Consider the following 230,686-nt stretch of genomic DNA (forward strand, 5'->3'; position numbering starts at 1 on the left):
AGAGCACAACCTTGCCAAGGTTGGGGTCGTGGGTTCGAATCCCATCACCCGCTCCAGTTTGAAAAAGACGCCTTAGGGCGTCTTTTTTCGTTTCTGGCTTTCGTTGCCACAAGATGGTGTCCCGCTACGAGAAAACTGCGCGGTCGTAGAAAGTGCAGCGACGGTCAGGCTGTCGTTCAGCCCTGATCCAGCTTGCCCGCGAACTGCATTAATCTTGGATTTGGAAAGCCGTTCTACGCTTAAGAGGTGGGCGTAAGTGGCTCTTCGTCAGCTTTCTGAGGCACGAAAGAGCTGTTTATTTTGGGAATGACCGCGCGAGCGGAGATTGGCCACAAGCCACTGCGTTGGCCATCAACTGACCAACTAGACGTGCCCTTTGTCGCGCCAATGCTGCCTGGCCGTTACGCCTGAAAATAAAAGCGGCCAGTCAGAATAATCTACTGGCCGCCGTGTAGGCTTAGAAGAACTGGATGTGGCTCTTGAAGCCCAGCATTGCTGCGTTGTGCAGTGCAGCCTGACCGCCGGGACGGAAGTAGTACTGGAAGTCCGGTGCAAAGGTCACGCCGCGCATCACATGGATACGGTAGTTCGCTTCGAGCACTTCGCCGTAGCTCTGAATCCCGTAAGAGCCATTCATAAGCGACATCCCACGAGCAAGCTGTAGGCGCTGGGTGTCGGAAACGCTGCCTGCAACACGAACATAGGTGAAGTTCACACCGATGCCGTCCAGTGGCCGAGCCTTCCAGAATCCGCTGTCCACAAACCCGATTTCATACTGCTGGGCACGCGTCTGGGTGCGGGGGCTGTTGGCATAGAAGCCGCCCAGTACGACAAGGCCAGCGTCCGGGTTTCCGGGCGTATGGTGGCGCCAGACCATTTGGTCCGCCAGGAACCAGGCTGCCCAGGAATAATTGACCGTACGCTGGGTCTGGCCCGTGATGACATACGGGTTCCCGTTGACATCATAGTAGTTGTCTTTGTGAGGCGCATTGTCGATGGCGTAGCCGACCTTGTAGTGGCCTGGCAGGTGGTCCTTACCGACCAGTGGCTCCCAGCCAGCTTCCACTGGCACGGCTTCACCATTGATGTCCGCACCGTTGAACTTAAAGCCCGTCCGGTACTGAACGTTGTTGTAAATGCCTGCCTGCGCGAAATACACGCCGGTCTGGATGTATGTGCTTTTTGTCGGGCGGACGCGGATACGGGCTGCCCACACTGCATCAGGGTAGGACGAATGGGTGGTATTATCAGACGATGCCTTCGGGTTACCGCAGAAGGCATTGTTCTGGAAGTTGCAGTACAGCGGGTTGGCGGAGAAGTCGTTCAGGAACGGAATACGTCCGGCAGCGACGTCAAAATGACCATTTGCAAGCGTTTCTTCACCATAGGCATAGACAAGGTGCACCACCACGTTGCCGCCTGCACCGTAAATTTCGGAGCTGGGGTTCAGGTTGTCACCAAACATGCGACTTGCCGGAATACCGTAACGACCGACAACAACGGCATGGGTTGAGAAGCCGCGGATACCAGCAAGCTTTTCCCAGTCGATATCGTTCTCAAGGCTGTACTGGCCTGCGTTGCTGCTACCCTGACGAAGCCCGTAACCTGGTGTCGGCTTGGTGATGGCGCCCGTGTATTCGTTGGTGTTGTCCATCATGATCGCAATACCGCGGTCACGAAGCCATTTGTTCCAGCCGAACGGGTTGGTCAACAATGCCTCAGGCTTGGGAAGCGGTGGCACCTGCTCCTTGTCGAACGACATGATCGTTAGAGGCGTGTTGACGCGAACACTCGGGTTTTCTGAGTTCTGGTCCGGCCAGTCCATAACCGTGATGGGAGCGAGAACGCGCACGGTCGTAACCTTTTCGCCAGCCTTTGACTGAACGACGGTCGTGACAGGTGCGGGAGCCTTGGTCGCGCCTTCAGCGGCAGCGATGGCGGGCGTAAAAGAAACCGCACAGGCTGCGGCATAGAGATGCAGGCGAGACAAGTCTCTTATCCTCGGGTATCAGGTTGCGAGATCTTCGTAACACTTTTTCCGGGATGAAGAACAGAGATTATGAGATAAATTTCGAAAATATCACGCTCATATGATATAGGCTTCATTTCTTAGGAAAAAACAAAGCCTATACCAAGCGATGTAAACTATAATCCGTATAAAACGGATCACAACATCGTATTATTTGGCTGCTGCGAGTGCTGCCTCGATGACTTTACCAGCCTCTTCCTTGCCAGCCCAGCCTGTTACCTTAACCCATTTGTTGGGCTCAAGATCCTTGTAGCGCTCAAAAAAGTGCTCAATCGCCTTGCGTGTGATCTCTGGCAGGTCGTCGATGGATTTCACGTCCGTGAACTGCGGATGGATCTTGTCGTGCGGGACGCAGATGATTTTCTCATCCTGGCCGCTCTCATCTTCCATCTTCAGCATGCCGATCGGGCGTGCACGGATCACGGCGCCAGGAACGACGGCTGCCGGAGCCAGCACGAGGGCATCAGCCGGGTCACCGTCAGCGGCGAGGGTGCCAGGAATGAAGCCGTAAGCTGCCGGATAGGCCATGGGCGTGAACAGGAAACGATCCACGAAGATCGCGCCGCTATCCTTGTCCACTTCGTACTTGACCTGAGAGCCCTGCGGGATCTCGATAACTACATTAATGTCGTTCGGCACGTCTTTGCCGGGCGAGATCTTGGAAACGTCCATGATGTTCACGTCCTGAACTGGTTTTAAGACGGCGGAACCTTAGCTGTCCTGCGCCTTTCTGCCCAGAGCGGAAGCAAAAACATGATAGGGAACTGGCGTGCCGGTCGCGGGGTTGAGAGCGCTCGACAGATCGCCAGAAACGCAAAACGCTCCAGCACAGGGCCGGAGCGTTCGTAGAAGCCGATAAACTCGGAAAGTCAGGGTCAGAGAAGCGGCTGTGCGGCCTTCAAAGCATTGTGGCAGGCTGCGCGACGGTCATCTTCGTTGGTGTAGGCCACCAGATAATAGCGCTTGCCGTTGCTGTTGAAGAAGCCAGAGGTGCCAAGAGCATAGTCTTCATTGCCAACCGTCTGTTCGGTGGCCTTGTACTTTTCGCTCAGGCCGTAAAGAGCCGGGTTGCCTTCATCATAAGAGAGATACTGCAACTCGATGCAGTAGTTCATGATTCCTGCAAGATTGGCAGGAGAGACGCCCGTGAAATCTTTGCCAGGCGTGCCCTGAACGGCAGCAGGAGGCGGTGGCGACTGTTCCTGGGCCATAGCAGCCGTGGACATCACGCCGAGGCCAAGAGCTAGGCCGAGAGCGGGCACGATACGACGAAACATGACGGTATCCTTTCTGAAGACCCTGTCTTCCCGCGGCACTCCGCGGTTGAAACGGAACATTTCCCCCCTTTTCGTGAAAAGAAAAGTCTATTTCAGAACATTTCTTCGTGAGCACTCAAACCGGCGGGTCGAGATAGGGGCTTTTTGTGTCAAAGAATATCTTGTTGGTGTCCAGTTCCGTCGCAATGACGTCCAGAGCGGTGAGGGCGGCAATCAACACGAAGCGCTGGCGGGGGCGCGATTCGGTTGTTTCACAGTCTCGCAGTCTTTGAATGGCGAGGAGGGTGGCGCGGAGCGTCCGTCCGTAATGTCCATGATAACGACCACTGAAATGACTCATCCGGGCCAGCACCAGTTCCAGCGCCTGATGTGCACGGGGGTTGAGAGACGCATCATGGTCTATGGCGCGCAGTCGAAGCAGGTTCAGCATGACGCGCATCGCGGAAAGAATGCCCGCCAGATAGGCGTGGACCACAGGAGACGGTGTATTTCCTGAATTGGTCATCAGGCGAACGAAGCGATCCACGTTGCGTGAGACCACTGTATCAAGCGTGGCGTTCGTTTTCCCTTCTGCAATGTGATGCAGGTCCTGAAGGATGTGTTCGCGCATGGTCCAGCGTTGGTGCGCTGGGTCATAGGGCAGAAAAACGCGGTACATCCATGATGTGTAAAGCAGGCCCAGAACGAGCGGCATGGCCGTATTGAAATAGACGATTTCATCCGTTCGGCCCTGATTGGAAGGGCCTAGAAGGATGGGCAGGAACAGATTGTAAGAGACGGCCGGAAGCGTCAGTGGCGGATAGGCGAAGGCCAGCCCGCCTAACATCATGGCAACGCCAGACCACATTCCGAGCATTTCGAATGTTGTGGGTTTTCCCAGCAAAAGCAGATCGAGCACGCCCCCAGCCAAAACGGCACAGCAGGCACCATGCAAAAAAGCCTGTGTCGCAAGGGCTGGGCGTTCCAGCGTCGAGAACAGGCTGCATGCAATCGCGACAAACATGATGAATGTCAGGCCGCTGGGCCACGCTGTCGCAATCCAGATTACACCCGCCCCGAAGACAGTCACCGATGAGCGGAGGCTGTTAACGATGGCCTGCCGCCAGTCCCGGTAGGATCGGATAGGCTCATGGAAATGATCGTGAGGCTGAGGATTGCGGCTGGCTTCGAACTGCCGCAGGGCCATTCTCAGGGCATCAATCAGTTCGACCAGAGACTGCTGCAACATGCCGTGGCGAAGCATGGCAGCGCGGTCTTCTACTTTGGGAAGAACAGTATCGAAATCTTCTACGACCCGGCGTCGGCAGTCCCGCCTGATGTCTCGCAGATCGCCCAAAATTGCATCCATGCTCTCGGTACTCTCCAGCCTCGCGGGCAAGGCGAGAAACATGTGCTGGATCGCTTTGGCCTGTTCGAGGAAAGCGTCATCCTGACTGAGGGGAAGGCGCATCAGCGTGGCAAGGTCCATGGCCCGTGCCAGAAGAACAGCGATGTTCGCCAGGGCGGCTCGCGTATGATCGCCCGCATGGTCCTGTCGTCCCAGCTCGACCTCAGCGAATTCAACCTGATCCCCTAAAGTGGTGATCCGGGTGAAGACAGACTGCATGGTCTCCAGAGCATCCGTCTTGCCCGCCAGGATGTCCGCGATGGTTGAAAGTGCTGGCTTCAGGGTGTCTTCAAAAGTGCTGGTGAGTTGTTGGCGCGTTCGTTTCGTGAGGCCGAGCTGGAACAGTCCAGAAATCGATGCTTCCAGAACAATGCCCAGCACAATGTATGTGGCGCGCGAACTCGCAATTTCGAAAATGTGGTGTGGGTCCGCGATCCCATCGAGGGAGACAATGGCGTAAGTGAAGCCCGTCGCCCGCATACCATGAATACGGTAGTTGGTCATGGAAGCTGGCCCCGGCATGAACGTGCCTATCAGGCAGAACAGCCCGATGCCTGCGGCCAGAAGCAGAATGAACATCAAGGGCGCCTGAGGGCAGGCTGCGACGAGTATCACGCCGCAGATCACGCCCAGCACCATGCCGAACAGATGCCATTTCGCCTTTGCCAGACTGCGCCCGCGTGTGCCCTGCGCGACCATCCAGACGGTCAGGGCTGCCCATTGCGGGCTACCAAGCTCCATCTTCAGGGCAATCCCCAGCGCGAGCAGGGACGTCAGAGTAGTTCGGAGAGCGTAGCCGGCCATGACCGGGTCCGGGCTGTAGAGCCAGCGGAATTTTTGCAGAAAAGCTGTCGCGCTTGCCTGCATCACCGAATGTGCGGCGTTGTAATGTGTTTCAATGAGCGTCCAGCCACGTCTTCCCCCAGAATAATGAAAACCGGTAGGTGCCTTCTCGAAACGGCGGCAATGGCCTTCTGAGGCCAGTCGGGGACGGGAGGCGTTTTGACACATAATGCAAAAAAAGACATTTCACCATGTCAGCCCTTGCAAAAATGCGTCAGGTGAGCGATTTCGTGCAGCTACCGCGCGCCTGTAGCTCAATTGGTTAGAGCCGGCCGCTCATAACGGCTTGGTTGGGGGTTCGAGTCCCTCCGGGCGCACGGTGTTCTATTTTGTCTGGCGAGCCTGTCTGCCGCCGCTCATTCCGCACTCCACCACCGAACAGGAGACCTCATCATGGCCGCCTACCAGTACGTCTACGTCATGAAGGATCTTACGAAGGCCTATCCGGGTGGACGTGAGGTCTTTAAGGGCATCACCCTTTCCTTCCTGCCCGGTGTGAAGATCGGTGTTCTCGGCGTCAACGGCGCGGGTAAGTCCACGCTGCTCAAGGTGATGGCCGGGATCGACAAGGAATTCGGCGGTGAAGCCTGGGCGGCCGATGGCGTCAGGATCGGCTACCTCGAGCAGGAGCCGCAGCTTGATGAAAAGCTGACGGTTGGTGAGAACGTCGCTCTCGGTTTTGGTGAACTCAAGCGCGCACTCGATCGCTTCAACGAAATTTCCATGCTGTTCGCTGAGCCTATGTCCGATGAGGAGATGACCAATCTTCTCTCGGAACAGGCCGAGCTGCAGGAAATCATCGATGCCGGTGACGGCTGGGAGCTAGATCGGAAGCTGGAGATCGCTCTCGACGCGCTGCGCTGCCCGCCAGCAGACAGCCCGGTCGACAAGCTTTCCGGTGGTGAGCGTCGCCGCGTTGCGCTGTGTCGTCTGCTGCTTGAGAAGCCTGACATTCTGCTGCTCGATGAGCCAACCAACCATCTTGATGCCGAGAGCGTCAGCTGGCTCGAAAAGACGCTGCGTGACTATCAGGGCACCGTCATGGTCATCACCCATGACCGTTACTTCCTTGATAACGTCACGAACTGGATTCTGGAACTTGAGCGCGGCCGTGGCTATCCGTTCGAAGGCAACTACTCATCCTGGCTGACCCAGAAGCGCAAGCGCCTGGCTCAGGAAGAGAAGGAAGAGAGCTCCCGCCAGCGCGCTCTTGCTGCCGAGCAGGAGTGGATCAACAGCTCGCCTAAGGCACGTCAGGCGAAGAGCCAGGCTCGTATTACCAAGTACGAAGAAATGCTGGCAGCCAACTCCGAGAAGGTTGGTGGCACGGCGGACATCGTTATCACGCCGGGTCCGCGCCTTGGCGGTACGGTGATCGAGGCTGAGAACCTGACGAAGGGCTTTGGCGATCGTCTGCTGATCGATGGCCTGAACTTCAAGCTTCCGCCTGGTGGCATCGTGGGTGTGATCGGTCCGAACGGTGCGGGTAAGTCCACGCTGTTCAAGATGATCACCGGTCAGGACACGCCGGATGGTGGCTCTCTGAAGGTCGGCGAGACGGTGAAGCTCGGCTATGTCGATCAGTCCCGCGATACGCTGGATGGCAACAAGACCGTCTGGGAAGAAATTTCCGGCGGTACGGACGTCATTCAGCTTGGCAAGCGGACGGTTCCGTCCCGCGCCTATGTCGGGGCGTTCAACTTCAAGGGCTCTGACCAGCAAAAGCGCGTTGGCATCCTGTCGGGCGGTGAGCGTAACCGCGTTCATCTTGCCAAGATGCTCAAGGAAGATAGCAACGTCCTGCTGCTCGATGAGCCGACCAACGATCTTGACGTTGATACGCTGCGTGCCCTCGAAGATGCTCTGGCAGACTTCGCTGGCTGCGCCGTGGTCATCTCCCATGATCGCTGGTTCCTTGACCGTTTAGCCACGCATATCCTGGCTTTCGAAGGCGACAGCCATGTCGAGTGGTTCGAAGGCAACTTCCAGGACTACGAAGAAGACAAGCGACGTCGCCTTGGTCCGGATGCGACTGAGCCGAGCCGTATCAAATATCGCCCGCTGGCCCGCTAAGACGGACCGTTCCTTCTGCACGTCACCGGGACAGGATCACCTGTTCCGGTTTCTGACGGTTTGAGGAGGCCCGCTTGTTAGGGCGTGAACTCCGTACTGCACGTCTGGTTCTCACTCCGGTCAATTGGCCGGATCTGGAGGACATGATTGCTCTCAAGGCTGATGCCGGTGCTTTTGGGCAAATGCTTGGCGGTGTGCGAAGCCGCTTCGATACGGAAAAGGAAATGGCCGAGGACGTTGCGTTCTGGGCCAGGCGCCGCATTGGTATCTTTGCTATTCGTGAAAATGGGCGTTTTGTTGGAATAACAGGCGTTCACGAACGCCCTGATGGCCGCGGTATCGGACTGAGATTTTCAATTTTCCCATGGGCTACTGGCCGGGGCATTGCCCGTGAAGCTGCGGCTGCTGCCATTCGGTATGTTCTGGATGAAGGGGAGCCACGGATTGTAGCTGTGGCTCGGGAAGATAATTTGGCCTCTCGCGTCGTACTCGGCAGTATCGGCATGCGTCATGTTGATACCTTCACGCGTGATGGTAATACGATGTTTCTCTACGAGATTACCCCTGCCTGATACGCAAGGGGTACTGAGCGTTTGTTTCCTGCCGCATCAGGTATTACTGATTGAAGCCATACGGTATTTTTTTCTAAGGAATAAAGTGTGGTTGATTTTCTGAAAAACATTGGAAAAGCGGCGTTTTCTGCCGTCATCATGGGGCTGGCTGTATTGCCGAGCGCACGGGCTGACGCCCCCAAGGCCCCTGAACCGGTCGTGGGTGGCATGCACATTATTGATCGTACGCTGGTTTTAGCCGTGGGAGGCACCGAGATCGTAGCGCTCCCCCCGAACCTGCAGACGGCATCCATCAGCTTGCCGGATGTTGTGCATGTGAATCTCGTGTCCCAGAAGGTCGCAGAAATTCTGGCCCATCATGACGGACAAACAGATGTACTCTTTACGGGCAAAGACACAATCTATCGTTTCCACGTCACTGTGCAGCGGCCTACCCGATAAAACTCGCTGGTAAGACAAAGCACAAAAAAAGGCCTCCTGTTATGGAGGCCTTTTTTTTATCGTCATGCTCGAGAGAACGGCAATCAGTGATGATTGCTGAGCTGACGCTCCAGAGCTGCGTTGAGTGCACCAACATCGCCGCCGTGACGGGCCAGATAGGAGCTGTAATCGCCGCGCTGATTCATGCGCAGGCTGGCACCTTCACCATACATATCCACCACCTTCGGCGGGTTCCCACCGATGATGAGCTGCATGTTGACTTCTGGCTGGCCCGGACGGTCAATCAGCGCGTTGACGCGTTCGCCATCCGGTGTCGGGCTTGTGCCGGTCACACGGAAGCTCACGCCCTGGTAGTTACCGATCTGGTCCGTGATTGTGTTGACCAGAACCTGATCGAACAGCTGAAGGTATTTCTGCTGCTGTGCCGGGGTGGCGGTGCGCCAGTAGCGGCCGAGGCAGTAGCGGGCAATGCCCTGAATATCCACATTGGACTGAAGAAGCGGAAGGACTTCGCGCTTCTTTTCACCCAGTGGCTTGCCGGAATTAACGATGCTGACCAGCTGGCCACCAAAGGAATTCACGAAATCTGTTGCCGGATTGGCATGAGCGACGCCAGCCCCGAAAGTGAGGGCTGCAGCAAAAGCACCAAGAAGGGCCCGGCGCGAAAAGGCTTTAAGCATGCGTTTGTCCTCAGTTGTACCAGTCTGGGGTGGTGGCGCGGTGATCGTTCGTCATAGCGTCAATCTGGCTCTGGCGGTTCTGCTGCCAGGCACTGCGGACGTAGGAGTACGGATCAAGGCTGTCCTGCTCCAGATGATCGATCTGATCCACACTGTTGGCAAAGCCATCAACCGTTCCAAGAATATTGTAGGCCCAGTTGAATGTCAGCAGGCCATAACCTCTTGGCACATAATTGATCGGGGTGAGAGCCTGACCAATCGCATAGCCTGCGCCATCGCGGAAGTTGCTGGGACCAACGAACGGAATGAAGAGGTATGGGCCGCTCTTTACGCCCCATGTTCCCATGGTCATCCCCGGGTCAGTCTCATGCTGTTTGTACCCGACCAGACTGGCAACATCGAAGAAACCGGCCACTCCCGCACTCATGTTGATCGTGAAGCGCATGAACGAATCACCCGCACGACGAGGCTTTCCAGCCCCTACATCAGAGAAGAACACCGCAGGCTCACGCCAGGTTTCATTGATGTTGGAAATACTATGCCGCACCGGTTTCGGAACAGCCCAGATCCAGGCTTTGGCCACGGGGCGCAGGGCCACATGATAAGCCCACATCTGGACGTTATACATTTTCCGGTTCAGCGGCTCGTACGGATCGTTGGCAGCCTTGTAATCAGCAAGGTCGTCCGGATCTTTCGGCGGGGGATTATGCAGGGAGCCACAGGCCCCCAGCGTCAGCAGTGCCAAAACGCCTGCAATGGCTCTGCCACGACGCGAGCGCGTCGCCCTGATACCGATTCTGTCCTGCCGAGAGTCCATAACCATTCCTCAAAAACCCCACTCCGCGGGCGTGCTCACAAAGACTTCATCTGAAAACGGAAATTTTCGAAATCCGTTCCCATTCAATTGGTGTGCCGCCGGCGGAGCCATGAGCCGTCCGTCGCGGAAAACTGCGGAAGGCCGTAGTCATAGCCTATACTGTGCCAAGCTGCACCCCTCTATGTATCCAAATTACGACACAGGGAAGGGACGAGATCCTTTAACGATCCAGACGTCAAAAGGACACTCCGGCGACTTTGACGGCTGAAATATTTTGAGAGCAGTGTGGCGGCAACTCAACACCAGGGAATTTTCCAGTGTCCAGATTTTCTGCCTGCAAAGCACCACTTTTTGCCACCGTGGCCCTAGTTGGCCTGTCTCTTGGGGCTGCTCAGGCGCGTCCAACGGCACTCTCTCAGCCATGGGGCAACACGCCCGATGGTAAGCCTGTCCGTATTGTTACTCTGAAGAATGACCATAACGTGACGGTACGCGTCATTACCTATGGTGGCATTATTCAATCTGTTGAAACGCCGGATCGTAACGGGCATCCGCAGGACATCGTCCTCGGGTTTGGCGATCTCAAGGGATACACCGTCGATAGCGCCAAGGGTGGACTGTTCTTCGGGGCGATTATCGGCCGTTACGCAAACCGTCTCGCAGGCGGCAGCTTCCCGGTAGACGGGAAAATCTACCACACGGACATTACGGCTGCCCCGAACGCTCTGCATGGTGGCAAAAAGGGGTTCGACAAGAACGTCTGGACGCTTGAAAAGACAGGCATCTCTGCAAGCGGTTCCTATGTGACGCTAAAGCTGGTCAGTCCGAATGGAGACCAGGGCTTCCCCGGTACACTGACAACGCACGTGACCTATACGCTAGGGAACGACAATGCTCTGTCGCTGCATTATGTGGCGACAACCGATGCGCCGACGGTTCTGAATCTGACGAATCACAGCTACTGGAATCTGAATGGCGAAGGCTCTGGCAGCATCGAGCCGGAAATCCTTCAGATCAACGCAGACAGCTATACCCCAACCGACAGCACCTCGATCCCGACGGGTGAGCTCGTACCCGTTGCAGGCACACCACTCGACTTCAGTAAGCCAACTGAAGTGGGCGCACGCCTCCGCAGCAATGACATCCAGATGATGTATGCGCGTGGTTACGACATGAACTGGGTCGTTAACGGAGCATACGGACAGGCTCCGCGTCTGGCTGGAAAAGTCTATGACCCACGCTCGGGCCGCAGCATGGAAGTTCTGACCAACCAGCCAGGGCTACAGGTTTATACGTCCAACTCACTGGACGGTGGGTATGCAGGGATTTCCGGCCATGCTTATCGCCAGACAGACGCTATCGCCTTTGAAGCCGAGCACTATCCAGACAGTCCGAACCATCCGTCCTTTCCGACGACGGAACTGAAGCCGGGTCAGACATTCGACTATACGACGACGTTCAAGTTCTCGAATCAGTAAGTTCCAGGGCGTATCAATAACAAAAAAAGGGCGGCCCTTTCGGACCGCCCTTTTTCGTTGATCAAGTGATCAGGATCAGAAGTTCACGCCTGCCTGCAGGAAGACGTAGCGTCCCATGTAGAGGTTGCCGTACAGCGCAGCTGCACTGTTGTCCGTTGCGCTGGCAACAAACGGCGGCTTCTTGTCGAGGAGGTTGTTCACACCACCTTCGAAGTTCCAGCTCTTCCAGCGATAGGACACCGTCACATCATGTGAGAAGATGCCTGGGGTGCTGGTACGGCCATACCCATTGGCACGCTTCAGATCTGTCGTGCCGTCGTTCCAGACCATGCCGCCCATGTACTGCATCATATACGTCACGCCGAACGCACCGTGCTGCCAGCCAACCGTTGCATAGTCACGAACGCGCGGGTTGCCGTTGCCGGTTTGATACATCATGCGACCAGCATAGTTGTACCACTGACCACCAGCCTCGTTCTGCTGCAGGTAGCTGACGAGCTGCTGGAAGTTGTTGGACAGCGTCAGGACATCATGCTGTGTGACACGGATACGGTAGTCAAGGTCGAAGTCGATACCGCTCGTCTTCAGGCCGCCAATGTTGTCATACATGGACGTCACAGCATTCAGCTGCCCGGTGCTTGCAACGCGGGTAATACGATCACAGTAAGACGTGTTCGTGCCCGTATAGCACTGATCCATGATGTACTGGCTGCTCAGGTACGTGATCATGTTCTTGAGCGTGTAGTGCCAGTATTCAACGGACGCAGACAGGCCCGGGATCCAGCGCGGCGTGATCACCGTACCGATCGTGTAGGTCCGGCCCGTCTCAGGGCGCAGCTTGGAGTTGCCGCCATACAACGTTGGAGACTGTCCGGAGAAGTTGGACGCGAACGTGCTGCTGTTGATGCCCTGACGTGCGCAAGTGGCTGCTACGACAGGAGATTGCGCACCGTAGGATGCTGCCTGTACGGAATCACACGGATCGGTCGCTGAGGCGTATCCCAGAGACTGACCACCATACAGCTCATAAACGTTCGGCTGACGATAAGACGTACCGAGCGTTGCGCGGAAGCGGATGTCCTGAATCGGTGCCCAGTTGATGGAAACCTTCCAGTTCTTCGTGCCACCGAACGTATTGTAGGCCGAGTACCGTCCCTGACCGTCGATCGTCAGATCTTTGGCGAGGAATGCGTTGTGCAGCAGTGTTGCCTTGCCTTCGATGTAACCTTCAGAAACGTTGAAGCCGCCGCCGGTGTAAGACGCAGAGTTCGTCAGCGTCTGACCTGCTTCGACCAGTGGATCCGGGTGATAGGCAAGCTGTTCACCACGATGCTCCATACCCAGCGCAAGACCCAGGTCGCCACCGTTATTCCATGGCATGTGAACAACATGGTTGTTGTTGATGCGCAGGTTCAGGTCACGCAGCTGGTAATAGTAGTGATCATGCGACGTGTAGTTGGAGTAAGCTGCAGCTTCCGGTGAAAGCTTGCCAAACGGGTTGGACAGAACGCAACCGGCGGCAGCGTTACAAACCGATGGATTGTAGCTCAGCGTACTGTCAGCATCACCCGGGGTGTCCTGCTGCAGGCCATATGTCTGCAGCAGCTTGGCGTAGTTACCAACGCCAGACGTCTGCTGCATGACCTGGTTCCAGCCATAGGTGTAGGACAGATCGTAGTTCCATCCATGGGTGATTTCACCCTTCACACCCGCAATACCCGTGTAGGTATCCGTGGCGGTTTCGCTGCGGCGATTGCCCCACTCACCCATACGCTTGGACATATAAGCGTCTTCGCCGAGCGTGTTGTAGGGGTCGTTTGCAGGAATATAGAGCGCCGTTGGCAGCGAGGACGGGTAAATGCTGCCAGCCACCGGAATAGGGGCCATCGTCGTGGACGAATTACGGTGTGCGTAGTTAAAGTTCAGATATGGCGTGAAATGACGGTTGATGTCGTAATGGGCATCAAACGACAGTGTCGCGTTCTGAAGGGAGTTGGTCAGGGACTGATCGTTACCGTAGTTGTATCGGTCCGCCTTGGAATACGTGTGTAGCGCACCGCTTTCGCTGCCAACATAATTGCCGCTGTCTGTCTGATACAGGCCACCGGTCGGGTAACCGGACCCGAAGGACAGTCCAGATGCACTCAGAGGGTTGTTGATCTGAACGGGGTTCGCCCATGAGCGGTTGCGCTGCTGGATGCCACTGGAGGTCATGTAAGACCCGAAAAGCGTCACGTTGCCCTTGCCATGATCGAAGTTCCAGCCCTTATAGCCGGAAATCATGCCTGTCTGGCCGTCGCCGCGATCGGTGCCAATACCCCCACGAACCGTGAGGTTCGCATCGTTGAGGTCGTGGCGAAGCTTGATGTTGATAACGCCGGAAACAGCGTCAGCACCATAAAGCTCGGAACCGCCATCCTTCAGGATTTCAATGCTGGCAACCTGATGAACGTTGATCGTGTTCATGTCGAAGCAGCTGTTGTTGCCATTGATGGCAGCACGCTTGCCGTCGATCAGAACCAGAACGCGGTTCTGCCCAAGGTTACGCAGATCCATGCAGGAGGAGCCGCCTGTGCCATTGGTCTGGCTATTTGTTGTGCCAGAGGAGCCCATGGACGGAAGGCGCTGCAGGTAATCACCAATCGTGGTGGCGCCTGTCTGCTCAATCTGCTTGCTGGTCACGATCTGGACCGGGTTCGCGTTCGAGTTGTTGGACGTGCTCAGGGCAGAGCCCGTGACGACAACACTTTCAGAACGGCCTGAATCGATCGAAGTAACGGCACGACGGCGATTGACCTGAGCGGTCAAGGCAGGCGTTGTCGCAGCTGGTGCAACTGTCTGAACCGGTGCCTGTGTTGTAACCCTGGGCGTGGCAGCCGCCTTGGCGTGCGTTGTTGTGCGATGAGAGGACGCACGGTGATGCGTGCTCGTAGCGGTCTGGGCGTCCGCTGTTGCAGTCGCTTCCAGTCCCATGGCGAGAACGGAAGCGCACAGAAGCAGCTCCCTGCGTCGATTAAGAATCATGTGGGCTCACAGTCAGACTATATTTCTGAGATCTCCTTAGTAATGTTTTTGTCTCAGAACTTTGTCTATCCGGAAATAACCAGCAGGGATGCCATAAAGGCACGCTGTTGCATAATTGTCATATGCAGATAACAGTAATACACACTCTGTTTCTTGGTGATTACTAAAGTTAATTAAGGATACATTCCTGTTTCATATCGAAACAATCGTCTGAGCAGAAAGAGACAGCCTGCGGCTCCTCTCCGTCAAGCGACAGGGTGAGCAGGGTTGGTTGTCGTAGGAAAAGAGGTAGCCTTTGGCGTGCCAATAATCCGGGCTGGGTTCCCAACCGCGGTTGCGTTGGCTGGAATATCTTCCAGAACGACGGAGGCTGCGCCGATCCGGGCATTTTCACCAATAACAAGACGGCCCAGAACTTTTGCACCGGAACCGATCATGGCGCCCCGGCGAACGATCGGATGGCGGTTCCCGCTCAGTTTTCCTGTTCCGCCAAGCGTGACGTCCTGAAAAAGGGAGACGTCATCTTCAATGATGCAGGTTTCTCCAATGACGATTCCCGTTCCATGATCGATACTCAGGCGGCGTCCCAGTCGGGCGGCGGGATGAATGTCTATTGAGAACAGTTCGTTTACCCTGCTCTGAAAGTGATAGGCTAGATGTCGGCGGTTTCTCTGCCACAGATGGTGTGAGACCCTATGAGCCTGTAATGCCTGCCAGCCTTTGAAAAACAGGAAAGGCGTGACAAGGTCAGGGCAGGCAGGATCCCGATCCCGGATCGCGAGGATGTCTTCCGCTGCGGCTTCTGCAATTGCCGGAACGTCCTGAAGAATTGACGCAACAAGACGCGTGATGGCCGTGGCCGAAATGGAGCGATCAGCCAGCTTTGTCCCTAGTAGAGAAGCCAGTGCTGAGCTGAAGTCGGCATGATCCCCGATGTTAGTCGCGAAGACATCCTGAATCAGCGGATCATGGCAACTGCATGCCTGGGACTGCATTTCCTGCCAGAGTTTAACGAGATTTACGGTTGAACTCATACGCCCATCGCCTTGCGAACAAAGGCGCGTCTCAGGCGGGGCAGGCGATGAACGCCCGCAATGCCGAGGTCACGCACGCGCCGCAGAACCGGATTATCGTTGCCAAAGAGACGTTCCAGAATGTCCGTGGCGGCCAGCATGGCCATATTGCCGGGCCGGGCGCGGCGCTGATAGCGGACAAGGAGTTCCCGGCTTCCCGGATCTGTACGTTTCGTATGGGCTTCAATCAGTAGGTCTGCCAGAGCGATGACATCCCGAAAACCGATATTCAGCCCCTGACCTGCGATTGGATGGATACCATGGGCCGCATCTCCGACCAGAGCCAGACGGGGCGCAATATATGTCTGCGCATACTGCGCTGACAGCGGATAAATCCAGCGGCGGCCAATGGGTGTGATGGCGCCCAGATCCTCATCGCCCATGCGTGCACGGATTTCGCGGGCAAAGATTTCATCGGGGAGGTCATGGAAGCGTTGGGCGCGACCTTCGCCTTCCGCCCAGACAATAGCGGATCGATGCGGATGCTCAGCCGTGCCCGGCATTGGCAGTCGGGCGAAAGGCCCTTCTGGGAGAAACTGCTCCAGCGCCACGCCGTCATGGGGCTTTTCATGTGCGATCGTCGCAACGATGCCGCACTGATGATAGGGCAGTTTGGTCAGGCCGATGCGGGCCTGTTCGCGCAATGGAGAACGACGTCCCTCCGCCGCGACAGCCAGTTTGGCCGTTACGGTTGAACCTGATGCCAGACGGATCGACACATGATCCAGGTGAAACGTGAAGGTTCCTGTGTCTGGCGCGCGGACGTCCAGCGTCTCGTATTGTTCAAGCGTCCGGTTAATGGCGAGACGCAGATCGCGTGCTTCTGCCATCCAGCCGAAATTCATGCCTTCAGGGGCATCGTCCACGCCGAAATGCAGGAAAAGCGGTGAGGGAGCCTCGTGCGGGCGGCCATCCGAGACGCGGATTTCACGGATTGGCTGGGAAACACCGGGAAGATTGTCCCAGATACCCGCAGCTTCCAGCATCTGGCGTGAACCTTCCGCAATGGCGTATGCCCGGCCGTCAAGAGAAGGGTCTTCCATGCCTGGGAGAGCTGCACGGTCAATGAGCAGAACCCGCACACCTTCGGCTGCCAGACGACAGGCCAGTGTCGCGCCAACAGGACCGGCTCCGTTAATGCACAGGTCGTAATGTGTCTTGGTCATCGTGCTCATCTCCCTGCCCCTGTCCTACTCCTGTGACGTGTGGAGCGGAAGAGGGCAGGAAGGGGCAGAAAAGATCAGAGATCGAAGCGTGCGTTCAGGAAGACAGCGCGCGGTGTCCCGACAAAGAAGTAATCAGAGGCCAGAAAGCCCCAGTAATGAAGGTTTGTGGCGTTATCGAGTTCAGCACGCAGGGTCATCTTGTGACGGCCAATGCTGGTGCGATAGCTGGCCCGCAGATTGAGCAGCGTATAGCTGGGGACATGGAAGGCGTTGGAACTGTCGCCCCACATTGATGCGGTATAATGGACTTCCGCAGTTGCCGAGAGACCCGGCACGCCCGGGATACGGTCCGTCAGCTGGAACACATTCTGGAACAGCGGAATGCCCTCGATCTTGTTCCCTTTAACGGTGGCATCTGCCTTGCTGTATTTTCCGCCTTCGGCACCAAGGCTATCCGTCAGGGTAATGCCGAATGGCAGATCGACATGGCCGCTGAGTTCTGCCCCCTGATATGTGACGGTGCCGTTCGAGACATAGACATTGTCCGCGTTGGCATACTGCGCGCCACGCGTGATGCGATAGAGCGCACCGGTCAGATCCCAGCTCTGGCGAGCGATCTTTGCACCCACTTCAACCTGATCGGAACGGATGGGCGGCAGAGTTTCACGCGCGTTCTTGTATGTGTCCCCCACGGTCCCACCATTTTCCAGCGCCTGAACGTAGCTGGCGTAAATAGTGGTGTCTTTCCACGGATGGAACATCAGGGCGGCAGTCGGTGTCAGTGGCGTAGTGCGCAGCGCTGTTTTTGTTCCGGAAGACTTCCATGTCAGCTGATGGAAATCGGTAAAGCGAATGCCGGCGAGGAGTGACCAGTGTTTATCAAACGTCAGAGTGTCGCTGCCGAAAAGACCGACCTGATCGGAACGATAATTGCGATAGGTCGCGGTGTCCCAGCTTCCGCTATAAGAACGGCTTGTGATCGGCGAGTAGAGGTTCTGTCCTCCGATATTCACGTAATCGGAATCATAGGGCAGGTATTTGCTAAGTCCCTGCCAGGCCGCTCCCATCGTGAAATCATGCCGGATAAAACCCGTCCGGAACTTGCCTTCCAGAATGGCTTGAACTTGATCATATTGTGCCCAGCTTCCGGGATTGGTGCTCATATAGGTGTCATAGTTGCCACCCTGATCCTGCAGGGACATCCACTCCCCGCGGTAGCGGCGATAGTCCATGCTGTGGCTGTAATCGATGCGCGCGGTCCAGTTCTTTGTAATGTCCCAATGCAGCCCGGTTGAGACAAACAGGGTGTGGGACGTAAACATGCTTGCCGGAGATGCCGTCAGGTTCTTGTGTCCGCTGATGGCATCGGGAAGACGGTTGCTGCCATAGGCTGACGGATCATCAATAAAGAAGTCCTGCACGCCGCCACGGACCTGACGGTCCTGGTAAATGGCGTCAGCGGTCCACAGCAGGTTGTGAGCCAGCCGCACATCCGTGGATAGGGAGCCTGAAAAGCGCGTGACGTGCGATCCGTTGTAGGTTTCGCCATTTTCGTGGGTGAGGTTCAGGCGATATCCAACAATATCGTTTCGGAAAAGGCGCCCACCCGTGTCGATGTGCTGACTGCCCACGGCGCCTGAGCTGTATCCGGCATCAAAGGAAAATGTGCGGGCGTCGGTCGGCTTCTTCGTCTGGAAATCGATGATGCCGCCGGGCGCGTTGAAGCCGTACATGAAACCGGAAGCGCCCTTGAGAAGCTGTACCGCCTCGAACGACTCAAGTGGGAGTTCCACGGTCGTCATGAAGAAGGGCGTGCCGTTGATCTTGTAGCCGTTGTAATCATCAAGCGGTACGCCTCGAACCGTGACGGAATAGGCGTTGAACGAATACGTGTCGCCGTTTGAAATGACCGATGCATCCTGTGAGAAAACGCGCGCCAGCGATTTGACCTGCCGCTCCTGAAGTTCTGCTGCCGTCACGACCTTGATCGAAAATGGCGTATCCAGAACGCGGCGTGTCCCCAGCGCTCCGCCGTTAGCCTGATGGGCATGACCGAGAACTGTAACGTTTTCGCCTTTTGCGTTGGGTTGCTTGTGGGGCGAAGGGGCAGGCTTGGAGTATCCGTTATGACGGGGCTTCCCTGGTGGCTTGTGCCCGGTTTGAGAATGCGCGTCCTGAAAGTCTGCTGCCAGGGCAATGGCCGAGGTACCTGACATGAGCAGAGCGAACGAAAGCACAGATGACAGAACGGAAGTGGCGGCGGCCATAAAACTACACCAAATAGTTATAATGTGAAACAACCAATAAAATATGTTTAAAACATTAAATAACAACATAAATCGCTGTTTGTAGTTTGTTGTTATAAGGAATTGAAAAGTCTGAAAAATATAGGTTCTCAGTCAAAAAATTTGTTGTGGCTGTTTGGTATTCAGTACGGTCAAAAAGACGGCAGGTGAGTGTCTCATTTCGGCAACATGCATCGTTCAACAAAATTAAAACTTATTAAAATAGTGAAAATAGGATAGTTCGTATTTCGGGAACAGTTTGGTCCGCTTGGGGTTGTAGTCTGATGTTCTTGGCCGAATGCGTGCTGATGGACACCGCTAACAGCATTTCGTTCGCTCAGGATGCAGCCTCTGCGTGCCCTGATGGTGGATGACAGGTGATCGTCTAGGGAGACCAATGTTCAGACAGAATTATGTGGACTCAATGTCCAGCCTTCGTCACCAGTTCGACTGGCTGCCTGACCCGCTGGGTTCTGTTCTTTTGCTGATTGCAGCCGCGCTGTTCGCCCTCCTGTTCAGTCGGATCATCACGGATGCGCTGCCACGCCTGCCGGGCCTAAGGAAGATCCAGTTCATTCATGCTTTAACCATCAGGTTAAAGATGAATGTTCGCTATTTTCTGATGATCATAGCCGCCAGTGCAGCTTTGCCCGCGACGGAGGGTTTCTCTCCCGAGACTGAAAAGCTTCTCGCTCATGTGCTGGCCTGCCTGTTCATCATGAATCTTGGCTTCGGCATTATCAGGGCGTTTCGTCTGGCGACTGATCAGTACCTGAACCGGATCAGTTCCAAGGAGAATGTGGATGACATCACGGTCCGCTCTCATCAGACGCAGATCCGGGTGCTCCGTCGTCTGATTGAGATCACCTTTGGGGTCCTGACTGTTGCCGCGTCTCTGATGGTTTTCAATTCCGTTCAGAAATTTGGCGTTTCACTCTTTGCTTCTGCCGGTGCCGCCTCCCTGATCGTGGGTCTATCCGCCCGGCCGGCTTTGTCCAATTTGATCGCGGGTATTCAGATCGCCATCACCCAGCCGATCCGCATGGAAGATATGCTGATCCTGAACGGGGACTGGGCCTGGGTCGAGGAGATTAATGCGACTTATGTCGTCCTGCGGACATGGGATCGTCGGCGCTATATCGTGCCTATTTCCTATTTCCTCGAAAACCCGTTCCAGAACTGGACGCATAGCTCGCAGTCTTTGATCGGCTCCATCTTTCTCTGGCTGGATTACCGCACACCGATGGACCGTTTGCGGGCGATGTTCATGGAAGAAATCGAGCACTGCTCGGATTGGGACAAGGACCGTTCCTCCATTGCCTGCCAGATTGCAGACAGCAATGCCCAGGTCATTTCCATCCGCATGATCGCAGGGGCTGCGGATGCAGGAAATATGTGGAACCTGTCCTGTGATATCCGCGAACGCATGCTGCATCGCATTCAAGCAGAAATGCCGGAATGTCTGCCTCGTGGACGAACTGCGGTCGTATCGGATTCTCCATCTGACACGCCGTGGCCTGAAAGCCTCATGTCTCCTCCGGTCAATCGCCCTGGCAATGGGCAATATCGCGGTCCTGATCTGAAGGCTCCTACAGTTTCCTGAAATTTCCTGATGCCACACTCCTGGGTCCAAAAGTTTCGTTTTGGTCTCTTGGGGTGTGGCATTTATGCACTAGAAATCTTGTGATACATTCAAGGCCGTAATAATCGGTAGACACACTTTAAAACGTTTCTAATCTGAACTGAACACCAGATCTGATTAGGACTGCCTGAATGCGCCTCAAGTCACTTCTTCTCGCTACAACAATCGTTACGGTCGTGCACCCAGTACATCAGGCCTCTGCTGCCGTGCATAAATCAACCCGCACCACAGTTCCTGCGAAGGTGACGACCAAAACCACAGGGAAGAAAACAGTCGTCCGTCAGGCTGCCGCCACGCCGCGCCGCCCTCATGCAGTTGATAGCAATACAAATGAGCAGATGATCGTCACGGGAACGCATGCGTTCAACCGCCGCGCCCGGGATTCAACGAGCCCGATCAGTGTTCTCACGGCAGCGACGCTCCGCCGTTCCGGCCAGATGAACCTCGCAGACGCGATTGTTCGTACTGACCCGTCCATCACGGTCAACGCGATGGGAAGCGACGCTGGTGCCCTGACGTCCTCCATCCGGATGCGTGGTCTGAACCCGAACGAAGTTCTGGTTCTCGTCGATGGAAAGCGCCGTCATACGACAGCCAATATCTATGCTGATGCCGGTCCGCAGCAGGGCTCAACGCCGGTCGATCTGAACATGATCCCGGCCTCTGCAATCGATCATATCGAAATTCTGCGTGATGGTGCGGCGGCCATGTATGGCTCGGACGCAATCGCCGGTGTTGTGAACATCATCCTGAAAAAGACGCCGCATGGTCTGAACATGACCGCCCAGACTGGCGCGAATGCCTACAACGGTGATGGCTGGCAGTATCAGCTTGGTGCTGATGGTGGCTTCGGTTTCCTGGGGGACGGTTATGTCCATATCAGCGGGCAGATGTACCACACCGATCATATGGTCCCGAACACGACGGACGTTCGGACGGTTCCGGGGAATCCCGAATACAAGGGATTTGATGTTCCGCATAACTCCAACAAGATCCTGAGCACACCGGAAGAAACTCGTGAAAACCTCAGCATCGAGTTCGGGAAGACGCTGACGGAAGGTGTGAAGGGATACGGTCTCATTACCTATGCCCACCGCCATTCCGAGGCTTATGAAAACTATCGTATGCCGTCTGTGGCTCCGACGCTGTATCCGTATGGGTTTTCTCCGCTCGAAACCATCGAGGAGAACGATTACGCCGCAACCTTGGGGCTTAAAGGTGACAATTTCCTTGGGTTTTCCTGGGATCTGAGCTCGACTTATGGTGCTGATGAAAATGATATCGGGAACAAGCACACAGCTAACCCGAACCTGATTGCGGAAACCGGAACCTCCCCAACGACGGTTCGTGCCGAGACCTATCGCCTGTCTCAGTGGACGAACAATCTTGATTTCCGCCGTCAGCTGAAAATTGCCAACCTCGTTCCTGTGACGGTCGCCTTCGGTGGTGAGCACCGCCTGGAGACCTATCAGATCTGGCCGGGCGAAATTGCGTCCTATACCCAGGGTGGAACGCAGGGCTATGCGGGCCTGATGCCGGAAAACTCTGGCAAGTGGAGCCGTGACGTCTGGGCCGCCTACCTCGATGGTGACTTCCATCCGCTGAAGCACTGGGATCTCGATTTTGCGGGCCGCTTCGAGCACTACACGGACGTTGGGAATACCGAGAATGGTAAAGTTTCCACACGGTATGACATTACGAAACGGATCGCCGTTCGGGCCACGATCAGCAATGGTTTCCGCGCCCCAACCCTTCCTGAAGAACACTTCAGCTCATTGAACGTCTCACCAACAGGCGCTTCGGGCCTCCTTGCCACATCCAGTGCTGCGGGGCGCAGTCTTGGCGCTCAAAACCTGAAGCCAGAACGCTCTACAAGTGCTGAGGGTGGTGTGGTGCTTGAGCCGGTCAATGGCTGGCACATTTCCGCAGACGTTTATCAGATCAATATTCGGGATCGTATTTCCGGTGCGGGTTCCATCTATGGCGATACGGCCATTTCCGCTATCGACATGACGGGTGCTACGCTGCCGACAGGCATTACGAATGCGGACGTTTCGGCAAACTACTTCGCAAACGTTGGAAGCACCCGCACACAGGGCCTCGATATCCAGTCCGATTATATGTTCCACATGCACCAGTATGGGAACCTGGATCTGACCATGGCGCTCAACCTGAACCGGACGCGCGTCAATCACATCAATACGAATTCTCAGGGCAACCCCTACCTGAATGAACAGAGCATCGCGTATCTGACGTCTACCTCTCCACGCAGCAAGATCATCCTGAATGCGTATTGGACGATCGGAAAGTGGGATGTGAACGTGCGTCAGACGCGCTACGGCGAAACCACGTCCATGCTGACCTATCAGGATCAGACTCCTGCAAGCCTGACCTGCAAGGGGCAGAGCCTTCAGTATTCCAATGTCTGCTGGGGGCAGTTCAAGAATACGCCAGTCTGGCTGACGGATCTTGAGGTTGGGTACCGTCTCAATCACATGTGGCACTTCGCCGTGGGCGCCAATAACATTTTCAACCAGCGCCCACGGCGTCTGACCAAGTATCTTAACTACCTCGGGGCGAATGCTTACGACACGGACTCTTCCGGTATCGGCATCGCTGGTGGCTATTACTACGGGCGTATCAACGCCACGTTCTGATCCTCCTTCAGAGGCTGGATGGAAGAAAGACGCCCAGAGACGCCGGTTCCCCGGTGTCTCTGGGCTGTTTCGTATATTGTTGTTGAACTGGTACAATCTGGGCCATACTGGCCCCCAGTCTTCTGATTCCCAACGAGGATATGCCGTTCGTGAAGCTCGTCACCGCTATTATCAAACCCTTCAAGCTTGACGATGTCCGGGAGGCGCTGACGCCACTGGGCGTGCAAGGTCTGACCGTGACGGAAGTCAAAGGTTTTGGTCGTCAAAAAGGCCAGACGGAAATTTACCGTGGCGCCGAGTATCACGTCAGCTTTCTTCCAAAGCTCAAGATTGAAATTGCTGTGGCAGATTCCGTTGTGGAAGACGTCATTGAGGCAATCATGACGGCAGCTCGCACGGGTAAGATCGGTGACGGCAAGATCATGGTCTCCAATCTCGATCAGCTCATCCGCATCCGCACGGGAGAGACCGGGGAGGGCGCTCTGTGATGAGACGTTCCGGTCTTTCGATCATGGCTGCTGGCGCACTTCTGCCAGTATCCGCGATGGCTGCTGATGCGCCTGCGGCCATCGACACAGGCGATACAGCCTGGATGCTGATCAGCACAGCACTCGTCCTGATGATGACAGTGCCTGGTCTTGCGTTGTTCTACGGCGGCATGGTTCGCAAGAAGAACGTTCTTGCCACCCTGATCCAGTCTTTTGCCATCTGTTGTATCGCCAGCCTCGTCTGGATGGTTGCAGGTTACAGTCTGGCCTTCTCGAGTGGCACGCCGTGGATTGGTGATCTGTCCCGCGCTTTGCTGAACGGTGTTGCAGCAAACTTCCACAACGGCGTTGATTCCGCTTTCACGCTTGGGGCAGGAACGGCAGCCGCCGTTCCGATGACGATCCCGGAAAGCGTCTACATGATGTTCCAGATGACGTTCGCCGTCATCACGCCAGCCCTGATTACAGGGGCCTACGCGGAACGTATGAAGTTCTCTTCCATGTGCGTCTTCACGATCTTCTGGCTGCTGCTGGTTTATGCACCTGTCGCTCATTGGGTCTGGAGCCCAACGGGTTGGGTCGCTGGCCTGGGCGCTGTGGACTTTGCCGGTGGCACGGTCGTGCACATCAACTCCGGTGTGGCTGGCCTTGTCTGTGCGTATGTTCTTGGCAAGCGCCGCGGCATTGGAACGGATGACATGTCTCCGTTCAACCTGACATACGCCATTATCGGTGCGTCCCTGCTTTGGGTTGGCTGGTTTGGCTTCAACGCAGGCTCTGCGCTGGGCGCTAACGGCCGTGCAGGCATGGCCATGCTGACAACGCAGCTTGCTGCTGCCGCTGGTGGTGTCGCCTGGATGGCTGTTGAGTGGGCACGGACGGGTAAGCCGACGGCACTTGGCATTATTTCCGGCGTGGTCGCCGGGCTGGTCGCCATTACACCTGCTGCGGGCTTTGTCCTGCCGGGTGGCGCTGTGGTGATTGGTCTGATTGCCGGTGCAGTCTGCTTCTGGAGTGCCACGTGGCTCAAGCACGCTCTTGGCTATGATGACAGTCTCGATGCGTTCGGTGTTCACGGTACGGGGGGTATCGTTGGCGCTCTGCTGACAGGTGTTCTGGCTTATGGGCCGCTCTCTGCAACGGACGCTAATCCGGCTGGTACCGTCGGAAGCCTTTCACAGCTTCTGGCTCAGGCAGAAGCCGTCTGCGTGACGATTGTCTGGTGTGTCATCATGACATTCGTGATCCTGAAGGTTCTGGATCGTGTCATGGGTCTGCGTGTTTCTGCAGAAGAGGAACTTGAAGGCCTCGATACGACCATGCATGGTGAACGCATCAACTGATCGTAGTCACCGGCGTTTCTGAACCGGGAGGCTGCGACTTCCCGGTTGACAGACAAGGATGTTTTTCATGGTTTCCAGCCGTATGTTGTCCCGCCTCTCCCTGGCCGCTGTTCTGGCTGCCGGTCTTGCCTCGGTTCCTGCACACGCGATGACGGCCAAGGAATGCCATGCTGCATTCCAGTCCGCCAAGAAGGGCGGCACCCTGAACGGTCAAAGCTACAAGGCCTTCAAGGCTGCAAGCTGTGGTAGCGAAACGGCTGAAGCCGCGCCTGCGACAACTGCTGCCCCGGCAACGGCTGCCACAGCACCAACAACGACGGCACCTGTCACGACGGGTAAGGCGAACCCGCCTGATTCGTCTGTTGCAGGTACGAAGGCACCGATTGCGTCCAAGAGTGCTCCGGTCACGTCTGGAAACGTTGTATTCCCAACGGCTGTGTCGTCCCAGTTTTCCAGCCTGTCCGCTGGCAAGGCTCGCATGAAGACCTGTGTTGCCCAGTACAATGCGAACAAGGCAAACGGCGGCAATGGCAGCCTGAAGTGGATCCAGAAGGGTGGCGGGTACTGGTCCCAGTGCAACAGCCGTCTCAAAGGCGAATAATCCCCTACGTCTTAGCGGATACCAGAAACCTCCGTTCCTTTATCGGGACGGAGGTTTTTTATGCCAGTTATTCTCCCGTTACTGGGAGGCGAGGGGGATGCGCCGCGTATACCGGTGAAAACCAACGGCAAACCCGCTGCGATGTATGTCAGCCCAGCGTTCGATTACATTTACGCCCGGAATTCTGAAGGAATACAGTTCCCCAAGGGCTATGATGACGCCAAAGTTGTCATCAGCGGTGCCTATAAGGAAAGCGCCTTTCATTCCAAAATTAATGAACTGGTTCTGGATGATATTCCGCTGAGAGATGTAGACGTCGTCTTGCTCGCGAAGGCCAGTACGCAGGTGGTTGACGGGCGACCAATTGTGGGTGTGCTCGGACGTGCGGCATTATTCCGCCTGGCAGTTCTGATAGATATTCCGGAAAGACAGTTCGCGTATCTTGATGTCAAAGATACGAAAGCCTGCAAGCTGGCGTTTAAAACATTCCTGGGAGACGGCAGTCATTCCGTGGACATGGAAGATGACTTCACAGTTCATATTCGGGTTGGCGAAAAGAAGAAGCGCGTCAGCCTTGATCCTGATCTGACATACACGACATTTCCGTCTTTCTGGATTTCTTCACTAAAAGAAAATCTGGAGGGTCTGGGGGATCAGAAGAAATTCACTCACTATGATGATTTTCTGAGTGTGGGGCAGGGCGCGCTGGTCAAAAACCTTTTTTGGCGGCGCTCCGATAGAGAATGAAAAAGTTGTCTTTCAGGATGAAGTAGAAATTGGAAGTCTGGGGCTTCCGTTCTTCGCCACATATTCAGGAAACGTCTCCGTGCAGGATCGGCGCGGAGACGTGCAGTAAGTTTCTGAAGATCAGCTCATAGGAAATGGTGGCTGCCCGTTTGATGCGGTCACGCCCCCATCAACCGGCATGATCAATCCGGTAATGTAAGCCGCGTCCTCACTGGCCAGGAATGTGATTGCTGCGGCCATATCTTCAGGCTCTCCCAGACGCTGCAACGGAACGCGGTCTTCGACGCTTTTGACGAAAGCTGGATCTTTAAGGGCGTCCGCCGTCATGGCAGTGCGTGTGACCGACGGGCAGATGGCGTTGACGCGAACGCCATCCTTTCCGTGATCCATCGCCAGAACGCGCGTCAGGTTCACAACGCCGCCTTTGGCAACATCGTAATAGGCCGTGTTCCAGTCTCCCCTCATTCCAGAGACGGAGGCCGTGTTGACGATGTTGCCTTTGCTCTGGATCAGCAGGGGCAGAAAGGTGCGGCTGACATTCAGGGTTCCGGTCAGGGTTGTGGCACACACGGTCTGCCAGGCGTCCAGATCGCCGTCCAGAACCGTGCCGATTGTGGTGACACCGGCGTTGTTCACCAGCACATCCAGTGTGCCGAACGTCTGTTTGGTGAGGTCCAGCAGTTTCTGAACTTCGTCGGGTTTGGAAATGTCTGTCAGAGAGGCCGTAGCTTTGTTCGGGTCGAGGCTCTTCATGACCTCGTCGAGCTTTTCCTGATCCCGGTCCACAAGAATGACATGCGCGCCTTCGTCAAGGAAACGAAGGGCTGTCGCGTGACCAATACCCGATGCCGCCCCCGTCACGAGAACCTTGCGGCCAGTGAAACGTGATAGTCCCTGCGTCGCCATGAATAATGTCCTTTTGTTGCTAGGACTTTAAAGTGCCGCTCGCTACAATGGTTGCCTCAAATAAAGGGCGAGCAGGCATGAGTGATCTCACAATGCTGAAGAATGTTGGCAAAGCAGCACTCGCAGATTTTGCCATATTGGGGATTACCTCAACTGCGCAGCTGGCATCCTGTGAGCCGGACGATCTTTATCTGAAGCTCTGTCATCTAACGCAGCAACGCCATGATCCCTGTGTGCATGACGTGTTTGCGGCCACCATCCATCAGGCGAAAACGGGAGAAGCCCTGAACTGGTGGGCTTTCACGCCTGCTCGCAAGGAACGGATGAAAGCCGGTACGTTCTGTACGCTCCCAACTCCTTAACGAACGAAAATCTGGCTTGTGGCGTAAGAGAGCCAGATGTCGTGTTTGGCGAACCAGTCTGAGCCCAGCAGCATGTCGGCCTGATCATGAACCGGGGCGACAGTCAGAACTGGATCAACCCACACCGTGCCCCCCATGGAAAAGCGCTTGAAGCGATGCCAGTGGTATCGGCGTTCATGCAGGTCCACACCGGCAGTGATACCGCCAGGGTCGAGCGCGAGCAGCTCATCCGTGAGACCGAGGCGATAGGCGAAGTCGGTGCTGACAATATGGGAGCGCGCACCGCTATCGAGAAGTGCTGTTCCGCGCGTCCCATCAAGCGTGAAGGTTACCATCAGGCGCCCGTCAACCTGTCGGGCCGGAACCGTATTCCACTGGCCTTTCCAAGTGGGCTGAAGCTGGCAGGACGAGCTGTTTGAGGAAACTTTCCAGAACATGAGCTTCTGATGGGGAACGTCAAATTCCAGATCATACCCATCCAGAACATCTGCCCCGAGAAGCCCCAGAATAGGCGGATGAATCATCGGGGAACCAGGGAGAGAGCCTATGGGCATGGACCCTGCGCCCAGAGAAAGGTGGCCCAGTTGCAGATCGGCAATACGGACGTTGGCAACAAGACGAGGTGTTCCGTTGGGGCCCTGCATAACAGTGTGACGGTCAGGGTCCTGAGATAGATGAAGCGCTGCAACGCCCTGCGGTGTCATCAGGCTACCCTGTGAACCTGTGTCTACGATCATGGAGACTGCATGACCGTTGATCTGGGCTGGAATGCTCAGATATCCACCATCATCGCGCAGCGGCAAAACGGCCGCTTGTACCGTGTGGCATGGCACTGCTTCAGCCTTCCCGGTCAGAGCCATAAGAGCAGCCAGAATGCCCCATGTCAGTCTTTTCATTCCTGCTCCGCCCGTGGGTGTGCCTTGCGCCAGACGTCCAGCAGGTGCTTTTCGTCTGCCAGAGTATAAGCCTGGGTGGTGGAAAGACTGGCATGGCCCATGAGTTCCTGAATGGCACGCAGATCAGCGCCACCTTCCATCAAATGGGTCGCAAAAGAGTGGCGAAGAGCATGCGGTGTGGCAGAATCCGGCAGGCCTTCTCCCTTGCGCCATTCGCGCATGGCCCGCTGGGCGACGCCGGGATTTAGGCGGCCTCCCCGAACACCGCAGAACAGCGGAGCGTCAGGGGCGGGAGAAGGGTGAACGCCTTTCCATAACTCCAACGCGTCACGGACAGCCGGAAGCAGTGGAACCAGACGTTCTTTCCCCCCTTTGCCCACCACGCGCAGCATGTTCTCACCAGCGTTTGTCAGATCCCGCACATCAAGGGCCAAGGCTTCACCAATCCGCAAGCCTGTACCGTACAGAAGCGTAAAGAGTGCTTTGTCCCGGATGGCAGCAGCGCTCGTAAAAGCATCGTCGGAAATTCCTTCCGGCGCAGCCAGGGCCTGTTCTTGCCCAAGAGGACGTGGAAGGCGCTTTTTCAGTCGTGGGGTCGCGAGGAGCCCCGGGGCAGGATTCGAGACATCATGGCGCATGGCCAGATAGCGAAAGAACGATCGCAGGGCCGAAACATGTCGTGCTCTGGAACGAGCGCGCGCATCGGCATTCGTGGCGCGACGTGTGGGTTTTTCGCTGCGGGCTGTTTCATGAGCCAGCCACGCCCGGAGATCAGCAAGGGAGAGCTTTGCCAGAGCAGTCAGATCAACCTCGCCCCCCAGATGCTGCTCAAAGAAGGAGAGGGCCATAACGATATCATGGCGGTAGGCCTCAACCGTTCGCAGGCTGGAGCGCCGTTCATGGGTCAGCCATTCGGTCCAGTCGCGTAATGCGTCATGGGCCATCATGGCATTTCGGGCTCAGGGAGGTTAGACACAGGCATGGCATCCAGCAGCCTACCCAAGCCTGACCTCTGGCGAAAGCCACCCCCCACCGGAACGCGTGTCTCGGTGCTCGTTCCGCTGCCTTTTCCGGGGCCGTTGGATTATCTGGCACCCATGACGCTTCAGCCGGGCGATCTGGTGTCAATTCCCTTGGGAAAGCGGGAGACGGTCGGATGTGTCTGGGATACGACCAGCACAGTCCCTGTTGACTTCGCGACGGCTCCGGGGCGCGAGGTTCCGTTGTCCCGTTTGCGTCCAGTTGTCGAAAAGCTGGACGTACGCCCCCTGCCGGGCAGTCTGCGGCGGTTTATTGATTGGGTTGCTGCATATACCCTGACGCCGCCTGGGCTTGTACTGGCGATGGCAACCCGCATTCACCTGAAGGACGCACCAAAGCCTGCGTTGGGTTGGGTCAGAACGGAACAACCGGAAGAAGGCCTGCGCATCACTCCGGCTCGTCGCTCCGTCCTCAATGCGGCTTCCAATGCGCCGATGACGACGTCTGATCTCGCGGCGGCCAGCGGTGCCAGTTCCGCCGTGATCCGAGGACTCGCGACTGCGGGGCTCCTTCGGGAAGCCGTCATCTCTGTCGCGGCTCCTTTCGCAACGCCGGACCCAACCCACGGCGCACCGCAGCTTTCTGAAGAGCAGGCGGACGTTGCCGAGCAGCTTTGCCGTCCGGTGAAAGAGCAGCGGTTTGACGTCACTCTGCTGGAGGGGGTGACAGGATCGGGAAAGACCGAGGTCTATTTCGAGGCCGTCGCGGCCTGTTTGGCGCAAGGGAAACAGGTTCTGGTCCTGTTGCCGGAAATTGCTTTGTCAGCTCAGTGGACGGATCGGTTTATCCGTCGTTTCGGTGCAGACCCGGCCGTCTGGCACTCCGACCTCGGAACCAAGCGTCGACGCGAGACATGGCGCGCTGTGGCAGACGGGACGGCGCGTGTCGTTGTGGGCGCGCGATCAGCGCTCTTTCTGCCATTTGAAGATCTTGGACTCGTCGTGGTGGACGAGGAGCATGAGAGCGCCTTCAAGCAGGAAGAAGGCGTCATGTATCATGGGCGGGACATGGCTGTGGTTCGCGCCCGTCTGGCGAACGCTCCTGCCATTCTTGTGTCCGCCACGCCTTCACTGGAGACGCTGGCGAACGTGGATAGCGGCCGCTATCACCATGAGCTTCTGACTGCCCGGCATGGCGGAGCGACGATGCCGGATGTTTCTCTGGTCGATATGCGGGCTGACCCGCCAGAGCGTGGGCTCTTTTTATCCCCGGTGCTCTGCACTGCCATTGATGAGACCCTGAAGAACGAGGAGCAGGCGATGCTGTTCCTCAACCGTCGTGGTTACGCACCGTTGACGCTCTGTCGTGCCTGCGGGCACCGGATGCAGTGCCCCAACTGCTCCACCTGGCTGGTGGAACATCGCGCGCGTGGCATCCTGACATGCCATCATTGCGGTCACACCGAGAGTATCCCGTCAGATTGTCCCCAATGCCACGCCGAACACTCTCTGGTGCCAATCGGGCCGGGAATTGAGCGCATTACGGAAGAAGCAAAGCTGCGCTTTCCTGAGGCGAAGATCCTCGTCATGTCTTCCGATACGCTGGGCTCCCCTGCGGCTACGGCGGAAGCCGTACGGAAGATCACGGACGGCGAGGTCAACCTCATCATCGGGACGCAAATCGTTGCCAAAGGCTGGCATTTCCCGAAGCTGACGCTGGTCGGTGTTGTGGATGCGGATCTGGGGTTGGGCGGCGGCGATCTAAGGGCAGCGGAACGCACGGTTCAGCTTCTGCATCAGGTCGCGGGTCGTGCGGGTCGCGCTGAGCGTCCTGGTCGTGTCCTGCTTCAGAGCTACGTGGGTGAGCACCCTGTCATGACCGCGCTTGTCTCCAATGATTTCCAGACCTTCATGGAGCAGGAAGCCGAGCAGAGACGCCCTTCTTTCTGGCCGCCATACGGTCGGCTGGCTGCGCTGATCATCAGTGCTGCAACGACAGACGCGGCAGATGCTCTGGCAAAGGAAATAGCCTTTGCGGCACCGGAGCGAGAAGGGGTGCAGGTGTTAGGCCCAGCCCCTGCGCCTCTGGCTGTTTTACGCGGGCGGCACCGGCGCCGGTTACTGCTGCGGACCATGCGGGGAATCGCTGTTCAGCCGATTTTGCGGGACTGGCTGAAAGACATCAGGCCCAAAGGAAGCGCCAAAATCGATATCGATATCGATCCTATCTCGTTTCTCTGAAACGTTGATAACGACCATCCGGGTTATGACAAAAAAAATCCGGGCCCTTGTGTTTATTAAGAATGACTCGCATTAGCATCGAACCTTTACTCTTTGAGATGCGAATCAAATGAGCCCTACAACAGCCAGCCTTGGTCGGAGTGTGTTTCGTTGCACTCAGCCAATGGCGTTGATGATCGTTTCCCAGTTGTTGCTGTCTTCTTCCGCCAGTGCAGGCTCGCTGGTAGAGAAACCGGAAAAGCAGAAAAGCTCTTCTGCGGCCCACGCTCGTAAAAACAGCCCTTCTTCTGCGGCCAGGCGTAGAAAGCAGGATATTGTCACGGTGGTTGGGCAGCAGCAGGCCGCTTCTGTCAGTGCCGCCAAGATGGCCATTCCGTTTTTGGAAAACCCTCAAATCATTTCTGTCGTTTCCCGCAAGCTGATGGATGAGCAGAATGTCATCCGCCTGTCGGATGCGCTGCAAAACGTGGCAGGCGTGTCACACGCGGACAGCTACGGCCTGTATGACAGTATTCGCGTGCGTGGCTTCAGCACATCCGGCATGACCTATCTCGATGGCATGAAAACCATCGACAGCCTTTCCATGAACGAGACTGTGGGCCTGTCGCGCATGGAAGTCATCAAAGGGCCGGCTTCGGGCCTGTTTGGGCAGGGACCGCTCTCTGGCATGGTCAACATGGTCAGCAAGAGGCCGACAGACAGTAATTTTGCCAACTTCACAGCTCAGGGCGGATCTTGGTCCTATTATGAAGGGCGCGCGGATATCAACAGGAAGCTGACATCCAATGGGATGATTACGGCCCGGGTGAATGCCGTTTACCGAAAGCAGGATTACTTCGTCCGTGCTTCGGATATGGAGACGCTTTATATCGCACCATCCATTTCAATTCGCCCGACCGATCATACCGACCTGACGCTCCTGTTCCGCTATAATCGCACGAGCGGTCACCCTTATACGGCGATCCCGGCGTATGGAACGGTTCTGCCGTCTCCCTGGGGAAAACTGCCCAGGGATTTTGCCATCAACGATGTTGAAAACCCTGCCCAGCAGCGACAGACCTATGTTCATCTGGGCTACATGTTCGATCACAAGTTCAATGAGAACATCGGCTTCCATCAAGGGTTTCGGTATCAGGTGTACCGTCAGACCTATAACAGATGGCTGTTTGCAACGACGGGGTTCTCGAACGATCTTTCACAGGTTGGTCGGTATTACTATGGGCCGTATAATAACCACGGAACTGACGTCAGGATTGATACGAACGTTAATTTTAAATTCCATACAACACGCCTGATCTCACACTACGTTCTGGTCGGAACAGACTATGGTCAGAATGGAACCAACTCCACCACCGGCTTTGCAACCACCACAAATCTCAATCTCGCAAATCCGGTCTATGGGGATGTTCCCGACTATGCGAGCAGTGGTGTCATTTCCAAAACACGGCAGGACCAGTTCGGGGCCTATATTCAGGACCATATGAAGATCGGCCGTCAGGTTGCGGTGACATTTGGTGTGCGCTGGGATCGTGCGACCAGTGGCCGGGGCGGGAACAATCCCCCAACGACGGCTTTTAGTCCGCACGCAGGCATTACCTGGGCCTTTACGGACTGGATGTCTGCATACTTCAACTGGTCCAAGGCGTTTCTGCCAACGACGTCTGTTGATTATCAGCAGAATATCCTGCCGCCACAGAGAGGAACGGATTACGAGGTTGGCCTCAAAGCGCAGACGCGAAACGGTGTGCTGACAGGGATGGCCACCCTTTTCGATCTGGCGCGGACAAATGTCGCGACAACAGATCCACTTCATCCGCTTTACTCAATTGCTCAGGGTGAGCAGACGAGCAAAGGGTTTGAACTGGAAGGCAATCTCAGAATTCTCCCAACCTGGACTGCCAATATTGCGTATACTTATCTCGATACCAAAATCACCAAAGACAACCAGCTCCTGCCCAATGGCGGAACTCTGTGGCTTGCGGGTGTGCCGCACCATATTTTCAATGTCTGGACAAAGTATTCTATCCCGTCAGGGATGCTGAAGGGGCTTGGTATTGGGGCGGGTGTGCACTTTGAGGGGGCCAGCCCAGCCGATAATTACACGCCACGCGATCCCATCTATGGCCTGACGTACAAAACGTCTGCCTATGCTCTGGTCAATCTGGCTGCGTATTATGAAAGAGGGTCCTGGAGCGCACAGGTCAACGTGCAGAATGCAGCCGACAAGCGATATTTCCCGTCAGCTTCTTTAAGCCGAACGGTTGTTGGAGCCCCACGAACGATTATGGGTGGTCTGACAAAGCGATTCTGAAGAGGGTTCTGGCCAGAGATCCGGGTTAGAGTCTGGCCAGAGGAATGGTCAGCCTTTCCGGTTACGGAAGAACTGGATGGTTGCTGCCACGACGGAAATAACGGCGAGTGCCTGCTGAAAATAGGGGCGGAAACGCTTGGGGCCGATTGTGGCCATGCCGGTCATGACAGCCAGGCTGATTTCGCGGGCGCGGCCAGCATGTTTGCAGCAGGCTTTGACTTTGCTGCAGCAACCCTGTTTTGCGGGAGCCTGATCGGTGGGAACTGTTTTGGTTTTCATGAAGGTCCTCCTGAATAGAGTGAATCAGGGAATGAACGCTGACGAATACAAGAGGTTGTGTTCGTCAGTCTTCCTGTCCGTCTTTCTCTGTCTGAAGGATTTTGAGTTGCTTGTCTGCATCAGGAGCATGCGGATCAAGCTGCATCATCTGTTTGTAAGCACGAAGGGCAGCGTCTGGCTCGTGCCTTTCCCGCTCTGCATCCGCCAGCATTCCCCACGCCGTTGCGTCACCAGGGTCTGCCTGAATGGCCACGCCCAGATCGGAAATCGCGCCATTGTTGTCGCCCGCGGCAAGGCGCACGGCAGCACGATGACGGCGGAGAATGGATTGGTCAGGCTGGATGGTGATGGCAGAGGTGAGGTCGTCTTCTGCAGTCTGGAAGTCGTGCTTGCCCAATGCATTCTGCGAATCGGATAGAAGCATCCGTACAGCGCCTGTCAGGCTACGACTGCGCAGGCTTTCGGCCTGATCAGCAAGCTGACGTGCAATTTTTTCATTTCCAGCGAGAGCGAGAGCCTTTTCCGCCTCAGCAAGACGTTCCTGAACGGTCTTGTGGTGTGGATGTGCCTTGCTGGAATCGTTTTTTGCAGGGGAAGGAGCGCTGGCCGGTCCGGACGTTTGGGACGGGGCAGGGGTCGGCGGTGTGGCAGAGGAAATGGCCGGTGCACAAAGCAGAACGGCGCCAGCCATCAGCCAGCGCCGTCTGTTTGATATCCGGCGAATCAAAGCAATTAGCCCTGACGTGCCTTCATGCGCGGGTTCTTCTTGTTGATGATGTAAACGCGTCCACGACGGCGGACAACGCGGCAGTCCTTGTCGCGGACCTTTGCGGACTTCAGGCTGTTGCGGATCTTCATGATGTTTCCAGGCTCTCGACTGTATGGCCCACAATGGACCGGATAGCGGGCCGGAACGCCCGCAAAAGGATGGCCTCGCTTAACGACCGTCCTTTAAGGAGTCAAGGTCAACAGCGTTCTGGAGCGCGGAAAAGCTGCCAGAATGCGTTCTGCAACGGTGTGTGACTATCATGCCATGAGGCTTGTCCGGAGATTATTTTCCCCTAATCATGCCGTCATGATCAAGCGTCGCTTTGTGGCCACCCTCCTTCTGGCCGTCCCGCTCGCCTTTCCGGTCCTGGCTCATGCCGAGGACGGAGGGGCCAAAACCAATGATGACGACCCATCGATCAATGCGTTGGGCATCGGGGTCAATCAGGTCCTCAAAGTCCTGCAGACTCACCCCGATTCTGCTACGGATGCCTGTATCAATGCTCTCAAGGAGATGCATGAAGCACAGGATCAACTGAGCAAGGAAGAAGGGCACGAGAATAATCAGGACGTCGAGGTGGCGCGGGACGTGACATCGTCCACCATGGAAGACGTGACAACGATCTGTGGTGCGGATGCACGGACGCTGTGCAGGGAGTCAGCCGAGAGTAATCCAAAGCTCGCCGCAGCCTGTCATGCTCTCCCTCATGAAGATGATTGAGGAGTCGAACATCACGTTTCGGCGATAAAATCCGTCAAATCATGTCACGGCCAATCCGGGGCTAACCTTCTTCTAAAGTGAGGAGTAGGGTTTTCAGTCTGAGTTGATGACTGGAACTGTAAGCTGCGCCGGAATGACCCGTTTGCCTGGCAGGGATAATCTGTCTTGACCGCCACGTTACAGTCGGTCTTTCGCCCGGGATGGATCCAGTTCAGCCTCCGAACCTGGATTGCGCTCGTTCTGGCTTTGGCCACGGCGTTCTGGGCTCAGGTCGATACACCGGCCGGCGCTGGCGTGACTGTCATGATTCTTGCCCAGCCCCTGAGAGGGCAGGCCCTTTCCAAGGCATTTTATCGCTTTCTCGGCACCCTGCTGGGTGTTGGCGTTTCTATCCTTCTGATTTCCATGTTCAGCCAGGATCGTGGCCTCTTTCTGGGAGGCGTCGCGCTCTGGATGGCTGGTTGTGCCTTTGTGGGGACGCTGGAGCGCGACTTCCGGGCTTATGGTGCCCTTTTGGCTGGCTACATGGTGGCACTTGTTGCTGTTGCCAGTATCGATGCGCCCCAGAATATCTATCATGTCAGTGTGGCGCGTGCCTCAACGGTCGCTATCGGCGTTGCATCCATTGCGGTTGTCAATCTGCTGTCTGGCTCACCGCAGGCCTGGCGCAATCTCGCCAAGGGGCTCCAGAACCTTGGGCAGAGAATCCGTGGTCTGAGCCACTCCGCCATCATGGGAGAGCCGTCCCCTTCCGCGCAGGGGACAACGGCTCTGGCCTCCGAAATCCTGTCTCTGATGACGCAGATTTCTTACGCCCGGACGGAGCTGGATCGTAGCCGCCTGCGGATGGCAGGAGCCAAACTCAGTATCATCGGTATGTTGACGGTTCTCACCTGTAGCCGTGCAATTTCTACGTTGCTGAGTGAAGGTGGGGTAACGGATATTCTGGTCCGCTACGTGCGCCAGTGGCACGAGCGTGTTGAGGATGGCACGAACCGTCAGGAAACGATGGGCACCATCCTGTCCAACATCCGACGGGAAGATCCGGAGTATTTCCCGACACCTCTGGATGCCTGGTTTCTGGAGCGTGCTGCGACGCTTCTGAGTAACCGGCTGCATATCCGCACGGGTATCAGTACACTCATGAAAGCAACCCCGGCAGGGGAGGCGCTGAAACTGGCGACGCTTTCAAACAATCCAGACTACATTACAGCGTTCATCAACAGCATGCGTGTGCTGCTTGGTTTCAGTTTTATAGCAGCATTCTGTGTAGGAACGGGCCAGCCAGCTTCTGCCACTGCCCTTTCCCAGAGCGCACTCGTTCTTGTCCTTGCATCTTCGTCACTGGACACGGCGGTGTTCGGTAAAGGCGCGATGATCGGCACGCCTTTGGGAATTCTTGCTGCCGGGTTTCTGTCTTTCTGGGTCTTACCCCACGTTTATACCCTTCAGGGGCTGGCTTTTGTTCTGCTTCCCCAGACCGTTATTGCCTGCCTTCTTCTGATGAATCCGAAAACAACCGCTGTGGGCTTTCACTATGGTGCGTTCTTTCTCGTCTTCGTAGGCTTGGGTAACCACCACAGTTACGATCCAGGCGCTTTCCTCGAACGCAACACGTTCTATTTCCTGTCAGCGGTTCTTTCATTCATCCTTCTGGTTCTGCTGTGGCCGCCAACTGCGCGCCGCCATCGGTTCCGCATTGCCGTGACCATTTCTTCGGATCTGGAATCACAGCTGAGCGGTCATGGTGAGGCTATGGGCCCCGCGTTGCTCAGCCGGAAATATGATCGTCTGAGCCAGCTCCTGTTGTGGACAAAGCGTCTCCCGAAGCGCGGTACGGCCTCAGAGCATGTTTTTGAGCGCCTTGTCGCGCTGGAGGATCTGTCCAGCACGATTGCCCGTGTGCGTCTGTACCTCGATCAGGCGGCGCGGATGCCGTCTCTGAGGCACCTTGTGAGACCTGCGCGTAAAGCGCTCGCACAGGATAGTCTGGCGCTGCTGGAGAGTGAACTGGCAGATATGACGCAGGCCTTTCTTGACCGACTGCGTCTGGGCGCCCCCAGTGAGGAAATTCTGATCCTCAACTGTGTTGGTGGGCTGGAGTCCGTGCGCGTCATGCTTCTGCGAAATCGGACAGCCGTTCATCATTATGGAATAGGACGCAAACGATGGTGATGAGACAGGTCGTAGACCTTGGCGGTTTGCTTGTGTCCGCGTTCGTCGTCAATCTGGCGTTGTCACTTCTGACGCTGGCCATTCTCCGCTGGCTCATGGGCTGGCTTGATCTGTGGCGTTTCGTCTGGGATCCGCCGCTTGCCCAGTTCGGCATCCTTATCTGCCTGCTTGGGCTCTATACCCTGATCCTCTGATACAAGGCCGTTTCAAGTGCTATCCAGTGCCCATCGTCTGATCCGCCTGACCATTACGATCTCCATTCTTGTGGTGGCTGCCGTCGTGGTGGTTATCCTGTGGGATTACTACACAGCCTCTCCCTGGACCCGGAACGGGCAGGTGCGTGTTCAGGTCGCCAATATCGCGCCACGTGTTTCAGGGCAGATCCTGCATGTGAATGTGCTGGACAATCAGCCTGTTCACCATGGAGACGTCCTGTACGAAATTGACCCGTTCGATTTCCAGGTAGCGGTGGATGCGGCCAAAGCCAAGGTGGCCGAACGCAAGGCAGACATGGAGTTCAAGGAAGTTCAGGCCCAGTGGCGTAAGGCCATTCCCGGTGTGGCGGTCTCACAGGAAGAAAAGAAGCAGTACGTTGCACTGTCCCAGCAGGCAGCGGCGCAATACGCTTCTGCTCAGGCAGACCTGCGTCAGGCAGAAATCAATTTGGACCGTACAAAAGTCCGCAGTTCCATAGACGGTATTGTCACAAACCTGATCATGCGACCGGGTGACTTTGCAACGGCGGGTGTTGTGAACATGCACGTCATTGATACCAACTCATACTGGATCGACGGCTATTTCGAAGAGACCAAGGTCCATGATCTGGACGAGGGCGATCTCGTTCGCATGGATCTGATGGGCTACCACGACCCGCTTTTCGGACATATCGAGAGTATTACGCGCGGTATTGCGAGCAACAACGCACTGGTGAATGAGCAGGGTCTGCCGACAGTTGATCCGGTTTATACGTGGGTGCGTCTGGCACAGCGTATTCCTGTGCGCGTGAAAATCGACAAGGTGCCGTCCGATCTCACATTGGCCGCTGGCATGACCGCAACCGTGACGGTCGTTTCAGAGACGGGAAATCGTCGTCATCGCTCAACGCAGGATGCGTTTCAGCATTTCGGTGATGATGTTCGTCATCTCTTTGGTCACAAATAACGGAAATTCCAATCTCCGGGGCGAAAAGGCCCCGATTTTGGTTGGCACAAGATTTTCACACAACTTTTTCCGTCAGAACCCGTACCTTACTGCGTCAGGCCCACAGAGCATTTCAGGTAAGGAAGAATTGTGCGCGTATCTTTTTCCCGTAAGACGATCAGTCTGGTTATGGGTGGCGTTTGTATTGCTGCCATCTCAGCGCAGGCGAATGCCGCACCTCAGAACAGCGCACAGAAGCCGGGTGTTCTGCTGAACTCTGCTCCGCTGGCAGAGACCCTGAGCCTTCCGAATGCTGCTCGTTCCCTGCGCATCACCTATCTTTCCACAGATGGTGTTACGGGGAAGGGGCTCGTCCCCGTGACTGCTGAAGTCATTGTCCCTGCTGGTGAAGCGCCTGCAGGCGGGTGGCCGATTGTTGCCTGGGCGCATGGTACGGTTGGAAATGATGACAGCTGCGCACCGTCTCTGAACCCCTATAGCGAGCGCAATACTCATTACCTGTCCGAATGGATGAAGCGCGGTTTTGCCATCGTCGCAACGGACTATCAGGGGCTGGGCACACCGGGTGTGCACCCATATTTGAATACACGGGCTGAAGCTTACAGCGTGCTGGACTCTGTGCGGGCTGCGCTGAAGTCTGTGCCGGGCTTACAGAACAAGGTGATGATCGTTGGGCAGTCCCAGGGCGGTGGTGCAGCCTTTGCTTCTGCGGCGTTTGCACCGACTTACGCGCCGGATATCAATGTGCGCGGGACTGTGGCGACAGGCATCCCGTACATGACGCCGGAAATACTGTCTGGCCTGTTGCAGGAAGCTGGCAAGTCATCGGGGTATAGCCCGCTGGTGGCTTACACGCTGCTGATTGGTTCGTCCTATGCTGGTCTGCATCCGACCTTCCGTCCCGAAGACGCCTTTACGTCCAAGGCTATGCCGGCGTTCAAGGCAGCGGCTGACTCCTGCCTGACGGGGCTGTCAGACATGGCGGAGAAAGACGGTCTGACGCTTGCGAATGCGCTTCAGCCTACGTTTGTGAAGGCCATGACACCCGCATTTAAAACAATGACGTACCCGACGTTGAAACTGGCCCAGCCACTTTTTGTTGGAACGGGCACCGCAGATCAGGACGTTCCACCGCAGCTTCAGGAAGGCTTGGTCAAGGCAGCCTGTGCCGCTGGATCAACAGTACAGGCGCATTTGTATAAAGGGCTGGACCACTCTCAGACAGTCAATGCATCCCTGCCGGACTCAGCCGCCTTCACTAAAGCTGTGATGGCGGGTGAGCCTGTCACACCGCAGTGCACACCGATTCCTCAATAATCAGATGATCACCCTGAGGGAGAGCACTCTTCCTCAGGGATTTTCAGACGTTGTTCATAAAACTGACGATCGCGTCAGCCGCTCTCTGCGATGCCCCGAGCAAGGGCTCCCCAAACGTTTCCCGGAACAGTTTTTCCTGCACTGGGCGATAGAACGCATGACGTTCCTCCGCCCTTGCAACCGCAGGCATGATGTCGGCGGGGTCATCGACCACTTCTCCGAGTGTCCAGTGTAAAAAATACGGATCGTCACGCCATGGGAACTTGTGAGGATTTAGGAAAATACAGGGGCGCGGGATGGCCAGAAACTCATAAACCTGACTGCTGACATCCCCAATATAAAGGGCCGCCTGAGACGTGTAGGTCATGTCCAGCATGGCGTTCGAGCCAGTGTCCACGAGCACCTCGGGGCTTTGCTGGCGTTGGAGCAGACGCTCCCGGATGCCGAAGCCTTTGTGGAACATCTTGATGTGAGGGGCCACGACCAGATTGTAATCGTTCTGTGCCTTAAAGCCTTTGATGATGGTATCCATACATGCGGGTGCAGATGTCAGGACACGCTGATAGTGCGGGTTATAGAGCGCGAAGGGACGTTCGTTGCTGAAAGAAACGGCATTTTCCCGACGGACGGCTTCGAATACGTCGAATTTGGGATAACCCACGATGCGTGATGCCCCGTTCTGGAGAAGCCCTTTGTCCCGGAAGTAAGTCTCGACTTTCGGACCGGGCACAAGCGTCAGATCAAACTCTCGAACAAGATGCTCGTCATTAACGTAACGGTCTCCGGCTCCGTGCATCAGCAGTATGAGCTTCGGGCCGTTCAGCCCCATGTCTTTCAGGACGCCTGCCGTATATTCCGTTGCAACAACCACATCGTACTGGTTCAGCTCTTCAACGTTCTCCCGAAGAATGACCAGTCGCTCCTGATCCAGCCGCCGTGCGCGTTTCAGGATGTTTGCTTTCCAGGATCGGGGAAACGGCAGCAGCGGAAGCGGCGGAACATTCAGGGCTCGTCGGATGCGCGCCAGATGATCAATGGTCTCTGGAAAGCTGTAGTATTCCGTGACGTCACATCCCGGTATTGCCGCAAGTGCACTGGCAACGGATGCGGTGTGATAGCACTGATAAGGCTCGGCAATATAAATGAAGGCGATTTTCATGAGCGTCTTTTGCGTCCTGCCCGGAGCAGACTGCCTGCTGCTCTTGTCCGGAACGCCGTCTGCTGGAAGGGCGCCATCCCGGTTATGAATTGCCTCTGAAACACTTCGGAGGCTCGGAATAGGGCCCTGTTCATAGCCCTCGGGTCTTTGCTGTCAAGAACGCGGCAAAACGCAGGGATGCATGTTCCGGCATGGACACTCCCGGGGCTTTGTGGTCAGAAAGCCCGCATGTCCGCCGAGCGTTCTGTTTTCAGATCCATTTTCCGAAATGTCAGTGTTCTCACCCTTGGCCGTGTGGTCAATGCCTTGTGCAGCTTTGTCTATATCGCGTTTACCGTGCGCGCTTTGGGCCTCTCTGACTTCGGATTGCTGATCCTTATCCATTCTCTGGCCTCGACCGGGTCCGTTCTGTCACGAATGCAGTCCTGGCAGACGCTGATCCGCTTTGGCAGCGACGCATTCAGCAAGAACGAAACGGACCTGCTGCGGAAGGTCGTTCATTTCTGTATCCGGCTGGATACGATGTCTGCGGCAGGGTCGATTATTTTCGGGCTTGTCGCCGTGCAGATTTATGGTGTGACGGCACACTGGTCCAGGCATGTCCGGTTTCTGGCGGATCTGTACGTGATCGTGAGCCCACTGATGTATTCAGGCTGGGCCAACGGTATTCTGCGAATGGCGGGGAAATTTCACCTTGTCCCGATCATTGATACCTGTGCCGCGATCGTAAAGACGGTGGGAGTTCTGGTCGGATATGCCCTGCATCTGAAGCTTGGATATTTCCTTGCAATGTGGGCGCTCGCGATCATCATCGATTACGGTTTCTACTTCTACTATGCGATGGATATCCTGCGAAGGAAGTTCCGGTTCCGCTATTTCCAAGCCTATCGCAGTTGGCGCTGGCAGATCCCCGGCATGTGGCAGTTTACGCGTGCGGCTAGCGTGAACCAGACACTCGGTAACATTTCCGGGCATGTTGCAACGCTTCTGGTCGGTAACGGCCTTGGCCCGGCGGAAGCTGCTGTTTTCCGCGTTTGTCGCCAGATTGCGGACGGGATTGTTACGCCTGCCCAGCTCATCTCGCCGGTGCTGTACCCCGAACTGGTCAAGATGCGGGACAAGCAGGACTGGAAAGGCCTCAAGCGCGTTACATGGAAAATGTTTGGCGTGCTGACCGCACTGTCCCTGCTGCTTCTGGTGCTGTCTGCGTTTTTTGGCTCAAAGATTTTCCGTTTGATGCTGCATGTTCATGTGCATCACACATCGCTTTACATTTCCATCATGCTGATGGCCGCCGTTTTCAGCCTGCTGGTCATTCCGCTGGAGCCCCTGCTGATCGTCGTCGGGCATGTGAAGTTCCTGATGACCAGCCGCACGGCCATCATGGCGATCTATTTTCCCGCGCTCTATGTCCTGACCATGCATTTTGGTCTCGCCGGTGCCTGCCTGACGACGGCAGCCTGTAACGCGGCTATCTTGCTGTCACGGTTTGCCGGGGTCTGGATGTTTGGCGGACGGATCGGGAAGCCGAAACCCGAGTGATGTCTGACCCACTGTAGGCGTGGGCCAGACTGTCATCCCTTTAACGCAGCGGCGCGCGATCCATTGCCCAGATGGCGAAAGCCTGCACCAGTGCAACTTCTTCCAGTCGCTTGAAGCGCCCGGATGATCCACCATGGCCAGCATCCATGTTGATGCGGCACAGGAATGGGCCGCCTGAGGCCACTTCACGCAGCTTGGCAATCCATTTTGCAGGTTCCCAATAGGTCACTCGCGGATCTGAAAGGCCTCCCATGGCAAGAATGGGCGGGTAGGGGCGCGCCTGAATGTTGTCATACGGGGAATAGCTGGCAATGAGATCGTAGGCCTCTTCATCTTCGAGTGGGTTTCCCCATTCCGGCCATTCGGGTGGGGTCAGCGGCAGGGAAACGTCAGACATGGTGTTGAGCATGTCCACGAACGGCACCTGCGCGGCGATCCCGGCGAAGAGGTCCGGCGCCATGTTGGCGACAGCGCCCATCAGTAGGCCCCCCGCTGAGCCCCCATGAGCAACAATGCGCCCTGCTGAGCCATAGCCCTCTTTGGCCAGATACTCTGCGGAGGCAATGAAGTCCGTGAAGGTGTTGGGTTTGGTCTTGCCGCGCCCTTGCAGGAACCAGTTCCAGCCTTTCTCGGACCCACCACGGATATGCGCGATGGCATAAACCCATCCGCGGTCAACGAGACTGAAGACTGTTGTGGAGAACCCTGCATCCATTGCAATGCCGTAGGAGCCATATCCGTAGAGCAGAAGGGGGGCAGAGCCATCCAGCGGCTGGCCTTTTCGCATCAGAACGGTGACGGGAACCTGCTCGCCATCCGCCGCCGTCGCGAACAGACGCCGCGTTTCATACTGCGCCGGATCATGGCCAGACGGGACATCGCGAACCTTCTTCAGGGTTCGCTCGCCTGTTGCCAGATTGTAGTCATACCAGTGCGCTGGCGTTGTCGGGGATTGATAGACGTAACGCAGAACAGAGCCGTCATATTCCAGAATGCCCTGAAGGGTCAGATCATATGCGGGTTCGTCCATTCCGATCGTGGCGGCCTGCGCACGAACATCTCCTGTTACGCCTGCCTTTACGACGCGGATATAAACGTTTCCGTCTTTCCGCTCTGCCCATGCCAGATAATCACGCGACGCCGTAGCTGCCAGAAGGTAGTGCCCCTCCAGATACGGGACGAACGGGCGCCAGTTTTCCCGATCTGTGGCCGTATCGGGCGTTTGCATGAACTGGAAATCGACAGCGCCGCCCGCGTTGGTGAGAATGATGAAACGATCATTCCAGTGCGTGAAGGAATAGCGCTCTCCCCGGACCAGGGGAGCTGCAACAACAGGCATTACTGTCGGCTCGGCAGCAGGAATCAGAAGCGTCTCATTCGTATCGTGATCCCCGCGTTCGATAACGATCCACTTGCGAGAGGCGCTGGTGCCGATGCTGAGGAAAAAGCCTGCATCGGTTTCATCGAAGACGAGTACGTCCGCCCCGCCGGTCAGAGGACGGCGGTAAATCCGTGATGGGCGGCCATTGTCGTCCCGGAAGATCCAGAACAGCCACGCACTGTCAGGGGAAAGAGCAAAGCTTCCGGTCGTGCTCTCAACCGCTTCGGCGCAGAGTTCTCCGGTCTCCAGGTCCTTGACCTGAATGCGATAAACTTCAGAGCCCTGCACGTCTTCGGAATAGACAAAGTAGCGATGATCTGCAGAGTGGGCCGTCCCGCCGAGCGCATAATAGTCAAACTGTTTGGCGCGGGCGTCCACATCCAGAAGGATCTGCTCTTCTCCGCCGTCGCGCGGGCGCCGTGCCCGGAGAGGATGCTGAGCCCCATCTTCAAAGCGGCTGTAATAGGCCCAAGGACCATCAGGCACGGGAATGGATTCTTCGGCAAGGGGAATACGACCGATCATTTCCTGCAGAAGCTCTTTGCGAAGCGGTTCCATGCCAGAGAGCACCGCTTCGGCGTACGCATTTTCTGCCTTGAGGTGATCGGTGATGTTCTGACGAAGGACAGACGGATCCCGCAGAACCTGCTGCCAGTTCTCGTCCTTCATCCAGGCGTAGGCGTCAGTTCTGGTCCGGCCAAGCTGCGTTGTTGACAGGGGCTCCTGCTTTGGAGCCGGCGGAACGGGGAGGGATTGCATCGCGTCTGACATATCCGAAACCTTGGCGCAGAAATGCCGGGGACTCAATCCAGCGTTAATGGACTGCCTGAATGCGGGGCCTCATGGCGTTATAAAATCGGGAAAGATGATTCGAAAAGAAACCAAGTCGGATCTCAAGTGTTTTTAGAGAACGGCCGTGAGATAGCCAGCAGAGTATTGCTCTGGTGATTATATTCCTGAATAGCCGCTGTGTAATAATATCGAACATGGAAAGACTCTATCCATGAATACCAATAAGTATTTTGCTGCCGTTGCCGCTCTTGGCCTTGCTGTCTCTGGTGCTGCTTTTGCACAGACAGCTCCGCAGCCTGGACAGCCGATTGTTCCACCAGGAACTCAGGCTGTGATCACGCCTAACCACGTGCAGGCCGTCGGTGGTATCAACGGTATTGCAACTGCATCAACGCCTGGTACGCTTGGTGAAAATGGCATGCCATCCATCGACAATGCGCAGGCTGGCAACGTGGCAGGCCTGACGTCCTATTGCATCCATAAGAAGCTCTCGCTGGGTACAGGGCCGCGCTCGGCATCCCGCAAGCTTGCCAAGCGCTCTGATGTTCAGAACGACCAGTACTACTCACTGGGTGGCCGTGGTCTGCTCCAGACCAGCACCAACACGCCGTTCGACATCTCCACGCTGCCCAAGGACAAGCAGGTTCTGGTCTGCCGTGATCTCTTCAAGAAGGCTCAGAGCCTCGGCAACTGAATCTTTTGAGTTTTCGTCCTGAGAAAAGCCCCGGAGCAACTGCCCCGGGGCTTTTTTTATGAGCATTGGCCTCTTAACCGTTGCGGGCTTGCGCGGCAAAAGCGTTGAGCTTGGTCAGTGTTTCATCGAACTGACCATTGGCCTCCGCAAAGCGTAGAAAGCGCATGCGTTCGACAAGAATTTCCGGTGGCGTGGGCTGTTGCGTCAGCAACGCCATGACTTCATCCGTAAAGTCCGTCAGGGGCTGATAGCCGGGGCGCGTTTCTTGGCCAGGCGTGAGGCCTGTCTGTACTGCGGGGGGCGCAAGTTCGATAACCTCGACTTTCCCTTTCAGAACCTCTCGGAGGGCAATCGTGTAGGAATGGATCGCGGCTTTGGTGGCATTATAGGTGGGTGTTGTCGTCAGCGGCACGAATGCCAACCCGGATGTCACATTGATCACGACGGCATCCGGCTGCTTGAGCAGATGATCCGTCAGGCTGTTGATCAGGCGGATCGGCCCGAGGAGGTTGGTCGTGATCGTCGCTTCGGCATCCGCCAGATCATGCGTCTGCGCCAAATCTTCAAATCGCATGATGCCGGCATTGTTGATCAGAACATTAAGTGACGGATATGCGCTTAGAAGCCGTTCTGTAAAATCAGCAATCCCCTCCGGGCTTTCAATATCCAGCACTAGTGCATGCATGTTGGCTCGACCGGCGATCGTTTCATCCAAAGCATTCTGGCGACGCCCGGCGACGACAACCGTGTTGCCAGCATCATGCAGTCGCTGTGCAAGAGCCTGGCCTATGCCTGAGCCACCACCAGTGATCAGGATTGTGTTTCCGCTCGGTTTCATTGGAGTTGCTCCATTGAGAATTGGAACGCTCTATCTAGCGGGCTATCGTCAATTCGAAAGAAGGCACCTCAAAGATTTATACGCACCGAAAAGAGAGTGACCCCCTATGACGGATAACCCCTACGAAGCCTCGCCTGAACGCCGTGCCAAGCGTTTGGCCGAAGCAACGCCACCTACGGAGTGCGATGCGCGCGTTGAGCGGTTGGTGACGGAGCTCATTGGTCGCGTTGCTGACAAATGGACGATGATCATTCTGGAGGTTTTGGAAGAGCACAAGGAATTGCGCTTCACGCAGTTGGCACGAAAAGTCGAGGGTATCAGCCAGAAGATGCTGACCCAGACACTCCGGCAAATGGAACGGGACGGGATGGTGACCCGTACGATTCACCCGGTTATTCCGCCACGGGTGGATTATCGTCTTACAGCGCTGGGACTAAGCCTGGGCGCAGCGTTTTGTGGGGTGTGGATCTGGGCAGAGAAAAATCTGTCTGAAGTGGAAGCCGCCCGGAATGCTTTTGACAGCAAATAATCTGTGGCTGGCATACTTTGCCAGCCACAGAGAGGGTTAGTCCGGAAGGTTCTCGACGAGTGCGACGCCTTCGGCCGCCCCGAGGACTGAGGCCTTTTCCTGTCGGGTCAGTTTGGAAAGGGCGGCCTTGATGGAGGGCGCCTCTTTCAGCTTGACCAGTCCAACCAGCAGGTTGGCATCAATCGCACTGCCAGCCTTGCGGGTTGGCGGAAGTGCGCCAAGGTGGGCGTCTAGAAGTGTCCGATCCGTCCGCAGAAGGGCGAATGCCTCGCTGGGCGGCTGATGAGGGGCGTGCAGAGCCTCTGTGCGCTGACGTTCGTTCTCTTCTGCAAGACGAAGAATAGGCGGGGGGGCCGTTTCTTCTTCGATCAGCAGAAATCCAGCCCGACGGAGTCCTAGTCCAACATCGCGGCTGGCTGTCACGGCCGCAAGTGGAATAGCCAGCACAAGCCCAAGCAACACTGGTGTCATCCACAGAAAGAGTGCGTGTGAAACGGACCAGGCGGCTGCGGCCAGCAGAAGGCCGAACACTGTATAAACCCAGTATCCACGTGCAACTTCACGGAGTGAAACCCGCCCGTCTTCACGGTTCTGGGCATTCCAGCCAGAATCCCGGCCCAATAGAATGGAGATAACCCCAGACGTCTGGATCAGCATGGCAATCGGCGCAATCAGGCCACCAATCAGGGTTTCCAGAATGATGGAAAGGAAAAGCCGGATAGCACCGCCGGAACCGCGTAAGGCAGAGCGATCAAACATCATGGCAATGAACGCCAGGAATTTTGGCGCCAGAAGGATGCCCATCGTGCCGATGAAAACGAACTTTGCCTGTACAGGATCGACGCGCGGCCAGTGCGGATAAAGCGTCGGCTTCGTGCCGAAATATTCCGGATGATAGAAATGCGACTGAAGGGAAATCAGGATTCCGAACAGCAGGAACAACAGCCAAAGCGGAGACATGATGTAGGAACCAATGCCCGTCAGCATGTGTGTACGGCTGACCCAGTGCAGGCCTTTGGTTCCAAGGATCTTGGCGTGTTGGAGGTTGCCCTGACACCAGCGGCGGTCACGAATGGCCACATCCGTCAGGGACGGTGGGCTTTCCTCATAAGACCCGAACAGGCCAGGCACCATGTGAATGGCCCAGCCACCACGTCGCATGAGCGCTGCTTCGACGAAGTCATGGCTGAGAATATGGCCGCCGAAGGGCGGTCTACCTTTCAGATGCGGCAGGCCCGCCTGTTCGGCAAAAGCCCGTGTCCGGATAACGGCGTTATGGCCCCAGTAATTCCCTTCCGAGCCATGCCACCAGGCAATGCCATGGGCAATGAGTGGGCCATATACGCGGCCTGCAAACTGCTGCATGCGGGCAAATAATGTCCGGCCGCCCACAATAACCGGAAGGGTCTGGATCAGCCCGACGCCCTCATGGTTTTCCATGGCGGAAACGACACGCACGATCAGGCTGCCGTCCATCACGCTATCAGCATCAAGGGTGAGCATCTGCTGGTACGAGTTACCAAAGCGTATCACCCAGTCGCCCAGATTGCCTGCCTTGCGATCTGTATTCTGATGGCGGCGGCGATAGAAAATGCGCCGATCATCACCAGTCGCCCGACGGAGGGCAAGGAAGGCACGCTCTTCCTGTAACCATACGTCCGGATTGGTCGTATCAGACAGAATGAAGAAGTCGAACGCATCAATCTGGCCGGTGGCAAGAATGCTGTCATAGATGGCCTTCAGGCCGCCCAGAACGCGTTCCGGATCTTCATTATAAGTCGGCATCAGCACGGCAGTCCGTGCTTTCAGCATTGGAAGAGCACCGTCCCGATGAATGCCGAGCCCAAGGCCTCCGCGTGTGATCAGGGAGACGAACCCACCAAGACTTGAGGTGAAGGAAAGCGCGATCCAGAAGCCGAGAATGGCGAAGAGGATCAGCACAATCACACCAAGCGTAGAGACGCCCAGAGAGTTGAAGACCTGATTGATCCTGTAGATGCCAAACCCGGTCAGCGCGAGCGCTGAGCCAAACACGAAAAGCCGCCGTAGCCAAAGTGTCTTCGGCGTCGTGTCCAGAACCCGGAAAGGGCGACCATGCCGGTCAGGCTGCTGATGGAGGTTTTGAGGCTCCATCCTGAGCGGAGCCTCGTGGGGCAGGAAGGGGGCTTCGGACGGAGACATATTGGTTACGGCGTCCAACGGTACATCCATTTTTCTGAGATCGGACCCTGATCGTTGGCAAGCTGAGCCTGGAGTTCAGAGGCTTTGGCATCTCCAGGAACGAATTCAAAGGTTGTTCTCCAGCCCTTGATGTTCGGATTGGGTTCAACAACCACATTCCGGATTGTTCCGGGCGATGCCTGTGAAATCAGGTGGAAATGCGCATCCTGCGGAATGTTCTGGAACGGTGCGCCTGTAAAGTCGATCACGAACATGCGTGCATCAGTATGGTCTGTGACGGCACCAATCCGAGTCCCAGCGACACGTGCCAGCGGTGTGGGCCACGGCGTATCCCAGCCCCAGTACATCCGGTAGGTGAAACTGTATTCCTGACCGGCCTTCAGAGCGTCTTTCGGCCGCCAGAACGTCACGATGTTGTCGTTGACCTCATTGGGCGTCGGAATTTCGACGAGATCCACCGCTCCATCACCCCAATTGCCAATAGGCTCGATCCACAGGGATGGGCGCTTCTCGTAGTTGAGGGCAAGGTCCTCGTAGTCATGGAAGGAGCGCTTGCGCTGCATCAGGCCGAAGCCGTGCGGGCTGCTATCCTGGAAGGCCGAAAACTGAAGGTCGGTCGGGTTGACCAGAGGGCGATAGAGCTGCTGCCCAGATCCGGTCCACACCTGAAGAGCTTCGCTGTCATGGGCGGCCGGGCGCCAGTCATCGACGTGGTTATGTTCGTTGGCATCGAAATAGAACATGCCCGTAAGAGCGGCGATGCCGGCTTCGGTAATATCCTGCCGCGGAAAGAGCGAGGATTGCACGTCAAAAACAGTCGTGTCGCCAGGTCGGATGGTAAAGCTGAAAGCTCCCGTGACGGACGGGCTGTCCAGAAGGGCATGAATGACAACGGATTGAACGCCAGGTTCCGGCTTTTCCAGCCAGAACTCACGGAACAGAGCGAATTCCTCGCCTTTTGAATTCCCCGTGCCGTTGGCGAAGCCCCGGGCAGACAGTCCGTAGTTCTGCCCTTTGGCAACAGCACGGAAATAGGATGCGCCAAGAAACACGGCGCATTCTTCCATTTGACCTGGTGTGTTGATGGCATAGCGTAGACGAAGACCGGCAAATCCCAGGTCGTCTGTCACGCGCAACATCGGGTTGGCATAGCTGAACAGGTCAGGGTCATAGGCAATTGGGGTCGATTGACCACCGATAACTTCATTCATCGCGATTTTGGGCTTGTAGAGAAAGCCACGCGGGAAAAATTCGACCTCAAATGCCAGGCTTTGCCCATGCCAGAGTGCCCGGTCCGGATTGAAAGTAATGCCTCGGAACTGATCAAAATCCAGATTGGAAATGGCAGAGGGCAGACTTTGCGGAGGTGGAGCGTAAGGAGATCTGGCCAGTTTCTGCGCGATGGCGCGGACAGTTCCATTGTCAAACGGAACAGTCTTTGGAGCCTGCTTGGCGGCAGGCGGCGCGGACTGGGCATAAGCGAAGCGGCCAGACGTTCCCATCAGGGACAGGCCTGCCCCAAGCTTTACCAAATCACGACGCAGGATACTCATACTTTTCCCAACAGTCCCAGTTGTGTGCCTCCCCCTGAAATCAGAGGGCGGTCTTTGATCAAGCGATACGCCGGATGCACTTCGTTGCGAAGAGACGTTCTATGATTACGCAGCTATTTCACAAGGGTCGGATGTGTTCTTTTCATGGCACATCCCAAAAAGAACACATCATTGTGAATTCTGTTGCTGCAAGACACAAAGCGGCGGTACACGGCCAGAAATTTCAGAAACGACGGTTTCATTTATGCTTTCTAAACGTGGAACGCTGAAAAGGATCCGAACGTTCCCGAAATGAGCAATGTCGCGTGCATTTCCTGGATTTTCAGGCCCGCTGAGGACGACCCCCAGAACGGGAATGCCTCTGCGACGAAGCGCTTCGAGACTCAGGAGCGTATGGTTGATGGTTCCTAACCCGCTGCGCGCAACAAGAACGACGGGAAGATCCAGTCGCTGCATGAGATCAATCATCATCATGTTGCTTCGGACAGGCACCATCAGGCCGCCCGCACCCTCAACGACAAGGGGCGCTTTAACGGCGGGGAGAACAAGACGTCCGGGATTGATTGTAACGTTTTCCAGCGCCGCCGCTGCGTAGGGTGCGAGAGGGGCCTGAAGCGCATATGCCGGAGGAATAATCCGATCAGGCGGAAGGGCGGCTAGAGTTTTGACGGTAGAGGTATCGCCTGCTTCGTCTGAAAGGCCGGTTTGAAGCGGTTTCCAGTACGTCGCGGTCCAGGCTTTCGTCAGGATTGCACTGACAAGCGTCTTACCGATTTCGGTGTCCGTACCCGTGACGAACACACCGTGAAAGCTGTTCATGGCATATCCTTCCTGAAAATTCCGATCCCCAAGGCGTAGGTGACGCTGGTGTGCTCTTTATCAAAACAGGACATGGCGCGCCTGAGTGCGTGTACTCCCGCAGGAGTGCTTCCTTTGCCAGGGAGAGACGCGCCGATCTGTTGCAATCTGCGGAGGAATGTTCTGGCGTTTGGGACCGGATCTTGCATGTTTGCGGTATGCCATTGGCCGTGCCCTCCAGAGGGCCATTCCTGCTGAAGCATGGGGGCGCCGGGATAGGATGGAACGCCGCACGGGGCGTCTGTCTTCTGGCAAGCTGAGCGCCACTCTTTCAGGCTCCCTTCAAGCAGCGTTGCAATCATCAGAGTGCCACCCGGCGCCAATAAGCGGCAAAGACGTTCGAGCCCCTTGCTGCGGTTTTCAAACCATTGGAAGCACAGGCTCGATGCGATCAGGTCAAATGGTCCCGTCGCATCCGGGCGCTCTCCATCCATGACCTTGAAGGCGATGTTCTTCTGCCCGTGAAGGCGCGATCTGGTGCGTGCGAGCATAGTCGGGGCGAGATCGGTGGCGAGAATAGCGCTGTTGGGGAAGCCTCTGGAGAGATGCTCTGTGAGGAAACCCGTGCCACACCCGAATTCGAGAATACGGGCCGGCTGAGTCTCGGTCACCTCAGCGACAATTCGCTCGGCCAGAAAAGCGGCGCAACGGCGCTGGATATCTGCCGCAGCGTCATAGTCCTCCGCCTCATCAAACCGGGTGACGATTTGGCGTTTGCGCTCATCCATGCTGTTCGACCTGACGCAGCACAAAATCAGCACAGAGTTCAGGCTGTTCGAGAGGCAGAAGATGGCCGCCTTCAACCCTTTTACCCGGAACACTGAAACCTGCCTGGGCAGGAGGGAACGGATCTGACAGTCCTGTCATCCAGTGAAGCTGGTTCCCCCAGCGGGTCGCTGCATTGCGTTCATCGTTCTGAATCAGATGTTCCAGACCCTGATTCAGAACGGCCGTCACGGGATCTGACGGAATAGGTTTGTCCGTTCCGCATCTCTGGCGGAAATCGTTCAGGACCGTTTTAGGGGAGCGTTGCAGCTGGCGCTTCATTCTTTCCAGAACGCGAAGGGGCACGCCTTCCGGAAAATCGTTGCTCTCAGAAAACCGTCCAAACCCATTGAACATGATGACCCCCAGGCATCCGGGAAGATCCTGTCCCAACAGGTCCAGTGTTCCTGCGGAATGGCCGATCGCCAGATAAGGTTGCTCCGGTTTAGGGGCTGCGTAATGGCATCCGAAATATCCCTTATCCACGACGGACGCTTTGAGGCTGGGAAGGTGCTGAAGCATTGGGTCCCAGAAAGACGCGTCAAATCCCCAGCCATGAACGAGATAAAGGGAGACGGTCATGGCGTGTGCTCACATGCCAGCCGGACAACGGCCTCGCCTAACTGGGTAATCTGTGAATCTGTCAGTCCAGCGCGAAGGGCCAGACGCAAGCGTGCCGTTCCCTGAGGCACGGTTGGTGGGCGAATGGCTACGGTGAGGAAACCTTCGTTTTCCAATGCTCTGGCAACATCAAGCGCTCGCTGGGATTCACCGATCAGGACCGGCACAATCTGTGTTGACGATTCTGCTGTCGAAAGACCGGCCGCGTTCAAAATCGTTCGAAGGTGTGCTGCCTGACCCAACAGTGTCTGCCGTTCACGGTCCATCGTCGGAATAATGTCCAGCGCGGCATCAATGGCTCCCAGGACAGCGGGCGGAAGGGCCGTACTATAAATAAAGCCCGAAGCGTGATTGAGCAGATAGTTACAGAGAGGCCTGGAGCCCGCGATATAAGCTCCCATTCCCCCAAGGGCTTTGCTGCATGTGCCCATTGTCAGATCAGCCAAACCGCCGGAAAGCCCATGCCCGTGGTTTCCAAGAACGCCCGTGGCATGTGCCTCATCGACATACAGGAACGCATCGTAGCGATCGGCCAGCGCGCGTAGGGCAGGAATGTCTGCGCGGTCCCCATCCATGGAAAACACGCTCTCTGTTACGATCATCCGCAAGCCAGGCTTGGTGGCTTCCCGTTTGAGCAGTGTCTCCAGATGCGCAAGATCATTGTGGCGAAAACGATGCTGTCGTACGCCCGCTGCTGCGCAGCCGTGATGGAGGCTGGCATGGTTCAGCCGGTCGGAAAAAACCAGCATCGGATGACCGGTCCGAGCAGTCGAGAGGGCGCACAGGGCAGGGACCACCGAGGCATTGGCTTGCCAGCCGGATGCAAAAAGCAGCGTGGCCTCATATCCTTTGAAGCGCGCCATCTTCTGCTCGACAGCCTGGTGGATTTCCAGCGTTCCACTCACAAGGCGGGACGCCCTTGCCCCCGTTCCAAAGCGCAAAGCCCAGTCAGAGGCACGTTCTTTGAGTAGTGGGTGGTCGGCAAGGCCCAGATAATCATTTGAAGACACATCAATCATGCGACGGCTGTCTCGCAGGACGGTCTGTCCGTCCCGAGTGACCGGACGCAATGTTCGCCGTGTTCCCACAGTTTCGCGGTCGTGAAGGGCGGATGTGAAGTGGGCGTCAAACAGGCTCATGCGTTGTTCCGGAGAACAGTGACAATGCTGGCTGTCAGAAGAGAAAGATCTTCGTCGCTAATCGTGAACGCTGGCGTCAGATACACAATGTTCCGGAATGGGCGGATCCATGTCCCTTGGTTCACGAACGCGCGGCGGAGGACGTCAGGGTCCGCAATGTTTTCCAGTTCCACCACGCCGATTGCACCTAGCACGCGAACATCTTTCACGCCGGGAAGTCCGCGGCATGGTTCCAACTCCCGTTGGAGCTGAACTGAGATGCGAGCAACCTGTTCCAGTCTTGGCTCCTGTTCGAACAGATCCAGTGACGCATTCGCCACGGCGCAGGCCAGCGGGTTGGCCATGAATGTTGGCCCGTGCATGAGCGCCTTGCCAACTTCTGTGGAGAGAAACGCTTCGAAAACGCCTTGTCTCGCCACGGTTGCAGCCAGAGCCATCGTGCCGCCGGTCAGAGCCTTGGAAAGGGCGATGATATCGGGGACGATCTCGGCCTGCTCGCAGGCGAACATCGTTCCGGTTCGGCCAAAACCGGTAAAAATTTCATCCAGAATGAGCAGAATGCCGTATCGGTCACAAATGCTGCGAAGGCGCTGTTGAACGTCCGGACTATGGAACAGCATTCCGCCTGCTCCCTGAACCAGCGGCTCCGTGACGATAGCGGCTACTGTATGCCCTTCAGCGTCCAGCAGGGCTTCAAGTCTGGCCATGCTGTCATCATCAACTGGAAGATCCGCAAGGATCTGGCGGGGAAGAACGCCCGCGAAAAGGCTGTGCATGCCCTCTTCCGGGTCGCAGATGGACATCATGCCCAGTGTGTCCCCGTGATAGCCGCCCCGGAACGACAGCATCTTTGTCCGGCCATGCGTGCCACGGTTGATGTGATACTGAACTGCCATCTTGACGGCGACTTCCATCGCCACTGAGCCAGAATCTGTAAAAAACGTGCGTTCAAGGTCGCCGGGCAGAAGTTCAGCCAGACGTGCTGCTAGACGCCGGGCCGGTTCGTGAACCATTCCTCCGAACATCACATGAGGCATGTCGCTGGCCTGCCGAACGAGTGCCTGCTGAATGTGAGGGTGGCTATAGCCATGGCAGGCGGTCCACCAGGCAGCGACTCCGTCCACGAGTTCGCGCCCGTCTGACAGCGTAATCCGGCTTCCGGACGTGCGGATGGCTTCCACAGGAAAAGGAGCCGTCTGCATCTGGGTGTAGGGCAGCCAGAGGTGGGGAAGGTCGACAGCGGACCGGTTCGCCCCGGTGGATGATGATTTGCAGGACATGCCAGCGTTTTCCCGCATGGCTGGAGGCAAGTCCATCCCCCCGGTCATGATGCTGTCACAGGTTATCATAAAAAGGTCACGCTCTAACGGGAAACGATCTGGCATGAACCCCGTTATTGCAGCGCCCTGGCTGGTGTCAGTGGCGTGGAAAGATAGGTTCTTCCTGGGGCGGAAGGGCAACTGAGGTCAAGACTGATGCTGAATTCCAAGGTTATTCATGTGAACGGCGTGTTTCTGGGCACGGCCATCATGAATCGTGGGATGGATACTCTCCGGTTCTACGCAACGCATGAAAGTGTACGCGCACTCCACAACACCTGCATGCCGGATCTTCTGGCTCTGTACTGTCAGGTCAGACGCCTGTTCAACAACAGTCGCCTGACATTCCAGCCAGCCTGAAGATTTTCAGGTCCCACAGAACGTATTGCGGACATGCTCGTTCGAAGCTGGTGGCAGATCGAGCCCGTCATTGGCGTCCTCGAACGGGCAAGCGAGGGCTGCGGCGAGCTGGTGGAAGAGGGTATAATCCCCAGTTAGTGCAGCTTTGATGGCTGCTTCAATCCGGTGATTACGGGGAATAATGCGAGGATTGCTCGCCTGCATGAGCGCAAAACGCGCGTCAGCCGTTTGATCTTCCGTATCCAGTCTTTCTTTCCAGCTTTGTAGCCACGAAGTGGCAGCTTCCCTGTCTTTGAACTGAGACAGAAAACCTGTGGCGTCGTCTGTGCGGGCCACGGTATTCAGGTGTCGGAACGTGAGCGTAAAGTCCGCCTCGTCACGATGCATCATGGTTAAAAGACGGGAGATAAGGGTCGTATCCGTCCGACCTTCCGAAAACAGGCCGAGCTTTCGACGCCATCCGGAAAGATAAGTCTCCCCGAAAATGCTATCGAAACGGCTCAGCGTGTCTGTCGCAAGGCTGACTGCGTGATCAGTATCGGCATCAATGCATGGCAAAAGTGCTTCTGCCAGACGACCCAAATTCCAGAGCGCCATATCCGGCTGTTGTCCGTAGGCATACCGGCCATTCTGATCAATGAAGCTGAAGACTTTTCCGGGGTCGTAGCTATCAAGGAAAGCGCAGGGGCCAAAGTCGATCGTTTCTCCCGCAATGGACATGTTGTCGGTGTTCATGACGCCATGAATAAATCCGACCAGCATCCATTGGGCAACCAGCCGAGCCTGGCGGTCAACCACAGCATTTAAAAGCTCCAAGGCCCGGTTGGGGCTGTCTGCTAATTCAGGATAGAGCCGTTCAATGACATGATCTACGAGGAGCGTCAGGCCCTCCCGATCCTGGCGTGCAGCGAAAAACTGGAATGTCCCGACCCTGACGTGCGTAGAGGCGACCCGTGCAATTACGCCCCCCGGCATAAGCGTCTCTCGAACGACACTCTCACCCGTCGTGAGGGCTGCAAGCGCCCGTGTTGTGGGAATGCCGAGTGCGGCCATGGCCTCGCTGACCAGGTACTCCCGTAACACAGGGCCTAGGGCCGCATGACCGTCTCCCCGGCGGGAAAATGGCGTAGGGCCTGATCCCTTGAGGTGCAGATCCCAGACTTTGCCTTGTCTGTCCGTCAGTTCTCCGACCAGCATTGCGCGGCCGTCTCCAAGGGACGGAACGAAATGTCCGAATTGATGCCCGGCATAGGCCATCGCAACGGGTGGCGCTTCATCGGGGCGCTGTCCCTGGCTGAGAAAAGCAAGGCCTTCTTTTTGACGAAGCCAGGGACTGTCCAATCCCAGACGTGCTGCAAGCGGTTCGTTCAGAGCAATCAGTTGTGGATTGCGGAAAGGGCGGGGGGCCAATGCGCTGGAAAAGCGCTCGGGCAGAGAGGCATAGTGCCGGGAGATCTGCATGCAAGGTCCTTGTGTGCCCGTGGGACAGAGCTTTGAGAGATAGGTTCCCCGCCCGAGAAATAAAAGAAATCAAGAAATTTTCTGGACACTTATTTCTTTGCAATATGCGCCCAACGGACGCGGAGAAGTCTGGTTATAACAACTCCACGTCCAGTTATTGGCTTTATCTTTGTGGAAACCCGAGCAGATTCGGTCGTGGGCTGACTGTATTTTGTAAAGATTTTTTCCTCGCGAAGAGAAGGGGGAGGTGACGGAAAAGATAGTATTCTCTATTCATGAAGTATGAACGGGCATTTCTGCCTTTGATGCCGCCTGTGCGGGACCACAGCATAGAGGACGTTTCGTGGATCAAACCCAGCGCGTGTCTGGCCCCGGAAGGGATGTAAGCCCGGCAGTCATCCGACTATATGCCGCTTTGGCTGCAGCCCGGTTTCATGGGCTTGAGCTCGATATCCGAGATTTTGCTGCGGAGCCAGGAGAGGATTCTCCTTCCCCTGCATCTCTTGCGCGCTGGTTGAATGAGCAGGGAGCTGTTGCCAAGGGAATGCGCTTGAAATGGCGCTACCTGGTTCGGCTTCAGAACACTCCTCCTGTGGTTCTGATGTTCAAGGATGGCTCGGCCGGCCTCATGGTCGCGACGAACCCTGAAAAGGGCGTTGTCTGGCTCCGTGATCCGATGGGCGGGGATGGCGACACGCCGATCCCGGTAGATGAACTCCGTCTGTCGCAGGTTTGGACGGGTGACGTGCTTCTTGTGAAGCGTCGTCGTGATGAATCTGAGTCTGATGCGCGGTTTGATCTTCTCTGGTTTGCCAAAATGGCAATGCGCGAGAAGAAGATCCTCCGGGATATCGCTTTTGCCTCCATGGTGCTCAGTATTCTACAGATCTTCCCAGCCCTGATCGTCATGCAGGTTCTGGATCGGGTCGTAAATTATCATTCCATGGCGACGCTGGTATCGTTGTCGTCGTTTGTGCTGATCCTGACTTTCTATGAAGTACTTCTGACATACGCTCGGCGTGAACTGTCACTGGTTCTGTCGTCGAGGCTGGATGCAAGGATTTCGCTGCATGCATTCAATCGGTTGCTTGCTCTCCCGCTGGAATTTTATGAGCGGGAACAGACCGGTGAAATCCTCGGGCGTTTTGTCGCGATTTTCAAAGTCCGTGACTTCCTGACTGGTCAGTTGATGTCCACTATGCTGGACCTCTTCACACTCCTCGTGATCCTGCCAGTTCTCTTTCTGCTCAGTTCTACCCTGGCCTGGATGACGCTGGCTGCTGCCGGATGTATCGGCCTGATTGTGGTTATGTTCCTCCCGGCTGTTACCCGCGTCATGGGACGGCAGATCCGTGCGGAAATGAGCCGCGGATCGACGCTGTATGAAACCATTGCTGGCATCCGGACTGTCAAAACACTGGCTCTTGAGGCAACTCGCCGTGAGGAATGGGACCAGAAAACTGCTGAAGTCGTGCGCTGGAAGCTTGCAGCCGGACGGATGTCAAACTGGCCTCAGACTCTCGTTATGCCGTTTGATGCGTTTATCAACCGTGGCGTGATCCTTGTGGGTGCCTATCTTGTGCTCACCAATGCAAGTCACATGCAGGCCGGTGCTCTGGCCGGCTTCATGATGTTGGGTGGACGTGTCGCGGCTCCACTGGTGGGGCTGGCAAAGTTGATGGAATCCATCAATGAAGTGACCGTGTCTCTCGGGGAAGCTGGTGCAGTTCTGAACCAGCCGACAGAGACCAAAGCCCTGACAACGGGCATGCGGCCTCGCATCAAGGGCGCTCTGTCTTTCATGGGTGTTAATTTTTCCTATCCTGGCTCGACTACCAAAGCCTTGGACGACGTGTCGTTCGAAATTCCTGCGGGAACGATGCTCGGATTGGTCGGACGTTCTGGCTCTGGTAAATCGACAGTTACCCGTCTCTTGCAAGGTGTGAGCCGTAATTACACCGGGTATTTACGCTTGGACGGTGTTGATCTTCGTGAAATCAACCTGACTCATCTGCGTCGTTCTTTCGGTGTGGTTCTACAGGACAATTTCCTCTTCCGCGGAACGATCCGCGAAAATATCACAGCGGGCCGTCCTGGACTGACGATTGATGATGTCGTCCGGGCTGCACGTCTGGCTGGTGCTGAAGAGTTTATCGAAAGAATGCCAGCCGGGTATGATACCTGGATCGAAGAGGGCTCGACCAATATTTCCGGTGGTCAGCGCCAGAGACTAGCAATTGCCCGTGCTGTTATCAGTGATCCGAAACTGATGATTCTGGATGAAGCAACCTCTGCACTTGATCCAGAATCTGAAGCATTGGTGAATGCTAACCTGGAGCGCATTGGTAAAGGCCGGACAATGGTGATCGTCTCTCACCGTCTGTCGTCTCTGGTCAACTGTCATCAGATCGCTGTGATGGACAGGGGCAAGCTGATGGATATTGCACCGCATCATGTTCTTCTGGAACGCTGTGAAATCTATCGCACCCTCTGGATGCAGCAGAATCGTCATATGAATGCGTCTGCCGCTGCCAGTGATGCAGACCAACTGGCCGAAGGAGAATAAGACATGAGCTCCTCCGACATTATTCCGAATAACAACGATCAGTCTCCTGAAGACAATGGAAGTGAGAGCTTCACCAGCCATGTCCCGCGGACAGCGACAGATCCATTCGCTCCGCAAGGCATACCCATTGCGCTGTTGGAGTTTCATTCTCCGACTGCCGGTCTGGTTAATCTGCCGGCAACAGCCTCTGCGCGCTATACGATCTGGTTGATTGGCGGTCTTTTCCTGGCATGTCTGGCAGGAATGGCATTTTTCCCGCTCAATCGGATTGTGAGCACCACCGGTCGGCTGGTCTCTACGGAACCGACAATCGTCGTTCAGCCGCTGGAAACTTCCATCGTTCGGTCTATTGATGTTCAGGTCGGTGATTATGTGAAAAAGGGTCAGGTGCTTGCGCATCTGGATCCGACCATCACGAAAGCCGACATCACCAATATGGCTCTGCAGCGTGATTCCTATCAGGCTGAGCGTGATCGTCTGAAGGCAGAGGCAGATGATCAGGATTATCATCCTGACACATCAAATCCTGCATCGGTTCAGCAGGGGGCAGCTTTCCTGCGTCGTCGTAGCGAATATCGCGCTCGTATTCAGAACTATGATCAGCAGATTGCCGGCTTGCAGAGTGACATGCAGGGGTATCGCGCGAATGCGGCCATGTATGCGAGCAAGATGCGGGTGGCTGATGAAGTCCTGAAGATGCGCCAGCATGAGCAGGCAGATCAGGTTGGATCACGTCTCTCCACGCTGGCCGCACAGAATGACATGATGGAAGCGGAGCGGGCTGAAATCTCTGCACAGCAGAGTGCCAATTCCGCTGAGAACAAGCTTGCCGCCATGAAAGCGGAGCGCGAAAGTTTTATCGAAAACTGGAAAGCGCAGGTCTACACAAACCTGACCGAGACCCAGCATCATCTCGATGAATACAGTAGTTCTTACGAGAAGGCGCGTCTGCGGCAGGATCTGATCTTGCTCAAGGCTCCGGAAGATGGAGTTGTGCTTACGATTGCAAAGGCGTCCGTTGGGTCTGTGCTTCAGTCGGCTAATCAGTTCATGACCCTCGTGCCGACGGGTTATGGGGTCGAAATGGAATCCGTCATGCGGGCTGCTGATGCAGCCTTTGTGAAGGTCGGTGATCATGCCCTCGTAAAGTTCGCAGCATTTCCTTTCACACAGTATGGCGGTGCTGAAGCAACGGTGCGGGTTATCAGTGCAGATTCCTTCGATAAATCTGATGCCGCCGGCGGTGGGGGTGGTGACGCCAGTGGGGCTGCCGGTTCTGCCAGTGAAGGCGTCTTTTATCGCGTCCGTCTTCGGATCGACCGTTACACGTTGCATGGGCAGCCGAGTTTCTTCCATCCAGCACCAGGTGTCCCGACGACAGCGGATATTGACGTCGGAAAACGGACAGTCCTGCAATACTTCTTCAGTCGGATAACGCCGACCCTGACAGAAGGCATGAGAGAGCCGTAAGGCCGAGAAAACGCCCGGCCAGTCCGGGCGTTTTACATTTTTGCCGTACCCGAGTTGAGCAACATGACATTCAAGCGCCGCATTACTTCTCTCCTCTCTTCCAAAGGAAAGCTGGAGCAGGCGATCCATTTGATGGAGACGGGAGAAACCGTTCGTGGTTTCGCTCTATTGAGCCGTATGGCGGCTCAAGGTGATATGGAGGCTTCCTTTCGCGTCGGGCGTGCCTATCTGGACGGAGCTGGCGTTCCACCCAGTCTGGAAGAAGGTGCTCGTTGGATTCTGGGCGCGGCAGAAGCCGGTCATGTCGAAGCGACCTTTGTGCTGGCTACACTTTATACGGTTGGCCTTCCTGAAGGGTTCGAAATCCGGGCACAAAAAGCAGGACTGGATCTTTCTGCCCGTCCCGTCTCTGGAAAAAGGCATCCGGATTTTCATCAGGGCCGTCACTGGGCACAGGTCGCCGCAGATGCGGGTTCGGCAGATGCTCAGGCCCTGTTGGGCTATATTCTAACAAACGGTCCAGAAGACCTACGTGATCTTCCTCGGGCTCGTGCCTTGTATGAACAATCTGCCGCCGCCGGGTGCTCTCAGGGGCATCTGGGTCTGGCATTGGCAATTTTGCATTCAGCAGAGACGGAGGATGCCCGGAAAATTGCTGCATCCCATTTAAAGGAGGCAACCAAGGGTGGCCTCGGGACGGCATTCGATATTCTTGGTCGTATGAGTGAGGCCGGTGCTGGTGTTCCTCATGATATGGGAGCAGCAGCCCGCTATTATCGTCAGGCGGCCGAGCGGAACATCGTCGGAGCGCAAGCACGGTATGGCCTGTTCCTGTTAGAGGGTGTCGGTGTTGAGCAGCATTATGGTCGTGCTGAAACCTGGCTACGGCGTGCAGCCCTGAATGGGGATGCAGAGTCTGCTGCGCTCTTGGGCGATCTATATGCCAAAGGTGGCGAGTTACCGCCGAATCTCATGGAAGCGGCGACCTGGTATCGGTTGGCCGCCGAGCAGAAACATGGCGGCGCCGCACGTGCGCTTGGATTGCTCTACCTAACCGGAAACGGCGTTCACCGGGACCCGGATGTGGCGACGTACTGGTTTCGCGTGGCTTCGGAATCCGGTGACCATCATGCCGATGCTGATTTCGGCAATCTGATTCTGACAGGCGCTGCCGCGACGGATGACCAGAAGCAGGCTCTGAAAGAGCGTTTTGAGCGCGCTGCGGAGAAAGGCGACTTGGTTGGCGCTTTCAATCTGGGTGTCTGCTTTGCTGAAGGTGTTGGCGATACGCAGGACGCTGCAGAAGCTGCCCGTTGGATGCAGAAAGCCACCGATGGAGTCGTCAATGCGCAGTTCTGGTACGGCCGGATGCTGTTGGAAGGGCGCGGCGTTCAACCTGACCCGACCCAAGCGATGCACTGGATGGAAAAAGCCGCCGACGCGGGCATGGCTGAAGCTCAGGTGGCGGTTGCGCAGCTTCTGGTGACGGGGCAGATCAACGGTCGGCGCGATCACGTACGGGCTCTGAACCTCTATGAGGCAGCGGCAGACAGCGGAAATACGGACGCGATGTTCTCACTGGCCGCGATGTATGGCGGTGGGCATGATGTTGAAGAAAATCGGGCAGATGCACAGAAATGGTTTCGGAAGGCTGCTCAGCGGGGTAACGGCCTGGCTCAGCTCATGCTGGGCCGATATCTTGTGCGTGGGCTTGCTGGCGTAACAGATCTGGTTGAGGGGCGAAGCTGGCTGGAACGTGCCAAAGCCCAGGGCATTCAGGATGCCGAAGCCGAACTCATCAATCTTGATGATGCCCGCGCTGATGAGGACGACTGATTTCACGTGTCTTCTGACAAAGAGCGCCCAGACCTGACCGGTACGACCTCCCGTGCGGCATTCGGGGGGTATGGTCACGAGGTTACGGACGAAGAACGGGCCGAATGGCGGGAAGTCATGAATGCCCGGGCGCAGAATGCCTTCCGGCGTGGTCAGGAAGCGATGCAAACTGGTCGTTTGCAGGACGGTCTTTTCTGGCTGGAGCGGGCCGAGCGTATGGCGCGCCAGAGCCCGAACGTGACATGGGCTGTGGCGCTCGCTTACCTGAAGGTTGGCCGAATTGCCGAATGTCTGGTCCGTATGGAGCAGCTTTATAATGTGTTCAGGCTACGAGAGGCTGCTTTTCTATCTGTTGTCTGTTTGGCCGGGCAAAATCGGACAGAAGAAGCTGCCGCTCGTTTGGGAAAGACCCTCTCGTGCTTTCATATCCTGCCTGAGCTTCAGGAACTCGCGACAAATCTTGCAAAGCAGACGGGATTGGCAGGCTGGTGTACGGCTTCCAATGGCGGGTGGGTGGATGTTCAGACGTCCGGCATTTTTCGTATTCTGCTAGACGGGATGGAGATTGGGCGGGGCGTCAGTGGGCGTTACTTCCTGCCCGTTGGGTGGCCAAAAGCTTGTCGTCTGGAGGTGCGGTCCGGGCGGAAACATGTTCTTGGCAGCCCGATCAACATTCAGACTTTGACGCGTTGTGAATCGCTTGTGCAGGCAACGGCGAATGGGCTTGAAGGGTGGCTCTGGTATCCTGCGGAGCCAGATCATGTGCCGTCAATCAGGCTTGGAGATGGAGACGTCCTTCAGGTTCCGGCCTTGGCAACGAACGTGGATAGTGACGTTCCCCTTTCAAGGCCTCGCGTCTTTGCCATCCCGAAAAATGAGCTACCAACCGAGGGGAACGGTCTTCTGATGGTCACAGATGACCATGGGAGGCCTTTGTCTGGGGCGCCGGTTGATCCGCTGATCGGGAAACTACTGGCAGGCGATGGCACTCTTCCGTCTCGTTTGCGCCCCGTTCCAGTTATGCCGTGGAAACACCGTCCTGCCGATGATCGTGTGAGTCCCGGATGTGCGATTGTTATTCCAGTTTATCGCGATAAATCTGGGACGCTGGCCTGTCTGCAGAGCGTATTGAAAACCGTACCTGCAGATGTCGCTGTCATTGTAGTGGATGACGCTACACCTGAGCCGGCCTTGGCTGCAGCGTTGGATAACCTTGCAGCAAAAGGTCAGATAACGCTTTTCCGTCACGAACGTAATCTTGGATTTCCTACGTCCGCGAATGACGGAATGCGGCAGGCGGGTGGTCGGGATGTCATCCTTCTGAACAGCGACACTCTTGTATTCCCGGAGTGGGTTGAGCGCTTGCGTGCTCGTATGAATACAACGGATGTTGGGACACTGACGCCATTTTCAAACGACGCCAGTATTCTGTCCTATCCGGCGGTGGATCAGGTTAACGACGTACCCAGCCGGGCTGAAGCCAGAGAGTTGGATCGTCTGTGTCTGCGTCAGTTTTCAGGGATGGCTGCAAAGAGTGATCTCCCGACGGGGAATGGCTTTTGCATGGCCATCACGGCGCACTGTCTGGCTGAGACAGGCTTTTTTCGGGAAGACCTGTTTGGGCAGGGCTATGGAGAAGAAAATGATTTCTGCCTACGGGCTTCTGCTCTAGGCTTTCGGCATTTTCCTGCACCCGATGTCTATGTTGCCCATGTAGGGTCCGTGTCGTTCGGAAGCAGCCGGAAGGCGCTGATGGCGCGGAACCTGGATATCCTGAACGCTCTGCATCCAGGATACGATGTTGCAGTTGCTGCTTTTTTGAAATCCGACCCACTTTTAGAACTCAGGCGGGCGCTTGATGTGGATCGTCTGCAACGCCAACGCGGCAGTAGGCCCTCGATTTTGCTTGTCCAACATGATGCTGGCGGCGGTGTAGGACGTGCCGTTCATCACAGAGCTGCCGAATTTGAGCGGCAGGGCCTGTTACCCCTCGGGTTACGCCCGACGGCTCAAGGATGCTTGTTGGAGTACCTGCCGGGTGGAAAGACGCTCTTTCCCAATCTCACGTTCAAGCTTCCGGAAGAGTTACCATTCCTTGTGGATGTCTTGTCTCAGCTTAGTGTGCAGAAAGTGGAGTGGCACCACCTTGTGGGGCATGCGCCCTGCATTCGGACGCTGCATCACATGCTCAACGTCCCATATGACATCTTCATTCATGATCATATCTGGTTTTGTCCCCGTATTTCGCTTCTGAATGGGGATGGCCGATATTGTGGGGAGCCTGAGGTTGCCGGATGTGAGGCTTGTATTGACCGTTGGGGGGGATATCTGGGGGAAAGCATTACAGTTCCCGAACTGATCGAGCGCTCTGAGCAGGAATTTCGTGAGGCGGAGCAGTTGCTGGTCCCGTCACGGGATACCGCGCAGCGCATGTCACGCCATTTTCCTGATATGTTTTTTTGCGTTACGCCTCTGGAAGACGATGCTCACCTGCTGACCAACCTGCCTGACAAAACAATGATTGTGCCGGGACGGCCATTGCGAATCTGTATTGTCGGTGGGCTGAGCCAATGGAAAGGCTATGACGTTCTGCTGGCAATGGCTCATCATGTTTCAACCATGCCGGTTCAGATTGAGCTTATACTTGTCGGGCACACGCCAGATGATGATGCTTTGATTGCTGCCGGCGTTAAAGTTACAGGAGAATATCGGGAAGATGAGGCTGTGGGCCTCGTTCGGGAACAATATGCCGACATAGGGTTTATTCCTTCCGTAGCGCCTGAAACCTGGTGTTATGCGCTGGGGCTATTATGGAAAAGCGGCTTGCCCGTTGTGTGTTTCGATATCGGTGCCCAGTCGGAGCGTGTGCGACGGAGTAGACGGGGAGGTGTCGTACCTCTCGGTATGCCCGTTGGATTAATCTTGGCTTTTATTTTGCGTTGCTGGCGTGAGGGAAGTTGAGATGAACGGGTTTACGCTTCGACTGGAAAGAGTAAAATATAGAGCAGGAAAAAAGCAGAGCATTCTTTCTGCAGACAGTTCATAGACTGGGCTCCAGTCACGGAGTGTCTGGTGTAGCGCGAACCTGAAGATTTTTTCTCCCGGCAGACGGGAACAAGTGGAGTAGGGAATGTCAAAGACGGCTGAAGCACCAACGCAAAATCGGGTCATTGACCTCAAGGCTGGTGCTCACATGATGGTGCTGGATGCAGGTATTTTCTGTATCTTTCATGCCGCCGGGCAACCTGCACCAGGTCCCGCTGGTTTGCCAGGCGTCCGTATTTCCCGCGCGCCTGGAACGCCGCCGGGCATCGTGACAGTCAGCACCTTTGAGGAAGATGGCTGGATCGGCGCATCCAGCGGTGCCGCTCTGGTCCGGGTGACGCGCGGCCCAGCAGCTGTTCTGGTCACGACATATCAGGAACCGAACAGCCAGGCTGAAGCTCCAAAAATTCAGGTGGCGCAACTTGCTGGTCCGACGTCAGCAGTTCCTGCTGCTGTTGCCCCCGCGCAGTCTGCCGCTCCTGCACCCGAGGCCACTGGTGGGGTAGCCGAGATTTCGGCTCATGTTCAGCGCCGTGGTGATGTTGCCGCTCCGATCGGAGAATGGATGGGCACGCCGGGAAGTCAGGCGTGGATCGAAGGTTTTGCCATCGCTCCGAAAAACAGCATCCCGACTTCGGATATCGAATATCAGGCCGTGCTCGGAAAGGGCTGGCTCTCCCCTTGGTCTGAAGGTGGCCAGTATTGCGGCTCCCGTGGCATGGCTCTGCCTATTCTTGGGCTTCGGGTGCGTCTGAAGGGTGAATCCGCGCAGACACATCACGTGCGTCTCTCTTCCACTTTTACAGATGGAACACGTTTGGGGCCGGTAGATGGCACGGATGCGCTTGAAGCAGACAGTCTCGCGCCGCTCGAGGCATTTCTGCTTGAAATCATTCCCAATGATGCCGCGGAGGTTGCTCCGACAAAGGCGCGTACCAAGGCCGCTCCGAGCAAGGCTGCTAAAACAACAAAAACGCCTGCGAAGCGTAAGGCGAGCTCTGCAGTTTGAATTTCATGAGGGCGGACTACTCTTCGATGTAGGCCGCCTTTAGTGATCCTTGGAAATGACAAGGGTCGATTAATTAAGATGCCTGAGATCTTGCGTATCTGGATTTTCGGGCTCAGAGACTCTTCAACAGCCAGGACTTGGTGTGCGCTACCTTTTTGTTCATCAGAACTTTCCTGGCCAGTTTCTGCATTTCGTCCGTCATCTGCATGAGCAGGGAGGGAATGAGATTGTTTTCATTTCCGAGGCCAATGCAGGTGAGGTTCCTGGGGTAAGGCGTGTCATTTATCGGGTGCCTCGCCTGCCATCCTCGTCTACTCATCCCCATCTCCGAGAGTTCGAATACGGAATTCTGCGCGCAGAAGCTGTCGCCACAGCCGCTAGGACTCTCAAGCAGCTAGGATATGAGCCTGACATCATTATCGGGCATCATGGCTGGGGCGAACTGCTCAATCTTGGGGATGTCTTTCCGAAATGTCCGGTGCTGGGATATTTCGAATTTTTCTATCATACAGATCGTAATGATGTCGGGTTCGACCCCGAATTTCCATCCAGTTCGGACCTCGCCGCTGCGGTTCGGATCAAGAATGCGATCAATCTGCAGGCTCTTTCCCTGACGAATGGCTATGGTCAGACGCCTACGGAATTCCAGAGATCAACTTATCCCGTCTGGGCTCAGGAAAAAATTTCGCTTCTTCGTGAAGGTGTAAATCTCGATCTTTGCAAGCCGGAGCCGCAGGCTCGCAAGCGCAATCTTCTCATTAATGGCGTCAAGATCAGCCCGAAGGACGCTCTTATTACGTATGTTGCGCGTAATCTGGAACCGTATCGTGGCTTTCATTCCGCAATGCGTGCCCTCCCACGCATTCTTGCGGAACGAAAGGACGCCCATATCATCATGGTGGGCGGAGATCAGGTCAGCTACGGCGCCCCTCCACCAGGGCGGGGTAGCTGGCGTGATATTATGCTCAAGGAGCTTGAAGGCCAGCTTGACCTAAGCCGCGTCCATTTTGTGGGTAAGGTTGCGTATGATGACTTCCGTGCGTTGCTGAAGCGTTCAGATGCTCATCTCTATCTGACGTATCCTTTTGTTGCCTCGTGGTCCCTGCGAGAAGCCATGGCAACGGGATGCCCTATTATTGGCAGTGATACGGCACCTGTAAGTGAATTCATTACAGATGGCCTGACCGGTCGGCTGGTGCCGTTTCTTGAGCCCGATCGTATTGCGGATGTTGTTCTGGAATTGTTGGAAGACCGCAAACAGGCGCGACGTCTGGGCCAGGATGCCCGTCGCTATGCTGAAGCTGAGTTGTGTCTACAGGGTTATCTGAAGCGCTATGACGCTCTGGTGCAGGAGATCGTCAGCGGGCATCACCGCTGACGATAAAGCCAGTTTCTTACTGACTGTGCCAGGATGAGTTACCCTTGTAATGCACTTCATACTCTTCAACGAAGTCATTGAAACGAGCTTGGTCATCTATCCGAAGCACGGGAAGCTGTGCCTTGAGTTCCAGGCTCTGGAAGAGCGCCCGGCTCACGGCACGGTTCAGAACGCCTGGGCCGGTCTTGAAGGCAATGTAGAGGCCGGGATGACGAAACATGTTGGCCCAAGCCGTCATCAGGGCATTGGCAATGACTGGATGCGAGGCAGTCGCTCCAAAAAAATCATTGTGAAGGACGTAGTTGTCAGTGGTGAATAGCTGGCAGGTCGTTGGAATGGTGGCGAGGGCATTCCATTCTTCATCAGACTTGATGCGCAGGTCGGCATCAATCCACCAGCCGCCTTTTGCCAAAATGACGTGCAAGCGCAAAAGATCAGCGCCTTCTGCCGGATGACGGACCTGCTGGAAAAGGTCGGATGCTTCTTTTCCATAGTGGTCGTACAACCACTTGGTCGCTGTTTCCCGTGTGAAGATCGTAAAGCGATCTCCCAGCATGTTCTGATGGTATTCAATATTCTCGCTGATCTCTACGGGCGGGTTCGCGTCCCAGTACATGTAGAGGTGGTGGGGTATTTCAGGCTGCGATTTTGGAAAGCCATCTTCACCGAAAGAGCGGATCCAGCGGAGAGCGATTTCAAGATAGAGTCGGTCAATCTCTTCGCCTGAGTGAAACTCCTCAAAGCAGTTTCCAATCAGTTTCAGGCTCTCATCGAAATTACTTTCACGCCATGCAGCCCGAATTCCGCGGATATAGTTTGCTTGCGGAAACGAATATTTCTCTAATTCAAGTATTTCTTCTTCTGGTAGCGACTCACTAGCCTTGAGGAGGCATAGAAGACGAACTTGTAATAGTGATTGTGGTAAGGGATATTCTGTTTGGCTCTTGCCATGCAAATCCAAGGCACGTCTATAGAAAAATGAGGCTTCTTTAACGTTGCTATGGATATGGAGAATATTTGCGATGGCAAATGAATGCTCTACCGTATCAGCGCCATGTTTCTCGAAATATGCGAGAGCTTGTCCGTCACCTGCGAGGGTCGCCGCTGTGATGGACGGAGCATTGTCGGATTCATGGTCAATATTCTCAGTCATCAATACCACTTGCGCAAATGTGTGAGCTAATCCGTAGCTTTGTCTCTTTGCAGATAGGACTACTCTGAAGCCAGGTGCAATAGGATCTTCAAGCTGATTATCTCTAAGAGGTGCAACTCACATTTCCTGTGATCTTCAGGCATGCTATTTTCCAAACCCAATAAAATGGCGGCAATCCTCCGAAATGATAGATTCGGAGGCAGCAGGGAGAAAATTTTATGTCTGGCGAAATGCTTCCTGGCCTTGCGGTCTTGGTTGAGGGCTGGGTCATCAAGAAAGATGCAACGCTGGCTCCTCAGCGCATGACCAGCGACGATATTCAAGATCTGGCCAAGGCGACCGTCGAAACCTTGAAAGAGCGCGCTCTGGGCGATGTGGAAAATGGCTGGGGCAGCTTGCAGGCATTAACGAGCGGCTGGGTTGTGCAGCGCGAGCGAGGCAAAGTACCAACCCCGCTGGGAAAAGAAGATTTTCGGAAATTTGTGATGCTGGCGCTTGAAGGAATGGCTCAGCAGTCTTCAGGCTCGTCTGTTTTGGGCGATGATGTCGATGAAGTGTCTATTGAAGATGAAGCACCATCTCTGGACACTTTTCGTTTTGCCAGAGAGCATCTCCAGCGCTGCCTGTGAAGGAAACCTGGCCCCGAAAGAAGAGCTTTCGGGGCCAGTAAGCTCTCAGGCTGTGTACCAAGAAGGCAACTGGGTTTTGTAAGGTGTATCGAATTCTTCAATTATGTCGTTGAAGACATGGTGGTCAAAGATCTCGATGGATTTTGCAGGTGTCCGGCCCTGGAGGGAGCGATGGGCAATACGGTTCAATGCACGGTTGAAGATGCCTGGACCCGTTTTGTAGGCAATGAAGAGCCCTTGGTGCAGATAGCAGTTTCGATACAGGGACAGCAGGCAGTCCGTCAGTACGTCGCTGTTAGCAACCGATCCGAAGAAGTCATTATGAACGACTTGGTTATGTGTGAGGAAGAAGGCTGAACCTTCCTTGCGCTCTGCCATGAACTGGAGCGCTGCATCGCTCTTGACGCGGATGTCGGCATCCAGCCACCAGCCCCCAAGGAGTTGGATGACGTGGACCCGCAGAAAATCAGCAGCTTCAGCGGGGTGTCGGGCACTCAGGAACAGTGTGCGGGCTTCAATCCCGTAATTATCGTAAAGCCACTCAGCAGCTTCTTCCTTATCGAAGGTTTTGACTTCAAAGCTGGAGATCGCTTTGTGATAGTCAAAGTTCTTCTGGATTTCTGCTGGGGGATTTGCATCCCAATAGAGAAACATCTTCCGCGGAATGCGATTATAGATATCGTCGCCCTGCGGAGTTGCTGAAAATAGAGATGGAGAGGCTCTAAGAGCGATTTCCAGTGCGACAGAATCAACTTCTTCGCCCGTATGGAATTCGTCGTAAGCATTACCCATAATGTTCAGGGCATCACGTGGTGGCGTTCCACGCCAGGCGTGGGATGTCCCATCGATATAGTTTGCAAACGGGATGTTCAGGCTGCGCAGCTCAGCGAGTTCATGTTGCGGAATGGGCTGGCCTGCCTTGAGCAGACAAAGAAGCCTAACCTGCAAAAGTGACTGTGCCAGAGGATATTGCGTGGGAGACTTGGAATGCAGTTCAAACGCACGGCCGTAGTATGTTGCGGCTTCAGCTACGCTGCGATTGGTGTGCAAGATATTGGCAAGCGCAAAAGCATGTTCAACAGTGTCTGCGCCATGCTGTGCGAGATATGTGGCAGCCTGAGGGTCCGGTAGTTCTGGTGAAGCGGGCACTGGTGGCGCTGCGGGTTCTTCGGCGGCATTAGAAGATGGCGTATCTTCTTCTCTCAAGGCTTCCCATTCGGACAGATCCCAAGCCGCGCTATCTTGGTGTGTCGTTTGATCTTCGGAAGTCATGCCTGTTGTCCCGCTTCAGGAAAGTCGTGATCAAGGCTCACCTCAGGCGGCGCCTTTTGTGCCTTTATTGGTAATCGCGATATTGTTGAGGGGCAAGTGCCACAATAAAAAACGGAGCGGCCCAAGACCGCTCCGTTTTCAGGCTTAGTAATGCAGGCGCGTATTAGGCGCGCTTGCCTTCATGGTCACCGTCACGCATCTGGCCGGTCGGTTCCTGTACATGGGCTTCCAGGAACCACAGGTGCTTGTCCAGACCGCGGGAAACCTCGGTGAAAAGGTCAGACGTGTCATCGTCGCCTGCTTCATCCGTGATCTTGATGGCTTCACGCACGTTGTTTGCAACAGTGGCATAGCGATCAATCAGAGCAGCGATATGGTCTGCGACGCGATAGATGTCGGTCGGGTATGGCTTGCAAGATGAATTCTTGGAGACATCCTGCACCGTACCGTATGCTGTGCCACCGAGCTGCGTTGCACGCTCTGCTGTTGTGTCCACAAAGTCATCAATGCTCGTACGGAAGCCATCCAGCATTTCGTGGACGCCGATGAACTGCGGACCCTTGAGGTTCCAGTGCGCCTGTTTCGTGATCAGGGCGAGGTCAATCAGATCGGCCAGACGAGCATTGAGCGTTTCAATCGAGACGCTCTTCGTGTTGTCTGCGGTGTCGTTCTGTGTGACATGGCGGTTGGATTTCGTGGCCATGATGGTTCTCCTGCAACAGGGTTCGTTATCCGGTCAAACGCAGAAATCCCAAATAGGTTTCATAGTGTTTCCGGATCCACAAGATCGAAGAATGGCTGCTGGTCTACCGTGAAATAGCGCGGGTAAGCGGGATCTCGTTCGAAAAGTGGATTGTCACTCCAACGGGCCAACATGGTCTGGGTTTCATGAAAGAAGCGAGCTTCATGTTCCGGACGATCATCACTGCCGCGCGATAGACTTTCATGATGATAGGCGATGACTTCCGCGCAGAAGATGATCCGATAACCCGCGTCGCGGATTTTCAGGCAAAGATCGACATCGTTGTAGGCGACGGTCAGTTCTTTCTCGTCGAATCCGCCGACTTCACGAAAAACGTCTGCTCGAACCAGCATGGCCGCTGCCGTGACAGCCGTGACCTCATGCGAAAGCATGGTGCGTCCGATGTAGCCATACTCCGTCAGTGGATCACCCCGATGAACGTGAGCACCTATCCCAGCCGGCCCCACCGCGACGCCCGCATGCTGAATTGTGTCATTGGGATAGAGAAGTTTTGCGCCAACTGCTCCGATATCTGGTGCAGCCAGAGCCTCTCCAATCGCAATGTGAAGCCAGTTTGAATGTTCAACGAAGACATCGTTGTTCATGAACATCAGATAGTCAGCATTCGTCTGATCGACAGCGAGATTGTTGAGACGTGAATAGTTGAAGGGCTCCTCAACCGTCAGGACGGACACCTTCGGGTGCTTCTGTATTTCAGCGATGAAGTCAGCCGTCTCATGCTCGACTGACCAGTTGTTGACCAGAATGATGTCAAAATTCTTGTAGGAAGTTTTATCAAGGAGGGCATCAACACATTGGCGCGTGGTTTCAACCTGATCCTTGAACGGAATGATAATTGTGACTTTTGGAACCTTTTTCGTCAGCCACTCCACGCCATACAGCGTCAGCCCGCGGATGGACGAGACTTTGGCCCGGACCTTCTTGCGTTTGAGATGGTCATGCACACACCTGACCCCGGCTTCAATGGCGTAGGTCTTGTTGGCGACATTGACGGCAGTGGAATTGGGGGTTTTGCGCCAGTGATAGAGAATTTCGGGAACATGATGAATTTCCGCCGGAGACAGGATTTCCGTCGCCCGTAGAACAAAGTCATGATCCTGTGCGCCATCATAGTCTGACTTCAGGTGGCCAATTCTACGCATGGTCTTTGCCTCAACCATCGTCAGATGACAGATGTAGTTGCAGCCCAGCAGATAGCGGTAATTGAAATCGGGCTTGAGATTGGGTTCCAGGAAATATCCAGCCTGATCTATTTTATCTTCGTCTGAATAAAGGAGCTTCGCTCCTGTCTCCAGAGCCGCACGGACCATCACTTCAACTGCGACATCCACCATGAGGTCATCATGGTCAAAGAAAACGACATACTGACCTCGAGCAGCATCCATGGCAGCATTTGTGGCGCCAGAGATGCCTGCGTTTTTCTCAAGTGGTACAGCGCGGATCCGTTGATCGGTTTTGCAAAACTGCTCAATTACGGCAGTTGTCTGGGCGCACAGACCTGCATCATCAACGATGATGAGTTCCCAGTTTGAGTAGGTCTGGGACAGCACTGAATTGAGGGCAGCCTCGAAGTCGCTTTTGAGCGGGCGATAGGTCGGGCACAGAATGGAAACCAGGGGCTCCTCTTGCCCTGTTCCGCCTGGCAACTGACGCTGTTTGGCAACTCGCTCTCGCAGGAGCGGATAATATCGATGAGCCCAGCGGTTGTAATCGCCGAGATTGTAGCCGCGCCGAGGAACCAGGTCTCTGACTTCCTGACGCAATTCAGAAAGTTTCCGATGCAGTCCGTCGATGACGCTCAGGAGATCAACGAGGCGTGATTCCAGTGCATCGTCTGCGACAGAGGTGACAAGTGGGCTTCCACTGAGTTCTACGGCATCAGGAAGGGTAATGATTCGGAATTTCCGAGGGCCACTGCCACGAAGGTGCTGAGGAATGGGAATTTCGAAGCCACAGTTCGGATCGCAGCCCAGCGCTGCGGCGACATCTCCGCGATACCGATCTGCCCGAGCCTGAGCCATTGGAACACCGTCTGCAAAGACGGAGATCATGCATCGCCCGTGTTTTGTTGCACCAGGCTTGTCCGAGCAAAGAACCCAGCCACGGAGAGCGCCCTGTTTCACGCCGTCAATATAGCTCTGATATTCCGGTAACAGCTTTCCAGTGAACTGAAGGATCGGTAGAGGCGGAACGTCAGGAGTAGAGGGATTCGTGAGCGGGAGGATCGAGCGGTCCGGAAAGCGAATGGAGAATTCGTGAGGGACGCCATCCATGAATTTTTCAGGAACCGTAAATTCGAACCCGACTTTCGAAGTCGGAAGCTTGAGGGCAGCCTGAATGTCTGACCGCTCATGGTCGCAGAGAACCTGCATGACTTCCTGCTGATCAATCAGGATATGAAGTCTGACCGGTCCTTGGCCGCGAATGTCCACGGCCCAACCCCGTGCTCTGCCCCCTTCGAAAAGATCGAAATACCCCATGAAAAAGCCTGAAGTCGTCTGGGGCGGCAGCGGAGGTTGTTTCATCGTCACGGGTTTCCTGCTCCTCTTTCCTGCCCTTGGGGTATTCTCTGAAAGGCAAAAAGGACTGTTTTCGGGAAGGTTAAATCAATTGCTGAAATGTGTCTTGGGGAGCCAGTCTCAGGTGTGCCAAAAAAAAATGGATCGAGCGTGACATAAATCTTTCATGCCTTGCTTTGCCTGCGCCGGTTGTCCTTCCGGGTTGGGACGGCTAATGCACGGAAGTGGCGGCACCTGTCGTCAGTCTGCACCAGTTATCACAGCCAGAGCCTTTGACGCATGACACTTGCCCCAGCCAGGCAACCCGAAAAGGTTTCCGTTTCCGAACATCCGGAAAAACGGAGTAACGCAGATACCGCATTTCAGGCGGTTGTCGGTGGATGCTCCCTGCTGGTCCTGATTGTCCTCGGTGGCCTTGTCGTGCTGATGGGTGTTGGTGGGCAGGAGGCTTTCAGGACATTTGGTCTTGGATTTGCGTTCCGGGATGTCTGGAATCCTGTTTCGAATGAATACGGTGCCTGGGCTCCCCTGTTCGGCACAATCGTCAGCACTCTGATTGGTGTACTGATTGCAATGCCGCTGGCTTTTGGTACGGCATTCTGGCTGACCGCCATCGCGCCTCCCAAAATTGCAGCTATTGTTGGCACTGCCGTTCAGCTTCTGGCGGCAGTTCCATCCATCATTTTTGGTATGTGGGGCTTCTTCACGATCGTGCCTTTCATGGCACGACATGTCCAACCCTTCATGACGCATCATTTCCGGCATGTCCCGGGGATCAATATGCTGATTCATGGTGCGCCTTTTGGCACGGGATTGATGACGGCAGGTCTGGTGCTGGCCATGATGATCGCCCCTTTCATGACAGCAGTCATGCGGGACGTCTTCAGTGCCATGCCGGGTATGCTGCGTGAAAGTGCGTATGGGCTGGGAGCGACGCGCTGGGACGTGATGTGGAAGGTCGTCGTGCCCTGGTCCCGGTCGGGCATGATCGGAGCTGTTGTTCTGGGCATGGGACGCGCTTTGGGCGAGACAATGGCCGTCACATTTGTGATCGGAAATGTGACAGCCGTAGGATGGTCCCTGTTTGCTCCGAGAAGCACGGTCGCGTCTCTGATTGCTCTCCAGTTCCCGGAAAGTCCGGCTGGGTCGCTTCGTCTGTCGTCTCTGCTGGCTCTTGGTTTCATTCTCATGCTGCTGTCGTTTGCCAGCCTGTCTCTGGCAAGGATGCTGCGGGGGGATAGAAAATGAGCAACATGACAACGCATTCTCCCGGCTGGGCTCCTAATCCGTGCGGCGCGCGCCGTCGTCGGAAAGATCGTGTCGCCACCATTCTGGGTATGATTGCGGCTGCGATCCTCGTGCTGGTTCTGACGTCCATTCTCTGGACACTGCTCTCGCGTGGTATTGTTGGCTTGTCGGCAAGTGCGCTTTTCAAGCCTATGGGGCCTCCAGGTTCTGGGGGAGGGCTGGCAAACGCTATTCTTGGCAGCGTAATCCAGACGACACTGGCGCTTGCGATGGCAACCCCACTGGGTTTGGGCTGTGGCATTTATCTGTCCGAGTATGGCTCCAGACAGAACCGCTTCGCCTCCTGTGTGCGGTTTGTTTCTGATGTTCTGATGTCTGTCCCGTCCATTCTGGTTGGGCTGTTCGTCTATCAGGTTCTGGTGGCCCCGTTCGGCCATTTCTCTGCATTGGCGGGTTCAGTTGCTCTTGCCATTCTCGCCGTGCCGATCATCGTGCGCACAACGGAAGACATGTTGCGGCTTGTGCCGGTCGCGATGCGGGAGGCTGGAGCAGCGCTGGGTGCAACACGTTGGCGTGTAACCCTCTTTCTTTGTCTGCGCTCGGCGAAGACCGGCGTTCTGACAGGTATTCTTCTGGCTCTGGCTCGTGTGAGCGGTGAAACAGCCCCCCTGCTTTTCACATCTCTCGGTAATCAGAACTGGTCCTTCAGCCTGAACCACCCGATGGCCAGTCTGCCGGTAACGATCTACCAGTATGCGGGCGCGTCCTATGACGACTGGGTACAGCTCGCTTGGGCTGGTGCTCTTCTGGTGACCCTAGGTGTTCTGGCCATCAATATTGCCGTTCGTTTTTCGGCCCGGCGCGGATGACTTTACAGGATTTCAAAATGAACGAGACCAAGCCGCAAGTGGCCCTCGCCGTTCGCAATCTGAACTTTTACTACGGGCAGAACCATGCCCTGCACGATATCAGCATCGACTTTCCTGCCCGGAAAGTGACGGCGATGATCGGTCCCAGCGGGTGTGGCAAGTCCACCCTGCTACGGATCTTCAACCGTATGTACGATCTCTATCCGGGACAGCGTGCGACGGGAGAAGTGATTTTCGATGGTCGCAACATCCTTGAAACCGGGCTGGACCTGAACATCCTGCGCGCGCGGATCGGCATGGTGTTCCAGAAACCGACGCCGTTTCCCATGTCGATCTATGACAACATCGCATTCGGTGTGCGCCTCCATGAGCGACTGAGCAAAGCAGACATGGATGTGCGCGTGCAGGACGTTCTGACACGCGTCGCCCTGTGGAATGAAGTGCGGGATCGCCTGAATGCTCCTGCAGCCGGCCTCTCGGGCGGCCAGCAACAGAGACTGTGCATTGCGCGGTCCATCGCAACACGTCCCGAAGTACTGCTGTTGGACGAACCGACTTCCGCACTGGACCCGATTTCTACAGCGCGCATTGAAGAGCTTCTGGATGAACTTAAGGAAGAGTTCACCATTGCGATCGTGACACACAATATGCAGCAGGCTGCGCGTTGTGCGGATCAGGTTGCATTTTTCTACATGGGGCGGCTGATTGAAGTGGATGCGGCAGATCGTATCTTCACCAATCCACGCCAGCAGCAGACCCAGGACTACATCACCGGAAGATTTGGATAATCCGCCATGGCTGACAGATCTCATATCGTTAAAAGCTACGAGCAGGAGCTGGGTCAGCTCCGGTCCATGATGTCCCAGATGGGGGGCATCGTAGAGAATCAGGTCGCCCTGGCGCTTTCTGCCATCGCGGATCGAAATGAGGAGGCTGCGGATGCTGCAGCCCGTCAGGATCCGGACGTAGACGAGTTGGAGCGGGACGTCGAAAGCCTAGCCATTCGTCTGCTGGCTCTGCGGAGCCCGATGGCTAGTGATCTGCGTGAGATCGTTGCCGCGCTGAAAATTACCGGCGATCTGGAACGTATCGGCGATTATGCCTCGTCGATCGCGCGTCGATCGCTCCGTATTCGCGGGGCCGATGGGCAGATTTCGCTGTCCGGTCTGCGGAGCATGGGGCGTCTGGTGCAGGACAATCTGCGCCGGTCCATCGACGCCATCACGCAGCAGGATTCCAACCGGGCCATGGAAGTCTGGCACGCAGACCGCGCGGTGGATGAGTATTACACGGCGTTGTTCCGTGAGCTCGTGACCTACATGATGGAAGATCCACGGAACATCCGTGCCTGCACGGAGCTTCTGTTCATTGCCAAAAACCTTGAGCGGATTGGTGATCACGCCACCAATATTGCTGAACGCGTCTTCTATGCCGTGACGGGAGACAACCTGCCGGCCGTGCGTCCGCGGGGCGCGCCTGCAACTGCTGATAACGCTGCTGAACAGCCCGACCGGTGAGCGGAAGCACCCAGATCAGGGCAAAGGGGCTCATTCTCGTTGTTGAGGATGATCCCGCTTTGCTTCTGATGATGCGCTATAACCTCGAACAGCGGGGTTATCGTGTCGAAACTGCCGCGGATGCTGAAACGGCTCTCCTGTTTCTTGAGACGGCCCGTCCAGATGCTGCCGTACTGGACTGGATGCTCCCGGGGATGTCGGGGCTTGATCTGTGTCGCCGTATTCGCAGCAATCCGGCCCTGCGGGATCTTCCGGTTCTGCTGCTAACGGCTCGTTCGGGCGAGCAGGATGCCATTCGTGGGCTCGATACAGGCGCGGATGACTATCTGATCAAGCCTTGCAGCGTCGATACGCTGGATGCACGTCTGCGGGCCCTTCTGCGCCGACATCAGTCTTCATACGATGTGCTGTCTTTTGCAGATATTACGCTGGACCCGGAAACGCATCGGATTGAACGGGCAGGTCGTCTGCTGTCACTCGGCCCAACGGAATACCGTCTTCTGGATCTGCTAATCCGTAATCCACGGAAGGTTTTTTCCCGGGAAGATCTTTTGCGGCGGATCTGGGGGCAAAATATCCATGTCGAGATCCGCACGATCGACGTGCATATCCGGCGACTTCGCAAGGCAATCAATGGTCCTAACGAGCCGGACCTGGTGCGCACTGTCCGGGCCGCTGGTTATGCACTGGATGACGGTCCTGTCACGGACGGGCTTTGAAGGCTGAAAGCCTGGTAGCCGTCTCCCATGAAGGTCTGCCTCTCTGGGCAGGGCTTGTTCTTATGGGCGTGGCAGTTGCCGGATGGGGATGTGCATTTCTGGCTTTGCGGCGTCCTTCTGTGCCGTTACTTGCACATACCGAACATTCAGCCCTGGCCGCCGCAGGGCCAGCTTCGGAGACTATTCTTCCTATCGAGATCTTCCCCGGGAGTGTTCTTCTGCTGGACCGGCTGGGGGCAGTTCTTCAGGCCAACGAGGAGGCACTTACCCAGTTTGGGGATAGTGTAGGGGCTATCCTCCGTCATCCTGCCGCACGCTCGGCTCTCTCTGCCGCATTACGCGTTGCACCCAATGATGTGGATGGCTTGCCCTCGATCTGTTCCACCACGTTCACGCTGGACGTTCCAGTCCCTCGTACGCTTCATCTCTCACTGAGAAGAATTTCTGCCCCGCACGACCGGCATACACGCGTGCTTGTCATGCTCTCGGATCGTAGCGAAGCGCAGGTTCTGGATAGGATGCGGGTCGATTTCGTAGCTCATGCCAGTCATGAGCTTCGTACGCCTCTGGCGTCTCTGAGTGGCTTCATTGATGCCCTCCGAACTGGGGGGAGCAGCATGAATGAAGGGACGAGACAGCAGTTTCTGGAGATCATGACTCAGCAATCTGCCCGGCTGAAACGCCTGATTGATCGGTTGCTTTACCTCTCGCGCGTGCAGGCTCACGAACATCAGCGTCCCCGTGATCTGGTTGAGGTCGCAGATCTGATGGCCATTGTGCTTGGCGAAGTGGCGCCCCGGTTTGATGAGCCGGGATGCTCCCTGAATCTTGCCATTGAGGATGACCTGACGATCCGGGCTGATGAGGATGAGATGGTTCAGGTGCTTCTGAACCTGATCGAAAATGCTCTGCGGTATGGCCGGGAAGAAGGTCGCCCCTTCACTGTGACTCTGTTCGCCCGACGGGCCCCGGATCGGGATGACCGCTGGCCTGAAGAGGGAGGCGTACTGCTTGGGGTAGAAGACAATGGGCGCGGTATGGAAGCGCATCATCTCCCCAGGCTGACAGAGCGGTTTTATAGGGTGGTGGATAAGGTAGAGCCGGCCAAACAGGGCACTGGTCTTGGCTTGTCTATCGTTCGGCATATTCTCGACCGACACGGTGGAAGACTCAGGGTTGCCAGTGCGCTGGGGCGCGGGACGACGTGCCTTGTGTGGCTTCCGCCTGTTGGCACCCTGCCTGTCGAGAACTCCTGATTTCGACCGGAGCTCATAAAAAAAGCGCCCCGATGAGGAGCGCTTTTTTATTAGTATCTCAGTGGGCTTTTCGGGTGCGCGCCAGAAGGAGCCATCCGCCTACGAGGATAAGGCCGATGAGCGGAATGGCGCCGATGGTGATTGTGCCATCCGGATAATCGAAAGCCATCATCAGAAGAACGAATGCCAGAAACCCCAGTGTTGCCCAGTTGGTATAGGGGGCACCAGGCATGGCAAATGTTGTTGGAGCGATTTCGCCGCGATTAATGGCTGATCGCAGGCGAAGCTGGCACAGCAGGATGAAACCCCACGTGCTGATGATTCCGATGGCCGAGAAGTTCAGAACCACTTCAAACACGCGGGAAGGGATCAGGTAGTTCAGGCCAACGCCAACCAGATAAACAGAAAGCGTCGTCAGGATACCCATATAAGGTACGGAGCTTTTGTTCATCTTCGAAAGCACCTGAGGGCCTGATCCACCAAGGGACAAGGCACGCAGTACGCGACCTGTGGAGTACAGGCCTGAATTGAGGCTGGACAGTGCCGCAGTCAGGACAACGATGTTCATGATCGTGCCAACGCCCGGAATTCCAAGTGCCTGAAAGAACGTCACGAACGGGCTGACGCCAGCATGATAGGCTGTCCATGGCAGCAGGCAGACGAGCAGGACAACCGAGCCAACATAGAAGAGACCGATACGCCAGATGACGCTGTTCACAGCGCGCGGCAGAATTTCACGCGCATCGTGGCATTCGCCAGCGGCAGTGCCAATCAGTTCAATGGCGGAATAGGCAAACACCACACCCTGCAGCAGCAGAAAGACTGGCATGATTCCATGCGGGAACAGGCCACCGTTCTCTGTGATCAGATGAAGGCCCGTGGTGTGCCCGGCTACGGGCATCCGGCTGCCGAGAATAAGCGTTCCGGCGATGAGGAATGCGGCAAGAGCCACAACTTTGATGAGCGAAAACCAGAACTCCATCTCACCGAAGTAGCGGACGCCGATCATGTTCATCGTGCCAACGATGCTGAGAGCGCCAAGAGCAAAAACCCACTGGGGGACGTCCACGAAAACGGCCCAATAGTGCATGTAAAGGGCGACGGCGGTGATATCGACAATGCCGGTCATGGCCCAGTTTAGGAATGAGAGCCAGCCCGCAGCATAAGCGGCTTTTTCGCCAAGAAATTCGCGGGCATAGGTCACGAAGCTGCCGCTGGTCGGGCGGTACATGACCAGTTCTCCGAGGGCACGGAGAATCAAGAAAGAGAAAACGCCACAAACGGCATAGATCAGCGCAAGGGAAGGACCGGCAACCTGAAGGCGGGAGCCAGCACCAAGGAACAGTCCGGTTCCGATGGCGCCACCGATGGCGATCATCTGAACGTGTCGACGACCAAGATCCTTGTGATACCCTTCCTCGCTGATGACATCTTCCGATGGTGGAGTGTGATCGTGAGCAGGGCTGGTCGTCATCTGCGCATCCTGAGGGCCGGGATCGGCGGGGTGAATCAATGTCTGGACGGGGGTCACCTACACTTCATGCGTGGCAGGTATGTCCAATCTGCATGGGAACATACGGCAAAGTCCTCTCATTGCCAACGAGCATTGAGTTTCCTTACGAAAATTCAGACTTTTGAGACATTTAATGTCCAGGTGGAACGGCCATGCAGGCCATGCCCTGCGCTGTCAGACTGCTACAGGCACTGGCAGCCCCGGCCCGGCTGATACCAGCAAGACGGGCTCTATAGAAGCGCGTTCCATGAGACATTGTGGGCTGAATCTGGGTCTGCGATGCCTGAAGGGGAGAGAATGCCGTCTGTCGCGCCATGTTCGCGGCAAAGCGTGCCTGTCCGGGATTCGCAAAAGCTCCGACCTGAATGCCCCAGTCTCCGTAAGTTCCTGGCGCGCGATAGCTGACGGCTGTGGGTGTCAGACTCTGAGAGGCGCGAGGTGTTCGAGGTGGTGTGGGAATGACAGGAGCCGGAGGCAGGAGCGTGCTGGCTACCGTCGATTGTTCGACAGTTGCAGACGGTGCTGCAAGTTGACGGTTGGGGACAGAGACGGGAGTGCAGGCCATACTTGGATCATAGGCGGCATCCGGGTCACAGGGGCCAAGAGGCGGCAGTTCAGGTGGCATTGTATCTGACGGGACAGACGTAATGCGCCGTCTGGACCATGCCTGCTGAACGCTCTGCTGTGTTGAACCATACTGTCTGGAAGGCTGAGCCATGGCCAGTTGTGTGCTGCTATCAGGTGCTTCTGCGACCTCCATAGGAGATGCGTTCAGTTGCTGTGACGACGCGTAGGCTGCCAATGGGCCTGTCATAGCGATCTGTGTGCCCAGATGCGGCGTGATACTTGCAATGTAATTGACAGTTTCGTTGGGGAGTGCCCGCCCTTGGTAGAGGTAATCCTCAAGGCGTTGTGGTCCAGCATTGTAAGCCACCAGAAATGCGGGAGCTCCGTATTTGCGAGACAGTATTTTGATGTAGCCGGTTCCCGCCATGATGTTGTCATGCGGTTCATACGGATCAGAACCCAACCCAAACCGGCCCTGCATTTCAGCATAGGTCTGCGGCATGAGCTGCATCAGGCCCATGGCCCCGGCGCTGGACGTGATGGGCTGGCCGTTCAGATACTGGTGCCCCCCGGATTCCTGGTGAATGACCGCTCTGATCCACGCTTCGGGAATCGAGAAGCGATTGGCCGCCTGTTGAATGTATGGACCCCAGGGATCACTGGCTGTGCCCGGTGCTTTGTAAGCGCCGTTTGCCGCGTAATACCGATTGTAGGGAGAGGGTTGAGAGGCGCATCCAGCGAGCAGGAGTCCTGTCAGGAAAAGGCTTCCAGCGTACAGGAAAACGGACCGTTGCCTGCTCGGCATAAACCCGATGTTAATCTTTTTCTCGAATGATGCCGTCTGTCCGAAAGAGAAGGCAGACAGACAGTGACGACGGAGACTCCGGAACTTGAGATCCCGGCGAAAGCTGGCGGAAAACGCAGGATTATCCTGATCGCAGCAGTGCTCTGTGCTCTGCTGGCTGGAGGCGGCGTATTCGCTTGGCGGCATTTCCAACATCCTGCGTCCCGTCCCGTAAAAGCGGCGTCCCAGCCGATATCCCTGACACTCATTACCATCCCGACGCTGGTGTCCAACCTCGATACCGGAGATGGCAGGGCGCGTTATGTCCGGATCAGTGCGCGCCTTCAGGTTGAAGACAGCAAAGATACGGCGAAAATCGGGTCGCTCATGCCCCAGATACAGGATGCCTTCCAGACCTGCTTGCATGGGATGCGCCCGGACGAACTGACCGGAGCGGGAATCTATCGTCTGCGGGAAACCATGCTGGCGCAGATTTCTAACATTCTTGCGCCGCTCGTCGTGCGGGATCTCTTCTTTGTGGAAGTTCTGGTGCAGTGATGCCAGACGCACAGAAGGCAGAAGCCGCCCCGATGTCGGACGGCGGTGTAAACGATGCGCCGATGCCGCGGTTTGCCCTTTCTATGGATGATCTCAGTTTTTCAGAGGATGAGGGTGCAGACCGGATTCTGAACCAGGACGAGATTGATAGCCTCTTCGGGAGCGACGCCAACGTGAGCGGTGGCGGCGAAGGAAGTGGTCTGGAAAAACTGCTGAGCACGTCGTTCGTCTCTTACGAGCGGCTCCCTATGCTTGAGGTGGTTTTTGACCGTCTCGTCCGGATTCTCACGACCAGCCTAAGGAACTTCACCAGCGATAACGTTGAAGTCTCAATGGATCGCCTGGCTTCCCAGAGGTTTGGAGATTATCTGGAGAATGTTTCCGGGCAGTCCATGTTCGCCGTCTTCAAGGCGGAGGAATGGGACAATTACGGGATTCTCGTTCTTAGTTCGTCCCTTGTTTACAGTGTCATTGATGCATTGCTGGGAGGGCGTGATCGTGTTCGTCCTCATGGCGATGGGGAGAGGCGGGCAGAAGGCCGACATCATACGGCGATCGAGCGCGCGCTGGTCGAGCCTCTGATCCGTGTGATCCTCTCGGATCTCTCCATGAGTTTCAGCCCTTTGTGTGCTGTGAATTTTCGTTTTGAACGGCTGGAACTGAATTCCCGCTTTGCGACTATTTCCCGGGCGGCAAATGGCGTCGTGTTGGCGCGATTTGGCATCGACATGGATGGCCGCGGTGGGGATGTGGATCTCATTCTGCCGCATGCAACGCTGGAGCCTGTTCGGGAAATCCTGCTGCAGCAGTTCATGGGCGAAAAATTTGGCCATGACGGCATCTGGGAAAGTCACCTTGCCCAAGAGCTCTGGAATACGGACGTCTCGCTCGACGCCGTTCTGGAAGAGCAGAGCATGAATTTGCAGGACATCATGGCTCTTTCGCCGGGCGAGATGCTGGTGTTGCGCCGTGATCCTACGGCTCTCGTTCAACTGCGCTGCGGCGGAAAGACGGTCTTTCGGGGGCGGGTTGGCAAGAAGCAGGGTCATGTCGCGGTTCGTATTGAAGAAAATCTTATTGGCGGAGGGGCCGGTGATCGCCCTTCTGCGTACAGCTGAAAAGGCGGAGCACTCTCCATGGACAGGTTCCAGATCGTACTTGAAGTTGCTCTGTCAGCTCTGCTGCTGATTACGATTTTCTACAGCCTCTATCTTGGCCGAGCGCTATCGGTCATCCGTCGAAACCGGGGAGAGCTGGATGCCCTGATTGCGAGTTTGCATAGTAGTAGTCAGCAGGCTCAAGCCGGTATCGACCATCTGCGTCAGACGACTGAAATGGTTGGTCGTTCGCTTGGCAAAACGGTGGAGAGCGGAAAGAGCCTCAAACATGAGCTGACGATACTCTGTGAACGATCAGAAGCCGTTGCTCAGATTTTGGAAAAAACAGCGGCAATTGGCCGCCCTGCCAATACCGCGACTGTCAGAGAGGCAGAGGCGCCGGATATGGATAGCCCTCGTTTCTCTGCGCGCGTCAGGGCAGATGAAGGACGATGGCCGGCGGCGAGTACTTTGAAAACGCCATCCGGTAAGACTGCAGCAGAACGGGAACTGTTGCGTGCTCTTCGTCAGAAGCAGGTGTAACGCTCATGCTCTTCCGCTTGCTGCATATTGCCTGTGGTTTGATGATCATCTTGCTGGGCGCGAAAGTTTACGATCTGGTTGGGTATGTTGATGCGTCAACCAATTCGTCATTGATGTCGTCTGCCGTGGCGCAGCCGACCACCTCACAAGCCTCACCGAACGCTGATGCTGAAGGAACTGCAAGCAAGTCGTCTGAGGCGCAGGATGGGAAACCTGCTCAGCAGAAGCTTGCCTCTCCAGATCTTTGCAAGGCAGGGGGATGTCAGGGAGCGCTTCAGTCGGCAAATGAAATGGCGCCGATAACGCCTGATCCTGGGCTGAAAGCAGAGCTGGCTGCACGGCAGCAGGAGCTGGATCGCAAGGCCGCCGCGTTGGAAGATCGGCAACGTCTGGTGGATGCGGCAGAAGAAGAGCTGCAACGTCGGATGACTGCACTCCAGACATCCCGTTCGCAGTTTGAAGAGACAGCCCGACATTCGGACGAACTTCTGAACCAGGATGCGGAAAGACTGGTCAGGATTTATGAGGCGATGAAGCCCGTCGATGCGGCCGCTATTTTCAATATTCTTGATTTGCGGGTTGGCGTGGGCCTTCTGAACCGTATGAGCCCGCGGAAAGCTTCAGCGATCATGGAAGCCATGTCTCCACAAAGGGCTATTCTGGCAACACAGATGCTCGCAAATGCTCATGCGCATCCTGGGATGCGTGTTGGGGATAACGGGTAATGCTGGGGCGTAGATGCCTGTGTGTGTTGATAGTGTTTATGCTGTCAGAAAGCGCATCAGCTTTGCCGTCTACGGGGAGTGCGCTTCTTCCATCAGGCTGGTCATTTCTAAATGATCCTTCCCCCCTTTTGTCAAAGAAGGAGAAGGCGAGGGCGGCGGTAGAACGCGCGAACGTCGGTGTGCAGCCTGTTATACAGGCTAAAGAGGATGTTGCCCCAACCGCAACTGGCTTATGGCTACCTTTGGGTGAGATGACGCCGGTTGCTGCCTTTCAGAATGGTCGGCGTCTCCTGATCGTCGCTGCCGGGCGCCATGTTATAGACACTGCAGGGCTCACAAATGATACGCCATTCGAGGCTGTATCTGCTCGTGTTATGGCGGATGTGACGGCTGTTAGCATCCTGTGCCCTGAAGGAGCCATTCCATCAGTCAGGCCTGCCGGGCATGGATGGACGGTCTCTCTCGCACAACAGCCGGCCTCACCAACAGACGCTATGTTATTGGGCCAAGATGGCGGTGCCTTAACTTTCATGCCACCTCGGACGGATGGGGCTTTGGCCGTTGTCACGTTCCGGGATCCAGATTCCGGTCGGCGACTTTTGCTCGGTCTTTCACGGTCAGGATCTATATCCGGTGACTTGATCCGGCGTGGAGCGGGTTTTGAGGTTCGCCCTAGCCTGACGGGGCTGGTTATCGCGGCTGATGATGATGCAATCGAGTTAAGGCAAAGCGGAAAGCAGTTTTTTCTGGATCGAGTTGGCCCAGGTGATACTCCGCTTCTCGCTGGCGGAAAGCTGGCCGCTTATGGGGCCTCGGATGCCGGGGTATCGTTGGCCGATAGTGCGCCTGATAATCTGCGAGACAGTGTTCATCGCGCCTGGATCGCGGCGGCAACAGCGTCAGCAGGACAGCGCTTTGATGCGCGGGTCCGTCTGGCACAGGCAGCGGCGAGATTGGCGAATGGTGCATTGGTTTCTCAGGTTTTGCAGGCAGCACTGGAAGATCAACCTGAAGGGGGTGCGCGTAAGGATGTACGAAGACTGAAACAGATTGCGGCGGTGCTCAACGGTCGCGCTGATCAGTCTCTCTTAACGGAAGAAGAAGGGGCGGCGCCGGAAGATCAGTTCTGGCGAGGCATGGTGCGTGCGCAGTTTCCCCTTGTGGGAGACGGGCGTGATGTCAATGCGCAGAGAACCCGTATAGCAAGCTTGATTGCGGCAGGTTTGCCATCGGTCTCGGCTTATTCTCAGCCTTTGCGGCACCGCCTGTTACCAGCGGGGGCAGAGTGGGTCGCGCGATACGGCACGGCAAAAGATCGGGGCGTTCTATCGTCTCTGCCTTTGGGGCCTGAAACTGCCCTTGCACGCGCCTTGGTGGCAACGGACATTCGTGCGTTGGATGCAAGAGGGCAGCTTGAAAAGCTCGCTCATGATCCTGCTCCCCTGATATGGCCTGTTGCACGCGAGGCCGTTTTGAAGCTGGATCTTGAAACAGGCGGATTGCCCGCAAAAGCAGTAGGTGAGCGTGTGGATGCTCTTATGCCTGCTTTTCGAATGGCAGGAAGGGAGCGTGAGGCACGCCTGCTGAGTATTGATGCTTTCATTAAAGGGAAAGAATGGCGCGCCGCTCAACAGGGCGTGCAAGACGGGCAGGCTGTCTATGGGAAAGAGGATTTTCCTGGGCATGACAGGATGATCGTCATTGCCCGAGGGCTTGCGGAACAGAAAAATATCGAAATGCCTGGTGCTCTCGCCGAAGTTGAGCTGTTGAAATCAGCACTGACGATCACGCCGAATGATCCGACATTGCAAACCTATTTTCTGAAAGCTCTGGACCGTCGTTATGCTGTGCTAGGTCTGCCGGCAGCTCAACGAATGGTCTTGCGTCGTCTTCTGCAGAACCAGCAGGGGGCGGAACATCAGGACACTATGCTGAAGCTTGTTCGTCTGGATTTTGATGCAGGTGATCTGAGCGCGGCACTCCATGATTTACCAGCGGAAAAGCCAGAAGATGTTTCTGCGCTTCCGGGAGGGCAGCTGGAAGCATTGGATGTGACTTTGCTTCGCGCCGAAATTGCGCAGGCCCAACACGATCTGCCTAAAGCGGAACGTTACCTCACAGGCCGGACAGAGGTTCAGGCTTTGAAAATGCGTGCGAAACTGATGGAGCAGGCGAAGGACTGGGCTGGTGCAGTGTCTGCTCTGAAGCCTGCCCTCGATGCAGCATGGGCAGCGCGAAAAGATGCTTCAACTCTGTCAGCAGAGCTGGAAGCCTTGGTTCTCGAACTGGCTGGTGATGCCTCAAGAGCTCATGATGGTGCCACACTTACTATGTTGAAAAAGCAGTATGGTTCTTCAATGGAGCACTCATCGTCCGCAGGGGTCTTCAATCTTCTTGTTGGAGAAAATCCGGCAGGTCTGCCCGCAGGTGGGTAAGGCAGTCAGGTGCTATGGGCCTTGAGAAAAGTCTGGATGCCATACGCCATAAAATGGGCCAGATTTTCGCCTTCCTTGGGGGGCTTGCAGTGGGTCAGATGCGCGAGCAGCGGGCCGCCAAGGGTCATACTGAAAAGTAGGTCAGCGGCCTCTTCGATGTTCTCGATATCAAGGTGGCCTGCCTGGACCTGCTTGGTCAGCCACTGTTGAACCGGCAGGGCGCGACCAGAGAGATGAAACAGATCTGTGACGATTTGACGTACGGCAGGATTGCGCGTGGTTTCCGTGATAATGGATTTCAGCAGACCAAGCCGCTCTTCGTCGAAAAGCTGCTCTGCGATAAGCATCATCATCATCTGGAGCTGTTGGGGCAGCGGATCTGTTTCAACCGGAGTGTAAGGGATCGGGGCGAAAAGCCGTTCGATAATAAGGGTCTCGAAAAGAGATTTTTTAGACTCGAAAAACTGGTAGAGCGTCTTTTTGGACATCCCGGAGCACGTAGCAATGCTGTCCATGGACGCTGCATGATAGCCATGAGTCGTGAGCATTGAACTTGCAGCATTCAGGATCCGCGTCTTGCGCTCTACGTCATCCACTGAACCGTTATGATCGCAGCACCGCAGCTTGCGGGTATCGGGTAGGGCGGAAGTGGGACTGTTCAAGATCAACTCCGGGATTATTCGTACCGGCCGAATTGACGTTCATCAAAGAAACCGGCTTGTTTCCGGAACAACTGGAAACTGCGTGGTTTCTGTATCACAGGATAGCGGCTGTATCATGCCTTCTTTTCAGAAAACATTTTGGATGTCGTCCGCGACTGTCGTCTTGGAGAAAGGTCAGATGCGCCGTCAGGCCAAAACAATGATCCCTTTGCTGGCAGCCATGCCTTTCTTGGTTGCTGGCTGTCAGAAGAAAGCTGCCGCTCCGCAATTGCCGCCACAGCCTGTTGGCGTCATGACGCTGCAAACCCAGCCGGTTACGCTGGAGACGTCTCTTCCCGGCCGAACGGATGCCTATGAACAGGCGCAGATCCGGCCGCAGGTGAATGGTGTGATTGTCTCGCGTGACTTTGAGCAGGGTGCGGACGTCAAAAAAGGGCAGCAGCTGTTCCAGGTTTATATTGCGCCGTATCAGGCTGCTTATGACCAGGCTAAGGCTCAGCTTATGAATGCTCAGGCCGTTGCCACGCGCGCGGCTGGTCAGCTTCGCCGTTATGCGCCGCTGGTCAAGGCGCATGCTGTCAGCTCACAGGACTATGACAACACGCTTGCAACGGCCCGCGAAGCTGAAGCGCAGGTTGCTCAGGCGAAGGCCAATCTTGAGGCTGCTGAAGTCAATCTCAATTACACCCATGTCCGCGCCCCGATTGATGGCCGTATCGGCCGTACGCTTTACACGCCGGGGGCGCTGCTCACGGCAGGGCAGACACAGCCGATCGCAGTCGTGACACGGCTTGATCCGATCTATGTGGACGTCAATTTGGCAGCTTCGGACATGCTGCGTCTCAAGCATGAACTGGCAACGGGGCAGGTCGAGCGTAAAGGCGATGATGCCGCTGCTGTTGGCCTCAAGCTTGAAGATGATTCAGACTACCCGCAGCGCGGCAAGCTCCAGCTTTCGGAAGTCACGGTCGATCCTGCAACGGGAACGCTTGTCATGCGAGCTGTTTTCCCGAACCCGGATCATCTGCTTTTGCCGGGAATGTTTGTGCATGCCCATATCCGTGAAGGTATCGATCCGAACGGCATTCTGGTGCCGCAGGTGGCTGTCCAGCGTGATTCTAAGGGCAACCCCTTTGTGATGATTGTTGATGCAGAAAACAAGGTGCAGCAGCGCTCTATCCAGACGTCCCGGACGGTTGGAAAGGACTGGCTGGTGACGGGCGGCGTCAAGGCTGGCGACAAGATCATCGTGAACGGTCTGCAGAAGGTTCAGCCGGGGGCAAAGGTCGCACCTCAAGACGTTCCCGCGGGAAAGGCTGAGTAACAGCACATGACGCTCTCACGCTTTTTCATTGATCGGCCGATCTTTGCCTGGGTGATCGGACTGATCATCATGCTGGTTGGTGGCGTTGCCATTACCCGCATGCCGATTGCCCAGTATCCCAGCATCGCACCGCCGCAGATCGCCATTTCCGTCATGTATCCGGGTGCTTCGGCGGAAACCGTGAACAATACGGTCGTCCGTCCGATCCTGCAGCAGATGTATGGTCTGGATCATCTCGAGTATCTGTCTGCTTCGTCCTATGCGAGCGGCCAGATGGAGATTGATCTGACGTTCGAGCAGGGGACCAATCCTGACATTGCTCAGGTTCAGGTTCAGAACAAGCTCCAGCTGGCGCAGCCGCGTCTGCCTTCCGAAGTGACGGCTCAGGGTTTGAGCGTTACGAAGGCCACCAAGAACTTCATGATGGTTCTGGCCTTCATTTCCGAAGATGGTAGCATGTCTGGCCAAGACATCGCAGATTACGTGGCTTCCAACATTTCTGATCCACTGTCGCGTGTGTCAGGCGTGGGTGACCACACGCTGTTTGGCTCTGAGTATGCCATGCGAATCTGGCTGGATCCGTCCCGGCTGTATAATTACGGGTTGACGGTTGGGGATGTGCAGTCTGCCATTCAGGCACAGAATATTCAGGTTTCGTCTGGTGAACTGGGTGGTCTTCCCGCAAAGAAGGGTATCGGATTTGATGCGACGGTGATCGGCCCGACGCGTCTGAGTTCGCCTGAAGAATTCAACAAGATTCTGCTCAAGGTCCAGCAAGACGGCAGTCAGGTTCGCCTGAGCGACGTGGCCCGTGTTGAACTGGGCGCACAGAGTTATGCTCTGGGTTCCGTCTATAACGGTCATCCTGCATCTGCGATGGCGCTGAAGCTGGCGCCGGGTGCTAACCAGCTTCAGACAGAGGCCGCAGTTCGCGCCAAGATGACGGACCTGCAGCGTTATTTCCCTCATAGTCTGAAGCTGGTTTATCCGCTGGATACCGAGCCGTTTATCACGCTTTCTATTAAGGAAGTCATCGAGACGCTGGTTATTGCCATCATTCTCGTCTTCTTCGTGATGCTGATCTTCCTTCAGAACTTCCGCGCCACGCTAATCCCGACGATTGCTGTTCCGGTTGTTCTTCTGGGCACGTTCGGGCTCCTGTCCGTGATGGGATACAGCATCAACACGCTGACCATGCTGGCTATGGTTCTGGCTGTTGGTCTGCTCGTGGACGATGCGATCGTCGTTGTTGAAAACGTTGAGCGTGTGATGACGGATGAGGGCCTGTCTCCCAAGGAAGCAGCCCGTCAGTCCATGGACGAAATTTCCGGCGCCCTAATTGGTATCGTGCTGGTTCTGACGGCCGTGTTCCTGCCGATGGCTGCCTTTGGTGGCTCTACCGGTGTGATTTATCGCCAGTTCTCCATCACCATTGTTGCTGCCATGTGGTTGTCTGTTCTGGTGGCTATGGTCATGACGCCGGCACTCTGCGGGTCCATGCTCAAACCGACCCATAAGGGACATGAGCGTGGTCCGGCAGCCTGGTTTAATCGCAATTTTGATCGCCTGACCAATGGTTATCTGGGTGGAGTGAAGTGGCTGATCCGCGCTCCTGTTGTCAGCATGATCGTGTTTTTGTTGCTGACCGCGGGTGTGGTGTTCCTGTTTACTCGTGTGCCCGGTGGTTTCCTTCCTGACGAAGATCAGGGGATCATCTTTGGCCAGGTCACGATGAGGAATAACGCAACGCAGGAGCAGACGGCGGCCGTCAATCAGAAGATTACGGATTACGTCCTGAAAAATTACGGGGACTACGTTCAGTCTGTCTTCACGATGAACGGCTTCAGCTTCGCCGGACAGGGCCAGTCCGCGGGTGCGTTCTTCATTAGAATGAAGCCTTGGGATCAGCGTCCCGGTGCGGCCCATACGACGATGACTGTGTCTCGTGAAATCATGATGCACTTCTGGATGGATCCGGACGCGCAGATCTTCGCAGTTAATCCTCCTGCCGTGATGGAGCTGGGTAATGCTACCGGTTTCGATCTGGAACTTGAGGACACAGGACATCTGGGTCACGCAGCACTGCTGGCTGCGCGTAATCAGGTGCTGATGGAAGCAGCTAAAAATCCGCTGCTTCAGGCGGTTCGTCCGCTTGGTATGGAAGATGCGCCGCAGTTCAAGCTGGACATCAACCGTGAACGTGCGAATGCACTTGGTCTGACCAACGCTGACATCAACACGACGCTGGAAGGTGCTCTTGGCTCCATCTACGTCAATCAGTTCATGCGCGATGACCGTGTGAAGCAGGTCTATATCCAGGGTGAACCCTGGGCACGTATGACGCCGGAAGATCTGAACCGATGGTACGTCCGCAATACGACGGGCACGATGGTTCCGTTCAATGCCTTTGCGTCCGGGACGTGGGAAAGCGGCCCCCAGAAGGTCGAAGACTACAACGGCATGAACTCCTACGAGATTCAGGGGCAGCCTGCGGTTGGGTCCAGTTCCGGTCAGGCTATGAGCGAGATGGAAAAGATCCTCGCCAAGCTGCCACGTGGCATTGGGTATGAGTGGACGGGTCTGTCTTACGAGCAGCTTGCGTCCAGTGGTTCAACGGGGCCGCTTTATGCTCTGGCCGCTATCGTGATCATGTTCTGTCTTGCCGCGCTTTATGAAAGCTGGGCCATTCCGTTTGCCGTGCTTCTGGTGCTGCCACTGGGTGTGCTCGGAGCGATTGCTGCAACGCTGGGACGTGGCCTTTCCAACGACGTTTACTTCCAGGTTGGTCTGCTGACGACAGTGGGCCTGTCTGTGAAGAACGCGATCCTGATTGTGGAATTTGCCAAGGCTTTCTTCGAAGAAGGGCAATCTCTGGAAGAGTCCGTGATTGAAGCCGGGCGCGAACGTCTGAGGCCAATTCTCATGACGTCCATTGCCTTCGTCTGTGGTGTGTTCCCGCTTGCGATCGCAACGGGGGCAGGCTCTGCTGCACGTGTGGCCATCGGCACCTGCGTGGTGGGCGGCATGCTCTCTGCAACCTTGCTTGCGATTTACTTCGTGCCGGTATTCTTCGTGGTGGTGCTGCGTCTGTTCCGTGTGGTCCGGATCCGGGACCGGAAGGATGCCTATGCCCATCTGGATAATAAGGCGACACCTGCCATTGAAGGGGAGCACGGCGCATGAAGGCCCGTCTTGGATTTGCCGCGCTGTTGATGCTTTCCAGCTGCAACATGGCTCCCAGATATCACCAGCCAACGCAGGCTGTGCAGAATGGTTATCCTGCCGACACAGGTGCAAAAAATGCACCTGCAGTCAGCAGCGTTGCCAATCTCGGGTGGGAGGATTTTTATACCGACCCGCGGTTGAAGGCGCTCGTTCAGCTGGCTCTGAAGAACAATCGTGATCTGGCAGCGCAGGCAGCGGCTGTCACGGTTGCGCGTGGGCAGTATGAAATTCAGAACGCATCCCTGTTCCCCATTATTTCTGCTGGGGGGCAGGGGATGTTCATGGCGCCGTCTGATACGGCGGGCTTCTCGTTTGCACCAGGCTTGGGCACCTCTGTTTCCACCTTGCGCCTGTATCAGACGTCCATCGGATTTTCGTCTTATGAGGTGGATCTCTGGGGGCGTATTCGCAATCTGACGAGGCAGCAGGCTGAAACCGTTCTCAACAGTGTGGAGAATGCCCGGAATGTTCTGCTCACCACCGTGTCACAGGTGGGGACAACCTACATTCAATGGCTGGCTGACAGGGAACAGCTTCGTGTCACACGCGGGACGCTGAAGTCGCAGGGAGAGACCCTGCGTTTGACGCAGTTGTCGTATGACAATGGCGAAACGGATGCGCTCACGCTTGCGCAGGTCAAAACCCAGGTTGAGCAGGCTTCCGCCAATGAAGCGCAGTATGCCCGCGCCGTAGCGGATGACGAGCATGCGCTTCAGTTGCTGGTCGGAACGCCTCTGCCCGCCGATCTGCCGCCACCGGCGCCGTTCGGTGCGCAGACCATGATCGCGAACCTCCCGGAAGGTCTGCCTTCGGATCTGCTCGCACAGCGGCCTGACATCGTGGCTGCCGAACATACTCTGATCGGTGCCAACGCGAATATTGGTGCCGCACGCGCCGCATTCTTCCCGAAAGTGACACTGACGGCTTCCGAAGGCACAAGCTCGCTCCAGTTTCGCAAGCTGTTCACGCCTGGTGCGGAGACATGGACTGTTTCACCGTCTATCAGTTTACCGATTTTCACCTGGGGCCAGAGTGAAGGCAATCTGTTGATGGCGAAGGCGCAGAAGCTTCAATATGCGGCACAGTATGAAAAGACTGTGCAGACGGCTTTCCGGGAAGTGTCGGATGCGTTGACGGCCCGTGAGACGTATCTGTCTCAGGACCGCCACATGCAGTCGCTCGTTGATCAGTCACAGAAGGCCTATGACCTGGCGAAGATGCGGTATGATGCCGGGATCGATAGTTATCTGACGACGCTTGAGCAGCAGAGAACGCTTTATCAGGCTCAGCAGAATGCCATTCTGGTTCAGGCGGCCCGGTTCCAGAATCTCGTCACGCTTTACCGGGCGCTTGGCGGTGGCTGGAGCCAGAAGACGGTTTCGCCTACAGTGCCTGCCGCAACGCACTGACCGGAGAGCATCATGCGCAGGATCCTGACTACCACTTTGGCCGTTCTAGCCCTGACGGGCACGGCTGTCGCGCAGGATGCCGAGGGTGACGGGCCCAAGAAGCCGAGCATGCACGAACTGTATCATAGCTCCTCTCTTCCCCGGAGCCATGCTGACTTCAGTCGCTTCAAGTATCGCCCGCCAGGGGACAAGGTGGTTGAACAGCCGGATGCGTTTCGGCTGCTTTTCCGCACCCGTGACGGCCAGCCCGATGGTTATGCCGAACGTCGTGGTGATGCCGTGATCTACTATGATCGGTATGGCAAAGTGACGCATGTTCAGCCGCTCGCGCCGGACGATGAAACGCCGAACTGATCTGTTTCTTCGACGACTGTTTTAGAAAGCCCCGCCCTGTTTTCAGGTGCGGGGCTTTTTTTTCGCTCATGGGAACGGGGCCTGCCTGTGTCCTCGCATGACCGAGTTTGTCGGAAAACAGACACACTTTATCAAAACCCTATTGAGAATGTTTCTCATTACCAATATAGGGATTCCCGAATGTAAAATAACTTGTCTGAATGAAGAGGTTCCGGTGACAGGCTCGCTGCGCACACACATTACGTCTCTTTCAGTTGCCGGTACGCTCCTGATGTCTTCCCAAGGGTATGCTGCCGACCCTGTGAAGCATGAAAAAAAGCCAGAGCGTAAACCCGAGTCACCAACGCGGCATTTTGAAGATCCAACTGATATCGAAGGATCTGATGTCGAACATCTGACGGTTCAGGGGCATGGGTTTAACACCATGCATCAGTCCCTCGGGCTCTCCCGGATGCCGCAGGATGTCATGCATACACCGCAGAACATCAATGTTGTGCCGCAGGCCCTGATGCAGCAGCAGAATGTCAAATCTCTCGATGAAGCTCTGAGGAATGTGCCGGGGGTGACAACGTCCATCGGTGAGGGCGCTGGTGGTATGAACGGGGATCAGTTCCTGATCCGCGGATTTCAGGCCCAGAATGATATTTATGAAGATGGCCTGCGGGACTTCGGTGTGTATTCCCGCGATTCATTCAATTTCGAAAATGTGTCTGTCATCAAAGGGCCGTCTTCCGAAGTTTTCGGGAATGGTACGACGGGGGGCGCCATCAACATGGTGACTAAAACCCCGGGTTTGAAGAACCATTATGCGGCTGATTTTTCGGGCGGATCAGGCAGTTATTATCGCGGCACGCTGGATGTGAACCAGAAAATCAATGACTCTACAGCCTTCCGGATTACGGGCATGGGCGATGAGCATAATGTTGTAGGACGAGATTATATCTTCTCCCATCGCTGGGGTGTTGCTCCATCGCTTGCATTTGGGATCGGAAAGAGAACAACACTTATTCTGCAGTACATGCACCAGCAGGAGAACTCCGTTCCTGATTTCGGTGTCCCGGTCGTTACCAAGCCGGGCGCAAAGTACGGGCAGCCTATTACGGAATACGGTATCCGTCGGACGAACTGGTACGGAACGGATAACGACCAGAATGCCACCAACTCCAACATGGAAACAGCACGTTTCAGCTTCAAGCTGAACAAGCATGTCACGTTCTATGACGATTTGCGTGGTGGTGAATATTACCGGTCTTTTGCAGCCTCAAAAGCGACCTGCGATACCACCTGTGTGAATAATTACTTCAACGGCGATGCCTCAAAAGCACTTGTTGCGCGTTCCGGGCCTGTTGGTGCAGGCGCGGGCACGGGCGCCGGAACGTACATGGCACCGTTACCTTATGAGCAAACAAGCTGGTCTGTGCAGAATGTCGGCTCAATGGTGGCTGATTTCCATACGAGCTTTCTCAAGCATCAACTGGTTGCCGGGTTTGATGTGGAGCGCGTTAATGATGTTCGCTCCCAGTCGACGTATCTGAAGCCAAAACCTTATGCGAACCTTGTTAATCCAAACCCGCACGTGGGAAATCTGGATCTCGTACCAGGGGACATGAATCCGGGTGGTCTGGTGTCTCTGGGTTCCCTGGGCGCGAAGTCTCACAGCAATGGTTACGGGTTCGACACCGGTCTGTTCCTGTTCGATCAGATCTGGTTCACCAAGTGGCTCTCTGTGAAAGGTGGTTTCCGCTGGGATCGCTGGCAGACAAGCTATAATCTGACGGGAGGCAATGTTGCGAAGAACCCCGATCAGCATTTTCATGATGTTACAGGCGTCTTCAATCCGAACGCCAGCCTTGTCGTAACGCCGGACGAACATCAGACTTATTATTTCACCTGGGCCAATTCTACGACCCCGATGGGAATGTACGTCACCAATGGGTCTGTCCCCATTCGTCCGGGAACCAATTCTTTTGCCAGCCCGGAGAAGGCTCAGCTTTATGAGCTTGGGGCCAAGTACAGCATTCTCCATGACCGCCTGGGGCTGACCGCCTCACTGTTCCGTCTGGACAAGGGCAATGCACTGAATGCTGATCCGGTGACCGGTGAAATTCAGGGGTCTTCTGATCGGCAGCGCAATCAGGGACTGGAACTGTCTGTCGGGGGTGTCATTCTGCCGGGCTGGAACGTGTCAGCGACCTATGCCCTTTATGATAGCAGCACGACGTCTTCTGCGACCAAGGCGAACCGCGGCAAGAATGTTCAGTATGTGCCACACAATCAGGCAACACTCTGGTCCGCATATAGTGCCTTCCCGGATAAACCCTATAACCTGACGATGGGTGGTGGACTGACCTGGCGTGAGCATGTCTGGTTGAATGCGGCCAATACGCTGCGTGCACCCGCCAACCTGGACTTCAGTGCCATGATTTCCCATCGCTTTAATCAGCATTGGAAAATCTCTATGAATGGTTACAATCTGGCCAACAGATTGAACTATCAGAGTCTTTTCTCAAACCGTTCAACGCCATCCGCAGGGCGTATGTTCCTGGGAGAAGTCAGCGTAGCGTATTGAGGGAAATGCGTTTCGGTTGAGAGACTGTTCCTCATATGGCGGGAAAGCACACTCTGCTTTCCCGTTATTCTTGAGACGCTCTTTGCCATTTGAACAGTCCATGCACCGCCAGACCCACAAATATCGCGTAAAGTGCAGCCGTTGGATAAAGGGTGCGATTGATGAACATGGCAACATAAGCTGTATCGATCACGATCCAGCAGGCCCAACTGATCGTATGGCGTCGCGCGGCCCAGATCTGCGCGACCAGACTGTAACTACTCAGGAAAGCATCAGCCATAGGGGTGGGGTCATCTGTAAAACGCGCCAGACAGAAAGCCCACAATCCGCCGCCTAGTGCGCCGCTCAGTAGACCGAAGAGAAGCCCGCGCCCTGAAAGCGGCCGAATATGCAGGGTGTCATCACCCTGAGCGCCGTCTCTTATCCAGCACCACCAGCCATAAATCAGACAGCCACAGAATACAGCCTGAAGACAGGCATCAGCGTAAAGATGAGCTTTGAAAAATACCCATCCATATAAGAGCGCGGCAAGAAGAGAGAATGGCCAACAGGCCATGTTGCGGCGTGCTGTCAACCACACGCCCATGGCGCTGAGCAGGGCCGCGATGAGTTCTGTCAGGGACATACCGCAGTGCCGTTCAGAGTTTTACGGAGCCAGTTCAGAAGGTGTTGTCCTTCATGGCCTGCAAACCAGTGTGCATGGCCCAGAAGATAGTCCGCATAGGCAACGTGTGCGGATGCCTCATCGCGAAGCAGCGCGCTGTAATATGCGACCTCAGACAATGCGAATTCGACATGAACAAGCGGTAGAAACGTAACGACCAGTTTGCATTCCTGGGGTGTGAGAGGGCGGATATTCTGATAGCCCCTCAGAAGTGCGGTTAGCTGGTCCGATGAGACGCGATAATCGGTTGAGAGCCATGAGATGGCAGTGCGTTCAATGGCAACTGCAAGATCGTAAGCGGCGCAGGTGCGATCAGACATACCAAAATCAAAGATCCCGCAAATTTCGGCATCTGGAGTATCCGAAGTCCAGAACTGGTTGGATGGATGCCAATCGCCGTGTCCCCAGCAGGGGACAATATCCATCAGGAGGGGTCGAAGCTTTGCATGGAAAGGTTCGAGAACACTCAGGATCTGCTGCCAGGATTGGGGATTTAACGTTGCATTGAGGTCCGGTTGAGACGCGCTCCAGACGCGAAGGCCAGTCTCAAGATCCGGGTAGGTAATGGCATTGAAGCTGGACAGCAAAAGCCGATCAGGCCGGGCGGGAGCTGTATAATCTGTTGCCGCAAGATGCAGACGAGCGAGTGCACTTCCTGCCGTGTGTGCTTGTTTGGAACTGAGAAACGGCTCCCAGGACTGAACGTCTCGATAAAGGTCCAGACCGGGTAAGGGAGGAAAGACCTCGTAAACCCAGCCATGATCCGTCAGCGCCGAATGTCCATTCTGCGTTTTGAGCGGTGAGGTCACGGGTAGGTGATGACGCACAAGGTGTGCCATGAAGTCATGTTCTTCCGTCAGGGCGTTCTGATCGCGCAAGCGTGGATCATGACGCTTTAGAAAAAGCACCGTGCCGTCGGTAAGGCGGGTCAGGGCTGTCGCGGAGAACGGGCGTTGTCCATGCCACAGAACAGTTTCTGGAGCGGCCGAGTTGGGAAAAAACGCCAGAACACGTTTCGCCTCGGCGAGCGTCAGCGGCGGCCAGTGCCGTTCAGCCTGCACACCATTGACGCCGAACTGTCCGGGAGCGGCCACGGGTTCAGAAGCCTGTGGACGCTGTGAACAGGGCTGCGAAACCGCCGCCGATGTAATAACTTGGGGCGCTCCCACTGATCGTGCTGCCGTAAATGCCGGTCGTATCCTTTGCGTTCAGGGTCGGGCTGGCAACGCCGGACAGGGAGCGCTCATTGGTGATGTTGATGAAGTTCAGGCGCAGGGTTGGCTTGTGCAGGCGGGACAGATCACCGAAGCGATAGCCGACGGAAATATCGCCTGTTGTGCGGTCTGACATCCGCTCATCATTCATGAACGTTGCGTATTGGTGCCCCGTGTAATGCAGGGTGGCGACGCCGAAGATGTGCCCGTCATCGTAGCTGAGGCCAGCCGCAGCCTGAAGTGTCGGGCTGCGAACAGCGAGTTTGCCTTTGGTCGGTAGAAGATCGCCACCTGAGGCAATGTTATTATCAATGGTGGCGTGCAGATACTCGCCGGAAACATAGGGGCTGAAGTGGTGCCAGGGGCGGAGGCCGATTTCCACATCCACACCGCGCGAGGTCTGGCCGCCGGCATTCATGGTCGTCTGAATGATGGAGCCGTTCTGGGAGGCCAGCGTTGAGATCTGGCGGTTGGTGAAATTGTAGTTGAACAGCGTCAGGCTGCCGATGATCCATTGTCCCGTACGGCGATATCCCAGTTCTTCGGAAATGGAATATTCGTTGCGGACATCCGCACTGCCGGTTGTCGCGAGTGCGCCGGAGGTTGGGTCGTAGGTGTTGTAAAGCGCCGTCTGGTCTGGCGCGCGGAAATTGGTCGTGGCGTTGAAGAAAATCTGGTTCTGCTCATCAATGCGCCAGCGGACGCCAAGGCGCGGCAGAGGCTCCATGCTGTTTGACGCCACACGATACTGAGGGCCGGGAACATTGTTCGTGCCAGCGCGGCTCATCATGACGGCCTTGAAACCCGCCTCGATGGTCAGGCGATCATGCAGGAGCGAGATGTGATCGCCCACATACAGCGCGTTGGTCTGGGAAATGGTGTGGAAGCTGCCGCCCAGCAGTTTCTGTCCGTTCGCAAGATGGATCAGGCTACTGTTGTTTTCCGCCCAGATATCGCCTGAGGCGCCGGTGGCAGAAACGGTTGTGAAGGGCTGCTGCTCGTTGTCGTCTCCGTAATCATACCAGTAACCGAGGACGAAATCGTTCCAGCCGGTTTTGTAATGCAGGGTGGAATTGAATCCGGAGCGATAACTGCGTTGCGTGTAGTTGGCACGGACGACAGCGGTCCCGTCCTGCGCATTGGGTAGCGTAAGCGTGTCACTCAGGGGCTGAGTGCCGTTATAGAGGCCTGTTTCCGTCAGTGTGGAGCCACCCGGAACGTTGCCATAGGCGAACTGTGCGTAGGGTGTGATGTCCAGAGAAAGCTGATGCGTCAGATGCAGATGGACGGGTGCGCCTGCATAGAAGGTGCGTTCCGGCGCGCGCCACAGACGCCAGTAATTGACGGCATTGTCTGCGTTGGAGGCGTCATAATGGCCTGCAAGGTTGTTCGCGCCATGAATGCCATCGGCTTTCCAGCTTTCCATCGTGACCTGCGGATAATAGCTGGTGACGGTGGTGTTGAAGGAGCCGATGAGGCTGGCGCGGTTGCCTTGGCCCCATTCCTTCAGGAACTTGAAATCGACATGCTGGCGCTTGTCCCGCCCCGGCCCACGCCAGTTGTCGCTGGCGCTGTGGGAGTAGGATACAAAGCCACGAATGCCGGAATTGCCGATGTTTCCCGTTTCAAGGCGGATGAATTCGCGGTTGGTGTCGAAGGAGCCATAGGAGACGCTGGCGAAACCCCCGGCCTTCTGTGACGGGTCGAGAAAGGACAGGCTCATCAGCCCACCGGCGGCGTTTAGAACGGGGCTGTCCAGATCTGCGGAACCTTGGGCAAGTGCGACTTGGCTGTAGTTTTCGCTATCGGCGAACTGACTCGGATAGCCGGAATAATAGGCGACATCGTTCAGCGGCGTGCCTTCCAGCACATAGCCGATGGCATCATTGTTCAGGCCGCGCACGGTCAGGTTGGTGTTGGGCGAAAAGCCGAACGGATCGGATGTGGCGACATTCGCACCGGGCAGCATGGAGGCGAGCTGATAGGCCGTCGCCATCGGGGGCTGCTTGTCCATGTAGTCGCGGCTGACTGTGCTGATAGAGCGAACGCTGTTTTCCGGTCGGATCAGTCCGCCGCCGGGCTGGTGCCCGAGTGCGCTGTCAGAGACGCGGTGAACAGTGATGTGCTCGGCTTTCGGGGCGATGGACGCATGCGGGGTAAGGGCTGTCGTGTCAGCCGCGCGCACCGTACCAGCACAGACGGTCAGGCCGAGCAGGACGGCAGGAACCTGACGGGATTTGCGCGGAAATCTGGTGGTCATGATGGTGCTGTCCCGCCTGCAATGCTGCGATCCCCCTGCAAGGCGGGGACGACGAGAGATACCGAAAATCCAGTCTGTGGATCTGTCAGTAGCCACCATCCCTCCGCCAGCATGAACTGGATCAGGTTCGATGGGTCACTGCGCTGGTATGGCTCGAAAGCACATACCATCAGCAGTCTCTCAGCCCTTTGTCAGGGCGCCCCAAGGTGAAGACGCACTCCTTCATGGGCTGCGAGCGAATGTCAATAAATTCCGTATTGCGTGGGGGTATCAAAATTTCGTCGGCAGGGATGGAGCGGCGAGGCAGAGCAGGATAGAGTATTGTTATAAGATAACATTTCTAGGATCTGTCATGCGTGTTGTTAAGCGCTTGTTACCTGCTCTGCTCATTGCAGGCACAGCCCTCGGTTCAGCTCAGGCTGAGGAAGGAATGTGGACGTTCGATCATCTGCCAGCCCGTCAGTTAAAGCAGCAATATGGGTTTGAGCCTTCCGCTGAATGGATCAATCATGTCATTCAATCTTCAGCACGTCTGGCAGAAGGATGCTCGGCGTCCTTTGTCTCTGGTGACGGGTTGGTGATGACGAATCATCATTGTGCCAATACCTGCCTGACGGATCTGTCAGACAAGACACACGACTATTTTCATGATGGTTTTTCGGCAGCAGATGTTTCCAAAGAGCCGCAGTGCCCGGGCATGGAGCTGGATCGTCTGGATCAGGTGAAAGACGTGACAGGCCGTGTCGCTGATATGACCGCAGGCAAGCACGGTGCAGAGTATGCAAAGGCGCTTCAGGCTGCCAGTAGCGTTCTGACGAAGGAATGTGCGGGCGGAGATGCAACACACTGGCGGTGTGATGTTGTGACGCTTTACCATGGTGGTCAGACCGCCCTGTATCGCTATCGTCGATATCAGGATGTGCGCCTCGTGATGGCGCCAGATCAGGATATCGCATTCTTTGGCGGCGATCCGGACAATTTTACCTTCCCACGTTATGATATCGACCTGTCGATGTTGCGGGTGTTTGAGGACGGTAAGCCGGTCCACACACCTTTCTTCAAGTTTGATCCGAAAGGGCCAAAAGCAGGAGAGCTGGTGTTCACGTCTGGTAATCCCGGGCGAACGCAGCGGTCTCTTCCGGCCAGTGCATTGACGTTTCAGCGGGACGTTATCCTGCCAACCATCATTGGGGTGTATTCTACCAGCGAAGGGGCGCTCTGGCAGTATTCGCGTGAAAGCAAGGAACATCTGATTGAAGCGCAAAATACGCTGTTCGGCGTTCAGAACGGCCTAAAATCTCTGTCGGGCACCGTGAAGGCTCTGCGGGAACCCGGCGTGATGGAAAAGCGTGAAGCGGAAGATCGCGCTCTTCAGGCCTGGATTGATGCGGATGCCGAGCGCCGCAAGACCTATGGCGAGCCGTTCAAAAAAGTGGAGGCTGCACTGGCCATACAGCGCCAGTCTTATGGCCATGATTTTGCCATTGCCCGTACCGTTCATGGCCTGCTCGGTGATGCTGTCATGCTGGTATCAGCCGCGCAGGAGCGACAGAAGCCGGATGCCGAGCGCCGTGCGGGCTACCACGATGCCGAACTGGCTGAACTTGAAGCTGAAATTTCTGCCAAAGTGCCGGTGCATGTCGATCTGGAAACCATGACGCTGGCTCTGGGCATGACCACGATGCGTCAGATGCTGGGTGAGGATGATGCTGCCGTTCATCTGGTTCTCGGCACAAAAAGCCCGGATGAACGCGCTACGGAGCTGATGCAGGGAACGAAGCTTGCTGATCCTGCGCAGCGCCTTGCGTTGTATAAGGGTGGTGCAAAGGCCATTCAGGCCTCTACGGACCCGATGATTGTTCTAGCCCGTCAGTTGCAGCCGGTTCTGGATGTGATCCGCAATCGAAGCCGTGATCAGATCGAAGCACCAATGCATGAAGCTCAGGGTGCGATTGCCCGTGCCCAGTTTGCGCGCGCTCAGGCAGAAGGACAGGCAGATACGCTTTACCCGGATGCTACATTCTCACCAAGACTGTCTTACGGCACCGTCAAAGGTTGGCAGGATGGTGCCAAGACCATTGCGCCTTTCACAAACTTTGCCGGAATGTACAAACATGCGACCGGGAGCGATCCGTTCCGCCTTCCGCAGGTCTGGCTGGATGCAAAACCTCATCTGACACTTTCCACGAATCTCGATTTTGTTTCGACGAATGATATCGTGGGTGGAAATTCAGGCTCCCCGGTCATTAACCGGCAGGGCAATGTGGTGGGCCTGATTTTCGATGGCAATCTCGATAGTCTGGCGGGCGATCTTTATTACGATGGCGAGCGCAACAGAGCGGTTTCGACGGATACAAGTGCCATCATGGCTGCACTCAAGACCGTCTATCATGCCGATGCCCTTGCTCAGGAACTGGAACAGGGGCACCTGTAATCATGATGTGAGGGTCGTTCCTGCGGAATAACCCTCGACATCTAATGTAAGATTCCTGACAGTGGGTAGATGCCAGTCTGTCCGTCTTCCTGTTGTTTTCAGCCTGGAGTGTCCCCTAATGCTGGGTGACACTTTCCGCTCTCTGGGGCGGCGCAATTATCGTGTCTGGGTTTGGGGAGCACTGTTCTCCAACATCGGAACATGGATGCAGTTTACCACGCAGGACTGGCTTGTTCTTACTGAACTGACTCATCACGATGCCATGGCCATTGGCATCGTGATGGCCCTCCAGCTTGCCCCACCCCTCTTGCTAATGCTCTGGACCGGACTGATTGCAGATCGGGTTGAGAAGCATCGATTCCTGCTCTTTACCCAAGGTGCTCTGGGTGTTCTGGCCGTTGCACTCGGCCTGCTTGTTGTTACGGGTTCGATTCGTCTCTGGCAGGTGGATCTGTTTGCTTTTCTGAGTGGCTGTGTTGCTGCGTTTGACAGCCCTGTCCGTCAGACGTTTGTCGGTGAACTGGTGGGAGAGACCGATCTTCCAAATGCAGTGGCCATCAATTCCATGTCCTATAACGCTGGGCGGATGATTGGGCCTGCGGTTGCAGGGTTCTGTATTGCAGAAATTGGTTCAGGCTGGTCGTTTGTCCTGAATGGGGTTTCGTTTTTCGGTGTCATGGGTTCGTTGCTGTTTATTCGGCGTGAGGACCTGTTTCGGCATGCCAGAGCCAGAGAAAGCGAGCGTAATGCCCTGACCAGTGGTCTGCGCTATGTCTGGGCGCGCGAGGATCTTCGGACCATTCTGATTATGCTGTTTATTATCGGAGCGTTTGGTCTCAACTTTCCCATCTTTATTGCGACCATGGCCGTTGGTGTGTTTCACGTCGGCGCGCATGGCTATGGAATTCTGAATTCCGCCATGGCCGTGGGCACCATTCTGGGTGGCTTTCTGGCAGCAGGCCGTAAAAAGGCAGATTTTGACGTTCTGCTGAATGGTTCATTGATTTTTGGTGTGGGTTGCCTGTTGGGAGCATTGGCTCCGACATACTGGCTTTTTGCCTGCACGTTGCTCATTACCGGCGTATCGTCTCTGACATTTACAGCCACCAGTAACAGCTTCATGCAGCTCTCGAGCGACCCATCCATGCGAGGGCGCGTGCTGGCCATCCGGTTTGCTGTTTTTGCAGGATCATCCCCATTTGGTGCCCCTGTTGTGGGGTGGGTTGCCAATTATTTTGGGCCGCGGTGGTCCTTGGGTGTCGGAGCACTGTCAGGGTTTTTGGCGGCAGTGGTGGCGTTGTTATACATCCTGCGTATGCGGGAGCAGCAGGGTGAGAAGCACTCGTGACTCTTCGCTGGGGAAAGCGGATTGCGGCAGCGGCGTTGGCTGGCGGTATTGTATGTACGATTTGGTGTGCATGCGTTGCCGTGACGGGTATGCGTGCGTCTGCCAGCCCCGCAGAAATGGGCGTCATTTTCGGCACAGCCGTCACGGATGCGGGCGTGCCGAAGCCAGCGTTGCAGGACCGTCTGGAAACCGGATTGTTACTCTGGAAAGAAAAACGCGTTCGGGAACTGATGGTGAGTGGAGCTGTGGAAACTTCCAATCATCAGGATGAAGCTGAAATCATGGCGCACTGGCTGGAAAATCACGGTGTTCCGGCCGAAGCGATCATTGTTGATTCACAGGGAAACAATACCTGGCTGACGGCTGTGCACGTTGCGCAGGAAGCGCCGGAAGGGGCAGTCGTCGTTTCGCAGTGGTTTCATATCATGCGGGCAGAATGGGCATTGCGGCATGCTGGCGTGAAAGACGTGTCAGGCGCGTATCCAAAAGTCTTTCGGCTGCCTGAACTCTATTATCTGTTCCGGGAGGCCGTGGCGCTCCCGGTGTACTGGGTGACGAAACCGTCGCCTGCTCAGTAGGGCACACCAATCTGTTCGATCGCTGTTGCGAGTGACGGAGCCAGTGGCATCATCGGTGCCAGAGTGGATTGGTAGGCGTGGTAAAGGTCGCCTTTACCTTTGTAGATATGCTCTGTTGGCTCGCCTTCCGGGCTCACTTCGTTGAACCAGCTTCCAAAATCCCGATCAATCAGGGTTGTGTCGATATAATCCCAGATCGTGCGATACCAGTGCTCGTAATGTGGATTTCCTGTGCGCTTATACAGGTTGATTGCCGCCGTCAGCGCTTCTGCATGAGCCCAGTGGACGCGGGAAGGCACATGGGGTTTGTGATCCCAGTCAATTGTGTAAACCATTCCGGGAAGACCATCGACATTCCAGCCTGATTTCATGCCGGTCTCGAAGAGCGCCTGTGCGTCATGAAGCATCCAGCCCGGAGCTGTTTCGCCTCTGCGGAGTAGAGCTGCTTCTAGTTTCACGGTCAGGTGCGACCATTCAACGAAATGGCCCGGTGTCATGCCGTAGGGGCGTAGATCGTCCGTAGGCTTGTCTTCATGATAATTCCGCAGCAGATCCCAATTTCGGTTGAAGTGCTCGGGCATTGCGAAGCCCTGCTGTGGGGCCAGTTCATGCACAAACCGTGTGACAATCCGCAGCGCGCGGCGCAACCACTTCACATCACCTGTAACGTCCGCAAGGGCCATGAAGGCTTCTGTGGAATGCATGTTGCTATTGGCGCCACGGTAGTTCTCTTCGTCTGACCAGTCGTCTGCGAAGCTCTCGCGCATGACGCCTTCGTCTTCAGACCAGAAATGCGTCTCGATCTGATGGATGGCATCCTTGAGAAGTGCGTTGGCACCTTCCACCCCGATCAGAACAGCAGAGGACGCGGCAAGTGCGACGAACGCGTGCAGATAGGCCTGCTTGCGCTCATGAGGCTGATCCGCGAAGTGGTTCCAGCCTCCGTGTTGCTGGTCCCGAAAGGATGTCATGAGCGCATTCACGCCATGTGCGACGAGCGGTGCGCTTCCTGGAATGCCCTGGAGTTCCGCAGTCGCATAAGCGTGAACGCATCGCGCAGTCAGGGTCGCTTCTGCCTTGGCGCCTTCAGGAAGGTGACCTTCCATATCCAACCCTGCAAACCCCCCGTCGATACAACCTTCCTTGCTAAAATCCAGCAACCGACGGCCTTGCATTTCGAGCCATGCCCGGTGAGATGGTCGGCGGATCCAGGCGTCTCTACTAAGCAGAATGGGGGAGAGGCGATCGGTCATAAAAACTCCATACTACGGTGGTAGTAGTCAGACAGTCTGATGAGGACGCATCAGCAGCGGTTGGGTTCCTGAGGGTCTCGTCGGCGGTACTCGCTCACGAACGCGCGGGGATGTGCGGAACTGTCTTGCGTCTGGAGGTTGCTTTGCCGATACATAACAACATGACAGAACGATCCCCGATCATTGTCGCCCCCAGCCTGCTGGCTGCCGACTTCGCCCGTCTTGGAGATGAGATTGCATCCATCTCCCGCGCGCCCTGGTTACATCTGGATGTAATGGACGGTCATTTCGTGCCGAATATCTCGTTCGGTCCTGGGGTGATCTCGGCCTTGCGAAAGCACACGGATGCGAAGTTCGACGTACACCTGATGATCGATCCGGTTGATCCGTATCTGGAAGCAACAGCCAAGGCTGGCGCAGATCACATTACGGTGCACGTGGAAAACGCCCCCCATATTCACCGGACGCTTCAGACCATCCGTGCGCTTGGTTGCCGCCCGGGAATTGCGATCTGTCCGGGGACGCCGCCAGAAGCACTGTCAGAGGTGCTTGATTTGGTAGACATCATTCTGGTCATGACAGTGAATCCCGGGTTTGGCGGCCAGAGCTTCCTGGAAAGCCAGCTGCCAAAAATCCGAACCCTGTCGCGCATGATTGAAGACAGTAGACGCGATATCGTGCTGGCGGTTGATGGCGGCATTGACCCGGTCACGGCGCCCAAAGTGGTGGCTGCCGGCGCGCGGATGCTGGTGGCAGGGTCAGCCGTCTTTGGTAAGCCGGACCGTGACTCAGCCATTCATGCACTTGAAGGCCCGTTCAAGGAAGACAGCGCCTGATGCCCATTCGTCGCTGGATTCAGGACGCACGACTTTCACTCGCACGACTGCCCGTTGGTGGCGGAACTTCAGAGGGACCGGTTTATATTTATCGTGACCCGTGGAAGGGGGACGCCGAGCAGGGCGCCCGCCTTGTCGCGGGTCGCTTTCGGTTTGAGCGGCAGGACTACGATCTGCCACGCGGAAAGTGGGAACGTGGCCCTTGGCCGGAACCAGCAAAACAGTGGCTGCAAAGTTTTGCATGGCTGCGGGATCTCCGCGCATTAGGCAGTGACGATGCCCGCATGACGGCCCGCGCGCTTGTCGCGGACTGGGTATCGCATCCCCCAACGGATCCGCTGGTCAAGGATGCCTGCGTAACAGGTGCGCGCCTTTCATCCTGGCTGGCAAACCACGAGTTCTGCCTGGCTTCGGCGGATCGTAAACTTCAGCAAAAAATCATGGACCGGATGTTGGTAGAGGGGCGGACCATTGCCGCTCTTTTGCCACTTGAACCGCAAGGCTGGCGTGGGCTGACAGCCTTGCGTGGCCTGCTTGCAGCTGCTCTGGCTATGCCGGATCACAACGGGTTTATGACGCGCTTCCTGCGTTACCTTCCAGCGGAAATTGAACGTCTGATTCTTTCCGATGGGACGGTTGCTGAGCGGTCTCCGGAAGCACAATATCAGACAGCGCGTGAGCTGGCAGAAATGTCCGTCATGTTCCGCACAGCGCATTCGAGCGTGCCGCCCTTTATTGATGTGGCCCTGGACAGAGTCTGCCCGGTGTTGCGTGCCATGCGTCATGGTGATGGTGGTCTGGCTGTTTTTAATGGTTCCAACGAGCGTTACAGCGCGATGGTGGAAGATGTTCTGGCGCAGGGATCAAGGCAGAAGCTGATTGCGCCCGCCATGCATCAGGGGAAATTTACCCGGCTGGCTCTCGGAAAGTCTCTGCTGATTGTGGATAGCGGTGCGCCTCCACCGACCAGTTATGATCAGGCAGCGCATGCTGGCACGTTGTCTTTCGAGTTTTCAAACCAGCGGCATCGTCTTTTCGTTAATTGCGGCAGTGCGCAGGTGGGGGCATGGGCGCAGGCGCTGAGAGCCAGTGCAGCGCATACGGTTCTGGTCGCGGATGGTCTGTCGTCCTCAGACTTCGGGCCTGACGGACATGTCACGCGGCGTCCGGCGCATGTCACATGCGAGCATCAAAGCAGTGGGGAAGCCCATTGGCTGGATCTGTCTCATGACGGGTATCATCCGCCGCTTGGAATGAAGTGGACGCGACGTCTTTACCTTGGGGCGGACGGAGAAGACCTGCGCGGGCAGGAAGTTCTTGAAGGTGAGCGCGAGACGCCGTTCGCGCTGCGGTTCCATATTCACCCGGACGTGCATGTCACACGAGACGACGAAGATATCATTCTTCAGGTGGGTGGCATGATCTGGCGCTTCCGTCAGAAGGGCGGCATGTTGCTGCTCGAAGATGACGTCTATCTGGCGCGCGGTCGGCGTGAAAAGACCAAGCAGATCGTTATTGCTTCTCTCAGGCGCGTTGTTCCTGCGGCGGAAGAGATAGCCGAGAATGGTGGAGAAGCGCAGGAAAGTGCCAAACCTGCGGCACCCTCAAAACCACTTCAGGTTGTCTCCCAGACTGTCACCTGGCTTCTGGAACGTATCCCGGAATAAAGGTGCTGTTGTGAAAATCCTTGAAATCACAAACGTTGATTTCTCTCTGCGCCAGTTCCTGTTTCCCTTAATGAAGGCGCTTCGTGCCGCCGGGCATGAGGTTCAGGGAGCCTGTGCGGAAGGCCCCCATCTGGCGCCAGTACGTGCAGGTGGGTTTGTCGTTCATGCAGTGCCGATGGCGCGCTCATTGTCACCGGTTGCGCAGCTTCGCGCGTTTGTCGCGCTCATCCGGCTTATTCGTCGGGAGAAGCCTGACGTCGTGCATGGACATATGCCCATCAGTGGCATTCTGGCGCGGTTTGCTGCGCGTCTTTGTGGTGTCAGGATCATTGCCTACACCTGTCATGGTTTCCTGTTCAATCAACCTGGACCTTTGGCCCGCCGGGTGCTCTCCGTTGTTCTGGAATGGGCCGCAGGTCGGATTACGGATCTGTACATGACCGTCTCGGTTGAAGAGGCACGGGATGCGCGACGCCTGCACCTGAATGCGCATCCCGTTGCTATTGGTAATGGACGTGACCCCAAGCGCTATCATGCTAATCCCTTGGTACGGGCCCGTATCCGTAGGGAGTTGGGTGTTCCGGAAGATCGCCCCGTGGTCATCGTGGTGTCGCGACTTGTGCGCCACAAAGGCCATCCGGAGCTTCTCCGAGCCATGGAAGATGTGCCAGGAGCTGAACTCTGGGTTGTGGGGGAGCGGCTGCCATCTGATCATGGCGATGCCCTCGGGCCCGCGTTTGACAGAGCCAGACAGCTTTTAGGCCCGCGGTTGCGGATGCTGGGTTATCGGGAAGATGTGCCGGATCTTCTTGCCGCCGCAGACGTGTTTGCGCTTCCAAGCCACTTTGAAGGGCTTCCCATGTCCGTCATTGAAGCGATGCTGACGGAATTGCCTGTAGTGGCGACTGATGTTCGCGGTCCACGAGAACAGGTCGTCGATGGACAGACCGGCTTTCTGGTGCCTCCCGGCCTCTCTGCGCCATTGGCCCGCGCGCTGAGAACAGTGACACAGGATCTACCTCTGGCGCGTGCTATGGGAGAGCGGGGACGTCAGCGCGCAGTTGCGTCCTATAGCGAAAAAAGGCTCATGGACCTCGTGGTGCGTCTGATCGAGGCTGAAGCGCGATAGACGCTTTTCTCGAAATTCTCTGGTATTTCCTGGTTATTCCGAAATTTTGATTTTCGCCTTTCAGGAAAACAACGAGAATAGGCACGTTCTATTTGGAGAGGGACGATGTCTGACGAAACGAGTGTTCAGACTGACGGGAATAGCCGGTCAGGTGTTCTTCTGGCGCGCCGCACGGTTCTTTCGGGGGCGGCGGGGCTGGTCTGTCTTGGTGCTGCCAAAGCCAAAGCGGCTCAGCCTCAGGGGGCTGTAGAGCCGCCGAGTGTTATCAGCCAGCCACCTAGAGCGTGGGGCGAGAAAGCAGGTCCCAGTTATCTGCCTGACCCTGACGTGATTGCGATTGATCCCTCGTTTCGTGATTTGACGTATTTCGCGGCTCCCATTCGTCGCGTGTGGGATCAGGGCGGCTGGCTGGAAGGTCCTGCATGGAGCAGTGAAGGGCGCTTTCTGGTTCTCAGTGATGTTATTCGCTCCCGTGCGTTACGCTATATTTGGGAAACTGGAGAAATCACGGATTTCCGCCCCGATGGCTATGCAGCCAATGGGAACTGCTTTGATTTCGATGGCCGGCTTGTTGTCTGTGAAGATTTTTTCCGGCGCGTCGTGCGGTGGGAGCATGACGGAAGCGTTAAGGTTCTCGCTGATAGGTTTGAAAGCAAGGGCCTGAATTCCCCCAACGATGTTGTGCCTCACCCCGACGGGAGCTTGTGGTTCACGGACCCCGGTTACGGCACGAACATTACGGAAGGTCATGCGGATGAACCCGGTGGGCCCACCAATCCGGACGGAAAAATTCGCTGGAATATTGGCCGTGAACTGACGGGTGAAATTGGGGGGACCAAACGACAGAGTGACCATGTCTTTCGCATTGCCCCGGATGGAACGCTTCAGGCCGTTTTGCAGGAAAAGGATCTACTTGATCCGAATGGCTTGTGTTTTTCTCCCGACTACAAAAAGCTTTACGTCGTTTCGACGCCTAAAGGGCCGGGGCAGAAAGCGGGTGGCGATCAGGCCATCCATGTCTATGACGTGAATGGCAGTAGCCTTACCAACGGGCGCATTTTTGCGGACATGAAGCTGAATGGCGCGCAGATGAACCCGGATGGCATTCGTGTGGATGTATTCGGGAACTTGTGGTGTGGCGCGTCGGGTCCGCTCGGCTTATGCGGGGTGTTTGTTTTTAATCCGGTGGGCAAGCTCATTGGTCGGCTTCGCTTGCCGCAGGGGTGCTCAAACCTGACGTTCGGTGGCCCGAAACGCGACCATCTGTTCATGTGCGCAGCCGGGTCACTGTTTGTGCTTCAGGTTGGCGTGCAGGGATTTGCGCCGTCCTGAACCGTCGTTGCGGCTGGGGTTAGAGCCAGCCGTTCTGCCGGGCGACGCGCCCGGCTTCAATCCGGTTACGGGCATCGAGTTTCTGAACAATTTCCGAGAAGTAGTTACGGACTGTCCCGGCGGACAGGGAGAGCTCTTCAGCAATCTCCTTGTTCGTTCGCCCGGCTTCAGCCAGACGGAGCATGGATCGTTCACGGTCTGACAACGGGTCGGGCAGAGCATCCCAGACAGACTCTGCCAGATCTGACGCAATGGCGCGGCCACCAGCAGCGACTTTCCGAATAGCATCGGCGAGTTGCGTAATCGGGGCATCCTTGAGCATGTATCCACGCACGCCTGCCTGAAGAGCACGGCGCAGATATCCAGCGCGGCCAAAGGTCGTCACGATCATGACACGGCTTGGAAGGCCCTGTTCCCGGATTTTTTCTGCCAGTTCAATGCCTGTCATGTTCGGCATTTCGATGTCCGTGATGATGACATCCGGGCGCAGGTCGGCCGCGAGCTGGAGCGCCCGTTGTCCATCTGGTGCGCGCCCCACGATCTGAATGTCTTCTTCAAGGCCAAGAAGCGCTTCAAAAGCATCCAGAAGCATGGCTTGGTCTTCGGCCAGAATAAGGCGGATCATGGGGTAATACTCGCTGTGAGTCGGAGGCCGCTTGAGGTATGGCTTAGCATTAAAGAGCCTCCCGCAGCGGCAAGACGTGTTCTCATGCCACGAAGGCCGTTTCCTTCCTGCGGAGGGGCCGGAGACCGGCCTGACTGCTGGGCGCCATCATCTTCAATGCGAATGGCACAGGGTTGCCCCCCAGCATCACAGTCAAAACTGATGGTGCAATGTCGCGCACCGGAATGACGGATCACATTCGTGACGGCCTCTCGCAATGCCATCGCGAGAACGCTGCTTTGTGGGTGATCTTCGAGACGCTCAGCGTGATGGATGGTCAGACTGATGGATGCTGCTTCAAGCGCCTTGCGGGCACGCTCCAGCTCATGCTGAAGGGACGCACCATTCATGCCGGTGACGGCCTCACGAACTTCTTTCAAAGACGTTCGGGCAATCTGTGTGATGTCCTGAAGTTCTCGCTGTGCGCGTGCGGGGTGCGTCTCGAACAGGCGGTTGGCCAACTCGGCTTTGACTGAAATGACCGTCAGGGAATGGCCCAGAAGATCATGTACATCCCGCGCGATACGTTCGCGCTCTGCTGTGGCGGCCAGAGTCCGGATTTCGTGTTGTGCCTTGCGGAGTTGCAGGTTTTGCAGGCCCAGCTTCCACTGCATCCACGTCCCGATATAGGTGATGATGCTAAAGAAGGCCCCGATGCTCGCGTGCAGCATGGATTTGTCCTGAAGCCAGACAAACGCGAACAGGGCGATCTGCAAACATACAATTGTCAGGACAGCTTGCCGCATCTGCCTGAAACAGGCGCACATGGCGGTGGCATAAATATTGAAGACCAGCCAGTCGCCCTGCGTCCATGCGGTCGCAAATCCGATAAGGGCCGTGAAGATAATCTCTGGCAGCCCATAATACCGGTCATTGCGGTAAGGCGCGAAATATAGCAGCAGGAAAATGCCTGTTGCCCCAGCAGAAAACAGGGCTGCCGGAAAGGTAGGTGCTCCATGGATCAACCAGGGAATAGGGTAGATCAGAAGATAAACGAGATAAGAGACCCGATACCGGTTGAAGCTCGGCCAGTTGTCCTCCTTGTTTCCAGGAAGCGGGATGAAGGTCTCTATTTCTGTCATGAGGGCAAAGCGTTCTTCGGCAGAAAGGACAGGGTTCCGGAATTGCGCAGACGGATAACGGCACCGACCCAGATGGCCAGAGCGGTGCCAAAGCCCGCGACTTCAAGATGTAGCGGTTCTGGAAGCAGGAAAGAAAGAGCTGACACGCTGACAATCACAAAACCCATGATGACATGAACGGGTTCGTGCATCGCGCGGCCCATAGGGATGTACGAAAGGCCAATAATGCATCCGAGCAGCGGGTAAAGCAGTTCCGGATGATGCGTGCTGCGGACGGAGGTTATCATCACAGTGATGGCAATGATGCGCATGATCTTTACACGGCGCAGCAGGGCCGCGTCCCAAATGCGCTCGGGGCGACACTGGATCAGGTCGCGTCTGGCAAACCCGGCAAGCAGGACTAGCGTGATGACAGCAATCGGGATGGCCATGGCCATTGTGGAAACATGCGCTGCCATGGCACCGCGTGCTGCCCAGACGACGGCGAACAGCAGTCCGGCGGCATCGGTGGAAAGAGCTTTCCAGTTTTTCTGATTTGGCACGACCGCAGACTCCACTGTTTCGGAAAGATTATGACACAAGCCATGATCCGAAACAGTGAAGGACGTCATGACAAGGTCATGACATCTGTCAGGTTCAGACCGGACGGATAAGAATGTGCTTCTTTTTGCCGGACGAGACCTTCAGCGTGCCCTCGCGTAAATCCTCAAGTGTGAAGGTCTGGTTTTCATCGGAAATGACGACGTCATTGACGCGGCCACCACCGCCACGGATCAGCCGACGAGCCTCCCCACCACTGGCGGCAAGACCGGCCTCCTGAAAGACGCGGAACGCCGGAAGACCTTCGGCCAGCATATTGGCGGGAAGATCGATTTCCGGAAGAGCGGCCGTTGTGGAGCCCTGTTCGAAGACCTTGCGGGCCGTCTCGGCAGCCTCTTCTGCAGCCGTGCGTCCGTGACAGATCGCAGTGGCTTCCGTGGCGAGGATCTTCTTGGCTTCGTTGATCTCGGCTCCTTCAAGTGCGCCCAGACGTTCGCATTCTTCAACGGGAAGATCCGTGAAGAGCTTAAGGAAGCGGCCGACATCGGCGTCTTCCGTGTTGCGCCAGAACTGCCAGTAGTCAAAGACCGAACGCTTCTCGGCGCGGAGCCATGTGGCGCCCTGTGCGGACTTGCCCATCTTTACGCCGGACGACGTGGTGACGAGAGGCGTGGTGAGACCAAACACCTGCTTGCCATCAGTGCGGCGCGTCAGGTCGATACCGGCAACAATGTTGCCCCACTGGTCCGAGCCGCCCATCTGAAGCACGGCTCCATGGCGGCGGTTCAGTTCACGGAAGTCGTAGGACTGAAGGATGGAGTAGTTGAACTCCAGAAACGTCAGGCCCTGCTCACGGTCCAGACGCTGCTTCACGCTCTCGAAAGACAGCATACGGCTGATGGAGAAATGAACGCCGACGTCCTGTAGCAGGTTGATGTAGGACAGCTTGTCCAGCCATTCCGCATTGTTGGCGAGGATCGCGCCGCTGGACGGGTCTTCATCGCTGAAGGTGATGAACTGGCGCAGGGACTGTTCAATGCCAGCGATGTTGTGCGCGATTGTATCGTTCGTCATGAGCGAGCGGGCTTCGTCACGGAAGGACGGATCACCAATCTTTGCCGTGCCGCCACCCATCAGGGCAATTGGGCGATGACCATGCTTCTGCAACAGGCGCAGCGCCATGATGGACATAGCATTGCCCACATGCAGGGAGTCCGCCGTCGGGTCGAAGCCTACATAGGCAGTAATCGGTCCAGCCAGCATGGCTTCATCGAGGGCGTCGAGGTCGGTGCACTGGAAAATCAGGCCACGTGCCTGGGCTTCGAGAAGGAACGGACTCTTTGGCATGGATCGGTCTTGCTGCTGCGCTGTCGGAAAAGGGGAAGGTCTCTCTATCATAACATCGCGCAAAGCACGACCGTCTGCCGGGTGACACTGGACGCAACGGGATGGTCATTGTTTGTCGCTTGAATGACGGCACAGTCGGTCACTAGAGATATGTTATATCGTAACATAATGTCTGAGTGTGTATTCTCCATGTCTGTCCGCCCTTTTCGGAAAGCTGTTCGTCCTTTTTATCCGGCTCTGATTGGCGGCATGATGTGGAGCCCTGTCGTCTTTGCAGATGACCGGACAGAGACCCTCAAGTCCTCGAAGTCCGAGGATATTGTTGTAACGGGATCTTATCTTGGAGGGGCGGGGAACAAGACCGCCAATCCGGTTCAGATCATTTCGGCGAAGGATATTCAGAAAACTTCGGCCATCTCCCTTGGAGATTATCTGACCCGTCTGCCCTCTGTCGGCTCATCAGGAACACCCAATACCCGCACGAACGGCGGTGGGGGCGTGTCCTGCACAGACCTGCGCAATCTGGGGCAGGGGCGTGTTCTGATTCTCATTGATGGCAAGCGCACGGCGATGAATGCCGGATCTGAATGTGTGGATCTCAACGCCATTCCCGTGCAGCAGATCGACCGGATCGAGATCCTGAAGGATGGGGGTTCCGAACTCTACGGAGCAGACGCTGTTTCAGGCGTGATCAACATTCGGTTGAAGCATGATCTGACGGGCGGAAACCTGACGATCAAGGGCGGCATCACACAATATGGAGACAGTCGATCGGGGCTGATTTCTGGTTACAAGGGCTTCAATTTCGATCATGGCCGGGGCAACGTCACCCTGTTTGGTCAGTACGACACGACTGGACCAATTTCTTCACGGGATCGACGATGGGCTGCGCTGCCGCAGAACGACAATCCGGCTTCTGGAGCGCCAGGTTTTGGCTCCTCCATTATCCCATCAGGCGTGGCGTTTAACCCGGTTACGGGGAAGCGCATGGTCCCTGACGGCAATGGCAGTTTTCGGGCCTTTCAGTCTTCAGATCTGTATAATTTCGCTGAAGGCTCAATGCTCCAGAACTATCATCAGAATGCGGCCTTGTCTGGTGATGCCCATTATGATCTGAACGCACACATCACGCTGTATTCCAACGTTCGTTACAGTCACACTACGGCCTCCCGGCAGCTATCCCCTTCTCCTGTGCAAGGGAGCATCCCGCCTTCCAGTCTTCCGTCTTCCTGGATCATTCCAGCGGATAGCCCTGATAATCCATGGGGTAAGGATTACGCTGTGACGAAGCGGATGGAAGATGTCGGATACCGGCAAAATGATTTTGCTGTGGATACCTGGACGGTCATTGGTGGTGCCAAAGGACGCATTGTCGGAGACTGGCAGTATGATGCCTCCATGACTTACGGCGTCAGTCAGTTGACGGCGCAGACGCAGAATATGGTCAACTATCGCCATCTGCTGGAAACGACAGGCACGGAACAGCTTGATCCGTCCAGTTCTTCGAGTGCGGTGCGATACAACCCGGATATCTGCGTGGCTGCTTCAGGATGCGTTCTGCAAAACCCGTTTGCGCCGTATTCAGAGCAGGCGGCGGACTATGTTCGGTTCACTCAGCATGATCATGCAGATTACCAGATGCGGGACGTCAATCTGCGCTTCCACAATAATCGCGTTGTCAGCTTGCCGTATCGACATGGCGGTCAGATCGGTCTGGCTTTCGGGATGGAACACCGAAGCGAACAGCTTAGCTACAAGCCGGACTCCATAGTCGAGCGTGGCGACTCAACGGGTGCAACCACGGCTTATACCGGTGGTGGCTTTCATGTGACGGAAGGATATGTCGAAGGGAAAATCCCGCTTCTCGAACATGCTTTTCTGGCCCGGGACCTGACGGTGGATCTTCAGGGGCGTATTTCTGCCTACAACACGTTTGGAACGACAAAGAATTGGAAGGTCGGGCTGCACTGGGCACCGGTTCAGGACATCGCGTTTCGCGCCACTCTGGGAACGTCCTACCGGCAGCCGAGTATCTATAGCCTCTACGGTGGTCGCACGCTGAGTTATCCGTCTGCGTCCGATCCATGCAGTCAGGCCGGAGCCTATGGTGCGCGGGCCGGTACGGTCCTGGCACGGTGCGTGTCTGAAGGGATCAATCCCGAGACGTTCAATTCGGCGTTCGTGGGGCAGTTGCCCACGCTGTCGGGCGGAAATGCGGCTTTGAAGCCAGAAACGGGCCGTACCTATACAATCGGAACAGTCGTCACACCGCACTGGGTGCCGCATCTCTCGCTGTCCGTCGAATACTGGCACTACACGTTGCAGAACATGATTTCCGCACCGAGTACGCAGTATATTCTGGACGGATGCTATACGGGAACGGAACCACAGCTTTGCTCCCTGGTTTCGCCTCGTTCCACAAACGGACAGCTCACGGCCATTTCTGCCGTTCAGCAGAACCTTGGTGGCCTGCGAACGAATGGCCTGGATATTGATCTGACATACCGAATGCGTTTGGGGCGGCGTGACAGTCTGTCCTTGTCTGAAAACTATCAGCAGTTGATTGGGTATTTCCAGCAGTACACGCCGGGTGGCGCATGGCGGAATTACACAGGTCGACTGCTCTATCTGGCTGGAAGCGGCATGCCGCGTGAGCGGAGCTACACTACGGTCAGCTGGCAGCATGGCGCGTTCAGCCTGACCTACATGGTGCAGTATATTGGCGGGATGCACTGGAATGACGGCACGAACGATCTGGCACCGCAGACGGCAGGGCGTACGCGCTCACCGGGCGTTTTCCTTCAGGATGTGACGGTGGGATATCGATCGGGTCGATGGACGTTTAATACGGGCATCAACAACCTGTTCAACAGGCAACCGCCTTTCGTGGTAGACGGGGCTTCCAATACGGCTGTGGCGCAGTATTCGGGCTTTATTCCCGGACGCTATGTGTTTGCGCAGGTTGGGGCTGATTTCTGAAGACTGCCCGAAGGTATTCGCTGAAAATGTCTTGGCGCCAGAATTTCTGTTCCGATCAGTTATTCGTTTTCGTAAGGCCAGTCTGACCGGCTCAGTCGATAGGGTGCAAAACAGTAGCTGAGGAGCCCGAGAACAAGCGCTGTCATAGCCAGATATGCGGCATATCTGACGCTCAGCAGAAAAGGCGAACACATCTGGATCAGAAGGAGCGGGGCGAGATTAAAGGCAAAAACGACTGATTTTGGGGGCGCGCGCATGATCACGAACGGCAGGGCGGAGCAAAGGGTCATGCCGCCGACAAGTACGATCAGGTCCAGCGCCTCAAAGATGGCAGTTGCAGGAAGCAGAGGCTTCAGGACTGCATAAGGTACGACAAGGGTAAGCACCCGGATGGGGGTGATGATCAGCATTCGGGAGAGTTTGGCTCTGAAAACGGCCCGTACAAACTCCAGTCTGCTGCCAAAACGCCCTGTAACAAGAAGGAGCGGCCAGTGCTGTCGGTCCAATAGCCACTTGTCCCCGATGACCAGCATGACGCAGCCCGTTCCCACGGACTTGACCCAGGCCGAACTGAAACTGCGATGGGCGAGAAACGCCTCTATCATTGCAAAGACAGACAGTGTCACTGGAATGAGAAACAGGCTGACCAGGATGTCGGTTCTGAAAGTGACGGGGGTGACGGGCGCAAGAAGCATCTGACGGAGTTGATAAGGCGTCAAAGAACGCTGTGTGGGAGGTCTTGCGCGACTGGAATGTGTTGTCTCTGCCGGAAGAGACTGTCCTGTCTCATGAGCGGCCGGTGCAAGGGGTTTGCTGCCATAAAGTCGGTTCGGGAGGGACAGGATACTGCCGATCAGTGCCATGAACAGAATGATGCTGGCGGGAATAGTCAGAACAGCAGGGCGTGTCAGCATCCAGTAGGTAGCATCTGAGACGAGTACCAGTGCGAACTGCCCAACCATCAAGGCCACCCCGAAGAGAAGAATGGCGACCCGTTTTTTGCCAGATTGCTCACGCGGGGGAGCGTACCACTGCACAGTTGAGGGGATGGCGTTGAAAAGGATAAAGAAAAGGGCGTCGTGGAAAGGAACCGGCAGCAGTCTCATCAAGCCGGCGAGCCCCAGAATGATCACGCTTGCGACAATGCTGGCGGCCCGTGCTTCGGCAAGGGCCAGTCCAGGGATGGACGGAGCCTGTGAGCCGCTGATCTGATTGTTCGTATGAAGCTGGAGCACACTCTGAACGACCATCACGACGAGGATCACATAGAAAACGTTGGTGTGCGACAAAGCCTCCGTCAACGTTTCATGTCTGAGCAGACCATGCAGGTCCCGGAGAGTGGAAAGAGCGGCAATCATCCAGCAGGCGAGCATCAAGATCATGTAGTTGCCGCGCAGGAACGTCGCCGTGGCGTAGATGCCAAGCGCCCGGCGCAGGTCTGACCATTCCAGTGGGGAGAGACGAAGCCACGTCATGGATCAGGAAGCTCGCGTCGCGGTGATTTCAAGGAAGGCATCCTCGAAATCAGGAACAGACACCGTAGTTCCTTCAGGCAGTAGGATGTCTTCTGACCATCCATGCACCAGAAGCCCCGTTTCGCGCTGGCCGATAATCTGGAGGGGGACGTTATCGAGGATGTGCGGTGTTGCGTGATCCAGCCAGCGTGTTGTGGCGCGGAACACAGGGGTTGGAACATCCAGCACAACCTGACCTTGACGCAGGAACAGAAGGCGGGAGCACAGGCGTTCCAGATCTGACAGGATATGCGAGGAAATCAGGACGCTGGCCCCTGTGCGCTGGGCGTAATCTCCCAAAAGATTCATGAAATCCCGGCGGGCGTGCGGATCCAGACTGGCCACGGGTTCATCCAGCACCAGAAAGTCCGGCTCGTGACGCATGGCCAGCAGGATTGCGAGGCGCTGGCGCTGACCACCGGAGAGGTTTTTGACAATTTTCTTGGGATCAAGGTCGGCCCAGCGAAGAACGGCGGGATCAATCGGTGGCAGTGTACCGTAGAACGCACCAATGTAATCAATGAGCTTACCAACAGTGAACGCCGAGAATCCCGTCATGGTCTGCGGAACGAAGCCTGTCCGGGCTCGCAGCTCTCTCGGGAGTTCCAGAACGTTTTGACCGAACAGGTCCACAGAGCCCGTATCCGGCACAAGGAAGCCCATCAAACATCCGATGAGGGTGGATTTTCCGGCCCCGTTTTTTCCGAGCAGCGCGACGGTTTCGCCAGGTGCTATAGTGAATGATACGCCATCAAGAGCTGTGAAGCTGCCGAAGCGCTTGGAGAGGTCCGTCACGCGGACGGGGAGGACATCTTGCCGGGTGCTCATGTAACAATCGTTACATAATGTATATGAACCGGCAAGAGCCCTAAAAGAAAAGGCCCGCGTCCCGGAGGGCGCAGGCCTTTTTCTTCATGGAACTGTCAGATTTGTTCAGTCGGCGGCCAGTGCGAGAGCCTTGCGGCCACGCATGGTCATGACGTGATCTTCCAGTGCTTCTCCAACGCGCTCAGCCTGCTTGGCGAAAATGTGGTCGGCATCGTCGAAGATACGATAATCGACCGTCACATTCTTCTGCGTGTTGAGCTTGTCGACCAGCTTGCGGATGCCTGGCTCGGGAGCCATTTCGTCCTTGCCGCCAGCGATCATCAGACCACTACACGGACAAGGTGCAAGGAAGCCGAAGTCATAATCATTGGCTGGAGGTGCAACGCTGATCCAACCACTGATTTCCGGGCGGCGCATCAGAAGCTGCATGCCGACGAACGCCCCGAACGAGTATCCGGCGATCCACAGTTCGCTGGAGTTCGGGTTGACCATCTGCATCCAGTCAAGTGCTGCAGCTGCATCGGAGATCTCGCCAATGCCACCATCGTAGCGGCCCTGCGAACGGCCTACGCCGCGCGAATTGTAGCGCATGACCGAGAAGCCCATCTTCTCGAAGTGGCGATACATCGTGTACGTAATACGATTATTCATGGTGCCGCCGTGAAGCGGGTGTGGGTGCAGCACCAGGGCAAGGGGAGCGTTTGGTTCGCTGGAGTGGTGGTAACGACCCTCAAGCCGGCCATCTGGGCCGGCGAACATCACTTCAGGCATGAATACTCTCGCTCTATGTCCGGCAGGATTACGGCCCTGCCTTCCGGTGGGCGTCTGTATATCGAGTTGAAAGCCAGAATTTCCACCAAAATCGACTCGGGATTGCGATTCCTGCAACTCTGCACGATCTAGAGAACATGACGAACGCATCTGCTCCGACCTATCTTGACGCCAATGCAACCGAGCCTCTGCGCCCCGCAGCGAGGGAGGCTGTGCTGTCGGGTCTGCTGCTGTCCGGCAATCCGTCTTCGGTCCACGCGGAAGGGCGCGAAGCCCGGCGATGTCTTGAAGACGCCCGTAGTCGTATCAGTGCGGGTTTCGGGCGGATTTCCGGGACCTGTGTGTTCACGTCAGGTGGCACGGAGGCTGACGCAATGGCCATTCATGCGTTCGGTCAAGGGTGTCGGATCCTGATCGGCGCAACGGAGCATGATGCCGTTCGTAAAGCCGCCCCGGACGCGGACATTATTCCGGTGAATGACCAGGGCATTCTGGACCTTGAAACCCTCCGTCAGCGTCTCGCGGATGGGGCGCCAACACTTGTCTGTGTCATGGCCGCCAATAACGAGACCGGGGTTTTGTCGCCACTCGAGGATGTGGCTGCACTCTGCCGCGACTCGGGGGCACATCTACATGTGGATGCGGTTCAGAGCGCTGGGCGACTGCCTTTCAGCCTGACTGAGTGCAGCGTTGCTCTCTCGGGGCACAAGATGGGCGGGCCAAAAGGCGCAGGCGCGTTGCTGCTGCCTCTGGATGAACCGATTGATGCCCTGATGGTGGGCGGCGGTCAGGAGCGCGGTCGGCGAGGAGGAACGCAGCCTTTGCCAGCTATCCTGGGTATGGCTGCTGCTTTCGATGAGGCGCAGGCCCAGGACTGGTCCGCTATTGAGGCATTGCGCGAGCGCGTCGAACAGGTGGCGATGGCGGCGGGAGCCCGTGTTGCCGGGCGTGAGGTCGCTCGCCTGCCGAACACAAGCTGCCTGATCCTCGACGGGGTAGCCGCACAGGTGCAGCTCATGGCGCTTGATCTGGAAGGATTTTGTGTTTCTGCCGGTTCGGCATGCTCTTCTGGAAAGGTGGCGGCATCTCATGTTCTGACGGCTATGGGCGAGACGACAGGGGCCTCTCAGGCCATACGAGTGTCGTTGCCGTGGAATGTGAGGGCAGAGCAAGTTGACGCGTTTTGTGATGCCTATGAGCGTATGGCGCGTCGTTTAAGTAAACGTTAAGGCGCGCTCATGTGGTCATTTTCCAGCCTGAGTTTCCGGGCCTGCTCTTCCAGAAGGGCGCTGCGGGCGTTGATCCATCGGCCTGAAGGGGAAATGAGGCTGAGGAGTAGAATCCCGAAGGCGAGGGCAAACAGAGTGCTGCCAAGGGGGATCAGGTCCATGAGGTATTCTCTGCCTGAAACAAGGTTCGAGACTGAAAAGCCCATCTATATCTGGAACCGTAACGATCTGTGTTGGTCAGTGGAAGGTATAGCGTGATTTATCTGGACTATTTTTCCACAACGCCCTGCGCCCCTGAGGTTGTGGAAGCAATGCTGCCCTGGTTCGCAGAGGATTTTGGTAATCCACACAGTGTTCATGGCCCGGGCCAGAAAGCGGCGCAGGCTGTCGATGCAGCCCGCCAGACCATCGCTAACCTGATCGGGGCTGAAGCCCGGGAACTTGTTTTTACGTCCGGAGCCACGGAAGCAAACAATCTTGCCATCAAGGGAGCCGCTCGCCACCTGAAGCGCATGGGCAATGAGCGTCGTCGCGTCATTACCGTCTCTACTGAGCATAAATGCGTTCTGGAATCCGTTCGGGATCTGGAGACTGAAGGCTTTGACCCTCTTATCCTGGGAGTGGACGGGCAAGGGCGTGTTGATCCCGAGGCTCTGCGGGAGGCACTGGCGGTGCCGACACTGCTTGTTAGCATCATGACGGCAAATAATGAAACGGGCATCCTGCAGGACATTCCACTCCTGTCACGAATCGCCCATGAGGCTGGGGCGTTGTTTCACACTGACATGGCGCAGATGGCCGGGAAGCTGCCTGTTTCGCTGGATGGTATCGACCTGGCGTCTTTTTCCGCGCATAAGATGTATGGCCCCAAGGGGATCGGTGCCCTGTATGTGCGGCGTCGTCCCCGTGTGCGACTACAGCCTCTCTTTTCCGGGGGAGGGCAGGAACGGGCCTTTCGTTCAGGCACGTTGCCTACCCCTCTTGTCGTGGGGTTCGGGAAAGCTGCGGAGCTGGCGAAACGAAGATTGGATACGGATATTTTGCAGATTTCCGCCCTGCGGGATGATCTGTGGCGCCAGATTGAAACGGCACTTCCAGGATGTGAACTGAATGGACGTGAAGTTTCGCGCCTACCGGGTGCGCTGAATTTCTGTCTGCCGGAAGGCGTGCGGGCGACGGACATCCTTGAACGGGTCCCGGAAGTTGCCATGTCTACGGGGTCAGCTTGCTCGGCCGCAGAAATTACCCCCTCTTATGTGCTGACGGCGATGGGACTTTCTGCACAGAAAGCATCGCGGTGCTTGCGCCTGTCGGTCGGACGCTCTACCTCCAAGCCCGGTATTGACCGTGCGGCGGCTCTTCTGATCGAGGCTGTCCGTACCTGCCAACCTTCAAGAGACTGAAACAAGACGGACAGCCCATGCCCAAGATGACCTTTATCGAACGTGACGGTTCCCGCCGTGAAGTTGACGCGCCTGTCGGCCTGTCGGTGCTGGAAATCGCTCACAAGCATGACATTGACCTCGAAGGCGCCTGCGAAGGCTCCCTGGCCTGTGCGACGTGCCATGTCGTGGTGGACCCGGAATGGGCTGGCAAGCTGTCCGAGCCGACCGACGATGAAGAAGACATGCTGGATCTGGCCTTCGGCCTTGAGCAGACGTCCCGTCTGGGCTGCCAGATTGTCATGACCGAAGATCTGGACGGCCTGACCGTTCAGCTTCCAAAGGCGGGCTGAAGACCATGCGTATCCTCGTTGCCATGTCGGGAGGCGTGGACAGCTCCGTAGTGGCCGCGCTGCTCAAAAGGCAGGGCCACGAGGTGATCGGCGCGACCCTTCAGCTTTACGATCACGGCCAGGCGTCCAAGCCGGGCGCCTGTTGTGCCGGACGCGACATCATGGATGCCCGCGCCGTAGCGGATAAGCTGGATTTCCCGCATTACGTCATTGATGCGGAAAGCCGCTTCCGGGATAGCGTGATCGAGAACTTCGCGGACGCCTATGCGCGTGGGGAAACTCCCGTGCCATGCGTGGCCTGCAATCAGGGCGTGAAGTTCACGGATCTTCTGGGCATGGCCCGCGATCTGGGCTGTGAAGCGATGGCGACCGGGCATTACGTCCGGCGTGTTGAAGGTCCGTCTGGTGCTGAAATGCATCGCCCCGTTGATGCAGAGCGGGACCAGACCTGGTTCCTGTTCGCGACGACGAAAGACCAGCTTGATTACCTGCGCTTCCCGCTTGGCGAGATGCCGGACAAGGCGCATGTGCGTGAACTGGCACAGGAGCTTGGACTGGAAATCGCGGCCAAGCCGGACAGTCAGGACATCTGCTTCGTTCCAAGCGGGTCTTACGTTGATATCGTGGAGAAGCTTCGTCCCGAAATTCGTGGTGAAGGCGAGATCGTGGATGAACAGGGCAAGGTCCTTGGGCATCATGAGGGCGTTGCGCGCTATACGGTTGGACAGAGCAAGCGGTTGGGAGACATCCATACAGCCGTTGGCGAACGCCAGATGGTAACGCGGATTGATGTGCCAAAGCGCCGGATTGTTGTTGGACCTCGCGTTCAGGCGACCGAAGTTGAGACGCGCAAGGCGATCCGTCTGCGGGACATGAACTGGCTGATTGATGCTCCGCCGGAAGGTGTCTCCTGTGGCGTGCAGATCCGTGCTCGGGAGAAGCTCCGGGATGCGGTGGTGAAGCCTCTTGAGAATGGTGGCGCGCTAGTCGAACTGCTGGAGCCAGCCATGCCGGCCCCGGGGCAGGCCTGTGTTCTGTATGATGGGAGCCGTGTTCTGGGCGGCGGGTTTATTCTGGCGGGAGCGTAAGCATGGCAGGGACACTTCTGATCGGGTCGCGGCGGTATTCGTCCTGGTCTTTGCGTGGCTGGCTGGCCGTCAAGCTGGCGAAGCTGGATGTGGAAGAGAAGGTCATTGCTCTCAAGGGCGGTGGCAAGACCACGGAAATTCACGCGCTGTCGCCGAACAAGCTGGTGCCGTATTTGCAGCATGATGGCGCGCATGTCTGGGAAAGTCTGGCCATCTGCGAATACTGTGCCGAGTACGAGCCCGCTCTTTGGCCGCAAGACCGCGTGGTGCGCGCTCACGCCCGCAGCATCAGCGCCCAGATGCACGCCGGTTTCCGCCCAATCCGGCAGAATTGCCCGATGGATGTGGAGCGCGTTCCAGCGCCTTTGTCAGAAATTAGCGAAGACCTGGCCAAGGATGTTGCTCTGTTAAGCGAGACCCTGAAGGGGGCACTTCTGCGCTCCGGCACGGCCACGCCGTATCTGTTCGGGGACGTCCTGACGGTGGCTGACTGCATGTATGCGCCAGTCGCTATCCGGATTCACACGTATCAACTTAATGTTGACCCCGTTGTGAAAGCTTGGGTTCAGAGCATGCTGCACCATCCGCTTATGAAGGAATGGTACAGCCTTGCGGATGCAGAGCCTGCTGAGTGGCGACTGAGCTACGAAGACAAATAAGGGTCTGGCTTCGTTCAGTGGTGAACGAAGCCCATTCCAGTTTGTAGGGCGGTACGAAACACATCAGACCAGATGCTGTTACCGCCGCCACGGCCTCCACCAGGGCCACTGCCCGTCTGATTGAACGACGGGGTATCGTTGCTGTCAGCAGTTTCGGACATATCGGATGGTGCATGCGATGCGCAGCTTGCGAGCAGGAGCATACTGCATCCCAACAACAGTCGTTTCACATCTGTATTCCCTACCCGTAATGTCCTCCTTGTAAGTCACCTGTGGAAAAGCAGGTGTCATGTCAGGAAGTATCAGGAAGCGTAAGCAGATCTGACGAAACTCCGGTTCCAGCAGCACGCTGTTACAGTTGGACGGACAGGGAACCGCGAAACCGTGACAGCAAGACTTTCACCTGAGCAGAAACAGGCCCGGCGCGCGGGTTTGCATTATGTGGACAGGACGGAACCAGGAATTACACGCAGACGAGCCGGCAAAGGTTTCGCCTATTACGATCCTTCCGGGGAGCGCATCACGGACCAAAGCGTTATCGGGCGCCTGAAACGCCTGGGGATTCCTCCGGCTTATCGCGACGTCTGGATCTGTGCTGATCCCGATGGTCATCTGCAAGGCGTCGGCACAGATGCGCGGGGGCGGTTGCAGTATCGCTATCATCCCAAGTGGCGGGAAACCCGGGACGTCGCCAAGTTCGGTCGAATGCTTGTATTTAGTGAGCATCTTCCTGCCTTGAGAGCACAGGTGGAAAAGGATCTGGCGCGAAAGAAGCTGGACCGGGACCGTGTTCTGGCCGCGATTGTCTTCATTATGGAACGGACGATGGCCCGGATCGGAAATGACCGGTACGCGCGCGAAAACCGTAGCTATGGCCTGACGACGCTGCGGCACCGGCATGTGGATGTGACCGGAAAGCACGTCACGCTTGATTTCCGGGCCAAACATGGGATTGAGCAGCATTTGGATTTGTCTGACGCTAGATTGGCGCGGCTTGTGTCACGGCTCGAAGATCTCCCGGGGCAACGTCTCTTCCAGTATCTGGATGAGAACGGTGAACGCCACGATGTGCACTCACAGGATGTGAACGACTACCTTCAGACCATCACTGGTGAAGACATTACGGCCAAAGACTTTCGCACTTGGGCTGCCACGCAACTGGCTGCCGTCACGCTCTGTGCCTTCAGCGGCTACGATACGAAAGCGAAAGCCAAAAAGCAGGTTGTGGAAGCCGTGAAGTCCGTGGCTGCCCGGCTTGGAAATACGCCTGCGGTCTGTCGAAAGAGCTATATTAATCCCTGTGTGGTGGATGGGCACCTGGACGGGACTTTAAGGGCCGCGTTTCAGAAACGGGCACAGGATGTTCTGGATATGCCGGAGCATGGATTGTCGGCTGAAGAAGCAGCGGTGACGGGCTTCCTGGCAAACCGTTTGCCGCATCTTCGAAATAACGGCACATCAAAGTCCTGAACCGCAGTATGTTGAAATCTTTCGCAGGAAACTCTGCCTGTTACAGAAGCTTCTGTTTCTGACGGACCGTATAAAAATGCGTCGCAACGGAATTGATGGCTGGCGACGGAAGGTCAGTGCATGATGCACTGTCAGGAGGAGAAGAACGGATGAACTCGCTGGGTCTTTTTGCCTTGCTGATGCTGGGAGCAACGTGTTTCGGGGTTTTGAACGAGCGCCTTTTCAAGCTCCCTCTGACCATCGGTATTCTCCTGATTTCCATGGTCATTTCGATGCTGATCATGCTGATCAATCCTCTGGTGCCAGGCTACGACCTCCAGCACATTCCCCGGACCCTTCTCGGGCAGGTCAATCTCCCAGAAACGCTTCTGGAAGGGGCTCTGTCCTTCCTTCTTTTTGCCGGGGCCATGCAGGTTAATCTCGGACTTCTGCTCTCCCGCGGAAAGGCTGTGGCTGCACTGGCTATCTTGGGAACGGTATTGGCCGTGGGGCTATTGGCAGGCGCAGCATGGTTAGTCTTTCCGCTGCTGGGCATGAATGTTCCCTTCAGCTGGTGTGTCGTTCTGGGGGCCATCCTCGCGCCGACGGATCCGGTTTCCGTCGTGGGAATGTTGCGTCGGCTAGGGTTGCCAGAAGCTCTTCAGGCCACCTTTGCAGGAGAAAGCCTGTTCAACGATGGCGTAGGCATTGTGATGTACGGGACCGTCATCGGTCTTGCGACCGGCGAGGTCCATAGCGTTGCAATGACGGACTTTATCGTCCGCTTTCTTGTGGAAGCGGTCGGTGGTGGTGTGCTGGGAGGTGTGCTGGGCTGGGTCGCCCTGAAAATCATTCGGGGCGTGCAGGACATGCAGATTGATCTGCTGGCTTCGCTGGCCTTGGCAACGGGCACTTACAGCCTCGCCAGCTCTTTGCACATGTCTGGCCCGATTGCTGTGGTCGTGGCGGGGATGTGGCTGGCGACTGATACAGGCAAGCGTGCGATTCCAGAGCATTCCCGCCAGGAGCTCACCACGTTCTGGGGGCTGATCGACGAAATCCTGAACGCATTGTTGTTCCTGCTGATCGGATTTGAGCTTCTCGAAATTACTCCACATCTGCCCAACCTTGTGGCGACACTCATCATCATTCCATTGTCCGTAATTGTTCGCGGACTGAGTGTGTTCTTGTCCACAATGCCGGTTCACCTGAAAAAAGGTGAACGTGGCAGAGCTCTCGGTGTTTTGACCTGGGGTGGGCTTCGGGGCGGGATTTCCGTGGCATTGGCCTTGGGATTGCCCCCGGGAGAACTGAGGGAGACGCTACTGCCGGTTTGCTATGGGGTGGTGGTCTTTACAATCATCGTGCAGGGACTGACGATGGAAAAGGTGGTCAATCGGCTTTACCCGAAAGCCACCAGTTGAGTGTATGCCTGCTGAGAGATTTTGGCAGACTGAAAAATGGATCGGCAGGAGCGCGGTAAAATGGTGACTTTAAAGCGGGTGATGGGTCTACTAATCGTGACAGGTGCCGTCATGAGCATGTCCGGGAATGCGTTTGCCGCCAAGGGGTTCCCGGGACAGGCAGGATGCTGGGCCGCCCTTCCGGGTGAAGACGAGCGACCAGAAGTGACGTGTCGGAGCTTCACGGAAGATCTGCTGAAAAGTCTTGAGAAAGCTACGCCTGCACAGGTGACGTCTATTCTGGGTGTTCCAGGCAAGGACCATAAGCCCACCTATTTCGAGAGCGCGAACAAAACGCCCGGAGCCTATAACGGCTACGTTGAGCTGACATACACGGCCGGACACGTCTCGGATCTGTCTGCTGTTTTGACGCAGGTTCAGCCGAACGGCATGGCAAGTGACGAGAAGGATTATCAGTGGGGCGTCAATAAGGCTGGCTGCTCCGATTTTCCAGGAAGCAAGAAAGCCTGCGACACGTCCAACTAAAGAACTGCGCTCTGGATTCAGTCTCTCAGATCCAGAGCTACCAGTTTTTCACGGCAGGTAATGAAGAGGCGCCTGTTCTCCGGGCCGCCAAATGTGCAGTTTGTTGGTGACCACGGAAGAGGGATGGACCCAAGCGTACAGCCTGAAGCGTCGATAACGTAAATCCCATTATCTGAGGTGGTCCACACCCATCCGCGATGGTCTACGGCCAAGCCATCAGGGACGCCGTTTTCCGTGCTGTAGAAGGGGCGTTTACCCGTCAGCTTTCCATGGCGGCCGACATCAAATGCATGAATGTGGCAGCCGTGACCGCCAATTTTTCTGGATGTGTCCGTTACGTATAGGGTTTTCTTATCTGGCGAAAATGCCAGAGCATCGGGCTGATCCAGATCAGCCATGCGCGTCAGATCTCCAGTTTTTCGATCGTATCGGTACACGCTGCGATGGGGAAGTTCTGGTGCCGCGATATACCCTTCTTTTGCGGAGTGGATGCCGAAGATTGGGTCGGTGAACCAGAGGGTATGATTGGGGCCAGTGATAATGGCGTTTGGGGCGTTAAGGCGGCCCCCCTGATAGTGCGTGACGAGGGGCAGGGTTTCCTGACCATCCTGTGAAAGACTGATGCAGCGACGTCCCTGTTCGCAATGCACCAGCGTGCCATCCGGGAGTAAGGCATTGCCGTTGATGAACCACGTGGGATCAATAATGGTGTGAACATGGCCGTCTGGGTGCCAAGCCATCACCCTGCGTGAGATGACATCTGACCAGATGAGCCTGTTGCGGTCCTGATCCCAGACCGGGCTGTCGCCCAGCGTTGTTCCCTCGTGGAGAAGCAGAAGCGGAATATCGAAATCCAGAACCGCAGCGAGTGTCGGATCATCAATCCGGATGCCTGGAAGAGGGCCTGATGTTTCTGGTGCACCTGGCAACCGCAGGAATGTACCAATCAGAGCGTTCTTCACGCGGCGCGTCTTTTCTGGATACGCATTGCGACTTTCTCAGCCATATTTGTGGCGCAGGCCTACAGCAGTGTTTGTCTTCCCCAGACAGAGCCTTCAGGAAAGCGATATCTTACAAAAACGCCGTGATATTCACGGGGTTCATGCCGGATACATTTTGCATCCTTCGGGGGTGGCCTGCCGTAGAAAGGTGCCAAGTTCCCGGAATGTGCTGGCACGTGGATCTGAGGCGCGCCACACGAGGCCGATTGTCCGACTTGCTTCGGGTTCAGAAAGGGGGCGGACGGTGATGAGGTTCTCAAAATCCATCCGGTTGCGCAGAGCAAGCCGGGGAATGAGCGAGAAGCCTTCGCCTGCACCAATCATGTGCCAGAGCATCTCCAGGCTTGTGGCCAGTCTGGTCTCGCGCTGTCTGGGAATGGTTGGGCAGATGGAGAGTGCCTGATCGCGAAGACAGTGACCGTCTTCCAGTAACAGAAGGTCAGGTTGACCCAGCTGTTTCAGGGAGATCCTGTTCTTGCCAGCCAGTTCGTGCGTAACCGGAAAAACGCCCAGAAAAGCCTCTTCGAAAAGAGGAAGGGCTTCCAGTGCCTCCGACGGAGCAGGCAGCGCCATCAGAGCCAGATCGAGTTCGTTGTTTCGCAGAGACTGGACCAGCGTATCCGTCGTTCCTTCTGTCAGGCGCAGATTCAGGTTCGGATAGGATTGCCGCAGATGGGGAAGAGTGCCGGGAATATAATACGGGCCAAGCGTCGGGATGACGCCCAGGCGCAGAATGCCATCCAGCGGGCTGGTGCGCGTCCGTGCGACTTCCAGAAGATTCCGGGCTGCCGTTAAAACTTCACGGCCAAGCGCAATCAGGCGCTCTCCATCAGGTGTGGGGGCGACATGCCTGCGCGAGCGCTCGAACAGCGTAACGTCGAGAAGCTGCTCCAGCTTGCGGACCTGCTCTGAAAGGCCCGCCTGGCTCACACCACAGCGTTCTGCCGCGCGGGAGAAATTGCGCAGGTCATCCACTGCCACGACATATTCGATGTCCCGCAGGGACAGGCCGGAAAGGGGAACGTAACTCATGAATTATAGATAATACCGAACACTAAAATATGGAAGTGCGGTTTTTCCTATATTTGCATGAAAGCGTCATCGGCCTTGGCAAGACACATCTGCTGACGAAGCGTATAAGGTTTCAAAGAATTTCCACAGCAAGGATGAAGACTCCATGACACAGCGCGCTGCTCTCGTGACCGGTGGTTCCCGTGGTATCGGGGCCGCAATCGCCCTTCGTCTGGCCACAGACGGATATGACGTTGCGATCTCTTATGCCAGCAACGAAAAGGCTGCTGCGGATATCGTCAGCAAGATTGAAGCCAAGGGCCGCAAGGCTGTTGCCATCAAGGCCAATGGCGGAACAGCGGAAGGTAACCGCGCTGTTGTCACGAAGGCCGTGGAAACATTCGGTCGGCTGGATGCACTCGTCTGTAACGCCGGGATTTATCCTTACGGGCCGATCGATCAGATGACAGTTGAGCAGATCGATCAGGTGCTGAACCTGAATGTTCGTGCCGTTATGATCGAGACGATGGAAGCTGTGAAACATCTGGGGCAGGGTGGCCGCCTGATTTATATCGGCTCTGCTTTTGGTGCTCGCGCACCTTTCCCGGGTATTTCCCTTTACTCCGCCACCAAGGCGGCTCTGGAAGGCTTTGCCCGCGGCGTAGCGCGTGATGTGGGGCCGAAGGGGATTACCGTTAATGTGGTCGAGCCAGGTCCGATTGATACGGATCTCAACCCGGCGGACGGCGACGGTGCGGCCCTGATCAGCAGTTTCACCGCGACGAATTCCTACGGCAAGGTTGCTGATATTGCGGATTTCGTAGGCTTCCTTGCAAGCCCTGCAGCCTCTTACATTACGGGCGCGTCCCTCCCGGTAGATGGCGGTCTGACGGCCTGATCTAAATTAACGTGCGGTCTATCCTGTTTTCTCTCCTTGTTATCGGAGCGGATGCGCAACATTCTCCCTGCGAAAGTCGTGGGCAGGGGGATGCCGCGTAAACGCTAAAGGAAAACAGGATGACGTTCGGGCGCAGGTTCTTTCTGGCAAATACAATGCTGTTTTCAGCCAGTATCGCTTTGACCGGGCGTGCATCGGCTGCAGCAGCTTCAGATGGAGCGGGCGATGACCTGACCCGCTTCATCTATGCAATGCCAAAGGCCGAAATGCATGTGCATATTGAAGGCACGCTTGAGCCGGAAATGAAGTTCCGCCTGGCCCAGCGCAATGGTGTCTCCCTGCCGTACAGCACGGTTGAAGACATGCGGGCCAGTTATAACTTCCACGACCTTCAGAGCTTTCTGAAGATTTTCTATGAGGGCAAAACCGTTCTGCTCAAAGAGCAGGATTTCTATGACCTTACATATGCCTATCTGACCAAAGCAGCCTCCCAGAATGTGCTGTATGCGGAGATATTCTTTGATCCGCAGATGCATACAGACCGTGGCATTCCGTTCGCTACGGTTATGAATGGCCTCACGCGGGCGCAGGCTGATGGCCGACGCAATCTGAAGATCGACTCCCAGCTTGTTCTTTGCTTCGAGCGGGAACTGACGGCTGAGTCTGCCATGAAGACGCTGGAGGCAGCGCTTCCCTACCGTCAGCATATTGTCGGCATTGGGTTGGACTCTGACGAGAAGAACAATCCCCCTGACAAATTCCGGGAGGTGTTTGCCCGTGCCCGTAAAGCCGGTTTTCACCTGACGATGCATTGTGACCTGAACCAGCTCGATACGCATGAACACATCCGGCAGGTGCTGGAAGACATTCAGGCAGACCGCATTGATCATGGCGGCAATATTCTGGAGCGTCCGGATCTGGTGGCTGTGGCAAAACGCAGAGGCACAGCGTTTACTGTTTGCCCGGTTGCCTGTGGCTGGCTGCGGGAAAATGGTGAAAACATCAACATCATTCGCGGAATGCTGGATCAGGGTCTGAAAGTTACGGTCGCGTCTGATGATCCCGCCTACATGAAGAGCAATTATGTGGCGGAGAGCCTTGTCGTGGCGCAGGGCGATGGCGCGTTGAGCAAAGACGATCTTCTGACGCTGGCGCGAAACAGTTTTGAGGCTGCCTGGATCAGCCCGGCGCAGCGCAAAATCTATCTGGGCAAGCTGGAAGCCTTTCGTCGTCAGTGGGCTTGAAGGACTGGTCAGTGGGGCTGATATGAAATAGGTAGTGGTGATGAGGGTTTGATCTCTGTTCGGTTTGACCGATCAATCATATTGACAGGAACTGTTTCCTGACCTTCTCATTTTGTGGGACATAGGTTCCGCAACCTAACACGAGCGACAAAGCAGGAGACCTTCTGATGGTTCGCATTAACTCCACACTGGCCCCGTTCTCGACCGATGCATTCCGCAACGGCGAATTCCTGACGGTCACGGATGCAGACGTCCGTGGCAAGTGGTCCGTCTTCTTCTTCTATCCGGCAGACTTCACGTTCGTCTGCCCGACGGAACTTGAAGATCTGGCTGACAATCAGGCCGCTTTCGACAAGCTGGGCGTTGAAATCTATTCCGTTTCCACGGACAAGCATTTCACGCACAAGGCCTGGCACGACACGTCCCCGGCTATTGGCAAGATCAAGTACACGATGCTGGGCGACCCGACGGGTGTGATCTCCCGCAACTTCGGTGTTCTGATCGAAGAAGCTGGCCTGGCTGATCGCGGCACGTTCCTGCTCGATCCGGAAGGCAAGGTTCAGTACATCGAAATCACGGCTGGTGGCGTTGGCCGCTCCGCGACGGAACTGCTGGAGAAGATCCAGGCCGCTCAGTATGTCGCCACGCATCCGGGTGAAGTCTGCCCGGCCAAGTGGAAGGAAGGCGGCGAAACGCTGAAGCCTTCTCTCGACCTCGTCGGCAAGATCTGATTTTGCCGGGTGAGGCGGGACCGCCTCACCATTCCCTGCCCCTTCATCGGGGCAGGGCTCTTCAAGATTTCACCAACTTTAAATTGCTGGAGAAAACGATGCTTCAGGACGACCTGAAAACCCAGATGCGCGCCTATATGGAATATCTGCGCAGTGACGTCGTGCTGGAAGCTACCCTTGGCACCGACGAGCGCTCCGCCGAAGTGCGTGGATTGCTGGAAGACATTGCCAGCCTGTCCAACAAGGTGACGTTCTCCGACGCCGGAACTGCTTCCCGCCGCCCGTCTTTCCTGATTCGCCGGGCTGGTTCGGTTGAAGCTGTGACATTCGCCGGCCTCCCGATGGGGCATGAGTTTACCTCGCTGGTCCTGGCGCTGCTTCAGGTGAGCGGCCATCCGCCCAAGATCGACGCTGATCTTGTTGAGCAGATCAAAGCGCTGGACGGGGATTTCCATTTCGAGACTTATTTCTCCCAGTCCTGCCAGAACTGCCCGGATGTGGTGCAGGCGCTGAACGCCATGAGCGTCCTGAATCCAAAAATCCATCACGTCGCGATTGATGGGGCGGATTTTCAGGAAGAAGTCGAACGCCTTGGCATTCGGTCTGTGCCGCAGGTCTATCTGAATGGGCAGCCATTTGCCTCTGGTCGCATGGAAGTCGCGGATATTTTGGCAAAGCTGGATGCCTCTTCTGTCGAGCGTGCGGCTGCCAAGCTAAATGACGTTGCGCCATTTGATGTTTTGGTACTGGGCGCGGGCCCGGCGGGTGCATCCGCAGCAATTTATGCTGCGCGTAAAGGCTTGCGGACGGGCCTCGTTGCGGACCGCTTCGGTGGTCAGGTGATGGATACGGCTGGCATCGAAAACTTCATTTCCGTCAAGGAAACAGAGGGCCCACAGCTATCTGCTGCGCTTGAAGCCCATGTGCGCCAGTATGATGTGCAGATCATTGCGTCTCAGAAAGCTGCCAAACTTGTTCCGGCGGCTCAGATTGGTGGCTTGCATGAGATCGCTCTGGAAAGTGGGGCGAGCCTGCATTCCAAGACGGTTATTCTGGCAACCGGTGCACGGTGGCGCCAGCTAGGCGTTCCGGGTGAAGAGGAATATCGCACCAAGGGCGTGGCCTATTGCCCGCATTGCGATGGCCCGTTCTACAAGGGACGCCCGGTTGTCGTGACCGGTGGTGGCAATAGCGGTGTAGAAGCTGCAATTGATCTGGCGAATATCGTCTCACACGTTACGCTTTTGCAGCGCGGTGCGCACCTGAAGGCGGATAAGGTGTTGCAGGACAAGTTGCTGAGCCTGCCCAATGTCACGGTTCTGATGAGTGCGCTCACGACGAAGATCGAAGGTGACGGCAAGGAAGTCACGGGCCTGACCTACAGCGACGCTGATGGTGGCCTGCACCACATCAAGACGGACGGCGTATTCGTTCAGATCGGTCTGCTGCCAAATACGGACTGGTTGAAGGGGGCCCTGGATCTGAGCCCGTATGGTGAGATCGTGATCAACGATCATTGCGCAACATCGGTGCCGGGGATCTACGCTGCGGGTGACGCGACAACAGTGCCTTACAAGCAGATTGTCATTGCCATGGGTGAGGGCGCAAAGGCCTCCCTGTCTGCCTTTGACTACCTGATCCGCTTGCCTGTGCAGGCATAATTGGTGAGGCCTTGGGGGGAACGGAAAGGATGTATATGGTTCGGGCCATGCATCCTTATCTGCTCCCCCTCCTTGCCTTCGCACTGACTGCCGCCGTTTTCACCATTACGCCGGGCCTGGATACCGCCATGACCCTCCGGACGGCCACGACGTCTGGCTGGAAAGCCGGGCTGGCAGCCGTTATGGGAATCTGTCTTGGGCTTGGCGTCTGGGGCTTGGGAGCGGCTTTTGGGCTGACTGCACTTTTGGCAGCGTCAGAGACGGCATTCACAGCCGTCAAATGGGCAGGTGCGCTTTATCTGGGATGGATAGGCATCAAGCTGCTGCTACATCCGCGATCATCCCTGTCGAAAGAAGAGGCTGAAGCAGCCATTGAGCAGCCGACGAACCGTCCAGAGGCAGGACTGGCCTTTCGGCGCGGTTTGCTGAGCAATCTGCTGAACCCCAAGGTTGGCGTTTTTTACATGACGTTTATGCCGCAGTTCATTCCGCCCCATGTCAACGTGCGCGAATTTTCGCTTTTGCTAACCGCTATTCAGGCGTTGCTATCTTTTGCATGGCTTGGACTGCTGGTCGCCTTGACCATTCCCCTTGGACGCTTTCTGTCCAGCCCGACTGTCGTACGACGTATGGACCGTCTAACCGGCAGCGTTTTCTTGCTATTCAGCCTTAAGCTGGCACTTGCCCGTCGGGCTTGAGAGCGGACTCGATTTTTCAGCACTTTTTGTGGCAGGCTCAGAGCAGCAGGTCTTTTTGAATCTGGTATGCGGGGTCTGCTGATGAATGCTGTTCTGAAAGGAGCTCGATCATGAGTGCAAAATTTGAACTCTATACCGACACTGCTGGCGAATATCGTTTTCGCCTGAAAGCAGCTAACGGAGAGAATATTCTTGCCAGTGAAGGGTACAAGCAGAAAGCCAGTGCGGTGAATGGTATTGCTTCCGTTCAGAAGCATGCCCCTGACGACGCCCATTATGAGCGTAAGATTTCAGCGTCTGGAAAGCCATTCTTCAATCTGAAGGCTTCAAACGGGCAGGTGATTGGCAGCAGTCAGGCGTACAGCAGTGAAAGTGCGCGGAATGCTGGGATTGAATCCGTTAAGAAAAATGCACCGTCAGCTGTGACGGTGGATGCTGTATAAGAAGATCTGTTAATCTGCCTCTGCATCATTTTGGTACTATTGATGCAGGGGTATGTAATAAAATCTAAGCTATAAAACTTATATTCTTAACAAAAGCCGTAAGTTGGCTCTGGCTATTGACGCCTAACCTGACAAAAATGTCTTTGACCATCTGTCGGGCAGTTCCTTCGGTGATATTCATTTTTAAAGAAGAGTCCTTAATGGAATTCCCATTCGCGATCAGGCAGGCAATTTTTGATTGAGACGCTGTAAGGAAAAGGTTGCTCAGGATAGCTTCCGTTTCAGAATTGACTCTATGAATGGAAAAAATAACCATTCTTGTTTGTTCCATTTTGGATGAAACATTTATTACTTTTGCAAAAAAAATCTTATCTGTTTCGGTTTTTATTTTTATGGGATTGTGAACGTCGCCGGATCCAGAGAGGAGGCGAGAAAATTTACTGTTACCATCAGAGCTTTTCACTTGGATTGTGTTATTTTTTACAAAAATCCCATCGGATTCCATCCGGATCAGGTTGTTGTTCGCATATACAATTTTATTTTCTGAATTAATCAGAGCAATTCCAAACGGCATTTCTTTGAAGGAATTCTCAAATATTTCATGAAAATTCTTGCTCTTGTTAAAGGAGATTCCGGTTCCAACTGCTTGAATAACGTGCGGAATTATTCGTGTCAGGTTTTGCTTGATGATTGCGCTTGATTGTATTGTTAACCCGTCTGGAGACTGTACTGACAGTAGGAACCTATTCCCATTTTCAGTTTTGAACATGGCATGATGTATTCTTCGAACACCAAATTCCTTCAAAAATTCCATGTAAAACGGTATTTTGTCGATTTGTTTGTCAGATAAGAAGCTGTCATCAACATACAGGAAGTCATTTTCTATTTTTTTTCTTGTATAGACGGACAGAGGTGATTTGTTTCGCCAGTGATTGTAATATAATTCTTCTGTTTTCGGATCCTGATTGGAGCCAAAGCGCCATTCAGACATATCTTCGTCTAATGGAATTAAAGATGCGCCGCCAAAACTGCTGTCTGTGCAGTATTTTGCGATATTTACTAAGGATTCATTCCATTCAGAACGGTCTTCAATAGTTTTATAGATATTTTTTGTAATAAAAATATGATTTTCCATTTGATGGATTCTTTCTTTTGAAGCCGGAATCATCAGACAAAAATATTCAAAAAAAAGCAAACATCCACTACCATATGGGAGTGGTGGCCAAAATTCTCATGCTTCAAAAAAACAGGCGCGGTGAGTTGCAGATCTCATCTGGCTAGAGGCAGGAGAAAACAATGGTAGCGTCAGTAATTTTTACCCCAACAGGGGGTAGCCAGTCTGTCGTCAGTGCGCAGAATGGTGCCATCACTATAGATAATTCTGGAACTATTGCTGGTGCAGCTTACTATGCTGCCTTCCCAATTCCAGATGCAAGTCAAGCTACGACAGGTTCAGTATCTATAATTAACGATTCCGATGTAACTGCGTCTACATGGAAAATTGGAACTTCTTCTGATGCAGCTGTAGTTACCGTAAGCGACGGAGCATCTCTATCTCTCGATAACACTGTTACGGTTTCAAGTAACTCTAAAATAATTATTGGGAATGGTGGAACGGTAGTTCTTGGCGGATATGCGACTACAACTGTCGGACTTATCCAGTTTGATGAAGGTGGCGGCGGTACAATTGAAATTGCAGCAGGAACAACGCCAAGCATTATCGGATATATTACAAATATTAAAGAAAACGACACAATTATTTTGAACGGCCTCTCGGCAGATGGCTACACGTATGTGAATGGAGTTTACACGCTGACCAGTCAGGGGCAGCCAATTTCTGGAACTTCTTCATTCCAGCTTCCCGAAGCGAATGAAGGAACGACTTTCACGGTTTCGACGATCAACGGCAAAACTTATCTGAGAACACTGGTTGTCGTGTGCTTTTTGCGGGGATCAATGGTCCGTACTGCACAGGGAGAGGTCGCTGTTGAAGATATCTGCATTGGCGACGAAGTTACCGTTTATGACTGGCAGGCTCAGGCCGAAGTAAATCGTCCGGTCGTGTGGGTTGGAACCAAAAAGGCCTTTGTCTGCCCAGGACTGCCTGATGACAAAGCTGGTTATCCGGTTCGTGTTCTCAAGGATGCCATCTCAGATGGTGTTCCCTATGAAGACTTGCTGATCACTGCTGAGCATTGCCTGTTCTTCGACGGTAAATTCGTACCTGTGCGGATGCTCGTAAACGGTCGCTCCATTTTTTACGACAAGAGCATCACGTCTTACGACTATTACCATGTAGAGACGGAGCAGCACTCCGTTATCACCGCGAATGGCGTTCTTACAGAGAGCTATCTGGACACAGGAAATCGTCGCTCATTTGGTCAAAGCGGCAATGTCGTCGCCTTGGGTGGTCGTGCTAAAACATGGGCTCAAGACGGTAATGCGCCGTTGGATGTCAGGCGTGAGTTTGTGGAGCCGCTATTCCAGCAGTTTGATGCGCGTGCCAGCAAGGTGTGCTCGGAGACGGTTTCCGAAGATGCACCTCTTACGGACGATGCTGATCTTCACCTGGTGACGGACACCGGCACGGTTATTCGCAAGACCCGTGAAGCCAATGACCGTGTCATGTTCATGATCCCCGCCAACGTCAAAAGCGTGCGGATTGTCTCCAGAACCAGCCGCCCGAGTGACGTTATCGGCCCGTTTGTAGACGACCGACGCAACCTCGGCGTTCTGATTGGTGATATTACTCTGTTTGAAGAGAGCCGTACTCACAGGATTACAGCTCATCTGAAGACTGAGACGCTGGAAGGCTGGAGCAATCCGGAGAAGGGTAACATGCGCTGGACAGCCGGTCGTGGCCTTCTGCCGCTTGGTAGCCGTCCTTCCAACAGCATTGCCATTCTTGCTCTGCAGATTAAAGCTGGCGGACCATACAAACTGGCCCCTCAGAACAATGCAGGTCTGTCTCTGACAGCCTGAGGCCCGGTATTTTCCTGCTTTGGCTCTGTCCCCTTGTTGGGGGCAGAGCCTTTTTTGTTCAGGCCGCAGCCATACCGCGCAGGACGTAAGGCAGGATACCGCCATGGCGATAGTAATCTGCCTCATCCACCGTATCGATGCGACACAGGAGGGAAACGTTTTCCTGTGTGCCATCGCGACGGGTGATGGTCATAACCAATGTTTTGCGAGGAGTCAGATCACTGATGCCCGCAATATTGATGGTTTCAGTCCCATCCAGATTCAGTGTCTTACGCGTCGTTCCAGGTTCGAACGTCAGTGGCAGAACGCCCATCCCCACAAGGTTTGAACGGTGAATGCGCTCAAAGCTCTCGGCGATGACGGCTTTGACACCAAGGAGACGCGTGCCTTTCGCGGCCCAGTCACGGGATGATCCCATGCCGTATTCCTTGCCGCCGAACACGACAAGCGGTGTTCCTGCGTCAGCGTAGCGCGTGGCCGCATCATAGATGGACATGAGTGCCCCATCCGGCTGATGACGTGTCATGCCACCTTCGGTACCCGGCGCCATTTCATTGCGGATACGGATATTGGCGAAGGTGCCGCGGACCATCACGCGGTCATTGCCGCGGCGTGACCCATAGGAATTAAAGTCTTTAACCGCGACCTGATGTTCCTGAAGGTATTCGCCTGCAGGAGAGGACGTCGCGATGGAGCCGGCAGGCGAGATGTGATCGGTGGTGATGTTGTCCCCAAGGAGCGCCAGAACGCGCGCGCCTGAAATGTCACTCGTTGTTTGTGGGTCAGCTGTCAGGCCAGAAAAATATGGCGGATCCTGCACATACGTGGAGCCAGGCTGCCATTTGAACGTAGCTGAATCACTGGCTGTTTCCAGCGCCTGCCATTCCGGCGTGCCTTCCGTGATGCGACCATACCGTTCAACGAAGGCATCCCGGGTAACTGCAGACCCAACCAGCTCTGCAACATCATGGTTAGAGGGCCAGAGATCCTTCAGATAGACGGCCTTGCCGTCCGGCGTGTGACCCAGAACGGCTGTCGTAATGTCCTGACGCATCGTCCCGAGCAGCGCGTAAGCAACCACAAGTGGCGGGCTTGCAAGGTAGTTTGCGCGAACGTTGGGTGAAATACGGCCTTCAAAGTTCCGATTGCCGGACAGGACGGATGTTGCCACGAGGTTATGTCCCTCAATGGCATCAACTATCGGTTGGGCCAACGGGCCTGAGTTTCCGATGCAGGTCGTGCAGCCATATCCAACGGTTTCGAAGCCCAACGCATCCAGATCTGCCGTTAGGCCTGCACGATCCAGATAATCGGTCACAACCTGCGACCCTGGCGCGAGCGAGGTCTTGACCCATGGCTTGGGCTTGAGGCCGAGCGCACGTGCCTTACGGGCAACCAGTCCTGCGGCAATCAGAACGGCTGGATTGGACGTGTTGGTGCAGGACGTGATGGCTGCGATGACGACCGAGCCATGTTCCAGCGCGTAATCCGTTCCAGCGACCGGGGCGGTGACGATGGTATTTTCCGGTTTGACGCCGAGTGTCTCCGTCAGGGCCTGTTCAAAAGCTTCAGAGGCAGAGCGCAGTTCTACACGGTCTTGTGGGCGCTTTGGTCCTGCAAGGGACGGCGTGACGGTGCTGAGATCCAGTGAGAGTGTGGAGGAAAAGACCGGTTCTGGCGTGGACGCATCACGGAACATGCCCTGCGCCCGCAGATAGGCTTCAACAAGCGCAATACGGTGTTCGTCACGACCGGTCTGGCGCAGGTAATCCAGTGCCAGCGCATCGACCGGGAAGAAGCCGCAGGTTGCGCCGTATTCCGGAGCCATATTGGCAATGGTGGCGCGGTCTGCAACCGGCAGATGATCCAGCGCAGGACCATAGAACTCGACAAATTTCCCGACAACGCCTTTGGCGCGCAGCATCTGCGTGATGGTCAGGACGAGGTCTGTAGCTGTGGTGCCTTCGGGGAGCTTGCCATCCAAACGAAAACCGACGACATCCGGAATGAGCATGGAAATTGGCTGGCCGAGCATCGCGGCTTCGGCTTCAATACCACCAACGCCCCAGCCCAGAACACCTAGTCCATTGACCATGGTGGTGTGGGAATCCGTGCCATACAGCGTGTCCGGATAGGCGTAGGTCACGCCATCAATCGTGCTGGTCCAGACAACCTGGGACAGATATTCCAGATTGACCTGATGACAGATGCCCGCACCCGGCGGCACAACGCGGAACTGGTCGAATGCCTGCTGGCCCCAGCGGAGAAACGCATAACGTTCGCCATTCCGCTCGAATTCCAGAGAAACGTTCTGCTGAAGGGCATCAGCGCGGCCTGCCACGTCGACCATGACGGAATGGTCGATCACAAGATCAACTGGCACAAGCGGATTGACCTTCCGCGGGTCTCCGTTGAGCGCCAGAATGCCATCGCGCATGGCGGCCAGATCGACGACAGCCGGAACACCTGTAAAATCCTGCATCAGAATACGGGATGGCTTGAACGGCACTTCCTGCGTTGAGCCAGCGTACTGCACCCAGTCTGCAATGGCCTGTGCATCTTCAGCTTTGTAGCTCGTGCCGTCCGTGAAACGCAGAACGTTTTCGAGCAGAACCTTGAGGCTGACGGGTAGGCGGGAAATGTCCCCGATTTTCTCCGCGGCCACGGGAAGGGAGAAATAGCGATAGGTCTGTCCGTCAACGGACAGGTCGCGCTGGCTGCCCAGAAGATCGCGTCCAACCTGTTTCATGATGTGTGTTCCCTGCTGGTCGTGTCGTCTGTTCAGTGAATGGCGCGCAGGAGGGCCTGCGTGACGTCTTCTGTTGTAGCCGTGCCGCCAAGATCTCGGGTACGAATACCGTCTGTTGTCAGGATCTGCTTCATGCCGGCATCAAGACGGGCGGACAGGTCCTGACGTCCCACATGAGCCAGCATCATGCTGGCTGCCATCATCAGTGCGAGCGGATTAGCAATGCCCTGACCTGCAATGTCGGGTGCGGAGCCATGAACTGCTTCAAAAACAGCCATTTTCTCGCCAATATTCGCGCCTGGTGCCATGCCTAGGCCGCCGACAAGCCCTGCAGCCAGATCAGACAGGATATCGCCAAAAAGATTGGTCGTGACGAGGACGTCGTAATTTTCCGGCTTGATGACAAGTTCCATCGCGCAGGCATCGACAATGCGCTCTTCAAGCTCCACGCGGCCTTCATATTCTGCGGCTACGCGGCGGCCTTCATGCAGAAAGATGCCGCTCAGGATCTTGAGGATATTGGCCTTGTGAACCAGCGTAACCTTCTTGCGGCCGTTCTTCACAGCGTACTCGAATGCAAACCTTACGATTCGGTTACATTCCGCTCTCGTGTTGAACCCGGCGCCGTATGCCACAGCTTCCGGATCGTCCCCAACGCGCATGTAGTGTTCCATGGCGGCGTAAAGGCCCTCAACGTTTTCCCGGATCACGACCAGATCGACGTTCTCATAACGACCGCCTGGCACGATTGTCTGCGTCGGACGAACATTCGCATACAGATCGAACTGCTGACGGAGTGTCACATTGATAGAGCGGAAGCCTTTGCCAACAGGTGTTGTCAACGGGCCTTTCAGCACCAGGCCCGTATGGGCGATGCTTTCCAGCGTCGCATCAGGCAGGGCGCTTCCCTGGCTCTCCAGAGCGCCCATGCCTGCGCTCTGATGGTCCCAGACAAAAGGCGCTCCCAGAGCATCAAGCACTGTTGTTACAGACGCCATGATTTCTGGCCCGATACCATCACCGGCGAGAAGGGTAGCGGGAATCTTGTCGGTCATGGGGGCGTCCTGTCTGTCCGTATGTGAGAAGGCGTGCGGACTTTAGAGAGGAAAACTGTTAGATCCAATATTTCCATACAGGTTTCATCATACCTTAAAGGTATCACATGGTTGAGCTCCGTCATTTCCGCGCCGTTGTTGCCATCGCGGAGGAAGGCACCCTGACACGAGCCGCAGAACGGCTGGGGATTCAGCAGCCCCCTCTCACGCGGATGTTGCGCTCCTGTGAAGAAACCATGGGTGTTCAACTTTTCGAGCGTCATGCCAAAGGCATGCGTTTGACGGCAGCAGGGCGCAGCATGCTCAAGGGGGCCTATGACATTCTCGATCGTGTGGACGAGACGGTTGAAGATGTCCGTCGTGTCGTGCGAGGCGAGAGCGGGGAGCTATCGGTTGGCTTCACCAATTCCGCGATGTGCCACCCCAGTTTACCAGCCGTTTTGGGGTATTTTCGCGAAAGCTGGCCGGATGTCACGCTTGGCCTGACAGAGGGGAATTCAAGTCAGTTGCTCGGCGCCCTGCGAGACGATCTGGTGGATGTCGCGTTTGTCCGTGCGTCCATCCCGGATGTTTCGGACGTTATGGTGGAGTTAATTCTGGAAGAGCCCATGGTTGTGGCTGTGCCCAAGGCCCATCCCCTTGCGGACAATCCTCCACCAGAGGGGCTCAGGCTGGCTGATCTGGAAAATGAAGACTTCATTCTTTATCAAAGCCAGTACAACAACGGTCTCTACAAGACGATCGTGGATGCCTGCCTCGGGGCAGGTTTTATGCCCAATATCCGACAGAAAGGGCCGCAGCTCATGGCGGCTCTCAGTCTTGTCGCCGGGGGGTTGGGGATTTCGGTGGTTCCCCATTCCATGCAGCAGCACCATGCGGGGCAGATCACCTATATTCCGCTTTCGTCCCGCACGGCGCTGACCGCGCCGGTTTATCTTGTGTTCAGGTCTGTCCGTATGACGGGCGCCAAACTGTACTTCATCCATCAGGCTCGGCAGATGCGCACGCGCCAATTCGGTGCAGGAAAGGTGGTTTCCTAACCGAGTGCCTGTGTCTCCCGGATCAGCGAGTGAATAAACGCCAGCTTTTCCCGCACTCCGGACGTCAGCACGAAGGGATAAAAGTCTGAGAGGCCCATGGAGCGGTTAAGGCTGTTGACTGCTGATGTCAGGGGGACCCAGGCCTCCATGATTTCGTCAAATGTGGACGTCAGATACGGATCGTTTCCGGGGCCGTTGGTTGAGAGGGGTGATGCATCCGGCAGAACGGGATGAATGGTCACGCCATACGCCCATGCGGTCTCCAGAGTGGAAACGATATGGAGGTAATGGGCCCATGTTTCTGCAAAATCTTCCCAAGGATGGGACGTCGCATACATGCTGACATGCCGTTCTCGCCAGTCTTCCGGCGGTGGGTTGTTGTAATGATTTTGCAGGGCCTCCTGATAGTCCTGCTGGTCATCGCCGAACACTGCGCGGCAACTCTCAAGGCGCCCCGCGTCCCGAACCAGAACGTTCCAGTAATAGTGTCCGATTTCGTGCCGGAAATGACCGAGAAGCGTGCGGTAATACTCGCCCATCTCCACCCGCATACGCTCGCGTTCGGCGTCGTCCGCTTCTCGGATGGCTAAAGTAATCAGACCGTTGTTATGGCCGGTCATAATGGGGGCAGAGCCGTCTGCGGCATCGTCCAGGAAATCAAATGCCAAGCCGTTATGAGGGTCTTCCCAACGGCTCCGGATTGGAAGTTTGAGGCGAAGCAGCGTGTAAAACAGCCGGTGCTTGGCGACTTCTATCTTCCGCCAGCGTTCGAGATTTTTCGGATTGTCGAGATTGGGAATTGTCCGGTTGAAGCGGCAGGCAAAGCAGATGGCGGGCCTGCCGGATCTGTCTGGCGTCGTCAGCCAGTTGCAGGCGTCATAGGCATGGTTCGCACAGTAGACGAGTTCTGCATGCTGGACCTGTTCTTCCACGGGGTGCCAGCGGCCCGTTCCGGTCGGTTCCAGCGCAGTCAGCGTTGCCAAACCGGGAAGATAGCCCACGGGATGATGGCAGGATTCACACGCAATATTTTCGAAATACAGAGCCTGCTGGCAGCACTGACATGAGAAAAGCTTCACTGTTTCGGCACCTTATTGCAGCTCTTGTGAAGCATGATGTCAGGTATTGGTCTCTCTGTGCAAATGTTGTGCTTCCATCAAGACATCAAACCGCGCCTGACAGTGATCCAGAAGCCCTGAAACAGGGGCAGCCTCTTCTGGTGTCGCCGAAACAGCGAGGGGAATATGGTTCTGGGCTGTGACCAGACCCGAAGTCGTGTCGAATCCGAACCATCCTGATTCCGGCACCCAGATTTCAGCCCAGGCGTGCAAGTCACAGGTCAATGTCTGACTGCCTGTATCCAATGGCTTTGGCTGAATAAGGTATCCGGAGACAAACCGAGCTGCAAAGCCCAACCTGCGCGCGAAAGCAATCATTAACCACGCACTATCCCGGCAGGAACCTGTCAGGCGGGAGAGGGTCTCAGCTGGAGCCCAGGTGCCGGGCTCCATGCGCGTCTTATAATGCAGAGATTGTGCCAGTCTGCGATTGAGCCAGATCAGGCGAGCCAGATCTGTTTCTCCCGCTGAAAGGAATTGACCGTCAAGAAAGCCGTCCAGCAGGTCTGGATCAGACGTGATCACTCTGTAAGCGGGATTGTTCGGTGTCTGTGAAAGCGGCTGACCGCCCTTCTGAAAGGGATCATAGGGCGTGATATCCACAGTCATACGGACTTCGATATCGAAGTGAGAGACCTGCTCGGCAAAGATGGCTTCGGCAACCGTATTTTCGTGGGCGTCCAGTCGCCACGCGATCTGACCTTCACCCGGGCCGACGTTCAGGGCATAGGTCAGGACGGGGCTGCGTGCGTTAACGGGCGGCCGCAGCCGGATGGTCTGAGGGCCCAGGAAGACGGGACGGTCATAGCGATAGGACGTGTGGTGGCGAAGCGTCACGAGCGTGTTCATTGTGGCAGATTTCCGCGATCCACTCTCATGACCTGATGTTCCCTGCTCCCCTGATGTCCCGTTAGCTCGGGATTATCCTTCCTTTATCGTAACAGGAAGAACGGTAACGGCAACTCTCTTGATATATTCTGGGAAAAACAAAACTGCTCGCTGCTTTTATTGCTTGGCAAACAGAAGGGAGTTGATAGGTTAATAAATAATCGTAATGATCCGGCCGGGTATGGTTCATACAGCTGTCGGGTAAGGAAACGGGGCAAACAGATGAGGTCCAACGTCTTGCAATCCCAGGTCCAGGAAGCCGGCATTTTCTCCGCTTATCTCAAGCCCGCGTTTTTCTGTGAACTGATGAACCGGGGAGAGGCGTTACCTGAGGCCCTGCAACTGGTTCAGGAAAGGCTGTCCCAGTTCGACATCAAGGAACTCCGCCACCGTACATCCAATGCGGAAACCCAGTTGTACCGTCTTGGTATCACCTTCACGGTTTACTCTGACCGGGAGGCCATTGACCGGGTTTTACCTTTTGATGTGATCCCCCGCGTTCTGACAGCCGACGAATGGGCGTTTATCGAAAAAGGCGTGCAGCAGCGCGTCAAGGCGATCAATCTTTTCCTGTGGGACATCTATCATGATCGCAAGATCCTGCAGGACGGTATCATTCCCGCGGATCTGGTTCTGAAAAATGCCAATTACTGTCAGGCTATGGTCGGCGTTGATGTCCCGGGTGGTGTGTATGTCCATATTAATGGAACGGATCTGATCCGCGATCGCAGCGGGCAGTTCCTCGTTCTGGAAGACAACGCCAGAACCCCGTCAGGCGTGTCATACGTCATTGAAAACCGACACATGATGCTGCGGTTGATGCCGGATCTGGCATCAGGGATGCCTCTTCGTTCGGTAGAGGATTATGGGCTGCGTCTGCATCGGGCGCTTTGCGATGTCGCACCGGAAGGCGTAACCAACCCGCAGGTCGTTCTCTTGTCTCCCGGGATCTATAACTCAGCCTATTTCGAGCATGTCTTTCTGGCACGCGAGATGGGTGTTCCTCTTGTTGAGGGGCGAGATCTCCTCGTTGAAAACAACCATGTTTACATGCGAACTGTCGCTGGGCTCCGACCGGTGCATTCGATCTACAGACGCATTGATGACGCTTTCCTGGACCCGCTGGCTTTCAATCCGGAAAGTCTTCTGGGCGTTCCCGGACTGGTGGAAGCCTACCGTCAAGGCAACGTGACGATTGCCAACGCTCTCGGGACCGGGGTTGCGGATGACAAGGCCGTGTACGCGTATATGCCGCGGATTATCCGATACTATCTGGAAGAAGAACCCATTCTGGGAAGCGTTGAAACGCACATCTGCGCTGAGCCAGAAGGGCTGGCTTTTACTTTGGCCAATCTGGAGAAGCTTGTCGTCAAACCCGTCGGAGAGTCCGGAGGCTATGGGCTTCTGATAGGGCCGCACGCAACGGAAAGTGAGCTCGAGGAATTCAGGCGTCGGCTGACGGAGAACCCTTCCAATTACATCAGCCAGCCGGTGATCGATCTTTCGGTAACACCAACCCTGTGTGACGCAGGCGTGGAGGCGCGGCATGTTGATCTGCGTCCCTTCGCATTAACTGGAAAAACGACGTGGGTGCTGCCGGGGGGCTTGTCGCGTGTGGCTCTCCGCAAAGGATCTCTGGTTGTTAATTCTTCTCAGGGCGGAGGATCGAAGGATACATGGGTGATGTCCGTATGACACAGCTTTCCCCAACGGCATCAGGCATGCTTCCCGGCCTGAATACCCTTCTGTCCCGCTATGCCGAGAGCATGATGTGGCTGGCGCGCTACATGGAGCGGATTGAAAATCTAGCGCGTCTGATTGAGGTGACCGAGGCGTTCGTACGAGGCCCGGACGGACGGACGTCCTGGGATACAATCGTTCAGATCAATTCAGACGAAGAGCGGTTCAGCGCTCTTTATCCAGCGGCTACCGAGCAGGATTATCTACAGTTTTACATTACGGATGTTGCAAATTCGAGTTCCATCAAGGCGATGGCCAACTCTGTTCGTGAAAATGCCCGCTCGGTTCGTCCACTAATTTCCACAGAAATGTGGATGCAGTTGAACGTCTTCACACGCTGGGTCCTTGATCTTCAGGCGTCCGATATCCGCAGGACTGGCCTTTCTGCGTTGTGTAATCGCATCAAGCAGGACTGCCAGACCCATACAGGCGTAACCGAAGGCACTTTATACCGCGATCAGGCATGGCTCTTTTACCTTCTGGGGCGGCATCTGGAGCGGAGCGACCAGATTACCCGCCTCATAGATACGCGATATCATACGCTCCTTCCCAAAGAAGAGGTTGGCTCTGAAATTGATACAACGCAGTGGGCATCTGTCCTGCGTTCCGCTGCGGCATATCATGCATTTCGACGTTTGCAGCCGGTCACGACAACGCCAGCAAATGTGGTTGGATTTCTGCTGAAGAACGAAGGATTTCCACGCTCTCTTGCCTTGAATTTGCGACAGACAGATAGTGTTTTGGGGGCCTTGTCCACGCACTACAATTTGCGCAAGCAATGCTATCCTGTGCAGGAACGTCTGGCTGATTTACGGGCAAGTCTCGAAGATCAGACCGCAGAAGAGATTATCATTCGTGGGCTGCATGAATACATGCACTGGATACAGTCGCAGATTGAAGCAATCCAAAGCGAACTGACGGTCGCCTATTGGCCGCGAGTAGCTACTCAGCATGTGTCAGGCGCTTGCGTCGCTCAATGAGAGAGCGAGCCATTCTGTTATGCGGAGGAGGCAGACCTAGTCAGCCTTTTTCGCTGAGAACGCTGTTGGAGAGTGAAGTGAGTCATGACCTTGGTCACGCATGATATAACCCTGCGAGCAAAGTGAGCCGTCACAATCGGAGTTTTAAGGTGACTCGCTTTGTGGAAAATGAAGTCTGCAGCAGGCGTATCACGAGCATTTTAGTGGTAGAGCCAGGCATTCAGAGGCAGAGAAGTTTTAAAAGGCTCCAAAATTCATGCAGTGACAAGGGACGATCCTATCTTGAAACTGCTGGATAGACTTTGAATGGAAAAATCAATATATTATTTGTGATCTCGCAAAAACTGGCCACAGTATCAAAGATTATTTATAGATCATGATCGAAAATTTCTTATTTAAAAAAATTGTTGTTGTCGGCGATGTATTGCTGGATCGGTATATAACTGGGGCAGTCAATAGAATTTCTCCTGAGGCTCCTGTTCCTGTTGTTCTGCGCTCCGGGGGCTCTAACGTACCTGGAGGAGCAGCAAACGTGGCTGTCAATGCCGCTGCTCTTGGATGCCCGGTCAATCTGATTGGCGTTGTTGGTCGAGACGAAAACGCCGATACCTTGCGGCGTTCAATTGCGTCTTATGCCGATATCGACATGAGTGCTCTTGTCGAAGTGCCCAACTGGCCAACAATTTCCAAAACTCGTGTGATGAGCTCTAACCAGCAGATTGTTCGGATTGATGAAGAAGTCGTCGTTGATTTCGATGCGGATATCAAGAATGCCATCATTGCCGCAACTCTTAGGGCGTTAGAGGGCGCTTCTGTTCTTGTTTGCTCTGACTATGCCAAAGGAGTTCTCTCTCCGCAGGTTTTGTCAGCAATTATCGAGGCTGCACGGGAAAAGAATATCCCAGTCATCGTTGATCCCAAAAGTCGGGATTTCTCGATTTATCGTGGCGCCTCTCTTGTAACCCCTAATCGGGCTGAAGCCGCTCAGGCCACAGGGCTGTTCTTGAAGACGGATGACGATGTTCTGCGCGCCGCCAGTGTTCTTTCAGGGCAATTTGGTGGAGACGTCCTGTTAACGCGTTCGGAAGAAGGTATGACGTTGTGGCAACGCGATGGACATGTCTTTCATCAATCCGTGCACAAATCAGAAGTTTTCGATGTTTCAGGTGCTGGCGACACAGTTCTTGCAACTGTAGCTGCCGTGATCTCTGCAGGCCATGATCTGGATACGGCCGTGGTTATGGCGACGCTGGCAGCATCCATTGCCGTGGGTAAGGTGGGAACAGTTGCCGTTTCCCGTGACGAACTCAGCCACGCATTAAGCAAGGACATGGGAAGTGATGGCCGGGTTGCATCTTTGGAAATGGCCAAATCCATAGTTTCCAACTGGCGTAGACATGGCGCCAGTGTTGTATTCACAAATGGCTGTTTTGATCTTGTTCACCCAGGGCATGTGTCTCTTATGCGGGCTGCGGCGGCTCAAGGTGATAAGCTTGTCGTAGGGCTTAACAGTGATGCCTCTGTTCGACGACTGAAAGGGGAGACACGCCCGGTGCAGTCAGAAGACGCACGCGCTATGGTCGTGAGTGCCTTGCGTGACGTCGATCTTGTGGTGATCTTCGACGAGGATACCCCACTTCATGTGATCGAGACACTTGTTCCGGACGTGTTGGTAAAAGGCGCTGACTACGCGGAAGAAGATGTGGTCGGTGGGGACGTAGTCAAGGCGGCTGGTGGAAAAGTGGTTCTGGCCAATCTTGTAGATGGATGTTCAACCAGCAACATCGTCAGAAAACTGAAAGCGCCGAACTGACCTAAATTCTCAGGTCACGTTGACAAAAGATCTGCCCCTCGAGCCTTGCTGCGGCGAGACTGAGGAAGGGTATGAAAAACAGGGCGGTTTTGTCGTAGCGGGTGGCGATACGGCGCATCTGCTTGAGCCTGTCAAGTATCCGCTCGATGCGGTTCCGGTAACGCTGTCAGTCTGTTTTCTGAGGCGCACTTCGGCTTTTGCGTACAGGAATAACCGCCAGGATCCCGTGGACCAACAGATCCTGGCAAAAGCTGTCGCTGTCATAGCTCCGGTCGGTCAGCATTACCCTGGGGTCTGGAAGCGGAAATTTCCATCAGGGCGTCTGTGGGTTTGTAGTCCGAGACCTGCCTGCCGGTGAGTACAAAGCCAAGAGGACGTCCCTGATTATCACAGCGGACATGGATTTTTCTCGTAAAGTCTCTGGGTGATCGACCAGATGCTTCCGTATGAGCTTTCCTCTTGTGCCCCAGTGGCCTCTGAATGGACACAGAATAAGGTGCTGTCGACCATATGCTGCCAGTCATCGGTCAGCCTCATTAAGGAAAACAGAGTTTAGAGTTACTCAGATTATTTCCTCTTATCTCCTCCGCAGATTCAGAAGTAATACTCTAATACGATAGTTTCTTACCCCACACACCAAGTGGTATTATTGGCATATTAAGTTCTATTTATACATTTATATTATTTTGAAAAAAAACTACTGCATCTGAAATTATTTTTTTTGAATCTCGTCTCCAATACACGCCAACATTAAGTGTTATATCGGATTTTTCCTCAAGAATCTTACTGTCTTGGAAATTTATCGATTTTAAGTGAGATATTGTAGACATTCCAATAGTTTCCGGACTGTTCATCAAACTGGCTGTTCCTAGGATTGAATTTAATTCAATAAGATTTTCAGGGGTTTTTAATCCGTTATATTCAAGAATAGAATCAAACCTATCACGCATCGCAGTCCCTCGGACTGGCAAAATCCATACTTTTTCTTGAAGGGCATGCCAATTTTCAATAATTTCTTTAATAGAATAAGCTCCATTTCTATCAATTATAACGCAATTGTCGCTGACAATATGTTTATAGTTGATTCTATCATCTATTATTTCGTTATAGGCACTAGCAAATATTATATCTGTCTTTCCCTTCGATAAAGAAGAAAATAATTCATCTCGAGATCCATAATTAACTGTAAAATTTATATTTTTTGATGAAGCAATTGACAGCACACATTTCATCATCTCTGAAACAATAGAATTCGATTGGAAGGATATATTGATATAGCTCTTCTTGTTGTATATACTATCTATATCTAGGATCATCCTATCTATTTCTTTTTCGATCAAGATGCTTGATTCGACAACTCTTTTAGCAATTTCATTCGGAACCAACCCATGTATGGTTCTTGAGAAAAGAGTTTTTCCTATAATTTTTTCAAATTCTATACAGGTCTTAGAGATGGCAGCCGGGGTTAAAGACATGACTTCTGAGGTCTTTTTAAGATTTTGTATATTATATATATTTTTTATAACGTTTAAATGCCTTATTTTTATGTTTGATTTTCTATTCATTTGTATTTAATCCAATATACGCATTTTTATTTATTGTCGATAAAGACGATTAATTGGTGGATATAAGATAATTTATTGGCAGCAATCTACGCAATGGAAAGAAATATACATTCATATGCCTCATACTGTGGGCCGAGATCCATAGCATACCTTGAGATGTAGGGTATCAATTTTTTTTTGACATACGACAGTTGGCGTAATGCCGCCTAGGCAAGTCGAGGTGTCTTGGCTTTTAGGCGTTGTCTCATATCCCAGAAACTGATCTATCCAGAGTTCCCGCATATCCACAGTCGCAATTTGCAACTGTATGGAAAACGCTACTTCAGAACGAGCGGAACGTAATTTTAGCCGGACGTTCAAATCGAGTTTTCATCCTTGAGACGGGGTGTCCAAAAGCTATGCTTCTGACATCCTGTTTCGAGGTATTGAGATCTGGAATGAAATATAAATCACATGCCCTATTATTCGAGTTCAGAGTATCGGCCTCTATTAGTTCGGTGGGAACGGGAATAATCGTGTTTCGCCATTCTTTTTTGGGAATCACCCATACTTTCTGGCGCATTTAGCTTTCTTTGCAGCGTCAGGCTGATTTACCTTTGTCGGAGTGTAGCGGGAAGAGAAAACAGTAAGCCCCCGAAACCTTCCGGCCTTCTACCTTCGATGATAGAGACCGGAGCATCTCAAAAACAGCTCTATTGTCGGCTGAATGGCTTTGCGTGTTTCTGTCCGGCACCCTGCTCTGATGGCGCCTCTTCGTCCTGGGTTCTCGCGGATTTTCTTGCTTGTGAATGATGTCGGTCAGAGCGTTGATTTCGGGGCCAATCTTCTCAAGAACGCTGGAAACCCGCTGATGGTCTTCCATTCGTGCCAGAAGATGCTCGGCATTCATGGTTTTGTAGCGAGCCTTCAGAGCCTGAATCTCACTGTCGTAGGTCTCGACAATGGACTGGAACAGGTCCTGCTGGACAGGATGGAGGTCAGATGTGGCCAGAGCCTCCTGAAAGGTCTCAACCGCTTTGTTGAGCGAGGATGTTTCTTCCGATGAAGACATGGCCAGACTGATGCACTCGAAAAGCTGAGAGGTCAGTCCATACATGGCACAGGCACGGGTTCTGGCAAGATTTCTGTCGAGGGTTTCTAGAGAGTGCCAGATTTCCCGTTTCCCCAGAGCAGGCCGAAAACGAACGGGAATCCCGCGTCTGAAATGGAAACCGGATTGCAGACGAATCAGCACGACAGGGCTCGTTTTGTAGAAGCCCTTTGTAGAAGAATGGGGGCTCCGGGTTGCTGAAAACCCTAAAAGCCGGTTATTTCCAATAACTTATATGTGGTGCGAGCTGCGGGACTCGAACCCGCACGCCCTTACGGACTCGAGATTTTAAGTCTCGTGCGTCTACCATTCCGCCAAGCTCGCACACGCCTCATGCTGCTCGCAGCAGGGCGGTCCCGTTTTGGCTCAGCCAGCGCTCTGCTGCAAGACGTCCTGTGCGTCCATTTGTGCAAAATCTGTCAACTAAGCCCCAAAAAGCAGCGCTGTGGTCAAAATGTTGAAGATGAGCGAGTTCATGGATCACGACGTAATCTCGAATTTCCGGCGGCGTCATGACCAGTCGCCAGCTCAACATGATGCGTCCTTTTCGGGTGCAGCTGCCCCATCGAGACCGGACTTCACGCAAATCGATACGGGACGGCACAAGACCCATTCTTTTACCGTGAAGTGCAACAGCCTTTGAGAGGCGCTCTTTGGCCAGGCTGTGAAGAAAGTCTCTTACGCGACGTTCGGTATGAGCGGCATCTCCGCTGACATGAAGGCCATCTGAATCCAGCCATGTGCCGCGGCGGGCATCTGGCTCATGCAGAATGGGAACTGGCAATCCTTCGATCATGACTTCGTGCCCGTCAGCCAGCACACGTTTTTCAGGCAGGGTAGCGAGAGATGACGTAATCCAGTCCATATGCTGATGGACGAAAGCAAGACCCTGCCGCTGGCTGATGCGCTGGGGCAGCGTAACAACAACGCTGCCGTCTTGAGCATCAATGCGGAGGGTCATGCGGCGTGCACGAGGCGAACGTCTCCATACGAGAGGGACGGTCGGCGGAAGCATGGGGTTAGCCGGAGCGTTTTCTGGAGATGCAGGCCGGAGCGTTTGCGGGCCATTCTCCTGGCCATGCGGCTATGTAGTTCTCCAGTGGACCCGCGCGGCGCTCGCTTACACAACGCCCTCCCGCAGAAGCGCCAGCCATCAGAACGCTGTCGCGTGTCCCGGAGCGCAGGGGATGCCATTCAGGCAAATCAAATCCGTCACGCAGCAATCGATAGGCGCAGCTTGGAGGAAGCCAGTCGATTTCGGCTAGCAGTTCAGGAGTTAATGTGACGCAGTCCGGCACTTTACGATGGCGTTCTGGATAGTCTGTGCAACGGCAGGTCTGCGTGTCCAAAAGTCGGCACGCAACGGTCGTGTAGACGATCTCGTCCGTATCTTCGTCACGGAGCTTGTTCAGGCAACAACGCCCACACCCATCACAAAGGGATTCCCATTGTTCGGACGTCATCTGATCTAGCGGCGTGGTCTGCCAGAAAGGAGAAACTGAAGTCATGGCCGATCCAGTATCACACAGCCGAGGGACAACAGAACCGCTATTGTCAGGGAAAGCAGGGAAGCAGGTAAAAGCAGAGGAAGCCAAATCAGTTTCAGGCGCGTCGTCAAATCCGCTCCCAGGCCGATTGCCGCACGCGTTGTCCCCATGGGGAGCCCAAGTAACGTTGCCCCAAACGGCATCATGATGGCTGGGGAAATCAGAATGCCTTGGACAAGGTCATAATGTCGGCCGACAAAGCTAAGGCCCGCGCGATGGAGTTCAGGAAGCGCAAAGGCGAGCGCCGGACCAGGCAGTAAAACCAGCAGGCCAAGAAGGCGCACGTGTCTGGCAGGCAAAAGACGCATCAGCAGTGTGCTGACGCCACAACCAAGGAGGAGACCAAGTATAATGGCGGGCAGGTGAAGCCGCATGGAAATGGCCATCATGGCTTGCTGCTGCCGTACCAGTCCTGAAACTGCTGTTCCAGCTGATCGCCATATTTGGTCCAGAACGCATCATTGACGGACAGGGCAGTTCCTCTCGGATCCAGAACGCTTTCGGGCATGTCGTTCAGATGGGGAGACTGAGTATGCAACTGGGTCAGGGTTTTCTGTGCTGCGGTTTCAGGATTATTGGCCGGGATTGCCCAATAAAGTGCGGTGCTAAGAGTTTGATCTGGCTGCGCGACAAAAAGAGATGCTGCTGGTCCCGCTTTGACTTTCATGCTGACGCTGGAAATTTCTGTCATGGGGGCGCTGGTCATGAGCGCGCTGCTTTGCTCCATAATCCGGGCTGCATCAGCGGGTGTTTTCCACCACACAATATAAGGTCGAAGCAGATCCAGTTTGTGAAACGCCCGGCTGATCCCCGCTGGAGTTGAAAGCGCGGTATAAATGTCCCGGGAGTCTATGCCATCTGCAAGCAGGGCAATTTCCAGCGTTGTTCGCGCACCAAGATAAAGACCGCGTCGTCCTGGATGACGCGCTACATCCCAGAAGTCTTTCCAGTTGGGGGCGGCAGGGAGGCGGGAGCGATCCCATGCAAGCGCCATGATTGTCTGGCCTCCGGGAAGGCCACATCCCGTAGTGCCTCCCAGAGGGTGAACCCAGCCTTTTTGGCACGCATCTGCAAGCTGGCTGCCATTTAGCAGGATAGCGGCCCAACTTGGGGTCGATGAATGAACGCCTGAATCCAGTGTTGTTTTTTGACCGTCCCATTCAACCTGCTTCAGGGACTTGTCGCTGGTGATCAGAGCATTCGCAGTCACCGCGCCTTCAGGAATAGCCCAGCCCGGGGAAGGGGGAGCGGGTTTTGCTGTGCGACGATGTTTTGTGGAATGGCGCGCAGCCGCTCGTTTGTGTGCGTGTGCCGAGGCTTCTGATGGCGAGAAGACAGAGGCGACACTATGCCCGACATGAGAAAAGAAATCTCCAATGTCGTCTGACGAATGGACGCCGTTCGCAGATGTTGCGTGTGCATGCAGGTTGGCAGGCAACACCTGGATCGCAAGCAGACCCGTCAGAAGTGCTGCAGGGCGCATGATACGACCGAGACCCGCCCGGCATCGTGCCGGGAGCGTATGTCGCAGAAAGAAAGCGGGCCGGGTCAGAATGGTGTCCTCAATCAGCATGAAGAAGTCAGGCGCGGATGCCTGACCGATTGCGGCGGCACTTTAATACAGGTCAGCACGAAGCGGAAAGGCCGTTGCGTGCCCGGCTGGCCAGGCAAGCTGAACGGCGGCTCCGGCTCGTGGCAGCTTTTGGGCTTGGAGGGGCGGCCGCCGGAGCTCAATCTCGGTGCCATCCGGGCAGCGCACCCGCATTCTGATATGATCGCCAAGATGAACGCTGTCCGTCAGTGTGCCGCGGACAGGTGGTGCTTCTTCATCGTCAAGGCCGAGAGATTGGCTGCCGAAAAAGGGCGAGATCCGATCCGGACGGACGCAGACCAGACAGGCATGACCCTCCTGCAGCGTATCGTCGGACGCGAGAGCTTCAACAATGCCACCGCATGCCAACTGCACGCGCGCGACGTCATCGGCAATGTCCAGAACCTGTCCGGTCAGGGCGTTGGCTTCACCAAAGAGTGTCGCTACACCAACGTCTGATGGGCGATCATACAGTTCGGCTGCTGTTCCGCATTGAAGCAGAGCCTGTTCATCAAAGAGGGCAATCTGTCCTCCGGCACGTAGGGCGTCTTCTTTGCGCGTGACGCTTTGCAGCACACTGAGGTTTCGCGCTCGTGACAGTTTGGAGAGTAAGGAGGCGATGCGTTTGCCAGCCTGTATGTCCAGATTTGTGTACGGATTGTCGAGCAGCAGAATAGCGGGTGAGGTTACAAGTGCACGGGCCAGCATTGCACGGAATGTCTGCTCGGGATTGAGGTCCTGGGGGGAAAGATTTCCCAGTCCGTCCAGCCCCAGCAGGGACATCATGCGGCCTGCGGCAGCATCGGCTTCTGCACGGCTCTGTCCCTGAGCACGAAGCGCAAAAACAATGTTACTGCGCGTATCGAGGTGCGGAAACAGCGGATCGCGGGCACTGATCAGGACAATGCTGCGCTGTCCGGCGGGCCGGGATGTAACGTCCGTCTCCTGCACAAGCACGCGGCCGCCCATTGGGGGAGAAAAGCCCGCGATCAGGTCTAACAGGCCGGATAGCGCAGCCTGGTCTGTTCCATAGGCCGTAACTGTCTCGCCTTCAGAAACCGTCAGGTCGAACGCCTCACCCCGCAGGCCTGCCCGAAAAGCTTCAAGCCTGAGGGCGGGGGCAGACCGCGCTGCGGGGCGGCGGCGTGCTGGGGAAGGTGGGGCGCCGGGTGGGCGGGACATGCAACCTCTGATAATGGTTTTGCGTTTGAAGCCAGATACCGGGCCTGATTCCCAGGTCCCTATTTGATTGCAATGAGGGTTTGAACATGAGCCGCGATACCGTCAAGAAGAACATCGAAGCTGCAGCCGAGACAACGCAGGACCAGATCGAGACGCTGCGCAAGCAGGTTGAGCAGATCCTGAACGACTATGTTAACCCGGCTCTGCTTCAGGCAGCGGACCGTACAGAGCATGCCGTTGCAAATGCCCGCAAAATCACAGATCATGAAATTGAAAATGTATCGACGCGTGTGCAGTCGCGGCCTATCGCCGCTATTCTGATTTCCGCTGTGGTCGGTTTCCTGGCGGGCCGTTTCTCCAAGTAATCGGCACGTGACCTTTCAGGTGGGAGGCAGGCCATCCACAGACCTGCGCCCGTCCTGTTAGAAATAAAGGCGAACGATCCTCCATGAAGCCCATTGAACTCGGTCAGGAAGTCCTTTCCGCCCAAGGCCAGATTCTCTCCCGCTCTGCCATGCGAATCGGCCGGAGAGTTGCGTGCGCGCTTGTTGCCGTTGTCTTCCTGCTGTTCGCAGCCATCTCTTTTCATGGCTTCCTGTGGGCGTTCTTTATCAGTGTGGCGGGTCTGAGCTACGTAAAAGCCAGCCTGTGCGTCATTGGTATTGATCTGTTCTTCGTGCTGATTTTTGCAGTTCTTGCAGCATGGTCGATTCCCGACGTTGTCGAGATCGAGGCGCGTATTCGTCGTGATCGCAAGTTGGTCGAACTGAAGCAGTCTGTTGCCATTACGGCGGTTACTGGCCTTCTGCTCGGCCCGATTGGCCGTTTTACGGGCAAAAGCTTTCTGTCCATTCTGAAGAGTTTCTTCAGTCATTCCAAATAAGACATTTTATGACTGATTTTTGTCAAAGCCATCTGGCCAGTCGTGGGTTAATGGCGTAAGCACTTCGCCTGTGCCGTGATTACGCCCTTGGGGGAGTCGTCACGGACTTGCGAGGAGTCCCGTGGAAAGTTCGTCGAACAGTCCGTTAGTTGGCACCAAGGTCACAGCCTGATGCTTACGGAAGTTAATCTCTTCGGCGTCTTTGTCGCACCCCTCTCAATTTACGCCGTTGCAGCAGTGTTCGTAACACTTCTGTTGAGAAGCATTCTGTGGCGAACCGGTGCTTTGAGCTGGTTCTGGCACGTCGCCCTCTTTGAAATAGCGCTCTATGTCTGTGTTCTCTGTCTACTCATCCTTTACGTCTAGGAGGGGTCGGCTATGAACTGGACCCGCAGTGTAATCCGCGTTCTGCTGACTCTGATTGTCCTGGCGATGGCCATTGGCCTCGGTCGGACCATGTGGGACATTTACGTATTGGCACCATGGACGCGCGATGGTCGTGTTCGTGTCTACGTCGTAGATGCAGCCCCTGAAGTTTCCGGAACAGTCGTTTCTGTTCCTGTTGTGGATAACCAGTTTGTCCATCGCGGTGACCCGCTTTTCGTTCTTGATCCCGTTCGCTTCCGCCTTGATATTGACGCCGCCCGTGCCCGCCTTGCCGGTGCGGACGAAGACCTCAAGCTGAGATCTTCTGATGCCAAGCGTCGTATGGGCCTCGGTGGCATTGTGTCTGCCGAAGAGCAGGAAGACTTCAACTCGAATGTTGAAACCCAACGCGCCAAAGTAAATGCAGCAAAAGCCGAACTGAATACGGCGCTGCTGAACCTTCAGCGTTCCACGGTTTATTCGCCCGTTGACGGCTACATCACCAACCTGAATCTGCGCGTCGGTGATTATGCCCATGCTGGTCAGCCTGGTCTCGCCGTGATTGATGCCCACAGTTACTGGATCAACGGATACTTCGAAGAAACCAAGATGCACGGTGTGCATGTTGGTGACGCCGCCCGTGTCAAACTCATGGGCTACAAGCAGATCCTGCCTGCCCACGTAGTCAGCATTGGTCGTGGTATTAACGACCGTAACGGCGTGTCAGACCGTCTTGGTCTGCCAGACGTGAACCCGATTTTCACGTGGGTTCGTCTCGCACAGCGTATTCCAGTTCGTCTGGAGCTGGATAATGTTCCGCCGGAAATCACTCTCGCGGCCGGTATGACCGCAACCGTCACGATTGGGCGCGAAACGCCGGGCGCCCGTGGCAAGTTGACCACCTGGCTGCAGAATCATCTCTGACATGTCACGCAAGCTTCTGACCCTCGCTCTCAGCACCTGTCTGTCACTTACGGCCTGCACCGTCGGGCCGAATTTCAAGCCAGACAAGATCAAGGTGCCAGACACCTTCGTCGAGCAACCAAAATCGGTGACGGCGGCCGAGATTGCGCGGACCGAAGCAGACATGAAGGACTGGTGGGCCCAGTTCCACGATCCGATGCTCAACGAACTGATCGAGGCTGCGATCAAGGGCAACTACGACCTGCAGATTGCGTCTCAGCATATCGTGGCAGAGCGGGCTGTCCGGCGGCAGGCTCAGGCAGCCTGGTATCCCCAGCTTGATGCAGCGATGGGCGGTGGCGATGACCGGTATTCCATCAATGTCGATAACTGGCCGTTGCGGCCTGGAAATCCGGCAAACCGGCCACAGGCTTCTGTTCTGACCTATGGTGCTCGCGCCAGTTGGGAAATTGATCTGTTCGGACATATCTCCCGTCAGGTCGAGGAACGTAAGCGGCTCGTTGAGGAATCACTGGAAAACCGTCGCGCTATTCTGTTGTCGCTGCTGTCCGAAGTCGCATCAGATTATGTGACGCTGCGCGGTATTCAGGAGCGGCTTGCAGTCACGGAACACAGCATTGATGTGGCGCAGCGCTCACGCGAACTGACTGAAAAACTTTATACGCACGGCCTGGGCAATACGCTGGCCGTGGCGCAGGCACAGACAGAAGAGCATCTCGAGCGCTCGCGTCTTGCTCCACTGCATTCGCAGGAAGAGCGCCTGATCCACGCCATTTCCATTCTGCTCGGCGAAATGCCGGGCAAGCTGGAGGAAGAGCTGGACGTGCGGCGCCCTCTGCCGTCTGTCCCGGCGTTCCCGGCGTCCCTGCCGTCCATTGTCTTGGCAAACCGCCCGGATATTCGGGCAACAGAAGCGCATTACGCTGCTGACATGGCTCAGGTCGGTGTGGCGGTTGCCAATCTCTATCCGAAGTTCATGATCCCGCTGACGTTCAATCCGAACGCTTCTGCTGCCTATCAGGCGTTCCAGATGGGTGGCATGGCCTGGAGCTTCATGATGATGGCTTCGCTGCCCATTATTCATGGCGGTCGCTACACGGCAGAAATTGCTCAGGCTCGTGCAGAAGCCGAGGCGAGCCGTCTGGTGTATCGCAAGACAGTGCTGAAAGCCTTTGCTGAAGTCGAAGACTCAATGGGGGACTGGCGCCATGACAATGAACTTGTCACGCAGCTTGAAGAGGCCGCTACGGATTCCGGTCTGGCGCGTGATCGTGCCCAGAAGCTGTTTGGCGCTGGTCTGACCGGGTATCTCAATGTCCTGACGACGGAGCAAACCGCACTTTCTGCTCAGGATCAGGCAGTCGTGGGACGGATGGCCCGCCTTCGTGACGCCATCTCGCTTTACACGGCGATGGGTGCCGGCTGGCAGGGTCGTCAGCTCACGGATACGCGTTTGCCGATTGAAGTTGGAAAGCAAAACGCGCTGGTACGGGCCTTTACGCGCTAAGACAAGAACGGCTCGAAACAGGGCAAGAACAGTTTGAACGGAGTCCTGCCATGATGCCTGTCTTTCTGCGTTCATTTGCCTTGGTAATAGCTGTTGTTCTTGAAACTGGTCTTTCTCAGGCAGCAGCTGAGCGTTCTCTTGAAGCACCCGGTCCACAAGGTCCGCTATCTGGCACTTTTCTGGATGCCGGAAAAACAGCACCCGTTCTTCTGCTCATTCCTGGTTCTGGTCCTACAGACAGAAATGGAGACTCAGCGTCTGGTCTTAAGCCAGGAACGCTGAGGCTACTGGCTGAAGGGTTAGCCGCACGCGGTATTTCAACGGTCCGCGTTGACAAGCGTGGTATGTTTGGAAGTGCGCGGGCCGTTGAAAACGGGAACCACGTTACCATCCAGGATTACGTGACGGACGTTCAGAACTGGATCTCTGTCATTCGTAAAGAAACGGGAACACGCTGCGTCTGGCTTGGTGGCCATAGCGAGGGCGCGCTGGTCGTGCTTGCTGCTTCTGGCCAGAGCCAGGGTATCTGTGGCTTGATCCTATTGTCGGCACAAGGGCGGCCAATGGGTGAACTTATCCGGGCGCAACTCCATGCCAATCCGCATGCGCAGACCATTTTTCCACAGATTGATAGCACCATTAATGCCCTTGAAGCGGGCCATCGTGTGGATCCGTCACAGCTACACCCTGGTTTGCAGCCACTCTTCAACGCGGACGTACAGGGATACCTGATTGACGTTATGCGATATGATCCTGCTGCGTTCCTGAAAGCCTATCATGGGCCGGTTTTGCTGGTGCAGGGCGGAAAAGACCATCAGGTTAGCCCGACAGAAGATCTTCCCTTGCTTCAGGCTGCGGATCCTCAGGCGACGACTGCTTACTTGCCCTCTGCGAGTCACTCTCTGAGGGATGTTCCGGCAATTGACCGAAAAACGATGACCCGCCCCGGTCTTCCTTTTCTTGGCCCTCTCGACCCGGATCTCGTGCCGCATGTTGCGGAGTTTGTCCTCGGTCATTGACCCGGGGCGACGGGCGTCACACATCTGGACGTAATGGAGGAATAAACCAATGGCACAGGATGGTCACCCGGCTGAGGATTACCTTAGACCAAAGCTGGACAGTCTGATTGAAGAAGGTGTGAGCGCGGGATTTTCCCGTGATGTCGTACTTGCCGTACTGATTGATCTTCTGGATGACGGCGCAGCAGAGGATGCGGAGTTGAGATGAAAGACCCTTATTCAGTTCTTGGGGTTTCCAAGACGGCCACGGACAAGGAAATCCGCAGCGCATACAGGAAGCTGGCCAAGCAGTACCATCCGGACCACAACCCCGACAGCAAGGACGCGGAAGAGCGGTTCAAGGCTGTTGGTCAGGCGTATAACATCGTCGGGGACAAGGAAAAGCGTGCGCGCTTTGACCGCGGCGAGATTGATGCCGAAGGGCAGGAGCGTGGCCCGTTTGGCGGCGGTGGCTTCGGCGGTGGCGGTCCGGGAGCCGGGGCACATGGCTTCCAGGGAAATTTCAATCAGGAAGATCTGGGCGCGTTCTTCTCCGACATGTTTGGTGGCGGCGGGTTCAGTGGGGACTTTCAGCCCGGTGGTGCGGCAGGACGTCGGGCCACAAAGGGCTCTGACCGCCGTTTTTCCGTGACCATCACCTTTGAACAGTCCGTTCTTGGGACGTCTCTGGATCTGGCTTTGGGCGAAGGCGGTCATACGGAAGTTCGTATTCCGCCGGGCGTCGAAGAAGGACAGACCCTGCGTGTACGGGGTAAGGGCGCGCCAGGTCGTCCAGGCATGGATGGTCAGCCGGGTGTTCCAGGTGATGCGCTGCTGACGATCTCTGTCACGCCAGACAAGCGTTACGTCCGCGATGGTCGTAATCTACGCATGACCCAGAATGTCGATCTCAAGACAGCTGTTCTGGGCGGGAAAGTGACCGTGGCAACACCGAAGGGAGACGTCGCGGTGAAGGTGCCCAAACATTCCGACAGCGGGAAAGTTCTCCGTCTTGCCGGTCGTGGTATTGGCGCTGACAAAAAGAACCCCGCAGGTGACCTGTTCGTGACGTTGCAGGTGCATATCGGGCCGGTTTCTCCTGAACTGGAAGCCTTCTTCGCTGAGCAGGAGGCCTGATCATGGGAATGATCCGTCGCGCAAAAGCACGTATTCCAGACTGGCCGTGGCGTCAGATTATTGGTGGCATTTTCGCCATCATCTTCGTCGTGGTGCTGAGCGTGATCGGATCTCATGCCCTCATCCTCGCCGGGGAGTGGCATTTGCCCTAAGATAAAGCCCGTCTTTGTTTCTGACGGGCTTTTCATGACCGCTTATTCCACACCGGCCTCCGGGCAACCGCCAGCGACGACGCGTCGTCGGGCATTTACTGTCGTGCTTGCAATCGAGCTGTGGGAACGGTTCGGCTATTACGGCATGCAGGCAGTTCTGACGCTGTTTATGGTCCAGCAGCTTCGGATGGCAGATACTGCGGCCAACCTGATGCTGGGTGCCTTTTCCGCCCTGACCTACATCACGCCTGTTCTCGGTGGCGTGCTGGGAGATCGCGTTCTCGGGACACGGCGAACAATGGTGATGGGGGCAATTGCCCTCGCCATAGGCTACGCCTGTCTTGCGGCGTCCCTGACATCACCGACATTGTTACTGTTGGCCATGGCGCTGATTTCCACAGGAAACGGCCTCTTCAAACCAAATGCAGGCAATCTGGTTCGCCGGATTTATGAAGGTGACAATGCCGCACTCGATGCAGCGTTCACCCTCTATTACATGTCCGTCAATGTCGGTTCGACTGTCTCGATGCTGCTGACGCCTTGGCTTCAGGTCAATTACGGCGCGCCTGTCGCCTTCGCGACCTGTTCAGTCGGGCTGGTTATTGGTCTGTTGTACTATGTGTGGCGTTCTGGGTGGCTCGCTCATACGGCCAGTGCTGTAGAAAAAGAAAGTGTACCTCTCAGTCGCTTTGCTCTGGTCGGGCTGGGCTTGCTTGCGCTGACTGTTTTCAACGCATGGATCATGAGCAGCGATGGTCTTGCCCGGGTCTGTATTCTTGCCGCGGCTGCGTTGCTTTTCCTGGCATGGGTTGTGCTTTACGTTCGTGCACCGGGAGAAGAACGTCCCGGTTTGCGGCTGACATACATGCTGTGCCTGCAAGGCACGATCTATCTCGTCTTTTATCAGCAGATGATCACGTCCCTGACGCTGTTCGCTCTGCGCGATGTCTCTGGCGATTTCAGTATTGGCGGCGTGACACTTTTTCATATGTCTGCCGGGCAGTTTCAGGCGCTTAATCCCATCTGGATCATGGCGATCAGCCCCCTTCTGGCCGTTCTGTATAATCGGCTGGGCGCACAGGGGCGGGATCTGTCTCTGGCTCGGAAAATGCTGATTGGCTACGTCATGGTAGCTATGGCCTTTGCAGTCTGGTGGCTTTCTGCTGTCGGGACGAAAGGTCTGGTTTCCCCTTGGATCATGGTCGCGGGTTACGGGCTTCTGTCTTTTGCGGAACTGCTGACGAATGGTCTGGGTCTGGCCATTGTGGCCCGCTATACGCCAGCCCGCCTGAGTGGTTTCATGATGGGGGCGCTTTATCTGCTATGGGGCATTGCGATGTATGTGGGCAGTGTGATCGCCAATCGTGCGGCCATGCCTGCGGATATGGCAGCTTCTGCGGGAAATGCTCTTTATGCCGGTTTGTTCCGCACATTGTGTGAAGTGGCCGTGGTTATTGTGGTGATTCTGGTGTGCCTGGAACCTTTGACGCGCCGTTGGGACAGAGAACACATAACTGTGAACATGAAACTTCCGCCGAATTGAAAGACGTGAAGGTTTTGTAATTCGGGAGAAAACCTAGGAAAAAGATTAGACATGTTCTGACGTGATGCGGCGGAATTGCCGCATTACGAAAACAACCGTCTTCCTCTCTCTATTCCGGACCGGCATCGGCCTGTATGGGAAAGTCATTCATGATTTCCGGTTACAGGCGACGTGAGAAGGAGACGCGGGAAAAGATGCAGAGGTTTAAAAGCAGTTTGACGAAGGCTCTGGGGGCGGCCTGTCTTTTGAGCACGACACTGTCCACCGTCCAGATTGCATACGCCGAGACGGCTTCTGCCTCCGATCAGGCGAAACCGGGTCAGCCACGCGCGCACAACAGTGCTGGTCATCCTGTCCTTCGGACCAGATCCATCCAGCCGACCCCTCTGCTGGTCAAACCTGCCCCGACCCCATCGCATCTGGCTGATGTGCAGCCTTCAGATACAACGGAAAACCGTTTTTTCCCTGCCAGTTTTCATGACTGGCTGACGCAGAGCACCATGACTGGTGACTGGGGCGGCTATCGCACCTGGCTCACCGAGAAGGGCATTAATATCGGTGGGCACTTCCTGCAGGACAGTGCGGGAAATCCGATGGGCGGCAAGGCCAAGACTGTTCGATATGCGGATGAATTCGGCCTCAATATCGACTTTGATCTGAAGAAACTGACCGGTTGGAACCTTGGCCTGTTTCACTTCCTAAGCACAGCCCGGCAGGGTCTGGGTATTGGTGCCAAACTTCCGGCACTCGATAGCCCACAGCAGATCTTCGGGTCTGGTGAAACTGTCCGTTTGACGCGTCTGTCATGGGAAATGCCCTGGAACCGCTACGTCTCCACGGAAGTCGGTGAAATCAACACCGAGAATGATTTCGAGCAGTCCTCCATGTATTGGGGCATGAGCCAGTACTGCCAGTTCGAGTCCAACGCTATCTGCGGTATGCCGCAGTCCATTGCGATGAACTCAGGCTATGGTTGGTATCCTACGGCTCATCCGGGAGCATGGGTGAAGTTCTATCCGGCCGGAAACAACCATTACCTGATCCAGTTTGGTGCCTATTCCGTCGATCCGGTTATTTCCAATACGCACAATGGCTGGAAGATGAACCTCCATGGTGCCACGGGAACGTATCTGCCGTTCCAGATTGGCTGGCATCAGGGTGGCCCGGACGATTACAGCGGTCCGCTCCAGACGAATGTGAAGATCGGCGGGTACTGGGATACGTCTGAAGTCAAAGATGTTTATTCTCAGCTTGGGACATTTGGTGTTCCGGCTGAGTATCTGATTTCTGCACCGTCCCAGAAGGTTCGCGGTCGTTTCGGTGGCTGGTTTCAGTTTGACCGTATGCTGGAACGCGATGAGGGGGATCCGAACCGTGGAACGTCTTTCTTCGGATCCTTCACATGGGGCGATCCTCGCACGGCAGTTGCGCCTTACTTCATCACCTGGGGCGTGACCAGAAAAGGGACGTTCCGGAACCGCCCGAACGATACCATCAGTCTTGGCATGAAAATGCTGTGGGTGAACCCGAAGCTGACCATCTGGGCCCGTCAGATGCAGGCTGCCGGTGCAGCGGGGATCAACAAGCCGTCCGGTGAGCATGCCATCGAATTGAACTACGGCTGGCGCCCAACACCCTGGCTCGTGATCCGGCCCGGTGCTCAGTATATCTGGAGTACGGGCGGCACAAATCGCTACAAGAACCCTCTGCTGCTCGATTTCGAGACAGGCATTACGTTCTGAGGGCTGCCAAAGGCCAGACATGACAAACGCGCCACCCGATCAAGGTGGCGCGTTTTTTGTATCTGCGGTCTGAAGTGAAATCAGAGATCGGTCGTGAAGGAGAACTTGAATGTCCTGGGCAGGCCCTCAAGCAGATAGCCATTGAAGGACGAAGACCAGTAGCGTGTGTTGGCGATGTTATCGACGCCAAAGCGCAGGGTGACAGGCTTGTGATACGTCGTGAACGTATAGCGTGCTGCCAGATCAAAGCGCGTCCAGACTGGCAGATGCAGGGTGTTGGCAGTGTTGACCCACTGCTTGCCTGTATTGACGACACGTCCGACAACGGTTGCTCCCTTCAGGAAAGGGAGGTCGTATTCCAGATTGCCATTGATCGTATAATTCGGAACGCCGATCGCTGTGTTGCCATTCTGCAGGCCTCCTGCCGTATGGCGCAGGTCCGCATCAATCAGCGTGCCGCCACCGTTGAATCTCAGTCCCGGCAGGATTTCTCCATTCACGGTGAGTTCGATGCCACGGTTCCGTTGGAGGCCGTCCTGTTTGTAAATGGAATAACCCGTGCCTTCGATGGGCACATTATAAGAGTTGGGGCGTGAAATCTGATAAAACGCCAGAGCAGCGCTGAAGCGACCAATGTCGTACTTGGCGCCGATTTCATATTGGGCAGACTTATAGGGTGGGAAAATCTGTCCGACATTCTGAGCGCTGGCGGGGGCGGTACCGCCCTGAGACATGCCTTCAATCCGGTTAAAGTAAATGGACGTCTGACGCGTCGGGTGAATGACAAGCCCGACAATAGGTGTAATGGCATCCTGATTATATGGAGTGCTCAGTGCACCGCGGCCCGTGCTGCTGTATTTATACCCGTTGATCATCATGTTCTGGTAACGGAAGCCCCCGGTGAGGGCGACGCGACCATTTAGGAAAGACATCGTGTCGGAGAAAAACAGGCTGTACAGGCGTGTCCAGTTTGTTGTCTGCGGGTCGTTTAAAACACCCCCAACGAAAGTCTGAGCCGGGGAGGCAAACTGCGGTGTCTTGTAAATGTTGGTGGTCGGAGAGGTCAGGGCCATGGCGTAGGCCGCAGCTGAATCTTCCCAGAGCGCGGAGCCACCGGCATTGACTTCGTGCTTGATAAAGCCCGTTCGGAAGTGTGCACGAACGCCGGCGCGGGTGCTCTCATTCGTCTGATTGTAAGGCACATACATGCTGCCCGCAGTTGCGGCGCCGGTGCCTGCATCCGTTAGGGTCGGACTGGAATAGTTGCCCTTCTCATTCGCGTTCAGGGCACCAAAGGCCCCATACAGGGTCACATTTTTGGAGAGATCATGCTCAATGTTCAGCATGCCAAAAATGTAGTTCAGGTCATTATACGCCCATTTCTGACCGAAATTGTGAGATGGGGCGACTGGGCGCGGAACGCTGGTGACAGATGAACTCAGCATCAGCCCAGGGCGGCCACCATCAACGCCCTGATTCTGATAGTTCATGTCCATCGAAATGCGTGTGCTGTTATCGCGGCTGTGCCAGTCAAAATCGGCTCCCAGCGCGGTGGAGTGCCGGTATTCATTATTGATGGAGTCTTCGCCGGACTGACCGGCCACGTTCAGGCGAACACCAAACTGCTTCTCCGTTCCAAAACGACGGCCAACGTCAATGTTGCCGCCCCCCATGGCGCTGCTCGTGTAGTCTCCCGTCAGGCGCGTGATGGGGGCATCCGTCGCATGTTTGAACATCAGATTGATGTTGCCGCCAATGGCGGATCCGCTCGGTGCCGCGCCGTTCAGAAACGCGCTGGCACCGTTGAGAACCTGAACACTGTCGTAGAGCTGGGGTGAAACAAGCTGCCGGGGCGTGATGCCGTAAAGACCATTGATGGCCACGTCATCACCATTGACGGCAAAACCGCGGATGACAAACATTTCCGAGAAGTTGCCGTATCCATACGTCGTGCGAACGGACGGATCATTTTCCAGAACCTGCCCCAGCGTCTGGGACTGCTGGTTCAGGATCATGCTGGAAGAATAACTGCGAATGTTGAAGGGCACATCCAGGCCCTTCTTGTTTCCCAGTGCACCAAGCTGTCCGCCACTCGTGACTTCCATCTGGTTCCGGCGCTTGGCCTTTACGATGATTTCTTCATCGCTGGGTGCGGACGATTTGGCTACGCTGGGAGCTGCCGCAGCCTTGTCGGAAGCGACCTGGGTCTGGTTCGGGAAGGGACTTGCTGCATAGGCGAAAGCAGGAAAGGTTGTTCCGGCCAGCAGCAGGCAGGCCAGGTGCCTGCGATGGCGAGCAGGTCTGGGGCGGGAAAGCAGATGTGCGCGCACGGGAAGAAGCCTCGATTGGAGGAAAAGATGTGCGCTACATACGGTAATGAGAATTAATCTCAAATAAATCAATGTAACCTAATATGACTGCGTCTGCGTGCGGGATGCGGGCATAAAAAAAGCGAAGCCCTTTTCAGGCTTCGCTTTGTCGTGGTTGGTTCGTCGCTAATTCAGAGCACGACGGTGAACTGAACCCCCAGCACAGCGGCATCACGAAATGTCGTCGTCGCGCTGGGGCGTTGGATGTACTGGAAGTCGGGCTGGATCGCCATCGCACGGGCCACATGCGCGCTATAAAACAGTTCGTACACGTTCTCATGGCTCTGCGGGCCATAGACTGTGCCCCACTGGTTATCCTGATACGGCAGGTTGAGCTGCTTGGAGGATTCCTGCTGCAAGGCTGCCGTGGTGCTCATGTCGAAGTGCTGCCACATGGCGCCGACAGTATCGAGCGGACGGCCCCACGCTTTGCCCGTATCAATCATGCCGACCCATGTATGGTCTCGCATGGCGACGGTCTTGCCGTCACTGTACATGGCGCCCGCCATGAGGATCAGACCGTTGGTATCACCGGGCCCGTTGCGCATCAGCATCTGATCCATGATCAGCCACGCACTGTTTCGCCCGGCTTCATAGCGGCGAGGCAGGCCAGTCTGCTGCCACGAGTTCCCGTGAATGTCTTCGTACAGGTTCAGATAGCGTGAATTGTCGTAGGAATATCCAAGCTCGTAATGACCAACGAGATGGTTTTTCCCAAAACGGGGAAGCCAGCCGATTTCAACAGGCGTTGAGAACTTCCCCAATCCGGACTGTGCCCAGGACCAGCCGGAAATGCCGCCGTTGTAGGCGTGCGGGCTTACGGCGAAGAGGCCACCCATGATGTATGTGTTGACCGTCGGCATGACACGAGCAATCGCCGCGAGGTTTCCGGACGGCCAGTCGCGGTTGCCTTCCGTATATTTGTTAGGTGCTGGATTTCCGCAGACGGCAACGTTCATGAAGTCGCAGAAAAGTGGCGAGGCAGCAAAGAAAGAACCGACCGGAATCCAGCCAGCGCTGATGTCGATACGGTTATGGTAGAAGGATGCCTCTCCATACATCGACACGAGATGCGCTACGACGTTGCCGCGTGCACCATAGATTTCCTGCACGGGTGCGATGGAATCACCAAACATCCGGGATACGTTCTGGCCATGTCCGTTGACGATCAGGGTGTGCGTCCAGAAGTTCTTGATACCGGCCATCTTGTCCCAGTCGATATCCACTTCAACGCCGACTTGGCCCGTGTCCGAATAGGCGCGATCCTTACCGCCTGTCACGTTTCCGGCGAATTCCTCGTTGACTGCGGCGAGGAGGTGAATGCCGTGATTGACAAGCCATGGCTGGATGCCGCCCCAGTCTCCGAAAAAATGCTGCGATCCCATGGGGGCTGCGAAAAACGCGCCCGGATCTTCAACTTCGTCAGGAGTGCCAGCGCTGCGTACGCCGCGCATGTTGTTTTGCAGGATGGGAACACGTCGCCCTGTATCCATGGGGTGCGATGTCAGTTCGGATTTGCTGTTGCCTGCCGAGGGTTCAGCCGACGGGCCTGCTGTTGGAGTGGAACCTGAAGGAGAGGCCGACTGACCCCAGGCTTGGCCTGGCGCAAATGCCAGTGTCGTGGCGGACAGGAGTCCCAGAAAAACGGTCCGCAGATGTCCGGAACGAAAAAGGCGAGCGTGATCAGTCAGCACGACCATAAGGCAGCGAATCTCTCTTCTGTCTGATGATGGCGAACAGGAAGACGGTCTTCTTCGAAGACTTTCCCACAGGGTGGGACGAAGAAAATGAATTCCAATTTATGGAGTGAGAGGTGGTGTGTCGCAGACCGTCCGACCCGCTGTCAATGCGTACGGGGGAACTAAAATGGTTTGGGCTCTGGTGATGCGAAGTGTGACATTGTGTGGATGAAGACCATCACAGTCCAGATAAGGGGCAACTCCTGAGGCATTATGGCGTAAGACAATCGCTTGATTTTTAGTTTTTTACAGGAGGCAGCATGAGGTTCTCTCGTTCCATGCTGACACGTGCAGGAGTGGGTCTTGCCGTGGGAGCGATTTTAACGACCGGTTCGGTTCTGGCCGAGCCCGCCGCAGGCCCGGTCGCTCCCCCACCTGTTCCCGCTCTCGATTCCCCTCTTCAACTGGGCTCGGTGTCTGTGGAGGGAAACAAGCGTGTTCCATCTGCGGATATTCTCGCAGCATTCGGTTATCACGACGGCCAAAACGTCACACGCGCGAAGCTGGCAGACGCACAGAAACAGGTCGCGACGCTGTATCAGTCACGTGGCGTTGGGGCGGACCTTGGTGAGCAGTTGCATATCTCCGCCAACAAGGTGGATGTGAAGCTGCTGATGCGGGAGCACGATCAAAGGACTGCCGAGGCTGGCACTGCTGGACTGATTGTGGACAAGGTTGCTTTCGAGGGTAACCGAAAAGTACCAACGCCTGCTCTGGCAGCGGCAACTACCCTTCAGGATGGCGCAGCGATCTCGGATCAGGCTTTGGCTGCGGACGAAGTGGCGATCGAGAAAGTCTATCGGGAAAACAAGCTCGGCGCTCAGATCCAGCCACAGGTGGTTTATCCGAACCATGACAATCATCTGGTTCTGGTCTGGCAGATCCGTGAGCAGAGCCCGCGCTCAGACGGGGAATAACCCGCCTGAAGAATTAGGTCAGGGTCTCCGGATCCAATGACTGGGGGGTCAGGACACCCGGAAGATAAAGCGGGTGTTCTGGCCGTCCTGTCTTGCTCAATCTCAATGCGGTCACCTTCACGCCATGGTGCGCCAGCATCCGGGCCACAGCAGTGCCCCGAGGCCGAAGTGCCTTTGCCTGTGGTGCACCGTAAGCCAGCACGACAAGATCAGCTGCCTTTGCCATTTCAAGAAGATGCCTGTCGTTGTCAGGCCCAATGGGATCATCGACTTCCAAAAGGCGTTTCTGATCCGTGCAGCGGTAGGCAAAACTGTTGCCGACGAAAATGCCCCCATAACCCCATGCACGGGCATAGCGCTGGCATTTGGCAACCGTTCGATCGTCCCCGAGTTCTGTGGCGACTGACGGGTTCATCATCAGCCACATGACCATGGGCTTCGTCTCGTCCCATACGCGCTTCAAGGTGTAACGGTAACAGTCGCCCGGGCCGTCGTAGAGGGCTGTACTGATGACGTCTTCCGAAAGACGAAGTGGCCGTGAATCACCAACATGATGCTGCCCAAAAAGGTCAGCAGGCTCCCCTCCGCTCTGGAACGGTGTGGAGCAGGAAGGGCGCGACATAGAAGATATTCCGGTGTGTGGTAAACTTAGTGGGCAGCCTGAAGCGCCTTGACGGCAGCCAGTGTGCGCTCGACATGGCCATCCGGGGACATGGATGCATAGGAGAGGGCAACATGCCCATCCGGCGCAATCACGTAAGAGGTGCGGCTGGCCATATGCAGAAGAGGCATCTTGGCCTTGTAGGAATTGGTGATGGTCCCGTCAGGATCTGCAGCAACAGGAAATGCGCTCCGGCATTCACTGACGGAGAAACGGGTCAACTTGTCGATCGGGTCCATGGAAATCCCGATAACCGTTGCACCCATCGCCTTGAATTCGGGAATTGCCTCAGCGAATTCGTGCGCTTCGATGGTGCAGCCTTTGGTAAAAGCGGCCGGGTAAAAATACAGGACGACCGGGCCTGTTTTTAAGGCTTCGGCCAGATGATAGCTGAACTCATGTCCGGCCATACTGGCCTTGGCAGTGAAATCCGGAGCATGCGCTCCTGTTTCCAGGGCAGCGTGAGCTGGATTAGGGAGGGTGCCAATCATGGCAAGAGCACAGAAAGCAGAAATTGGCAGAAAGCGACGCATAGGATGTGCTCTGTTCCCTGAAGGTAACGGTTTAGAAAGCGCCGGGCGGAACCACAACGCACGGTGAACCGTGCGACAGACGATGGCAGGCCGCAAGGGCATTTTCATGTGTCAGCCCGGTCAGGCGCGCACGATAGAGGTGGCCTTTGCCTGTTTTAACACTGGCAACCTGTGTCCTCGCAGACGCGACAACTGCTCCGCCCTGACTATGAGCCTGAGACGCGGCTGAAGTGGCCTGTCCCGAATTGGCAAACGCACCGACCTGAATGGCCCATGTTTTAGGACCGCTCGTTTCCTGCGGGGCGGCAATAGTTGCGTGATGCATCGTCGGTGCTGGCGAAGACAGTCGATACTGCTGCCGTGTTGCGGGCATGACGGCCATGATCGGCTGGGGTTGCAGGTGGTGCCCCATCGGAATTTCCTGCGCCGTGACCTGACTGTCCGCCAGTTCAGTATCCATGCTGTTTGCGACCGGCGGATGATAGGCCACTTTCTGCACAGTGGGGGCCGGGGAGGTGATGCCTCGCGCTGCCCATGCCGCACTGACGCTGCTCGGTTCCGTCGGCGCGGCAGAGGCTACGATAACAGGCGTTGCAGAAGAAGCGACGGGTGTCTCGGACACGGTCTCGTCTGAAGAGGAGTTATCATCAGATGAGCTGTCTGCTGATGCATCCTTGTGGGACCAGGCTGCCCGGATCGACTGACTTGCCGGCGTGGTAGGGACAGTATTTTCTGCGACCTGAATTTGGGCATTGGGATCGTGCTGCGAAACGAGAAGATCTGCGGCTGATCGGTTATGAGGCGTCACGCCCGCAATGCGCGGACCAATCGCTGCCACATATCGGCGTGTCTCGCGCGGAAGGGGGCGTCCGCGGCGCAGGTAGCTGTCGAGGCTGCCCGGACCATCGTTATAGGCGGCAAGAAATCCCGGGGAGCCGTAGATCTCGTACATCTGCCGAAGATATGCCGTGCCTGCGAGAATGTTATCGTGCGGATCAAACGGATCGTCGCCGAGGCCGTATTGCTGGCGCATGTCATCATAAGTTGGCGGCATAAGCTGCAACAGGCCCATGGCACCCGGCGTCGAGGTGATGAAATTGCCATTATGGTCGTAAAGGTGGCCGCCAGATTCCTGCTGCATGACCGCCCGGATCCACGCTTCTGGAATATCAAACCGAGCAGACGCTTCCTGAATGTATGGCCCCCATGGATCGCTGGGTGGCCCTGGCGGGGCGTAGTAGGATTTTGCGTGAGCGCGATACTTCGCGGCTTCCTGAGAGACCGGAACCTGTGAGGTGGAGCTCATGTCTGGTGTGCCGGCGCAGGCCGCGAGAAGGCCGATCAGACCAAGTGCCAGACCGGAACGGAGAGCGGTCAACGGGCGAAGAATGGTCTGGAACGGCACGGCGGGTCTGGGCATCGGGGCAGGGTACCTGACAAAGGAAGAACTGTCGCAACCCTCAAAGCATACACAGGGATTACGGCAAAACTAGGAAAAATGACGAAAGAGTTACGTTTGTCGCCTACTTTTTCACTGTGGAAGGTGTTCAGGGACAGATGGTGGAAGAGCACGCCATCATCAAGGGCAAGACTGCTTGCGGGAACACAGTCTATCGGCTAGGCGAACCAGATGAACTCATCTTCCCCGGCCACGAAAGAGCCAGAGGTGCAACGGTTGCCGACGCACGATCTGAGCGTGCTGAAGTTCGACCAACGTCGGGGGAGCCCCGCTGCCCGGGCCTGGGATGATTTCCGCGGAGCCTGCAAGCTCTGGCGTTTGGGCGTTATGCTCGGATGGCTGGACATTAAGCTGCGTTATCGCGGATCAGCCCTGGGGCCCTTCTGGCTGACCATTACATCGGCCCTTATGGTCGCATCCATGGGCGTTCTATACAGTCGGCTCTTTCATCAGGATATGAAGGTCTATCTGCCGTTTCTGGCGCTGTCCCTGACGCTCTGGCAAACGGGATTGTCCAGCCTTCTTCAGGAATCCTGCACCAGTTTTCTGGATGCCGAAAGCATTATACGCTCCAGTCGTCTTCCATTGCTGCTTCAGGCCATACGGGTTGTGGTCCGTAATGCGATTGTTTTCGCTCACAACATCATCGTGCCTGTTGGTGTTTTCGCGATCTATCATGTCTGGCCGGGGTTCACGGCGTTATTGGCGCTTCCGTCTCTTCTGCTGTGGGGGCTGGACGGATTTGCAGCCTGCATGCTGCTGGGGGCACTTTGCGCAAGGTTCCGGGATGTGCCGCCGATTATCGGGGCGCTCCTTCAGATCGTGTTCTACGTGACGCCTGTCATCTGGCAACCGCAGCAGTTGGCGGGGAAAGCGCGGTACCTGCTGTACAACCCGTTTTATGCTCTGCTGGAAGTCGTTCGCGCTCCATTGCTGGGGCATATTCCTTCGATCAGCGTCTGGCTCGTGGCCCTGCTGACGAGTGCTGTGTTCTGGGTTATCGCGATATGGGCTTTCGTCCGTGTGCGTTCACGGTTGGTGTTCTGGATCTGACATGACGCATATCCGCCTTGAGAACCTTTCTCTGTCGTTTCCGGTGCTGCACGGGGCTTCTCGCTCTTTGAAGAAAACACTGCTGGCTCGTGCCAAGGCTACCGTCACAAAGCCCTCGGCTGTAGGTGGACGAATGCGTCTCGGCGCAGTCGCTTCTGATGCTGTTCTGGTGCAGGCGTTGTCAGGCCTGACATTCCAGATCCATGGGGGTGAACGGGTTGGCCTGATTGGCCATAATGGTGCTGGAAAAACTACGCTTCTGCGTGTGTTGGCTGGCATCTATGAAACGACTGATGGTTTTCTTGATATCGAGGGTGACAGTCATGCGCTCATTGATCCGCAGTCAGGCATGAATCTAGAGTTGAGCGGGCGTGAAAACCTCAATCTCTTTGCGTGTCGGATCGGGTTACCAAAGAGCCAGATTCCTGCGCTGGAGGCTGATGTCGAAGCCTTTGCGGAACTGGGACCGTTCTTTGATCTGCCAGTCCGCCTCTACTCGTCCGGGATGAGCATTCGGCTTGGATTTGCTTTGGCTACGGTTCCACGTCCGCGTATTCTGCTGATGGATGAATGGTTCATGGCAGGAGACCAGCGCTTTCAGGAAAAAGCCAGAGAGCGGATGGCAGGCATGGTTGATGCCGCAGAAATTCTGGTCGTGACATCGCATTCCCTGCCTGTGCTCAAGCAATGGTGTACGCGTATCCTCTGGATGGAAGAGGGGCAAATCCGCATGGATGGTCCAACGGATGCCGTGCTTGAGGCATACGAGGCCTCTCTGGCCTGAGTGCGAGCTGTTTATTTGGTCTGGTCTCAAGGGTGCGGTAGGATCAACTTCGAGTTTGACCATCACCATGGAGACTAATCATGTCTTATGCCGCTATTGACGCAGCCCGCGTTGCCAAAGCTGCAAAGTCTGCCCTTCAGACACTTGCCACCGTCAAGGAGCAGTCAGAGGCTCATCAGCGCAAGACGCTCATGATCGAGCGTATCGAAGCCCTCGCAACGGCTGCGGCTGAAACGAAGGGCTCCAACGCCATTACCCTGACATCCGAAGAATTCTGGATGATTTCCAAGAACTGGTAAAAACCAGGAGTTCAGGCGGGGGCCTACCCCGCCTGTTAGCCTTGGTAAGAGGCAATTTCCACAAGATTGCCATCCGGATCCCGGCAATAAACCGAAGTGATCGGTCCCAGAGCGCCCAAGCGCGAAACTGGCCCTTCCACAACGACAACACCGCATTTTTCGAGATGCCGCACAATATCGTCACTCGAAATGGCTGTTGTGAAGCAGAGGTCGGATGTGCCGGGCTGCGCGCCCTCGGCCGTTTCCCAACCCTCTGATCCTTCAGGGCGAAGATTGATCTTCTGGCCGCCGAAGCAGAGAGCAACACGGTTATTCCGGCCGTATTCCTCAATATCCATGCCCAGAACCCGCTGGTACCAGGATGCCGAAACAGTTCTGTCCCGTACGGTCAGAACGATGTGGTCAAGGCGATCAACGGTAAAGCGCATGATGGTCCCTCAAGAAAACGGCGCCCGATGGTCCTGATATTATCATCAGGACGCAGAAACCGTCAGGCCTCGGTGCCCTGTTCGGGCGGGAAGGAATAAATCAGGTTGGTGGGCGCTTGCGGAATGCTGCCAGGCTTACGACCTCGGCATCTTTCTTCTCTTCCTGAGGAGGCTCTTCGATTGTCACCTCGGGGTGATGCGCCGGATCGATATCATCTGGCTCTACCGCACCTTCAGGGATCTCGATGTCTTCGTCGTCATCGACCATGCTGCTGACGAAGCGCAGCGCCATCCGGATATGTGGATCTGCAAAAGCCGTAATAGCGGCGACCGGGATGACGAGGATGCTGCCAACGCCCCCGAATGACAGACCAACAGAAATGACATTCTTTTCGCGATCCAGCGCCAGATCCCAGAACTGGTGCTGAAGAACGATCGTCATCTCTTCCGGATACTGGGCCCGGAGACGGGACGGAATGATGACGTCCGAACGATTGGTGCGGAAGGTCAGGTAGAAATGGTGAGCACCGGGAAGTCCCTCAGCCGCAACGTGCTCAATGGCGCGCAGCATGACTTCACGATAGGCGTCTTCCACCCAGTCGTCATAGGGAAGAAGGCTTTCGGGCAGGTCGTGCTCAAGGCCGTCCTGGCCGGTGTGATCGTCGTCGCTCATGGTCGCAGGCCTGATGTTTCAGTCAATCAGGTCAGGGATGCGACAGACCAGCCAGAATGGCAAGACGTTTTGCACAAAAGGAAAAATGAGGTGGGAGGGCTTCTGTTGCCCGGTGCCCTCCCGAACCGCGCTTATCGCTTATGCAGCGACAGCGAGCACCTCAGAGTTATCATTGGCACTTGTAAGTTTAGCCCGATGACGGTGGTACAATACCGGGCAAAAGATAAGTCTTTACCATGCGCGTCGAGCCTGTTTCGTCCCCACAGATCCCTCTTGCGAGAGATTTTTCCTGGTGGAGACGCCGGGCACTGCCCCCGGGTCCACAACACTTATTTCACTTACCGTTTATCGCCATAGCCGGGGACGAACCCCTTGCACTACTGAACATAGGAGTGCTGTTGCCGTCCTGCAAGGGGAAAAGAATTATCGTACGTGACCTGTCGCGATTCCTCATGCTAGAGCCGCGGCCTATGGCACTGACATCCGAACAGCGCGCTGAAATTGAAGCGCAACGCAATGAGCCCCAGCTGACCTCCCGCCCGACCGTTCCGGCGATGGAGAAACTTCTTTTCACGCCCATCGAGGTGCTGGATCACGGTTTCCTGCGCGTCGTCGATTATATGGGCGATGATGGAGCCGTCGTTCAGGCTGCGCGGGTGTCTTATGGGCGTGGCACCAAGAAGGTGTCTGAAGATGCCGGACTGATCCGTTATCTGATGCGTCATCGCCACTCGACGCCGTTCGAGATGTGCGAGATCAAGTTCCACGTGAAGCTTCCGGTTTTCGTGGCACGGCAGTGGATTCGTCATCGCATGGCGAGCGTGAATGAATATTCCGCGCGCTATTCGATTCTCGACCGTGAGTTCTATCTGCCAGCTCTGGATCAGGTTGCATCGCAGAGCGCCTCGAACCGTCAGGGACGTAGCGAAGCTCTTGATCCGGAAACAGCAGAGCGCGTGCTTGAGATTCTGCGTCGTGATGCCAGCCAGTGCTACGACGATTATGAATCAATGCTGGACCCGGAGGGCACTGGCCTGGCCCGTGAACTGGCGCGCATGAATCTGACGCTGAACACCTATACCCAGTGGTACTGGAAGATCGATCTGCACAATCTGATGCACTTCCTCGCCCTGCGCGCAGATCCGCATGCGCAGTACGAGATTCGTGTTTACGCAGAAAAGATGATCGAGCTGCTGCACGCCTGGGTGCCGGCAACGGCTGCCGCATTCGAAGAATATCGTCGCGGAGCCTTCACGTTCTCAGCGGGGATGCTGAACGTGGTGCGCCGCCGTCTGGCGGGAGAGGCCGTGACGCAGGAAACGTCCGGGCTTTCCAAGCGCGAATGGATCGAGATGAACGCCATCCTCGAACCAGAAGCCTGAGACAGGCGAAATCGTGAACGATTTTGATAAGCTCCTGCAAGATGCCCCTTCCGTGCAAAGTGAGACCGCGGCTGAGATAGAGCCGCGGTTACCACGGATCTGGCCCTGGGCGATTCTGGCAGGACTGCTTATTCTTGCGTCCGTGTGCATCCACATTTTCTGGCCTGCACCGGCACACAAGCATATGGCCCTTTGTAAAAAGGGCCTGACTGAACACTGCTATAAAATTGACCCCACCGCCGAAAATTGAGTTCGTATTTCGGTGAGTAAAATGGTCGGTGGATTTCCTGTTTTCCGGAATCGCTGTTTCTGAACGGATTCTACGGAGAACGAATGTGGAATCACGTCGGACTCACATTTCGTAGATCTTAATCAACAAACTTATCCACAGGGTTCGGTCCCATAAAACTGGGTTCGAAGGCGTGGACGATTCTTTTTGGGGAATCGTTCAGAAAGCTTGATTTTCTGGGAAAAATCGTGGTGCCGGGTGAGGGATTTGAACCCCCGACCTTCGGTTTACAAAACCGCTGCACTACCACTGTGCTAACCCGGCATCCACAGCCCGGCTTTTTCCACGCCGAGACCCCTTTGGTCAAGCTCCTGAGTGTCGATTCTGTAATTTTATCGTGTCGCAGGGGTCATGAGGCTCGGTGGTGGCGGAAGATGGGAGGAGTTATTCGTGAAGCCGTAGCCGTCTGAAGAAAGCCCATGATGGACGACAGGCGGTCGAGCACAAGCCGACAGAAGTAATGCTGTTCCCAGCAGGAGAAGACGGGTCATGAGGAAGCCTTTTCATCAGAGTGGCTGAGGGCCTCGGCAATAGTCGTGGCGAGGGCCGTGTAGGCACGGGCGGCTTCGCTGTCAGGTGCCGAGAGGATAATGGGCGTCCCCTGATCGCCGCTGGCCCGGATGTCAGCCAGCAGGGGAATTTCGCCGAGGAAAGGCACGCCAAGGCGCTCTGCCTCTTCTCTGGCACCCCCGTGGCCAAAGAGCTCGGTGCGATGATTGCAGTTTGGGCAGCAGAAATAGGACATGTTTTCCACAACGCCGAGGATGGGGGTTTCCATCCGTTCGAACATGGAGACGCCACGTCGTGCATCCAGCAGCGCAATGTCCTGAGGCGTGGAGACAATAACAGCCCCACCTTTGGCCATCTTGGCTCCAAGCTTCTGGGCCAGTGTCAGTTGGGCATCACCGGTTCCGGGTGGCATGTCTATGACAAGGACGTCCAGATCTCCCCAGTCCACTTCTCCAAGGAACTGGGTGAGGGCACCCATGACCATGGGGCCACGCCAGATCATGGCCTGATGCTCGTCCACCAGATAGCCGATAGACATGCTTTTTAGCCCCCAGGCTTCGATGGGGATGATCCGGCCTTCAACGACTTCGGGGCGTGTGTTGCGGCCGAGCATGCGTGGAAGGGATGGGCCGTAGATGTCTGCATCCAGGAGGCCCGTCCGAACACCGAGTTTGGCGAGGCCAGCTGCAAGGTTCACAGCGGTTGTGGATTTGCCAACGCCTCCCTTGCCGGACGCAACAGCAACGACAGCCTTCACGCCCGGCAGAAGCGTCTCTGGAGCATGACGGCTGGACGCATTCTGCCGTTTGCCGCCCAGATTGAACGGCCGATGACCGCCCCCGCCTGCTGGAGCTGGTGCGTTGGCCGGTGGTGGCGTGGTAGCACGATGAGCTGTCAGGGAAATTGTTGCTCCCGTCAGGCCTGGAATGCGCGCGATCTCTGCTTCAACCTGAGGTCTGATCGGCTCCATGCGCGACACATTGTCTCGCGAGGTGGCAAGGGTCACGTGCGCATGTCCGTCGCGGACTGAGACACCTTCCAGCGACGCAAAGGACAATACATTCGATCCAAGGCCAGTTTGTTCGTTGTTCAGAATCTCGGAAATGCGTTTCTCGGCATTGGCATGGGATTCGTCAGAAGAACTGGTCGGGGGGAGATGATCGGTCATGCCAAGACTCTTTTTTCTGGAGGAACGGCCTGTCAGGAAGAGGAAACAGCGTAGCATACGCCCCTCCTGAACTACAGGATGGTGACGAAGGACAGTCTTCTGCGTTAGCGTGTCACCATGAGCAGATTGACCGCCAGCCTTGCCCTGTCCTGCGCCGTTTCCCTGGCGCTGTCCGTTACGACGGTACAGGCCCAGACCGCCCCGCAGCCCTCTCCGGCACCCGTACCAGCCCCGCGCTCCGTTCCGTCCAGCTTTGCGGATCTGGCAAATCGCCTTCTTCCGTCCGTGGTGAACGTTTCGACGTCTGCTGTGCTCAAGCCCGGTAAGGATGAAGACAAGGGGCCGGACTCCAGTGGTCCGGATGGCCCGCAGGTGCCGCAGTTCCCGCAGGGCTCACCGCTGGAAAAATTCTTCCACGACTACATGACGCACAAGCCGGCACCGAACCGCCCGCCGCGGCGGATGCAGGCTCTGGGATCAGGCTTTATTGTCGATCCGGCGGGCATCATAGTGACGAACAATCACGTCATTGAAGGCGCAGATCAGGTCTCCGTGACACTTCAGGACGGCACGGAACTGCCGGCAAAGATTGTCGGGCGCGACAGTCAGGTTGATCTGGCCGTTCTGGAAGTCAAACCGAAGCATTCGCTGCCAGCTGTTCCGTTAGGACACAGCGATGCCGCCAGGATCGGAGACTGGGTGGTGGCCATTGGCAATCCGTTCGGCCTGAACGGAACAGTCACGGCAGGTATCATCTCGTCCCGCGGACGGAATGTCGAACACGGCCTGTATGATGACTATATCCAGACGGATGCAGCCATTAACCGGGGAAATTCTGGCGGCCCGCTCTTTAATCTCTCGGGCGAAGTCATTGGCATCAACACCTTGATCTATGGTGGGGCCGGGGGTGATTCTATCGGGATCGGCTTTGCCATCCCGGCGGATGACGCGCGTGGCATCATCGATCAGCTTCGTAAGACAGGTCATGTGTCGCGCGGGTGGATGGGACTGAAGTTCCAGAATGTCTCCTACGACATTGCGGAGGATCTTGATTTCCACCAGGCTGATGGCACGGTCGGCAAGGGCGCGCTGGTGTCTGAAGTGGGGCCGAAAAGTCCGGCAGCTCAGGCTGGCCTGCAGGTTGGTGACATCATCACCCGTGTGGGCAGTCAGGATGTGACGGGGCAGACCATGCCGCGTATCATTGCGTCCATTCTTCCTGGAACGAAAACAGAGCTGACCGTCTGGCATAAGGGCAGCATCAAGACGCTTCCGATCACGCTGGCACAGTCGCCGAACGCGCCAGATATGCCACCGTCCGACACGCATCAGCCAACGCATACGAAAGCAGCTTTTGGCGAGCTGGGTCTGGCCGTGCGTTCCATCGATGCGGAAATGCGCACCCAATATGCTCTGACGGACGATCAGCGTGGCGTGCTGGTGGATCGGGTTGAACCCTCCAGCCCGGCCACATCTCGCGGGATTGCGGTTGGGAATGTGATTACGCAGGTTGGGCAGGATCAGATCGACACGCCGGATGCGTTTGCCAAAGCTGTGAGCCGCGCGCTGGAACAGAAAAAGAAAGAAGTTCTGCTTTTGGTGCAGGATGATGACGGACTACGCTGGGTGCCAGTCCCCTTTCTGGGAAACTGACTTAATTTGGATCAGTAAGATTGAGGGACGACGGAAAATTATGTCATCGGTTTTGCTTCAAAAGCGGACCGGTTTGCGCCGTTCCTCAATCTGAATGAGGCCGTTCTATTTGTCGCTACGGCGTTGCCTCTCAGGTTCTGAGCGCCAATCTCGACTGTGATGTTCTGTCGCTTGGGAGCGATACCGATCGTCATTCCAGAAAATGGCTGGTCCAACGCGTCGTTTGAATGAGCCCGGGCACTGAAACGAGTGGACTGAAGAACTCGGAAGCTCTTAAAGCGCTCATGAAATGATGAGTGCTCTGAAAAAAATCACACAGACCTGGCTGATGGTTCCGCCCAAGGGAAGCAACTGGCGGGAGGTCCTACGACCTGCCACACGCCAGACCATTCGCGTTCTGGTTTCGATTGTCACGGCCTGGGTTGTGGGCATGACGCTGCATCTTCAGGAAACAATCTGGGCGCTCGTGACCGCGCTGATTGTTACGCAGTCCAGCATAACGCAGACAATGGCAACAGCCCGCGATCAGATTACCGGGACTCTGCTGGGCGCTGTTGCAGGGATCGTAGCGGTCTTGCTGGAAATGTGGACGGGTCTGCGGTGGCTGCCTTTCTGGGTAGTTCTTGCGCCGTTGGCCTTCCTCGCAGCCGTTCAGACCAATCTGCGGTTTGCCTGTATTACCCTGATTATTGTGTATCTGTTTCCCAGTGAGGGCAGCCCGTTTCTGCCAATGGTAACGCGGCTGACGGCTATCATGATTGGTGTGGTCGTCTCTCTGGTGGTGTCTTTTGTGGTATTGCACAGCAGTGCCCGAAAGCAGGCTTTCCACACATCCAGCCGCATCCTGCGACGTCTGGATGGACTGCTGGAAGGCGCACTGGATCAGAAAACGGGCTGGCGGGAAATTGAAACCCGGAACGAAGCCTGCGTGGCCCTTCTGATCGAACTTGAAGGCGCAGTGGAAGAGGCCAGACGCGAGCGTTTCAGTGACCTGGAGAAGCGCGACCCTGTGCTCGCGGCACTTCCAAGGTTGATGCGGCGGCTCCTGAACGATACGATGCTGGTGGCTCGAGCAATCGCGACAGGCCGTGCAGCAGGGAATACAGGCCTTGTTCCACTCTACAAAAGCCTCAGCCACACGCTGAGAGCATTGGCTCATAGCTGTGAACAAAGATTTGTTCGCAAGCAGGACCGTCATCCGCATCAGCCGGAAGACAAAGACATTCTCGAACTTCTTCCTCGGCTGGAAGAACAGACACGGCCTGAAATGCGCTTCGTCATGTCTCTGTTCAAGGATGATCTGGAGCGCGCCGTAGGCGTTCTCATGCGGGACGATGCCAGTGCTGCCAAAGGGCTCTAGGCGCCAGTTGATGGCGTTTTTTCGAAACCCGGTCGTGATCTCCCGCGTTTTCTGGAGAGCTCGGTGCATCTGCCCGGAAAACCGGCCCCCGTCAGAGGCTGGTCATTAGGAACGGAGAAATCCATGATTACGCACGAAACCCTCAAGTCTCTTCCCGCCGGTGTGCAGGCTCCGCCCTACGACATCAACGGGATAAAGCCAGGGATCGTGCATTTTGGTGTGGGCAATTTCTTTCGTGCCCACGAGGCATTCTATGTTGAACAAATTCTTAAGGATGATCCCAACTGGGGCATCATTGGCGTTGGTCTAACGGGCGGTGACCGCTCAAAGAAAAAAGCTGAAGAATTCAAAAAGCAGGATTGCCTCTTCTCCCTGACGGAAACGGCACCGTCTGGCAAAAGCACTGTCCGCGTCATGGGCGCATTGCGGGACTATCTGCTGGCTCCGGCAGATCCTGAAGCCGTACTGAAGCACCTCTCAGACCCTGCCATCCGGATTGTTTCCATGACGATCACGGAAGGTGGATACAACATCAATGAATCGACGGGTGCGTTCGATCTTGAGAATGCGGCTGTTCAGCAGGATTTGAAGACGCCGGAAGCGCCGTCCACGATCTTCGGATATGTTGTAGAAGGGCTCCGTCGCCGCCGGGATACCGGGGGTAAGGCCTTTACGATCATGTCCTGCGATAATCTGCGGCACAACGGTAACGTCGCCCGCAAGGCGTTCCTGGGTTATGCAAAGGCGCGTGATCCGGAACTGGCCAAGTGGATTGAAGAAAACGCCACATTCCCCAACGGAATGGTGGATCGCATCACACCGACCGTGTCTTCAGCAATTGCCAAGCGCCTGAATGAGGCCAGTGGTCTGAGCGATGATCTTCCGCTCGTTGCTGAGGATTTTCATCAGTGGGTGCTGGAAGACAGCTTTGCTGACGGACGTCCGGCACTGGAGAAGGCCGGTGTCCAGTTCGTCGATGATGTGACGGACTACGAACATGTAAAGATCCGTATGCTGAATGCTGGCCACATCATGCTCTGCTTCCCTGCCGTTCTGGTCGGGTATGAGAATGTTGATGAAGCCGTTCGTGATGCGGATCTGCGCGGTAATCTGGAGAACTTCCTCAACAAGGATGTGATCCCGACCCTGGAAGCCCCGCCGGGCATGACGCTGGAAGGGTATCGTGACAGCGTGATCAGTCGCTTCTCCAACCCCGCGATGGCTGACCAGACCCTGCGAATTTCGGGGGATGGCTCTTCAAAAATTCAGGTCTTCTGGACGGAAACAGTGCGTCAGGCGCTTGAAGGCAAGCGGGATCTATCCCGAATTGCGTTTGGCATGGCAGCCTACCTTGAGATGCTGCGTGGGAAGAGCGAGAAGGGCGGAACGTACGAGCCGTTCGAGCCAACCTTCGGTGAGCAGCAAAAGACGCTTGCGAAGGCAGACGACTTTGAGAGCGCGCTGAAGCTTCCGGCTTTTGACGCCTGGCGTGACCTTGATAATGCGACACTGAATGAGAAGGTCATTGCGTTGCGTAAGATCATTCGCGAAAAGGGCGTGAAAGCTGCTCTGCCAGCCTAAAAATAATTGGCTGACAGGTTTTTGAACCGCTTCTCTTCATTGAGAGGCGGTTTTTTTCTTGATGGGCTATGCCTACTCTGTCCCGTACGGGTGTCGTGGCTGGAGAAATATCGCCGTGCGGGTCGATATGATCGTCAGACCTGTGAGGTTAAAGCTGGCGGTCTCGTTTGATGCGGTCCCAGGCGGCATTGATCCGGGCCACGCGTTCCTGGGCACGCTTGCGCTCCAGATCCGTCATGGGTTTCTGAGCAATAACATCCGGATGATACTCGCGGATGAGCGTGCGCCACCGAACGCGGACTTCCTTGTCAGACGCTGTACGCGTGATGCCGAGAACGCGATAGGCGTCTGGCTCGCCAGTGCTGGCGGCACGACTGTCGCCACTTTCTGCCCGTGTCCATGCTCCGGATGACAGCCCAAACGCACGATGGACACGCTGAAGAAAATCGATTTCTTTCGGATGGAGTTCTCTGGATGCTCCAGCATCTGCACGGGCAATCCGGAAAAGGGCCACCATCAGGTTTTCCAGCGGTGCCTTGTCGTCTCCGTAAGCTGAGCCCATCTCGCGGGCGTACATTTCAAAATCGTCCGTTCGCTCCCGCGCGCGGTCGAACAACATGCCAACTTCACGCGTGTTGTCGGGTGGAAACTGGAAGCAGGTTTTGAACGCGTTGATTTCGGAGCGATTGACGGGCCCGTCGACCTTCGCCAGCTTTGCGCACAGCGCCACAAGGCCAATGGCGTAAAGCTGGTCCTTTTTGCCCATGGCCGCCGCAATTTTTGCAGCACCAAAGAATGCTGCACTGTTCGGGTCAGGACGACCCCGGGCAGGAAAGCGTTCGCTCCACCCCCCAGTAGAAGGATTAAGCAGAGAGCCACTGTCGGCGGCATGCCCAAGGGCTGCTCCCATCAGTGCCCCGAACGGGCCGCCGACTGCGAAGCCAGCAACACCACCGAACATTTTGCCCCAGATAGCCATATCGACAATCTAGCATGGTCCCGGAAAGCGGCAAATGACAGATCGGACATGTACCGCCCACAGAAAGAACTGGATCTCCCGGAGGCTTCGGGTGTTGAAGGAGCATCATGAAAAACAAGGTCACCCCAGTTATGTCCGATCAGACCCAGCATCTCCCTGTCGCCCAGTCTGCGGCGCCCGACGATTACGAGGAGAAGATGCAGGCTCTGATTCGCAAGCTTCCTGAATGGATGCAGAAGACCGTGAGCTGGCTACGTGAGCCAGAGCGTAAATGGATTCGTATTCCGGCGGGTATTCTGTTCATGCTCGGGGGCTGTATGGCTTTTCTGCCGATCCTCGGGGTGTGGATGATTCCTGTCGGTATCCTGCTCCTTTCCGAAGATATTCCGTTCTTCCGTCGTTTGATGGAGAAAGCTCTGAACTGGATCCAGAGAAAGCACCCTGACTGGATGGATCTTCCTCCGAACGCGAAGTGATCCGATCAGTCGTCGCCCGTTTTCCGCGCATCCATGAGAGCTGCAACACGGAGAGCTGAAGCCAGGGGGCGGTCTGGTGTGCGTTTGGCGTCAATCGACGCAACGAGGGCCGCAAAGCTCAAGGCCCGCTCCGTAGCCATCTGATCCAGGACTGCCCAGAATTCTGGTTCAAGCGCAACGGACGTCCGATGTCCTGAGAGCGAAAGGCTGCGTTTGACGAGGTCACTCATGTCAGGCGTTCCAGCGCCCAGCGGGCAGTTTCGGCAATATCGGGGTCAGGGTCGGATTCCAGAGCCCGTGCAGAAGGGACGAGGCCCGGGTCGTTTGAATTGCCGATTGCGATCAGAACATTACGGACAAATCGGTTACGTCCAATCCGCTTGACGGGCGATCCCGAAAAAAGCGTGCGGAAAGCCGCATCATCCAAGGCCGCCAGTTCTGCGAGTTTTGGCTCAATCAGTTCCGGTCGGGCCTGAAGCTTGATGTGGCGGGACGCCTCGGCGAAGCGGTTCCACGGGCAGGCGGAAATGCAATCGTCGCAGCCATAGATGTGGTTGCCCATTTTTCCCCGCAGGTCATGCGGGATTGGCCCCTTGTGTTCGATGGTCAGATACGAAATGCACCGCCGCGCATCCATACGATACGGGCCAAGGAAAGCATCTGTCGGGCAGGCCGTCAGGCAGCTCGTACAGGTGCCGCAGCTTCCGCCTTTTGGCTCGGACGGGCTTAAATCCAGCGTTGTGTAGATTTCCCCCAGCAAAAGCCATGAACCATGGGTGCGGGAGACCAGACAGGTATGCTTTCCCTGCCAGCCCAGATGCGCCTTTTCTGCCAGAGCGCGTTCCGAAACCGGGGCCGTATCGACGAAGACCTTCACCTGCGTAGTCTCATCGCCCAGCTTTACGACGAACTGGGCAAGATGCTTCAGCATCCCTTTGATGACGTCATGGTAGTCCCGATTACGGGCATAGACGGAGATATTGCCCCGATCTGGCTGACGCAGCGTTGCGTCCGGGTCTTCGGCGGGTGCGTAACAGACTGCGAGGGAAATGACGCTGCGGGCGTCCGGCCAGAGGGCCTGAGGATGACTGCGCTGCTCGATGCGCGTTTCCATCCATTCCATTGTCCCATGATGGCCCTGTGCGACAAAAGCACGCAGCCCTGCCTCCACGTCCGGACCCAGTTCCGCCGTGCAGAAGCCCACGGCATCAAACCCCAGATGCCGGGCGTGGTCCTCGATCCGTTCTTCAAGAGAACGTCCGGAGCGAGAAGGAGAAAGGCGTGATGTCATGCGCTCAGCAGATGGATGGAAAGCAGAATCATCAGTTTACGCCATCTTTCCCCCAAGGGGCCAATCAGACATGATGGGATGTCTTCATTCTCCGATGAGAGAACCGGTTATGCGTCGTTCCTATGTCACCCTGGATGTTTTCACGGACCAGCTTTTCGGGGGCAATCCTCTGGCGGTCGTGCTGGATGCGGCGGGACTATCGACCGATCAGATGCAGAAAATCGCCATTGAGTTCGGGTATTCTGAAACCACCTTTGTGCTGCCTGCTGTAGAGGCAGAGCATACAGCGCATGTCCGTATCTTCACGCCAGGCGGAGAGCTGCCATTCGCCGGACATCCTAATATCGGAACCGCTTTTGCCTTGGCGCGACAGGCCGAAGCGCAGGGGCGGGAGCTGCCGGAAACGCTGGTATTCGAAGAAAAGGCTGGGCTGGTCCCTGTGCGGCTGGAGCGTGAGAACGGCCGTGTCATTCGGGCGGAACTCATGGCGCCGGAAGCAATAACACGTCGGAGCCGGATGATCCCTGAAAACGCGGCAGCCTGTCTTGGGCTTCAACCGCAAGATATTCGCACCGATCATCATGCTCCCCAGATCGTATCGGTCGGCCTGCCGTTTCTGATTGTCGAACTGGCGTCCCGCGAGGCTTTGCGCCGGGCCTATGGTGAGATTTCTGCCCATCGCACATTCCTTGCGTCCAGTGGAGTGGACTCCGTTTACGCCTATACGCGGAACGCTGGCGAAAATGCCTTTGAAAAAGATAGCGACATTCAGGGGCGGATGTTCTCTCCCCTTGATGGTATTCCGGAAGATCCTGCAACAGGAAGCGCAACTGTCGCCGCCGTGGCATTCCTATCGACCTTGCAAAACGGTGCCGATCTGTCCCTCACCTTTACGCAAGGTGTAGACATGGGACGGCCGAGCCTGCTCGAAGCCAGAACCCAGGCGGGGAAGGCCTATGTTGCGGGTTCCTGTGTCCCTGTCATGGACGGATTCTTCACTTTGGAAAGCGAAGTCTGAGAACGGTCTGTTGCAGAGTTTATAACGGTCTGAAAATGTCTTGTCAGGGGCGTGGGCAGTCGGCATCGTGCCACCATGCGATGCACCATTCCTTCCGTTCTCGTAGCGGCTGCCCTGTCTCTGACGGCCCTGTCTCCTCTGGCAAGGGCCGAAGCTCCGTCTGCTGTTGAGCAGACTTACAACTCCCTTCGGAATGATCCGGTTCGGCTTGGGCTGTTCCTGAGAGCCTTCCCAAAGGGCGCAGATCTGCACAATCATCTCGTAGGGGCAATCTACGCAGAAAACATGCTGGACTGGGCCGCCCGGGACGGGTTGTGCGTTTCTCTCAAAAGCCTTGAGATCCTGAGCCATGCCTGCCCGCATCCTAAAGATGGGGAGATGCCAGCCGCTGCTTTGGCGGGAAACCCGGATGCAGAAAACCGCCTGATTGACGCCATGTCCATGCGGGACTTCACGCCGTCTCCTTCTGACCGTTCAGGCCATGACCACTTCTTTGCGGCTTTTCAGCATTTTGGAGCGATCGACGCAGCCCATCAGGGAGATATGTTGGCAGAGGTCATGGATCGTGCCGCACACGATCATATCACCTATATCGAACCCATGATCTCTCCGGCTCTTCCAGCGATGATCCATGCAGGTTTCAAACATCCGATGAATGGTGAGGATTTTGCTGCCGCTCATAAAACGCTGGAGGCTGAAATCCCGGCGCTTGTCACGCAGGCCCGTCAGGAGACGGATGCCATGGACAAGCAGGCACAGAAGGTTCTGAAATGCGGCACGGCAGACGCTCATCCAGGCTGCAGCGTCAGTGTTCATTACCTGTTTCAGGTTCTTCGCACACTGCCGCCCCAAGCTGTTTATGCGCAGCTTGATGCCGGATATGCTGTCGTAAAGGCCGATCCCCGATTTGTCGGCCTCAATATTGTTGCACCGGAAGATGATGCCATCGCCATGCGGGATTACACCCTGCATATGCGGATGTTTCAGTTTCTGTCGCAGGTCTATCCGGGTGTGAACCTCAGCCTTCATGCTGGCGAACTGACTGGCAAGCTGGTTCCGCCTGAAGGACTGAAGCATCACATTCGTGAAGCCATTGAAATTGCCGGCGCCAAGCGTATTGGCCATGGCGTTGATATCGCTTCGGAAGACGACGTCGCCGGGCTGCTGGCCGAGATGGCTAAGAAGCACGTCATGGTGGAAATCAACCTGACGAGCAATGATGAGATCCTGAACGTGAAGGGCGCTGAACATCCGTTGCCGCTCTATCGCCGGGCCGGTGTTCCTGTTGCGCTCTCCACGGATGACGAGGGTGTTTCTCGTGGTGATCTGACGCAGGAATATGTTCGCGCTGCTCGAACCTATAATCTCAGCTATGCGGACCTGAAGCAGATGTCCCGTACCGGGTTGGAATATGCGTTTATTCCGGGACAGAGCCTTTGGGACAACCATCAGGTTGGCAAGCCTGTTGCAGCCTGCCAGACCCTGCCTTCTTCACAGCCTGAGAGCGGCCCTTGTGCTGATCTTTTGAAAGCCAGCGAGAAAGCTCGCCTTCAATGGCAGCTTGAATCGCGGTTTGTCGCCTTTGAAACCTCCGCTCCACACGAAAGCCTCTATCAATGAACCGCCTGAAAACTCTCTTCGGGGCGACTGCCCTGTCCGTCCTCGCAGTTTCAGGCAGTGTCTCCGGCGCATCTGCCAAAACGCGGCCTATTCCTGTGCGAGTGGTTGTGGTGACGACCTTCGAACTTGGCAAGGACACGGGCGATACGCCGGGCGAGTACCAGAACTGGGTTGAGAAGCTCCCGCTCTCGCAGGAAATTCCCGCGCCCGGTACGGACCATGATGTCATGCACTACAATCCGGAACTGCATGTTCTGGGTATCGCGTCCGGGGAAGGGCCGGAGCACATGGCATCCGCCATCACGGCGCTCGTCCTTGATCCACGCTTTGATCTGAAGCACGCCTATTTTGTTCTGGCCGGGATCGGTGGTGTCGATCCGAAGTTCGGGACGGTCGGATCTGCCATTTGGGCACCACGCGTGATCAATGGTGGTCTGTCGCATCTGATTGATCCGCGAGAGATCCCGAAGTCCTGGCCTGATGGCTTTACGCCTGTTCAGGGTAGTGTTCCGGATGAAAAGCCACGGCCGCCGCTTCATTCTGTTAGCGGAGACATGGTTTACACGTTCAATCCAGAGCTCGTGCAGTGGGCTTATGGCCTGACGAAAAACATGAGCCTGCCAGATACGCCGGGCCTTCAGGCGTCCCGTGCCCGCTATAAGGGGTATCCGGAAGCCCTGAAAGCACCGTCTGTGATGGTGGGGGATACCATTTCCGGCGAGACGTTCTGGGCTGGTGAGAAGATGAATGCCTGGGCTGAGCGCTGGGTTCGTTACTGGACGGATAATCAGGGCACGCTCGCCACGACGGCTGAAGAAGACGTTGCGTTCTGTCAGGCACTTGCCGCACAGGCCAAGGCAGGGCGTGTTGATCCACAGCGTGCGTTGATCCTGCGCACGACCAGTAATTTCGACATGCAGTATCCCGGTCAGACGGCCGCTGAACTATTGGCGGAAGAAGCTCACGAGGGCAGTTATTCCGCGTTCATTCCGTCGGTCGAGGCCGCTTATACGGTGGGAAGTGTTGTCGTACGTGAACTGGCGACCCACTGGGATAAGTATGAGAAGACAATGCCACACGCCTTGTAAGAACCTACTGCCTTTTATCTGAGGGCAAGAGGTGTACGCCCTGAACTCCGGGGAGTGCCGCCAAGGCCGTAATACCGTGGGAAATTGCACGTTTCCCACGGATCCTGACAGTCATCGTCGTGATGTTTCCGGGACTGGCATCCGTATTGCTGAAGGTAAGGCTATCGAGGGAAAAACCCAGTTCTGTCATGCATGTCAGAACTGGTTTCACCATGTCCCCTCGATACTGTATCGCAAGCTCCGAGGTGCGTTCCCGTGTGTTGGGAAGGCGTTTCAGGAGGCGCGGATACAGCACCATGACGATAAAATGTGCCCCGGTCGTTGCCAGCGCCAACAGAATGAGGCCACCGCCACAAGCCATGCCCAACGCAGCGGTAAACCAGATGGAGGCTGCTGTTGTCAGGCCCCGGACGATATCCCGACGCATGAAAATCACCCCGCCGCCTACAAATCCGATTCCGGAAACGACCTGAGCGGCCACGCGTGACGGGTCCAGGACGACTCTGCCGGGCACCAGAATATCCATAAAGCCGTATTTTGAGATCAGCATGAACAGGGCAGCCGAGACCCCAACAAGCGTGTGAGTTCTCAGTCCTGCGCTCTTTTGCCGAAGTTCCCGCTCCAGCCCGACAAGCGAGGACAGGATGAATGCCAGCACCAGTTCTTCGAGCTGAAGCCGACCTTCACCGATAAAGCCTCTTGCGGTCAGGTCGAAAAAACCTGTCATGACCCAGCCTTCTTCCCGTCATAATAGCGGTACTAACGCTGCGTTGACGTCGAGTGTTCGAGGGTCATGACGTAAAAACCAATGTGATGAATCAATTCTGGCCGGGAATATGCGTCCGGTATGTTGCCCAGTGAGCAATCAGTTCATGGACAACCGGCTCACCGGCACGCTCGTTGTTATCGAACGCGAGTTTCTGGCCGGGCGCTTCGTCTCCGATGCTCTCGGTGATCGGCACGCCTGGAGGGGGCATGTCAAAATTGCTCCCTGAGCGCAGAACCATGACGCGGTTCAAATCGACATACCCCAGACGAGCCAGTGTTCGCATATCGAGCTGATACGTCTGGCTTTCCTCATTGGTCATGACAAACTGGCCCTGATCTTTTGTCCACAGCTTGACCCATTTTTCCGCCCACTCGTTGCGGGACGGGCCGTGCCAGTAACGAAGCGCACCGAGCGTTTCACCCATAATGAGCATGGGCGGCTTCTGGGCATTGGGGAAGCCTTTCCAGGACTTCCGGCGCTCGGCAATGGCGGGATCGTCTGCCATCGGAGTTTTCTTGCTCAGGTTGAAGGCCCAGTTCGCCAGACCCTGATTGAGCGGATACGCCTTGCTGAGTTCCGCCACATCCGTGACAGAGCCATAATGGTTTGCGTTGGCTGGCAGCGTGTCCGGCTTGTCCGCCCCGATGGCGTATAGACCATACGGCCAGCCTTTCGGAACCGTGCGGTCATCGATTTCCCGCAATGCGTCTCCATCTACAACCCAGCGTGCCCAGGCCACACTACCTACGGATGCGACGTTCGGGTTCACGCCAGAAATGCCGGTAAAAATCCAGTAGGTGTGCGTCAGATCATAATGCGGATCGAGCGCAAGCGCATGCAGGTCAATGCTGCCGCTCTTCAGGGCGATGCCGTAAACGCCATCTGCATTGCGGCGCAGCTTTTCTTGTACGCCGCGAATGGGGCGTTCTTCATCAAGATGAAGACGCTCCACCCAGTCCTGATATTCGCCAGGCTCATCGCCCTTGTCCGCGCCGACTTCCCAGTTGGCGACAACAAGAACCTTGATTTCTTCCTTATGGGGCGCAGCCAGAGCGCTGCCCGCACAGAGAAGCCCGGCAAGAGCCAGGCCTGCATTAAAGCGTTTCAAATCCGTATTCCCCAAAGCCGAAGGTCGTTGGGGAAACACATTATTGGAACAGGATCAGAATGAAAACTTACAAAGCGAGAGAGGGCATGGGCCATTCATCTTCGGTCCAGTCTCCCTTGGACCAGTCCTCGCGTAGTTTGATCGCCAGTTCGTTCAGCGTACCGTCGACAATAGCGGCGCGGATCTGCCGCATCAGGCGCTGGTAGTAGGCCAGATTGTGCCATGTCAGCAGCATCGGGCCGAGCATCTCGCCAGCACGGAACAGGTGATGTAGATAAGCGCGGGTGTAACGACCGGCCATCGGGCTGTCGTCATGCGGTGTCAGCGGGCGCGTGTCTTCAGCAAAGCGTGCGTTGCGCAGGTTGATGTAGCCGCGCTCCGTATAAGCTCGCGCCGTACGGCCAGCACGCGAGGGCATCACGCAGTCGAACATGTCCACACCACGCATGACCGACCCCAGCAGATCGTCCGGCGTACCAACGCCCATCAGGTAGCGCGCCTTGTCCTGCGGAAGCATTGGCGTTGTGAAATCGAGGGTCGAGAACATAAGTTCCTGACCTTCACCCACCGCCAGACCGCCGATCGCATAGCCTTCGAAGCCGATCTCCGTCAGCGCCTTGATGGAATATTCGCGCAGGTCGCGCTCGGTGCCGCCTTGCACGATGCCGAACTGGCCATAGCCCTCACGTGCCACGAACGCCTCACGTGAGCGGGCCGCCCAACGCATGGAGAGTTCCATGGATTTACGCAGCGCTTCCGGCGTGGCGGGAAGGGCAGGGCACTCATCGAACGCCATGGTGATGGTGGCATCGAGCTTGTACTGGATGTCCGTCGAGATCTCTGGCGACAAGCGATGCTTGCTGCCATCAATATGGGACTGGAACGTCACGCCGTCCTGATCGAGCTTGCGGAGTGCACCGAGGGACATGACCTGGAACCCGCCAGAATCCGTCAGGATCGGGCCGGACCAGTCCATCATCTTGTGCAAACCGCCCAGCTTTTGCACGCGGTCCGCCGTCGGGCGCAGCATCAGATGGTAGGTGTTGCCCAGAACAATGCCTGCGCCCGTGGAGCGAACGGCATCCATGGTCATGCCCTTCACGGTGCCAACGGTGCCAACGGGCATGAAGGTCGGGGTCGGGACGGTGCCGTGACGGGTGTGTAGATGGCCCGCACGGGCCTGTCCGCAGGTAGCTTCCGGAACCCACGTCATCTTTGTGGCCTGTTCGGTCATGGTGCTCGCTCCAGAAGGCAGGCATCGCCGTAGGAATAGAACCTCAGTCCGTTGGCGATGGCGTAGGCATAGGCCTCACGCATGGTGTCGGTGCCGCTGAACGCGCAGACCAGCATGAAGAGCGTTGAGCGCGGCAGATGGAAATTGGTCATGAGCAGGTCCACCGCCTTGAAGCGATAACCAGGCTTGATGAAAATGGACGTCTCGCCCCGCCAGGGCTGAACCGTACCGTCTTCCTGCGCCGCACTTTCCAGCAGGCGGAGAGACGTGGTTCCGACAGCAATAACGCGGCCACCGCGGGCGCGTGTTTCGTTGATGGCCTGCGCCGTCTCCGCATCAATCTCACCCCATTCTGCGTGCATACGATGCTCGGCGATGGAGGATCGGACAGGCAGGAACGTACCAGCGCCGACATGCAGCGTCAGGGTTCGGCGCTGGATGCCTTTTGCGTCGAGCGCGGCCAGAAGGTCTGGCGTGAAATGCAGTCCAGCGGTGGGTGCCGCAACAGCACCGCGATGCTCGGAAAAGATCGTCCGGTAATCGCTGTCATCCTGCACGGTCGGCCCGAAGGGACGGTCGATATAAGGCGGAAGGGCCAATGCTCCCACGCGTTCGAGGAACGCATCGAACGCATCCCCTTCGACGGAAAAGCGGATGCTGACGGCACCATCGCCTTCATTTTCCACAACGGAGGCCGTGACCGGATCATCGCCAAAATTCAGCGTATCGTTCGGTTTCAGCTTGCGGGAGTTGCGGGCGAGCGCATGCCAGCTTCCGTCAGCCAGTATCCGGTCCAGCGTGATGCCGATTTTCGCCTCGCCGCGCGTGGCGGAAAGCTGGGCGCGGATGACGGCTGTATTGTTCGCAATCAGCAGATCGCCTTCCCGCAGCAGGCCGGGCAGATCGCGTATGATCCGAAGATCGGGCGCTTCTCCCGAACGCACATGCAGCAGCTTTGCGCTGTCACGCGGTCTGGCGGGTTCGGTCGCAATATGGTCGCGGGGCAGTTCGAAATCGAACGTGGCGAGTTCATCCGTCATGGGATGCTCTCTAGCAGGTTCAGCCAACATGAAAACGCCGGACCAGCCGACCCGGCGCATCTTTTCGGTCAAAAGGCGATTTTTTTGGCTTCGAGCCGTCGAGGTGGATGCGTTTCAGGCGTCCTGTTCGCCCTCATGAACGATTACAGGCTCGTTCATGATCGGGAAATTGACCGATCGTGCGATGAAGCACATGTCGTGCGCCTTGTGATGCAGCTCCAGTGCTTTCTCTGCGTCTGACGTGGCAGACAGGATGACGCGGGGATGAAGCGTTACGGACGTGAACTGCCCAGCGCCGGTGCGTTCTTCTTCCATTTCGCCTGTAGCCTGGTCTTCGTATGCCGTGACGACGATGCCTGCCTGCGCACAGAGCCCCAGAAACCAGAGTTTGTGACAGGCTGACAGGGATGCCAGAAGCAGATCTTCAGGATTCCATCGGGCAGGGTCTCCGCGAAAAGAAGGGTCGGATGACCCTTCAATCCTGGGCTTGCCCGGTGCAGTAATATCGTAATTGCGCGTGTAGCTGCGGGCAGAGGATGTGCCGGTTCCCGTATTGCCGGTCCAGACAACCTTCACGGAATAAGTGTGCTGTTTCCCGGCCATGTTTGATCCTGCCTCCTGCTGTCTTCCTGCCCTGACGGCAGGGAGACAGTATGTTCATGGGGCTTTAGGTAAAGCAAAGGCCACGACTTCATCGCTGTTGCGTGTTTTCAGCCCGCCATGACCACCTACAGCCAGCACGACATATTGCCGCCCGTCTTCACCCATATAGGTCAGCGGCGTGGCATTGCCGCCGGCATCCAGTTCCGTCTTGAAGAGGGTATGGCCGTCATGCCCATCAAGAACATGGAAGCTTTGATCGGCCAGCGCGCCCATGAACACCAGACCATTCGGCGTCGTCACGCTGCCGCCCATGGAAAAGACACTGGTGGGGAGGCCAACGGGCATCCGCAGCGTGTTCGTCGGGCCAACATTCTTCGTTGTGCCCAAAGCCCGCTCCCAGATGATCCGACGGTGAACAAGATCAATCGCCTGCATCTTGCCCCATGGGGGTGCCAGGCAGGGGGCACCAAACGGGCCAAGCCATGGCTTCACAACGGCCGCAAAGGGCAGGCCATGTTGGGGATTGTTTGTGAAAACAGGCTCTGGATAAGGCTGTGCCCAGTCATGCCAGGATTTATAGAGCCCTTTGGCTAGGGCTTTTTCCTGTGGTACCAACGTCATCAGGAACGGAATGAACGTGGTGTTGATATACATGACGCCATGCGTCGGGTCGATGGTGCCGCCATACCAGTCCGCCACGCCATCAAACGCTGGAAAGCCTACGGTGCCCAGCTGGCTCGGTGGTGTGAAGAGGCCCTTGTATCGCATGGAGCGGAAGGCAATGCGGCAGAACATCTGATCATATGGGGTCGCGCCCCACATATCGTCTTCCGTCAGATTGGGCCGGCGTAGATTGGGCATCTCTGAGGAGAGAGGCTGCGTTGGTGAATAATGTTCGCCCGGCGTATCTCCTGCGGGCACTGGTATTTCCTGAACACGGTAGAATGGGGCACCCGTTCGGCGGTCCAGCACGAAGAGTTCGCCCTGCTTGGTTGTTTGCACCAGTGCGGGCGTCAGGGTGCCGTGGGCATCTGGCAGATCCACCAGAGATGGGCCGATCGGGAGATCAAAATCCCACAGATCATGATGAACGGTCTGGAAATGCCAGCGCTCTTCGCCAGTTGTGATATCCAAGGCGACAAGGGAGCTGTCATACTTCTCGTCAAAGCTCCGGCGCTTGCCACCGAAATAGTCAGGTGTGGCAATCCCGAGGGGCACGTAAACCATGTTCAGCCCGGAATCGGCCGTATAAACACCCCAGCCATTGGCAGTGCCACGGGTAAAGACTTCGCCGGGATCGAGAGGTTTGTTGGCTGGTGTGCGACCCATGTCCCAGGCCCAGGCCAGTTGGCCCGTAATAGCATCAAAGCCACGAATAACGCCGGAAGGTTCGCCAACCGTCTGATCATCATAAACCCAGCCGCTCGTCATGATGCGGTTATGCAGCATCATGGGGGGGGAGGTGATGAAGTGAAAGCCGGGTGGAATAGCTCCCATCCCATCCCGGAGATCCACAACGCCATGATCGCCAAAGCTTTCGCAGAGCTTTCCCGTGTCTGCATCCACCTCAAACAGTGTTGGAGGAGAGCTGGAATTTGTTGAGACGATGCGATGGGCGCAGTCCGTTCCCGGTGCATTGACGTAGGAAACGCCACGGCAGGCCTGATAGATGTTCTTGCCGAATTCCCCACCTGGCGAATATCGCCAGATTTCCTTTCCGGATGTTGCATCAAGCGCCACGACATCTCGGTGCGGCGTGCAGAAAAACAGCCGGTTGCCGATTTTGATAGGTGTTGCTTCAAAGCTGAATTCCCGCCCACGGGAGTTTTCGCCAGCCCGGGGTAGATCCTTGCTGTGATAGACCCACGCCACTTTCAGATCATGAGCGTTGGAAGCGTTGATCTGGGTTGGCATGGCAAAGCGGTCTCCGGCTGGAGAGCCGCCATAGAACTGCCAGTCATTGGCAGCCTGCTGGTCCGCGCCCGGAAGGGTCGCACCGGTCTCACCGGGGAACGGATTGAACTGCTGGTCGCGTGAGGCGGTAATGTGCCATCCGCAGGCAAACACGAAGACAAACAGTGCCGCGCAGAATGCCATGCCGCCTGCAACAACGGGTTTGCCGAAGGAGCGACGCTCCGTGCCTTGGAGCAGTCGTCCCGTAATCCAAGGACTGAACACCCACAGGCCCATCCCCGCTGGCAGGGCGAGAGGCGGGAGAAGGCGCCAGCCATCGAGGCCAACGCGCTCTAACGCCCAGAAAAGCGTATAAAGCAGGAGCCCTGCATAAACTGCGGAAGCGCCGGGGTGAAGTCGGATCATCAGAATGCCGGACGCCACCATGAGGACGCCCGCGACGGCGTAATAGAAAGAGCCTCCCAGTCCAATTAACCACAGACCGGGTAAAGCCAGCCCTAAGCCAAGCAGAACGAGCAAAATGCCCGTCACAAGGGGCAGGAACGAACTGCGTCGCAACGTAGGCGGCATGGAATTTTCCTTCGGGGTAACCGAAAGGATTAATCCCGCACGGGGGAGCGCAGTTTCCTAAAAAAGAAAATAGGGTATTCTTTTACCCAAGACTGTTTCAGATCGACTTCAGTGCACCACCATCAATACGGATCATGCTGCCGGTTATATAGGCAGCAGCCGTACTGGAGAGAAAAGCCGCAGTTGCGCCGAACTCCTCGACAGTGCCGTAACGTCCAGCGGGGATATTGCGGGCTTTTTCCGCCTGAATGTCTTCTGACGTTTTACCCGTCTTGCGGGCTTCGGCCTCTGCAAGGAAATGGGTGCGATCAGTCGTGATGTGGCCGGGCAGCAGCATGTTGACCGTCACGCCATAGGGGGCCACTTCCGTCGCAAGTGTTTTGGACCAGCCCGCGAGTGCCGAGCGTAATGTGACGGAGACGCCGAGCCTGATATTTGGCTCAACCACAACAGCCGAAGCGATGGTGAGGATGCGTCCCCACCGGCGCTCCTTCATACCGGGCAGTACTGCATCCGTAATTCTGAACAGGCTCAGAACCATGGTCTCAAACTGCTGTTTCCATGTGTCTATGGAAATGCCCTCAACACCTGATGGGGAGGGGCCGCCGGTATTGTTTACCAGAATGGAAATATCCGGATGCTGCGTGCGGATGGCCTGAACGAATTCCTCAACGGAGGCGCTGTTCGACAGATCAACCGGCAGCGCCACAGTCTGAACGCCGTGCTGACTGGCAATCGCTGTTGCTGCGTCTGTCAGCCTGTCACTGGCGCGTGCAGCCAGAACGATATGGACCCCTTCTGCCGCCAGTGCCTTCGCAACGCCCCGGCCCAGGCCGGAAGAGGCGCCAAGAACAAGAGCTTTGCGGCCGGAAAGCTGGAGGTCCATATCAAGGTATCCTTAGGGGCGATGTAGAATTGAGGAAGATGAGCGGGGAACGATCAGCGCATCCCCGGCTGTTTCTTGACCGTCTGCCAAAGCGTTTCCAGCGTTTCCAGATTTTGCTCGCCCATTGTTTTACCCTCAGAGGCCAGGCTGGCTTCCATGGCTTCGAAACGGCGCGTGAACTTCCGGTTGCTGCGGCGCAATGCGGCTTCCGGGTCAATGCCCAGCTTGCGTGCCAGACTGGCGACAGTGAACAGGACATCCCCCAGTTCGTCTTCGATCCGATCCCGGTCTCCGTCCAGTTCGGCTTTAAGTTCGCCGATTTCTTCCTGCACCTTTTCCAACACGCCCGACGCATCATCCCAGTCGAACCCGACGCGAGCTGCACGGCGGCACAGCTTGGCGGCTCTGACCAGGGCAGGCAGGTGCTGGGCCACACCAGCGAGTGCGCCATATTCTGCTTTGGCGTGGCGCTCGGTTTCTTTCGTGCGTTCCCACAGGTCTTCGTCGTGTTCTACATCGCTGAAGATGTTGGGATGGCGGCGGACCATCTTGTCAGCGATCTTTCCAGCAACGGTTTCGAAGTCAAATTGCCCCTTTTCTTCAGCCATTTGCGCTTGGAATACGACTTGTAGCAGCAGATCCCCAAGTTCATCCGGCAAGGAATCACTGTCATCCCGGGCGATGGCATCCATCACCTCATACGCTTCTTCTATGGCGAAGGGTGCAATGGTTTCGGGTGTTTGTGCCACGTCCCACGGGCAACCGCTCTGCGGGTCGCGCAGGCGCTTCATGATCTCCAGAAGGCGGTCAATCTGACGGACGGGGTGGGTCTGGGTCATAACAGCTCCTGGGTAATGATCTGGCGTCTGGCCTGACCCAAAAGCATACTCTTTCGTTGCACAGACAGAAAGCACAGAGCGCACGAACCGTTCTCACGGGATGACAGCACCAAGGGTAACGCGATAAGAAGGCCAGCCCGGCTGCTTGGACAGGCCGGACATTTTTTGCAGACCGGATTTTAAATACATGGCCAGGATCTTTATCGACGGAGAAGCAGGAACCACGGGGCTCGGCATCCGCCAGCGTATCGAGGCTCTGCCCGAAAATTACGGCTTGGAACTGTTGTCGATTGATCCGGCTCTGCGCAAAGACGCTGAGGCACGGCGCGCCCTGCTGGCACAGGCAGATATTGCCATTCTCTGTCTGCCAGACGATGCCGCGCGTGAAACCGTTGCTCTGGCAGAGGGTCTGAACGTCCGTATTCTGGATGCCAGTACGGCGCACCGGATTGCCGATGGCTGGGTTTATGGTCTGCCGGAACTGGATGAAGATCAGGGCGCCCTGATCCGCGGTGCCACCCATGTTGCGAATCCTGGCTGTTATCCAACGGGTGCAATTGCGCTTTTGCGGCCGCTGGTTCGCGCTGGCCTTGTCCCAGCAGATCACTCCATCTCCATCAATGCCGTTTCGGGTTACAGTGGGGCAGGGCGCTCCGCGATCGAGGCGCATGAACGGGATGGCGGCCCGGCATTCTTTCTTTACGGGCTGACGCTGGAACACAAACATCTTCCAGAAATCCAGCACTACTCCGGCCTGACGCGCCAGCCGGTGTTCGTGCCGTCCGTAGGACACTTTCCGCAGGGCATGATTGTGTCCATCCCGCTCCACCTTGCGGACCTGCCCGGCCATCCGACGCCGCGCGATCTGGAGGCAACGCTTGAAAAAGCTTATCGGGGGTGTGATCATGTCCGGGTTCTGCCGTCTGAACCCAAACTCCTGGCAGATGCGCTGGCCAATACGGACAATATGGAGCTCCGTGTGCACGGCAATGCGCAGGGAGAAAAAGTGGTTCTGACCGCGCGTCTCGACAATCTGGGTAAAGGAGCCTCTGGCGCTGCGATCCAGAATCTGCTTTTGATGCTGGGTCTCTGATTTTCCACGGTTTGGGATTTTTTTTTCACGGTCTGGTCCTTTGCTCAGGAATGCACTAGGGTCTGGGCCGTTCGCGCGAGAGTGGCGGAACGGTAGACGCAGTCGGCTCAAAATCGACCGCCGAAAGGCATGGGGGTTCGAATCCCCCCTCTCGCACCACAAACCGGGCGCACCAGTCTGGCTGCACCCGAGGACCGTTTAGCCCGGAACGAGCATGTCCAAGCCGACTGTCAGACCTTCCCGCCCGTTCTTTTCCTCTGGTCCGTGCGCAAAACGCCCTGGCTGGTCCCTCTCGGCTCTGGATCAGGCCCTGTTGGGACGGTCACATCGTGCCCCTGAAGGCCGTGCGCGCCTCAAGGAAGTCATTACCCGCTCAAAAAATATCCTAGGCATTCCCGCAGACTGGCGTCTGGCTGTTGTTCCGGCTTCGGACACCGGTGCGGTTGAGATGATTCTCTGGGCCATCGCCGGTGAGCGCGGCATGGATGTGCTGTCTTTTGAAAGTTTTTCCGGAACATGGGCGCAGGATCTGCGGGACGTTCTGAAAATTGAAGATCTCCGCGTGCTGGACGCTCCTTATGGAGAGCTTCCGGATCTGGCGGCTGTAGACTGGTCCCGCGATGTCGTTTTGACCTGGAACGGTACAACGTCAGGCGTTCGCATTCCGAATGCAGAGGCTATTCCTGTCGAGCATGACGGTTTGATCATCTGCGATGCAACATCCGCTGCTTTTGCAATGGACCTTCCGTGGGATCGTCTGGATGTTGTTACGTGGTCCTGGCAGAAGGCCCTCGGCGGTGAAGCCGCTCACGGCATGGTGGCCATCAGCCCCCGTGCTGCCGCTCGTCTGACAGAGGCTGCCCCACGTCCGCTGCCCAAAATTTTCCGTCTGACGGGAAAGAAAGGCCTGCTGGAGGCTGTGTTCGAAGGGGATACCATCAACACGCCCTCCATGCTGTGCGTCGAAGATGCGCTGGATGGTTTGCGGTGGGCAGAGTCTGCGGGTGGTCTCCCTGCTCTCAAGGCGCGCTCGCAAGCCAGTCTGGCCGTCGTAGCGGAATGGGTGGAAAAGACGGATTGGGTCTCCTTTCTTGCGTCCGATCCTGCAACGCGGTCCTGCACGTCAATCTGCCTCAAAATCGTAGCACCCTGGTTCGAGGCCCTGTCGCCTGAATCCCGGGCCAAGGCCGTCAAGCACTTGACCGGGCTGGTCGCACAGGAAGGTGCAGGCTATGACCTCGCGTCTTATCGAGACGCCCCTGCTGGTTTGCGGGTCTGGGGAGGAGCCACCGTTGATGCAGCGGATATTCAGGCTCTCCTTCCGTGGCTGGACTGGGCGTATGAGTGCACGCGCGAGGAGTTTGCTGCATGAGCCTGTATTCCGAGACCCCAAGCGCTGCCCTTCTGCCGTCTGGCTTCTCCGACCTTCTGCCGGGGGAAGCCGAAGCTGAGGCGCGGGGCATTGCCTGCGTCATGGAAGCCTTTTCCCGGCATGGTTATGAGCGTGTACGTCCGCCCATGCTGGAGTTTGAAACCTCCCTTCTGAACGGTTCAGGCGGTGCGCTCTCCACTCAGACGTTCCGTCTGATGGACCCAAGCTCTCATCGCATGATGGCCCTTCGGCCAGATATGACGACGCAGATCGCCCGTATCGCCAGTGTCCGCCTTCAGGATGCACCGCGCCCGCTGCGTCTCTCTTATTCCGGAAGCTGTATCGTCATCGGCACGCCAGGACGTGAAGCTGACCGTCAGGTTTCCCAGGCTGGTATCGAACTGATCGGCCCGGATTCTGCACAGGCTGATGCTGAAGTGGTGGCGCTGGGCGCCAGAGCACTTGAGGAGCTTGGCATCAAGGGTGTGTCCTTCGACCTCTCGATGCCAGCTCTGGCTCTGGGCCTGATCGAGACTGCTATTCCTGAAGCGGACCGGGAAGATCTGATTCAGGCGCTGAACCGCAAGGATGCAGCCTCTGTTGCTGAACTTGGCGGCTCAATAGCGGACACTCTGGCGGTCATGCTTCAGGCCGCAGGTCCTGCCAGTCGCGCGCTTGATCTGCTCGCTTCGCTTGATTTTCCGGCGTCCGTCCGTCCGCATTTCGAGCGTCTGGTTGCCTCCGTTGCCGCTATTCGCGAGCGCGCACCGTCCTTGCGTCTGACGGTAGATCCCGTGGATTTCCGCGGATGGCAGTATCATACCGGGCTATGCATCACGGTCTTTTCCACCACCTCGCGTGAAGAGCTGGGTCGTGGTGGGCGGTATATTGCTGGTCAGGAGCCAGCCTGTGGTTTGACGTTGCGTCCGCAGGCGCTGTTGCGTGCGGCTCCTGTGCCGCCGTCCCGTCCGCGGTGCTACGTGCCCGTTCGGCTGGAGGATGAGGCCATGGCAGCCCTCCATGCTCAAGGTTTTGCGACGGTTTCTGCACTTGAAGTAGATGCAGAGCCTGATGCCGAAGCGCGCCATCTGCGCTGCACCCATGTCTGGCGGAATGGCGCAGCGCACGCGCTCTGACCCCCAGTTTTTTCTAATTTCTGCTCTGCATACCAAGTCGAGGAAGCCAGCTCATGTCCAACGTCACCGTGATCGGAACCCAGTGGGGGGACGAGGGTAAAGGCAAGATCGTGGACTGGCTTGCCAGCCGCGCTGATATCGTTGTCCGTTTCCAGGGTGGTCACAACGCCGGTCATACGCTGGTTGTCGGCGATCAGGTCTACAAGCTGTCACTGCTGCCATCAGGTCTCGTGCGTGGCCAGATTGGCGTGATCGGCAATGGCGTTGTCATTGATCCAAAGGCGCTGATGTCCGAGATTGACCGCGTAACGGCGCAGGGCCTGAAGGTCACGCCTGAGACGCTGTGGATTGCTGAGAATGCTCCGCTGATCCTGCCAGTCCATGGTGCGCTGGATCGTGCGCGTGAAGCTGCTCGTGGTGATCGCAAGATCGGCACGACTGGTCGCGGTATTGGCCCGGCTTACGAAGACAAGGTTGCTCGTCGCGCCATTCGCGTCTGTGATCTGGCCGAGCCGGAGACGCTGGACTGGAAGCTGGACGAAGTACTTCTGCATCACAACACGCTGCTGGCGGGTCTGGGTGCTGATACTTTCACGAAGGAAGAACTCAAGGACTTCCTGACGGAATTCACGCCGCGCCTCATGTCCTTTGCCTGCCCGGTCTGGGATCGTCTGGATGAAGCCCGTCGTGCTGGCCGTCGTATCCTGTTTGAAGGCGCGCAGGCCGTCATGCTGGACGTCGATCACGGCACCTATCCGTTCGTGACGAGCTCCAACACGGTAGCTGCCGTTGCTGCATCTGGCAGTGGTGTCAGCCCGGCTTCCATCGGCTTCGTGCTCGGTATTGCCAAGGCCTACACAACCCGCGTCGGCGAAGGTCCGTTCCCGAGCGAACTGTTCGATGATGTTGGCCGGACGATCGGTGAGCGTGGTCATGAGTTCGGTACGGTCACTGGCCGTCCGCGTCGTTGTGGCTGGTTCGATGCTGTCATGCTGCGCCGTGCAGCCCGTGTGGGCGGCGTCACGGGTATTGCCCTGACGAAGCTGGACGTGCTGGACGGTCTGGAAGAAATTTCGATCTGCGTTGGCTATGAGCTGGACGGCAAGAAGATCGACACCTTCCCATCCGCTCCGGGTGCGCAGGCTCGCGTAAAGCCGATTTATGAGACGATGCCGGGCTGGCAGGAAACCACAGCGGGCGCCCGTTCGTGGGGTGAGCTGCCGGCACAGGCCATCAAGTATGTTCGTCGCATTGAAGAGCTGATTGAAGCTCCGGTTACGCTGCTGTCCACCAGCCCGGAGCGGGATGACACGATCCTGATGCGTGACCCGTTCGAAGACTGAGTTTTTTCTGAACGGGAAACCGCCTGTCCGTTAACGAAGCCTCAATTCCTGTCCGGCATAGAGTGTCAGACAGGAATTTGATGGAACGGACATGGATTACACTCAGGGAGATGACAGCCCCGAACTGCTGATCGCAGACCGTTACCTGGTGAATACGAGCCAGAAACAACCTGACCTCAGCGGCTGTCCTGCCTGGGTGGCTCAGGATATTACGGCCACAGGCTCAACCTGGCTGGCTCTGGCACCGTCCATGCCATCTCCCCATTTCTCTGATCTTATGTTTTTCCGACATGAGAGTGTCATCGGCCTGCATGCCCATGAATATCATGCAGGCTCGCTCTGGGTGCTATGTCCGCACCCTCCCGGACCGTCCCTGAAAGACAATCTTGGCGTCTGGTCTGAAAGCCAGATCATTGATGGGGTTATTCGCCCTATTGCCGATGCTCTTGAGAAGCTCTCCTCCATGGGGCTGACCTGTCGTGGGATCCGGCCGAATAATCTGTTTGTTGGACAGGGGCTGCATCAGGTGGTCGTTGGCCCGCTTGGGGTTGCCTGCAATGCAGAAGCGCAGCCTGTCCTGTTTGAACCGTTGTCTTCGGCAGTTTGTCATCCAACGGCCCGTGCGGCAGGGACGATTTCCTGTGACATCTTCTCATTGGGTGTACTGGTTCTCTCCCTTTGCATCGGGGAACTGCCCCTGAGGGGCCTGTCAGATAAAGAAATTCTGCAACGACGTTTTGAGGTGGGTTCTGCCGAGGCCTACATGCAGGGACATAACGTTCCCGCGGGCCTGGTCTCCCTTCTGGAAGCGATGCTGTCTGACCGGCCCGAGAACCGACCTTCTCCCAATGACCTTATAACCATTGCGCCGAGCAAGCTGTTTTCGATCCGGTCTGATATTCCTGCGCGCTCGCCTCTGGTCATTGGGGGTGTTGAGGTCAGAACGCCACGGGCATTGGCATGGTATGCCGGGAAATACCCCAATGAATTCCTGTCTCTGCTTCAACGAAAAATTGTCAGCCAATGGTTGCATCGTGAACTGGAGTTGTCGGTCATGTCCAGTTTGATCGAACAGGCTGGAATTGCGTTTTTGCCATCCAGCGGAAACAAATCCGTAGACCCGACGACGATGGTCGTGACGCGGGCTATTGCCATTCTGGACCCCGCAGCTCCAATGTTCTGGGCTGGCCACTGGTTCTGGCCATCCGCCATTCCTCATATGTTGGCGTGTGCCGAGGCCGGACGGTTCCCGCCTGAAGAGCAACGCAATATCCGTGGGATAGCCGGCTTCCTGATGACGAGTCCGGAAGTGTTTGATGTTCCTTCGCTGCCCGCATTGCAGGCAAAGCAGATCAATGATCTCGCGACTGATGCCCGCCGAACAGGTGCAAAGGGGATGGAGCAGATCCGTCGTGTGCCTTACGACGTGAATGTCTATCAGCCCTGCCTGTCTTCTCGTTGCTTGAAAGAACGGATTTCGTTGTCGGCGGGTCTCTTGCAATGGCTGGATCAGCACGTTTCGGAACAGGAGCTTTCTGCCGACGATCTGGGGCGTTCAGGCTTTCTGGACGATCAGATGCGGACTTTTTTGGAAAGTCATTGCGCGCGCCAGGGGATCATCCCACTAGCGCAGTCCCAGAAAGCGGGGCTTCCGTCCTGGCTTTCAGATCTGACTTTGATGGCTGCCGCCCAGCGCCGTTTCGACAAGACGCCTCTTAGTTCGGTGGCAAAGCGGGCGCTTTCGCTGCTGGAAATCGAGCTCAAGCAGTGGCGGAGCAGAACGACCAGAATAAAGCGTCGTGCCCGGTTATTTCAGCTGGCGGAAGCAGGAAATCTTACGAAATTTCTTGATAACGTCACGGACCCTGCGGGTTTGAAGCATGATCGCAAACTGGCTCGGCAGGCTGAAGCAGAGATTGCCCATCTTGAGAAAGTTCTCGAGGAGGAGCCCGCCCGCAAAGCTCTCCATGAAAAACAGGCCCGTAATGCTGGAGAGTTCTTTTCACTCTTGATCGGGATTGCTGTCGCCATGGCCAGCATCTGGCTGGAGTTTTGTGAATGACGCGCCAGTCAGGGCGTTTGCGCGTGCCAGAGGCCAGTTTCAAATGGTGGCACGGCCTTATCCTTGGCCTGCTTCTGGCCTATGTGCCGGGCAGTCTGCTTGTGGGTGGTGTTTTGCTGCTGCCTTTGATCGTGCTTCGATTCATCGATCCGGATGCTGATCGGCAGCGGATCATGATCGTTCTGTTTTATTTGGGGGCTGTCATGGTTCATCCCTTGAGGGAAGCATGGTTGTCGCATGGGGATTGGGAGGCCTGTACCCAGCAAATTATGCAGCCAATGCTTCTTGTCATGGACTGGATGGCCGTTGGTGTGGCGTGGCTTGTCGCGGAAGCGTCTGCCATTGGTGCCAGGCTTTGGTACGCGGATTACGTTCGCAGGGAGCGCAGGAGCATCGAAAAGAAGATCGACGCCCTGCGAGAGGAATGGCTGACTTCAGACAGTGAGAGGCAGGCCTGAAGAGGCCTGTTTCTTCAATTTTCCGGAGTTTCTTCTTCTGAGGGGCTCTCGACAAGCCGGGAGGCAAGATCTCCCGTAGCGCCACCCACAAGACCGCGCGCATAATCCTGAGCTGAGAACGGGCGCAGGTCCTCGGCCTGTTCGCCGACACCGACCATGTGCACGGGCAGTTTGAACTGTTCTGCAAGTGCGACCACAATTCCACCGCGGGCAGAACCGTCCAGTTTGGTCACGATCAGGCCTGTGACGTTCACCAGCTCACGGAACACCCGTACCTGCTCAATGGCGTTCTGACCGGTCGTTGCATCCAGCACCAGCAATACGGAATGCGGGGCGGTTGGGTCGAATTTCTGCATGACGCGGATGATCTTGGCCAGCTCTTCCATGAGCGCGCCCTTATTATGCAGGCGGCCGGCGGTATCGATGAAGAGGAGGTCTTTGCCCTCTTCGGTCGCGCGTTTGATACCGTCATAGGCGAGGCCAGCAGCATCAGCTCCGTGTTTTCCCGCGATAACGGGCACATCTGAGCGTTGCCCCCACACCTGAAGTTGTTCGACCGCCGCAGCACGGAAGGTATCTCCCGCCACGAGCATGACGGATTTGCCTTCTTCACTGTAATGGCGGGCCATTTTGCCGATGGTTGTGGTCTTGCCTACACCGTTGACGCCGACCACGAGGACGACATGGGGCTTCTTCTTCGGATCAGGCTCAAACGGGATCGCAACGGGCTCCAGAACCCGTGCAATCTCTTCGGCCAGGGCATCGCGAATTTCGTCACTTGTGACGTCCTTGCCAAAACGGGAGCTTCGAAAGCTCTCGATAACGCGCTCTGCTACGACAGGACCCAGGTCTGCCGCGATCAGTTCGTCTTCGAGTTCTTCAAGAGCGGCATCGTCCAGCTTGCGATGCGTGAATACAGCTCCGAGACGTGAGCTCGAGCGTGAAAGACCCTGTTTGAGTCGTGAGAAAAATCCAGCCATGCACGGGAGTTCGGACAGGTCAGGCCCAACGTCAAGTCTGTAGCGTCGATTTCCTGAGGACAAACGTGCCTTGGGAGGATTGTTTCAGACATTGACAGTACGGAAGCGTTTCAGTTTTTGTGTTTCGGTATGGTTCTTCACCCTCGGTTTTGTGGCGTGAAGCTAAGAGGGAAGTCCGGTGTAAGGCCGGCGCTGCCCCCGCAACTGTAAATGGCGAGCCGTCACCCAACTGATGTCACTGGAGTGCCTATGCCTCTGGGAAGACAGGGTGGCTGCGAAGACCCGTGAGCCAGGAGACCTGCCATGCAATTTCAACCACCGGCGGGGTGCCCGGGGCGGCTGTTTGTGGCGTTCCGGAGTCCTCTGTGACAGCCGGATTGCGAACGTGTCTGCCCTGTTCCTGTCATACCGAGCAGGGCTCATATGACTGTACTGTTACCGGAAGAGCGCTTCAGGCAAAGTGCTGTTCCTTTTCAAAAGCGTCGTTGCAATTGGCGACGATCGACTATTTCTGTGTCCGTTGTGATGAGCAGCTTGCTCATGGGTCCTACACTGGCAGTTGCTGCAGAATGGGCGTCTGATACGGATAAAGTCGAAGCATCCGGACATCTGGAAAAGAAAACCATTTCTGCGGCGCAAAACCATCCGGTGGAGCGCATCAGTGTCATGGCCTCCCGCCGTAATCTTTTGGGACGAGCGGACACGGCGAGTGAAGGATCTTTGACCGCACGTGAAATCCAGCAGCGGCCTGCATATCGCGTGGGGCAAATTCTGGAGGCTGTTCCCGGACTGGTGGTGACGTCTCATTCCGGGGAGGGAAAGGCCAATCAATTCCTGTTGCGGGGCTTTAATCTGGATCATGGCACGGACTTGGCAACATTTGTTGATGACATGCCGGTCAATGGCGTCAGTAACGCGCATGGTCAGGGCTACACGGATCTGAATTTCCTGATACCCGAAACACTCTCAGGCATTGATTATACCAAAGGGCCATTTCACGCAGATATCGGGGATTTTGGTGTGGCCGGGTCTGATCACATGAAGCTGGCAGATCACATCGCCCGTCAGATTAGCCTGAGTGCCGGAACGCTAGGGGATTATCGGGCTTACATTGGCGGTACGGCCCGATTTTCTAATGGCGATCGTTGGGTCAATGCCTTCAATATTTCTCATTCAGACGGTCCTTGGAAATATCCGGACAATGCCCGGAGCATCCGTGCATTGACGCATTACACCCACGGAACCGCCACCAAAGGCTTTGACCTGACGGGGATGTTTTATCGCGGTCAATGGAGGGCCACAAACGATCAACCGGTGGCGGCCTATAGTGAGGGGCTTATCAGCCGCTATGGCTCTCTGGACCCGACCGATGGCGGCTTTTCGGAGCGCTACAGTTTGTCAGCGCATTATCATCTTGCTGGCGATGACTGGAAATGGGTTACGAGTGCTTTTGCCATTCATGACCGGCTGACGCTCTGGAACAACTTCACGCATTATCTGGATGACCCAGTAAACGGAGATCAGCAGCAGCAGGACGAGACACGAACTACGCTTGGCGGAAGCAGTGTCTATTTCCGACAGGACCATGTGGGCCGTATCCGGACTGACACTCAGGTTGGCGTTCAGGGACGTTACGACTTTCTGTATGTGGATCGGCGCCATACCCACCAGCGTGTCACGCTGCCGGAGTGCCCATCCAGTCTGGAGAGCACGGTGCCTGACCTGTGTAACGGGGATAACATCGATCTTGGAGCTGTCGGTCTTTTTGTCCAGAACACGACGCACTGGTTACCCTGGCTTCGAATGGTTGTTGGTTTACGTGAAGACTATCAGGGCGGTACAGACGAAAATCTTGTTGATGGCAGCCTGACCAGAAAGCATCAGTGGCTGTTTCAACCCAAGGGAAGTCTGGTGTTTGGCCCCTGGAAGAAAACCGAACTCTATCTGAGTGGCGGAAGAGGGTTCCACTCCAACGATTTCCGCTCAGTGTCTGGTTCTTATGCGTCAGACGAATTTGCCAAAGGATCGGTTAAAGTTCCTCTTATGACGTCGGCTGTCAGCGGTGAAATCGGTGTACGGACTACGCCTCTCCGTCATCTGAATGTGCAGGCGGCTGCCTTCATCATCGATTTTGCATCTGAGCTGAGTTACGACGGCGACGCTGGTGTCACCTCTCCTGGCCCTGCCAGTCGTCGGGAGGGAATTGAGTTTTCCGCACAGTATAATCCGGTTACCTGGCTTGAACTGAATACGGATCTGTCCTTTGCGAAAGCGCGTTATCAGGCGTCAGATCTGGCAAGCTATGGAATTGATGGTCCGTACGTGACGAATGCCCCAAGTTTCGTCTGGTCATTCGGCATCCTTGCAGATCGAGGCCCCTGGTATGGCGGTTTGCAGGTACGCTGGCTGGGGGGATATCCGCTGGTGGAGGATAACAGCCTGCGGTCCAAAGGATATCAGGAACTCAATTTGAATATTGGCTATCGCTTCACCAAAAATCTGAAACTCGAAGCAAACGTCTTTAACGTCTTCAATACGCATGCCTATGCGGCACAATATGCGTATGACTATCGTCTAACACCGGCCTCTGCTGTGCAGAGCGGTGCAACAGGTCATCCGCTGGAGCCAGTTTCTGCCCGCTTCGCCCTGACCGCAGGTTTTTAGGCAGGGTTGCGTCCTAGAAGATGCCCTTCTGACACACCGTAGATCGAAAGCGGGACGATGCTTCCTCTGGTTGGGGGGGAAGCATCGGCTGCCAAGCGCACAGGCGCAAATTCGGGAGAATGACCGCGGTCCGGTGTTTCGATCAGGACGTCCACCGTCTGACCAATAAATCTTTCAAGGAACGTATCGCGGTTCGCCTCACCGACAGCTCTGAGCTGGGCTGCTCTTGCCTGACGCTCTCCGTTCGGCACAGCAGGCATTCGGGCGGCGGGTGTGCCGGGGCGTTCGCTGTAGGGAAAGACATGCAGGAACGGGATGGCCTGCTCTTCGATGAAGGAGAGGGTTTCGTTGAAAAGCGTGTCTGTTTCTGTTGGGAAGCCCGCGATGAGATCTGCACCAACACCAATGTTCGGGCGTAAGGCGCGAGCATGCTGGAGCATGGACGCGACCTGCGTGGTGGTGTGTCGGCGTTTCATGCGCTTGAGGATGAGATCGGAACCAGCCTGAAGAGACAGATGCAGATGTGGCATCAGGCGGGGCTCGTTTTCCAGAAGCCACCAAAGGTCCCGATCTCCCGTTTCCGGATCAAGAATGACAGGGTCGATGGACGACAGGCGCAGGCGTTCGATGGCGGGAACGTCCTGCAGGAGCGTCCGGCACATCCGGCCCAGACCTTCGCCGTCTGTGCCTTGCCATGACGCAATATCAACACCCGTGAGAACGATTTCACGATGTCCGGCCTCACTCAGGGCGCGAGCTCTCGAAATAGCTTCCGCTGTGGGGGTGGAGCGGGAGTCTCCCCGGCCATAGGGAATGATGCAGAACGTGCAGCGATGATCGCATCCCTGCTGGACCTGAAGCAGAGCACGGGCATGCCGTGATGGTGGAAGGCCGGGCTTGCTGTCTCCCCATGTGGTGGGCTTGAGCTTGTCAGCGTTGGGTACAACCCGCACCACGCCGGGCAGCTCCATCCAGCGCTTGGCGTCAATTTCCGACGCGCAGCCTGTCACGACTATTTTTGCATCCGGGCGCTCGCGGTGGGCACGGCGGATGGCCTGCCTCGCCTGTCGCTCGGCTGTGGTCGTAACGGCGCATGTATTGACGATGATGGTGTCATCCTGCCCGCGGGCGTGATGCGCCATGCCGTCGCTCTCATGTGCGTTGAGACGGCAGCCGAATGTCAGAACCGAAGGGGATGTCACGGAAGCTTGCCATGGAAAACGGTTGTGGCGGGGCCGGTCATCAGGACGTCTCCGTTTTCCTGCCAGGTGATTTGCAGGTCTCCACCGTCCATGGTCACGAGGCAGGTGCGGTCTGCCAGGCCTCGGCGTACTGCATTCACCACGGCAGCGCAGGCTCCTGAGCCGCAAGCCAGTGTTAAACCCGCACCGCGTTCCCAGACGCGCAGGCGCATGTGGCCGGGCGTGATGAGATCCGCAAATCCGATATTGGCGCGCTGCGGGAAGAGCGGAGACTTCTCGAGAGAGGGGCCAAGGTCTTCTGCGCGCGATACGTCGCCGAAAACGGTCGCATGAGGATTTCCCATGGAGCAGGCGGCTGCATCATGCAGGGGCAGGTGAAGTGTGTCGCAGTCCTTGGACAGCGGCACGTCCTGCCAACCAGTCCGGGGAGCGCCCATATTCACCGTGATGCGCTCGCCATCCTGTGACGTGAGGAGCAGTCCGGCCCGGGTCTGGAGAACAGGATTGTTACCGACGAGGCTGGCCACACACCGTGATGCATTCCCGCAGGCGCCGGATTCCGACCCATCCGCATTGAAGAAACGGACCAGAACATCCGCACCCTCCAAGGTTGGGGGCGAGAGCAAGACGAGCTGATCGCAGCCTATGCCGAAGCGTCTGTCGCAAAGGTGCCGGATGGTGGCTTCATCGAGTGCAGGGTCGGTTTCGCGGCCGTCAATGATGATGAAATCATTGCCCAGGCCGTGCATCTTGGTGAAAGAAAGGGTCATGATGGTGCCTCCCATAGAGCATCCTGCGGGTTGACGCACGAGGAACATACCCTCATTTCGACAGGTCAGTCAGGAGGAGATGGATATGAGCGGCACGGAACAGGTTGAAGGTTTTCACGCAGCGGCGTTTACGCGCGTCAATAATGAACCGGATACGATCTTCTATGCGCAGCGTCTTCCGGATTCGCTGATGGACATGGGCGCGCGCACGGCAGTGGCGGCACTTTACCAGACCTCTCTTCCCGTTGGGGGCACGGTTCTGGATCTGATGGCGGGGTCACTCAGCCATTATCCAGAAGAGGCACGGTTTCAGGATGCCATCGGACTGGGAGCGTCCAAGGCTGCGCTGGACACTAATCCTGTGCTGACAACACGGATCGTACAGGACCTGAACGCAGATCCCATCCTGCCATTCGAAGACGAGACGATCGACGCCATTACGCTCTGTGACGGGCTGGCATACCTGACGCAGCCGTTGAAAGTCCTGACGGAAGCCCTTCGTGTTCTGAAGGAAGGCGCACCGTTGATTGTCACATTCTCGGATCAGTTTCATCAGCAGAAAGCTGTTGCAATGTGGCAGGCTCTGGAGCCAGAAGACCGGGCACGCCTTGTCAGTGTTCTTCTTTCGAAGGCTGGTTTCGGGGAACTTGACACGGGTGAAGTCGTTCCTCCGGAAGATCTGACGGCATGGCGTGACACGGTTCGGGCGGTTGTCGGGCGGAAGCCCAGAGGCTGATTTTGCCTGATTCGCAGGTTCGGATGCGTTACTTCTGGCATTTATGCTCGGAAGTCTTTATGCAGCGGCATCCCAGCCGCCGCTTTTTGCCGTCGGCGTGACGTTTGCCGAGTGTTCATTAAATATGCCTTTCCCCGATACTCATCCTGCCCTTCTGCGCGCCCTGACGGCGCGTGGCTACGAACAGCCCACTCCCGTTCAGGAAGCAGTTCTGCAGCCAGGGCTGGAGGATCGTGATCTTCTGGTTTCCGCCCAGACGGGTTCAGGCAAGACCGTAGCTTTTGGTCTGGCTATTGCGCCGACGCTGCTTGGTGAGGCTGATCGCCTCCCGCCGTCGCCACAGCCGCTGGCTCTGGTTATTGCCCCGACGCGTGAACTGGCCCTTCAGGTCCAGTCCGAACTTGAGTGGCTCTATGCCGAGACCGGCGCTCGTATCGCGAGCTGCATTGGTGGCACGGATGCCCGCCGTGAAGCCCGCGACCTCAGCCGTGGCGCCCACATTGTTGTGGGAACGCCAGGCCGCCTTTGTGATCATCAGTCCCGTGGTTCCCTTGACCTGTCCGGTCTGCGCTGCGTCATTCTCGACGAAGCTGACGAAATGCTGGACATGGGCTTCCGTGACGAGCTGGAACAGCTTTTGGATGCGTCTCCGGCCGAGCGCCGCACGCTTCTGTTCTCCGCCACGATTGCCCGCGAAATTGCGTCTCTGGCCAAGCGTTTCCAGAAAGATGCCAAGCGCATCGATACGGTAACGGGTGCGAAGCAGCATTCCGATATCACCTATCGCTGCGTCGTAACGGCTCCGCAGGAAATCGAGCGTTCCCTCGTGAACGTTCTGCGTTTCTACGAGAGCCCGACGGCCATGGTGTTCTGCAACACCCGTATGATGGTTGGTCAGGTGCAGGCTGCTCTTCTGGAGCGTGGGTTCGCTTCTGTCGCGATTTCCGGCGAAATGGGTCAGAACGAGCGTAGCCGTGCGATCGAGAGCCTGCGCTCCGGTCAGGCCCGCGTCTGTGTCGCGACTGACGTTGCAGCACGTGGCATTGACGTGCCAGCGCTGAACCTCGTGATTCACGCCAGCATCCCGACGGCTTCTGAAACCCTGCTGCACCGTTCTGGCCGTACCGGTCGTGCGGGCCGTAAGGGCACCAGTGTGCTGATGGTGCCGATGAACCAGCGTCGTCGCGCTGAGCGTCTGCTGGCCATGGCACGTGTAAATGCCGAGTGGGAAGCTGTTCCGACAGCGGATGCGATTGCAGCCCAGGATACGAAGCGTCTGCTGGACGATCCGATCCTTGCCAACGCTTCTGAAGACACGACGGATGAGCTGGTTCTGAAGCTGGCTGAAACCTACGACGCGAAGAAGCTCGCAGCAGCGCTGGTGCAGATGTACCGTGCCCGCCTGCCGAATGTTGAGCAGATCCGTGCGATGTCCGTCGAGGCTCCGCAGAGCCGTGGCGATCGTCCGGAACGCGCACCGCGTGAAGAGCGCATCGTGTCGGGCGAATGGTTCAAGATGAGCGTCGGTCGTACAGAGCGCGCTGATCCGAAGTGGCTGATCCCGCTGATCTGCCGCCTTGGTAACGTTCAGAAGCGTGACATCGGCAGCATCCGTATCGAGCAGGATCAGACCTACTTCCAGATCACGGATGAGAGCGTCGAGCGCTTCAAGTCCTGTGTTGCCGGGGCTGAGCCTGACGAAGTGACGATCGAGCCGTCTGCTGAGCCTGCCGGTGGCAGCAGCTATGGTTCCCGTGGTCGTAACCCGGGCGAAGGCAAGCGCTTCGGTCGGTCCGGCGGTGGCGCTGGTGGCGGCTTCAAGGGCGGCCCGCGCGGTGGCGGTGCTGGTGGCGGTTACAAGGGCCGCGGCGGTTCCGGTTTCGGTCGTCCGAAGCCTGGTGCTGGTGGCTCATCAGGTGAAGGTGCGAGCCGCAAGCGTCGTTCCTGATTTCTGATTTCACGTCAGAACTGAAAAACCTCCGCCGGATCGCTCCGGCGGGGGTTTTTTCTTTTCAGGTCTTGGAGGACCCTTCTGCGAGCAGGGCATCACGTGCAGCCCTTAACGTATCGGAGAGCTTCTCTTCAGGTACTTTGAGATGAAGCTTTTCCATGGTTTCCAACAGCGCTTCCGCGACCATCAGCCGGGCTGCCCATTTGTGGTCAGCGGGAATGATGTGCCAAGGGGCTTCCGGAGTGGATGTTGCCTGTATCGCTGCCTCATAGGCCTTGGTGTAATCAGGCCACTTCCCACGTTCTGCCAGATCGGAAGGTGAAAACTTCCAGCGCTTTTCGGGCTGGGTCAGACGCTTGAGAATGCGCTTCTTTTGCTCATCTGCAGAGATATGCAGGAAGAGCTTCAGAATAACGACGTTCTGATGCGTCAGGTAGCTTTCGAAGTGCCGGATGTCTGCCAGTCTCCGGTCCCAGAAGCCGGGCTCATCGGGGTTAAGCCCGCGTGCTTTGACGATATCCGGATGGACGCGGGCAATCAGAACATCTTCATAGTGGCTGCGATTGAAAACCGCGATTTCGCCTCGGGCTGGCGCCATCAGATGCACACGCCACAGGTCATCGCGCTTTTCTGCGGCACCGGCGGGTGTCTTGAAGGATGTGACGTGAAAGCCCTGCGGGTTCAGGCCGGAAAAGGCGTGGCGGATAGCGCCATCCTTTCCTGCCGTATCCATGCCTTGCAGCACGACCAGAATTCCGTGTTCTCCGTGCGCGGCCAGACGTCCTTGCAGGATAGCCATCCGGTCCACGCAGTCCCGGATGCGGGTATGGGCACTTTTCTTGTCGTGCCCAATCCGGTCATCGGTTCTGAAGTCAGCCAGCTTGAACTTGGTGCCGTCTGTAATTGTCAGGCGCGAGGGAATACCGCTTTCAGCCGACATGACGATTCACCGCCAGCCCACCAGAAGCCTGACAGACAGGCATGATTTCCATTGTGTTGACGTTCATGTGCCACGGCAGGCCCACGAGCCATGATACTGTTTCTGCGATGTCGTGGGGCGTGAGGGGTGTGGTGTCCTTGTAAACTGCTGCGGCCTTGCCATCGTCCTTGAGGCGAACGGAGCTGAATTCGCTTCCGCCACACAGACCCGGTTCAATATCCGTGACGCGGATGCGCTTGCCCAGAAGATCCGTTCGCAGGTTCTGGCTGAACTGCCGCACGAACGCCTTGGTGGCGCCATAAACATTGCCGCCAGTGTAGGGGTAGAGGCCCGCAGTGCTGCCGAGCATGATGACATATCCGGAGTTGCGCTCAACCATTCCGGGCAGCAGTGCGTGGGTCATTTCCACCAGACCGGAGACGTTGGTGGCGATCATTGTTTCCCAGTTATCAATCTTGGCTTCCTGTGCGGGCTCCATGCCGAGCGCCAGGCCCGCGTTGTTGACCAGAACGTCCACAGTCCGCCAGTTTTCCGGCAGGCTGCCCGGCAGTGCGCGGAGTGCGTCGCGGTCCGTCATGTCCAGCGGGAAGGGGAGAAGATTTTCCCCGAGTTCGGCTTTCAGGGCTTCAAGACGTTCTGCCCGTCTTCCTGTCGCGATGACGCGGTGACCATCCTGCACGAGGCGCGTGGCGATGGCGTGTCCGAAGCCAGCAGTGGCACCGGTCACGAGAACGGTAAGGGACATGAAGACCTCCATAAAACTCTCGACATGGGAACGCTTGCAAAGAGGCACGAGATGCACCCATTTGTAGAGAATGAAGAAAACACTCGCCGGACAGAATGACAACCTGACAGGCATGCTCCTGGTTGCGGCACCGCAACTGGCGGAGACAGTCTTCGCCCAGAGCGTGATCTATCTCTGTGCTCACTCCCCCGAAGACGGGGCAATGGGGCTGATTATCAACCGTCGTCTGGCCCAGCCGGGTTTGGATGATCTATTTGCGCAGCTCGGAATCGAGCCGAACCCTCCGGAACGCCGGATTGCCGTCTGTATGGGTGGCCCTGTCGATCATTCACATGGGTTTGTTCTGCATTCGACAGACTGGAATGGAGAGGGCAGCCTGGGCGTCAATGATCAGGCGACGTTGACGGCCAGTCTGGATGTGCTGCGGGAACTTGCTGCGGGGCAGGGGCCCAAGCGGGCATTGATGGCTATTGGCCATGCGTCTTGGGCCCCTGGTCAGCTTGAAGAAGAGATTCTGCGGGATAGTTCATGGCTGGTTGCGCCGGCCAGTGATGAGATTGTCTTTGGCATGGATCATTCGAAAAAATGGGGGAAGGCACTGGCGGCCATCAATATTGATCCGCTGCTGCTCTCCTCCGCGATGGGTGAAGCCTGACCGAATTTATTCGGAGCTACGACTTTTGACAGACATGAGGATTTTCAGATCATGAATCAGACAACCCGTATCCTTCACGTTTATGAGCACTGTCCGTTCTGCGTGAAGGCCATGATGATTTTTGGCCTGAAAAACATCCCGTTCGAGAAGCGTATTTTCCTGAATGACGACGAAGCTGGCCCGATCAGTATGGTTGGGAGAAAGGTTGTCCCGATTCTGGAGGAGAACGGTCGATACATGCCGGAGAGCATGGATATCGTCTCCCATATTGATGGAGTTGGCGCCCCGGTTCTGAACGGGCCGGTTCGTAAGGACATTGCAGACTGGCTGCGTGCAAGCAGCAAGGCCACGTATCGGCTCTTCCTGCCGCGCGCAGTGTGCGCACCCTTGCCTGAATTCGCGACAACGTCTTCCCGGGCAGGCTTCATTCGCCGCAAGGAGGAATCTACCGGCCCGTTCTGGGAAATTCTGGCAGATGGCTCAAAGGAAATTGCAGAGCTGAACGCATTGCTGGAAGAGCTCGAACCTCTGATCCAGTCTCCTGAAGCCGTGAATGGCACACTTTCCACAGACGATATTCATCTGTTTGCCCAGCTTCACAGCATGTCACTCATCAAAGGGGTACGTTACCCGCTCGGGGTTGAGGCTTACCGTCAGACCATGTCTGAAAAATCCGGTGTGAGCCTGCTGGATGGGTTTGCGGCCTGAGGAAAGGCCATCCGCAGGACATCTTGAAACCGTCTCGTCAGATGGATGGAGATGTCCTGCAACGCACCGGCTAGGCATCCACTGTCCGGATGGTTACGATTTCGCATCTGATGCAGGAGAAGACGATGCGGAATACGATTGGCGCAGGATTGTTACTGGCCCTGATGAGCGGGAGCGCGCTTGCCGCAGTTCCCCAGCATCATGACGCCGCAACGCAGGCCCTGAACCTTGCTGAGCAGGCCATCGCCCTGCGATCTGTCGCGGGGCCAGCCAACCAGACACCACAGGTCGCCGCCCTTTTCCGGGATGCTCTGCTTAAGGGAGGTTTTGCGCCTGCGGATGTGACGATCACGCCCTACAAGGATACGGCGTATCTGATCGCCCGTTGGCCTGGCCGTGATTCGTCTCTCAAGCCGCTGGTGATTTCCGGCCATATGGATGTGGTTGAAGCCAAGGCGTCTGACTGGACGCATGATCCTTTCAAGCCACAGATTGAAAATGGCTATCTGCTCGGCCGTGGCTCAACGGACATGAAGCTGGATGATACACTGGCTATTTCTGCTCTGCTGGAGCTGAAAAAAGAAGGGTACGTGCCCCGTCGGGATATCATCATCGAGTTCTCGGGAGATGAAGAGACGACGATGGCAACTGGCGCCATCATCGCTGACAAGTTGTCCAATGCCGAACTTGTTCTGAATATGGACGGGGCCAATGGTACGTTGGACGAAAAGACGGGGAAGCCAGATTATTTCACATGGGAAGGTGCGGAAAAAACCTACGCTGATTTCCGTCTGACCGTTACGAACCCCGGTGGTCACTCTTCGGAGCCGAGATCCGTCAATGCCATTGATGAGCTGAGTGCCGATCTTCTGCGGATCCAGCAACATCGTTTCAAGCCGGAAGTGAATGACCTGAGCCGTAGTTTCTTTGTCAACGCGGCTCGCTGGCAGAAGCCTGATATTGCGGCGGCCATGAAGGCGTTCGCAGCCAATCCAGCCAATGAAAAGGCCATTGCCACGCTATCGGCTGACCCGTCCTTTGTGGGGCGGATTGGCACAACCTGTGTGGTCACGATGATTGAAGGTGGTCATGCCCTTAATGCGCTCCCCCAGCGGGCGACGGCTAATATCAATTGTCGCATCTTTCCAGGGCACTCCCGGGCTTCGATCATGGCTGAGCTGCGCGACGCGGCGCAGGACCCGGGTATGAAGATTGAAGACGCGACAGAAGGGTCTGTTGAAACTGCTGCATCTCCCATGCGGCCTGATGTGGTGCATGCGATTGATGCCGCCATTCACGCGGCTTATCCGGGTGTGCCGGTCTTTGCAGCCATGTCATCCGGAGCGAGCGACAGCATGTGGTTCCGCTCTCATGGTGTTCCCAGCTATGGCATCAGCCCGATCTTCATCAAGAATTCAGACTCTTTCATGCATGGACTGAATGAACGGACGCCGGTTTCCGCCGTTGGTCCGGCAATGGACGCGCTTCTGGTTTTGATTCCGGAGCTGTCTCACTAAGAGGGAAGCTTTGTAGATGCGGAGTGTTGCTGTCGGTTTGGGCGTGGTTCTGGCGGGAGCGACGATGGCTCATGCCGCGATGGGGCGGCCCGTTTCTGAACAGGATCAGCTCTCCGGGCGGTATAGTACGCATTTCAAAAATGGTGATGTGTCGGGTGATACCTATTGGAGCGACAATGTTCTGGAGGTTGTACCCGTCAACGCCGAGGCGGCCTATCTGCGAATAGAAACACAGTTTTTCAATGGGCACATGTGTTCCCTGTCAGGCATCGGCCGCATGGAGGGAGAGGCTCTGGTGTATCAGGAACCACCCTTTATGGCAGGCGAGAAGCCCTGTCGCCTGACGCTCCGCCGGACTGGGAAAGATATTGTTTTGCAGGATGCTGACGGTGCTTGCCGGGTCGGGCACTGTGGAGCGCGGGGACTGTTTGATGGGCAGACATTTCCGGCATCCAGCCGCCGGGCTATTACCTATTTGCCAAGGCTCAGGGCATCGCGGGAATATCAGGCCGCGTTGAAAGCCTGGGCTGCCTCTCCGAATCATTCGGATCATGCTGCCCAGGCAGATCAACCTTAGGGCTTTAAAGCGTCGTCCAAGAACTCTGCACGACGCTGGCTCACGCGCGCGCGTAAGAGCGGATCAGGCAGCATATGCGTTCCGGGGAGCAGAAGGAGATCGTAAGGTTTCCCGGCTTTCAGAAGGGCCTGTGTCAGCTTCATGGTATTTTCGAAGTACACGTTGTCATCTGTCAGGCCGTGCATGACCAGAAGGGGGCGCTTCAGACCGTCCGCATAGGTCAGGACGTTGCTTTTGCGATATCCTTCCGGGTCATTCTGCGGGGTGTTCAAATAGCGTTCGGTATAGGCGGTGTCGTAATCGGCGAAATCGACGGGGGGTGCACCTGCAACGCCGACTTTGAAGACGTCCGGACGGCGGATGGTGGCCATTGCCGTGAAGTAGCCCCCGAAAGACCAGCCATAAACACCGACCCGTGACAGATCGAGTTCAGGGTAGGTTTTGCCCAGCCCTTGCAAGCCATCGATTTGGTCCTGAAGGGGAGCATCGATCAGGTTGCCTTTGATGGCACGCTCAAAGTCATGATCCCGACCCGGAGTGCCGCGTCCATCCAGCGTGACAACGACATAGCCCTGATTGGCGAGGCACTGGTCTTCCAGAAAGCTCGACGGTGTATCGTGCACAAGCTTTACGCCGGGGCCGCCATAGACGGACAACACGACCGGATAGTGATGGCCCTTCTGAAAATGCTCTGGCCGGATGATCGCGGCATCGAGTTGTCGTTCCCCAGCCGTCGTGAACTGTACGTGGACGGGAAGGTGAGGGGGCAGCGCAATACCCGGGAGGTTGGCCAGGATTTTCCCTTTTGCGTCCCGCAGAAGAGTGCGCCGAGTTCCGTCAGCGGCGGCAAACGCATCGACCAGCAGGCGATGGGTGCCATTGGTGAAATGGACATTGTGGATGCCCGGCTCCGTGATGAACGGAGTGATCTTGCCGTCTGCGAGTGAAATCCGGACGACCTCGTTATCAATTCGGTTCGGGCGTACCGTCACGACAACGCTGTTGCTGTCTGCGTCGTAATCATTGAACGCGACGTAAGGCAGGGTATCGGGCGTCAGAACTCGCTTCAGGGACCCGTCTGGGGCGTGATGTTCAAGCTGCCACGTCTTTCCGCGCTCCGAGGCCCACAGGAAACCCTGTTGGCCGTTCAGCACGACGGGTAAGGCATGGCTGCCACCGGCGTCTCGCGGATCAAGATTGAGCCAGGTCTTGTCACTTTCTGCGAGGAGGAGCGTCGTTTTGCCTGTTGCTGGATCAACGGACAGAACCTGTTCCTGTGTCTGTTCCCGGTTGAGCAGAACAAGGAACAGGCCACCGTTCTTCCGCCAGACCGCACGCGCCATGTAGGGCCATGCTTCATGATCCCAGCCAATCCAGCGAACGTCTCCGCCTTTGATGCTGGTGAGACCAAAACGTGTTCGTGCATTGGGCGTGCCGGCGCGAGGATAACGGAACTCGACCGGAGCCGCCTGCGGCATCTCTGGATTGGTGATGTAATGTTTTTCGACGTTGCCTGAATCAGCTTCTTCGAACAGCACGGTCTGACTGTCCGGAGACCACCAGGCACCATCCGGGCGCTCCAGTTCTTCTGCTGCGGCAAATTCGGCCAACCCATTGGTCAGCGTTTCTGTGCCTGTAGTGGTCAGGCGTGTTTCGGCGCCTGTTACCAGATTGACCGCGTAAAGGTCATTGTCCCGCACTGCGGCAATGGTCTGTCCGTTCGGGGAAAGGCGGGGGGCGATCCAGTTGCCATCAACGGAAGATACCCGGCCGTCATCGGCAGCAATGCGGATGAGGCGTCCGCCCTGAGATGCCAGGATCGTGCCGCCATCTTCGCTCATCTGATAGTCGGTGATGCCAGACATGGACTGACGGGCGCGCTCTCGCCGGGCTTTCTCCTCCACGGACAAGTGCTCTGGACCAGCTTCCGGGGCTGCAAGTTCGTGCAGCGAGTGGTCTGGCAGATCGTAGCGAAACAGATGCAGGCGTGTGTCGAACGGGCCAGAACGCAGGAAGAGAACCGAATGCCCGTCCGGCGTCACTTCTGATCGTGTGGGCAGACCCAGCGTTCCGTTCCGAGTTTTGGCAAGATCGAGCATGCATGATGCAGGTTCGGACGCCATGGCCGGTAAGGCGGGAAGCAGGGAAGACAGGAACGCGCAGGACAGCAGGGCTCTGCGGAGACGGAATGACGGCATGGCGGCTCCGGGACAGGAAAGGTTTTGACATCAATCATGGACTGACCTGTCGTTCCTGAACAGAGTGCACGAGCATGAGAAGTCGCCTTGCTCACGATGATGAGAGCGGGGCCGATTTTACCGGGACTGATCCACCGTTGAGGTGTTGTGTGTCATGGTCTGTCTCAGAAGAGGAACCTGATGGATATGCAGTATCGTCAGCTAGGTCGCTCCGGCCTGAAAATTTCCGCACTCAATTTTGGCTCTGTGACGTTCGGCGGGCAGGGCGATTTCGCTTCCACCGGCAATGTTGACGTCTCAGAGGCCACACGAATGGTGGATCTCTGCGTCGAGCATGGCGTCAACATGTTTGATACGGCCGATGGTTATTCGGGTGGAGAAGCCGAAGAAATCCTTGGTCGTGTTCTGAAAGGCAGAAGCCGGGAGTTGCTTGTGACGAGCAAAGTCCGGTTTCCGACGGGCAAAGGCCCGAACGAAGAGGGCCTTTCGCGGCATCATATTCTGAATGCCTGTGATGACAGCCTGCGTCGTTTAGGGCGAGACCATATCGATCTCTATTATCTGCATGAATGGGATGGTCTGACGCCGGTTGAAGAAACGCTGGAGGCACTTCAGACGCTTCGGGACCAGGGCAAGATCCGCTACGCGGGACTTTCCAATTTTGCTGGCTGGCAGGCCATGAAGCTTCTGTCTGCCGCGGAGCGGGACCGTCTCATTACGCCGGTCTCCGAACAGATCTATTATTCTCTGGAAGCACGGGATGCGGAATATGAGCTTCTGCCACTCGCTGTGGATCAAGGACTGGGCGTTCAGATCTGGAGCCCACTGGCCTGCGGGCTGCTGACGGGCAAATATCGTCGCGGGAAGACGGCACCTGCGGATAGCCGCCGTATTTCGGGTTGGCCAGAACCGGAAGTCCGCAATATCGAAAAACTCTACGATACGGTTGAAGTGCTGGTGGAGATCGCAGAGGAACATGATGTCTCGCCCGCGCGGGTTGCACTGGCATGGTTGCTGCACAAACCGGGTGTGACGTCCGTAGTGATTGGAGCCCGTAAGGAAGCCCAGTTGCTGGATAATCTGGCTGCGGCATCACTGCGTCTGACGAAGGCACAAGTCGCGCGGCTTGATGATGTCAGTGCGCCGGATCTGATTTATCCGTACTGGCATCAGCAGCGGAATGCGTTTGGCAGGTTGTCAGAGGCCGACATGGTCTTGCACGGGCCAGCGAAACGTCATCGGGATGCCCTTGAAACAAAAAAATGAGTGCCTAAATATTCATCACCGGTCGTCGCCTTCGGGGGCGACCGAGACACCATATGCCGCCGATACGGGGCATGAGAGGACATATTAGAATGGACATTCAGAAATTCACTGAGCGGAGCCAGGGTTTCCTTCAGGCCGCACAGACTATTGCCCTTCGAGACTACCATCAGCAGTTGACGCCGGAACATCTGCTCAAGGCCCTGCTGGATGATGATCAGGGCGCCGCATCCGGCCTTATTCGGGCTGCGGGTGGTGATCCAAAAGTTGTTCAGACTGCCAATGACGCAGCACTTGCCAAGCTTCCGAAGGTTCAGGGCGGCGGTGCAGGTCAGCCGCAAGCCACACCTGATTTCGTCAGACTGCTGGACTCCGCTGAAGCCGCTGCAAAAGCCGCAGGTGACAGCCACGTTGCGCAGGACCGCCTGCTCGTGGCCATTGCTGCGAGCGGATCAGCCGCAGGTAAAGCACTGGTTGAAGGAAAGGCCGATGCCTCCGCGCTGGAACGTGCCGTTGCTCAGATCCGCAAGGGGCGGACAGTGACCAGCGCATCTGCCGAGAATACGTTTGATGCGCTGAAGAAGTATGCGCGTGACGTTACGGCGATCGCCCAGGCTGGCAAGCTCGATCCGGTGATTGGCCGTGATGAGGAAATCCGGCGCACCATTCAGGTTCTGGCCCGCCGCAGCAAAAACAATCCGGTTCTGATTGGTGAGCCAGGCGTTGGTAAGACCGCAATCGTTGAGGGTCTGGCGCTGCGTATCGTTAATGGCGATGTGCCAGAAGCGCTCCGAAACAAGAGACTGATGTCGCTCGACATGGGCGCCCTGATTGCAGGTGCGAAGTTCCGTGGTGAGTTTGAAGAGCGTCTGAAGGCAGTTCTCAAAGAAGTTGAGACGGCCGAAGGCGAGGTTATTCTCTTCATTGACGAGATGCACACGCTGGTGGGCGCTGGCCGTTCCGATGGTGCGATGGATGCGTCCAACCTTATCAAACCGGAACTTGCTCGCGGGACGCTGCACTGCATTGGTGCGACGACGCTCGATGAGTACCGTAAGTACATCGAGAAAGACGCCGCGCTTGCCCGTCGCTTCCAGCCGGTGTTCGTCGGTGAGCCATCTGTCGCGGATACGATCTCTATTCTGCGTGGCATCAAGGAGAAGTACGAGCTTCACCACGGTGTGCGCATCACGGATAACGCCATCGTCTCTGCTGCAACGCTTTCCAACCGTTATATTACGGATCGCTTCCTGCCGGATAAGGCCATTGATCTGATTGACGAGGCTGCCAGCCGTCTGCGGATGCAGATTGACAGCAAGCCGGAAGCTCTGGACGAACTCGATCGCCGCATCATTCAGTTGAAGATCGAGCGTGAAGCCATCCGTAAGGAAGACGACACGGCATCCAAGGATCGTCTGCAGGCTCTTGAGGCCGAACTGGCTGATCTGGAGGAGCAGTCCGATGCGATGGGTGCTGAGTGGCACGCCGAAAAGGATCGCGTGAACGCTATTCAGAAGCTGAAGGAGCAGCTGGATACAGCACGGTCCGATGTGGATGTGGCGCAGCGTCAGGGAAATCTCGCGAAGGCTTCCGAGCTGATGTACGGCCTGATTCCAAATCTGGAAGCTCAGATTGCGAAAGCGCAGGAAGAGGAAGACGCAGCATCTAAATCTGGCTTGTTCGCTGATAGCGTCACGGATCAGGGCATTGCATCGGTTGTCTCTCGCTGGACGGGTATTCCGGTAGATCGGATGCTCGAAGGCGAGCGTGCCAAGCTCATGCGGATGGAAGATACGCTGCGTGAGCGTGTGGTGGGGCAGGAACAGGCACTTGTGGCTGTCTCTAATGCCGTTCGTCGTGCCCGTGCAGGACTTCAGGATCCGAACCGTCCGATTGGGTCGTTCCTGTTCCTTGGTCCGACGGGTGTGGGCAAGACCGAGTTGACGAAGGCTCTGGCCCAGTTCCTGTTCGATGACGAGAAGGCTCTGCTGCGGATCGACATGAGTGAATTCATGGAGAAGCATGCAGTGTCGCGTCTGATTGGTGCGCCTCCGGGATATGTTGGGTACGACGAAGGTGGTGTGCTGACAGAAGCTGTGCGTCGTCGTCCGTATCAGGTCATCCTGTTTGATGAGGTGGAGAAGGCCCATGAGGACATCTTCAACATCCTTCTTCAGGTGCTCGATGATGGCCGTCTGACGGATGGGCAGGGACGTGTTGTGGACTTCCGCAATACGATCATCGTTCTG

At 56.2% G+C, this 230,686-nt stretch carries 197 protein-coding genes, 4 tRNA genes, 1 other RNA gene and 2 riboswitches (1 of these 204 only partly in view); of the genes, 112 read left to right on the top strand and 90 right to left on the bottom strand.

Annotated elements, in window-relative coordinates:
- Window positions 1–457 precede the first annotated feature (457 nt).
- The 4 genes from JN414_RS05925 to JN414_RS05940 form a co-directional block, all read right to left on the bottom strand.
- Complete coding sequence (locus tag JN414_RS05925; RefSeq protein WP_202207098.1) at window positions 458–1,990, bottom strand: carbohydrate porin; 1,533 nt, start codon at window positions 1,988–1,990, stop codon at window positions 458–460.
- Between the two features lie 189 nt (window positions 1,991–2,179).
- Window positions 2,180–2,701 carry an inorganic diphosphatase gene (gene ppa / locus JN414_RS05930; protein ID WP_046900674.1) on the bottom strand — a complete coding sequence of 174 codons (522 nt, stop codon included), beginning with the start codon at window positions 2,699–2,701 and terminating at the stop codon, window positions 2,180–2,182.
- Between the two features lie 203 nt (window positions 2,702–2,904).
- On the bottom strand, window positions 2,905–3,306 hold the full coding sequence (locus JN414_RS05935) for an alcohol dehydrogenase (RefSeq protein ID WP_202207099.1): 402 nt from the start codon (window positions 3,304–3,306) through the stop codon (window positions 2,905–2,907).
- A gap of 115 nt (window positions 3,307–3,421) precedes the next feature.
- On the bottom strand, window positions 3,422–5,560 hold the full coding sequence (locus JN414_RS05940; RefSeq protein ID WP_202207267.1) for an FUSC family protein: 2,139 nt from the start codon (window positions 5,558–5,560) through the stop codon (window positions 3,422–3,424).
- Window positions 5,561–5,779: 219 nt separating this feature from the next.
- On the opposite strand from JN414_RS05940, the gene JN414_RS05945 reads away from it, so the two are divergent.
- The 4 genes from JN414_RS05945 to JN414_RS05960 all read left to right on the top strand — a co-directional run bounded on the left by JN414_RS05945 (window position 5,780) and on the right by JN414_RS05960 (window position 8,622).
- Window positions 5,780–5,853: transfer RNA gene (locus JN414_RS05945), tRNA-Ile, on the top strand.
- Between the two features lie 76 nt (window positions 5,854–5,929).
- On the top strand, window positions 5,930–7,609 hold the full coding sequence (gene ettA, locus JN414_RS05950; RefSeq protein WP_202207100.1) for an energy-dependent translational throttle protein EttA: 1,680 nt from the start codon (window positions 5,930–5,932) through the stop codon (window positions 7,607–7,609).
- A 74-nt stretch (window positions 7,610–7,683) separates the two neighbouring features.
- Window positions 7,684–8,181, top strand: coding sequence for a GNAT family N-acetyltransferase (locus tag JN414_RS05955; RefSeq protein ID WP_202207101.1), 498 nt, complete (start codon window positions 7,684–7,686; stop codon window positions 8,179–8,181).
- Between the two features lie 87 nt (window positions 8,182–8,268).
- A complete protein-coding gene (locus tag JN414_RS05960; protein ID WP_202207102.1) occupies window positions 8,269–8,622 on the top strand; it encodes a pilus assembly protein N-terminal domain-containing protein in 354 nt (117 codons plus the stop codon).
- A gap of 83 nt (window positions 8,623–8,705) precedes the next feature.
- Here JN414_RS05960 and JN414_RS05965 read toward each other — a convergent pair whose 3' ends face one another.
- Both JN414_RS05965 and JN414_RS05970 read right to left on the bottom strand, forming a co-directional pair.
- The gene (locus tag JN414_RS05965) at window positions 8,706–9,302 is read right to left on the bottom strand and encodes a phospholipid-binding protein MlaC (protein ID WP_202207103.1); all 597 of its coding nucleotides are present in this window, start codon (window positions 9,300–9,302) and stop codon (window positions 8,706–8,708) included.
- 10 nt (window positions 9,303–9,312) lie between these two features.
- Window positions 9,313–10,119 carry a VacJ family lipoprotein gene (locus JN414_RS05970; protein WP_202207104.1) on the bottom strand — a complete coding sequence of 269 codons (807 nt, stop codon included), beginning with the start codon at window positions 10,117–10,119 and terminating at the stop codon, window positions 9,313–9,315.
- 317 nt (window positions 10,120–10,436) lie between these two features.
- On the opposite strand from JN414_RS05970, the gene JN414_RS05975 reads away from it, so the two are divergent.
- The gene (locus tag JN414_RS05975; protein ID WP_202207105.1) at window positions 10,437–11,597 is read left to right on the top strand and encodes an aldose epimerase family protein; all 1,161 of its coding nucleotides are present in this window, start codon (window positions 10,437–10,439) and stop codon (window positions 11,595–11,597) included.
- 75 nt (window positions 11,598–11,672) lie between these two features.
- On the opposite strand, the gene JN414_RS05980 is transcribed toward JN414_RS05975, so the two are convergent.
- The 4 genes from JN414_RS05980 to JN414_RS05995 all read right to left on the bottom strand — a co-directional run bounded on the left by JN414_RS05980 (window position 11,673) and on the right by JN414_RS05995 (window position 19,127).
- Window positions 11,673–14,621, bottom strand: a complete 2,949-nt coding sequence (locus JN414_RS05980; protein ID WP_202207106.1) for a TonB-dependent receptor domain-containing protein — start codon at window positions 14,619–14,621, stop codon at window positions 11,673–11,675.
- Between the two features lie 245 nt (window positions 14,622–14,866).
- Window positions 14,867–15,655 carry a serine O-acetyltransferase gene (gene cysE / locus JN414_RS05985; RefSeq protein ID WP_202207107.1) on the bottom strand — a complete coding sequence of 263 codons (789 nt, stop codon included), beginning with the start codon at window positions 15,653–15,655 and terminating at the stop codon, window positions 14,867–14,869.
- Window positions 15,652–16,869, bottom strand: coding sequence for a UbiH/UbiF/VisC/COQ6 family ubiquinone biosynthesis hydroxylase (locus tag JN414_RS05990; RefSeq protein WP_202207108.1), 1,218 nt, complete (start codon window positions 16,867–16,869; stop codon window positions 15,652–15,654). The genes cysE and JN414_RS05990 overlap by 4 nt, the downstream gene beginning before the upstream one ends.
- A gap of 65 nt (window positions 16,870–16,934) precedes the next feature.
- Window positions 16,935–19,127 carry a TonB-dependent siderophore receptor gene (locus JN414_RS05995; protein ID WP_202207109.1) on the bottom strand — a complete coding sequence of 731 codons (2,193 nt, stop codon included), beginning with the start codon at window positions 19,125–19,127 and terminating at the stop codon, window positions 16,935–16,937.
- Between the two features lie 442 nt (window positions 19,128–19,569).
- Here JN414_RS05995 and JN414_RS06000 point away from each other — a divergent pair, with 442 nt between their 5' ends.
- The 6 genes from JN414_RS06000 (at window position 19,570) to JN414_RS06025 (ending at window position 26,623) form a co-directional block, all read left to right on the top strand.
- Window positions 19,570–20,748, top strand: coding sequence for a mechanosensitive ion channel family protein (locus tag JN414_RS06000; RefSeq protein WP_237389899.1), 1,179 nt, complete (start codon window positions 19,570–19,572; stop codon window positions 20,746–20,748).
- Between the two features lie 170 nt (window positions 20,749–20,918).
- A complete protein-coding gene (locus JN414_RS06005; protein WP_202207111.1) occupies window positions 20,919–23,444 on the top strand; it encodes a TonB-dependent siderophore receptor in 2,526 nt (841 codons plus the stop codon).
- Window positions 23,445–23,593: 149 nt separating this feature from the next.
- Entirely contained in the window at window positions 23,594–23,932 is a 339-nt protein-coding gene (locus JN414_RS06010; RefSeq protein WP_029495718.1) for a P-II family nitrogen regulator, read from the top strand.
- Complete coding sequence (locus tag JN414_RS06015; protein ID WP_255494180.1) at window positions 23,932–25,275, top strand: ammonium transporter; 1,344 nt, start codon at window positions 23,932–23,934, stop codon at window positions 25,273–25,275. The genes JN414_RS06010 and JN414_RS06015 overlap by 1 nt, the downstream gene beginning before the upstream one ends.
- A 58-nt stretch (window positions 25,276–25,333) precedes the next feature.
- The gene (locus tag JN414_RS06020; protein WP_099211680.1) at window positions 25,334–25,876 is read left to right on the top strand and encodes a hypothetical protein; all 543 of its coding nucleotides are present in this window, start codon (window positions 25,334–25,336) and stop codon (window positions 25,874–25,876) included.
- A 60-nt stretch (window positions 25,877–25,936) separates the two neighbouring features.
- Window positions 25,937–26,623 (top strand): hypothetical protein, encoded by a 687-nt coding sequence (locus tag JN414_RS06025; RefSeq protein ID WP_237389900.1) that lies wholly within the window; start codon window positions 25,937–25,939, stop codon window positions 26,621–26,623.
- A 120-nt stretch (window positions 26,624–26,743) separates the two neighbouring features.
- Here the strand turns inward: JN414_RS06025 and JN414_RS06030 are convergent, their stop codons facing one another.
- The gene (locus JN414_RS06030; protein ID WP_202207112.1) at window positions 26,744–27,529 is read right to left on the bottom strand and encodes an SDR family NAD(P)-dependent oxidoreductase; all 786 of its coding nucleotides are present in this window, start codon (window positions 27,527–27,529) and stop codon (window positions 26,744–26,746) included.
- Window positions 27,530–27,606: 77 nt separating this feature from the next.
- On the opposite strand from JN414_RS06030, the gene JN414_RS06035 reads away from it, so the two are divergent.
- Window positions 27,607–27,891: a helix-hairpin-helix domain-containing protein gene (locus JN414_RS06035; RefSeq protein ID WP_099211684.1), complete on the top strand. Its 285-nt coding sequence runs from the start codon at window positions 27,607–27,609 to the stop codon at window positions 27,889–27,891.
- On the opposite strand, the gene JN414_RS06040 is transcribed toward JN414_RS06035, so the two are convergent.
- Both JN414_RS06040 and JN414_RS06045 read right to left on the bottom strand, forming a co-directional pair.
- Entirely contained in the window at window positions 27,888–28,787 is a 900-nt protein-coding gene (locus tag JN414_RS06040; protein WP_202207113.1) for a retroviral-like aspartic protease family protein, read from the bottom strand. The two genes, JN414_RS06035 and JN414_RS06040, sit on opposite strands and share 4 nt — an antisense overlap.
- Window positions 28,784–29,734 (bottom strand): tyrosine recombinase XerC, encoded by a 951-nt coding sequence (locus JN414_RS06045; RefSeq protein ID WP_202207114.1) that lies wholly within the window; start codon window positions 29,732–29,734, stop codon window positions 28,784–28,786. Before JN414_RS06045 ends, JN414_RS06040 begins: the two co-directional genes overlap by 4 nt.
- Window positions 29,735–29,767: 33 nt before the next feature.
- On the opposite strand from JN414_RS06045, the gene JN414_RS06050 reads away from it, so the two are divergent.
- Window positions 29,768–32,008: a primosomal protein N' gene (locus JN414_RS06050; RefSeq protein ID WP_202207115.1), complete on the top strand. Its 2,241-nt coding sequence runs from the start codon at window positions 29,768–29,770 to the stop codon at window positions 32,006–32,008.
- Between the two features lie 109 nt (window positions 32,009–32,117).
- On the top strand, window positions 32,118–34,319 hold the full coding sequence (locus JN414_RS06055) for a TonB-dependent siderophore receptor (protein ID WP_237389901.1): 2,202 nt from the start codon (window positions 32,118–32,120) through the stop codon (window positions 34,317–34,319).
- Window positions 34,320–34,367: 48 nt separating this feature from the next.
- Here the strand turns inward: JN414_RS06055 and JN414_RS06060 are convergent, their stop codons facing one another.
- From JN414_RS06060 to ykgO, 3 genes are all read right to left on the bottom strand, one after another.
- Entirely contained in the window at window positions 34,368–34,598 is a 231-nt protein-coding gene (locus JN414_RS06060) for a hypothetical protein (protein ID WP_202207116.1), read from the bottom strand.
- A 64-nt stretch (window positions 34,599–34,662) separates the two neighbouring features.
- Window positions 34,663–35,289, bottom strand: coding sequence for a hypothetical protein (locus JN414_RS06065; RefSeq protein ID WP_237389902.1), 627 nt, complete (start codon window positions 35,287–35,289; stop codon window positions 34,663–34,665).
- Window positions 35,290–35,330: 41 nt separating this feature from the next.
- Window positions 35,331–35,456, bottom strand: a complete 126-nt coding sequence (gene ykgO, locus JN414_RS06070) for a type B 50S ribosomal protein L36 (protein WP_007281615.1) — start codon at window positions 35,454–35,456, stop codon at window positions 35,331–35,333.
- A gap of 142 nt (window positions 35,457–35,598) precedes the next feature.
- Here ykgO and JN414_RS06075 point away from each other — a divergent pair, with 142 nt between their 5' ends.
- The 5 genes from JN414_RS06075 to JN414_RS06095 all read left to right on the top strand — a co-directional run bounded on the left by JN414_RS06075 (window position 35,599) and on the right by JN414_RS06095 (window position 40,740).
- A complete protein-coding gene (locus tag JN414_RS06075) occupies window positions 35,599–36,087 on the top strand; it encodes a hypothetical protein (protein WP_237389903.1) in 489 nt (162 codons plus the stop codon).
- A 165-nt stretch (window positions 36,088–36,252) separates the two neighbouring features.
- On the top strand, window positions 36,253–38,262 hold the full coding sequence (locus JN414_RS06080; protein WP_202207118.1) for an FUSC family protein: 2,010 nt from the start codon (window positions 36,253–36,255) through the stop codon (window positions 38,260–38,262).
- Entirely contained in the window at window positions 38,256–38,456 is a 201-nt protein-coding gene (locus tag JN414_RS06085) for a DUF1656 domain-containing protein (protein ID WP_046900697.1), read from the top strand. Before JN414_RS06080 ends, JN414_RS06085 begins: the two co-directional genes overlap by 7 nt.
- 16 nt (window positions 38,457–38,472) lie before the next feature.
- Window positions 38,473–39,423 carry an HlyD family secretion protein gene (locus tag JN414_RS06090; RefSeq protein ID WP_064274642.1) on the top strand — a complete coding sequence of 317 codons (951 nt, stop codon included), beginning with the start codon at window positions 38,473–38,475 and terminating at the stop codon, window positions 39,421–39,423.
- A 129-nt stretch (window positions 39,424–39,552) separates the two neighbouring features.
- The gene (locus JN414_RS06095) at window positions 39,553–40,740 is read left to right on the top strand and encodes a lipase family protein (protein WP_237389904.1); all 1,188 of its coding nucleotides are present in this window, start codon (window positions 39,553–39,555) and stop codon (window positions 40,738–40,740) included.
- A 43-nt stretch (window positions 40,741–40,783) separates the two neighbouring features.
- Here JN414_RS06095 and JN414_RS06100 read toward each other — a convergent pair whose 3' ends face one another.
- On the bottom strand, window positions 40,784–41,899 hold the full coding sequence (locus JN414_RS06100) for a hypothetical protein (RefSeq protein WP_202207119.1): 1,116 nt from the start codon (window positions 41,897–41,899) through the stop codon (window positions 40,784–40,786).
- 228 nt (window positions 41,900–42,127) lie between these two features.
- On the opposite strand from JN414_RS06100, the gene JN414_RS06105 reads away from it, so the two are divergent.
- Window positions 42,128–43,441 carry a lipopolysaccharide biosynthesis protein gene (locus tag JN414_RS06105; RefSeq protein ID WP_202207120.1) on the top strand — a complete coding sequence of 438 codons (1,314 nt, stop codon included), beginning with the start codon at window positions 42,128–42,130 and terminating at the stop codon, window positions 43,439–43,441.
- Window positions 43,442–43,481: 40 nt separating this feature from the next.
- Here JN414_RS06105 and JN414_RS06110 read toward each other — a convergent pair whose 3' ends face one another.
- Window positions 43,482–45,593 carry a S9 family peptidase gene (locus JN414_RS06110; RefSeq protein WP_237389905.1) on the bottom strand — a complete coding sequence of 704 codons (2,112 nt, stop codon included), beginning with the start codon at window positions 45,591–45,593 and terminating at the stop codon, window positions 43,482–43,484.
- Between the two features lie 232 nt (window positions 45,594–45,825).
- Between JN414_RS06110 and JN414_RS06115 the strand changes: the two genes are divergently transcribed.
- Entirely contained in the window at window positions 45,826–46,308 is a 483-nt protein-coding gene (locus tag JN414_RS06115; protein ID WP_202207122.1) for a DUF2501 domain-containing protein, read from the top strand.
- Window positions 46,309–46,381: 73 nt separating this feature from the next.
- Here the strand turns inward: JN414_RS06115 and JN414_RS06120 are convergent, their stop codons facing one another.
- The gene (locus JN414_RS06120; protein WP_202207123.1) at window positions 46,382–47,146 is read right to left on the bottom strand and encodes an SDR family oxidoreductase; all 765 of its coding nucleotides are present in this window, start codon (window positions 47,144–47,146) and stop codon (window positions 46,382–46,384) included.
- 106 nt (window positions 47,147–47,252) lie between these two features.
- On the opposite strand from JN414_RS06120, the gene JN414_RS06125 reads away from it, so the two are divergent.
- Window positions 47,253–47,675, top strand: a complete 423-nt coding sequence (locus JN414_RS06125) for a helix-turn-helix domain-containing protein (protein ID WP_202207124.1) — start codon at window positions 47,253–47,255, stop codon at window positions 47,673–47,675.
- A gap of 36 nt (window positions 47,676–47,711) precedes the next feature.
- On the opposite strand, the gene mdoH is transcribed toward JN414_RS06125, so the two are convergent.
- The 7 genes from mdoH to JN414_RS06155 form a co-directional block, all read right to left on the bottom strand.
- Window positions 47,712–49,886 (bottom strand): glucans biosynthesis glucosyltransferase MdoH, encoded by a 2,175-nt coding sequence (mdoH, locus tag JN414_RS06130; protein ID WP_202207125.1) that lies wholly within the window; start codon window positions 49,884–49,886, stop codon window positions 47,712–47,714.
- Window positions 49,862–51,409 carry a glucan biosynthesis protein gene (locus tag JN414_RS06135; protein WP_202207126.1) on the bottom strand — a complete coding sequence of 516 codons (1,548 nt, stop codon included), beginning with the start codon at window positions 51,407–51,409 and terminating at the stop codon, window positions 49,862–49,864. Before JN414_RS06135 ends, mdoH begins: the two co-directional genes overlap by 25 nt.
- A gap of 168 nt (window positions 51,410–51,577) precedes the next feature.
- Window positions 51,578–52,228 carry a dethiobiotin synthase gene (gene bioD, locus JN414_RS16825; protein WP_237389906.1) on the bottom strand — a complete coding sequence of 217 codons (651 nt, stop codon included), beginning with the start codon at window positions 52,226–52,228 and terminating at the stop codon, window positions 51,578–51,580.
- The gene (locus JN414_RS16830) at window positions 52,225–52,995 is read right to left on the bottom strand and encodes a methyltransferase domain-containing protein (RefSeq protein WP_237389907.1); all 771 of its coding nucleotides are present in this window, start codon (window positions 52,993–52,995) and stop codon (window positions 52,225–52,227) included. Before JN414_RS16830 ends, bioD begins: the two co-directional genes overlap by 4 nt.
- Window positions 52,988–53,614, bottom strand: coding sequence for a biotin synthase (locus JN414_RS06145; protein WP_202207127.1), 627 nt, complete (start codon window positions 53,612–53,614; stop codon window positions 52,988–52,990). The genes JN414_RS16830 and JN414_RS06145 overlap by 8 nt, the downstream gene beginning before the upstream one ends.
- A complete protein-coding gene (locus JN414_RS06150; RefSeq protein ID WP_202207128.1) occupies window positions 53,611–54,792 on the bottom strand; it encodes an 8-amino-7-oxononanoate synthase in 1,182 nt (393 codons plus the stop codon). The genes JN414_RS06145 and JN414_RS06150 overlap by 4 nt, the downstream gene beginning before the upstream one ends.
- The gene (locus tag JN414_RS06155; protein WP_237389908.1) at window positions 54,789–56,108 is read right to left on the bottom strand and encodes an adenosylmethionine--8-amino-7-oxononanoate transaminase; all 1,320 of its coding nucleotides are present in this window, start codon (window positions 56,106–56,108) and stop codon (window positions 54,789–54,791) included. Before JN414_RS06155 ends, JN414_RS06150 begins: the two co-directional genes overlap by 4 nt.
- A gap of 159 nt (window positions 56,109–56,267) precedes the next feature.
- Between JN414_RS06155 and JN414_RS06160 the strand changes: the two genes are divergently transcribed.
- The gene (locus JN414_RS06160) at window positions 56,268–56,471 is read left to right on the top strand and encodes a hypothetical protein (RefSeq protein ID WP_046900711.1); all 204 of its coding nucleotides are present in this window, start codon (window positions 56,268–56,270) and stop codon (window positions 56,469–56,471) included.
- 6 nt (window positions 56,472–56,477) lie between these two features.
- Here the strand turns inward: JN414_RS06160 and JN414_RS06165 are convergent, their stop codons facing one another.
- Window positions 56,478–57,932 (bottom strand): YdiU family protein, encoded by a 1,455-nt coding sequence (locus JN414_RS06165; protein ID WP_202207129.1) that lies wholly within the window; start codon window positions 57,930–57,932, stop codon window positions 56,478–56,480.
- Window positions 57,933–58,275: 343 nt separating this feature from the next.
- On the opposite strand from JN414_RS06165, the gene JN414_RS06170 reads away from it, so the two are divergent.
- The 6 genes from JN414_RS06170 (at window position 58,276) to JN414_RS06195 (ending at window position 69,236) form a co-directional block, all read left to right on the top strand.
- Complete coding sequence (locus JN414_RS06170; RefSeq protein ID WP_371822700.1) at window positions 58,276–60,498, top strand: peptidase domain-containing ABC transporter; 2,223 nt, start codon at window positions 58,276–58,278, stop codon at window positions 60,496–60,498.
- Between the two features lie 3 nt (window positions 60,499–60,501).
- Window positions 60,502–61,968 carry an HlyD family type I secretion periplasmic adaptor subunit gene (locus tag JN414_RS06175; RefSeq protein WP_202207130.1) on the top strand — a complete coding sequence of 489 codons (1,467 nt, stop codon included), beginning with the start codon at window positions 60,502–60,504 and terminating at the stop codon, window positions 61,966–61,968.
- 63 nt (window positions 61,969–62,031) lie between these two features.
- Complete coding sequence (locus JN414_RS06180; protein WP_202207131.1) at window positions 62,032–63,804, top strand: tetratricopeptide repeat protein; 1,773 nt, start codon at window positions 62,032–62,034, stop codon at window positions 63,802–63,804.
- A gap of 6 nt (window positions 63,805–63,810) precedes the next feature.
- Window positions 63,811–66,765, top strand: a complete 2,955-nt coding sequence (locus JN414_RS06185) for a glycosyltransferase (protein WP_202207132.1) — start codon at window positions 63,811–63,813, stop codon at window positions 66,763–66,765.
- A gap of 169 nt (window positions 66,766–66,934) precedes the next feature.
- Window positions 66,935–67,858: a hypothetical protein gene (locus JN414_RS06190; protein WP_202207133.1), complete on the top strand. Its 924-nt coding sequence runs from the start codon at window positions 66,935–66,937 to the stop codon at window positions 67,856–67,858.
- 142 nt (window positions 67,859–68,000) lie between these two features.
- The gene (locus JN414_RS06195) at window positions 68,001–69,236 is read left to right on the top strand and encodes a glycosyltransferase family 4 protein (protein ID WP_202207134.1); all 1,236 of its coding nucleotides are present in this window, start codon (window positions 68,001–68,003) and stop codon (window positions 69,234–69,236) included.
- Window positions 69,237–69,252: 16 nt separating this feature from the next.
- Here the strand turns inward: JN414_RS06195 and JN414_RS06200 are convergent, their stop codons facing one another.
- The gene (locus JN414_RS06200; protein WP_202207135.1) at window positions 69,253–70,389 is read right to left on the bottom strand and encodes a hypothetical protein; all 1,137 of its coding nucleotides are present in this window, start codon (window positions 70,387–70,389) and stop codon (window positions 69,253–69,255) included.
- A 218-nt stretch (window positions 70,390–70,607) separates the two neighbouring features.
- Between JN414_RS06200 and JN414_RS06205 the strand changes: the two genes are divergently transcribed.
- Window positions 70,608–71,018 (top strand): hypothetical protein, encoded by a 411-nt coding sequence (locus JN414_RS06205; protein WP_202207136.1) that lies wholly within the window; start codon window positions 70,608–70,610, stop codon window positions 71,016–71,018.
- 45 nt (window positions 71,019–71,063) lie between these two features.
- On the opposite strand, the gene JN414_RS06210 is transcribed toward JN414_RS06205, so the two are convergent.
- The 3 genes from JN414_RS06210 to JN414_RS06220 form a co-directional block, all read right to left on the bottom strand.
- Window positions 71,064–72,290 carry a hypothetical protein gene (locus tag JN414_RS06210; protein WP_202207137.1) on the bottom strand — a complete coding sequence of 409 codons (1,227 nt, stop codon included), beginning with the start codon at window positions 72,288–72,290 and terminating at the stop codon, window positions 71,064–71,066.
- 163 nt (window positions 72,291–72,453) lie between these two features.
- Window positions 72,454–72,993: a DNA starvation/stationary phase protection protein Dps gene (gene dps, locus JN414_RS06215; protein WP_046900719.1), complete on the bottom strand. Its 540-nt coding sequence runs from the start codon at window positions 72,991–72,993 to the stop codon at window positions 72,454–72,456.
- A 59-nt stretch (window positions 72,994–73,052) separates the two neighbouring features.
- A complete protein-coding gene (locus tag JN414_RS06220; RefSeq protein WP_202207138.1) occupies window positions 73,053–75,578 on the bottom strand; it encodes a glycosyltransferase in 2,526 nt (841 codons plus the stop codon).
- Between the two features lie 273 nt (window positions 75,579–75,851).
- Here JN414_RS06220 and pstC point away from each other — a divergent pair, with 273 nt between their 5' ends.
- The 6 genes from pstC to JN414_RS06250 are packed head-to-tail and all read left to right on the top strand — an operon-like array spanning window position 75,852 to window position 81,181.
- Window positions 75,852–76,820, top strand: a complete 969-nt coding sequence (gene pstC, locus JN414_RS06225; RefSeq protein WP_202207139.1) for a phosphate ABC transporter permease subunit PstC — start codon at window positions 75,852–75,854, stop codon at window positions 76,818–76,820.
- Complete coding sequence (gene pstA, locus JN414_RS06230) at window positions 76,817–77,689, top strand: phosphate ABC transporter permease PstA (RefSeq protein ID WP_202207140.1); 873 nt, start codon at window positions 76,817–76,819, stop codon at window positions 77,687–77,689. Before pstC ends, pstA begins: the two co-directional genes overlap by 4 nt.
- A gap of 17 nt (window positions 77,690–77,706) precedes the next feature.
- Window positions 77,707–78,477, top strand: a complete 771-nt coding sequence (pstB, locus tag JN414_RS06235; RefSeq protein WP_371822701.1) for a phosphate ABC transporter ATP-binding protein PstB — start codon at window positions 77,707–77,709, stop codon at window positions 78,475–78,477.
- A 6-nt stretch (window positions 78,478–78,483) separates the two neighbouring features.
- A complete protein-coding gene (phoU, locus tag JN414_RS06240) occupies window positions 78,484–79,206 on the top strand; it encodes a phosphate signaling complex protein PhoU (protein WP_202207142.1) in 723 nt (240 codons plus the stop codon).
- Window positions 79,203–79,925 (top strand): response regulator, encoded by a 723-nt coding sequence (locus JN414_RS06245; protein WP_202207143.1) that lies wholly within the window; start codon window positions 79,203–79,205, stop codon window positions 79,923–79,925. The genes phoU and JN414_RS06245 overlap by 4 nt, the downstream gene beginning before the upstream one ends.
- Window positions 79,922–81,181: a cell wall metabolism sensor histidine kinase WalK gene (locus JN414_RS06250; RefSeq protein ID WP_202207144.1), complete on the top strand. Its 1,260-nt coding sequence runs from the start codon at window positions 79,922–79,924 to the stop codon at window positions 81,179–81,181. Before JN414_RS06245 ends, JN414_RS06250 begins: the two co-directional genes overlap by 4 nt.
- Window positions 81,182–81,239: 58 nt before the next feature.
- On the opposite strand, the gene JN414_RS06255 is transcribed toward JN414_RS06250, so the two are convergent.
- Window positions 81,240–82,655, bottom strand: a complete 1,416-nt coding sequence (locus tag JN414_RS06255) for an amino acid permease (RefSeq protein ID WP_202207145.1) — start codon at window positions 82,653–82,655, stop codon at window positions 81,240–81,242.
- A gap of 169 nt (window positions 82,656–82,824) precedes the next feature.
- The gene (locus JN414_RS06260) at window positions 82,825–84,066 is read right to left on the bottom strand and encodes a lytic transglycosylase domain-containing protein (protein WP_202207146.1); all 1,242 of its coding nucleotides are present in this window, start codon (window positions 84,064–84,066) and stop codon (window positions 82,825–82,827) included.
- Window positions 84,067–84,129: 63 nt separating this feature from the next.
- On the opposite strand from JN414_RS06260, the gene fliL reads away from it, so the two are divergent.
- From fliL to JN414_RS06285, 5 genes are read left to right on the top strand one after another with little or no spacing between them, the layout of a single operon-like run.
- Window positions 84,130–84,603 carry a flagellar basal body-associated protein FliL gene (gene fliL / locus JN414_RS06265; RefSeq protein WP_202207147.1) on the top strand — a complete coding sequence of 158 codons (474 nt, stop codon included), beginning with the start codon at window positions 84,130–84,132 and terminating at the stop codon, window positions 84,601–84,603.
- Window positions 84,603–85,721 (top strand): flagellar motor switch protein FliM, encoded by a 1,119-nt coding sequence (gene fliM, locus JN414_RS06270; protein WP_237389909.1) that lies wholly within the window; start codon window positions 84,603–84,605, stop codon window positions 85,719–85,721. Before fliL ends, fliM begins: the two co-directional genes overlap by 1 nt.
- A gap of 18 nt (window positions 85,722–85,739) precedes the next feature.
- Window positions 85,740–86,243 (top strand): DUF6468 domain-containing protein, encoded by a 504-nt coding sequence (locus JN414_RS06275; protein WP_202207148.1) that lies wholly within the window; start codon window positions 85,740–85,742, stop codon window positions 86,241–86,243.
- 5 nt (window positions 86,244–86,248) lie between these two features.
- The gene (locus JN414_RS06280) at window positions 86,249–86,968 is read left to right on the top strand and encodes a MotE family protein (protein WP_202207149.1); all 720 of its coding nucleotides are present in this window, start codon (window positions 86,249–86,251) and stop codon (window positions 86,966–86,968) included.
- Window positions 86,969–87,006: 38 nt separating this feature from the next.
- Window positions 87,007–89,403: a hypothetical protein gene (locus JN414_RS06285; RefSeq protein ID WP_237389910.1), complete on the top strand. Its 2,397-nt coding sequence runs from the start codon at window positions 87,007–87,009 to the stop codon at window positions 89,401–89,403.
- 5 nt (window positions 89,404–89,408) lie between these two features.
- On the opposite strand, the gene JN414_RS06290 is transcribed toward JN414_RS06285, so the two are convergent.
- Window positions 89,409–90,065, bottom strand: a complete 657-nt coding sequence (locus JN414_RS06290) for a TetR/AcrR family transcriptional regulator (protein ID WP_237389911.1) — start codon at window positions 90,063–90,065, stop codon at window positions 89,409–89,411.
- Window positions 90,066–90,180: 115 nt separating this feature from the next.
- Here JN414_RS06290 and JN414_RS06295 point away from each other — a divergent pair, with 115 nt between their 5' ends.
- The 5 genes from JN414_RS06295 to JN414_RS06315 all read left to right on the top strand — a co-directional run bounded on the left by JN414_RS06295 (window position 90,181) and on the right by JN414_RS06315 (window position 98,946).
- A complete protein-coding gene (locus JN414_RS06295; protein WP_202207152.1) occupies window positions 90,181–91,389 on the top strand; it encodes an efflux RND transporter periplasmic adaptor subunit in 1,209 nt (402 codons plus the stop codon).
- 6 nt (window positions 91,390–91,395) lie between these two features.
- The gene (locus tag JN414_RS06300) at window positions 91,396–94,572 is read left to right on the top strand and encodes an efflux RND transporter permease subunit (RefSeq protein ID WP_202207153.1); all 3,177 of its coding nucleotides are present in this window, start codon (window positions 91,396–91,398) and stop codon (window positions 94,570–94,572) included.
- Complete coding sequence (locus JN414_RS06305) at window positions 94,569–96,023, top strand: efflux transporter outer membrane subunit (RefSeq protein ID WP_202207154.1); 1,455 nt, start codon at window positions 94,569–94,571, stop codon at window positions 96,021–96,023. The genes JN414_RS06300 and JN414_RS06305 overlap by 4 nt, the downstream gene beginning before the upstream one ends.
- A 12-nt stretch (window positions 96,024–96,035) precedes the next feature.
- A complete protein-coding gene (locus JN414_RS06310; protein WP_202207155.1) occupies window positions 96,036–96,377 on the top strand; it encodes a hypothetical protein in 342 nt (113 codons plus the stop codon).
- 214 nt (window positions 96,378–96,591) lie between these two features.
- Window positions 96,592–98,946: a TonB-dependent siderophore receptor gene (locus tag JN414_RS06315; protein ID WP_237389912.1), complete on the top strand. Its 2,355-nt coding sequence runs from the start codon at window positions 96,592–96,594 to the stop codon at window positions 98,944–98,946.
- A gap of 64 nt (window positions 98,947–99,010) precedes the next feature.
- On the opposite strand, the gene pnuC is transcribed toward JN414_RS06315, so the two are convergent.
- The 3 genes from pnuC to JN414_RS06330 are packed head-to-tail and all read right to left on the bottom strand — an operon-like array spanning window position 99,011 to window position 103,084.
- On the bottom strand, window positions 99,011–99,571 hold the full coding sequence (gene pnuC, locus JN414_RS06320) for a nicotinamide riboside transporter PnuC (protein WP_202207156.1): 561 nt from the start codon (window positions 99,569–99,571) through the stop codon (window positions 99,011–99,013).
- Complete coding sequence (locus JN414_RS06325) at window positions 99,562–100,704, bottom strand: phosphotransferase enzyme family protein (RefSeq protein WP_202207157.1); 1,143 nt, start codon at window positions 100,702–100,704, stop codon at window positions 99,562–99,564. The genes pnuC and JN414_RS06325 overlap by 10 nt, the downstream gene beginning before the upstream one ends.
- A gap of 4 nt (window positions 100,705–100,708) precedes the next feature.
- The gene (locus JN414_RS06330; RefSeq protein ID WP_202207158.1) at window positions 100,709–103,084 is read right to left on the bottom strand and encodes a TonB-dependent receptor; all 2,376 of its coding nucleotides are present in this window, start codon (window positions 103,082–103,084) and stop codon (window positions 100,709–100,711) included.
- An 81-nt stretch (window positions 103,085–103,165) separates the two neighbouring features.
- Window positions 103,166–103,298, bottom strand: a riboswitch (TPP riboswitch).
- Between the two features lie 138 nt (window positions 103,299–103,436).
- Between JN414_RS06330 and JN414_RS06335 the strand changes: the two genes are divergently transcribed.
- The 3 genes from JN414_RS06335 to JN414_RS06345 all read left to right on the top strand — a co-directional run bounded on the left by JN414_RS06335 (window position 103,437) and on the right by JN414_RS06345 (window position 107,444).
- On the top strand, window positions 103,437–105,518 hold the full coding sequence (locus tag JN414_RS06335; protein WP_202207159.1) for a S46 family peptidase: 2,082 nt from the start codon (window positions 103,437–103,439) through the stop codon (window positions 105,516–105,518).
- A gap of 118 nt (window positions 105,519–105,636) precedes the next feature.
- The gene (locus JN414_RS06340) at window positions 105,637–106,866 is read left to right on the top strand and encodes an MFS transporter (protein ID WP_202207160.1); all 1,230 of its coding nucleotides are present in this window, start codon (window positions 105,637–105,639) and stop codon (window positions 106,864–106,866) included.
- On the top strand, window positions 106,863–107,444 hold the full coding sequence (locus JN414_RS06345; protein ID WP_237389913.1) for a YdcF family protein: 582 nt from the start codon (window positions 106,863–106,865) through the stop codon (window positions 107,442–107,444). The genes JN414_RS06340 and JN414_RS06345 overlap by 4 nt, the downstream gene beginning before the upstream one ends.
- Here the strand turns inward: JN414_RS06345 and JN414_RS06350 are convergent.
- On the bottom strand, window positions 107,438–108,697 hold the full coding sequence (locus tag JN414_RS06350; protein ID WP_202207161.1) for an AGE family epimerase/isomerase: 1,260 nt from the start codon (window positions 108,695–108,697) through the stop codon (window positions 107,438–107,440). The two genes, JN414_RS06345 and JN414_RS06350, sit on opposite strands and share 7 nt — an antisense overlap.
- Window positions 108,698–108,858: 161 nt before the next feature.
- On the opposite strand from JN414_RS06350, the gene rpe reads away from it, so the two are divergent.
- The 4 genes from rpe to JN414_RS06370 all read left to right on the top strand — a co-directional run bounded on the left by rpe (window position 108,859) and on the right by JN414_RS06370 (window position 113,661).
- A complete protein-coding gene (gene rpe / locus JN414_RS06355; RefSeq protein WP_202207162.1) occupies window positions 108,859–109,533 on the top strand; it encodes a ribulose-phosphate 3-epimerase in 675 nt (224 codons plus the stop codon).
- A complete protein-coding gene (locus JN414_RS06360; protein ID WP_202207163.1) occupies window positions 109,533–111,200 on the top strand; it encodes a heparinase II/III family protein in 1,668 nt (555 codons plus the stop codon). The genes rpe and JN414_RS06360 overlap by 1 nt, the downstream gene beginning before the upstream one ends.
- 10 nt (window positions 111,201–111,210) lie before the next feature.
- A complete protein-coding gene (locus tag JN414_RS06365; RefSeq protein WP_202207164.1) occupies window positions 111,211–112,329 on the top strand; it encodes a glycosyltransferase family 4 protein in 1,119 nt (372 codons plus the stop codon).
- 105 nt (window positions 112,330–112,434) lie between these two features.
- Entirely contained in the window at window positions 112,435–113,661 is a 1,227-nt protein-coding gene (locus JN414_RS06370; RefSeq protein WP_202207165.1) for an SMP-30/gluconolactonase/LRE family protein, read from the top strand.
- Between the two features lie 19 nt (window positions 113,662–113,680).
- Here the strand turns inward: JN414_RS06370 and JN414_RS06375 are convergent, their stop codons facing one another.
- Genes JN414_RS06375 through tyrS form a run of 4 tightly spaced genes read right to left on the bottom strand, consistent with a single transcriptional unit; the run spans window position 113,681 to window position 117,294 of the window.
- On the bottom strand, window positions 113,681–114,286 hold the full coding sequence (locus JN414_RS06375; protein WP_046900746.1) for a response regulator transcription factor: 606 nt from the start codon (window positions 114,284–114,286) through the stop codon (window positions 113,681–113,683).
- The gene (locus tag JN414_RS06380) at window positions 114,283–115,407 is read right to left on the bottom strand and encodes a sensor histidine kinase (protein WP_202207166.1); all 1,125 of its coding nucleotides are present in this window, start codon (window positions 115,405–115,407) and stop codon (window positions 114,283–114,285) included. Before JN414_RS06380 ends, JN414_RS06375 begins: the two co-directional genes overlap by 4 nt.
- Window positions 115,404–116,018, bottom strand: coding sequence for a hypothetical protein (locus tag JN414_RS06385; protein WP_202207167.1), 615 nt, complete (start codon window positions 116,016–116,018; stop codon window positions 115,404–115,406). The genes JN414_RS06380 and JN414_RS06385 overlap by 4 nt, the downstream gene beginning before the upstream one ends.
- A 25-nt stretch (window positions 116,019–116,043) precedes the next feature.
- On the bottom strand, window positions 116,044–117,294 hold the full coding sequence (tyrS, locus tag JN414_RS06390) for a tyrosine--tRNA ligase (protein ID WP_064274803.1): 1,251 nt from the start codon (window positions 117,292–117,294) through the stop codon (window positions 116,044–116,046).
- Between the two features lie 189 nt (window positions 117,295–117,483).
- On the opposite strand from tyrS, the gene JN414_RS06395 reads away from it, so the two are divergent.
- Window positions 117,484–120,273: a TonB-dependent receptor domain-containing protein gene (locus tag JN414_RS06395; RefSeq protein ID WP_202207168.1), complete on the top strand. Its 2,790-nt coding sequence runs from the start codon at window positions 117,484–117,486 to the stop codon at window positions 120,271–120,273.
- A gap of 59 nt (window positions 120,274–120,332) precedes the next feature.
- Here the strand turns inward: JN414_RS06395 and JN414_RS06400 are convergent, their stop codons facing one another.
- The 3 genes from JN414_RS06400 to JN414_RS06410 form a co-directional block, all read right to left on the bottom strand.
- Window positions 120,333–121,748, bottom strand: a complete 1,416-nt coding sequence (locus JN414_RS06400; RefSeq protein ID WP_202207169.1) for an ABC transporter permease — start codon at window positions 121,746–121,748, stop codon at window positions 120,333–120,335.
- 3 nt (window positions 121,749–121,751) lie between these two features.
- Window positions 121,752–122,615 (bottom strand): ABC transporter ATP-binding protein, encoded by an 864-nt coding sequence (locus JN414_RS06405; protein WP_202207170.1) that lies wholly within the window; start codon window positions 122,613–122,615, stop codon window positions 121,752–121,754.
- 105 nt (window positions 122,616–122,720) lie between these two features.
- Window positions 122,721–123,386: an alpha/beta hydrolase gene (locus tag JN414_RS06410; protein ID WP_064274695.1), complete on the bottom strand. Its 666-nt coding sequence runs from the start codon at window positions 123,384–123,386 to the stop codon at window positions 122,721–122,723.
- A 137-nt stretch (window positions 123,387–123,523) separates the two neighbouring features.
- Between JN414_RS06410 and JN414_RS06415 the strand changes: the two genes are divergently transcribed.
- Window positions 123,524–124,615 carry a cysteine desulfurase family protein gene (locus tag JN414_RS06415; RefSeq protein WP_202207171.1) on the top strand — a complete coding sequence of 364 codons (1,092 nt, stop codon included), beginning with the start codon at window positions 123,524–123,526 and terminating at the stop codon, window positions 124,613–124,615.
- Here the strand turns inward: JN414_RS06415 and JN414_RS06420 are convergent.
- Entirely contained in the window at window positions 124,612–124,776 is a 165-nt protein-coding gene (locus tag JN414_RS06420; protein ID WP_202207172.1) for a hypothetical protein, read from the bottom strand. The genes JN414_RS06415 and JN414_RS06420 overlap by 4 nt on opposite strands.
- A 93-nt stretch (window positions 124,777–124,869) precedes the next feature.
- Between JN414_RS06420 and JN414_RS06425 the strand changes: the two genes are divergently transcribed.
- From JN414_RS06425 to JN414_RS06440, 4 genes are read left to right on the top strand one after another with little or no spacing between them, the layout of a single operon-like run.
- Window positions 124,870–126,018, top strand: a complete 1,149-nt coding sequence (locus JN414_RS06425) for a cysteine desulfurase family protein (protein ID WP_202207173.1) — start codon at window positions 124,870–124,872, stop codon at window positions 126,016–126,018.
- A 17-nt stretch (window positions 126,019–126,035) separates the two neighbouring features.
- A complete protein-coding gene (locus tag JN414_RS06430) occupies window positions 126,036–126,350 on the top strand; it encodes a ferredoxin family 2Fe-2S iron-sulfur cluster binding protein (RefSeq protein ID WP_046900759.1) in 315 nt (104 codons plus the stop codon).
- A gap of 5 nt (window positions 126,351–126,355) precedes the next feature.
- Window positions 126,356–127,438 (top strand): tRNA 2-thiouridine(34) synthase MnmA, encoded by a 1,083-nt coding sequence (gene mnmA / locus JN414_RS06435; RefSeq protein ID WP_046900760.1) that lies wholly within the window; start codon window positions 126,356–126,358, stop codon window positions 127,436–127,438.
- Window positions 127,439–127,440: 2 nt separating this feature from the next.
- Window positions 127,441–128,097, top strand: coding sequence for a glutathione S-transferase family protein (locus JN414_RS06440; RefSeq protein WP_202207174.1), 657 nt, complete (start codon window positions 127,441–127,443; stop codon window positions 128,095–128,097).
- A 14-nt stretch (window positions 128,098–128,111) separates the two neighbouring features.
- Here the strand turns inward: JN414_RS06440 and JN414_RS06445 are convergent, their stop codons facing one another.
- Window positions 128,112–128,327, bottom strand: a complete 216-nt coding sequence (locus tag JN414_RS06445) for a hypothetical protein (protein WP_202207287.1) — start codon at window positions 128,325–128,327, stop codon at window positions 128,112–128,114.
- A gap of 154 nt (window positions 128,328–128,481) precedes the next feature.
- Here JN414_RS06445 and JN414_RS06450 point away from each other — a divergent pair, with 154 nt between their 5' ends.
- The 3 genes from JN414_RS06450 (at window position 128,482) to JN414_RS06460 (ending at window position 131,495) form a co-directional block, all read left to right on the top strand.
- The gene (locus JN414_RS06450; RefSeq protein ID WP_202207175.1) at window positions 128,482–129,567 is read left to right on the top strand and encodes a DNA topoisomerase IB; all 1,086 of its coding nucleotides are present in this window, start codon (window positions 128,482–128,484) and stop codon (window positions 129,565–129,567) included.
- A 149-nt stretch (window positions 129,568–129,716) separates the two neighbouring features.
- Window positions 129,717–130,970 (top strand): sodium:proton antiporter, encoded by a 1,254-nt coding sequence (locus tag JN414_RS06455; protein WP_046900764.1) that lies wholly within the window; start codon window positions 129,717–129,719, stop codon window positions 130,968–130,970.
- A gap of 60 nt (window positions 130,971–131,030) precedes the next feature.
- Window positions 131,031–131,495, top strand: coding sequence for a hypothetical protein (locus tag JN414_RS06460; RefSeq protein ID WP_237389914.1), 465 nt, complete (start codon window positions 131,031–131,033; stop codon window positions 131,493–131,495).
- A 17-nt stretch (window positions 131,496–131,512) separates the two neighbouring features.
- Here the strand turns inward: JN414_RS06460 and JN414_RS06465 are convergent, their stop codons facing one another.
- Window positions 131,513–132,457 carry an SMP-30/gluconolactonase/LRE family protein gene (locus tag JN414_RS06465; RefSeq protein WP_202207176.1) on the bottom strand — a complete coding sequence of 315 codons (945 nt, stop codon included), beginning with the start codon at window positions 132,455–132,457 and terminating at the stop codon, window positions 131,513–131,515.
- Window positions 132,458–132,595: 138 nt separating this feature from the next.
- Window positions 132,596–133,528, bottom strand: a complete 933-nt coding sequence (locus JN414_RS06470; protein WP_202207177.1) for a hydrogen peroxide-inducible genes activator — start codon at window positions 133,526–133,528, stop codon at window positions 132,596–132,598.
- Between the two features lie 145 nt (window positions 133,529–133,673).
- Here JN414_RS06470 and JN414_RS06475 point away from each other — a divergent pair, with 145 nt between their 5' ends.
- From JN414_RS06475 to JN414_RS06500, 6 genes are all read left to right on the top strand, one after another.
- On the top strand, window positions 133,674–134,405 hold the full coding sequence (locus JN414_RS06475) for an SDR family oxidoreductase (RefSeq protein ID WP_202207178.1): 732 nt from the start codon (window positions 133,674–133,676) through the stop codon (window positions 134,403–134,405).
- Window positions 134,406–134,524: 119 nt separating this feature from the next.
- A complete protein-coding gene (add, locus tag JN414_RS06480) occupies window positions 134,525–135,649 on the top strand; it encodes an adenosine deaminase (protein ID WP_202207179.1) in 1,125 nt (374 codons plus the stop codon).
- Between the two features lie 167 nt (window positions 135,650–135,816).
- Window positions 135,817–136,380 carry an alkyl hydroperoxide reductase subunit C gene (gene ahpC / locus JN414_RS06485; RefSeq protein ID WP_046900770.1) on the top strand — a complete coding sequence of 188 codons (564 nt, stop codon included), beginning with the start codon at window positions 135,817–135,819 and terminating at the stop codon, window positions 136,378–136,380.
- 98 nt (window positions 136,381–136,478) lie between these two features.
- Window positions 136,479–138,041 (top strand): alkyl hydroperoxide reductase subunit F, encoded by a 1,563-nt coding sequence (ahpF, locus tag JN414_RS06490; RefSeq protein WP_202207180.1) that lies wholly within the window; start codon window positions 136,479–136,481, stop codon window positions 138,039–138,041.
- Between the two features lie 35 nt (window positions 138,042–138,076).
- Entirely contained in the window at window positions 138,077–138,739 is a 663-nt protein-coding gene (locus JN414_RS06495) for a LysE family translocator (protein ID WP_237389915.1), read from the top strand.
- Between the two features lie 110 nt (window positions 138,740–138,849).
- Window positions 138,850–139,182: a YegP family protein gene (locus JN414_RS06500; RefSeq protein ID WP_064274707.1), complete on the top strand. Its 333-nt coding sequence runs from the start codon at window positions 138,850–138,852 to the stop codon at window positions 139,180–139,182.
- A gap of 64 nt (window positions 139,183–139,246) precedes the next feature.
- On the opposite strand, the gene JN414_RS06505 is transcribed toward JN414_RS06500, so the two are convergent.
- Complete coding sequence (locus JN414_RS06505; protein ID WP_237389916.1) at window positions 139,247–140,350, bottom strand: LuxR family transcriptional regulator; 1,104 nt, start codon at window positions 140,348–140,350, stop codon at window positions 139,247–139,249.
- Window positions 140,351–140,478: 128 nt separating this feature from the next.
- Between JN414_RS06505 and JN414_RS06510 the strand changes: the two genes are divergently transcribed.
- Entirely contained in the window at window positions 140,479–142,164 is a 1,686-nt protein-coding gene (locus JN414_RS06510) for a Hint domain-containing protein (RefSeq protein WP_202207181.1), read from the top strand.
- 58 nt (window positions 142,165–142,222) lie between these two features.
- Here the strand turns inward: JN414_RS06510 and acnA are convergent, their stop codons facing one another.
- The gene (acnA, locus tag JN414_RS06515; protein ID WP_202207182.1) at window positions 142,223–144,913 is read right to left on the bottom strand and encodes an aconitate hydratase AcnA; all 2,691 of its coding nucleotides are present in this window, start codon (window positions 144,911–144,913) and stop codon (window positions 142,223–142,225) included.
- 32 nt (window positions 144,914–144,945) lie between these two features.
- Window positions 144,946–145,968 (bottom strand): isocitrate/isopropylmalate dehydrogenase family protein, encoded by a 1,023-nt coding sequence (locus JN414_RS06520; RefSeq protein ID WP_202207183.1) that lies wholly within the window; start codon window positions 145,966–145,968, stop codon window positions 144,946–144,948.
- 107 nt (window positions 145,969–146,075) lie between these two features.
- Between JN414_RS06520 and JN414_RS06525 the strand changes: the two genes are divergently transcribed.
- Window positions 146,076–147,008: a LysR family transcriptional regulator gene (locus JN414_RS06525; protein WP_202207184.1), complete on the top strand. Its 933-nt coding sequence runs from the start codon at window positions 146,076–146,078 to the stop codon at window positions 147,006–147,008.
- Here JN414_RS06525 and JN414_RS06530 read toward each other — a convergent pair.
- A complete protein-coding gene (locus JN414_RS06530) occupies window positions 147,005–148,087 on the bottom strand; it encodes a putative zinc-binding metallopeptidase (RefSeq protein ID WP_099211816.1) in 1,083 nt (360 codons plus the stop codon). The genes JN414_RS06525 and JN414_RS06530 overlap by 4 nt on opposite strands.
- Window positions 148,088–148,126: 39 nt before the next feature.
- Entirely contained in the window at window positions 148,127–148,975 is an 849-nt protein-coding gene (locus tag JN414_RS06535) for a transglutaminase family protein (protein WP_202207185.1), read from the bottom strand.
- Between the two features lie 261 nt (window positions 148,976–149,236).
- Between JN414_RS06535 and JN414_RS06540 the strand changes: the two genes are divergently transcribed.
- From JN414_RS06540 to rfaE1, 3 genes are all read left to right on the top strand, one after another.
- Entirely contained in the window at window positions 149,237–150,709 is a 1,473-nt protein-coding gene (locus tag JN414_RS06540) for a circularly permuted type 2 ATP-grasp protein (RefSeq protein ID WP_202207186.1), read from the top strand.
- 26 nt (window positions 150,710–150,735) lie between these two features.
- A complete protein-coding gene (locus JN414_RS06545; protein WP_237389932.1) occupies window positions 150,736–151,734 on the top strand; it encodes an alpha-E domain-containing protein in 999 nt (332 codons plus the stop codon).
- 376 nt (window positions 151,735–152,110) lie between these two features.
- A complete protein-coding gene (rfaE1, locus tag JN414_RS06550) occupies window positions 152,111–153,547 on the top strand; it encodes a D-glycero-beta-D-manno-heptose-7-phosphate kinase (protein ID WP_202207188.1) in 1,437 nt (478 codons plus the stop codon).
- 668 nt (window positions 153,548–154,215) lie between these two features.
- Here the strand turns inward: rfaE1 and JN414_RS06560 are convergent.
- The 8 genes from JN414_RS06560 to JN414_RS06595 all read right to left on the bottom strand — a co-directional run bounded on the left by JN414_RS06560 (window position 154,216) and on the right by JN414_RS06595 (window position 160,522).
- Complete coding sequence (locus JN414_RS06560; protein ID WP_202207288.1) at window positions 154,216–155,022, bottom strand: hypothetical protein; 807 nt, start codon at window positions 155,020–155,022, stop codon at window positions 154,216–154,218.
- Window positions 155,023–155,692: 670 nt separating this feature from the next.
- On the bottom strand, window positions 155,693–156,346 hold the full coding sequence (locus JN414_RS06565; protein WP_237389917.1) for a DUF6538 domain-containing protein: 654 nt from the start codon (window positions 156,344–156,346) through the stop codon (window positions 155,693–155,695).
- Window positions 156,347–156,440: 94 nt separating this feature from the next.
- Window positions 156,441–156,526: transfer RNA gene (locus JN414_RS06570), tRNA-Leu, on the bottom strand.
- A gap of 7 nt (window positions 156,527–156,533) precedes the next feature.
- On the bottom strand, window positions 156,534–157,217 hold the full coding sequence (locus JN414_RS06575) for a M48 family metallopeptidase (protein WP_202207189.1): 684 nt from the start codon (window positions 157,215–157,217) through the stop codon (window positions 156,534–156,536).
- A gap of 4 nt (window positions 157,218–157,221) precedes the next feature.
- The gene (locus JN414_RS06580) at window positions 157,222–157,710 is read right to left on the bottom strand and encodes a YcgN family cysteine cluster protein (RefSeq protein ID WP_202207190.1); all 489 of its coding nucleotides are present in this window, start codon (window positions 157,708–157,710) and stop codon (window positions 157,222–157,224) included.
- A complete protein-coding gene (locus JN414_RS06585; protein ID WP_202207191.1) occupies window positions 157,707–158,138 on the bottom strand; it encodes a hypothetical protein in 432 nt (143 codons plus the stop codon). Before JN414_RS06585 ends, JN414_RS06580 begins: the two co-directional genes overlap by 4 nt.
- Window positions 158,135–159,322, bottom strand: coding sequence for an extracellular solute-binding protein (locus JN414_RS06590; RefSeq protein WP_237389918.1), 1,188 nt, complete (start codon window positions 159,320–159,322; stop codon window positions 158,135–158,137). The genes JN414_RS06585 and JN414_RS06590 overlap by 4 nt, the downstream gene beginning before the upstream one ends.
- A gap of 42 nt (window positions 159,323–159,364) precedes the next feature.
- Window positions 159,365–160,522, bottom strand: a complete 1,158-nt coding sequence (locus JN414_RS06595; RefSeq protein WP_202207192.1) for an ABC transporter ATP-binding protein — start codon at window positions 160,520–160,522, stop codon at window positions 159,365–159,367.
- Window positions 160,523–160,608: 86 nt separating this feature from the next.
- On the opposite strand from JN414_RS06595, the gene JN414_RS06600 reads away from it, so the two are divergent.
- From JN414_RS06600 to JN414_RS06650, 11 genes are all read left to right on the top strand, one after another.
- Window positions 160,609–160,887 carry a hypothetical protein gene (locus tag JN414_RS06600; protein WP_046900788.1) on the top strand — a complete coding sequence of 93 codons (279 nt, stop codon included), beginning with the start codon at window positions 160,609–160,611 and terminating at the stop codon, window positions 160,885–160,887.
- A gap of 83 nt (window positions 160,888–160,970) precedes the next feature.
- Window positions 160,971–161,405, top strand: a complete 435-nt coding sequence (locus tag JN414_RS06605) for a hypothetical protein (RefSeq protein ID WP_064274741.1) — start codon at window positions 160,971–160,973, stop codon at window positions 161,403–161,405.
- Between the two features lie 171 nt (window positions 161,406–161,576).
- Window positions 161,577–161,771 carry a DUF1656 domain-containing protein gene (locus tag JN414_RS06610; protein ID WP_007284708.1) on the top strand — a complete coding sequence of 65 codons (195 nt, stop codon included), beginning with the start codon at window positions 161,577–161,579 and terminating at the stop codon, window positions 161,769–161,771.
- 12 nt (window positions 161,772–161,783) lie between these two features.
- Window positions 161,784–162,695, top strand: a complete 912-nt coding sequence (locus JN414_RS06615; protein WP_046900790.1) for an HlyD family secretion protein — start codon at window positions 161,784–161,786, stop codon at window positions 162,693–162,695.
- 1 nt (window position 162,696) lies between these two features.
- Window positions 162,697–164,202, top strand: a complete 1,506-nt coding sequence (locus JN414_RS06620) for an efflux transporter outer membrane subunit (RefSeq protein ID WP_202207193.1) — start codon at window positions 162,697–162,699, stop codon at window positions 164,200–164,202.
- 50 nt (window positions 164,203–164,252) lie between these two features.
- Window positions 164,253–165,221: an alpha/beta hydrolase gene (locus JN414_RS06625; protein ID WP_237389919.1), complete on the top strand. Its 969-nt coding sequence runs from the start codon at window positions 164,253–164,255 to the stop codon at window positions 165,219–165,221.
- Window positions 165,222–165,270: 49 nt separating this feature from the next.
- Window positions 165,271–165,429 carry a hypothetical protein gene (locus JN414_RS06630; protein ID WP_202207194.1) on the top strand — a complete coding sequence of 53 codons (159 nt, stop codon included), beginning with the start codon at window positions 165,271–165,273 and terminating at the stop codon, window positions 165,427–165,429.
- The gene (locus JN414_RS06635; protein WP_202207195.1) at window positions 165,426–166,337 is read left to right on the top strand and encodes a DnaJ C-terminal domain-containing protein; all 912 of its coding nucleotides are present in this window, start codon (window positions 165,426–165,428) and stop codon (window positions 166,335–166,337) included. Before JN414_RS06630 ends, JN414_RS06635 begins: the two co-directional genes overlap by 4 nt.
- Window positions 166,338–166,339: 2 nt before the next feature.
- Window positions 166,340–166,489 carry a hypothetical protein gene (locus JN414_RS06640; RefSeq protein ID WP_167386128.1) on the top strand — a complete coding sequence of 50 codons (150 nt, stop codon included), beginning with the start codon at window positions 166,340–166,342 and terminating at the stop codon, window positions 166,487–166,489.
- A gap of 34 nt (window positions 166,490–166,523) precedes the next feature.
- Window positions 166,524–168,032, top strand: coding sequence for a peptide MFS transporter (locus JN414_RS06645; RefSeq protein WP_202207196.1), 1,509 nt, complete (start codon window positions 166,524–166,526; stop codon window positions 168,030–168,032).
- A gap of 194 nt (window positions 168,033–168,226) precedes the next feature.
- Window positions 168,227–169,774, top strand: coding sequence for a carbohydrate porin (locus JN414_RS06650; RefSeq protein ID WP_202207197.1), 1,548 nt, complete (start codon window positions 168,227–168,229; stop codon window positions 169,772–169,774).
- 80 nt (window positions 169,775–169,854) lie between these two features.
- Here JN414_RS06650 and JN414_RS06655 read toward each other — a convergent pair whose 3' ends face one another.
- Both JN414_RS06655 and JN414_RS06660 read right to left on the bottom strand, forming a co-directional pair.
- The gene (locus tag JN414_RS06655; RefSeq protein WP_202207198.1) at window positions 169,855–172,104 is read right to left on the bottom strand and encodes a TonB-dependent siderophore receptor; all 2,250 of its coding nucleotides are present in this window, start codon (window positions 172,102–172,104) and stop codon (window positions 169,855–169,857) included.
- Window positions 172,105–172,274: 170 nt separating this feature from the next.
- Window positions 172,275–173,843, bottom strand: a complete 1,569-nt coding sequence (locus JN414_RS06660) for a carbohydrate porin (protein ID WP_202207199.1) — start codon at window positions 173,841–173,843, stop codon at window positions 172,275–172,277.
- 299 nt (window positions 173,844–174,142) lie between these two features.
- Here JN414_RS06660 and JN414_RS06665 point away from each other — a divergent pair, with 299 nt between their 5' ends.
- Window positions 174,143–174,799 (top strand): POTRA domain-containing protein, encoded by a 657-nt coding sequence (locus JN414_RS06665; RefSeq protein ID WP_202207200.1) that lies wholly within the window; start codon window positions 174,143–174,145, stop codon window positions 174,797–174,799.
- Window positions 174,800–174,812: 13 nt separating this feature from the next.
- Here JN414_RS06665 and JN414_RS06670 read toward each other — a convergent pair whose 3' ends face one another.
- The 3 genes from JN414_RS06670 to JN414_RS06680 are packed head-to-tail and all read right to left on the bottom strand — an operon-like array spanning window position 174,813 to window position 177,413.
- Window positions 174,813–175,421 carry a DUF1643 domain-containing protein gene (locus JN414_RS06670; RefSeq protein ID WP_202207201.1) on the bottom strand — a complete coding sequence of 203 codons (609 nt, stop codon included), beginning with the start codon at window positions 175,419–175,421 and terminating at the stop codon, window positions 174,813–174,815.
- A 26-nt stretch (window positions 175,422–175,447) separates the two neighbouring features.
- Window positions 175,448–175,993: a peroxiredoxin gene (locus JN414_RS06675; RefSeq protein WP_202207202.1), complete on the bottom strand. Its 546-nt coding sequence runs from the start codon at window positions 175,991–175,993 to the stop codon at window positions 175,448–175,450.
- 31 nt (window positions 175,994–176,024) lie between these two features.
- Complete coding sequence (locus JN414_RS06680; RefSeq protein WP_202207203.1) at window positions 176,025–177,413, bottom strand: lytic transglycosylase domain-containing protein; 1,389 nt, start codon at window positions 177,411–177,413, stop codon at window positions 176,025–176,027.
- A 210-nt stretch (window positions 177,414–177,623) separates the two neighbouring features.
- Here JN414_RS06680 and JN414_RS06685 point away from each other — a divergent pair, with 210 nt between their 5' ends.
- From JN414_RS06685 to JN414_RS06695, 3 genes are all read left to right on the top strand, one after another.
- Window positions 177,624–178,505, top strand: a complete 882-nt coding sequence (locus JN414_RS06685) for an ABC transporter permease (RefSeq protein ID WP_202207204.1) — start codon at window positions 177,624–177,626, stop codon at window positions 178,503–178,505.
- Between the two features lies 1 nt (window position 178,506).
- Complete coding sequence (locus JN414_RS06690; RefSeq protein ID WP_202207205.1) at window positions 178,507–179,289, top strand: ABC transporter ATP-binding protein; 783 nt, start codon at window positions 178,507–178,509, stop codon at window positions 179,287–179,289.
- Window positions 179,290–179,369: 80 nt separating this feature from the next.
- Window positions 179,370–179,588 carry a hypothetical protein gene (locus JN414_RS06695; RefSeq protein ID WP_202207206.1) on the top strand — a complete coding sequence of 73 codons (219 nt, stop codon included), beginning with the start codon at window positions 179,370–179,372 and terminating at the stop codon, window positions 179,586–179,588.
- A 35-nt stretch (window positions 179,589–179,623) separates the two neighbouring features.
- Here the strand turns inward: JN414_RS06695 and JN414_RS06700 are convergent, their stop codons facing one another.
- The 3 genes from JN414_RS06700 to ssrA form a co-directional block, all read right to left on the bottom strand.
- A complete protein-coding gene (locus JN414_RS06700; RefSeq protein WP_202207207.1) occupies window positions 179,624–180,016 on the bottom strand; it encodes a VOC family protein in 393 nt (130 codons plus the stop codon).
- Window positions 180,017–180,116: 100 nt separating this feature from the next.
- Window positions 180,117–180,689 (bottom strand): SspB family protein, encoded by a 573-nt coding sequence (locus JN414_RS06705; RefSeq protein WP_202207208.1) that lies wholly within the window; start codon window positions 180,687–180,689, stop codon window positions 180,117–180,119.
- 89 nt (window positions 180,690–180,778) lie between these two features.
- Window positions 180,779–181,105: a transfer-messenger RNA gene (gene ssrA, locus JN414_RS06710) on the bottom strand.
- Window positions 181,106–181,159: 54 nt separating this feature from the next.
- Between ssrA and thyX the strand changes: the two genes are divergently transcribed.
- Window positions 181,160–182,071, top strand: a complete 912-nt coding sequence (gene thyX / locus JN414_RS06715) for an FAD-dependent thymidylate synthase (RefSeq protein ID WP_064274753.1) — start codon at window positions 181,160–181,162, stop codon at window positions 182,069–182,071.
- A 478-nt stretch (window positions 182,072–182,549) separates the two neighbouring features.
- Here the strand turns inward: thyX and JN414_RS06720 are convergent.
- From JN414_RS06720 to JN414_RS06730, 3 genes are all read right to left on the bottom strand, one after another.
- Window positions 182,550–182,624 (bottom strand) — tRNA-Thr (locus JN414_RS06720).
- A 68-nt stretch (window positions 182,625–182,692) separates the two neighbouring features.
- Window positions 182,693–182,851 carry a hypothetical protein gene (locus JN414_RS06725; protein WP_202207209.1) on the bottom strand — a complete coding sequence of 53 codons (159 nt, stop codon included), beginning with the start codon at window positions 182,849–182,851 and terminating at the stop codon, window positions 182,693–182,695.
- Window positions 182,848–184,038, bottom strand: a complete 1,191-nt coding sequence (locus JN414_RS06730; protein ID WP_202207210.1) for an Mrp/NBP35 family ATP-binding protein — start codon at window positions 184,036–184,038, stop codon at window positions 182,848–182,850. Before JN414_RS06730 ends, JN414_RS06725 begins: the two co-directional genes overlap by 4 nt.
- Window positions 184,039–184,155: 117 nt before the next feature.
- Here JN414_RS06730 and JN414_RS06735 point away from each other — a divergent pair, with 117 nt between their 5' ends.
- The 3 genes from JN414_RS06735 to JN414_RS06745 all read left to right on the top strand — a co-directional run bounded on the left by JN414_RS06735 (window position 184,156) and on the right by JN414_RS06745 (window position 188,632).
- On the top strand, window positions 184,156–185,691 hold the full coding sequence (locus JN414_RS06735) for a Do family serine endopeptidase (RefSeq protein ID WP_202207211.1): 1,536 nt from the start codon (window positions 184,156–184,158) through the stop codon (window positions 185,689–185,691).
- A 289-nt stretch (window positions 185,692–185,980) separates the two neighbouring features.
- Complete coding sequence (locus JN414_RS06740) at window positions 185,981–187,051, top strand: FUSC family protein (protein ID WP_237389920.1); 1,071 nt, start codon at window positions 185,981–185,983, stop codon at window positions 187,049–187,051.
- 123 nt (window positions 187,052–187,174) lie between these two features.
- Complete coding sequence (locus JN414_RS06745; RefSeq protein ID WP_202207212.1) at window positions 187,175–188,632, top strand: mannitol dehydrogenase family protein; 1,458 nt, start codon at window positions 187,175–187,177, stop codon at window positions 188,630–188,632.
- Window positions 188,633–188,780: 148 nt separating this feature from the next.
- Here the strand turns inward: JN414_RS06745 and JN414_RS06750 are convergent, their stop codons facing one another.
- On the bottom strand, window positions 188,781–189,611 hold the full coding sequence (locus tag JN414_RS06750; RefSeq protein WP_046900812.1) for a TerB family tellurite resistance protein: 831 nt from the start codon (window positions 189,609–189,611) through the stop codon (window positions 188,781–188,783).
- Between the two features lie 107 nt (window positions 189,612–189,718).
- Here JN414_RS06750 and JN414_RS06755 point away from each other — a divergent pair, with 107 nt between their 5' ends.
- Complete coding sequence (locus JN414_RS06755) at window positions 189,719–190,087, top strand: hypothetical protein (protein ID WP_237389921.1); 369 nt, start codon at window positions 189,719–189,721, stop codon at window positions 190,085–190,087.
- 5 nt (window positions 190,088–190,092) lie between these two features.
- Here the strand turns inward: JN414_RS06755 and JN414_RS06760 are convergent, their stop codons facing one another.
- Both JN414_RS06760 and queG read right to left on the bottom strand, forming a co-directional pair.
- Window positions 190,093–190,317: a ribbon-helix-helix domain-containing protein gene (locus tag JN414_RS06760; RefSeq protein WP_099211866.1), complete on the bottom strand. Its 225-nt coding sequence runs from the start codon at window positions 190,315–190,317 to the stop codon at window positions 190,093–190,095.
- The gene (gene queG / locus JN414_RS06765; RefSeq protein WP_202207213.1) at window positions 190,314–191,378 is read right to left on the bottom strand and encodes a tRNA epoxyqueuosine(34) reductase QueG; all 1,065 of its coding nucleotides are present in this window, start codon (window positions 191,376–191,378) and stop codon (window positions 190,314–190,316) included. The genes JN414_RS06760 and queG overlap by 4 nt, the downstream gene beginning before the upstream one ends.
- Before the next feature lie 109 nt (window positions 191,379–191,487).
- Here queG and JN414_RS06770 point away from each other — a divergent pair, with 109 nt between their 5' ends.
- From JN414_RS06770 to JN414_RS06780, 3 genes are all read left to right on the top strand, one after another.
- On the top strand, window positions 191,488–192,396 hold the full coding sequence (locus JN414_RS06770) for a PhzF family phenazine biosynthesis protein (protein ID WP_202207214.1): 909 nt from the start codon (window positions 191,488–191,490) through the stop codon (window positions 192,394–192,396).
- Window positions 192,397–192,471: 75 nt separating this feature from the next.
- Complete coding sequence (locus JN414_RS06775; protein WP_202207284.1) at window positions 192,472–194,016, top strand: adenosine deaminase; 1,545 nt, start codon at window positions 192,472–192,474, stop codon at window positions 194,014–194,016.
- Window positions 194,013–195,104, top strand: coding sequence for a purine nucleoside permease (locus JN414_RS06780; RefSeq protein ID WP_202207215.1), 1,092 nt, complete (start codon window positions 194,013–194,015; stop codon window positions 195,102–195,104). The genes JN414_RS06775 and JN414_RS06780 overlap by 4 nt, the downstream gene beginning before the upstream one ends.
- Window positions 195,105–195,108: 4 nt before the next feature.
- Here JN414_RS06780 and JN414_RS06785 read toward each other — a convergent pair whose 3' ends face one another.
- The 8 genes from JN414_RS06785 to mazG all read right to left on the bottom strand — a co-directional run bounded on the left by JN414_RS06785 (window position 195,109) and on the right by mazG (window position 204,067).
- Complete coding sequence (locus tag JN414_RS06785) at window positions 195,109–195,831, bottom strand: MgtC/SapB family protein (protein WP_202207216.1); 723 nt, start codon at window positions 195,829–195,831, stop codon at window positions 195,109–195,111.
- A gap of 91 nt (window positions 195,832–195,922) precedes the next feature.
- Window positions 195,923–196,981 (bottom strand): purine nucleoside permease, encoded by a 1,059-nt coding sequence (locus tag JN414_RS06790; protein ID WP_202207217.1) that lies wholly within the window; start codon window positions 196,979–196,981, stop codon window positions 195,923–195,925.
- Between the two features lie 67 nt (window positions 196,982–197,048).
- Window positions 197,049–198,215 carry a tRNA guanosine(34) transglycosylase Tgt gene (gene tgt / locus JN414_RS06795; protein ID WP_202207218.1) on the bottom strand — a complete coding sequence of 389 codons (1,167 nt, stop codon included), beginning with the start codon at window positions 198,213–198,215 and terminating at the stop codon, window positions 197,049–197,051.
- Entirely contained in the window at window positions 198,212–199,255 is a 1,044-nt protein-coding gene (queA, locus tag JN414_RS06800) for a tRNA preQ1(34) S-adenosylmethionine ribosyltransferase-isomerase QueA (protein WP_202207219.1), read from the bottom strand. The genes tgt and queA overlap by 4 nt, the downstream gene beginning before the upstream one ends.
- Window positions 199,256–199,369: 114 nt before the next feature.
- A complete protein-coding gene (locus JN414_RS06805) occupies window positions 199,370–199,858 on the bottom strand; it encodes an OsmC family protein (RefSeq protein WP_202207220.1) in 489 nt (162 codons plus the stop codon).
- A gap of 54 nt (window positions 199,859–199,912) precedes the next feature.
- Window positions 199,913–202,342 carry a membrane-bound PQQ-dependent dehydrogenase, glucose/quinate/shikimate family gene (locus tag JN414_RS06810; protein ID WP_202207221.1) on the bottom strand — a complete coding sequence of 810 codons (2,430 nt, stop codon included), beginning with the start codon at window positions 202,340–202,342 and terminating at the stop codon, window positions 199,913–199,915.
- A gap of 97 nt (window positions 202,343–202,439) precedes the next feature.
- Window positions 202,440–203,228 (bottom strand): SDR family oxidoreductase, encoded by a 789-nt coding sequence (locus JN414_RS06815; RefSeq protein WP_202207222.1) that lies wholly within the window; start codon window positions 203,226–203,228, stop codon window positions 202,440–202,442.
- Window positions 203,229–203,281: 53 nt separating this feature from the next.
- A complete protein-coding gene (gene mazG / locus JN414_RS06820) occupies window positions 203,282–204,067 on the bottom strand; it encodes a nucleoside triphosphate pyrophosphohydrolase (protein WP_202207223.1) in 786 nt (261 codons plus the stop codon).
- Between the two features lie 187 nt (window positions 204,068–204,254).
- On the opposite strand from mazG, the gene argC reads away from it, so the two are divergent.
- From argC to JN414_RS06855, 7 genes are all read left to right on the top strand, one after another.
- Complete coding sequence (gene argC, locus JN414_RS06825) at window positions 204,255–205,160, top strand: N-acetyl-gamma-glutamyl-phosphate reductase (RefSeq protein WP_202207224.1); 906 nt, start codon at window positions 204,255–204,257, stop codon at window positions 205,158–205,160.
- 75 nt (window positions 205,161–205,235) lie between these two features.
- Window positions 205,236–205,319: transfer RNA gene (locus JN414_RS06830), tRNA-Leu, on the top strand.
- A 55-nt stretch (window positions 205,320–205,374) separates the two neighbouring features.
- Window positions 205,375–206,532, top strand: a complete 1,158-nt coding sequence (locus JN414_RS06835; RefSeq protein WP_202207225.1) for a phosphoserine transaminase — start codon at window positions 205,375–205,377, stop codon at window positions 206,530–206,532.
- Complete coding sequence (locus JN414_RS06840) at window positions 206,529–207,668, top strand: ATP phosphoribosyltransferase regulatory subunit (protein ID WP_099211890.1); 1,140 nt, start codon at window positions 206,529–206,531, stop codon at window positions 207,666–207,668. Before JN414_RS06835 ends, JN414_RS06840 begins: the two co-directional genes overlap by 4 nt.
- A gap of 53 nt (window positions 207,669–207,721) precedes the next feature.
- Entirely contained in the window at window positions 207,722–209,011 is a 1,290-nt protein-coding gene (locus JN414_RS06845; protein ID WP_202207226.1) for an adenylosuccinate synthase, read from the top strand.
- Between the two features lie 91 nt (window positions 209,012–209,102).
- On the top strand, window positions 209,103–211,073 hold the full coding sequence (locus JN414_RS06850; protein ID WP_202207227.1) for a serine/threonine-protein kinase: 1,971 nt from the start codon (window positions 209,103–209,105) through the stop codon (window positions 211,071–211,073).
- Window positions 211,070–211,531 carry a hypothetical protein gene (locus JN414_RS06855; protein WP_202207228.1) on the top strand — a complete coding sequence of 154 codons (462 nt, stop codon included), beginning with the start codon at window positions 211,070–211,072 and terminating at the stop codon, window positions 211,529–211,531. The genes JN414_RS06850 and JN414_RS06855 overlap by 4 nt, the downstream gene beginning before the upstream one ends.
- 14 nt (window positions 211,532–211,545) lie before the next feature.
- Here JN414_RS06855 and ftsY read toward each other — a convergent pair whose 3' ends face one another.
- Window positions 211,546–212,511, bottom strand: coding sequence for a signal recognition particle-docking protein FtsY (gene ftsY / locus JN414_RS06860; protein WP_202207229.1), 966 nt, complete (start codon window positions 212,509–212,511; stop codon window positions 211,546–211,548).
- A 113-nt stretch (window positions 212,512–212,624) separates the two neighbouring features.
- Window positions 212,625–212,832: riboswitch (cobalamin riboswitch) on the top strand.
- A gap of 219 nt (window positions 212,833–213,051) precedes the next feature.
- On the opposite strand from ftsY, the gene JN414_RS06865 reads away from it, so the two are divergent.
- Window positions 213,052–215,175 carry a TonB-dependent receptor gene (locus tag JN414_RS06865; RefSeq protein ID WP_237389922.1) on the top strand — a complete coding sequence of 708 codons (2,124 nt, stop codon included), beginning with the start codon at window positions 213,052–213,054 and terminating at the stop codon, window positions 215,173–215,175.
- Here the strand turns inward: JN414_RS06865 and JN414_RS06870 are convergent.
- Window positions 215,172–216,377: a MiaB/RimO family radical SAM methylthiotransferase gene (locus JN414_RS06870; protein ID WP_202207231.1), complete on the bottom strand. Its 1,206-nt coding sequence runs from the start codon at window positions 216,375–216,377 to the stop codon at window positions 215,172–215,174. The two genes, JN414_RS06865 and JN414_RS06870, sit on opposite strands and share 4 nt — an antisense overlap.
- Window positions 216,374–217,147 (bottom strand): diaminopimelate epimerase, encoded by a 774-nt coding sequence (gene dapF / locus JN414_RS06875; RefSeq protein WP_202207232.1) that lies wholly within the window; start codon window positions 217,145–217,147, stop codon window positions 216,374–216,376. Before dapF ends, JN414_RS06870 begins: the two co-directional genes overlap by 4 nt.
- A gap of 85 nt (window positions 217,148–217,232) precedes the next feature.
- Between dapF and JN414_RS06880 the strand changes: the two genes are divergently transcribed.
- Together JN414_RS06880 and JN414_RS06885 are read left to right on the top strand one after the other, a co-directional pair.
- Window positions 217,233–217,883: a class I SAM-dependent methyltransferase gene (locus JN414_RS06880; RefSeq protein ID WP_202207233.1), complete on the top strand. Its 651-nt coding sequence runs from the start codon at window positions 217,233–217,235 to the stop codon at window positions 217,881–217,883.
- 124 nt (window positions 217,884–218,007) lie between these two features.
- Window positions 218,008–219,831, top strand: coding sequence for a DEAD/DEAH box helicase (locus JN414_RS06885; RefSeq protein ID WP_202207234.1), 1,824 nt, complete (start codon window positions 218,008–218,010; stop codon window positions 219,829–219,831).
- Between the two features lie 64 nt (window positions 219,832–219,895).
- On the opposite strand, the gene JN414_RS06890 is transcribed toward JN414_RS06885, so the two are convergent.
- A complete protein-coding gene (locus tag JN414_RS06890) occupies window positions 219,896–220,774 on the bottom strand; it encodes a PPK2 family polyphosphate kinase (protein ID WP_202207235.1) in 879 nt (292 codons plus the stop codon).
- Window positions 220,764–221,519, bottom strand: coding sequence for an SDR family NAD(P)-dependent oxidoreductase (locus tag JN414_RS06895; RefSeq protein WP_202207236.1), 756 nt, complete (start codon window positions 221,517–221,519; stop codon window positions 220,764–220,766). Before JN414_RS06895 ends, JN414_RS06890 begins: the two co-directional genes overlap by 11 nt.
- A gap of 70 nt (window positions 221,520–221,589) precedes the next feature.
- Between JN414_RS06895 and JN414_RS06900 the strand changes: the two genes are divergently transcribed.
- The 4 genes from JN414_RS06900 to JN414_RS06915 all read left to right on the top strand — a co-directional run bounded on the left by JN414_RS06900 (window position 221,590) and on the right by JN414_RS06915 (window position 224,976).
- Window positions 221,590–222,174: a YqgE/AlgH family protein gene (locus tag JN414_RS06900; protein ID WP_046900835.1), complete on the top strand. Its 585-nt coding sequence runs from the start codon at window positions 221,590–221,592 to the stop codon at window positions 222,172–222,174.
- Window positions 222,175–222,225: 51 nt separating this feature from the next.
- Entirely contained in the window at window positions 222,226–222,882 is a 657-nt protein-coding gene (gene grxB / locus JN414_RS06905) for a glutaredoxin 2 (protein WP_202207237.1), read from the top strand.
- A gap of 125 nt (window positions 222,883–223,007) precedes the next feature.
- Complete coding sequence (locus JN414_RS06910) at window positions 223,008–224,399, top strand: M20/M25/M40 family metallo-hydrolase (protein WP_202207238.1); 1,392 nt, start codon at window positions 223,008–223,010, stop codon at window positions 224,397–224,399.
- 16 nt (window positions 224,400–224,415) lie between these two features.
- Window positions 224,416–224,976: a hypothetical protein gene (locus JN414_RS06915; protein WP_202207239.1), complete on the top strand. Its 561-nt coding sequence runs from the start codon at window positions 224,416–224,418 to the stop codon at window positions 224,974–224,976.
- Here JN414_RS06915 and JN414_RS06920 read toward each other — a convergent pair.
- The gene (locus JN414_RS06920) at window positions 224,973–227,174 is read right to left on the bottom strand and encodes a S9 family peptidase (RefSeq protein ID WP_202207240.1); all 2,202 of its coding nucleotides are present in this window, start codon (window positions 227,172–227,174) and stop codon (window positions 224,973–224,975) included. The genes JN414_RS06915 and JN414_RS06920 overlap by 4 nt on opposite strands.
- Window positions 227,175–227,360: 186 nt before the next feature.
- Here JN414_RS06920 and JN414_RS06925 point away from each other — a divergent pair, with 186 nt between their 5' ends.
- Window positions 227,361–228,440 carry an aldo/keto reductase gene (locus JN414_RS06925; protein ID WP_202207285.1) on the top strand — a complete coding sequence of 360 codons (1,080 nt, stop codon included), beginning with the start codon at window positions 227,361–227,363 and terminating at the stop codon, window positions 228,438–228,440.
- A gap of 89 nt (window positions 228,441–228,529) precedes the next feature.
- Window positions 228,530–230,686: the 5' portion of an ATP-dependent chaperone ClpB gene (clpB, locus tag JN414_RS06930; RefSeq protein ID WP_202207241.1), read on the top strand. Its footprint extends 444 nt past the window's final position; the window shows 2,157 of its 2,601 coding nt (coding positions 1–2,157); its start codon is at window positions 228,530–228,532; its stop codon lies off the right edge, out of view.

It is taken from the genome of Gluconobacter sp. Gdi (genome assembly GCF_014132155.1).
Lineage (GTDB): Bacteria > Pseudomonadota > Alphaproteobacteria > Acetobacterales > Acetobacteraceae > Gluconobacter.

Bases quoted from the DNA above. Each gene is read 5' to 3' on its own strand.
- ppa (WP_046900674.1), bottom strand. From the start codon at position 2,701: ATGGACGTTTCCAAGATCTCGCCCGGCAAAGACGTGCCGAACGACATT.
- JN414_RS05935 (WP_202207099.1), bottom strand. From the start codon at position 3,306: ATGTTTCGTCGTATCGTGCCCGCTCTCGGCCTAGCTCTTGGCCTCGGC.
- JN414_RS05940 (WP_202207267.1), bottom strand. From the start codon at position 5,560: ATGCAGGCAAGCGCGACAGCTTTTCTGCAAAAATTCCGCTGGCTCTAC.
- ettA (WP_202207100.1), top strand. From the start codon at position 5,930: ATGGCCGCCTACCAGTACGTCTACGTCATGAAGGATCTTACGAAGGCC.
- JN414_RS05965 (WP_202207103.1), bottom strand. From the start codon at position 9,302: ATGCTTAAAGCCTTTTCGCGCCGGGCCCTTCTTGGTGCTTTTGCTGCA.
- JN414_RS05970 (WP_202207104.1), bottom strand. From the start codon at position 10,119: ATGGACTCTCGGCAGGACAGAATCGGTATCAGGGCGACGCGCTCGCGT.
- JN414_RS05980 (WP_202207106.1), bottom strand. From the start codon at position 14,621: ATGATTCTTAATCGACGCAGGGAGCTGCTTCTGTGCGCTTCCGTTCTC.
- cysE (WP_202207107.1), bottom strand. From the start codon at position 15,655: ATGAGTTCAACCGTAAATCTCGTTAAACTCTGGCAGGAAATGCAGTCC.
- JN414_RS05990 (WP_202207108.1), bottom strand. From the start codon at position 16,869: ATGAGCACGATGACCAAGACACATTACGACCTGTGCATTAACGGAGCC.
- JN414_RS05995 (WP_202207109.1), bottom strand. From the start codon at position 19,127: ATGGCCGCCGCCACTTCCGTTCTGTCATCTGTGCTTTCGTTCGCTCTG.
- JN414_RS06000 (WP_237389899.1), top strand. From the start codon at position 19,570: ATGTCCAGCCTTCGTCACCAGTTCGACTGGCTGCCTGACCCGCTGGGT.
- JN414_RS06005 (WP_202207111.1), top strand. From the start codon at position 20,919: ATGCGCCTCAAGTCACTTCTTCTCGCTACAACAATCGTTACGGTCGTG.
- JN414_RS06015 (WP_255494180.1), top strand. From the start codon at position 23,932: ATGAGACGTTCCGGTCTTTCGATCATGGCTGCTGGCGCACTTCTGCCA.
- JN414_RS06020 (WP_099211680.1), top strand. From the start codon at position 25,334: ATGTTTTTCATGGTTTCCAGCCGTATGTTGTCCCGCCTCTCCCTGGCC.
- JN414_RS06025 (WP_237389900.1), top strand. From the start codon at position 25,937: ATGCCAGTTATTCTCCCGTTACTGGGAGGCGAGGGGGATGCGCCGCGT.
- JN414_RS06030 (WP_202207112.1), bottom strand. From the start codon at position 27,529: ATGGCGACGCAGGGACTATCACGTTTCACTGGCCGCAAGGTTCTCGTG.
- JN414_RS06035 (WP_099211684.1), top strand. From the start codon at position 27,607: ATGAGTGATCTCACAATGCTGAAGAATGTTGGCAAAGCAGCACTCGCA.
- JN414_RS06040 (WP_202207113.1), bottom strand. From the start codon at position 28,787: ATGAAAAGACTGACATGGGGCATTCTGGCTGCTCTTATGGCTCTGACC.
- JN414_RS06045 (WP_202207114.1), bottom strand. From the start codon at position 29,734: ATGATGGCCCATGACGCATTACGCGACTGGACCGAATGGCTGACCCAT.
- JN414_RS06050 (WP_202207115.1), top strand. From the start codon at position 29,768: ATGGCATCCAGCAGCCTACCCAAGCCTGACCTCTGGCGAAAGCCACCC.
- JN414_RS06055 (WP_237389901.1), top strand. From the start codon at position 32,118: ATGAGCCCTACAACAGCCAGCCTTGGTCGGAGTGTGTTTCGTTGCACT.
- JN414_RS06060 (WP_202207116.1), bottom strand. From the start codon at position 34,598: ATGAAAACCAAAACAGTTCCCACCGATCAGGCTCCCGCAAAACAGGGT.
- JN414_RS06065 (WP_237389902.1), bottom strand. From the start codon at position 35,289: ATGGCTGGCGCCGTTCTGCTTTGTGCACCGGCCATTTCCTCTGCCACA.
- ykgO (WP_007281615.1), bottom strand. From the start codon at position 35,456: ATGAAGATCCGCAACAGCCTGAAGTCCGCAAAGGTCCGCGACAAGGAC.
- JN414_RS06075 (WP_237389903.1), top strand. From the start codon at position 35,599: ATGCGTTCTGCAACGGTGTGTGACTATCATGCCATGAGGCTTGTCCGG.
- JN414_RS06085 (WP_046900697.1), top strand. From the start codon at position 38,256: ATGGTGATGAGACAGGTCGTAGACCTTGGCGGTTTGCTTGTGTCCGCG.
- JN414_RS06100 (WP_202207119.1), bottom strand. From the start codon at position 41,899: ATGAAAATCGCCTTCATTTATATTGCCGAGCCTTATCAGTGCTATCAC.
- JN414_RS06105 (WP_202207120.1), top strand. From the start codon at position 42,128: ATGTCCGCCGAGCGTTCTGTTTTCAGATCCATTTTCCGAAATGTCAGT.
- JN414_RS06110 (WP_237389905.1), bottom strand. From the start codon at position 45,593: ATGTCAGACGCGATGCAATCCCTCCCCGTTCCGCCGGCTCCAAAGCAG.
- JN414_RS06115 (WP_202207122.1), top strand. From the start codon at position 45,826: ATGAATACCAATAAGTATTTTGCTGCCGTTGCCGCTCTTGGCCTTGCT.
- JN414_RS06120 (WP_202207123.1), bottom strand. From the start codon at position 47,146: ATGAAACCGAGCGGAAACACAATCCTGATCACTGGTGGTGGCTCAGGC.
- JN414_RS06125 (WP_202207124.1), top strand. From the start codon at position 47,253: ATGACGGATAACCCCTACGAAGCCTCGCCTGAACGCCGTGCCAAGCGT.
- mdoH (WP_202207125.1), bottom strand. From the start codon at position 49,886: ATGGATGTACCGTTGGACGCCGTAACCAATATGTCTCCGTCCGAAGCC.
- JN414_RS06135 (WP_202207126.1), bottom strand. From the start codon at position 51,409: ATGAGTATCCTGCGTCGTGATTTGGTAAAGCTTGGGGCAGGCCTGTCC.
- bioD (WP_237389906.1), bottom strand. From the start codon at position 52,228: ATGAACAGCTTTCACGGTGTGTTCGTCACGGGTACGGACACCGAAATC.
- JN414_RS16830 (WP_237389907.1), bottom strand. From the start codon at position 52,995: ATGGATGAGCGCAAACGCCAAATCGTCACCCGGTTTGATGAGGCGGAG.
- JN414_RS06145 (WP_202207127.1), bottom strand. From the start codon at position 53,614: ATGACCGTCTCCCTTTATCTCGTTCATGGCTGGGGATTTGACGCGTCT.
- JN414_RS06150 (WP_202207128.1), bottom strand. From the start codon at position 54,792: ATGAGCCTGTTTGACGCCCACTTCACATCCGCCCTTCACGACCGCGAA.
- JN414_RS06155 (WP_237389908.1), bottom strand. From the start codon at position 56,108: ATGGACTTGCCTCCAGCCATGCGGGAAAACGCTGGCATGTCCTGCAAA.
- JN414_RS06160 (WP_046900711.1), top strand. From the start codon at position 56,268: ATGCTGAATTCCAAGGTTATTCATGTGAACGGCGTGTTTCTGGGCACG.
- JN414_RS06165 (WP_202207129.1), bottom strand. From the start codon at position 57,932: ATGCAGATCTCCCGGCACTATGCCTCTCTGCCCGAGCGCTTTTCCAGC.
- JN414_RS06175 (WP_202207130.1), top strand. From the start codon at position 60,502: ATGAGCTCCTCCGACATTATTCCGAATAACAACGATCAGTCTCCTGAA.
- JN414_RS06180 (WP_202207131.1), top strand. From the start codon at position 62,032: ATGACATTCAAGCGCCGCATTACTTCTCTCCTCTCTTCCAAAGGAAAG.
- JN414_RS06190 (WP_202207133.1), top strand. From the start codon at position 66,935: ATGTCAAAGACGGCTGAAGCACCAACGCAAAATCGGGTCATTGACCTC.
- JN414_RS06200 (WP_202207135.1), bottom strand. From the start codon at position 70,389: ATGACTGAGAATATTGACCATGAATCCGACAATGCTCCGTCCATCACA.
- JN414_RS06205 (WP_202207136.1), top strand. From the start codon at position 70,608: ATGTCTGGCGAAATGCTTCCTGGCCTTGCGGTCTTGGTTGAGGGCTGG.
- JN414_RS06210 (WP_202207137.1), bottom strand. From the start codon at position 72,290: ATGACTTCCGAAGATCAAACGACACACCAAGATAGCGCGGCTTGGGAT.
- dps (WP_046900719.1), bottom strand. From the start codon at position 72,993: ATGGCCACGAAATCCAACCGCCATGTCACACAGAACGACACCGCAGAC.
- JN414_RS06220 (WP_202207138.1), bottom strand. From the start codon at position 75,578: ATGAAACAACCTCCGCTGCCGCCCCAGACGACTTCAGGCTTTTTCATG.
- pstC (WP_202207139.1), top strand. From the start codon at position 75,852: ATGACACTTGCCCCAGCCAGGCAACCCGAAAAGGTTTCCGTTTCCGAA.
- pstA (WP_202207140.1), top strand. From the start codon at position 76,817: ATGAGCAACATGACAACGCATTCTCCCGGCTGGGCTCCTAATCCGTGC.
- pstB (WP_371822701.1), top strand. From the start codon at position 77,707: ATGAACGAGACCAAGCCGCAAGTGGCCCTCGCCGTTCGCAATCTGAAC.
- phoU (WP_202207142.1), top strand. From the start codon at position 78,484: ATGGCTGACAGATCTCATATCGTTAAAAGCTACGAGCAGGAGCTGGGT.
- JN414_RS06255 (WP_202207145.1), bottom strand. From the start codon at position 82,655: ATGACGACCAGCCCTGCTCACGATCACACTCCACCATCGGAAGATGTC.
- JN414_RS06260 (WP_202207146.1), bottom strand. From the start codon at position 84,066: ATGCCGAGCAGGCAACGGTCCGTTTTCCTGTACGCTGGAAGCCTTTTC.
- fliM (WP_237389909.1), top strand. From the start codon at position 84,603: ATGCCAGACGCACAGAAGGCAGAAGCCGCCCCGATGTCGGACGGCGGT.
- JN414_RS06275 (WP_202207148.1), top strand. From the start codon at position 85,740: ATGGACAGGTTCCAGATCGTACTTGAAGTTGCTCTGTCAGCTCTGCTG.
- JN414_RS06280 (WP_202207149.1), top strand. From the start codon at position 86,249: ATGCTCTTCCGCTTGCTGCATATTGCCTGTGGTTTGATGATCATCTTG.
- JN414_RS06285 (WP_237389910.1), top strand. From the start codon at position 87,007: ATGCTGTCAGAAAGCGCATCAGCTTTGCCGTCTACGGGGAGTGCGCTT.
- JN414_RS06295 (WP_202207152.1), top strand. From the start codon at position 90,181: ATGCCTTCTTTTCAGAAAACATTTTGGATGTCGTCCGCGACTGTCGTC.
- JN414_RS06300 (WP_202207153.1), top strand. From the start codon at position 91,396: ATGACGCTCTCACGCTTTTTCATTGATCGGCCGATCTTTGCCTGGGTG.
- JN414_RS06305 (WP_202207154.1), top strand. From the start codon at position 94,569: ATGAAGGCCCGTCTTGGATTTGCCGCGCTGTTGATGCTTTCCAGCTGC.
- JN414_RS06310 (WP_202207155.1), top strand. From the start codon at position 96,036: ATGCGCAGGATCCTGACTACCACTTTGGCCGTTCTAGCCCTGACGGGC.
- pnuC (WP_202207156.1), bottom strand. From the start codon at position 99,571: ATGTCCCTGACAGAACTCATCGCGGCCCTGCTCAGCGCCATGGGCGTG.
- JN414_RS06330 (WP_202207158.1), bottom strand. From the start codon at position 103,084: ATGACCACCAGATTTCCGCGCAAATCCCGTCAGGTTCCTGCCGTCCTG.
- JN414_RS06335 (WP_202207159.1), top strand. From the start codon at position 103,437: ATGCGTGTTGTTAAGCGCTTGTTACCTGCTCTGCTCATTGCAGGCACA.
- JN414_RS06340 (WP_202207160.1), top strand. From the start codon at position 105,637: ATGCTGGGTGACACTTTCCGCTCTCTGGGGCGGCGCAATTATCGTGTC.
- JN414_RS06350 (WP_202207161.1), bottom strand. From the start codon at position 108,697: ATGACCGATCGCCTCTCCCCCATTCTGCTTAGTAGAGACGCCTGGATC.
- rpe (WP_202207162.1), top strand. From the start codon at position 108,859: ATGACAGAACGATCCCCGATCATTGTCGCCCCCAGCCTGCTGGCTGCC.
- JN414_RS06360 (WP_202207163.1), top strand. From the start codon at position 109,533: ATGCCCATTCGTCGCTGGATTCAGGACGCACGACTTTCACTCGCACGA.
- JN414_RS06370 (WP_202207165.1), top strand. From the start codon at position 112,435: ATGTCTGACGAAACGAGTGTTCAGACTGACGGGAATAGCCGGTCAGGT.
- JN414_RS06375 (WP_046900746.1), bottom strand. From the start codon at position 114,286: ATGATCCGCCTTATTCTGGCCGAAGACCAAGCCATGCTTCTGGATGCT.
- JN414_RS06380 (WP_202207166.1), bottom strand. From the start codon at position 115,407: ATGACAGAAATAGAGACCTTCATCCCGCTTCCTGGAAACAAGGAGGAC.
- JN414_RS06385 (WP_202207167.1), bottom strand. From the start codon at position 116,018: ATGACGTCCTTCACTGTTTCGGATCATGGCTTGTGTCATAATCTTTCC.
- tyrS (WP_064274803.1), bottom strand. From the start codon at position 117,294: ATGCCAAAGAGTCCGTTCCTTCTCGAAGCCCAGGCACGTGGCCTGATT.
- JN414_RS06395 (WP_202207168.1), top strand. From the start codon at position 117,484: ATGTCTGTCCGCCCTTTTCGGAAAGCTGTTCGTCCTTTTTATCCGGCT.
- JN414_RS06400 (WP_202207169.1), bottom strand. From the start codon at position 121,748: ATGACGTGGCTTCGTCTCTCCCCACTGGAATGGTCAGACCTGCGCCGG.
- JN414_RS06405 (WP_202207170.1), bottom strand. From the start codon at position 122,615: ATGAGCACCCGGCAAGATGTCCTCCCCGTCCGCGTGACGGACCTCTCC.
- JN414_RS06410 (WP_064274695.1), bottom strand. From the start codon at position 123,386: ATGCCTGAAGTGATGTTCGCCGGCCCAGATGGCCGGCTTGAGGGTCGT.
- JN414_RS06415 (WP_202207171.1), top strand. From the start codon at position 123,524: ATGACGAACGCATCTGCTCCGACCTATCTTGACGCCAATGCAACCGAG.
- JN414_RS06420 (WP_202207172.1), bottom strand. From the start codon at position 124,776: ATGGACCTGATCCCCCTTGGCAGCACTCTGTTTGCCCTCGCCTTCGGG.
- JN414_RS06430 (WP_046900759.1), top strand. From the start codon at position 126,036: ATGCCCAAGATGACCTTTATCGAACGTGACGGTTCCCGCCGTGAAGTT.
- mnmA (WP_046900760.1), top strand. From the start codon at position 126,356: ATGCGTATCCTCGTTGCCATGTCGGGAGGCGTGGACAGCTCCGTAGTG.
- JN414_RS06440 (WP_202207174.1), top strand. From the start codon at position 127,441: ATGGCAGGGACACTTCTGATCGGGTCGCGGCGGTATTCGTCCTGGTCT.
- JN414_RS06455 (WP_046900764.1), top strand. From the start codon at position 129,717: ATGAACTCGCTGGGTCTTTTTGCCTTGCTGATGCTGGGAGCAACGTGT.
- JN414_RS06460 (WP_237389914.1), top strand. From the start codon at position 131,031: ATGGTGACTTTAAAGCGGGTGATGGGTCTACTAATCGTGACAGGTGCC.
- JN414_RS06470 (WP_202207177.1), bottom strand. From the start codon at position 133,528: ATGAGTTACGTTCCCCTTTCCGGCCTGTCCCTGCGGGACATCGAATAT.
- JN414_RS06475 (WP_202207178.1), top strand. From the start codon at position 133,674: ATGACACAGCGCGCTGCTCTCGTGACCGGTGGTTCCCGTGGTATCGGG.
- add (WP_202207179.1), top strand. From the start codon at position 134,525: ATGACGTTCGGGCGCAGGTTCTTTCTGGCAAATACAATGCTGTTTTCA.
- ahpC (WP_046900770.1), top strand. From the start codon at position 135,817: ATGGTTCGCATTAACTCCACACTGGCCCCGTTCTCGACCGATGCATTC.
- ahpF (WP_202207180.1), top strand. From the start codon at position 136,479: ATGCTTCAGGACGACCTGAAAACCCAGATGCGCGCCTATATGGAATAT.
- JN414_RS06495 (WP_237389915.1), top strand. From the start codon at position 138,077: ATGGTTCGGGCCATGCATCCTTATCTGCTCCCCCTCCTTGCCTTCGCA.
- JN414_RS06500 (WP_064274707.1), top strand. From the start codon at position 138,850: ATGAGTGCAAAATTTGAACTCTATACCGACACTGCTGGCGAATATCGT.
- JN414_RS06505 (WP_237389916.1), bottom strand. From the start codon at position 140,350: ATGATTCCGGCTTCAAAAGAAAGAATCCATCAAATGGAAAATCATATT.
- JN414_RS06510 (WP_202207181.1), top strand. From the start codon at position 140,479: ATGGTAGCGTCAGTAATTTTTACCCCAACAGGGGGTAGCCAGTCTGTC.
- acnA (WP_202207182.1), bottom strand. From the start codon at position 144,913: ATGAAACAGGTTGGACGCGATCTTCTGGGCAGCCAGCGCGACCTGTCC.
- JN414_RS06520 (WP_202207183.1), bottom strand. From the start codon at position 145,968: ATGACCGACAAGATTCCCGCTACCCTTCTCGCCGGTGATGGTATCGGG.
- JN414_RS06525 (WP_202207184.1), top strand. From the start codon at position 146,076: ATGGTTGAGCTCCGTCATTTCCGCGCCGTTGTTGCCATCGCGGAGGAA.
- JN414_RS06535 (WP_202207185.1), bottom strand. From the start codon at position 148,975: ATGAACACGCTCGTGACGCTTCGCCACCACACGTCCTATCGCTATGAC.
- JN414_RS06540 (WP_202207186.1), top strand. From the start codon at position 149,237: ATGAGGTCCAACGTCTTGCAATCCCAGGTCCAGGAAGCCGGCATTTTC.
- JN414_RS06545 (WP_237389932.1), top strand. From the start codon at position 150,736: ATGCTTCCCGGCCTGAATACCCTTCTGTCCCGCTATGCCGAGAGCATG.
- rfaE1 (WP_202207188.1), top strand. From the start codon at position 152,111: ATGATCGAAAATTTCTTATTTAAAAAAATTGTTGTTGTCGGCGATGTA.
- JN414_RS06560 (WP_202207288.1), bottom strand. From the start codon at position 155,022: ATGTCTTTAACCCCGGCTGCCATCTCTAAGACCTGTATAGAATTTGAA.
- JN414_RS06575 (WP_202207189.1), bottom strand. From the start codon at position 157,217: ATGCTTCCGCCGACCGTCCCTCTCGTATGGAGACGTTCGCCTCGTGCA.
- JN414_RS06580 (WP_202207190.1), bottom strand. From the start codon at position 157,710: ATGACTTCAGTTTCTCCTTTCTGGCAGACCACGCCGCTAGATCAGATG.
- JN414_RS06585 (WP_202207191.1), bottom strand. From the start codon at position 158,138: ATGATGGCCATTTCCATGCGGCTTCACCTGCCCGCCATTATACTTGGT.
- JN414_RS06590 (WP_237389918.1), bottom strand. From the start codon at position 159,322: ATGCTGATTGAGGACACCATTCTGACCCGGCCCGCTTTCTTTCTGCGA.
- JN414_RS06595 (WP_202207192.1), bottom strand. From the start codon at position 160,522: ATGTCCCGCCCACCCGGCGCCCCACCTTCCCCAGCACGCCGCCGCCCC.
- JN414_RS06600 (WP_046900788.1), top strand. From the start codon at position 160,609: ATGAGCCGCGATACCGTCAAGAAGAACATCGAAGCTGCAGCCGAGACA.
- JN414_RS06605 (WP_064274741.1), top strand. From the start codon at position 160,971: ATGAAGCCCATTGAACTCGGTCAGGAAGTCCTTTCCGCCCAAGGCCAG.
- JN414_RS06610 (WP_007284708.1), top strand. From the start codon at position 161,577: ATGCTTACGGAAGTTAATCTCTTCGGCGTCTTTGTCGCACCCCTCTCA.
- JN414_RS06615 (WP_046900790.1), top strand. From the start codon at position 161,784: ATGAACTGGACCCGCAGTGTAATCCGCGTTCTGCTGACTCTGATTGTC.
- JN414_RS06620 (WP_202207193.1), top strand. From the start codon at position 162,697: ATGTCACGCAAGCTTCTGACCCTCGCTCTCAGCACCTGTCTGTCACTT.
- JN414_RS06625 (WP_237389919.1), top strand. From the start codon at position 164,253: ATGATGCCTGTCTTTCTGCGTTCATTTGCCTTGGTAATAGCTGTTGTT.
- JN414_RS06630 (WP_202207194.1), top strand. From the start codon at position 165,271: ATGGCACAGGATGGTCACCCGGCTGAGGATTACCTTAGACCAAAGCTG.
- JN414_RS06635 (WP_202207195.1), top strand. From the start codon at position 165,426: ATGAAAGACCCTTATTCAGTTCTTGGGGTTTCCAAGACGGCCACGGAC.
- JN414_RS06640 (WP_167386128.1), top strand. From the start codon at position 166,340: ATGGGAATGATCCGTCGCGCAAAAGCACGTATTCCAGACTGGCCGTGG.
- JN414_RS06645 (WP_202207196.1), top strand. From the start codon at position 166,524: ATGACCGCTTATTCCACACCGGCCTCCGGGCAACCGCCAGCGACGACG.
- JN414_RS06650 (WP_202207197.1), top strand. From the start codon at position 168,227: ATGCAGAGGTTTAAAAGCAGTTTGACGAAGGCTCTGGGGGCGGCCTGT.
- JN414_RS06660 (WP_202207199.1), bottom strand. From the start codon at position 173,843: ATGGTCGTGCTGACTGATCACGCTCGCCTTTTTCGTTCCGGACATCTG.
- JN414_RS06665 (WP_202207200.1), top strand. From the start codon at position 174,143: ATGAGGTTCTCTCGTTCCATGCTGACACGTGCAGGAGTGGGTCTTGCC.
- JN414_RS06670 (WP_202207201.1), bottom strand. From the start codon at position 175,421: ATGTCGCGCCCTTCCTGCTCCACACCGTTCCAGAGCGGAGGGGAGCCT.
- JN414_RS06675 (WP_202207202.1), bottom strand. From the start codon at position 175,993: ATGCGTCGCTTTCTGCCAATTTCTGCTTTCTGTGCTCTTGCCATGATT.
- JN414_RS06680 (WP_202207203.1), bottom strand. From the start codon at position 177,413: ATGCCCAGACCCGCCGTGCCGTTCCAGACCATTCTTCGCCCGTTGACC.
- JN414_RS06685 (WP_202207204.1), top strand. From the start codon at position 177,624: ATGAACTCATCTTCCCCGGCCACGAAAGAGCCAGAGGTGCAACGGTTG.
- JN414_RS06690 (WP_202207205.1), top strand. From the start codon at position 178,507: ATGACGCATATCCGCCTTGAGAACCTTTCTCTGTCGTTTCCGGTGCTG.
- JN414_RS06695 (WP_202207206.1), top strand. From the start codon at position 179,370: ATGTCTTATGCCGCTATTGACGCAGCCCGCGTTGCCAAAGCTGCAAAG.
- JN414_RS06700 (WP_202207207.1), bottom strand. From the start codon at position 180,016: ATGCGCTTTACCGTTGATCGCCTTGACCACATCGTTCTGACCGTACGG.
- JN414_RS06705 (WP_202207208.1), bottom strand. From the start codon at position 180,689: ATGAGCGACGACGATCACACCGGCCAGGACGGCCTTGAGCACGACCTG.
- thyX (WP_064274753.1), top strand. From the start codon at position 181,160: ATGGCACTGACATCCGAACAGCGCGCTGAAATTGAAGCGCAACGCAAT.
- JN414_RS06725 (WP_202207209.1), bottom strand. From the start codon at position 182,851: ATGACCCGTCTTCTCCTGCTGGGAACAGCATTACTTCTGTCGGCTTGT.
- JN414_RS06730 (WP_202207210.1), bottom strand. From the start codon at position 184,038: ATGACCGATCATCTCCCCCCGACCAGTTCTTCTGACGAATCCCATGCC.
- JN414_RS06735 (WP_202207211.1), top strand. From the start codon at position 184,156: ATGAGCAGATTGACCGCCAGCCTTGCCCTGTCCTGCGCCGTTTCCCTG.
- JN414_RS06740 (WP_237389920.1), top strand. From the start codon at position 185,981: ATGATGAGTGCTCTGAAAAAAATCACACAGACCTGGCTGATGGTTCCG.
- JN414_RS06745 (WP_202207212.1), top strand. From the start codon at position 187,175: ATGATTACGCACGAAACCCTCAAGTCTCTTCCCGCCGGTGTGCAGGCT.
- JN414_RS06750 (WP_046900812.1), bottom strand. From the start codon at position 189,611: ATGGCTATCTGGGGCAAAATGTTCGGTGGTGTTGCTGGCTTCGCAGTC.
- JN414_RS06755 (WP_237389921.1), top strand. From the start codon at position 189,719: ATGAAAAACAAGGTCACCCCAGTTATGTCCGATCAGACCCAGCATCTC.
- JN414_RS06760 (WP_099211866.1), bottom strand. From the start codon at position 190,317: ATGAGTGACCTCGTCAAACGCAGCCTTTCGCTCTCAGGACATCGGACG.
- queG (WP_202207213.1), bottom strand. From the start codon at position 191,378: ATGACATCACGCCTTTCTCCTTCTCGCTCCGGACGTTCTCTTGAAGAA.
- JN414_RS06770 (WP_202207214.1), top strand. From the start codon at position 191,488: ATGCGTCGTTCCTATGTCACCCTGGATGTTTTCACGGACCAGCTTTTC.
- JN414_RS06775 (WP_202207284.1), top strand. From the start codon at position 192,472: ATGCGATGCACCATTCCTTCCGTTCTCGTAGCGGCTGCCCTGTCTCTG.
- JN414_RS06780 (WP_202207215.1), top strand. From the start codon at position 194,013: ATGAACCGCCTGAAAACTCTCTTCGGGGCGACTGCCCTGTCCGTCCTC.
- JN414_RS06785 (WP_202207216.1), bottom strand. From the start codon at position 195,831: ATGACAGGTTTTTTCGACCTGACCGCAAGAGGCTTTATCGGTGAAGGT.
- tgt (WP_202207218.1), bottom strand. From the start codon at position 198,215: ATGACCGAACAGGCCACAAAGATGACGTGGGTTCCGGAAGCTACCTGC.
- queA (WP_202207219.1), bottom strand. From the start codon at position 199,255: ATGACGGATGAACTCGCCACGTTCGATTTCGAACTGCCCCGCGACCAT.
- JN414_RS06805 (WP_202207220.1), bottom strand. From the start codon at position 199,858: ATGGCCGGGAAACAGCACACTTATTCCGTGAAGGTTGTCTGGACCGGC.
- JN414_RS06810 (WP_202207221.1), bottom strand. From the start codon at position 202,342: ATGCCGCCTACGTTGCGACGCAGTTCGTTCCTGCCCCTTGTGACGGGC.
- JN414_RS06815 (WP_202207222.1), bottom strand. From the start codon at position 203,228: ATGGACCTCCAGCTTTCCGGCCGCAAAGCTCTTGTTCTTGGCGCCTCT.
- mazG (WP_202207223.1), bottom strand. From the start codon at position 204,067: ATGACCCAGACCCACCCCGTCCGTCAGATTGACCGCCTTCTGGAGATC.
- argC (WP_202207224.1), top strand. From the start codon at position 204,255: ATGGCCAGGATCTTTATCGACGGAGAAGCAGGAACCACGGGGCTCGGC.
- JN414_RS06835 (WP_202207225.1), top strand. From the start codon at position 205,375: ATGTCCAAGCCGACTGTCAGACCTTCCCGCCCGTTCTTTTCCTCTGGT.
- JN414_RS06840 (WP_099211890.1), top strand. From the start codon at position 206,529: ATGAGCCTGTATTCCGAGACCCCAAGCGCTGCCCTTCTGCCGTCTGGC.
- JN414_RS06845 (WP_202207226.1), top strand. From the start codon at position 207,722: ATGTCCAACGTCACCGTGATCGGAACCCAGTGGGGGGACGAGGGTAAA.
- JN414_RS06850 (WP_202207227.1), top strand. From the start codon at position 209,103: ATGGATTACACTCAGGGAGATGACAGCCCCGAACTGCTGATCGCAGAC.
- JN414_RS06855 (WP_202207228.1), top strand. From the start codon at position 211,070: ATGACGCGCCAGTCAGGGCGTTTGCGCGTGCCAGAGGCCAGTTTCAAA.
- ftsY (WP_202207229.1), bottom strand. From the start codon at position 212,511: ATGGCTGGATTTTTCTCACGACTCAAACAGGGTCTTTCACGCTCGAGC.
- JN414_RS06865 (WP_237389922.1), top strand. From the start codon at position 213,052: ATGGGTCCTACACTGGCAGTTGCTGCAGAATGGGCGTCTGATACGGAT.
- dapF (WP_202207232.1), bottom strand. From the start codon at position 217,147: ATGACCCTTTCTTTCACCAAGATGCACGGCCTGGGCAATGATTTCATC.
- JN414_RS06880 (WP_202207233.1), top strand. From the start codon at position 217,233: ATGAGCGGCACGGAACAGGTTGAAGGTTTTCACGCAGCGGCGTTTACG.
- JN414_RS06885 (WP_202207234.1), top strand. From the start codon at position 218,008: ATGCCTTTCCCCGATACTCATCCTGCCCTTCTGCGCGCCCTGACGGCG.
- JN414_RS06890 (WP_202207235.1), bottom strand. From the start codon at position 220,774: ATGTCGGCTGAAAGCGGTATTCCCTCGCGCCTGACAATTACAGACGGC.
- JN414_RS06895 (WP_202207236.1), bottom strand. From the start codon at position 221,519: ATGTCCCTTACCGTTCTCGTGACCGGTGCCACTGCTGGCTTCGGACAC.
- JN414_RS06900 (WP_046900835.1), top strand. From the start codon at position 221,590: ATGAAGAAAACACTCGCCGGACAGAATGACAACCTGACAGGCATGCTC.
- grxB (WP_202207237.1), top strand. From the start codon at position 222,226: ATGAATCAGACAACCCGTATCCTTCACGTTTATGAGCACTGTCCGTTC.
- JN414_RS06910 (WP_202207238.1), top strand. From the start codon at position 223,008: ATGCGGAATACGATTGGCGCAGGATTGTTACTGGCCCTGATGAGCGGG.
- JN414_RS06915 (WP_202207239.1), top strand. From the start codon at position 224,416: ATGCGGAGTGTTGCTGTCGGTTTGGGCGTGGTTCTGGCGGGAGCGACG.
- JN414_RS06920 (WP_202207240.1), bottom strand. From the start codon at position 227,174: ATGCCGTCATTCCGTCTCCGCAGAGCCCTGCTGTCCTGCGCGTTCCTG.
- JN414_RS06925 (WP_202207285.1), top strand. From the start codon at position 227,361: ATGCAGTATCGTCAGCTAGGTCGCTCCGGCCTGAAAATTTCCGCACTC.